This is a genomic window from Streptomyces sp. NPDC057963, from assembly GCF_042887155.1.
Classification (GTDB): Bacteria; Actinomycetota; Actinomycetes; order Streptomycetales; family Streptomycetaceae; genus Streptomyces.
The window spans coordinates 56,153-286,838 of record NZ_JBHVPX010000007.1 but is presented as its reverse complement, the minus strand read 5'-3'; the positions used below and the strand labels follow the sequence as shown (position 1 = coordinate 286,838).

192 protein-coding genes, 7 tRNA genes and 4 pseudogenes (2 of these 203 cut by a window edge) are annotated in these 230,686 nt (G+C 70.5%); 70 read left to right on the top strand and 133 right to left on the bottom strand.

Annotated elements, in window-relative coordinates:
- On the bottom strand, positions 1 to 2,218 hold the 5' portion of the coding sequence (locus tag ACFVT1_RS19080; protein WP_389796659.1) for a phosphoribosyltransferase. Its footprint begins 518 nt before the window's first position; only the first 2,218 of its 2,736 coding nucleotides appear in the window; its start codon is at positions 2,216 to 2,218; its stop codon lies off the left edge, out of view.
- A 118-nt stretch (positions 2,219 to 2,336) separates the two neighbouring features.
- Entirely contained in the window at positions 2,337 to 3,500 is a 1,164-nt protein-coding gene (locus ACFVT1_RS19075) for an HpcH/HpaI aldolase/citrate lyase family protein (RefSeq protein WP_389796657.1), read from the bottom strand.
- Positions 3,501 to 3,720: 220 nt separating this feature from the next.
- On the opposite strand from ACFVT1_RS19075, the gene ACFVT1_RS19070 reads away from it, so the two are divergent.
- Positions 3,721 to 4,620: a TerD family protein gene (locus tag ACFVT1_RS19070; RefSeq protein ID WP_389796654.1), complete on the top strand. Its 900-nt coding sequence runs from the start codon at positions 3,721 to 3,723 to the stop codon at positions 4,618 to 4,620.
- Between the two features lie 163 nt (positions 4,621 to 4,783).
- On the opposite strand, the gene ACFVT1_RS19065 is transcribed toward ACFVT1_RS19070, so the two are convergent.
- The 6 genes from ACFVT1_RS19065 to ACFVT1_RS19040 all read right to left on the bottom strand — a co-directional run bounded on the left by ACFVT1_RS19065 (position 4,784) and on the right by ACFVT1_RS19040 (position 9,617).
- Complete coding sequence (locus ACFVT1_RS19065; protein ID WP_389796652.1) at positions 4,784 to 5,518, bottom strand: Tellurium resistance; 735 nt, start codon at positions 5,516 to 5,518, stop codon at positions 4,784 to 4,786.
- A 177-nt stretch (positions 5,519 to 5,695) separates the two neighbouring features.
- Entirely contained in the window at positions 5,696 to 6,841 is a 1,146-nt protein-coding gene (locus tag ACFVT1_RS19060) for a DUF475 domain-containing protein (protein WP_389796650.1), read from the bottom strand.
- Positions 6,842 to 6,912: 71 nt separating this feature from the next.
- Positions 6,913 to 7,488, bottom strand: coding sequence for a TerD family protein (locus ACFVT1_RS19055; protein ID WP_384460342.1), 576 nt, complete (start codon positions 7,486 to 7,488; stop codon positions 6,913 to 6,915).
- A gap of 185 nt (positions 7,489 to 7,673) precedes the next feature.
- A complete protein-coding gene (locus ACFVT1_RS19050; RefSeq protein WP_072483704.1) occupies positions 7,674 to 8,249 on the bottom strand; it encodes a TerD family protein in 576 nt (191 codons plus the stop codon).
- Positions 8,250 to 8,480: 231 nt separating this feature from the next.
- Positions 8,481 to 8,939: a peroxiredoxin gene (locus ACFVT1_RS19045; RefSeq protein ID WP_362194470.1), complete on the bottom strand. Its 459-nt coding sequence runs from the start codon at positions 8,937 to 8,939 to the stop codon at positions 8,481 to 8,483.
- 240 nt (positions 8,940 to 9,179) lie between these two features.
- Entirely contained in the window at positions 9,180 to 9,617 is a 438-nt protein-coding gene (locus ACFVT1_RS19040) for a DUF3052 domain-containing protein (RefSeq protein WP_093895494.1), read from the bottom strand.
- A gap of 470 nt (positions 9,618 to 10,087) precedes the next feature.
- On the opposite strand from ACFVT1_RS19040, the gene aceE reads away from it, so the two are divergent.
- Complete coding sequence (gene aceE / locus ACFVT1_RS19035; protein WP_389796648.1) at positions 10,088 to 12,820, top strand: pyruvate dehydrogenase (acetyl-transferring), homodimeric type; 2,733 nt, start codon at positions 10,088 to 10,090, stop codon at positions 12,818 to 12,820.
- 64 nt (positions 12,821 to 12,884) lie between these two features.
- Here the strand turns inward: aceE and ACFVT1_RS19030 are convergent, their stop codons facing one another.
- Positions 12,885 to 13,277: a peptidase inhibitor family I36 protein gene (locus tag ACFVT1_RS19030; RefSeq protein WP_389796645.1), complete on the bottom strand. Its 393-nt coding sequence runs from the start codon at positions 13,275 to 13,277 to the stop codon at positions 12,885 to 12,887.
- A 176-nt stretch (positions 13,278 to 13,453) separates the two neighbouring features.
- Positions 13,454 to 15,064 carry an MFS transporter gene (locus tag ACFVT1_RS19025; protein WP_389796642.1) on the bottom strand — a complete coding sequence of 537 codons (1,611 nt, stop codon included), beginning with the start codon at positions 15,062 to 15,064 and terminating at the stop codon, positions 13,454 to 13,456.
- A gap of 117 nt (positions 15,065 to 15,181) precedes the next feature.
- Here ACFVT1_RS19025 and ACFVT1_RS19020 point away from each other — a divergent pair, with 117 nt between their 5' ends.
- The 7 genes from ACFVT1_RS19020 (at position 15,182) to ACFVT1_RS18990 (ending at position 23,364) form a co-directional block, all read left to right on the top strand.
- Positions 15,182 to 15,877, top strand: coding sequence for a TetR/AcrR family transcriptional regulator (locus ACFVT1_RS19020; RefSeq protein WP_389796640.1), 696 nt, complete (start codon positions 15,182 to 15,184; stop codon positions 15,875 to 15,877).
- Between the two features lie 352 nt (positions 15,878 to 16,229).
- On the top strand, positions 16,230 to 17,444 hold the full coding sequence (locus ACFVT1_RS19015; protein ID WP_389796638.1) for an alpha/beta hydrolase: 1,215 nt from the start codon (positions 16,230 to 16,232) through the stop codon (positions 17,442 to 17,444).
- An 85-nt stretch (positions 17,445 to 17,529) separates the two neighbouring features.
- The gene (locus ACFVT1_RS19010; RefSeq protein ID WP_389796635.1) at positions 17,530 to 18,528 is read left to right on the top strand and encodes a DUF4429 domain-containing protein; all 999 of its coding nucleotides are present in this window, start codon (positions 17,530 to 17,532) and stop codon (positions 18,526 to 18,528) included.
- Positions 18,529 to 18,839: 311 nt separating this feature from the next.
- Positions 18,840 to 20,180, top strand: a complete 1,341-nt coding sequence (locus tag ACFVT1_RS19005) for a sensor histidine kinase (RefSeq protein ID WP_389796962.1) — start codon at positions 18,840 to 18,842, stop codon at positions 20,178 to 20,180.
- Positions 20,177 to 20,860: a response regulator transcription factor gene (locus ACFVT1_RS19000; RefSeq protein WP_362194445.1), complete on the top strand. Its 684-nt coding sequence runs from the start codon at positions 20,177 to 20,179 to the stop codon at positions 20,858 to 20,860. Before ACFVT1_RS19005 ends, ACFVT1_RS19000 begins: the two co-directional genes overlap by 4 nt.
- A gap of 174 nt (positions 20,861 to 21,034) precedes the next feature.
- Entirely contained in the window at positions 21,035 to 22,159 is a 1,125-nt protein-coding gene (locus tag ACFVT1_RS18995) for an alpha/beta hydrolase (protein WP_389796632.1), read from the top strand.
- On the top strand, positions 22,156 to 23,364 hold the full coding sequence (locus ACFVT1_RS18990; protein ID WP_389796631.1) for an acyltransferase: 1,209 nt from the start codon (positions 22,156 to 22,158) through the stop codon (positions 23,362 to 23,364). The genes ACFVT1_RS18995 and ACFVT1_RS18990 overlap by 4 nt, the downstream gene beginning before the upstream one ends.
- A gap of 138 nt (positions 23,365 to 23,502) precedes the next feature.
- Here ACFVT1_RS18990 and ACFVT1_RS18985 read toward each other — a convergent pair whose 3' ends face one another.
- Together ACFVT1_RS18985 and ACFVT1_RS18980 are read right to left on the bottom strand one after the other, a co-directional pair.
- A complete protein-coding gene (locus ACFVT1_RS18985) occupies positions 23,503 to 24,519 on the bottom strand; it encodes an aldo/keto reductase (protein ID WP_389796629.1) in 1,017 nt (338 codons plus the stop codon).
- Positions 24,519 to 24,980: a MerR family transcriptional regulator gene (locus ACFVT1_RS18980; protein ID WP_389796626.1), complete on the bottom strand. Its 462-nt coding sequence runs from the start codon at positions 24,978 to 24,980 to the stop codon at positions 24,519 to 24,521. The genes ACFVT1_RS18985 and ACFVT1_RS18980 overlap by 1 nt, the downstream gene beginning before the upstream one ends.
- A 323-nt stretch (positions 24,981 to 25,303) precedes the next feature.
- Between ACFVT1_RS18980 and ACFVT1_RS18975 the strand changes: the two genes are divergently transcribed.
- The 4 genes from ACFVT1_RS18975 to ACFVT1_RS18960 all read left to right on the top strand — a co-directional run bounded on the left by ACFVT1_RS18975 (position 25,304) and on the right by ACFVT1_RS18960 (position 30,744).
- Positions 25,304 to 26,962 carry an NAD-dependent malic enzyme gene (locus ACFVT1_RS18975; RefSeq protein ID WP_389796623.1) on the top strand — a complete coding sequence of 553 codons (1,659 nt, stop codon included), beginning with the start codon at positions 25,304 to 25,306 and terminating at the stop codon, positions 26,960 to 26,962.
- The gene (gene fumC / locus ACFVT1_RS18970) at positions 26,959 to 28,422 is read left to right on the top strand and encodes a class II fumarate hydratase (protein ID WP_389796620.1); all 1,464 of its coding nucleotides are present in this window, start codon (positions 26,959 to 26,961) and stop codon (positions 28,420 to 28,422) included. Before ACFVT1_RS18975 ends, fumC begins: the two co-directional genes overlap by 4 nt.
- 298 nt (positions 28,423 to 28,720) lie before the next feature.
- Positions 28,721 to 29,740, top strand: a complete 1,020-nt coding sequence (locus ACFVT1_RS18965; protein WP_389796618.1) for a DUF4331 family protein — start codon at positions 28,721 to 28,723, stop codon at positions 29,738 to 29,740.
- Positions 29,741 to 29,922: 182 nt separating this feature from the next.
- A complete protein-coding gene (locus ACFVT1_RS18960; protein WP_389796617.1) occupies positions 29,923 to 30,744 on the top strand; it encodes a serine hydrolase domain-containing protein in 822 nt (273 codons plus the stop codon).
- Here ACFVT1_RS18960 and ACFVT1_RS18955 read toward each other — a convergent pair.
- A complete protein-coding gene (locus tag ACFVT1_RS18955) occupies positions 30,704 to 31,129 on the bottom strand; it encodes an ATP-binding protein (protein ID WP_389796959.1) in 426 nt (141 codons plus the stop codon). The two genes, ACFVT1_RS18960 and ACFVT1_RS18955, sit on opposite strands and share 41 nt — an antisense overlap.
- Before the next feature lie 151 nt (positions 31,130 to 31,280).
- Between ACFVT1_RS18955 and ACFVT1_RS18950 the strand changes: the two genes are divergently transcribed.
- Entirely contained in the window at positions 31,281 to 32,105 is an 825-nt protein-coding gene (locus tag ACFVT1_RS18950) for a helix-turn-helix domain-containing protein (RefSeq protein WP_389796614.1), read from the top strand.
- Positions 32,089 to 32,283, top strand: a complete 195-nt coding sequence (locus ACFVT1_RS18945; RefSeq protein ID WP_389796613.1) for a DUF397 domain-containing protein — start codon at positions 32,089 to 32,091, stop codon at positions 32,281 to 32,283. Before ACFVT1_RS18950 ends, ACFVT1_RS18945 begins: the two co-directional genes overlap by 17 nt.
- A gap of 84 nt (positions 32,284 to 32,367) precedes the next feature.
- Here the strand turns inward: ACFVT1_RS18945 and ACFVT1_RS18940 are convergent, their stop codons facing one another.
- Positions 32,368 to 33,030, bottom strand: coding sequence for a pirin family protein (locus tag ACFVT1_RS18940; protein ID WP_389796611.1), 663 nt, complete (start codon positions 33,028 to 33,030; stop codon positions 32,368 to 32,370).
- Between the two features lie 114 nt (positions 33,031 to 33,144).
- Between ACFVT1_RS18940 and ACFVT1_RS18935 the strand changes: the two genes are divergently transcribed.
- The 5 genes from ACFVT1_RS18935 (at position 33,145) to fabF (ending at position 38,045) form a co-directional block, all read left to right on the top strand.
- Positions 33,145 to 34,344, top strand: coding sequence for a PucR family transcriptional regulator (locus ACFVT1_RS18935; protein WP_389796608.1), 1,200 nt, complete (start codon positions 33,145 to 33,147; stop codon positions 34,342 to 34,344).
- A gap of 89 nt (positions 34,345 to 34,433) precedes the next feature.
- Complete coding sequence (locus ACFVT1_RS18930; RefSeq protein ID WP_389796956.1) at positions 34,434 to 35,348, top strand: ACP S-malonyltransferase; 915 nt, start codon at positions 34,434 to 34,436, stop codon at positions 35,346 to 35,348.
- Positions 35,349 to 35,361: 13 nt separating this feature from the next.
- Positions 35,362 to 36,393, top strand: coding sequence for a ketoacyl-ACP synthase III (locus ACFVT1_RS18925; protein WP_389796606.1), 1,032 nt, complete (start codon positions 35,362 to 35,364; stop codon positions 36,391 to 36,393).
- A 63-nt stretch (positions 36,394 to 36,456) separates the two neighbouring features.
- Positions 36,457 to 36,705 carry an acyl carrier protein gene (locus ACFVT1_RS18920; RefSeq protein ID WP_266733232.1) on the top strand — a complete coding sequence of 83 codons (249 nt, stop codon included), beginning with the start codon at positions 36,457 to 36,459 and terminating at the stop codon, positions 36,703 to 36,705.
- A gap of 77 nt (positions 36,706 to 36,782) precedes the next feature.
- Positions 36,783 to 38,045, top strand: coding sequence for a beta-ketoacyl-ACP synthase II (gene fabF / locus ACFVT1_RS18915; RefSeq protein ID WP_389796604.1), 1,263 nt, complete (start codon positions 36,783 to 36,785; stop codon positions 38,043 to 38,045).
- A 140-nt stretch (positions 38,046 to 38,185) separates the two neighbouring features.
- Here fabF and ACFVT1_RS18910 read toward each other — a convergent pair whose 3' ends face one another.
- The gene (locus ACFVT1_RS18910) at positions 38,186 to 38,680 is read right to left on the bottom strand and encodes a DUF3145 domain-containing protein (RefSeq protein WP_362194392.1); all 495 of its coding nucleotides are present in this window, start codon (positions 38,678 to 38,680) and stop codon (positions 38,186 to 38,188) included.
- Between the two features lie 351 nt (positions 38,681 to 39,031).
- On the opposite strand from ACFVT1_RS18910, the gene ACFVT1_RS18905 reads away from it, so the two are divergent.
- Positions 39,032 to 39,949, top strand: a complete 918-nt coding sequence (locus tag ACFVT1_RS18905; RefSeq protein ID WP_389796601.1) for an SGNH/GDSL hydrolase family protein — start codon at positions 39,032 to 39,034, stop codon at positions 39,947 to 39,949.
- Between the two features lie 11 nt (positions 39,950 to 39,960).
- Complete coding sequence (locus ACFVT1_RS18900; protein WP_389796598.1) at positions 39,961 to 40,959, top strand: aldose epimerase family protein; 999 nt, start codon at positions 39,961 to 39,963, stop codon at positions 40,957 to 40,959.
- A 92-nt stretch (positions 40,960 to 41,051) separates the two neighbouring features.
- Here ACFVT1_RS18900 and ACFVT1_RS18895 read toward each other — a convergent pair whose 3' ends face one another.
- Positions 41,052 to 43,562 carry a beta-glucosidase gene (locus ACFVT1_RS18895; protein ID WP_389796596.1) on the bottom strand — a complete coding sequence of 837 codons (2,511 nt, stop codon included), beginning with the start codon at positions 43,560 to 43,562 and terminating at the stop codon, positions 41,052 to 41,054.
- A gap of 111 nt (positions 43,563 to 43,673) precedes the next feature.
- Here ACFVT1_RS18895 and ACFVT1_RS18890 point away from each other — a divergent pair, with 111 nt between their 5' ends.
- On the top strand, positions 43,674 to 44,270 hold the full coding sequence (locus tag ACFVT1_RS18890) for a TetR/AcrR family transcriptional regulator (protein ID WP_362194379.1): 597 nt from the start codon (positions 43,674 to 43,676) through the stop codon (positions 44,268 to 44,270).
- Positions 44,271 to 44,388: 118 nt separating this feature from the next.
- Positions 44,389 to 46,347 carry a flavin monoamine oxidase family protein gene (locus ACFVT1_RS18885; RefSeq protein WP_389796594.1) on the top strand — a complete coding sequence of 653 codons (1,959 nt, stop codon included), beginning with the start codon at positions 44,389 to 44,391 and terminating at the stop codon, positions 46,345 to 46,347.
- Positions 46,348 to 46,499: 152 nt separating this feature from the next.
- Here the strand turns inward: ACFVT1_RS18885 and ACFVT1_RS18880 are convergent, their stop codons facing one another.
- From ACFVT1_RS18880 to ACFVT1_RS18870, 3 genes are all read right to left on the bottom strand, one after another.
- Complete coding sequence (locus ACFVT1_RS18880) at positions 46,500 to 47,285, bottom strand: EI24 domain-containing protein (RefSeq protein WP_389796591.1); 786 nt, start codon at positions 47,283 to 47,285, stop codon at positions 46,500 to 46,502.
- Positions 47,286 to 47,402: 117 nt separating this feature from the next.
- Complete coding sequence (locus ACFVT1_RS18875) at positions 47,403 to 47,831, bottom strand: organic hydroperoxide resistance protein (protein WP_389796588.1); 429 nt, start codon at positions 47,829 to 47,831, stop codon at positions 47,403 to 47,405.
- 89 nt (positions 47,832 to 47,920) lie between these two features.
- Positions 47,921 to 48,940, bottom strand: coding sequence for an NADP-dependent oxidoreductase (locus tag ACFVT1_RS18870; protein WP_389796585.1), 1,020 nt, complete (start codon positions 48,938 to 48,940; stop codon positions 47,921 to 47,923).
- A gap of 148 nt (positions 48,941 to 49,088) precedes the next feature.
- Between ACFVT1_RS18870 and ACFVT1_RS18865 the strand changes: the two genes are divergently transcribed.
- The 4 genes from ACFVT1_RS18865 (at position 49,089) to ACFVT1_RS18850 (ending at position 53,003) form a co-directional block, all read left to right on the top strand.
- Positions 49,089 to 49,532 (top strand): MarR family winged helix-turn-helix transcriptional regulator, encoded by a 444-nt coding sequence (locus tag ACFVT1_RS18865; RefSeq protein WP_389796583.1) that lies wholly within the window; start codon positions 49,089 to 49,091, stop codon positions 49,530 to 49,532.
- Positions 49,533 to 49,615: 83 nt separating this feature from the next.
- Complete coding sequence (locus ACFVT1_RS18860) at positions 49,616 to 50,182, top strand: hypothetical protein (protein ID WP_389796581.1); 567 nt, start codon at positions 49,616 to 49,618, stop codon at positions 50,180 to 50,182.
- 146 nt (positions 50,183 to 50,328) lie between these two features.
- Positions 50,329 to 51,366: a rod shape-determining protein gene (locus ACFVT1_RS18855; protein ID WP_389796579.1), complete on the top strand. Its 1,038-nt coding sequence runs from the start codon at positions 50,329 to 50,331 to the stop codon at positions 51,364 to 51,366.
- A gap of 116 nt (positions 51,367 to 51,482) precedes the next feature.
- The gene (locus ACFVT1_RS18850; protein WP_389796953.1) at positions 51,483 to 53,003 is read left to right on the top strand and encodes a GAF domain-containing protein; all 1,521 of its coding nucleotides are present in this window, start codon (positions 51,483 to 51,485) and stop codon (positions 53,001 to 53,003) included.
- On the opposite strand, the gene ACFVT1_RS18845 is transcribed toward ACFVT1_RS18850, so the two are convergent.
- The gene (locus ACFVT1_RS18845; RefSeq protein ID WP_266733210.1) at positions 52,981 to 53,412 is read right to left on the bottom strand and encodes an Lrp/AsnC family transcriptional regulator; all 432 of its coding nucleotides are present in this window, start codon (positions 53,410 to 53,412) and stop codon (positions 52,981 to 52,983) included. The genes ACFVT1_RS18850 and ACFVT1_RS18845 overlap by 23 nt on opposite strands.
- A 149-nt stretch (positions 53,413 to 53,561) precedes the next feature.
- On the opposite strand from ACFVT1_RS18845, the gene ACFVT1_RS18840 reads away from it, so the two are divergent.
- The 3 genes from ACFVT1_RS18840 (at position 53,562) to ACFVT1_RS18830 (ending at position 57,783) form a co-directional block, all read left to right on the top strand.
- The gene (locus ACFVT1_RS18840; protein ID WP_389796577.1) at positions 53,562 to 54,770 is read left to right on the top strand and encodes a nitrate/nitrite transporter; all 1,209 of its coding nucleotides are present in this window, start codon (positions 53,562 to 53,564) and stop codon (positions 54,768 to 54,770) included.
- A 273-nt stretch (positions 54,771 to 55,043) separates the two neighbouring features.
- Complete coding sequence (locus ACFVT1_RS18835; RefSeq protein ID WP_389796950.1) at positions 55,044 to 56,426, top strand: acyl-CoA synthetase; 1,383 nt, start codon at positions 55,044 to 55,046, stop codon at positions 56,424 to 56,426.
- Positions 56,419 to 57,783 carry a carboxyl transferase domain-containing protein gene (locus tag ACFVT1_RS18830; RefSeq protein ID WP_389796575.1) on the top strand — a complete coding sequence of 455 codons (1,365 nt, stop codon included), beginning with the start codon at positions 56,419 to 56,421 and terminating at the stop codon, positions 57,781 to 57,783. The genes ACFVT1_RS18835 and ACFVT1_RS18830 overlap by 8 nt, the downstream gene beginning before the upstream one ends.
- Positions 57,784 to 57,842: 59 nt before the next feature.
- On the opposite strand, the gene ACFVT1_RS18825 is transcribed toward ACFVT1_RS18830, so the two are convergent.
- The 4 genes from ACFVT1_RS18825 to ACFVT1_RS18810 form a co-directional block, all read right to left on the bottom strand.
- Positions 57,843 to 59,126, bottom strand: a complete 1,284-nt coding sequence (locus ACFVT1_RS18825) for an MFS transporter (protein ID WP_389796572.1) — start codon at positions 59,124 to 59,126, stop codon at positions 57,843 to 57,845.
- Between the two features lie 152 nt (positions 59,127 to 59,278).
- The gene (locus tag ACFVT1_RS18820) at positions 59,279 to 61,162 is read right to left on the bottom strand and encodes an ABC transporter ATP-binding protein (protein WP_389796571.1); all 1,884 of its coding nucleotides are present in this window, start codon (positions 61,160 to 61,162) and stop codon (positions 59,279 to 59,281) included.
- A gap of 128 nt (positions 61,163 to 61,290) precedes the next feature.
- Positions 61,291 to 61,485 (bottom strand): hypothetical protein, encoded by a 195-nt coding sequence (locus ACFVT1_RS18815; protein WP_389796569.1) that lies wholly within the window; start codon positions 61,483 to 61,485, stop codon positions 61,291 to 61,293.
- 1,053 nt (positions 61,486 to 62,538) lie between these two features.
- Complete coding sequence (locus tag ACFVT1_RS18810; protein ID WP_389796567.1) at positions 62,539 to 62,835, bottom strand: SHOCT domain-containing protein; 297 nt, start codon at positions 62,833 to 62,835, stop codon at positions 62,539 to 62,541.
- A gap of 238 nt (positions 62,836 to 63,073) precedes the next feature.
- On the opposite strand from ACFVT1_RS18810, the gene ACFVT1_RS18805 reads away from it, so the two are divergent.
- The 4 genes from ACFVT1_RS18805 (at position 63,074) to ACFVT1_RS18790 (ending at position 68,659) form a co-directional block, all read left to right on the top strand.
- Positions 63,074 to 63,487, top strand: a complete 414-nt coding sequence (locus tag ACFVT1_RS18805) for a hypothetical protein (RefSeq protein ID WP_389796564.1) — start codon at positions 63,074 to 63,076, stop codon at positions 63,485 to 63,487.
- A 132-nt stretch (positions 63,488 to 63,619) separates the two neighbouring features.
- Complete coding sequence (locus ACFVT1_RS18800) at positions 63,620 to 64,774, top strand: PLP-dependent cysteine synthase family protein (RefSeq protein WP_389796562.1); 1,155 nt, start codon at positions 63,620 to 63,622, stop codon at positions 64,772 to 64,774.
- The gene (locus ACFVT1_RS18795) at positions 64,771 to 66,042 is read left to right on the top strand and encodes an MFS transporter (protein WP_389796560.1); all 1,272 of its coding nucleotides are present in this window, start codon (positions 64,771 to 64,773) and stop codon (positions 66,040 to 66,042) included. Before ACFVT1_RS18800 ends, ACFVT1_RS18795 begins: the two co-directional genes overlap by 4 nt.
- 496 nt (positions 66,043 to 66,538) lie before the next feature.
- Positions 66,539 to 68,659, top strand: a complete 2,121-nt coding sequence (locus ACFVT1_RS18790; RefSeq protein ID WP_389796559.1) for a right-handed parallel beta-helix repeat-containing protein — start codon at positions 66,539 to 66,541, stop codon at positions 68,657 to 68,659.
- 806 nt (positions 68,660 to 69,465) lie between these two features.
- On the opposite strand, the gene ACFVT1_RS18785 is transcribed toward ACFVT1_RS18790, so the two are convergent.
- From ACFVT1_RS18785 to ACFVT1_RS18775, 3 genes are all read right to left on the bottom strand, one after another.
- Positions 69,466 to 69,542: transfer RNA gene (locus tag ACFVT1_RS18785), tRNA-Ile, on the bottom strand.
- A gap of 245 nt (positions 69,543 to 69,787) precedes the next feature.
- Positions 69,788 to 69,860 (bottom strand) — tRNA-Asn (locus ACFVT1_RS18780).
- A 5-nt stretch (positions 69,861 to 69,865) separates the two neighbouring features.
- A tRNA-Asn gene (locus tag ACFVT1_RS18775) sits at positions 69,866 to 69,938 on the bottom strand.
- 183 nt (positions 69,939 to 70,121) lie between these two features.
- Here ACFVT1_RS18775 and ACFVT1_RS18770 point away from each other — a divergent pair.
- The 4 genes from ACFVT1_RS18770 (at position 70,122) to ACFVT1_RS18755 (ending at position 75,766) form a co-directional block, all read left to right on the top strand.
- Complete coding sequence (locus ACFVT1_RS18770; protein ID WP_389796556.1) at positions 70,122 to 70,418, top strand: YtxH domain-containing protein; 297 nt, start codon at positions 70,122 to 70,124, stop codon at positions 70,416 to 70,418.
- Between the two features lie 69 nt (positions 70,419 to 70,487).
- The gene (locus ACFVT1_RS18765) at positions 70,488 to 71,933 is read left to right on the top strand and encodes an FGGY family carbohydrate kinase (RefSeq protein WP_389796555.1); all 1,446 of its coding nucleotides are present in this window, start codon (positions 70,488 to 70,490) and stop codon (positions 71,931 to 71,933) included.
- Between the two features lie 168 nt (positions 71,934 to 72,101).
- Positions 72,102 to 73,835 (top strand): ABC transporter ATP-binding protein, encoded by a 1,734-nt coding sequence (locus ACFVT1_RS18760; RefSeq protein ID WP_389796553.1) that lies wholly within the window; start codon positions 72,102 to 72,104, stop codon positions 73,833 to 73,835.
- Positions 73,835 to 75,766 (top strand): ABC transporter ATP-binding protein, encoded by a 1,932-nt coding sequence (locus ACFVT1_RS18755; RefSeq protein WP_389796550.1) that lies wholly within the window; start codon positions 73,835 to 73,837, stop codon positions 75,764 to 75,766. Before ACFVT1_RS18760 ends, ACFVT1_RS18755 begins: the two co-directional genes overlap by 1 nt.
- A gap of 176 nt (positions 75,767 to 75,942) precedes the next feature.
- On the opposite strand, the gene ACFVT1_RS18750 is transcribed toward ACFVT1_RS18755, so the two are convergent.
- The 5 genes from ACFVT1_RS18750 to ACFVT1_RS18730 form a co-directional block, all read right to left on the bottom strand.
- Positions 75,943 to 77,037, bottom strand: a complete 1,095-nt coding sequence (locus tag ACFVT1_RS18750) for an RNA polymerase sigma factor (protein ID WP_389796947.1) — start codon at positions 77,035 to 77,037, stop codon at positions 75,943 to 75,945.
- Positions 77,038 to 77,317: 280 nt separating this feature from the next.
- Positions 77,318 to 79,225 carry a DNA primase gene (gene dnaG / locus ACFVT1_RS18745; RefSeq protein ID WP_389796548.1) on the bottom strand — a complete coding sequence of 636 codons (1,908 nt, stop codon included), beginning with the start codon at positions 79,223 to 79,225 and terminating at the stop codon, positions 77,318 to 77,320.
- Between the two features lie 106 nt (positions 79,226 to 79,331).
- Positions 79,332 to 80,591 carry an NAD(P)/FAD-dependent oxidoreductase gene (locus ACFVT1_RS18740; RefSeq protein ID WP_389796546.1) on the bottom strand — a complete coding sequence of 420 codons (1,260 nt, stop codon included), beginning with the start codon at positions 80,589 to 80,591 and terminating at the stop codon, positions 79,332 to 79,334.
- 239 nt (positions 80,592 to 80,830) lie between these two features.
- Positions 80,831 to 82,159 (bottom strand): deoxyguanosinetriphosphate triphosphohydrolase, encoded by a 1,329-nt coding sequence (locus ACFVT1_RS18735; protein WP_389796543.1) that lies wholly within the window; start codon positions 82,157 to 82,159, stop codon positions 80,831 to 80,833.
- Positions 82,160 to 82,195: 36 nt separating this feature from the next.
- The gene (locus ACFVT1_RS18730) at positions 82,196 to 82,429 is read right to left on the bottom strand and encodes a hypothetical protein (RefSeq protein ID WP_389796540.1); all 234 of its coding nucleotides are present in this window, start codon (positions 82,427 to 82,429) and stop codon (positions 82,196 to 82,198) included.
- A gap of 319 nt (positions 82,430 to 82,748) precedes the next feature.
- On the opposite strand from ACFVT1_RS18730, the gene ACFVT1_RS18725 reads away from it, so the two are divergent.
- Entirely contained in the window at positions 82,749 to 83,462 is a 714-nt protein-coding gene (locus ACFVT1_RS18725; protein ID WP_389796538.1) for a vancomycin high temperature exclusion protein, read from the top strand.
- A 28-nt stretch (positions 83,463 to 83,490) separates the two neighbouring features.
- Here ACFVT1_RS18725 and cutA read toward each other — a convergent pair whose 3' ends face one another.
- Together cutA and ACFVT1_RS18715 are read right to left on the bottom strand one after the other, a co-directional pair.
- On the bottom strand, positions 83,491 to 83,832 hold the full coding sequence (gene cutA, locus ACFVT1_RS18720) for a divalent-cation tolerance protein CutA (protein ID WP_389796536.1): 342 nt from the start codon (positions 83,830 to 83,832) through the stop codon (positions 83,491 to 83,493).
- An 85-nt stretch (positions 83,833 to 83,917) separates the two neighbouring features.
- Positions 83,918 to 84,553 (bottom strand): NADPH-dependent FMN reductase, encoded by a 636-nt coding sequence (locus ACFVT1_RS18715; protein WP_389796534.1) that lies wholly within the window; start codon positions 84,551 to 84,553, stop codon positions 83,918 to 83,920.
- A gap of 88 nt (positions 84,554 to 84,641) precedes the next feature.
- On the opposite strand from ACFVT1_RS18715, the gene ACFVT1_RS18710 reads away from it, so the two are divergent.
- Complete coding sequence (locus ACFVT1_RS18710) at positions 84,642 to 85,442, top strand: aminotransferase class IV family protein (RefSeq protein WP_389796533.1); 801 nt, start codon at positions 84,642 to 84,644, stop codon at positions 85,440 to 85,442.
- Between the two features lie 46 nt (positions 85,443 to 85,488).
- Here the strand turns inward: ACFVT1_RS18710 and ACFVT1_RS18705 are convergent.
- Together ACFVT1_RS18705 and ACFVT1_RS18700 are read right to left on the bottom strand one after the other, a co-directional pair.
- Positions 85,489 to 85,848, bottom strand: a pseudogene (locus ACFVT1_RS18705) (MFS transporter); the annotation flags it as partial.
- Between the two features lie 153 nt (positions 85,849 to 86,001).
- Complete coding sequence (locus tag ACFVT1_RS18700) at positions 86,002 to 86,562, bottom strand: hypothetical protein (protein WP_389796532.1); 561 nt, start codon at positions 86,560 to 86,562, stop codon at positions 86,002 to 86,004.
- A gap of 44 nt (positions 86,563 to 86,606) precedes the next feature.
- Here ACFVT1_RS18700 and ACFVT1_RS18695 point away from each other — a divergent pair.
- The 3 genes and pseudogenes from ACFVT1_RS18695 to ACFVT1_RS18685 form a co-directional block, all read left to right on the top strand.
- Positions 86,607 to 87,017, top strand: a pseudogene (locus tag ACFVT1_RS18695) (DUF5990 family protein); the annotation flags it as partial.
- 92 nt (positions 87,018 to 87,109) lie between these two features.
- Positions 87,110 to 87,748 (top strand): hypothetical protein, encoded by a 639-nt coding sequence (locus tag ACFVT1_RS18690; RefSeq protein ID WP_389796530.1) that lies wholly within the window; start codon positions 87,110 to 87,112, stop codon positions 87,746 to 87,748.
- Positions 87,749 to 87,871: 123 nt separating this feature from the next.
- Positions 87,872 to 88,495 carry a class F sortase gene (locus ACFVT1_RS18685; RefSeq protein ID WP_389796528.1) on the top strand — a complete coding sequence of 208 codons (624 nt, stop codon included), beginning with the start codon at positions 87,872 to 87,874 and terminating at the stop codon, positions 88,493 to 88,495.
- Positions 88,496 to 88,520: 25 nt separating this feature from the next.
- On the opposite strand, the gene ACFVT1_RS18680 is transcribed toward ACFVT1_RS18685, so the two are convergent.
- Positions 88,521 to 89,309, bottom strand: a complete 789-nt coding sequence (locus ACFVT1_RS18680) for a sulfite exporter TauE/SafE family protein (protein WP_389796527.1) — start codon at positions 89,307 to 89,309, stop codon at positions 88,521 to 88,523.
- A 161-nt stretch (positions 89,310 to 89,470) separates the two neighbouring features.
- On the opposite strand from ACFVT1_RS18680, the gene ACFVT1_RS18675 reads away from it, so the two are divergent.
- Complete coding sequence (locus tag ACFVT1_RS18675; protein ID WP_389796524.1) at positions 89,471 to 90,400, top strand: oxidoreductase; 930 nt, start codon at positions 89,471 to 89,473, stop codon at positions 90,398 to 90,400.
- Between the two features lie 61 nt (positions 90,401 to 90,461).
- Here ACFVT1_RS18675 and ACFVT1_RS18670 read toward each other — a convergent pair whose 3' ends face one another.
- The 4 genes from ACFVT1_RS18670 to dusB all read right to left on the bottom strand — a co-directional run bounded on the left by ACFVT1_RS18670 (position 90,462) and on the right by dusB (position 97,284).
- Positions 90,462 to 90,875, bottom strand: a complete 414-nt coding sequence (locus ACFVT1_RS18670; protein WP_389796523.1) for a VOC family protein — start codon at positions 90,873 to 90,875, stop codon at positions 90,462 to 90,464.
- Positions 90,876 to 90,981: 106 nt separating this feature from the next.
- The gene (locus ACFVT1_RS18665) at positions 90,982 to 91,956 is read right to left on the bottom strand and encodes an ArsR/SmtB family transcription factor (RefSeq protein ID WP_389796521.1); all 975 of its coding nucleotides are present in this window, start codon (positions 91,954 to 91,956) and stop codon (positions 90,982 to 90,984) included.
- Positions 91,957 to 92,478: 522 nt separating this feature from the next.
- Positions 92,479 to 95,241 carry a pyruvate, phosphate dikinase gene (gene ppdK / locus ACFVT1_RS18660; RefSeq protein WP_389796520.1) on the bottom strand — a complete coding sequence of 921 codons (2,763 nt, stop codon included), beginning with the start codon at positions 95,239 to 95,241 and terminating at the stop codon, positions 92,479 to 92,481.
- A gap of 825 nt (positions 95,242 to 96,066) precedes the next feature.
- Positions 96,067 to 97,284: a tRNA dihydrouridine synthase DusB gene (gene dusB, locus ACFVT1_RS18655; protein ID WP_389796517.1), complete on the bottom strand. Its 1,218-nt coding sequence runs from the start codon at positions 97,282 to 97,284 to the stop codon at positions 96,067 to 96,069.
- Positions 97,285 to 97,380: 96 nt separating this feature from the next.
- Here dusB and ACFVT1_RS18650 point away from each other — a divergent pair, with 96 nt between their 5' ends.
- Both ACFVT1_RS18650 and ACFVT1_RS18645 read left to right on the top strand, forming a co-directional pair.
- Positions 97,381 to 98,865: an MFS transporter gene (locus ACFVT1_RS18650; protein ID WP_389796516.1), complete on the top strand. Its 1,485-nt coding sequence runs from the start codon at positions 97,381 to 97,383 to the stop codon at positions 98,863 to 98,865.
- A gap of 70 nt (positions 98,866 to 98,935) precedes the next feature.
- Positions 98,936 to 99,208: pseudogene (locus ACFVT1_RS18645) on the top strand (MFS transporter); the annotation flags it as partial.
- 97 nt (positions 99,209 to 99,305) lie between these two features.
- Here ACFVT1_RS18645 and ACFVT1_RS18640 read toward each other — a convergent pair.
- The 3 genes from ACFVT1_RS18640 to ACFVT1_RS18630 all read right to left on the bottom strand — a co-directional run bounded on the left by ACFVT1_RS18640 (position 99,306) and on the right by ACFVT1_RS18630 (position 101,630).
- Complete coding sequence (locus ACFVT1_RS18640) at positions 99,306 to 99,575, bottom strand: DUF6243 family protein (protein ID WP_389796514.1); 270 nt, start codon at positions 99,573 to 99,575, stop codon at positions 99,306 to 99,308.
- Positions 99,576 to 99,920: 345 nt separating this feature from the next.
- A complete protein-coding gene (locus ACFVT1_RS18635; protein WP_389796513.1) occupies positions 99,921 to 100,124 on the bottom strand; it encodes a hypothetical protein in 204 nt (67 codons plus the stop codon).
- Between the two features lie 123 nt (positions 100,125 to 100,247).
- Positions 100,248 to 101,630 (bottom strand): glycine--tRNA ligase, encoded by a 1,383-nt coding sequence (locus tag ACFVT1_RS18630; protein ID WP_389796511.1) that lies wholly within the window; start codon positions 101,628 to 101,630, stop codon positions 100,248 to 100,250.
- Positions 101,631 to 101,838: 208 nt separating this feature from the next.
- On the opposite strand from ACFVT1_RS18630, the gene ACFVT1_RS18625 reads away from it, so the two are divergent.
- The 4 genes from ACFVT1_RS18625 to ACFVT1_RS18610 all read left to right on the top strand — a co-directional run bounded on the left by ACFVT1_RS18625 (position 101,839) and on the right by ACFVT1_RS18610 (position 105,009).
- Positions 101,839 to 102,792, top strand: coding sequence for a metal ABC transporter substrate-binding protein (locus tag ACFVT1_RS18625; RefSeq protein WP_389796509.1), 954 nt, complete (start codon positions 101,839 to 101,841; stop codon positions 102,790 to 102,792).
- Positions 102,793 to 102,830: 38 nt separating this feature from the next.
- A complete protein-coding gene (locus tag ACFVT1_RS18620) occupies positions 102,831 to 103,613 on the top strand; it encodes a metal ABC transporter ATP-binding protein (protein WP_389796944.1) in 783 nt (260 codons plus the stop codon).
- Positions 103,614 to 103,615: 2 nt separating this feature from the next.
- Positions 103,616 to 104,509, top strand: coding sequence for a metal ABC transporter permease (locus ACFVT1_RS18615; protein ID WP_389796507.1), 894 nt, complete (start codon positions 103,616 to 103,618; stop codon positions 104,507 to 104,509).
- A 65-nt stretch (positions 104,510 to 104,574) separates the two neighbouring features.
- Positions 104,575 to 105,009: a Fur family transcriptional regulator gene (locus ACFVT1_RS18610; RefSeq protein ID WP_389796506.1), complete on the top strand. Its 435-nt coding sequence runs from the start codon at positions 104,575 to 104,577 to the stop codon at positions 105,007 to 105,009.
- A gap of 40 nt (positions 105,010 to 105,049) precedes the next feature.
- Here ACFVT1_RS18610 and ACFVT1_RS18605 read toward each other — a convergent pair whose 3' ends face one another.
- The 7 genes from ACFVT1_RS18605 to leuA form a co-directional block, all read right to left on the bottom strand.
- A complete protein-coding gene (locus ACFVT1_RS18605) occupies positions 105,050 to 105,871 on the bottom strand; it encodes an isoprenyl transferase (RefSeq protein WP_389796504.1) in 822 nt (273 codons plus the stop codon).
- A gap of 35 nt (positions 105,872 to 105,906) precedes the next feature.
- Entirely contained in the window at positions 105,907 to 106,653 is a 747-nt protein-coding gene (recO, locus tag ACFVT1_RS18600; protein WP_072483560.1) for a DNA repair protein RecO, read from the bottom strand.
- Between the two features lie 58 nt (positions 106,654 to 106,711).
- Positions 106,712 to 107,395, bottom strand: coding sequence for a response regulator (locus ACFVT1_RS18595; protein ID WP_389796500.1), 684 nt, complete (start codon positions 107,393 to 107,395; stop codon positions 106,712 to 106,714).
- The gene (locus ACFVT1_RS18590) at positions 107,392 to 108,639 is read right to left on the bottom strand and encodes a sensor histidine kinase (RefSeq protein WP_389796498.1); all 1,248 of its coding nucleotides are present in this window, start codon (positions 108,637 to 108,639) and stop codon (positions 107,392 to 107,394) included. Before ACFVT1_RS18590 ends, ACFVT1_RS18595 begins: the two co-directional genes overlap by 4 nt.
- A gap of 24 nt (positions 108,640 to 108,663) precedes the next feature.
- Positions 108,664 to 110,769 carry an MMPL family transporter gene (locus ACFVT1_RS18585; protein ID WP_389796496.1) on the bottom strand — a complete coding sequence of 702 codons (2,106 nt, stop codon included), beginning with the start codon at positions 110,767 to 110,769 and terminating at the stop codon, positions 108,664 to 108,666.
- Positions 110,770 to 110,928: 159 nt separating this feature from the next.
- Entirely contained in the window at positions 110,929 to 111,606 is a 678-nt protein-coding gene (locus tag ACFVT1_RS18580; protein ID WP_389796941.1) for a TerB family tellurite resistance protein, read from the bottom strand.
- A 208-nt stretch (positions 111,607 to 111,814) separates the two neighbouring features.
- A complete protein-coding gene (gene leuA, locus ACFVT1_RS18575) occupies positions 111,815 to 113,602 on the bottom strand; it encodes a 2-isopropylmalate synthase (RefSeq protein WP_389796494.1) in 1,788 nt (595 codons plus the stop codon).
- Positions 113,603 to 113,896: 294 nt separating this feature from the next.
- On the opposite strand from leuA, the gene ACFVT1_RS18570 reads away from it, so the two are divergent.
- Both ACFVT1_RS18570 and ACFVT1_RS18565 read left to right on the top strand, forming a co-directional pair.
- Positions 113,897 to 114,973, top strand: a complete 1,077-nt coding sequence (locus tag ACFVT1_RS18570) for a M4 family metallopeptidase (RefSeq protein WP_389796492.1) — start codon at positions 113,897 to 113,899, stop codon at positions 114,971 to 114,973.
- 38 nt (positions 114,974 to 115,011) lie between these two features.
- Positions 115,012 to 115,278 (top strand): protealysin inhibitor emfourin, encoded by a 267-nt coding sequence (locus ACFVT1_RS18565; RefSeq protein ID WP_389796490.1) that lies wholly within the window; start codon positions 115,012 to 115,014, stop codon positions 115,276 to 115,278.
- A 56-nt stretch (positions 115,279 to 115,334) separates the two neighbouring features.
- Here the strand turns inward: ACFVT1_RS18565 and era are convergent, their stop codons facing one another.
- From era to ACFVT1_RS18520, 9 genes are all read right to left on the bottom strand, one after another.
- Positions 115,335 to 116,309: a GTPase Era gene (era, locus tag ACFVT1_RS18560; protein ID WP_389796488.1), complete on the bottom strand. Its 975-nt coding sequence runs from the start codon at positions 116,307 to 116,309 to the stop codon at positions 115,335 to 115,337.
- Complete coding sequence (locus ACFVT1_RS18555; protein ID WP_389796487.1) at positions 116,284 to 117,315, bottom strand: WxL protein peptidoglycan domain-containing protein; 1,032 nt, start codon at positions 117,313 to 117,315, stop codon at positions 116,284 to 116,286. The genes era and ACFVT1_RS18555 overlap by 26 nt, the downstream gene beginning before the upstream one ends.
- A gap of 92 nt (positions 117,316 to 117,407) precedes the next feature.
- The gene (locus ACFVT1_RS18550; RefSeq protein WP_389796484.1) at positions 117,408 to 118,790 is read right to left on the bottom strand and encodes a beta-xylosidase; all 1,383 of its coding nucleotides are present in this window, start codon (positions 118,788 to 118,790) and stop codon (positions 117,408 to 117,410) included.
- A 219-nt stretch (positions 118,791 to 119,009) separates the two neighbouring features.
- Positions 119,010 to 119,363, bottom strand: coding sequence for a cytidine deaminase (locus ACFVT1_RS18545; protein WP_362194191.1), 354 nt, complete (start codon positions 119,361 to 119,363; stop codon positions 119,010 to 119,012).
- 105 nt (positions 119,364 to 119,468) lie between these two features.
- Positions 119,469 to 119,822, bottom strand: coding sequence for an MmcQ/YjbR family DNA-binding protein (locus ACFVT1_RS18540; RefSeq protein WP_389796482.1), 354 nt, complete (start codon positions 119,820 to 119,822; stop codon positions 119,469 to 119,471).
- Positions 119,819 to 121,111 carry a hemolysin family protein gene (locus ACFVT1_RS18535; RefSeq protein ID WP_389796480.1) on the bottom strand — a complete coding sequence of 431 codons (1,293 nt, stop codon included), beginning with the start codon at positions 121,109 to 121,111 and terminating at the stop codon, positions 119,819 to 119,821. The genes ACFVT1_RS18540 and ACFVT1_RS18535 overlap by 4 nt, the downstream gene beginning before the upstream one ends.
- The gene (gene ybeY / locus ACFVT1_RS18530) at positions 121,108 to 121,605 is read right to left on the bottom strand and encodes an rRNA maturation RNase YbeY (protein WP_389796477.1); all 498 of its coding nucleotides are present in this window, start codon (positions 121,603 to 121,605) and stop codon (positions 121,108 to 121,110) included. The genes ACFVT1_RS18535 and ybeY overlap by 4 nt, the downstream gene beginning before the upstream one ends.
- A gap of 12 nt (positions 121,606 to 121,617) precedes the next feature.
- The gene (locus ACFVT1_RS18525; protein ID WP_389796475.1) at positions 121,618 to 122,646 is read right to left on the bottom strand and encodes a PhoH family protein; all 1,029 of its coding nucleotides are present in this window, start codon (positions 122,644 to 122,646) and stop codon (positions 121,618 to 121,620) included.
- A gap of 139 nt (positions 122,647 to 122,785) precedes the next feature.
- Positions 122,786 to 123,910, bottom strand: a complete 1,125-nt coding sequence (locus tag ACFVT1_RS18520) for a carbohydrate kinase family protein (RefSeq protein WP_389796472.1) — start codon at positions 123,908 to 123,910, stop codon at positions 122,786 to 122,788.
- Positions 123,911 to 124,281: 371 nt separating this feature from the next.
- Here ACFVT1_RS18520 and ACFVT1_RS18515 point away from each other — a divergent pair, with 371 nt between their 5' ends.
- A complete protein-coding gene (locus tag ACFVT1_RS18515; RefSeq protein ID WP_389796470.1) occupies positions 124,282 to 125,640 on the top strand; it encodes an MFS transporter in 1,359 nt (452 codons plus the stop codon).
- Here ACFVT1_RS18515 and ACFVT1_RS18510 read toward each other — a convergent pair.
- The 9 genes from ACFVT1_RS18510 to hrcA form a co-directional block, all read right to left on the bottom strand.
- Positions 125,604 to 126,596 (bottom strand): adenosine deaminase, encoded by a 993-nt coding sequence (locus tag ACFVT1_RS18510; RefSeq protein WP_389796468.1) that lies wholly within the window; start codon positions 126,594 to 126,596, stop codon positions 125,604 to 125,606. The genes ACFVT1_RS18515 and ACFVT1_RS18510 overlap by 37 nt on opposite strands.
- Before the next feature lie 36 nt (positions 126,597 to 126,632).
- On the bottom strand, positions 126,633 to 127,541 hold the full coding sequence (locus ACFVT1_RS18505; protein ID WP_389796466.1) for a ribonuclease Z: 909 nt from the start codon (positions 127,539 to 127,541) through the stop codon (positions 126,633 to 126,635).
- 18 nt (positions 127,542 to 127,559) lie between these two features.
- Positions 127,560 to 127,919 (bottom strand): histidine triad nucleotide-binding protein, encoded by a 360-nt coding sequence (locus tag ACFVT1_RS18500; RefSeq protein WP_389796464.1) that lies wholly within the window; start codon positions 127,917 to 127,919, stop codon positions 127,560 to 127,562.
- A 239-nt stretch (positions 127,920 to 128,158) separates the two neighbouring features.
- Entirely contained in the window at positions 128,159 to 131,386 is a 3,228-nt protein-coding gene (locus ACFVT1_RS18495) for a S41 family peptidase (protein ID WP_389796461.1), read from the bottom strand.
- An 80-nt stretch (positions 131,387 to 131,466) separates the two neighbouring features.
- Positions 131,467 to 132,000, bottom strand: coding sequence for a hypothetical protein (locus ACFVT1_RS18490; protein WP_389796459.1), 534 nt, complete (start codon positions 131,998 to 132,000; stop codon positions 131,467 to 131,469).
- A gap of 114 nt (positions 132,001 to 132,114) precedes the next feature.
- A complete protein-coding gene (locus tag ACFVT1_RS18485) occupies positions 132,115 to 132,861 on the bottom strand; it encodes a 16S rRNA (uracil(1498)-N(3))-methyltransferase (RefSeq protein ID WP_389796457.1) in 747 nt (248 codons plus the stop codon).
- On the bottom strand, positions 132,858 to 133,931 hold the full coding sequence (locus ACFVT1_RS18480) for a nitronate monooxygenase (protein ID WP_389796455.1): 1,074 nt from the start codon (positions 133,929 to 133,931) through the stop codon (positions 132,858 to 132,860). Before ACFVT1_RS18480 ends, ACFVT1_RS18485 begins: the two co-directional genes overlap by 4 nt.
- A 161-nt stretch (positions 133,932 to 134,092) precedes the next feature.
- Positions 134,093 to 135,229: a molecular chaperone DnaJ gene (gene dnaJ, locus ACFVT1_RS18475; protein ID WP_389796452.1), complete on the bottom strand. Its 1,137-nt coding sequence runs from the start codon at positions 135,227 to 135,229 to the stop codon at positions 134,093 to 134,095.
- The gene (gene hrcA / locus ACFVT1_RS18470) at positions 135,230 to 136,246 is read right to left on the bottom strand and encodes a heat-inducible transcriptional repressor HrcA (protein WP_093542656.1); all 1,017 of its coding nucleotides are present in this window, start codon (positions 136,244 to 136,246) and stop codon (positions 135,230 to 135,232) included. It lies immediately after the preceding gene.
- A 197-nt stretch (positions 136,247 to 136,443) separates the two neighbouring features.
- Here hrcA and ACFVT1_RS18465 point away from each other — a divergent pair, with 197 nt between their 5' ends.
- Together ACFVT1_RS18465 and ACFVT1_RS18460 are read left to right on the top strand one after the other, a co-directional pair.
- Positions 136,444 to 137,163 (top strand): MBL fold metallo-hydrolase, encoded by a 720-nt coding sequence (locus tag ACFVT1_RS18465; RefSeq protein ID WP_389796450.1) that lies wholly within the window; start codon positions 136,444 to 136,446, stop codon positions 137,161 to 137,163.
- A gap of 25 nt (positions 137,164 to 137,188) precedes the next feature.
- On the top strand, positions 137,189 to 138,025 hold the full coding sequence (locus ACFVT1_RS18460) for a DUF3097 domain-containing protein (protein WP_389796448.1): 837 nt from the start codon (positions 137,189 to 137,191) through the stop codon (positions 138,023 to 138,025).
- A gap of 170 nt (positions 138,026 to 138,195) precedes the next feature.
- Here the strand turns inward: ACFVT1_RS18460 and hemW are convergent, their stop codons facing one another.
- The 3 genes from hemW to ACFVT1_RS18445 all read right to left on the bottom strand — a co-directional run bounded on the left by hemW (position 138,196) and on the right by ACFVT1_RS18445 (position 143,726).
- Complete coding sequence (gene hemW, locus ACFVT1_RS18455; protein ID WP_389796447.1) at positions 138,196 to 139,437, bottom strand: radical SAM family heme chaperone HemW; 1,242 nt, start codon at positions 139,435 to 139,437, stop codon at positions 138,196 to 138,198.
- A gap of 196 nt (positions 139,438 to 139,633) precedes the next feature.
- On the bottom strand, positions 139,634 to 141,550 hold the full coding sequence (locus ACFVT1_RS18450; protein ID WP_389796938.1) for a SpoIIE family protein phosphatase: 1,917 nt from the start codon (positions 141,548 to 141,550) through the stop codon (positions 139,634 to 139,636).
- Between the two features lie 286 nt (positions 141,551 to 141,836).
- Positions 141,837 to 143,726, bottom strand: coding sequence for an AMP-dependent synthetase/ligase (locus tag ACFVT1_RS18445; protein ID WP_389796444.1), 1,890 nt, complete (start codon positions 143,724 to 143,726; stop codon positions 141,837 to 141,839).
- Positions 143,727 to 143,748: 22 nt separating this feature from the next.
- Here ACFVT1_RS18445 and ACFVT1_RS18440 point away from each other — a divergent pair, with 22 nt between their 5' ends.
- On the top strand, positions 143,749 to 143,928 hold the full coding sequence (locus ACFVT1_RS18440; RefSeq protein WP_389796441.1) for a hypothetical protein: 180 nt from the start codon (positions 143,749 to 143,751) through the stop codon (positions 143,926 to 143,928).
- Positions 143,929 to 144,157: 229 nt separating this feature from the next.
- On the opposite strand, the gene lepA is transcribed toward ACFVT1_RS18440, so the two are convergent.
- Positions 144,158 to 146,032 carry a translation elongation factor 4 gene (gene lepA / locus ACFVT1_RS18435; protein ID WP_389796440.1) on the bottom strand — a complete coding sequence of 625 codons (1,875 nt, stop codon included), beginning with the start codon at positions 146,030 to 146,032 and terminating at the stop codon, positions 144,158 to 144,160.
- 214 nt (positions 146,033 to 146,246) lie between these two features.
- On the opposite strand from lepA, the gene rpsT reads away from it, so the two are divergent.
- A complete protein-coding gene (gene rpsT / locus ACFVT1_RS18430) occupies positions 146,247 to 146,513 on the top strand; it encodes a 30S ribosomal protein S20 (RefSeq protein WP_362194128.1) in 267 nt (88 codons plus the stop codon).
- Positions 146,514 to 146,847: 334 nt separating this feature from the next.
- On the opposite strand, the gene holA is transcribed toward rpsT, so the two are convergent.
- A complete protein-coding gene (holA, locus tag ACFVT1_RS18425; RefSeq protein WP_389796438.1) occupies positions 146,848 to 147,834 on the bottom strand; it encodes a DNA polymerase III subunit delta in 987 nt (328 codons plus the stop codon).
- Positions 147,835 to 147,911: 77 nt separating this feature from the next.
- Here holA and ACFVT1_RS18420 point away from each other — a divergent pair, with 77 nt between their 5' ends.
- A complete protein-coding gene (locus ACFVT1_RS18420) occupies positions 147,912 to 148,157 on the top strand; it encodes a hypothetical protein (protein WP_389796436.1) in 246 nt (81 codons plus the stop codon).
- Between the two features lie 76 nt (positions 148,158 to 148,233).
- Here the strand turns inward: ACFVT1_RS18420 and ACFVT1_RS18415 are convergent, their stop codons facing one another.
- The 15 genes from ACFVT1_RS18415 to ACFVT1_RS18345 form a co-directional block, all read right to left on the bottom strand.
- Positions 148,234 to 149,118 carry a YceI family protein gene (locus ACFVT1_RS18415; RefSeq protein WP_389796434.1) on the bottom strand — a complete coding sequence of 295 codons (885 nt, stop codon included), beginning with the start codon at positions 149,116 to 149,118 and terminating at the stop codon, positions 148,234 to 148,236.
- A 388-nt stretch (positions 149,119 to 149,506) separates the two neighbouring features.
- On the bottom strand, positions 149,507 to 152,086 hold the full coding sequence (locus ACFVT1_RS18410) for a ComEC/Rec2 family competence protein (RefSeq protein WP_389796433.1): 2,580 nt from the start codon (positions 152,084 to 152,086) through the stop codon (positions 149,507 to 149,509).
- Positions 152,083 to 152,739 (bottom strand): helix-hairpin-helix domain-containing protein, encoded by a 657-nt coding sequence (locus ACFVT1_RS18405; RefSeq protein ID WP_389796431.1) that lies wholly within the window; start codon positions 152,737 to 152,739, stop codon positions 152,083 to 152,085. Before ACFVT1_RS18405 ends, ACFVT1_RS18410 begins: the two co-directional genes overlap by 4 nt.
- 720 nt (positions 152,740 to 153,459) lie before the next feature.
- Positions 153,460 to 154,305 (bottom strand): DegV family protein, encoded by an 846-nt coding sequence (locus tag ACFVT1_RS18400; RefSeq protein WP_389796429.1) that lies wholly within the window; start codon positions 154,303 to 154,305, stop codon positions 153,460 to 153,462.
- A gap of 138 nt (positions 154,306 to 154,443) precedes the next feature.
- Positions 154,444 to 155,199 carry a hypothetical protein gene (locus ACFVT1_RS18395; RefSeq protein WP_389796428.1) on the bottom strand — a complete coding sequence of 252 codons (756 nt, stop codon included), beginning with the start codon at positions 155,197 to 155,199 and terminating at the stop codon, positions 154,444 to 154,446.
- 301 nt (positions 155,200 to 155,500) lie between these two features.
- Positions 155,501 to 158,374: a leucine--tRNA ligase gene (leuS, locus tag ACFVT1_RS18390; protein WP_389796427.1), complete on the bottom strand. Its 2,874-nt coding sequence runs from the start codon at positions 158,372 to 158,374 to the stop codon at positions 155,501 to 155,503.
- A 349-nt stretch (positions 158,375 to 158,723) separates the two neighbouring features.
- A tRNA-Ala gene (locus tag ACFVT1_RS18385) sits at positions 158,724 to 158,796 on the bottom strand.
- Between the two features lie 178 nt (positions 158,797 to 158,974).
- Positions 158,975 to 159,208 (bottom strand): hypothetical protein, encoded by a 234-nt coding sequence (locus tag ACFVT1_RS18380; RefSeq protein ID WP_389796424.1) that lies wholly within the window; start codon positions 159,206 to 159,208, stop codon positions 158,975 to 158,977.
- Positions 159,209 to 160,398: 1,190 nt separating this feature from the next.
- Positions 160,399 to 160,471: transfer RNA gene (locus ACFVT1_RS18375), tRNA-Ala, on the bottom strand.
- A 160-nt stretch (positions 160,472 to 160,631) separates the two neighbouring features.
- Positions 160,632 to 161,285, bottom strand: a complete 654-nt coding sequence (locus ACFVT1_RS18370; RefSeq protein ID WP_362194899.1) for a histidine phosphatase family protein — start codon at positions 161,283 to 161,285, stop codon at positions 160,632 to 160,634.
- Positions 161,282 to 161,713 carry a ribosome silencing factor gene (gene rsfS, locus ACFVT1_RS18365; protein ID WP_362194100.1) on the bottom strand — a complete coding sequence of 144 codons (432 nt, stop codon included), beginning with the start codon at positions 161,711 to 161,713 and terminating at the stop codon, positions 161,282 to 161,284. Before rsfS ends, ACFVT1_RS18370 begins: the two co-directional genes overlap by 4 nt.
- A gap of 114 nt (positions 161,714 to 161,827) precedes the next feature.
- Positions 161,828 to 163,612, bottom strand: coding sequence for an LCP family protein (locus ACFVT1_RS18360; RefSeq protein ID WP_389796420.1), 1,785 nt, complete (start codon positions 163,610 to 163,612; stop codon positions 161,828 to 161,830).
- A gap of 19 nt (positions 163,613 to 163,631) precedes the next feature.
- Positions 163,632 to 164,249, bottom strand: a complete 618-nt coding sequence (gene nadD / locus ACFVT1_RS18355; RefSeq protein ID WP_389796418.1) for a nicotinate-nucleotide adenylyltransferase — start codon at positions 164,247 to 164,249, stop codon at positions 163,632 to 163,634.
- Positions 164,250 to 164,287: 38 nt separating this feature from the next.
- Positions 164,288 to 164,452: a hypothetical protein gene (locus ACFVT1_RS18350; RefSeq protein WP_327367385.1), complete on the bottom strand. Its 165-nt coding sequence runs from the start codon at positions 164,450 to 164,452 to the stop codon at positions 164,288 to 164,290.
- 84 nt (positions 164,453 to 164,536) lie between these two features.
- Positions 164,537 to 164,689 carry a hypothetical protein gene (locus ACFVT1_RS18345; protein ID WP_362194088.1) on the bottom strand — a complete coding sequence of 51 codons (153 nt, stop codon included), beginning with the start codon at positions 164,687 to 164,689 and terminating at the stop codon, positions 164,537 to 164,539.
- Between the two features lie 110 nt (positions 164,690 to 164,799).
- Between ACFVT1_RS18345 and ACFVT1_RS18340 the strand changes: the two genes are divergently transcribed.
- Positions 164,800 to 165,957, top strand: coding sequence for a M48 family metallopeptidase (locus ACFVT1_RS18340; protein WP_389796415.1), 1,158 nt, complete (start codon positions 164,800 to 164,802; stop codon positions 165,955 to 165,957).
- On the opposite strand, the gene ACFVT1_RS18335 is transcribed toward ACFVT1_RS18340, so the two are convergent.
- The 5 genes from ACFVT1_RS18335 to proB all read right to left on the bottom strand — a co-directional run bounded on the left by ACFVT1_RS18335 (position 165,881) and on the right by proB (position 171,407).
- A complete protein-coding gene (locus ACFVT1_RS18335) occupies positions 165,881 to 167,029 on the bottom strand; it encodes a hypothetical protein (protein WP_389796413.1) in 1,149 nt (382 codons plus the stop codon). The two genes, ACFVT1_RS18340 and ACFVT1_RS18335, sit on opposite strands and share 77 nt — an antisense overlap.
- Before the next feature lie 423 nt (positions 167,030 to 167,452).
- Positions 167,453 to 168,058: a hypothetical protein gene (locus ACFVT1_RS18330; protein WP_389796411.1), complete on the bottom strand. Its 606-nt coding sequence runs from the start codon at positions 168,056 to 168,058 to the stop codon at positions 167,453 to 167,455.
- 67 nt (positions 168,059 to 168,125) lie between these two features.
- Positions 168,126 to 169,409: a glutamate-5-semialdehyde dehydrogenase gene (locus tag ACFVT1_RS18325; protein ID WP_389796409.1), complete on the bottom strand. Its 1,284-nt coding sequence runs from the start codon at positions 169,407 to 169,409 to the stop codon at positions 168,126 to 168,128.
- A gap of 219 nt (positions 169,410 to 169,628) precedes the next feature.
- The gene (locus ACFVT1_RS18320) at positions 169,629 to 170,129 is read right to left on the bottom strand and encodes a hypothetical protein (RefSeq protein ID WP_389796407.1); all 501 of its coding nucleotides are present in this window, start codon (positions 170,127 to 170,129) and stop codon (positions 169,629 to 169,631) included.
- 144 nt (positions 170,130 to 170,273) lie between these two features.
- On the bottom strand, positions 170,274 to 171,407 hold the full coding sequence (proB, locus tag ACFVT1_RS18315; RefSeq protein ID WP_389796403.1) for a glutamate 5-kinase: 1,134 nt from the start codon (positions 171,405 to 171,407) through the stop codon (positions 170,274 to 170,276).
- Positions 171,408 to 171,828: 421 nt separating this feature from the next.
- Here proB and ACFVT1_RS18310 point away from each other — a divergent pair, with 421 nt between their 5' ends.
- Together ACFVT1_RS18310 and rfbC are read left to right on the top strand one after the other, a co-directional pair.
- Positions 171,829 to 173,868: a glycosyltransferase family 2 protein gene (locus tag ACFVT1_RS18310; RefSeq protein ID WP_389796401.1), complete on the top strand. Its 2,040-nt coding sequence runs from the start codon at positions 171,829 to 171,831 to the stop codon at positions 173,866 to 173,868.
- A gap of 145 nt (positions 173,869 to 174,013) precedes the next feature.
- Complete coding sequence (rfbC, locus tag ACFVT1_RS18305; RefSeq protein WP_389796399.1) at positions 174,014 to 174,613, top strand: dTDP-4-dehydrorhamnose 3,5-epimerase; 600 nt, start codon at positions 174,014 to 174,016, stop codon at positions 174,611 to 174,613.
- Between the two features lie 118 nt (positions 174,614 to 174,731).
- On the opposite strand, the gene ACFVT1_RS18300 is transcribed toward rfbC, so the two are convergent.
- The 10 genes from ACFVT1_RS18300 to rplU form a co-directional block, all read right to left on the bottom strand.
- Positions 174,732 to 175,526, bottom strand: coding sequence for a class I SAM-dependent methyltransferase (locus ACFVT1_RS18300; RefSeq protein ID WP_362194062.1), 795 nt, complete (start codon positions 175,524 to 175,526; stop codon positions 174,732 to 174,734).
- Between the two features lie 156 nt (positions 175,527 to 175,682).
- Complete coding sequence (gene rfbD / locus ACFVT1_RS18295; protein WP_389796396.1) at positions 175,683 to 176,567, bottom strand: dTDP-4-dehydrorhamnose reductase; 885 nt, start codon at positions 176,565 to 176,567, stop codon at positions 175,683 to 175,685.
- The gene (gene rfbB / locus ACFVT1_RS18290; protein WP_389796394.1) at positions 176,564 to 177,550 is read right to left on the bottom strand and encodes a dTDP-glucose 4,6-dehydratase; all 987 of its coding nucleotides are present in this window, start codon (positions 177,548 to 177,550) and stop codon (positions 176,564 to 176,566) included. Before rfbB ends, rfbD begins: the two co-directional genes overlap by 4 nt.
- Entirely contained in the window at positions 177,547 to 178,617 is a 1,071-nt protein-coding gene (locus tag ACFVT1_RS18285; protein ID WP_389796392.1) for a glucose-1-phosphate thymidylyltransferase, read from the bottom strand. Before ACFVT1_RS18285 ends, rfbB begins: the two co-directional genes overlap by 4 nt.
- A 147-nt stretch (positions 178,618 to 178,764) precedes the next feature.
- Positions 178,765 to 179,961 carry a glycosyltransferase family 2 protein gene (locus ACFVT1_RS18280; protein ID WP_389796390.1) on the bottom strand — a complete coding sequence of 399 codons (1,197 nt, stop codon included), beginning with the start codon at positions 179,959 to 179,961 and terminating at the stop codon, positions 178,765 to 178,767.
- A gap of 171 nt (positions 179,962 to 180,132) precedes the next feature.
- The gene (locus ACFVT1_RS18275; protein ID WP_389796388.1) at positions 180,133 to 182,157 is read right to left on the bottom strand and encodes a hypothetical protein; all 2,025 of its coding nucleotides are present in this window, start codon (positions 182,155 to 182,157) and stop codon (positions 180,133 to 180,135) included.
- Between the two features lie 155 nt (positions 182,158 to 182,312).
- Positions 182,313 to 183,812: a D-ribitol-5-phosphate cytidylyltransferase gene (locus tag ACFVT1_RS18270; RefSeq protein ID WP_389796385.1), complete on the bottom strand. Its 1,500-nt coding sequence runs from the start codon at positions 183,810 to 183,812 to the stop codon at positions 182,313 to 182,315.
- A 291-nt stretch (positions 183,813 to 184,103) separates the two neighbouring features.
- Entirely contained in the window at positions 184,104 to 185,540 is a 1,437-nt protein-coding gene (gene obgE, locus ACFVT1_RS18265) for a GTPase ObgE (protein WP_389796382.1), read from the bottom strand.
- A gap of 161 nt (positions 185,541 to 185,701) precedes the next feature.
- Positions 185,702 to 185,959, bottom strand: a complete 258-nt coding sequence (gene rpmA, locus ACFVT1_RS18260) for a 50S ribosomal protein L27 (protein ID WP_018103204.1) — start codon at positions 185,957 to 185,959, stop codon at positions 185,702 to 185,704.
- Positions 185,960 to 185,973: 14 nt separating this feature from the next.
- Complete coding sequence (gene rplU / locus ACFVT1_RS18255; protein WP_030921216.1) at positions 185,974 to 186,294, bottom strand: 50S ribosomal protein L21; 321 nt, start codon at positions 186,292 to 186,294, stop codon at positions 185,974 to 185,976.
- A gap of 441 nt (positions 186,295 to 186,735) precedes the next feature.
- Here rplU and ACFVT1_RS18250 point away from each other — a divergent pair, with 441 nt between their 5' ends.
- Together ACFVT1_RS18250 and ACFVT1_RS18245 are read left to right on the top strand one after the other, a co-directional pair.
- On the top strand, positions 186,736 to 187,338 hold the full coding sequence (locus ACFVT1_RS18250; protein ID WP_389796380.1) for an acyltransferase: 603 nt from the start codon (positions 186,736 to 186,738) through the stop codon (positions 187,336 to 187,338).
- Positions 187,339 to 187,752: 414 nt separating this feature from the next.
- Positions 187,753 to 190,008, top strand: a complete 2,256-nt coding sequence (locus ACFVT1_RS18245; protein ID WP_389796377.1) for a glycosyltransferase family 4 protein — start codon at positions 187,753 to 187,755, stop codon at positions 190,006 to 190,008.
- Between the two features lie 155 nt (positions 190,009 to 190,163).
- Here the strand turns inward: ACFVT1_RS18245 and ACFVT1_RS18240 are convergent, their stop codons facing one another.
- The 3 genes from ACFVT1_RS18240 to ACFVT1_RS18230 are packed head-to-tail and all read right to left on the bottom strand — an operon-like array spanning position 190,164 to position 193,282.
- On the bottom strand, positions 190,164 to 191,546 hold the full coding sequence (locus ACFVT1_RS18240) for a glycosyltransferase (protein ID WP_389796374.1): 1,383 nt from the start codon (positions 191,544 to 191,546) through the stop codon (positions 190,164 to 190,166).
- A gap of 2 nt (positions 191,547 to 191,548) precedes the next feature.
- Complete coding sequence (locus ACFVT1_RS18235; RefSeq protein ID WP_389796372.1) at positions 191,549 to 192,118, bottom strand: hypothetical protein; 570 nt, start codon at positions 192,116 to 192,118, stop codon at positions 191,549 to 191,551.
- Positions 192,119 to 192,127: 9 nt separating this feature from the next.
- A complete protein-coding gene (locus ACFVT1_RS18230) occupies positions 192,128 to 193,282 on the bottom strand; it encodes a glycosyltransferase family 4 protein (protein WP_389796369.1) in 1,155 nt (384 codons plus the stop codon).
- A gap of 245 nt (positions 193,283 to 193,527) precedes the next feature.
- On the opposite strand from ACFVT1_RS18230, the gene wecB reads away from it, so the two are divergent.
- Entirely contained in the window at positions 193,528 to 194,616 is a 1,089-nt protein-coding gene (wecB, locus tag ACFVT1_RS18225; RefSeq protein ID WP_389796366.1) for a non-hydrolyzing UDP-N-acetylglucosamine 2-epimerase, read from the top strand.
- Positions 194,617 to 194,677: 61 nt separating this feature from the next.
- Here the strand turns inward: wecB and galU are convergent, their stop codons facing one another.
- From galU to ACFVT1_RS18135, 18 genes are all read right to left on the bottom strand, one after another.
- Entirely contained in the window at positions 194,678 to 195,571 is an 894-nt protein-coding gene (galU, locus tag ACFVT1_RS18220) for a UTP--glucose-1-phosphate uridylyltransferase GalU (protein WP_389796364.1), read from the bottom strand.
- A gap of 87 nt (positions 195,572 to 195,658) precedes the next feature.
- Positions 195,659 to 196,942: a nucleotide sugar dehydrogenase gene (locus ACFVT1_RS18215; protein ID WP_389796362.1), complete on the bottom strand. Its 1,284-nt coding sequence runs from the start codon at positions 196,940 to 196,942 to the stop codon at positions 195,659 to 195,661.
- Between the two features lie 2 nt (positions 196,943 to 196,944).
- A complete protein-coding gene (locus ACFVT1_RS18210) occupies positions 196,945 to 198,591 on the bottom strand; it encodes a glycosyltransferase (RefSeq protein ID WP_389796360.1) in 1,647 nt (548 codons plus the stop codon).
- Positions 198,592 to 198,657: 66 nt separating this feature from the next.
- On the bottom strand, positions 198,658 to 199,677 hold the full coding sequence (locus ACFVT1_RS18205; protein ID WP_389796358.1) for a Gfo/Idh/MocA family protein: 1,020 nt from the start codon (positions 199,675 to 199,677) through the stop codon (positions 198,658 to 198,660).
- Positions 199,674 to 200,792 carry a DegT/DnrJ/EryC1/StrS family aminotransferase gene (locus ACFVT1_RS18200; protein ID WP_389796355.1) on the bottom strand — a complete coding sequence of 373 codons (1,119 nt, stop codon included), beginning with the start codon at positions 200,790 to 200,792 and terminating at the stop codon, positions 199,674 to 199,676. Before ACFVT1_RS18200 ends, ACFVT1_RS18205 begins: the two co-directional genes overlap by 4 nt.
- A 384-nt stretch (positions 200,793 to 201,176) precedes the next feature.
- Positions 201,177 to 205,223: a ribonuclease E/G gene (locus tag ACFVT1_RS18195; RefSeq protein ID WP_389796352.1), complete on the bottom strand. Its 4,047-nt coding sequence runs from the start codon at positions 205,221 to 205,223 to the stop codon at positions 201,177 to 201,179.
- A gap of 232 nt (positions 205,224 to 205,455) precedes the next feature.
- Positions 205,456 to 206,238, bottom strand: coding sequence for a TIGR03936 family radical SAM-associated protein (locus ACFVT1_RS18190; RefSeq protein WP_389796349.1), 783 nt, complete (start codon positions 206,236 to 206,238; stop codon positions 205,456 to 205,458).
- Between the two features lie 122 nt (positions 206,239 to 206,360).
- On the bottom strand, positions 206,361 to 207,551 hold the full coding sequence (locus ACFVT1_RS18185) for a hypothetical protein (RefSeq protein ID WP_389796935.1): 1,191 nt from the start codon (positions 207,549 to 207,551) through the stop codon (positions 206,361 to 206,363).
- A gap of 89 nt (positions 207,552 to 207,640) precedes the next feature.
- Positions 207,641 to 209,566, bottom strand: a complete 1,926-nt coding sequence (locus ACFVT1_RS18180; protein WP_389796347.1) for a TIGR03960 family B12-binding radical SAM protein — start codon at positions 209,564 to 209,566, stop codon at positions 207,641 to 207,643.
- Positions 209,567 to 209,616: 50 nt separating this feature from the next.
- Entirely contained in the window at positions 209,617 to 211,137 is a 1,521-nt protein-coding gene (locus ACFVT1_RS18175; protein WP_389796344.1) for a CHAD domain-containing protein, read from the bottom strand.
- A 139-nt stretch (positions 211,138 to 211,276) separates the two neighbouring features.
- Positions 211,277 to 212,467: a rod shape-determining protein RodA gene (gene rodA, locus ACFVT1_RS18170; protein WP_389796342.1), complete on the bottom strand. Its 1,191-nt coding sequence runs from the start codon at positions 212,465 to 212,467 to the stop codon at positions 211,277 to 211,279.
- A complete protein-coding gene (gene mrdA, locus ACFVT1_RS18165) occupies positions 212,467 to 214,632 on the bottom strand; it encodes a penicillin-binding protein 2 (protein WP_389796340.1) in 2,166 nt (721 codons plus the stop codon). The genes rodA and mrdA overlap by 1 nt, the downstream gene beginning before the upstream one ends.
- 61 nt (positions 214,633 to 214,693) lie before the next feature.
- On the bottom strand, positions 214,694 to 215,356 hold the full coding sequence (mreD, locus tag ACFVT1_RS18160) for a rod shape-determining protein MreD (protein WP_389796338.1): 663 nt from the start codon (positions 215,354 to 215,356) through the stop codon (positions 214,694 to 214,696).
- Between the two features lie 10 nt (positions 215,357 to 215,366).
- The gene (mreC, locus tag ACFVT1_RS18155; RefSeq protein WP_389796336.1) at positions 215,367 to 216,419 is read right to left on the bottom strand and encodes a rod shape-determining protein MreC; all 1,053 of its coding nucleotides are present in this window, start codon (positions 216,417 to 216,419) and stop codon (positions 215,367 to 215,369) included.
- 123 nt (positions 216,420 to 216,542) lie between these two features.
- Positions 216,543 to 217,562 (bottom strand): rod shape-determining protein, encoded by a 1,020-nt coding sequence (locus tag ACFVT1_RS18150; protein ID WP_266361529.1) that lies wholly within the window; start codon positions 217,560 to 217,562, stop codon positions 216,543 to 216,545.
- A 290-nt stretch (positions 217,563 to 217,852) separates the two neighbouring features.
- Complete coding sequence (ndk, locus tag ACFVT1_RS18145; RefSeq protein ID WP_362193952.1) at positions 217,853 to 218,266, bottom strand: nucleoside-diphosphate kinase; 414 nt, start codon at positions 218,264 to 218,266, stop codon at positions 217,853 to 217,855.
- A 96-nt stretch (positions 218,267 to 218,362) separates the two neighbouring features.
- Positions 218,363 to 218,722, bottom strand: a complete 360-nt coding sequence (locus tag ACFVT1_RS18140) for a DUF4233 domain-containing protein (protein ID WP_362193949.1) — start codon at positions 218,720 to 218,722, stop codon at positions 218,363 to 218,365.
- Between the two features lie 5 nt (positions 218,723 to 218,727).
- Positions 218,728 to 220,251, bottom strand: a complete 1,524-nt coding sequence (locus tag ACFVT1_RS18135; protein WP_389796333.1) for a bifunctional folylpolyglutamate synthase/dihydrofolate synthase — start codon at positions 220,249 to 220,251, stop codon at positions 218,728 to 218,730.
- An 82-nt stretch (positions 220,252 to 220,333) separates the two neighbouring features.
- On the opposite strand from ACFVT1_RS18135, the gene ACFVT1_RS18130 reads away from it, so the two are divergent.
- Entirely contained in the window at positions 220,334 to 220,561 is a 228-nt protein-coding gene (locus ACFVT1_RS18130) for a hypothetical protein (RefSeq protein WP_389796332.1), read from the top strand.
- A gap of 158 nt (positions 220,562 to 220,719) precedes the next feature.
- Here ACFVT1_RS18130 and ACFVT1_RS18125 read toward each other — a convergent pair whose 3' ends face one another.
- Entirely contained in the window at positions 220,720 to 220,947 is a 228-nt protein-coding gene (locus tag ACFVT1_RS18125) for a hypothetical protein (protein ID WP_389796996.1), read from the bottom strand.
- Between ACFVT1_RS18125 and ACFVT1_RS18120 the strand changes: the two are divergent.
- Positions 220,877 to 221,074 (top strand): annotated as a pseudogene (locus ACFVT1_RS18120) (glycosyltransferase); the annotation flags it as partial. The gene ACFVT1_RS18125 and the pseudogene ACFVT1_RS18120 sit on opposite strands and share 71 nt — an antisense overlap.
- A gap of 100 nt (positions 221,075 to 221,174) precedes the next feature.
- A complete protein-coding gene (locus ACFVT1_RS18115; protein ID WP_389796994.1) occupies positions 221,175 to 221,426 on the top strand; it encodes a hypothetical protein in 252 nt (83 codons plus the stop codon).
- Between the two features lie 74 nt (positions 221,427 to 221,500).
- Here the strand turns inward: ACFVT1_RS18115 and ACFVT1_RS18110 are convergent, their stop codons facing one another.
- Positions 221,501 to 224,122 carry a valine--tRNA ligase gene (locus ACFVT1_RS18110; RefSeq protein WP_389796329.1) on the bottom strand — a complete coding sequence of 874 codons (2,622 nt, stop codon included), beginning with the start codon at positions 224,120 to 224,122 and terminating at the stop codon, positions 221,501 to 221,503.
- Between the two features lie 153 nt (positions 224,123 to 224,275).
- Between ACFVT1_RS18110 and ACFVT1_RS18105 the strand changes: the two genes are divergently transcribed.
- Complete coding sequence (locus ACFVT1_RS18105; RefSeq protein ID WP_389796932.1) at positions 224,276 to 225,331, top strand: hypothetical protein; 1,056 nt, start codon at positions 224,276 to 224,278, stop codon at positions 225,329 to 225,331.
- A 76-nt stretch (positions 225,332 to 225,407) separates the two neighbouring features.
- Here ACFVT1_RS18105 and clpX read toward each other — a convergent pair whose 3' ends face one another.
- The 5 genes from clpX to ACFVT1_RS18080 all read right to left on the bottom strand — a co-directional run bounded on the left by clpX (position 225,408) and on the right by ACFVT1_RS18080 (position 230,142).
- Positions 225,408 to 226,706 carry an ATP-dependent Clp protease ATP-binding subunit ClpX gene (clpX, locus tag ACFVT1_RS18100; protein WP_362193931.1) on the bottom strand — a complete coding sequence of 433 codons (1,299 nt, stop codon included), beginning with the start codon at positions 226,704 to 226,706 and terminating at the stop codon, positions 225,408 to 225,410.
- A gap of 157 nt (positions 226,707 to 226,863) precedes the next feature.
- Positions 226,864 to 227,547: an ATP-dependent Clp protease proteolytic subunit gene (locus tag ACFVT1_RS18095; protein ID WP_124717721.1), complete on the bottom strand. Its 684-nt coding sequence runs from the start codon at positions 227,545 to 227,547 to the stop codon at positions 226,864 to 226,866.
- A gap of 80 nt (positions 227,548 to 227,627) precedes the next feature.
- Positions 227,628 to 228,233, bottom strand: a complete 606-nt coding sequence (locus ACFVT1_RS18090; RefSeq protein ID WP_176729207.1) for an ATP-dependent Clp protease proteolytic subunit — start codon at positions 228,231 to 228,233, stop codon at positions 227,628 to 227,630.
- Positions 228,234 to 228,498: 265 nt separating this feature from the next.
- Positions 228,499 to 229,896, bottom strand: a complete 1,398-nt coding sequence (gene tig, locus ACFVT1_RS18085; protein ID WP_389796327.1) for a trigger factor — start codon at positions 229,894 to 229,896, stop codon at positions 228,499 to 228,501.
- A gap of 169 nt (positions 229,897 to 230,065) precedes the next feature.
- A tRNA-Pro gene (locus ACFVT1_RS18080) sits at positions 230,066 to 230,142 on the bottom strand.
- Between the two features lie 167 nt (positions 230,143 to 230,309).
- Here ACFVT1_RS18080 and ACFVT1_RS18075 point away from each other — a divergent pair.
- Positions 230,310 to 230,383 (top strand) — tRNA-Gly (locus ACFVT1_RS18075).
- Positions 230,384 to 230,510: 127 nt separating this feature from the next.
- Here ACFVT1_RS18075 and ACFVT1_RS18070 read toward each other — a convergent pair.
- On the bottom strand, positions 230,511 to 230,686 hold the 3' portion of the coding sequence (locus tag ACFVT1_RS18070) for a hypothetical protein (protein ID WP_389796325.1). The gene runs 19 nt beyond the window's last position; 176 of the gene's 195 nt are visible here — the last part of the coding sequence; the start codon falls outside the window, past its right edge; its stop codon occupies positions 230,511 to 230,513.

Below are 230,686 nucleotides of genomic sequence, written 5' to 3'. Positions count from 1 at the left end.
CGGACGGAATGAGGAAGTCCTCGCGGGTGCCATGGGTGCGGACACAGCCACCCGGGTCGGCCAGGACCGCGATCTCCGGGTTGAAGCCGTCGAACTCGGCGAGCGCCGCGGAGAGTTCACGGGTGATCGCTCCCTTGCCCGTCCAGCCGTCGACGAAGACGACGTCCGCCGGGTCGTGGTGGGCGGCCAGCCAGCGCAGCGCGGTGGCGTCGATGCCGCGCCCCCGCACGATGGAGACGGCGTAGTGCGGCAGATCGACCCCGTGCCGGTGCCGGGCCCAGCGGCGCATGAGCACACCGACCGGAGTACCGGCCCTGGCGAGCGAGACCAGGACGGGCCGGGGGCCCCGCTCGGCGAGGACCGTCTCGGTGACGGTGCCGACGGCACGGGCGACGCGGGCGGCCGACAGCTCCAGGGCCGCCTTGAAGAGCTCCTGGTACTGGGCGGACGGCTGGTACTCGACGGGCAGCGACTCGGCGTAGTGCGCGCCACCGCTCTGTATCGCCTCCTCGCGCTCTTCGGTGGGCGCCTCCAGCTCGGTGTCCGAGAAGTCCTGGAGCAGCCAGCCGACGTCGTCCGGTGCGTAGGAGGAGAAGGCGGGGCCGCGGAGGGGCTCGGGCAGCATGGGGGGGTCCTGCCGTTCGGAGACGTTCGGAGTGGGGTTCAACGTCCCGTCCGACGGAACGTCCGACGAGACGTCCGACGAGACGTACGGGTGGAGACCCGGCCGGTCCTCCGACGGAACGTACGAGGGAACGACCACCAGCAGGACGTGGTCGGTGTGGGCGGCGAGCTGCGCCAGCAAGCCGTCGGGAGCATGGAGTTCGGGCGTGTCGGCGGTGGAGTCGACGGCCACGACCACGGCGTCGAAACCGGCGCCCGCGACGTTGTACGCGTACCGGTCACCGGGCCCGTCGGCCGGGTTGTCGTGGGCCGGGAAGACGAGCCGGCTGCGTATCGCGTAGCCGGGGTCGTCCACGGCCAGGACGGGGGAACGCGTGGTGGTGGAGTAGCGCACCTCTGCGTCGAGGTGGCCCTCCAGGGCCGTGCCCAGGCGGAGGGGGGCGTACATGAGCTCCTCGAAGCCGAGGATCAGTACGCGGCGTGCGTCGCCCAGTGCCGCGGCAAGGCGGGCGGCCATGGCCGGGAGGGCCGGCTCCAGAGCGGCCCGGTGAGCGGGGGTGAAGCCGTGCCGTCCGCCGTCGGGCACACCGGCGGGCCACTGGAGGTCCACCCGGGTGCACGGTCGGCGAACAGGCTCTACGGCCGTTTCCGGAGCTGGGGAACCCGTCCTCTCCGGACTCCTCTCCGGACTCCTCTCCGGACTCCTCTCCGGACTCCTCTCCGAGGCGGCGCTCTCCTGCGCGGCGACCAGTGCCTGGCCCTTGGCCAGGACGCCCTCCGGGAGGACGACCGTGCCCGAGCTCCTCGCCACCAGGTCGACGCGCGCGCCGATCTCCGCGGCGAACTCGGTCAGCCGTCCCTGGTCGGCCGCGGACCGCATGTCCACCAGGGCGACGACGACGTACCTGCTCCGCGGGTACCTCTCGTGCAGCGCGCGGATGGTGTTGAGCACCGTGTTGCCCGTGGAGAACTCGTCGTCCACCAGCACCAGCGGGGCGTCCGCGTCCGCGCCTCTCCCCGCGTCCGTTTCCGCGTCCACGCCCTTCCCGGCGTCCGTTTCCGCGTCCACGCCGGCCTGCACGCCGGCGCCCGAGCCCGCCGGGCCGTGCCCGCCCGCCAGCAGATTCGGGTCCTCGGGGAGCAGCAGGTGCGAGGTGGCGTGCGAATGCGACTCCTCGAAGCCGCCTGCCCGCGCCACACCCTCGACGGGGCGGCGGGTCGAGTGCAGGTAGGGCGCCACGCCGAGCCCGTCGGCGACCGCGTGGCCGAGACCGGTGGCCGTCTCCGCGTAACCGAGCACGACCGCCCGGCGCGCCTCGGCGTCGCCGAGGAGTGCGTGCACCCGCCGGCCGAGCTCGAATCCGACGCCGTACACCACGGAGGGCTTCTGCGGCACATGCTTGCCGAGCACGTTCGACACGAGCAGATGGGCCCGCTTGGGATTGCGGCGCAGGGCGAGGCCCAGCTGCTCTCTCAGCTCGCCGTCGCCGTCGGGCTTCCCGTCACCGACGAGCTCGACGCCCAGTCGCTCCGCCACCCAGCTGCCCGACCACACCACGTTCGCCGTCTCTTTCCTTGCCGCGCGCTCGCTCATCGAGACACGCTCGTTCCGCGGGGCTCCCGCGATCCACGGACCACGCTCACCCCGCAGGGCCCGTTCATCCCGCAAGGCCCCTTCGCCCCGCTCGCCCCACGCAGCCCGCTCGCCCCGCTCACTCCGCGAGGCCCGCGGCCAGCAGCTCCACGAAGCCGACGTCCTCCCTCGCCACGCCGAAGACCTCGGCCCGCTGGAGGGTCCGCTCGGCCCAGGCGCGGTGCGGCTTCACCTCGTTCATCTTGTTCGTGTACGCGGAGCGCATGACGCCACCGCCGCCGCGTTCCGGCCGCACGATGTCCTGCGCGTCGCTGAACTCCTCGTGGCTGACCACGGACAGCGCGTGCACGGGCGCGACGTGCGACGGATGGATGCAGGTCTTGCCGAGCAGCCCGTTGGCGCGGTCGAGCTCGATCTCGCGCAGCAGGCCGTCCAGGTCGTGCTCGATCAGCGCCGTGCGCAGCTCCTCGGCCCGGCCCTCCAGGAAGGGGCTGCGGCGCAGCTGCGGTTTGAACATGCGCTCCTGGCGCCGGAAGTACTCCCACACCGGTCCGGTGATCGTGAAGCCCGTGCCGTCCGCGCGGCCCAGCACATTGACCACGTCGGCGATGACATCACCGACGATCCGTACGTCGTACGCCGTCATGTCGGGCGCCCTGCGGAGCCCGTACGCCGAGCAGAAGTCGGTGACGCCGAGTCGCAGCGCGAGCACCCGCTCGCGGTATTTGTCGACGGTGCGGGCTATTCCCTGGAGCGCTTCGCCGCGGGTTTCCAGATGGAGCAGCTCGGGCGATTCAAGAACGGGCATCGCGAACAGGCGCTGCCCACACGCCTTTTCGGCGCCGGCAACCGCTTCCATGAAGGGCACGCCGCGCTCTTCGGTGAACTTGGGAAGTACAAAACCAGACAACAACCGGACCGCGGAGCCGAGCCGCTCCACCAGGTCGGCCACCTGACCCGGTTCCCGGACCCGGACGAAGAGCAGCGGCACGTCCACGCTACGCGCGTCGAGCTCGGCGAACTGCCTGACCAGGTTCTCCTCGGCGCCGACGACCTCGGAGTCGTCGATCGAATCCTCCAGGCACAGCACCATCGAGACAACACCGCGCCCGACCTGCTTGATGACATCGTCAGCAAGTCTCGGCCTGGTGGCAGGGCTGTACAGGGTCGCTCCCAGAGCGGCCGAAAGCACGCGGGCCGACGAGTCCGCGCCGAATTCGCATGGCTCCTGGAAGAACAGACCCTCTCTCGCAGCGGGCGCAATATGCCCGAAATGACGCATGTGATTCCCCCGAACTGCCGGACCGACCGGACAACGTATGGCCGGTAATAGTACGTACGGACGGGTGTCGACAGTTCCCCACGTGCATGAATTCCGGGTAACTCGGCCATTTCCCGATGGGTCGACGTACCACGGACGACGCGCTTCCGACGCACTGCCGAGACACCCGGTGCGACCCCCGCGTTGTCCGCGCGGGCAACCAGCAGGCAGGATGACCGGCATGACGCACGCGATGGTGAAAGGCTCGAACGTCCCTCTGGACGCCTTGGCCGTACGGGCCGTGCTGCGCTGGACCCCGGGCGCCGGGGTTCCGGATGTGGACGCCTCGGCCCTGCTGCTCGGAGCCGACGGCCGCGTGCGCTCGGACGAGGACTTCGTCTTCTACAACCAGCCCCGCCACCCCTCCGGCCTGGTACGACGGCTACCGAAGCGCAGCGTCCCCGAAGGGCTCACGGACAGCATCGAGGCCGACCTCAACGCGCTCGACCCCTCGGTCGACCAGGTGGTCGTCGCCGCGTCCTCCGACGGAGCCGCATTCGCTCAGGTGCGCGATCTGCGCATCCTGCTGTACGACGCGGCGGCGGACGGGGACCCGCTCGCCGTCTTCGACGTGCGACCGGAGACCGGCGAGGAGACGGCGATCATCTGCGGCGAGCTCTACCGGCGCGGCGATGGCTGGAAATTCCGGGCCGTGGGGCAGGGCTATCCGACCGGTCTGGTGGGCCTGGCGACCGCCTTCGGCATCTCGGTCGACGAGGCGGAGGCCGCGGCGGAGCCCGATCCGGCACCATCGCCCGCGAGCGCTCCCCTGCCCGCGGCGGCCGCCGTCCCCGTGACGGCCCCCGGCTTCCCGCCGCCCGCGCCCGCGTTCCCGCCCGCACCGGCACCGGGTCCGGACTCGCAGGTGACGGTGCAGCACCAGCAGCCCGCCTACGGCTACCCGCAGCCCGCGGTGGCCCAGCCGGCGCCCCAGGCCGTTCCCCAGCCCGCGTACGGGTATCCGCAGCCAGCCACCGCCCGGCCCGCCTACGGATATCCGCAGCCCGCCGCGGCCGCGGCGCCCGCCCCCGACCCGAATTTCGTGCTGCCCCCGCAGGGGCCGCAGTTCGTACGGCCCTGAGGCGGCCGGCGTCCCCCGGGCCCAAGGCCGGGGGATACTTCCCCCGGACCCCGAGGCCGGGACCTCGGCTCCGGAACCTCGGCTCCGGCGCCTCAAGCCCGGGACCTCGGCTCCGGGGCCTCAGGTCCGAAGGCCGCGGCTCAGGGCCCAGGTCCGAAGGGCCTCAGCTCCTGGTCTTGTAGCCGCGCCCCCACTGCAGGCCCCAGCCGTACAGCCGGTCCAGCTCCGACTGGAACCCGTACACGAACTTCACCTCGCGCCGCACGATCAGTTCGTCCTTGATGTTCTCCACCGTGAACACAGCGCAGGAGCGGGCCTCCGGGGCGTGCTCGTCGAGTTCGATCTCGATCCGCGGGCCGTTGCCCGGGTAGAGCGTCACCTTGGCGTGCGTACGGTCGAAGGCCGGGGTCTGGTCGTAGATGTAGACGAAGAACAGCAGCCGCTTGATCTGGTCGCGCTGGTCGAGATTGACGTAGACGGTCTCGCCCGACGGCGCCCCGAAGCGGTCGTCCCCGCTGAGCCGGATGTACGGCGGCGCGTTCAGGTCGCCCAGGAGGTTGCCCAGCGGCTGGACCACGCCCTTGGTGCCGTCCGTCAGCTCGTACATGCAGCCGAGGTCCAGGTCGACATTGACCATGCCCTGGGTGTGCGCCTGGACCACATCGGGCTTGAAGAACTTCATGGGCCGCAGCAGCCGGCCGCTCTGCCGCGACCTGCCCTCGATGTCGGACGTCCGCATCCGCCAGGAGAGGTTGACCCGCAGATTGCCGGTCAGCGCCCCCTGTTTGGTCAGTGAGACCGTGGCGTGCCGTCTGGAGAGCACGATGGAGTCGGTCGATGCGTTGCCCGACTCGAAGAACGCCTCTCTCCGGGTCCACAGGCTGTCCCAGAACGCCATCCCCAACCCCCACACGTATCGGTAGAAACACAAGTGCTCCGGCCCTGCTGCCGCCCCGTGCGTCGCACAGGGCGTCCACATCACTGCGGGGCGGCCGCCGGGCCGGGTCCGGGTGTTCCCGGTGAACCGTCGCCGTACGGACCGCCCCGCTGAGAGCGTTCCTCAATCCCTACCGGGTCACACCCCGGACGGGACTTCTGCCTTGGAACCCGCGTCGTTGTCCCCGCCCGCGGCCTCCAGGGCCTTGTTGCGCCGGACCGAGGACCAGAAGGACCAGGCGATCAGCACGACGCCGACGAGGCCGGTGATGAGTTCGTTGATCTCGTACTGGATGGTGACGAGGAGGATGACGGCCAGTGCGCCGATGGCGTAGTGGGCGCCGTGCTCCAGGTAGACGTAGTCGTCGAGGGTGCCCTGACGGACCAGGTACACCGTGAGCGAACGGACGTACATGGCGCCGATACCGAGGCCGAGGGCCATCAGCACGATCTCGTTGGAGATGGCGAAGGCGCCGATGACGCCGTCGAACGAGAAGGACGCGTCGAGCACTTCCAGGTAGAGGAACATGAAGAACGCAGCCTTGCCGGAGAGCGCGACCGCGGAGAGCTTCTTGCCGCTCTTCCTGGCCTCCTCCTCGGCCTCGTGCTCCCGCTCCTCCTCTTCCTCCAGCTTGTTCTCGAAGAAGCCGGAGAGACCGCCGACGATGAGGTAGGTGATCAGACCCGCGACTCCGGCGAGCAGGACGGTCTCCGCCTTGTCCGCGTGGCCGCCGCCGTGCTGGTGCGCGCTCGTCGCGAAGGTCATGGCCGCGATCAGCAGCACGATCAGGGCGATGCAGACCGACAGCATGTCGACCTTGCCGAGCTTGGCGAGCGGGCGCTCGATCCAGCGCAGCCACTGGATGTCCCGGTCCTCGAAGATGAAGTCAAGGAAGATCATCAGCAGGAACATGCCACCGAACGCGGCAATCGCCGGGTGGGCGTCCGTGACCAGTTCCTGATAGCGGTCGGGCTGACTGAACGAGAGATCGACCGCCTCGATCGGGCCCATCTTCGCGGTGATGGCCACGATCACGACGGGGAACACCAGCCGCATGCCGAAGACCGCGATGAGCACACCGACCGTGAGGAAGATCTTCTGCCAGAAGGCATTCATCTTCTTCAGGATTCCGGCGTTGACCACCGCGTTGTCGAAGGACAGCGAGATCTCCAGGACGGAAAGGATCGCAACCACTCCGAAGGCTTCCCACCCCCCGTAGATCACCGCTGCGACCAGGCCGAGCGCGGTAACCGCGAACGACCAGCCGAAGGTTTTCAGAAGCACTGGCTACCCCATCGTGTATGTAACGGGTCTCCCCCGGGTGTGTACGGGGCTCCCCCGCGCCGTGCGCGGTTTTACGAAACGTTGACCCCGAAGTCTAGAGCGATACCGCGCAGCCCGGACGCGTACCCCTGTCCCACTGCCCGGAACTTCCACTCGCCGTTGTACCGATAGAGCTCGCCGAAGATCATCGCCGTTTCCGTCGAGGCGTCCTCGGTGAGGTCGTAACGCGCGAGTTCCTGACCGTCCGCCTGATTCACCACGCGAATGAACGCATTGCTGACCTGGCCGAAGGTCTGCCCCCGGTTGTCCGCCTCATGGATCGAGACCGGGAAAATGATCTTGTCGCAGTGCGCCGGCACCTGGGTGAGATTCACGATGACCGACTCGTCGTCGCCCTCGCCCTCACCCGTGAGGTTGTCACCGGTGTGCTCCACGGAGCCGTCGGGGCTCTTGAGGTTGTTGTAGAACACGAACCATTCGTCGCCGAGCACCCGGCCCGACTGGCACAGCAGAGCGCTGGCGTCGAGGTCGAAGTCGGCGCCCGTGGTGGATCGTGCGTCCCAGCCGAGCCCGACCAGCACCTGGGTGAGGTTGGGTGCGGCCTTGGAGAGGGAGACGTTGCCTCCCTTGGCGAGCGTGACGCCCATGGTGTGTCCTCCCCGAGTCGATGAACCGTGTCTTGAGCTGTCGTGCTCTTGAGCTGTCGTGCTCTTGAGCTGTTGAGCTGTTGAGCTGTTGAGCGCGTCCGGCGCCGCACATCGTGCGGCGCCGGACGGAACACATGCTGGCGAGGGCCTGGCGGAGCCTCGGCGGCCCGGCCCGGTCGCCCCTTCTAGACGTTGACGCCGAAGTCCTGCGCGATGCCGCGCAGCCCCGAGGCGTAGCCCTGGCCGATGGCGCGGAACTTCCACTCCGCCCCGTTGCGGTACAGCTCGCCGAAGACCATGGCGGTCTCCGTCGAGGCGTCCTCGCTCAGGTCGTAACGCGCCAGCTCGCTGTTGTCCGCCTGGTTGACCACGCGGATGTACGCGTTGCGCACCTGGCCGAAGCTCTGCTGCCGGGTCTCGGCCTCATAGATCGAGACCGGGAAGACGATCTTGTCGACATCGGCCGGAACGCCGGCCAGGTTCACCTTGATGACCTCGTCGTCGCCCTCGCCCTCACCGGTGAGGTTGTCACCGGTGTGCTCCACGGAACCGTCGGGGCTCTTGAGGTTGTTGAAAAAGACGAAGTTGCCGTCGCTGCCGACCTTGCCCTCGGCGTTCGTCAGCAGGGCGCTGGCGTCGAGGTCGAAGTCACCACCGGTGGTGGTACGAGCATCCCAGCCCAGACCGACGATGACCGCGGTCAGGTTGGGCGCGGCCTTGGTCAGCGAGACGTTGCCGCCCTTGCTGAGGCTGACTCCCACGAGTCCTCCCATTGGTTTCCTTGGGGGCCGGCTGACGCCGGCGCCTCCACGTTGCGTTGGCATCCGATCAACGACTGGATCCTAGTGACCGGTTCCCGACCAAAGCAGGCTTTTGACCGGGAAGCCCGCAGATCCGCCGGCCGGGGTCGGCGACGCCGTATCGGCGGTCCCGGATCGGCAGCCCTGGATCGGGCGGTCCCGGATCAGCGGCCCTGGATCGGCGGTCCCGGATCAGAGGCTGTCGAGCGCCTTGATGTAGTCGTTGAGGTCACGTGCGTCGGGCAGACCGTTGACGACGGTCCAGCGCACCACGCCCTCCTTGTCGATGATGAAGGTGCCGCGCACCGCGCAGCCCTTCTCCTCGTCGAAGACGCCATAGGCCCGCGAGGTCTCGCCGTGCGGCCAGAAGTCCGAGACCAGCGGGTACTCCAGGCCCTCCTGCTCGGCGAAGACGCGCAGGGTGTGGATGGAGTCGTTGGAGACGGCGAGCAGCTGCGTGTCGTCGTTCTCGAACTTCGGCAGCTCGTCACGGAGCGCGCAGAGCTCACCCGTGCACACGCCGGTGAAGGCGAACGGGTAGAACAGCAGTACGACATTCTTCTCGCCGCGGAAGTCGGAGAGCCTCACGGTCCGGCCGTGGTTGTCCTTCAGCTCGAAATCCGGGGCCTGGGTGCCGACCTCGATCGCCATGAAACGCGTCCCTTCGCTACGTCCACCGGGCTGGGCTGTCCGGGTGGCCCCCACCCTACGCAGGGCCCGCGGGAGGCCGCGCGGCGCCCGCGCGGGCATCCCGCGACCGGGACCGGCCCCCGACGGCGGGCACGGATCCGGCCGCCGCGAGAAGCCGCCGCAAGAAATCGCAGTAAGAAGAAGACCCCCGGCGGTTCATGCCGTCGGGGGTCTTCGGGGCGAGTGCGTGGCGAACGCGGCTCAGCGCTTGGCTTTGGCCGCCTTCGGCGTGACCAGACGGCTGCCCGTCCAGTCCTTGCCCGCATTGATGCTCTTGGTCTGGGAGAGACCGGCGGTCTGTGCAGCCTCGTTGATGTCGCTCGGTTCGACGTATCCGTCACGGCCGGTCTTCGGCGTCATCAGCCAGACCGCGCCGCCGTCCTCGATCAGACCAATGGCATCCACCAGCGCGTCCGTAAGGTCGCCGTCCTCGTCGCGGAACCACAGCAGGACGACGTCTGCGACGTCGTCGTAGTCCTCATCGACGAGATCCTGGCCGATTGTGGCCTCAATGCCCTCACGGAGCTCCTGCTCGACGTCGTCGTCGTAGCCGATCTCCTGGACCACCTGTCCGGGCTCGAACCCCAGGCGTGCTGCCGGGTTGGTCCGCTCCTCCGCGTGGTCCGCGGTCGCGCTCACGGGTTGCCTCCTGATCATGTTTCGGAAAATGCTTCAGCCACGCGCGTGCGCGGGGCGTTGGCCGTAGTCCACACGGGAGCGGCGGATCGCGCAAGTACCCAGCGTGCGAGACCGCCTAAACGGTGACGTTCCCTGCCACGTCGCCGCACTGTCGGCGGTCCCCCCGCGGGGGCCTGCGCCACCTTCCGCACCCTTTACGTCCTTCCACAGCTTATGCCGTTTCGATCCGCCATTCGGAGTCGAACATCCTTTGGGAACGGTTGGACGGGTTGGGCGTAAGGTTGCGGTTTGGACCAGCCCATCCCCGCGCCGCGTACGCGATGTCTCACAACACGGCCGTTACCCCTCGGTAGAGATGACGTTTACGCCTCCGCGGTACACGATGGTGATGGCGTACATGTATACGTCCCGGGGGCATGTCCTCCGGTAACCAGGCCCCGTAGAGCAGCACCGAACAGCGAAGGAACAGCGTGGCTTCCGGATCCGATCGCAACCCGATCATCATTGGCGGCCTGCCGAGCCAGGTCCCGGACTTCGATCCCGAAGAGACCCAGGAATGGCTCGACTCGCTCGACGCCGCCGTCGACGAGCGAGGCCGTGAGCGGGCCCGTTACCTGATGCTCCGGCTCATCGAACGTGCGCGCGAGAAGCGCGTCGCCGTGCCGGAGATGCGCAGTACGGACTACGTGAACACGATCGCCACGAAGGACGAGCCGTTCTTCCCCGGCGACGAGGAGATCGAGCGCAAGGTCCTCAACGCGACCCGCTGGAACGCGGCCGTGATGGTGTCGCGCGCCCAGCGTCCGGGAATCGGGGTCGGCGGCCACATCGCCACCTTCGCCTCCTCTGCCTCGCTGTACGACGTGGGCTTCAACCACTTCTTCCGGGGCAAGGACGACGGCCTGGGCGGCGACCAGATCTTCTTCCAGGGCCACGCGTCCCCCGGCATCTACGCCCGCGCCTTCCTGCTCGACCGGCTGAGCGAGGCACAGCTCGACGCCTTCCGCCAGGAGAAGTCGAAGGCGCCCAACGGCCTGTCCAGCTATCCGCACCCGCGGCTGATGCCGGATTTCTGGGAGTTCCCGACCGTCTCGATGGGCCTCGGCCCGCTCGGCGCGATCTACCAGGCCCGGATGAACCGCTACATGGAGGCGCGCGGCATCGCCGACACCTCCCGGTCGCATGTGTGGGCGTACCTGGGCGACGGCGAGATGGACGAGCCCGAGTCGCTCGGCCAGCTCTCCATCGCCGCCCGCGAGGGCCTGGACAACCTGACCTTCGTGGTCAACTGCAACCTGCAGCGCCTCGACGGCCCGGTGCGCGGCAACGGCAAGATCATCCAGGAGCTGGAGTCGCAGTTCCGCGGCGCCGGATGGAACGTCATCAAGCTGGTCTGGGACCGGTCGTGGGACCCGCTGCTCGCACAGGACCGCACGGGCATCCTGGTCAACCGGCTGAACACCACGCCGGACGGCCAGTTCCAGACGTACGCCACCGAGTCCGGCGCCTACATCCGTGAGCACTTCTTCGGGGACGACCCGCGGCTGCGCGACATGGTGAAGGACATGACCGACGACCAGATCCTGCACCTGGGCCGCGGCGGTCACGACCACAAGAAGGTCTACGCGGCCTACGCGGCGGCCAAGGCCCACAAGGGCCAGCCGACGGTGATCCTGGCGCAGACGGTCAAGGGCTGGACGCTGGGGCCGAACTTCGAGGGCCGCAACGCGACCCACCAGATGAAGAAGCTCACAGTCGAGGACCTCAAGCGGTTCCGCGACCGGCTCCACATCCCGATCACCGACAAGCAGCTGGACGAGGGCTACCCGCCCTACTACCACCCGGGCCGCGACTCGGAGGAAATCCAGTACATGCACGACCGCCGCAAGAGTCTGGGCGGTTACGTCCCGACCCGTGTGGTGCGCGCGAAGCCCTTGGTCCTCCCCGAGGACAAGACGTACGCGATCGCGAAGAAGGGTTCGGGTCAGCAGTCGATCGCCACGACCATGGCGTTCGTCCGCATCCTGAAGGACCTCATGCGGGACAAGGAGATCGGCAAGCGCTTCGTGCTGATCGCGCCCGACGAGTACCGCACCTTCGGCATGGACGCCTTCTTCCCGAGCGCGAAGATCTACAACCCGCTCGGTCAGCAGTACGAAGCGGTGGACCGCGATCTGCTGCTGGCGTACAAGGAGTCGCCGACCGGTCAGATGCTGCACGACGGCATCTCGGAGGCCGGCTGCACGGCGTCGCTGATCGCCGCCGGCTCGGCGTACGCCACGCACGGCGAGCCGCTGATCCCGGTGTACGTCTTCTACTCGATGTTCGGTTTCCAGCGCACCGGCGACCAGTTCTGGCAGATGGCCGACCAGCTCGCGCGCGGCTTCGTGCTGGGTGCGACCGCGGGTCGTACGACGCTGACCGGTGAGGGTCTCCAGCACGCCGACGGCCACTCGCAGCTGCTCGCCTCGACCAACCCGGGCTGTGTCGCGTACGACCCGGCGTTCAGCTATGAGATCGCGCACATCGTCAAGGACGGTCTGCGCAGGATGTACGGCGAGGACAGCGAGGACGTCTTCTACTACCTCACCGTCTACAACGAGCCGATCCAGCACCCGGCCGAGCCCGAGAACGTGGATGTCGAAGGCATCCTCAAGGGCGTGTACCGCTACAAGAGCGCCGAGCGGGGCGAGATCCCGGCCCAGATCATGGCGTCCGGTGTGGCGGTTCCGTGGGCGGTCGAGGCGCAGCGGATCCTCGCCGACGAGTGGAACGTCCGGGCGGACGTCTGGTCGGCGACCTCCTGGAACGAGCTGCGCCGCGAGGCCGTGGACGTGGAGCGGTACAACCTCCTGCACCCGGAGGAGGAGCAGCGCGTCCCGTACGTCACGCGGAAGCTCTCCGGCTCCGAGGGCCCGTTCGTGGCGGTCTCGGACTGGATGCGTTCCGTGCCGGACCAGATCGCGCGCTGGGTGCCCGGCTCGTACCAGTCGCTGGGCGCGGACGGCTTCGGTTTCGCCGACACCCGCGGTGCGGCCCGCCGGTTCTTCCACATCGACGCGCAGTCGATCGTCCTCGCGGTGCTCACCGAGCTCGCGAAGCAGGGCCGGGTCGACCGTTCGCTGCTGAAGACGGCGATCGACCGGTACGAGCTGCTGGATGTGACCGCGGCCGACCCGGGCGCGGCCGGCGGCGAGGCGTAGGGGCGACGCACGACGGCTGAGGGCGGCGGGATCTCCTGGTCCCGCCGCCCTTCGGCGTATCCGGTCAGTTCTCCCAGACCTTGAAGGCCCTGACCTGGTACGGGGACTGGGGCACCCAGGTGCCGCCGCCCGGATAGGTCTCGAACTCTCCGGTCTCGGCGCACTCGGCCGACTGGTACGTGGTGACGGGCCGGCCGGTGCGGTTGGCGAGTGCCTGGACCTTGCGGCCCGCCGGCAGCGGCACACAGCTGTCGATGTCGATCGTGGACAGCTCGTGGATCTGCCGGGCGCCGGTGAAGTCCGGCTTCTCCCAGAGGCAGAGCTGACCGCTTCCGCAGGTTCCGAGCCGGGCGGGTGCGGAATGGGCGGTCGCCCGCGGGGGCGGGGAGCCGGCCGCGGCGGCCTGCGGAATCAGAGCGGTGGCAGCCAGGGCGGCGGCGAGAAAGGTCGTACGCATGGAAATCAACCCCCGTGGTGGTGCGAATCAGTTGTCTGCACCCTGACCTGCGCAGCAGCGCCCGGGGAAGGGGCCCGGGGCCGCACCACCCGGATAGGCGACAGCCCCGCCGGACCGGTCCGGCGGGGCTGTTGTACGCACTGTGTTGACGCCGCGGAGGGCTTCGTGGCGATCGGTCAGATGTGACCGGCGCCCGCGCCCGCCTGGGCGTTCGCACCGCTCTTGGTGAGCGTGGCGACGACCGCGGCGACCGCCGCGACGATGCCCGCGACCATGAACGCCGTGCTCATGCCCGACACGAACGTGTCATGGGCGACGCCCGCGATCTTCGCCGCGACCTCCGGCGGGGTGTCAGCGGCCACCGGCGGGACGCCGACCTCGACGGCCGAGGACGCGGCGTCCAGCTGCTCCGGCGTGAGGGGCGGGAGCTTCGCGGCGGTCCAGTTGCCGGCCAGCTTCGAGTCGACCTGGGAGGCCATGACGGCGCCCAGCACCGCCGTGCCGAGGCTGCCGCCGACCTGCATGGCGGCCTGCTGCAGACCGCCCGCGACGCCGGAGAGCTCCATCGGGGCGTTGCCGACGATGACCTCGGTGGCGCCGACCATCACCGGAGCGAGGCCGAGGCCGAGCAGACCGAACCAGATCGACATGGTCAGGGTGCCGGTGCCGATCTCCAGCTGGGACATGCCGAACATGGCGACCGCCGTGCAGACCATGCCGCCGACCAGCGGAACACGCGGGCCGAACTTGGTGATCATGGCGCCTGCGAGCGGCGAGGCGACGATCATCATCCCGGTCAGCGGCAGCAGGTGCAGACCGCTGTCGACGGGGCTCAGACCGTGCACGTTCTGAAGGTAGAAGGTGACGAAGAACAGCCCGCCCATGAAGGCGAAGGCCATCAGCACCATCAGGACCGTGCCCGCGGACAGCGGCACGGACCGGAACATCGCCAGCGGGATCAGCGGCTCCCTGACGTTCTTCTGGGAGAAGGCGAAGACCACGAACAGGGCCAGGGCGGCGCCCAGGAAGCCGAGCGTCTTGTAGTCGCCCCAGCCCCACTCGGAACCCTTGATGAGGGCCCAGATCAGGCAGAACATCGCCTGCGACAGCAGCACGATGCCGCCGATGTCGAAGGAGCGCGGCGCGTTCTCGGCGCGGTGGTCCTTGAGGATCACCAGGCCCAGCACGAGCGCGATCACACCGACCGGCACATTGATGAAGAAGACGGACTGCCAGCTGACGTGCTCGACGAGCACGCCGCCGAGGATCGGACCGCCCGCGGTCGAGGCGCCGATCACCATGCCCCAGATGCCGATCGCCATGTTCAGCTTCTCGGCCGGGAAGGTGGCGCGCAGCAGGCCGAGCGCGGCCGGCATGAGCAGGGCGCCGAAGAGGCCCTGGAGCACCCGGAACACGATCACCAGGGCGACGCTGTGGGAGAGGCCGATGGCTCCCGACGCCGCGGCGAAGCCGACGACACCTATGAGGAAGGTCTGGCGGTGACCGAACCGGTCACCGAGCTTGCCCGCGGTGATCAGGGAGACCGCGAGGGCGAGCATGTAGCCGTTCGTGATCCACTGGACGTCGGCGAGCGAGGCGCCGAGGTCCTGCTGGATGGCGGGATTGGCGATCGCGACGATCGTGCCGTCGAGCGCGACCATCATCACGCCGATGGCCACGGAGAAGAGCGTCAGCCAGGGGTGGCCGCGCAGCCCCTTGGCAGGTGCGGGCACGGCGGTCCCCTGCGGCTCCCGCGACGCCTTTTCGACGGTGGTCTGACTAGTCATGCGGGGGAGATTAGTGTCAGTCACTGACAGTTGACAAACCATTTCACAAGACAGTAACTGTCACGTGGCTCACAGCCATGCCGAGCCGCGTGAACCAGGAGGAAGAGGACCATTTCAGTGACCGATGGGCAGCGGGCCGCGCATCCGGCCGGGCTGCGTGAACGGAAGAAGCGACGCACCCGGGACGCCCTGCTGCACGCCGCCCTCGATCTCTTCAACGCCCAGGGCTACGAGCAGACCACCGTCGACGAGATCGTCGACGCCGTCGAGGTCTCCCAGCGCACCTTCTTCCGCTACTTCGCCAGCAAGGAGGAGGCCGCCTTCGCCATCCAGGAGATGGTGGAGTCGCACTTCCTCTCGGAGCTGCGCCGGCGGCCCGCTTCGGAAACCCCGTTCGAGGCCCTGCGCCGCGCGGTCCTCTGCTCCTGGAACACCCTCGGTGAGGTGATCGAGGCGATCGTCACCGTCGAACTCCACCTGCGCACGTACCGGATGATCGAGTCGACGCCGCCGCTGCACGCCGCCCACCTGCGACGCAGCATCGATCTGGAGAACCGGGTCGCGCGGCTGATCGCCGAGCGCGAGGGGCTCGACGTGGAGACGGATCCCCGGCCCAGGGTCGCCGTGGCCGCGTTCTCCGGGGTGATGCGGGTGACCGGGCAGCTCTGGGGACAGGGGCGGGACACCGGCATGGAATCGCTGCGCACGCTGACCGAGGCGTATCTGGACCAGCTCGGCCCGGCACTCGCCGGGAACTGGCGGACGGAGGCCGGCGCCGGGCTCGGGCAACGCCATGGCACCGGGCTCGGGTGACGCCCCGGCTCCGGGCTCGGGTGACGCCCCGGCTCCGGGCTCGGGTGACGCCCCGGCTCCGGGCTCGGGTGACGCCATGGAAACTCCGTCCGATGTGCGGCGGGCCCCTCGGTACGGATGCGCCGGGAGACCGGTGCGCCGCTGTGCTGTACGCCTCAGCGCGCGGCATGACCGACGTCACAACAGCCGTGCTGCGGCGGTCACATGCGACGCTCCGGAGGCACTTCGCGCGCCTGTGCGTGCGCGTCGCACCAACACAGCGTGAAATGCCGGGCCTTGAATTCCTGACAGCGGGGTGATGTGCGTCACCCTCCTCACGGCTGCCGCTCCGCGTCTCCTAATGTGGGCGGGAGTGACTTCCTTCGACTCCTCCCCCACGCTCACCGCATGGCGCGCGCTGCTCGCCGTCGCGGTTGTGTTCGTGATGCTGGCGACCACGGGCTGGACCGCCGTACGTCACCAACCCTCCGACGAGCCACGCACCCTCGCACTCGCCTCGTGGGCACGGGGCCGTGTAGCCGGTCACGCGCTTCCGGACGCCGACGCTCCGCCGCACCGACTGGCGCAGTTCTTCGCCACGCTCACACCGGCGCAGCGCACGGCACTCGCCGACAAGTACCCCTTGGTCGTGGGCAATCTGAACGGCGCCCCGGTCACCCTGCGCTATCACGCCAATCGGCGGGCCCTGGCGCAGGCGCGCGCGGTCGAGCGGCAGCGCATGCACGACGACCGGCTCTCCCCCGACGGCCGCGCCGACGCGCTCCGCCGGATGAACCGCATCGGGGCGATGCTGGAGAACGGCCGGCACATCCTCGCCTTCGACCCGTCCGGGAAGGGCCGCGCCGCCGAGGTGTTCGGTGATCTCGACCGGGCCGAGCGGATCTCCGTGATCGTCCCCGGCGTCGACACCAATCTGCTGACGCTGGAGCGGTCCGCCCCCATGGTGAACGCCGCCCCGGTCGGCATGGCGAAGTCGCTGTACGCGGCGGAGCGCGCCGCGCGCCCCGGCACCCGGACCGCCGTCATCGCCTGGGCCGACTACACCACGCCCGCCGGAATCGGTGTGGACGCGGCCCTGGGGAACCTCGCCCAGCGCGGTGCGGTGCGGCTGAACGCCCTGGTGGGTGCGCTGCCCGGGGACGCCCCGGTCTCGCTGTTCTGCCACAGCTACGGCTCGGTGCTGTGCGGTGTCGCCGCACATGAACTGCCCGCCAGGGTCACCGACATCGCGGTCGCGGGCAGCCCCGGCATGCGGGTGGAGAACGCCGGGCAGCTGCACACCGACGCCAGGGTGTGGGCGACGCGGGACCGGGGCGACTGGATCGAGGACGTACCGAACCTGGAACTCGGCGGGCTCGGCCACGGGGCCGACCCGGTCGACCCGGGCTTCGGCGCACGCGTGGTCTCGGCGGGCGGCGCCGTCGGGCACAGCGGCTATTTCGAGCCGGGCACCGAGAGCCTCGGCAACTTCGCCGCCATCGGCGTGGGTGCCTACGGCTCGGTGAGCTGTGCCGGTTCCGACCGTGCCTGCCGCGAGGGAGTCACCGCCGGCGGCCAGGAGATCTGACGGGCGCGACGTGCCACAGCCGGCCACACATCGGGACTCACACCAAGGGGGGACGTGCGAGCAAGTGCCGCATACGATGAGGCACATGGGTGATGTGCTGGCCGGAATTCATGCCACCTGGGAGTTCGACACCGACTCCGTGCTCATCCGCTTCGAACGGGGTATACGCACACCGAAGCTCTTCCAGAGCCTGCGTGAGCGCCGCGTCCCGCACGCGGCGCTGTCGTCGGTGACGCTGACCCCGGGCAAGCGGGGCACGGTGGTCCTGCGTGCGGTGCCGAGACCCGGTGCCGACCCGCTGCTGGAGGCCGCGGCCGGGCAGCTGAAGGACGGCTGCGATCCGTACCGGCTGGTGCTGCCCGCCGAGCGCGAGACGCTCGCCGAGTACTACGCGGACGAACTGCGCGCCCGGCTCGGTCCCGACGCCGCGGAGCCCGCCGAGCGGTTCCTGGTCGCGGCCCCCGAGGCCCCGATGCAGTTCAAGGCGTACGACGGCCGGGCCAGCTTCGACGGGGACCGGATCTCCTTCCGCTGGTTCTGGACGGGTGCCTCCACGGCGAAGTGGAAGGCCGGCGACCAGACGTTTCCGGTGACGGAGCTGAGCGGGGTCGAGTGGCGCTCGCCGGAGGCCTTCGACGGCTATCTGCGGCTGGTGCCGCGGGGTCTTGAGGGCGTGGCTCCGGGACCGGGCCCGGGTGCCTGCCTCGGTACGAGCAGCGCTTCCGGCATCGGTGCGGGACCCGATACGGAGTTGGGCACGGGGTTTGCCGCGGGTTCGGTCCGGAGCGCGCAGCCGATGGCTCCCCGCCCCACCCGGGCCGATCAGGATCCGGCCGCGGTGGTCTTCGGCCTCGGCTACGGCCCGGTGCACGAGTCGCTGCCGTTCGCCGCGGCCGTACTGGAATCCGTTCGCAGGAAGCAGCCGTCGCCCGCGGCGCCGGCCGCCGTCCTGGTGGGCGCGGGGCGGCGCGACCCTGCGGACATCGCGGAGCGGATCCGGCACCTCGGGGAGCTGCACCGGGCGGGTCTGGTGACGGACGACGAGTTCAGCGCGAAGAAGGCGCAGCTGCTCGCCGAGCTGTAGGCGCCGAAGCGGCCGGGGCCGGGTGTCTCCGGCGTGCCGGGGCCCCCGGCGGACCGGGCACCTCCGGCGGACCGGGGGCGCGCGGGCCGGAGACACGCAGGCCGGAGACGCGCAGGCCGAGGACGCGCGGACCGGGGACGCGCGGACCAAAAACGCGCACGCCGGAGACGCACGGGCCGGCTCGGCCGTAGTACTCGCGTACGAGGAAGAGCGGCGGACCGAAACCCCGGTATGACGCCACCGGGCGCTCGACTGCCTACGCTGGTCCAGCCATGTCCACTTCCCCGCCGCCCATGCCGCCCATGCCGCCGATGCCGCCGATGCCGCCGATGCCGCCCACGCTGCCCCAGACGCCCCCGCCCGTCGACGGCCTGGTGAGCGCTGCCCGGCGCAATCTGCGCGAGATCGCCCACGGGCTCTCGCACCCGTCCCACCCCTCGACGCCGCTCCTGGCGGACGCGCCGAAGCGGTGGCAGCGACTACTGCCGTACCCCGTCGTCCTCGCCCTCGTCGCGACCTTCGTACCGGTCACGATCAATGTCCTGATCCATCAGTACGGCGTGAACGGAGGACTGGCGGGAGCCCTGGCCGTCGCGCAGGCGGCGCCGCTCCTGATGCTGGCGCACCGGCCGCTCCAGGCCTGGTGGATCATCTTCCCGGCCGACATCGTCGGTGCGGTCGCGCTGCTCGGACATCCGGTCGACAGGTTCGGCATCTGGCCGTGGCCCGCGCCCACCCTGGTCGGCTACCTCTTCGTGCTGCTCGCGCTGGCCCTGCGCGAGACCCGGCAGACCCTGGCCGCGATCTGGGTGGCGACAGGGGCGGCGAGCCTGGTCCTGCACCTGATCTCACCGGAACGCAGCAACGGAAGCGCGCTCCTGCTCGTGGTCCTCGGCGCGGCGGTGCTGGTGATCGGCGCGGCGGTACGGGAACGGGGCGACGCCCAACGGCGGCTCGCCGAGCAGGAGACCATCAGCGAGGCCGAGCGGGCACAGCGGACGCTGCTGGAGGAGCGCACCCGGATCGCCCGGGAGCTGCACGACGTGGTCGCGCACCACATGTCCGTGATCACGGTCCAGGCGGATTCCGCGCCCTACCGGATCAGCGGCCTGTCCGAGGAGGCGGTCGAGGAGTTCGGCGCGATCGCGGCGAGTGCGCGGGAGTCGCTCACGGAGATGCGGCGGCTGCTGACGGTGCTGCGCAGCGAGGGCACGGCGGGCGAGCGGACACCGCAACCGGGGCTCGACCGGGTGCAGCAGCTGGTGGAGGCGACGGTACGGGCGGGGCTGCCGGCCGAACTGTCACTGGCCGCCGATGTGTCGGACGTACCGCAGGCGGTGGATCTGTCGGCGTACCGGATCGTGCAGGAGGCCCTGGCGAACGTGGTCCGGCACGCGCCCGGTGCGCGGACCCGGGTGTCGATCACGTCCGACGGTGACCACCTGACCGTGCTGGTGGTCAACGACCGGGCGGAGCAGCCCGGTTCGCCGCTGGAGACGACCGGGACCGGGCACGGCCTGGTCGGTATGCGGGAACGCGTACGGTTGACGGGCGGCACGCTGGACACCGGCCCGCTGCCCGACGGCGGCTTCCGGGTGGCCGCGCGGCTGCCGCTCGCCACCGCTTCGCCCCCTGCCTCGGAGGACTCTTGACCATCCGCGTGATCATCGTCGACGACCAGGCCATGGTGCGGGCGGGGTTCGCGGCACTGCTCGCGGCCCAGAGCGACATCGACGTGGTCGGTGAGGCGCCGGACGGGCGCCAGGGCGTCGACGTCAGCCGGCGGGTCCACCCGGACGTGGTCCTGATGGATGTCCGGATGCCCGAGATGGACGGCCTGGCGGCGGCCCGCGAGCTGCTGAACCCGCCGGTGGGGGTGGTGCACCTGCCCAAGGTGCTGATGCTCACCACGTTCGACGTGGACGACTACGTGTACGAGGCGCTGCGCGCCGGTGCGTCCGGATTCCTGCTGAAGGACGCGCCGCCGGCGGATCTGATCTCGGCCGTACGGGTGGTCGCGGCGGGCGAGGCGCTGCTGGCGCCGTCCGTGACACGGCGCCTGATCGCGGACTTCGCCCGGCAGGGGCCGTCCGGGGCCGTCCGCAACGGGCACGTGCTGCGGCTGAACGGGCTGACTCCGCGCGAGACGGAGGTGCTGGAGCTGATCGCGCGAGGGCTGTCCAACCAGGAGATCGCGGAGCGGCTGGTGCTGGCCGAGCAGACGGTGAAGACGCACATCGGGCGGGTGCTGACCAAGCTGGATCTGCGGGATCGCGCGCAGGCGGTGATCTTCGCGTACGAGGCGGGAGTGGTGGTACCGGGAGAGCAGTAGTGGTGGTTTCCCCCCGCCCACCCCACCAGCAGGCCTCCCGTACACCCCCTACCCCGGTATCAACCCGCACTTGGCTCCCCGGTGCGACGCCCCCGCGCCCACCTTCTTCCTACCTTCCTCTCCGACGCGCCGAACGGCGTGCGGGAGCCGGATCAGCCGGAGAGGGAGGGCGGGATGCGCCGATACGCAAGGACTCTGGTCGCGGTCGCGCTGGCGACCACCGTGATGGCGGGGACGGCCGGCTGGGCGTCCGGAACCACGCAGCAGGCCCTGACGGGGCCGCCCCCGGGCGCCGCGGCCTGGCGCGCGGATCATGTGCTGGGGCGCGAGCTGCCCGACCCGGAGCGGACCACCCCGGCCGAAGTGAACCGGTTCTTCCTGGGGTTGACCGCCGCTCAGCAGCAGACCCTGGTCGTACGGCATCCACTCGTCGTCGGCAATCTGGACGGGGTCCCCGTCGCACTGCGCTACCGGGCCAACGCCCGTTCCCTGCGCGCCGCTCACGACCCCAGGTACGCCCATCTCACTGAAGCCGAAGCCGGAGCCGAAGCCCGACCCGGAGCGAAAGCGGAAGCCGGAGACCGAGGCAGAGACAGCGGCAGTGCCGCAGCGGGCGACCGGCAGATCCTCGCCTTCGATCCGCGCGGACGCGGCCAGGTCGCCGAGGTCTTCGGTGACCTGAGCACCGCACGCCATGTGGCGGTCGTGGTGCCGGGCTCGGACATCGACGCCGGGACCTTCGACCGTACGAGCGATGTGTACGGCACTCCGGCAGGCATGGCGAAGGCCCTCCACGCGAAGACCGGTCGCGGCAGCGCCGTCGTCGCCTGGGCCGGATACACCACGCCCGTGGGCGTCGGCGTCGATGCCGCGACCGGCTCGCTCGCAGCGGCGGGGGCCGACCGGCTGACCCGGTTCGCGGACGGGCTGGCCGCCGACGGCGTGCCCGCACCCGCCGTGTTCTGCCACAGCTACGGCTCCGTCGTGTGCGGCCTCGCCGCACACCGGCTGCGCGCCACGGACCTGGTCGTCCTCGGCTCGCCCGGCATGCGCGCCGACACCGTCGCCGACCTGCACACCACCGCCCGGGTCTGGGCTGCCAAGGACGCCACGGACTGGATCGACAACGTGCCCCACGTAGAGGTGGCGGGGATCGGGCACGGCCCCGATCCGACCGGTCCGGGGTTCGGCGCACGCCGGGTGCCGGCCCACGACGCCCACGGGCACACCGGCTACTTCGCCCCCGGTACGGACTCGCTCCGCGCCTTCGCCTCGATCGCGCGGGGAGAAGCCCGATGAGCCTCACCGTCCTCGCCGAACGCATCGACGCTCGTACGCCCGCCCATCGCGACCGCGCCATCGACGGCCTGCGCGCCCTCGCGCTGCTCGCCGTCCCGACCGGCCACTGGCTGCTCGGCGGCTTCCGCCTCGACGGCGACGGCGCGCTGCACAACGCCAGCCCGCTGTCCACGTTCGGCGGCCTCGCCCCGCTGAGCTGGGTACTTCAGATGCTGGGCATCTTCTTCCTGGTCGGCGGATACGCCTCCGTGCTCTCGTACCACCGCAGGAAGTCGACGACCGGTGCCTGGCTGCGCGGCCGCGTCGCCCGCCTGGGCAGGCCGGTGCTCGGGGTGACGGCCGTCTGGGCGGCGATGATCCCGGTACTGAGCACGCTCGGCGTGCCCGGTGACACCCTGCGGACCGGGTCGACCCTGGTGATCCAGCCGCTCTGGTTCGTCGGGGTGTACACGGTGGTCACGGCGCTCACCCCGTACTGCGTCAAGGCCGCGCGGAAGCTGGGAGGCTGGGCCGCCGTGCCGCTGATCGGGTCGGTCGCCGCCGTCGACTTCCTGCGGTACGGGCCGTTCGCCGACGCCATGCCGTCCTGGCTGAGCGTGCTCAACATCCTTCCGGGCTGGCTCTTCGCGTACCAGCTCGGCGTCTCCTGGGGCGAGGGCCGCGTCGGCCGGCGCGGCGCCCGCGTCCTGCTCGTCGGCGGGACCGTCCTGTTCGCCGCGCTGCTGCTGGTCCTCCACTACCCGGCGTCGATGGTCGGTGTCCCGGGTGAGGCGCGGACGAACTCGCACCCGCCGTCGCTGCTCGTCCTGGCGCTGGCCGCCGCGCAGAGCGGCGCGGCGATCCTGCTGCGGGACCGGATCGGCCGACTGCTGCGCAGGCCGCGGCTGTGGGCGCCGGTCGTCGTCATCAACCTGTCCGCGATGACGATTCTGTGCTGGCACCAGACGGCGATGCTGGCCGCGGCGGTCCCGGCGTCGTTCGCCGGTGCGGTGCCGGGGCTGACGACCGGGCCCGACACGGTCGGCTGGATCCTGGCGCGCATGGTGTGGCTGCCGGTGTTCGCGGCGCTGCTGGTGCTGATCGCCCGGTACGCGCGGCGGTTCGAGGCCCCGTGGCAGACCGGTACGCGTGCAGCGAACGTCCGCCGCGCGGTGGCGGGGCTGCTGGCGACGGGGTTCGCGGTGTACGCGCTGGGGCTGACGTAGGGCGGCGCCGGGCAGGGAGACCCGGCCCACCCGGCAAAACCCGGCCCGCCCGGCGATTGAGGGCATCTTTGAGCCCGTCCGGCGCTTGAGGACACAACGATCGCCGGGCGCCCCGGCCCGGCACCCGGGCCGGAACGGCTACTCGCGCGCCGCGGAGGTCGAGCTCATGTCCGGGTACCGGTCCCCCGCCACCTGCCCCGCGATCGGCTCCAGCACCGCCAGCTCCTCCGCCGTCAGCGTGAGCCGGGTGGCGGCCACGTTCTCCCGCAGCCGGCTGCTCTTGCGGGTGCCCGGGATCGGCACCACGGTCAGACCGTGCACCTGCGCCCGCTGCTGCACCCAGGCGAGCGCCACCTGCGCGGCGGACGCCCCGTGCGCCGCCGCGATCTTGCGGACGGGCTCCAGCAGGGCGGCGTTCACCTTCGCGTTGTCGCCCGTGAAGCGCGGCTGGTACTGGCGGAAGTCGCCCTTCGACAGGTCCTTGGCCGCGTCCGCGAACGCCCCGGTCAGAAAGCCCCGGCCGAGCGGCGAGTACGGCACGACGGTCACGCCGAGCTCGACGGCGGCCGGTACGGCGCTGCGCTCGATGTCCCGGCTGAAGAGCGACCACTCGGACTGGAGGGCGGCGATCGGGTGCACCGCGTGCGCCTCGCGCAGCTCCGCGCCGGTCACCTCGCTCAGTCCGAGCTGCTTGACCTTGCCCTGCCGCACCAGCTCGGCCATCGCACCGACGGACTCGGCCAGGGGGACGGCGGGGTCGCGGCGGTGCATGTAGTAGAGGTCGATGACGTCGGTGTTCAGCCGGCGCAGGCTGTCCTCGACGGCCCGGCGGATGTACGCGGGGTCGTTGCGCACTCCCCGGTAGTGCGGGTCGTCGTCCTTCCGCTCTATGGCGAACTTCGTGGCAAGGGTGATCTCGTCGCGGTGCGCCCCGACGAACGGGGCGAGGAAGATCTCGTTGGCGCCGCTGCCGTAGACGTCGGCGGTGTCGAAGAGCGTGACACCCGCCGTCAGCGCCGTCTCCAGCGTCTCGCGGGCGGAGGACTCATCGGTGTCCCCGTAGAACTCGCTCATGCCCATGCAGCCGAGTCCCTGCACGCCGACCTGCGGGCCGCCGTTTCCGAGCTCCACCGTGGCGATCTTGTTGTCAGTCATCAGGCACAGGGCCTTTCCGGCGCCCGGCGGGCACCCGCATAGAAGTCGATCTTGTGGTCGAGGACGGCGAGGGTGTCCTGGAGCTCCGCGATCCGCGTCTTCACGTCGCGGCGGGTCGCCTCCAGCAGCTCCTGCCGTTCCTCGAAGGTGTGCTCGCCCTCGCGCAGCAGCTCCGCGTACCGGACCATGTCGGCGACCGGCATCCCGGTCAGCCGCAGCTTGCCGACGAAGGACAGCCAGTCCAGGTCGCGGTTGGTGAAGCGGCGCTGACCGGTGTGCGACCGGTCGACGTGCGGCATCAGCCCGATCCGCTCGTACCAGCGCAGGGTGTGCGCGGTGAGCCCGGTGAAGGCGACGACCTCACTGATGGTGTACCGGTCCTGCCCCTCGGGACGCGGATGCGGCCGCGGGGCCGAGGCGCAGACGTCCACCTTCACGGAAGTGCTCTCCATCACCGTCATGACCTCCACGCTAGAACCTTGGAGTGCACTCGAAGCAAGCGCAATCGGGGACGGGTTTCGGCGGCGGCCGGGCCACCCGCGTACCGGGCCACCCGCGTACGTCGGCCCGGATCCGCGGCCCCCGGCCGCAGCCCGCCCGGAACGGTGAACGACGACGAGTTCGGCCCGCTGGGAATCCGGCCCACCATTGGGCTCTACCGGCATTTCCTTCGGCTCGGTGGCAAGCCAAGGCACGGGCCTGCCCGTGTGGCGCTGCTCGGAGAACGGGTCAAGCATGGAAATAGAGGCTTGGACGCTGGAGTCATGCTGGTCAGGGGGTTCCCATGCCGATGCACACGCCTTCTCTCCTGTCGGATCCGCTGATCAATCGGGGTACCGCTTTCACGGCTCAGGAGCGGGAGCGGCTCGGGCTGGTGGGCCGGCTGCCCGACGCTGTGCTCACCCTCGACCAGCAGGCGGTTCGTGCGTACGAGGAGTTGCAACAGGAGCCGACCGATCTGGCGAAATTCATCAACCTCGAACAATTGCACGAGCGCGATGAGGTGCTGTACTACCGGCTTCTGCGAGATCACCTCACCGAGTTGCTGCCGATCGTCTACGACCCGACGGTGGGTGAGGCGATCATGCGGTACAGCCATGAGTACCGGCGCCCGCGCGGGGTTTTCCTGTCCATCGACCGGCCGCAGGATGTGCGTCGCTCGTTCGAGGCACTCAAGCTCCAGCGGGATGAGGTCGACCTGGTGGTGGTCAGCGATGCCGAGGAGATCCTGGGGATCGGTGACTGGGGGGTGCAGGGCATCCAGATCTCGGTCGGCAAGCTCGCCGTCTACACCGCAGCGGCCGGGCTGCATCCCGCCCGCTGCCTGCCGGTGGTCATGGACGTCGGAACCGACAACGAGAACCTGCTCAACGATCCTCTCTACCTGGGCGTGCGCCACAGCCGGGTACGCGGGAAGCAGTACGACGCGTTCATCGAGACCTACCTGGAGACGGTCTCGGAGCTGTATCCCAACGCGCTGCTGCACTTCGAGGACTTCGGGCCGGGCAATGCCCGCCGCATCCTGGAGACCTACGGGGATCGCTACCGCATGTTCAACGACGACATGCAGGGCACCGGCGCCATCACCCTGGCCGCCGTGATGTCGGCCTTGAAGATCACCGGACAGTCTTTCCGCGACCAGCGCCTCGTGGTCTTCGGCGCCGGCACCGCCGGGGTGGGCAATGCCGATCAGGTGCGTGACGCGATGGTCCGAGACGGACTGGACCCCAAGGAGGCCACCCGGCGGGTGTGGCTGGTCGACAAGCAGGGGCTGCTGGTCGAGGGTATGCCGGACCTACGCGACTACCAGGCCCCCTACGCACGGGCGGCCTCGGAGGTACGGGGCTGGGCAGACGAAAACATCGACCTGCTGACCACCGTCCGGCATGTTCATCCCACCATGCTGATCGGCACCTCGACCGCGCCGGGCACCTTCGACAAGGACGTGGTCACCGCGATGGCCGAGCACGTCGACCGGCCGATCATCTTCCCGTTGTCCAACCCCACAGAGAAGATCGAGGCCATGCCGGCCGACCTGATTGCCTGGACCGAGGGCAAGGTCCTTACCGCAACGGGCATCCCGGTCGACCCCGTCGAATACGGCGGAGTCCGCCATGTCATCGGGCAGGCCAACAACGCGCTGCTCTACCCCGGTCTGGGCCTGGGCATCGTCGTCGCCGGGGCTTCACGGCTCACCGCCGGGATGCTGCTCGCCGCCTCGGAGGCAGTGGCCGGGCAGGTCGACGCCAGGGCTCCCGGCGCGCCACTGCTGCCGCCGGTGGCGAACCTGCGCGCTTCCTCGGCGACGGTGGCGGTGGCGGTCGTACGCGCTGCCATCGAGGACAAGGTCGCCACCCGCCGGCCTGCCGATCTGGTCCAGGCCGTGCAGGACGCCATGTGGCAGCCGGTCTATGAACCGCTGTCCGCGAAGGAGGCGTCGTGACCTCCGGGCAGCAGCACGCCGCCGCCGAGCGGCCACCAAAGGTGCGGGACGTCCCGATCGGCATCGACGCCACCGGCACCCGCCGCGAAACGGACTCGATGGGTGCCATCGAGGTGCCCGCCGACCGGTACTGGGGTGCCCAGACCCAGCGATCTCTGATCCACTTCTCCATCGGTGACGATCGCATGCCGAAGGCCGTCTATCACGCGTACGGCTACGTCAAGAAGGCCGCCGCGCTCGTCAACGGCCGGGAGGGCCGCCTGCCGGGCTGGAAGGCCGACCTGATCGCCCGCGTTGCCGACGAGGTGATCTCCGGCGCGCTGGACGACCACTTCCCGCTGTACGTATGGCAGACCGGGTCCGGCACGCAGAGCAACATGAACGTCAACGAGGTCATCGGCAACCGGGCGATCCATCTGGTCGGCGGCACGCTGGGGTCCAAGGTGCCGATCCACCCCAACGACCACGTCAACATGGGCCAGTCCTCCAACGACACCTTCCCCACCGCGATGCACATCGCCGCCCTCCACCAGATTCACGAGCACACGCTCCCGAAGGTGAGAGAACTTCAACACGCCCTGGAAGCCAAGTCACAAGCGTGGTGGGACATCGTCAAGATCGGCCGTACTCACCTGGAGGACGCCGTCCCGCTGACCGTGGGCCAGGAGTGGTCCGGCTACGCCGCCCAGATCTCCGACGCCATCGACCGCATCGAGGCGACTCGGCCGGGCCTGTATGAACTGGCGGTAGGAGGGACTGCGGTCGGCACCGGTCTCAACGCCCCCGATGGCTTCGGTGCCCAGGTGGCACGGGAGATCGGACACCTGACCGGCTATCCGTTCCACACGGCCGCCAATCCCTTCGCCGCCCAAGGCAGCCTGGATGCCATGGTGGCGGCCTCGGCGGGACTGAGGGCTCTCGCCGTGCCACTGATGAAGATCGCCAACGACATCCGCTGGCTCGCCTCCGGCCCCCGCTGCGGCATCGGCGAACTCGCCTTGCCCGCCAACGAGCCGGGCAGCTCGATCATGCCCGGCAAGGTCAACCCGACTCAGTGTGAAGCAATGGTGATGGTCTGCATCCAGGTCCTGGCCGAGGACAGCGCCATTGCGTTCGCCGGCACCCAGGGCAACTTCGAACTCAATGCCATGCGGCCCGTCGTCATCAACAACTTCCTGCACTCCGCCCGCATTCTCGGAGACGCCGGCGAGAAGCTCCGCACCTACTGCGTCGAAGGCGCCGAACTGCATCGCCGGCAGATCGACGACTACCTCGCCCGCTCGTTGATGCTCGTCACCGCGCTCTCGCCGGAGATCGGCTACGACAAAGCCAGCCAGATCGCGCACAAGGCGGATGACGAGGGAACCACACTGCGCGAAGCCGCCCTCGCTACCGGCTACATCACAGCGCAGGACTTCGACCGGATCGTCGACCCCAAGAAAATGGTCCACCTGAACTAGTGGGGGTTTGTTGCGAAAGTTGATCTTCGTGAGGCTGGAGCGTGTCTCTTTCATGAGTTGGTCAACCGATCGGCGACCCCCTGAAGGCTTGCTCTCGGACCGGGAGACGATCGCCTCCCGCCTGTCGGTGACCCATTCGAGCGTTGTTTGACGGCCGTGCCTTCGCCCTCGGTGGTCGGACTGCTGTGACGGCTAGCGTGGCTGCACCGCCCAGGTGTGGGTGTACCTCACGCGCCCCAGAGCGACCGTTCGAGCGTTCTAGCGGCTTTCCGACGGGCGAGCAATGGAAGGGCCTGACATGTCCAACCACTTCACCGGCCTCAGCCTTGGGCCACCACTCGGCGACCAGCGTCTCGATCTGTGCGACCTCTATGCCTTCGGGGTACCCGGCGATCCGAGCAGAACCGTTCTCATCCTCAATGCCAATCCCCACGCAGATGCCATGCACCCCGACGCCGTATACCGCCTGAACATCGACAACGACGGCGATTACCTGACCGACGGCGCCTTCAGCTGGGTCTTCAGCCCGCCGGCATCCGACGGCTCGCAGACCTTCAGCGTCTTCATGGCAACCGGTGCGGAGTCCCGCAGGCCCGAGGCGGTCGGCACCGAGATCGTGTCGGACGCCGCCGTCTCCTTCGGCCCCCGGGCCAACGTGGTCAGCAGCGGCGACTACAAGGTCGCCGCCGGTAGCCGCAGTGATGCCTTCTTCTTCGACTTCGACGGAATCAAGAATCTGTTCGACACCAGCGGCAACCGGAATTTCACCGCGCCGCATCTGGGCGGTGAGTCCCCGTGGACCGGCGTCGACTCCAACAGCACGGCCAACGTCTTCTCCATGGCCATCGAACTGCCGACCGCGGAGCTGGCCCCCAACCCCGAGCTGCACATCTGGGGCCGGTGCAGCGTCCTGCGCGACGGCGAACTCGTCCACGCGGACCGGGCCGGGCACCCGTCGATGAGCAGCTTCTTCAACACCGACGACACGAAGGAGGAGTACAACGCCAGCGAGCCGGTCAACGACCGGGCCAGGTGGACGGACCAGTTCGTCCACCTGTTGGGCCACACCGGCAGCTACTCGCGTGAGGAGGCGATCACCGCGCTCGACGAGCACGGCCTCCTGCCGGACGTGCTGCACTTCGACCCGTCCAAGCCTGCCGCGTACCCGAACGGCCGGACATTCACGGAAGACGTCATCGACATCCGCGTCGCGTTCCTCACCAAGAACGAGGCGCCGCCCACCGGTCTGACGCCGCACACCGACACCCTGGACCGGTTCCCGTACCTCGGCGACCCGCACCCGGCAACCGCCTCCTGACGGATCCCGGCGGGACACACCCGGGGCTCCGACGGCCGAGCCGGGACAGGTCGACCGATCAGTGGATCGGACCGGCTCGATCTTTGACCCCGGAGGTCGAACGTCGCCCACGTGGCCAACCGCCGCCTGGACGTTCTCGCCCGACCGGTGGCTCGACAACCCCGCCCGATACGCTCGTACGCATGCAGAGCCTGGCGATGATCGACAACTGGCCCGTCCCCACCGCGGCGGCTGCCGTCGTACGAGCGGACGGCACCGTTCTCGGTACGCACGGCCCGGCCGCGCACCGTTTCCCGCTCGCCTCCGTCACCAAGCCGCTCGCGGCCTACGCAGCGCTGGTGGCGTACGAGGAGGGTGCGGTCGAGCTCGACGAGCCGGCCGGGCCCGAGGGGTCCACCGTCCGGCACCTGCTCGCGCACACCAGCGGGCTCGCCTTCGACGAGCACCGGGTGACGGCCGCGCCCGGCACCCGGCGGCTCTACTCCAACGCGGGCTTCGAGGTGCTCGGCGACCACATCGCCAAGGCCACCGACATCCCGTTCCCGGAGTACGTGCGCCAGGCGGTGCTGGAGCCGCTGGGCATGACGGCGACCGCGGTGGACGGCTCGCCCGCCAAGGACGGCGTCTCGACCGTCGGCGATCTCGCCCGGTTCGCGGCGGAGGTGCAGGCGCCACGGCTGCTCGACCCGCGTACGGTGCTGGCCGCGCAGACCGTCGTATACCCCGGCCTGAAGGGCGTACTGCCGGGCTACGGCCACCAGAACCCCAACGACTGGGGCCTCGGCTTCGAGATCCGGGACTCCAAGTCGCCGCACTGGACGGGCAGTTCCTCGTCACCCGCGACCTTCGGGCACTTCGGGCAGTCCGGCACCTTCCTGTGGATCGACCCGGTCGCGGGCGCGGCCTGCCTCGCGCTCACCGACCGGGCCTTCGGCCCGTGGGCGGTCGAGGTGTGGCCGGTGTTCACGGACGCGGTGCTCGCGGAGCTCCGTTCCGGCCGCTGAGCCACGTCTCCTCCGGCCGGTCCGCCGTCTTCGCGGCCCGGCACTCGAACCACACCGTCTTGCCGGTGCCGTCACGGCGCGGTTCCGTGCCCCAGCGGTCGGTGACGGCATCGACCAGGACCAGTCCCCGGCCGCCCTCGTCGAGGAGATCACCCGGTTTCGCACAGGGCAGTTCCGGGCAGTTGTCCGCGACCTCGACGCGCACGCCCCCGGCCGGAAGCCGGAGGATGAACGTCTGACAACGGCGGCCGGGGACGTGCCGTACGACATTGGCGATCAGCTCGGTGAGCGCCAACTCCGCCGCGTCGGCCACATCGAGGAGCCCCCAGCCGGTGAGGTAGAGGCGCAGGATGCGGCGCAGATGCCGGGCCGAGTGCTCGCCCATCGCGAAGTCGGCGCGGTAGGTCGGCTCCACCGGATCGTCGGCCTGCGGCTCAATTACGTGATTCATGTCACCAGAGTGCAGCGATGTGATTACGCTCGGCTACGTACGGAAACGAACGCCGCGAGGCGTTGAATGCCGGAGGTGCCCCGCCGTGGCCAACATCCAGTCGCTCGACCCCAGCGCTTCCCCCTTGGACTACTACGGCTGGGAGTTGCGCCGCCAGAGAGAGGCCAGCAACCTCAAGCAGGGTCAGCTCGGCAACATCATCTTCTGCACGGGCTCCCTGATCGGCCAGATCGAGACCACGAAGAAGGTCCCCACCCGCGACTTCTCCGAGCGGGTGGACGCGGCACTCGACACGGACGGCGTGTTCTCGCGCCTCGTCGGCCTGGTCCTGCGCAGCCAGCTGCCGACCTGGTTCCAGCCGTACGCGGACATGGAGGCCCGCGCGGCGTACATCTCCACGTACCAGGCGCAGTTGGTGTACGGACTGTTGCAGACGGAGGAATACGCGCGGGCACTGCTCGGTGTGGATCACCCGAACAAGGTTGACGAGATGGTGGCAGCCCGTCTGGACCGCCAGCGGATTCTGAAACGCGAGAATCCGCCCGCCTTGTGGATCGTTCTGAGTGAAGCCGCATTGCTCCAAGAGGTAGGCGGGCGTGACGTCATGCGCGCGCAACTGGCGCGTCTGTTGGGCTTCCGCGACGACCCCTGGGTGCAGATCCAGGTGCTTCCGTTCTCCGTCGGCCAGCACACGGGAATGATGGGGTCGTTCAACTTGCTCAGGTTCGAGGACGACCCCGACCTGTTCTACGTGGAGAGCTACGACCAGGGCCATATGACCGCCAATCCGCAGGTGATCAAGGAACGTTCGGTCGGCTACGCTCGATTGCAAGCCACAGCCCTCTCCCCCGAGGACTCGGCGACCCTGATCGCTCGTGTGATGGAGGAACGCTATGGGGACCAGTCATGACCTGACCGGAGCACAGTGGCGGAAGTCGTCGTACAGCGGCACCAGCGGCGGCGACTGCGTCGAGGTGGCCGACGGCCTCCCCTGCGCCGTGCCCGTGCGTGACAGCAAGAATCCGGACGGCCCCGTCCTGGTCGTCGGGGCCGACGCGTGGCAGACCTTCGTGGACGGGCTCAGCTGAGGGCTGTCCCGTAATCCACGCCCGCCAGGGATTACGGGACAGCCCTCGGACCACCGGGGCGGCGGCCCGAGCGGGCCTGAGCGCTCAGGCCGACAGTTCCCAGATCAGCACCTCGGCCGCTCCCGCCGCCACCAGCTCCGGCCCCGCCTCGCCCTCGCCGGTGATCCGCGCCGAGTCGCCCGGCGCCAGTTCCTCGTCGCCGAGCCGCACGCCGCCGGCCACCACGTGGACGTACACCCGCGCCGCGTCCGGCACCGCCGTGCGTTCGCCCGCCGCCAGTCTGCGTACGTGCAGTGTCGCCCCGGCCGCCGGAAGTGCGTACGGGGTGGAGTCGGCGATGCCGGGAACGACCGTGTACGCGGGTTCGCCGCCCGGTCGGAGCGGTGCCAGCCACATCTGAAGGAACGTCAGCGGGCCGTCCCCGTCGTTGCGTTCGACGTGGCGCACACCGGCGGCGGCGCTGAGGTGCTGGAGGTCCCCGGCCCGTACGACCGTGGCGTGCCCCGTCGAATCGCGGTGGGTCAGCTCGCCCTCGACGACCCAGGTGACGATCTCCGTATGGCTGTGCGGGTGCTCGTCGAAGCCCGCGCCGGGCGCCAGCCGCTCCTCGTTGCACGCCAGGACCGGGCCGAAGCGCAGATTGTCCGGGTCGTAGAAGCCGCCGAAGGAGAAGGCGTGCCGGGACAGGATGCCGGCGTCCTGGTCCCCGCCCGGGAAACGGTCGTCGGCGCGGTGTACGGAAATCACCGGCCCACGGTAGCCCGGCGCGGCGCGCCCGCGCCCCTTGCCGCTACCCGGCGGTACGACCCGCGGTCGCCCCGGCCCTCCGTACACCTGGCCCGATAGGGCAGTCTTGTGTCCGTGCCCCGACCCGATCCTGAGCAGCCCGCTGCGAACAACGCCCACCTGCATGCCGCGACCCTGAAACGGCTGGAGCAGTCCTCCGGCCGGCTGGCCGCCAACGCGATCGCCCGCATGGATGATTCGCTGCCGTGGTACCGGGCGATGCCCCCGGAGAACCGGTCCTGGATCGGCCTGGTGGCCCAGGCCGGAATCGCGGCCTTCACCGAATGGTTTCGGCATCCGGAGACCCCGCAGGCCATCTCCACCGACGTGTTCGGTACCGCGCCGCGTGAGCTGACCCGGGCGATCACCCTGCGGCAGACGGTCGAGATGGTGCGGACGACGATCGAGGTCATGGAGGCCGCGATCGAGGAGGTCGCCGCACCGGGCGACGAGTCCGCGCTGCGGGAGGCGCTGCTCGTCTACGCGCGGGAGATCGCCTTCGCGACCGCCCAGGTGTACGCGCAGGCCGCCGAGGCCCGGGGCGCCTGGGATGCCCGGCTGGAATCGCTCGTGGTGAACGCCGTGCTGTCCGGCGAGGCCGACGAGGGCGCCGTGTCCCGCGCCGCGGCGCTCGGCTGGAACTCCCCCGAACACGTCTGCGTGGTGCTCGGTACGGCTCCGGACGGCGACAGCGAGCTGACCGTGGAGGCGATCCGGCGGGCCGCCCGGCACGCGAAGCTCCAGGTCCTGACCGGGGTGCTCGGCAACCGGCTGGTCGTCATCGCGGGCGGCAGCGACAACCCGTTGCAGGTCGCGAAGGCGCTGATCGGCCCGTACGCGGCAGGTCCCGTCGTCGCCGGGCCCGTGGTGCCCGACCTGCTGGCGGCCACCCGGTCCGCGCAGGCGGCGGCCGCCGGGCTCAAGGCGTGCGGCGCGTGGCAGGACGCCCCGCGGCCGGTGCTGGCCGATGATCTGCTGCCGGAGCGCGCGATGGCGGGTGACCCTGCCGCCCGGGACCAATTGGTGGAGGAGATCTACAGACCGCTGGAAGAGGCGGGTTCCGCGCTCCTGGAGACGCTGAGTGTGTATCTGGAGCAGGCGAGCAGCCTGGAAGGCGCGGCAAGGATGCTCTTCGTCCATCCGAACACCGTGCGCTACCGGCTCCGACGTGTGACTGACGTCACCGGATGGTCTCCTTCCGATGTCCGCTCGGCGTTCACTCTGCGAATCGCCCTGATTCTTGGGCGCTTGGCCGCCAGAGATCCCCAGTCCTAGACTTTTGTCAGACATCAACAATTCCCCATACGGTTCTTCGTCCCTGTCCCCACGGGCGTTCCGGGCCGTTCACAAGAGAGAGTGTGAGGGTGCTCGTACTCGTCGCTCCCGGCCAAGGCGCTCAGACGCCCGGCTTCCTGACTCCCTGGCTCGACCTCCCCGGCGCCACCGACCGCGTCGCGGCCTGGTCCAACGCCATCGGGCTCGACCTCGCCCGCTACGGCACCGAGGCCGACGCCGACGCGATCCGTGACACCGCGGTGGCGCAGCCGCTGCTGGTCGCCGCCGGTCTGCTGTCCGCCGCCGCGCTCGACGCGTCGCCCGACATCGTCGCAGGTCACAGCGTGGGTGAGATCACCGCAGCCGTCTTCGCCGGAGTCATCGGCGACGAGGCCGCGCTGCGTCTCGTACGGACCCGTGGGCTCGCCATGGCCGATGCTGCCGCCGTCATCGAGACCGGTATGGCGGCGCTGCTCGGCGGCGACCCCGAGGTGACGATCCCCCATCTGGAGAAGCTCGGGCTGACCCCGGCGAACGTCAACGGGGCCGGCCAGATCGTCGCCGCGGGCACCGCCGCGCAGATCGCCGCGCTGACCGAGGACAAGCCCGAGGGCGTACGCCGGGTGGTGCCCCTCAAGGTCGCCGGCGCCTTCCACACGCACCACATGGCGCCCGCCGTCGACCGCATGCGCGAGGCCGCGACCGAGCTGAAGATCGCCGACCCGACCGTGACATATGTCTCCAATGCCGACGGGGAGCCCGTCGCCATCGGCGACGAGGTCGTCTCCCGGCTGGTCGGCCAGGTGGCCAACCCGGTCCGCTGGGATCTGTGCATGGAGACCTTCAAGGAGATGGGCGTCACGGCGCTCATCGAGGTGTGCCCCGGCGGCACCCTCACGGGTCTCGCCAAGCGCGCGCTGCCCGGTGTGCAGACCCTCGCGCTCAAGACCCCCGACGACCTCGACGCGGCCCGCGCGCTCATCTCCGAGCACGCGGGCGCCTAAGGAGCCCGAGAGCATGGCGAAGATCAAGCCCAGCCAGGGCGCCCCGTACGCACGGATCATGGGTGTCGGCGGCTACCGCCCGACCCGTGTCGTGCCCAACGAGGTGATCCTCGAGACGATCGACTCGTCCGACGAGTGGATCCGCTCGCGCTCCGGCATCGCCACCCGCCACTGGGCCTCCGAGGAGGAGACCGTGGCCGCGATGTCCGTGGAGGCGTCCGGGAAGGCCATCGCCGATGCCGGGATCACGCCCGACCAGATCGGCGCCGTGGTCGTCTCCACCGTCTCGCACTTCAAGCAGACCCCGGCCATCGCCACCGAGATCGCCCACAAGATCGGCGCGGGCAAGCCCGCCGCCTTCGACATCTCGGCGGGCTGCGCGGGCTTCGGCTACGGGCTCACCCTCGCCAAGGGCATGATCGTCGAAGGCTCGGCGGAATATGTGCTGGTCATCGGCGTGGAGCGGCTGAGCGACCTCACCGATCTGACGGACCGTGCGACGGCCTTCCTGTTCGGCGACGGAGCCGGGGCGGTCGTCGTCGGCCCGTCCAAGGCGCCGGCCATAGGACCGACCGTCTGGGGCTCGGAGGGCGACAAGTCCGAGACGATCAAGCAGACCGTGGCATGGGACGACTTCCACATCGGCGATGTCTCGAAGCTGCCGCTCGACGAGCAGGGCAAGGTCAAGTTCCCGGCCATCACGCAGGAGGGCCAGGCGGTCTTCCGCTGGGCCGTCTTCGAGATGGCGAAGGTCGCCCAGCAGGCGCTGGACGCGGCCGGGATCGCCCCGGAAGACCTGGACGTCTTCATTCCGCACCAGGCCAACATGCGGATCATCGACTCGATGGTGAAGACCCTGAAGCTGCCGGAGAGCGTCACGGTCGCCCGTGACGTGGAGACCACCGGCAACACCTCCGCCGCCTCGATTCCGCTCGCTATGGAGCGGCTCCTGGCGACCGGTCAGGCGAAGAGCGGCGACACCGCGCTCGTCATCGGCTTCGGGGCGGGTCTCGTCTACGCCGCGACGGTCGTTACCCTCCCCTAGGCACACCAGGCCTTTTCGGCCTGCAAGCCCCAACCTGCAGATAAACATCGAAGGAGCGCCAACATGGCCGCCACTCAGGAAGAGATCGTCAAGGGTCTCGCCGAGATCGTCAACGAGATCGCCGGTATCCCGGTCGAGGACGTCCAGCTGGACAAGTCCTTCACCGACGACCTGGACGTCGACTCGCTGTCCATGGTCGAGGTCGTCGTAGCCGCCGAGGAGCGCTTCGACGTCAAGATCCCCGACGAGGACGTCAAGAACCTCAAGACGGTCGGCGACGCCGCCGAGTACATCCTCAAGCACCAGGGCTGATCAGGCCTGCTCCTGTGTCGCCACCCGGCGGTGGCGCCGCTGATTCACGACCCTCTACACGTGGAGAAGATTTTCCAGTGAACTCGACCAATCGCACCGTGGTCGTCACCGGTATCGGCGCAACCACTCCGCTGGGTGGCGACTCGGCGTCGACCTGGGAAGGTCTGATGGCCGGTCGTTCCGGCGTCAAGCCTCTCGAGGGCGAACGTTTCGCCGAACTGCCCGTCCGGATCGCCGCTCTCGCGGCCGTCGACCCGGGCGACGTCCTGCCCCGTCCGCTCGCCCGCAAGCTGGACCGCTCGGCGCAGTTCGCGCTGATCGCGGCCCGGGAGGCGTGGGCGGACGCCGGTTACACCGGCAAGGCCGGTGAGGACGACAAGGTCCGGCCCGAGCGGCTGGGCTCGGTCATCGCCTCCGGTATCGGCGGCGTGATCACCCTGCTCGACCAGTACGACGTGCTCAAGGAGAAGGGCGTACGCCGCGTCTCCCCGCACACCGTGCCCATGCTCATGCCCAACGGCCCGGCCGCCAACGTCGGCCTGGAGGTCAACGCCCAGGCCGGTGTGCACACCCCGGTCTCCGCCTGCGCCTCGGGCGCCGAGGCGATCGGGTACGCCGTCGAGATGATCCGCACCGGCCGTGCCGATGTGGTCCTCGCCGGTGGTACCGAGGCGGCGATCCACCCGCTGCCGATCGCGGCGTTCGCCAACATGATGGCGATGTCCAAGAACAACGACGAGCCCCTGAAGGCCTCCCGTCCGTACGACACCGGCCGTGACGGCTTCGTCCTCGGCGAGGGTGCCGGGGTCGTCGTCCTGGAGTCCGCGGAGCACGCCGCCGCGCGCGGCGCCAAGGTCTACTGCGAGGTGCTGGGCCAGGGGCTGTCCGCCGATGCCCACCACATCGCGCAGCCCGAGCCGACCGGTCGCGGCATCGCCACCGCGCTGCAGAACCTGCTGGACGAGACGGACCTCAAGCCGTCCGAGGTCGTGCACCTCAACGCCCACGCCACGTCGACGCCGCAGGGCGACGTCGCGGAGGTGAAGGCACTGCGCAAGGTGCTGGGCGACGATCTCGACCATGTCGCGATCTCCGCGACGAAGTCGATGACCGGCCACCTGCTCGGCGGCGCGGGCGGCATCGAGACCGTCGCGACGGTCCTGGCGCTGCACCACCGGATGGCTCCGCCGACGATCAACATCGAGCACCTCGACGAGGAGGTGGAGGCGGACGTCGTGCGCGACGAGCCGCGACCGCTGCCCGAGGGTCCGATCGCCGCGATCAACAACTCGTTCGGGTTCGGCGGGCACAACGTGGTCCTGGCGTTCCGCAGCGTCTGACCCGCGGTCCGCGGCCCGGTACACCGAAACCCGTCTCCCCAGCTGGGGAGACGGGTTTCGTCCGTTGCACGGGGCGTTTCAGTGGCTCTGCCCCCGAAACGCCCGCTCCTCAATCGCCGGAGCGGCTGAATCGTGCGCCCTCACACCACCTGGTGCAGCCACCGCACCGGCGCGCCCTCGCCCGCGTGGCGGAAGGACTCCAGCTCGTCGTCCCACGGCTTGCCGAGCAGCTTGGCGATCTCGGCCTCCAGGTCGGTCTCGCCCCGCACGGATCGCGCCAGCGCCGCCCGCAGCCGGTCCTCGGGCACCAGGATGTCGCCGTGCATGCCGGTGACGGCGTGGAAGATGCCCAGTTCGGGCGTGGAGCTGTAGCGCTCGCCCTCCGTCGTGGGGCTCGGCTCCGCCGTCACCTCGAAGCGCAGCAGATCCCAGCCGCGCAGCGCGGAGGCCAGTTTCGACGCCGTGCCGGGCCGGGCCTGCCAGGAGAACTCGGAGCGCCAGGTGCCGGGCGCGGCCGGCTGTCTGATCCAGTCGAGCTGGACCCGCACACCGAGGACCCCCGCCACAGCCCATTCGACATGGGGGCAGAGCGCGCGCGGTGCGGAGTGAACGTACAGAACTCCACGTGTCGTCACCGGGTCCTCCAGTGTGGGACGAAGTTCGCCTTTCCCAGCGGCCTCGCGCCCGTACCGTCTCTTCTCAGCCGGCTCCCGAGGTTGTCGTCAGTAAACAGCATCGGGGTGAATCTCCTGAAAAAGGACCGTATGTGACGTGATGTGATTTACGGAAAGCCACCCGAGTGGAGCCGGGCGGGGGAATGCGCCGCTGGTTCGACGAGGAAAAGCTACCGCGCTGCGGGGGCCGAGGTGTGACGTACGGTCGGTCCTGGGCACATCATTCGCCCAGCTTCCACCCCGCGGGGCACGTGGGCCTTTTCACCCGGTGCCACGAGGGGTTGCCGGGGGCACAACCGAGGGGAACCAGGGATGCAGGATCGTTCCGCCCGTCACCGTTCGCGTAGCGCGGCCGCTGTTCTGGCGGCGGTCTCATTGTTCGGCGCGGCTGCTCTGACCGGCTGCGACGCCGACCGGGACGGGTCGACGAAAGGGGCGGCGGCCGGGCAGCGGCACCCGTCCGCCCGGCCCGGCCCGGTCTGGGACCGCAGCCCGGAGTCGGTGGCCGCCGTGGGTGACTCCATCACCCGCGGCTTCGACGCCTGTTCCGTGCTGGCGGACTGTCCGGAGGTGTCCTGGGCGACCGGTTCGGACACGGAGGTGCGCAGCCTCGCCGTCCGGCTGCTCGGAGCGTCGGGGGCCGCCGCGCGCAGTTGGAACCACGCCGAGACCGGAGCCAAGGTCGCGCAGTTGCCGGAGCAGATGGCACAGGCCGCGAAGGAGAAGCCCGATCTGGTGACGGTGATGATCGGCGCCAACGACGCCTGCCGGGACTCGGCGCGGCTCATGACGCCGGTGGCGGACTTCCGGGCGTCGTTCGAGGCGTCGATGCGTCAGTTGCGGGCCGGGGCGCCGAAGGCGCAGGTGTACGTGTCGAGCGTGCCGGACCTCAAGCGGCTCTGGTCGACGGGGCGCGGCAACGCCCTGGGCAAGCAGATCTGGAAGCTGGGGATCTGCCGGTCGATGCTGGGGGACGCGGACGACATGGGCGCGCAGGCCGTGGCCCGGCGCGCCTCGGTGCAGGAACGGGTCGTGGCGTACAACAAGGTGCTGCGGGAGGTCTGCGCGAAGGATCTGCGCTGCCGCTACGACGGCGGGGCGGTCTTCGACTACGCGTTCACCGGCAAGCAGCTCAGCCAGTGGGACTGGTTCCACCCGGGGCGCAACGGGCAGGCGCGGCTGGCGGAGATCGCGTACCGCAACGTCACTTCGGCCCGGCCCCCGGCGTAGGCTTTGTGATCATGGACACAGGTTCGAGCACGGTGACACGCACGGAAGAGTTCGGCACCCTCGCGGACGGCACCGTCGTGCACCGCTGGACGCTCGAACGGGGCGGTACGCGGGTGCGCGTGCTGACGTACGGCGGCATCGTGCAGTCGGTCGAGGTGCCCGGCCGGGACGGAGCGCGGGCGGATGTCGCGCTCGGGCTGCCCGACCTCGCCGGGTACGAGACGTTCACCGGACCGTATTTCGGCGCGCTGGTCGGGCGGTACGCGAACCGGATCGGTGGTGCCCGCTTCGAGCTGGACGGGCGCACGCACCGGCTGACGCCGAACGAGGGGCGCAACCAGGTGCACGGCGGGGCCCGGGGCTTCGACAAGCGTGTGTGGCAGGCGCGGGAGGTGGCGGACGGTGTCCGGCTGTCCCTGGTCTCCGAGGACGGCGAGGAGGGCTTCCCGGGGCGTCTGACGGTGTCGGCGGCATACACCCTGGACGAGGACGGGGCGCTGCGGATCGCGTACCGGGCGACGACGGACGCCCCGACGGTGCTGAACCCGACCAATCACACGTACTGGAACCTCGCGGGCGCCGACAGCGGCAGCGCGCTCGGGCAGGTGCTGCGGATCGCGGCCGGGCGGATCACCCCGGTGGACGCCGAGTCCCTGCCGACGGGCGAGTTCCAGCCGGTGGACGGGACCCGGTTCGACTTCCGTGAGCCGGCGCCGGTCGGCCCGGACTACGACCACAATTTCGTGCTGGACGAGGCCGGGGCGGGTCCGGCGGCCGAGCTGTACGACGCGGGGTCGGGGCGCGTCCTGACCGTCACCACGACGGAGCCCGGGATGCAGCTGTACACGGCGGACCACTTCGACGGGCGGCCGTTCGGACCGTGCGCCGGGATCGCCCTGGAGACCCAGCACTTCCCGGACTCCCCGAACCGGCCCGGTTTCCCGAGCACGGTGCTGCGGCCGGGCGAGGAGTACGTCTCGACGACGGTGTACGGATTCTCGGTGCGCTGACCCCGGCGACGGGCAGCGGCGGCACGAGAGGAGCCCCGGAGCGGGGTCGGGTACCGCTCCGGGGCTCTTCTCGTGGGGGGCGGGGCCCGCCGCTACCGGGTGACCTCCACGGCCGCCGTCAGGCGTACGTCGGCGAGCGAGTGGGCCGCCTGCACCTCGTACGTGCCGGGGACGAGGGTCCAGTCGTACGCCGTCTCGTCCCAGATCTCGTACGCGCGCCGATCCAGCGCGATCACCGCTTCGGCGCTCTCGCCGGGCGCCGCCTCGACCCGTGCGAAGCCGGCCAGCCGGCGGGCCGGGCGTTCGGCGGTGCCGTCCCGGGGTGCCAGGTAGATCTGGACGGTCTCGGCGCCCGGCCGGGTGCCGGTGTTGCGGAGGCGGACGGTGGCGCTGTCGGGGCCGGCGGTCAGGCTCTCGTACTCCCAGGTGGTGTAGCCGAGCCCGTGGCCGAAGGGGTAGGCGGGCGCGGTGCCGGCCTTCTCCCAGGCGCGGTAGCCGACGAAGACCCCCTCGTCGTAGTGGAGTTCACCGCCGGTGGGGGCGGTGTTCGAGACCGGGACGTCGGCGAGCGCGGCCGGCCAGGTGGTCGGGAGGCGCCCGCCCGGCTCCTCGGCGCCGAGCAGGACGTCCGCCAGCGCGTGGCCGGCCTCCTGGCCGGGGAACCAGCCGAGGAGCACCGCGGCGACCTCGTCGCGCCACGGGAGCTCCACCGGGGAGCCGGAGTTGACGATCACGACGGTGTTCGGGTTGGCGGCGGCGACGGCCCTGACGAGGTCGTCCTGGTGGCCGGGGAGCCTCAGGTCGGTGCGGTCGAAGCCCTCGGACTCGACGCGCTCGGTGGTGCCGACGACGACGATCGCGGTGTCCGCGGCGCGGGCCGACCCGACGGCCTCGGCGATCAGTTCCCGGGGGTCGCGGCGCGGGCCGAGGTGGCAGAGGGCGAACGAGACGCCGGGGATCGCCGCGTCGTCGCCCAGGGTGTCCGGGATCTGCCGCAGCGAGACCTCGACGGGTTCGCCCGCGGTGAGGGTGATCCGGCCGCGTTCCAGGGGGTTGCCGAAGAACGCCTCGCCGGGGTCGGCGGAGACGACCCGGTGGACCTCGTCGTACAGGGTCTCGCCGGCGACGGTGAGGGTGAGCGCACCGGTGCCGCGGGTGCCGAAGACGTGCTCGCCGCCGTCGCGCGGGACGAAGGTGCCGGTGATCTCGACACGGTGCAGCGTCTCGCGGGTGACGCCCTCGGGAAGGTCGTCGCCGACCCATTGGAGGGTGCCGTTGCGCAGCGGGGCCGAGCCGATGACGGCGCCGGAGGCGTCGAGGCAGACGGCCCTGAGCTCGAAGCCCTTCTCCGCGACGGTGAGTTCGTCGTTCGGGTCGGCGCCGACGCGGAAGTCGAGCGCGCCCTCGGGAAGGGCGGCGGTGAGGCCGTCCAGGGGCGAGACGATGTGCTCCGGAAAGACCTGGGCGGAGCCGCCGCCGAGGACCCGGGCGTCCCGGGCGAGCGCCCCGCTGAGCGCGACCTTGCGGACGGCGGCCGGGCCGAGGGGGAGCGCGGCGCGTTCGTTGCGTACGAGGACGAAGGAGCGGCGGGCGATCTCGCGGGCCAGCGCGTCGCCGTCGGCGGTCGCCGGGTACGCGGTCTCGTCCACGACGGGCGGGGCACCGTCCAGGATGCCGACGCGGGCGGCCAGCCGCAGCACATTGCGGACGGCGCCGTCGACGACGGACTCCTCGACCTCACCGGCGCGGACCGCGTCGGCGAGCGCCTTCCCGTACACGGTCCTGGGGCCCGGCATGGCGACGTCGAGGCCGCCGCTGACGGCGGCGACGGTGGAGCGGGCGGCCAGCCAGTCGGAGACGACGCAGCCGTCGAAGCCCCATTCGCCGCGCAGCACCGCGTTCTGCAGGTAGTGGTGCTCGGTCATGGTGGAGCCGTTGACCCGGTTGTACGCGGCCATGATGCCCCAGGGGCGGGCGTTCTTGACGATCCGTTCGAACGGGGCGAGGTAGATCTCGCGCAGGGTGCGCGGGGCGACGATGTTGTCGACGGTGAAGCGGTCGGTCTCGGCGTCGTTGGCGACGAAGTGCTTGACGGTCGTGCCGACGCCGCCGTCCTGCACGCCCCGCACATAGCCGGTGCCGATCTCGCCGGTGAGGTACGGGTCCTCGCTGTACGCCTCGAAGTGGCGCCCGCCGAGCGGCGACCGGTGGAGGTTCACGGTCGGGGCGAGGAGGACGTGCACCCCCTTGCGGCGGGCCTCCTGGGCCAGCAGCCAACCGGCCCGGCGGGCCAGCGCCGGGTCCCAGGTCGCGGCGAGCGCGGTGGGCGAGGGCAGGGCCACGGACGGGTCGTCGGCGCTCCAGGCGACGCCCCGGACGCCGATCGGCCCGTCGGACATCACCAGGGAGCCCAACCCGATGCCGGGCAGCGCGGGCAGCGACCACATGTCCTGTCCGGCCAGCAGCCGCGCCTTGTCGTCGAGCCCGAGTGCGGCCAGCGCCGCGTCGACCGCGGCCTCGCGGGCCGCATCGGGGTGGGTGGGTGTGGACGCGCCTGCCACGGCCGTACCTCCTCGTCGGTGTCCTGCACTGAATGTCCCCATACTGACCCCACAACCAGTAAGACAGTAGGTTTCGTTACTACTCTGTGATTTACCGGGATGGCGTACGGTCCTCGGTGCGGGACCGATGAAGCACCGAAAGGGGCCGGGGCGATGGTGCGGGCCAGAAGCGCGGAGCGGCGGGCGGAGATCCTCCGCGCCACGCTGGAAGTGATCGCCGAGCGCGGCTACCGCGGCGCCTCACTGAGTGCTGTCGCCGAGCGGGTCGGCCTCAGCCAGCAGGGGCTCCTGCACTACTTCCCGACCAAGGAGGCCCTGCTCGTCGCCGTGCTGGAGGACCGCGACCGGTGGGACACCGGCGGTGGCACCCGGAGCGACGGCACCTGGCGGATCGACCTGCTGAACTCGCTCGTCGAGTACAACGCGATGCGTCCCGGCATCGTCCAGACGTTCTCGGCGCTGCTCGGCGAGAGCGTGACGGAGGACCATCCCGCGCGGGAGTTCTTCACCCGCCGCTACACCCAGGTCCGGGCGAGCATGGCCGCGACGCTGCGCGCGGAGTACGGCGAGCGGCTGCCCGGCGGGCTGACTCCGGAGCGCGCGGCGCCGCTGCTGGTAGCGGTGATGGACGGGCTCCAGTACCAGTGGCTGCTGGACCCGGACTCGGTGGACATGCCCGCGGCGTTCCAGGATTTCCTGGCGCTGCTGCGGGCAGCGGCACCCTCCGCTCCGGAGAACCCCCGATCATGACATGACCCGCGGCAGCATCAGGGCGACAAGGGCGACAGGCCCCACCTGCGGGTGATTTCCGGGCGGTCTACGCGCGTCCGGGTGAAGGGCACCCGCCGAGGCGCCCCAGGGTTGCCGCATGACTACCGAGCCCGCCGGAACCTCCCCCGGCCTGCCCTCCCGCCGCACCCTGATCACGGGCGCCACCGCCGGTGCCGCCGCCCTGGCCGTCTCCGCCGCGGCCGGCACCGCGAGCGCCGCCGCGCCCGGTGCCACCGGCTCCCCCGCCGCAGCCGGCACCGCGTTAGCTCCCGCGGCCACCGGCTCGGACTGGGACGCCTGCCTGACCATTGCCCGCGCCATCCTCGTACGCGACGGGCAGGACCGCCCGCTGATCCCCGCCTACCGCGACATCCTGCTGTCCAAGGGCCTGCCCCGCGGCCGCAAGTCCCCCAAGAAGGTGCTGGTCGTCGGCGCGGGCCCGGCCGGGCTCACCGCCGCGCACCTGCTCCGCGACGCCGGGCACACCGTGACCGTGATCGAGGCCAACGGCAACCGCGTCGGCGGCCGGATCAAGACCTTCCGCAAGGGCGGCCACGAGAACGGGAAGGCGCCGTTCGCCGACCCGAAGCAGTACGCCGAGGCCGGCGCCATGCGGATCCCCGACAGCCACCCGCTCGTCACCGGGCTCATCGACAGCTTCGGCCTGAAGCGCCGCCGCTTCTACCTGGTCGACGCCGACGCCGAGGGCCGGCCGGTGAACCACACCTGGATCCATGTCAACGGCATCCGGATGCGCAAGGCCGACTACGCGCGGAAGCCGCAGGCGATCAACCGCTCGTTCGGCGTCCCCGCCGCGTTCGAGAACAAGCCCGCCGCGACGATCGTGCGGGATGCCTTCGCGCCCGTGCGCAAGGAGTTCGAGGGCAAGGAGGGCCGCGAGCTCGTCGAGGGCTGGGCGCGGGTCGTCCAGCGGTACGGACACTGGTCGATGTTCCGCTTCCTGACCGAGGCGGCCAAGCTCGACGAGCGCACCATCGACCTCGTCGGCACGGTCGAGAACCTCACCTCGCGGCTCCATCTCGCCTTTGTGCACAGCTTTATCGGGGCTTCCCTGATCAGCCCGGACACCGCGTTCTTCGAGCTGCCGGACGGCACGGCCACCCTGGCCGACGCGATGTACAAGCGGGTCGAGGGCATCGTGCGGCTCGACCGCCGGGCCACCAGGATCAGTTACGGCGCGGACAGCGTCCGGGTCGAGACGATCTCCGAGGGCCGCGACGGCAAGCCGCTCGTGCGCGAGACGTTCACCGGCGACCGGGCGATCGTCACCGTGCCGTTCTCCGGGCTGCGCCACATCCCCGTCGCTCCCGCGCTCTCGTACGGCAAGCGGCGCGCGATCACCGAGATCCACTACGACGCGGCGACCAAGGTGCTGCTCGAATTCAGCCGCCGCTGGTGGGAGTTCGAGGAGAAGGACTGGAAGGCCGAGCTGGAGCGGATCAAGCCCGGTCTGTACGACGCCTACCGGCTGGGCAAGGCGCCGGCCGACGGCTCGCTGCTGGGCGCCCACCCCTCCGTACCGCCCGGTCACCTCCCGCCCAACCAGCGCGTGCACTACGCGGCGTACCGGGCCACCGCGCGCAACCAGCCCGAGGCGGCGCACGTCATCGGCGGCGGGTCGGTCACCGACAACCCCAACCGCTTCGTCTTCCAGCCGTCCCACCCGGTCGAGGGCAGCGCGGGCGGCGTGGTCCTCGCCTCGTACAGCTGGGCCGACGACGCGCTGAAGTGGGACTCGCTGGACGACGACGAGCGTTACCCGCACGCCCTGGGCGGGGTGCAGGACGTGTACGGGCAGCGCGTCGAGGTCTTCTACACGGGTGTCGGCGCCACCCAGTCGTGGATGCGCGACCCGTACGCGTACGGCGAGGCCTCCGTGCTGCTGCCGGGCCAGCACACCGAGTTGTTCGCCGATGTGCGCTCGGCCGAGGGGCCGCTGCACTTCGCCGGCTGTCACACCTCGATCAAGCCGGCCTGGATCGAGGGGGCCCTGGAGTCGGCGGTCAGGTCCGCGCTGGAGGTGCACAGCAGCTGACCCGTGCCCGGCGGGCGCCGCTCGGCGGGATGGGAGGGTGCTGAAGCTCCTGGCCGGATCAGGGAGCGGCGTCCGGTCCGTGCAGTCGCGATGACCGCGAGGACGGCGTGATGACGGCGACGGCGGCGGTCCCGGCCAGGGGCCGCCCGTCCTCAGCCCTTGTCGAGGGTGTACGGGGCCGGCGCCGCGTCCTCGTCCTCGCCGGGCGCCACCAGGTCCCGGGTCAGCAGGGTGGCCCCGGCGACGGCGCCCGGCATCAGGAGGACGGCGACGAACGGGACGAGGAAGGCCAGCCCCAGTGGTACGCCGAAGCCGAGGGCGAGCATGCGGCGGCCGCGCAGCAGGGCCAGGCGGTCCTTCAGGACCATGCCGCGGCGCTGGAGCGCCACGGCGGTGAGCTCCTCGGAGAGGAAGTAGCCGGTGACGCAGAAGCCGATCGCGGGGACGACGGTCTGGCCGACGACGGGAACGAATCCGAGGGCGAAGAGCAGCACCGAGTACAGCGCCACCCGCGCCAGGACGCGGACGCTGTCGCGGGCGGAGATCCACAGGTCCCGCCAGAGCGGCAGCCCGGACTCGGGGACCTCACCGCCTTCCGTGCGGTCGACCTGCTCGGAGAGCGACTCGTAGAAGGGCTCGCCGACCAGCAGCGTCACGGCGGTGAACGTGATCACGGCGAGGAAGAGCCCGAGCGCGAAGACCAGCACGGTCAGGGTGGTGCGGAGCAGGCCGAGCCAGGGGGAGGACCAGTCGTCGGCGAAGGGGGTCGCCCAGCCCACCAGGTCGTCGGCGCCGTAGCCGAGGCCGACGAGCGCCGCCGCGTACAGGACGAGGGTGAGGAGTCCGGGCAGCAGCCCGAAGCCGAACCAGCGTCCGTGCCGCCCGACCCATCGCTGGCCTTTTATCAAGTAGCCGAAGCCCACCCCGAGATCACGCATGGCGTCAGCGTACTTGCGGGGCGGGGCCTCCCTCCGGGGCGGTGTGCCCGGTGCACGACCGGGGGCCGCACTCCGGCAGGAGTACGGCCCCCGGTCGTGGCGGACGGTGCCGAGCGGTCAGGCGACCGACAGCTCCACCTTGATGTTGCCGCGCGTGGCGTTCGAGTACGGGCACACCTGGTGGGCCTTCTCGACGAGCGACCGCGCGGTGGCCGTGTCGACGTTCGGGATGGTGGCGCTGATCGCCACCTCCAGGCCGAAGCCGCCCTCGGCGGTCTTGCCGATGGAGACCGCGGCGGTCACCGTGGAGCCGGAGATGTCGGCCTTCTCCTGGCGGGCCACGACTCCGAGGGCGCCCTGGAAGCAGGCGCTGTAGCCGGCCGCGAAGAGCTGCTCCGGGTTGGTGCCCGCGCCGCTTCCGCCCATGGCCTTGGGCGGGTTGACGACGACGTCGAGGTTGCCGTCGTCGGACGAGACGCGGCCGTCACGGCCGTTCTCCGCGGTGGCGACGGCGGTGTACGCGACGGTGATGTCCTGAATAGCCATGCCGGGTGATCCTTCTGCTGTGCGCCGCGACTCGCGCCCACGATCGCGACGGCCTGTGGATGGGACTAAGGGGTGTGCCGGGGCGGCTGTCAGGCGAGGGAGACGATCATCTTTCCGGTGTTCTCGCCGCGCAGCAGGCCGAGGAAGGCGTCGAAGCCGTTCTCGATGCCCTCGACGAAGGTCTCGCGGTACTTGAGCTCGCCCGAGGCCAGCCAGCCGGCGACGTCCTGGACGAACTGCGGCTGGAGCGCGGCGTGATCGCTGACGAGCATGCCCTGGATGCGCAGCCGCTTGCCGATGACGAGGGCGAGGTTGCGGGGGCCGGGGGCCGGCTCGGTGGCGTTGTACTGGGCGATCATTCCGCAGACGGTGACGCGGCCGTGCACGTTGAGCGAGGAGATCGCGGCTTCGAGGTGCTCGCCGCCGACGTTGTCGAAGTAGACGTCGATGCCGTCGGGGGCGGCCGCGCGCAGTTGGTCGGCGACCGGTCCGTTCCGGTAGTTGAAGGCCGCGTCGAAGCCGTACTCCTCGACGAGGAGCTCGACCTTCTCGTCGGAACCGGCCGAGCCGATGACCCGCGAGGCGCCCTTGAGCTTCGCCATCTGGCCGACCTGGCTGCCGACCGCACCGGCCGCGCCGGAGACGAAGACGGCGTCGCCCGCCTTGAAGGAGGCGACTTCGAAGAGGCCCGCGTAGGCGGTGAGACCGGTCATGCCGAGCACGCCGAGGTAGGCGGAGAGCGGGGCGAGCGACGGGTCGACCTTCACGGCGTGCCCGGCCGGGACGTCGGCGTACTCACGCCAGCCGAGGCCGTGCAGAACGTGGTCGCCGACCGCGATGCCCTCCGCGTTCGACGCGACGACCTCGCCGACCGCTCCGCCGTCCATGGGGTGGTCGAGCTTGAAGGGCGGGGTGTACGACTTCACGTCGTTCATCCTTCCCCGCATGTACGGGTCGACCGAGAAGTGCAGATTGCGGACGAGGACGCGGCCCTCGCCGGGAGCGGTGACCGGGGCCTCACGCAGGGCGAAATCCTCGGCCTTCGGCCAGCCGTGGGGGCGGGCGACGAGGTGCCATTCACGGCTGGACGCGGGAAGTGCTGCAGACATGGGCTCGGGGTCTCCTCGATGTCTCACGGAGTGGGGGGCTTCGCCCGGCCCGGCCGGGACCGGCGGTGAAGCAGAGATACTTAAGGACGTGAAACAACCATGCTCCTGGATATTTCATATTGTCAAGTAACCGGATATCGTGGGTGTCATGGCGACCACCCGTACAGACCCTCTGACCCTCGAAGTCGTCGAGCTCATCGGTACCGTCGTGGCGCGCTACTACGAGGAGTACGACGAGGCCGCAGCGGCCCACTCCCTCACCGGCGCCCAGGCGCGCGTCCTCGGGCTGCTCTCGCTGGAGCCGATGCCGATGCGCAGGATCGCCCACAAGCTGAAGTGCGAGCCGTCGAATGTCACCGGCATCGTCGACCGGCTGGAGACGCGCGGACTGGTGGAGCGCAGGCCGGACCCGGCCGACCGGCGGGTGAAGCTGGCCGCCCCGACGGAGAAGGGCACGCGGACCGCGCAGCAGCTGCGCGATTCGCTCACCTTCGCCCGGGAGCCGCTGGCCGAGCTGTCGGACGAGGACCGGGCGGTGCTGCGGGACCTGCTGCGGCGGATGCTGGGCGAGCCGGCTCCGCGGCGCGGCTGAGCATCCGGCGCGGGGCCGGGCGGTGCCGCGGTACGGCGCGGAAGACCTCCCGGGCGGGGATCCCGTATGGAACCGTTGGTCCCATGACCGCGCCCGCGCCTTTCGGCCCCCGTGAGTTCCAGCTCGTCCTGTTGCGCCGGATGGCCGACCACCAGCCCGCCCTCGTCGACGGGGCACGGCAGGAGCTGAGCGCCTCGCTCGCCGAGATGCGGGAGGCCAACCGCCGCTGGCAGGCCATGGTGCGGGCGCCGCGGGGGCGGGGCGCCCTGCGCCGCTACCGCTCGGTGCTCGGCGAGCCCGAGTCGTCGGTACGCCGCACGATCGGCGATCTGGAGTGCGACGCGCTGCTGTGGCCGGTGCCGCTCTGGCCGGATCTGCGGTTCGAGGTGATGGTCGCGCCGGGCGGGGCCGTATGGAACGAGTGGCTGGTCCGGGCGCCGGGGGCACCGGGCCCCGAGTTGCGTACGGTCGAGGATCTGCGCCCCTGGTCGGGCACGGTGGACGAGGTGGCACGGGCCTTCGCGCCGGCCCGCCCGATGGAGGGCAGCGCGCCGACCCGGTGGGCGCTCGCGATCGACGCGCCGGGCTCGGGCGAGCCGTACGTCGCCGAGTTCACCTGGGGGCTGTTCCAGCGACTGCTGCGCGGCTGACCTCCCCGTACCCCGCGCGCCGTCACTCCGTCGGCTCCGTACCTCCTACGGCTCATCCCGGCGCGCGCGACGACTCCGAACGGCGCACGATGCGAGGACAGCCGGCTGCCGCCGGAACCCCCTCAGTGCTCTCGGGAGAACCTGCCGTGACCGTCAGCCTTGAGCAGTTGCGCCGTTGCCATGTCGCCGTCGACCTCGGCGCCGCCCGGACCCGGGTGTACGTCAAGGGACTCGGGCTCGTCGTCGACGAGCCGAGCGCCGCCGCCATGAACACCCGTACCGGCTCGCTCATCGCCGTCGGCGCACTCGCCGAACAGATGACGGGCCGCACCCCCGACTACATCCGGGTGGTCCGCCCGGTCACCGGCGGAACCGTCATCGACATCGAGATGGCCCAGCGCATGCTCCGCCAGCTGCTCGGCGACAAACTCCGCCGCCAGCTGCGCCGCAAGCCCCGGCTGCGGGCCGCCGCCTGCACGCCGCACGACAGCGATCCGCTGGCCCAGCGGGCCACCGTCGAAACGCTGGTGGGGCTGGGGGCCCGGCGGGTCGAGCTGGTCGACACCCTGATCGCGGCGGCCGTCGGCTGCGGGCTCCCCGTCGAGCAGCCGACCGCCACCATGATCATGGTGTGCGGAGCGGCGACCACCCAGATCGCGGTGCTCTCGCTCGGCTCGATCGTGTCCGCCGTACGCATCCCCATCGGCGGCGACGCCATCGACCACGCGGTGATCCAGCATCTGCGCCAGCACCACGAGCTGATGCTGCCGAGCCAGTCCGTACGGCCGCTGCAGCTGGCGCTCAGCGGCGGCGGTCTGACCGCGCGCGGGCCCACCACGACCGAGATCCACGGCCGGGACGTGGCGACCGGCCTGGCCCGCTCGGTGCGGGTCGACACCGCCGCCGTGCGCAAGGCGATCCACGCGCCGCTCACCGCGGTGCTCGACGGCCTCGGCAAGATCCTGCGCGACTGCCCGCCCGACCTGGTGGCCGACCTCGTCGACTGCGGGATCATGATGGTCGGCGGCAGCGCGCTGCTGCCCGGTCTCGATCAGATGCTGCGGGAGGCGACGGGCATGCGCGTGAACATCGCGGAACGGCCCGACGTGTGCTCCGTACTGGGGCTCGGTGCGATGCTGGACGGGAAGATCGAGCCGTTGGTCCTCAACCCGCTGGCCTGCTGAGCACCGCGGGGGGTGCGCGTATGACCGAAGAGACGGAGAACAGGGTGGCGGCGCGCCCGGCCGCGGCGGCCCCCGGCGAGGAGGCGGGCGGCAGCCCGCAGGCGCCCCGGCTGCCGATGCTCCTGGAGGCGGTGCTGAGCGTCGGCACCGCTCTCGAACTGCGGGCCACCCTCCAGCAGATCGTGGACACCGCCACCGCGCTGACCGGGGCCCGGTACGGCGCGCTCGGCGTACTCGACCCCGAGCACGGCACCATCAGCGAGCTGTTCACCTCGGGCCTCGGCGACGCCGAGCGGGAACGCATCGGCCGCCTCCCGGACGGACGCGGGGGGATGCTCGGCGTCCTCCTCGCCGAGGAGCGGACGCTGCGCTCCGACGATCTGACCGCCGACCCGCGCTCCTGCGGGGTACCGCCCGGCCATCCGCCGATGCGCTCCTTCCTGGGGGCACCGATCCGGGTGCAGAACCAGGTGTTCGGCAACCTCTACCTCACCGAGAAGGGCACCGGCCGCTTCACCGATACGGACCTGGCGCTGCTGAGGGTGCTGGCCTCGCAGGCCGGGATCGCGATCGGCAACGCCCGGCTGTACGAGGCGGCCCGGCAGCGGGAGCGCTGGATCGAAGGGGCGGCCGCCGTCACCACGACCCTGCTGACCGGCGGGAACGCGGCGGACGCGCTGATCACCGTCGCCGAGGAGGCGAGAGCGCTCGCCGACGCCTCCGCCGGGGTGATCCTCCAGCCGAACGAGGAGGGCGGGATGGAGATCGTCACCGCGTCCACGCTCGACGACCCGGCGGGGATCGTCGGTACGACCATCGAGCCCGGCTCCGCCGTGCTGATCCAACTGCTGGGCGGGGAACCGGTGTTCATCGAGGACTCGGCGACCGATCCACGGATGACGACGCATGTGCGGTCGCGGTTCGGCCCCAGCATGATGCTGCCGCTGCGGAGCGGCGGGCGGCTGATCGGCACCCTCGCGCTGCCCCGGCGGCGCGGCGCCCGCCCGTACACGGCCGTGGACCGCCAGCTGGCCTCGCAGTTCGCCTCGCAGGCCGCGCTCGCCCTGGTCCTGGCGGACGCCCAGCACGACCGGGAGCAGCTCGCGGTGTACGAGGACCGGGACAGGATCGCCCGCGATCTGCACGACCTCGTCGTCCAGCGGCTGTTCGCGACCGAGATGATGCTGGAGTCGACCCGCCGCAGGGCTCCCGCCCCGGAGACGGACGAGTTGCTCGGCAAGGCCGTCGACGAGCTGGACTCCACCATTCAGGAGGTGCGGACGGCGATCTTCGCCCTCCAGCAGCCGCCCGCCGAGGTCCCCGCCACCTTCCGCGGCCGGGTGCTGCGGGAGACCGGGGGCGCCGCCGCCGTCCTCGGCTTCCAGCCGTCGGTGCACTTCAACGGGGCGGTCGACGCGCTGGTCGGGGAGCCCCTGGACGGCCGGCTGCTGGCCGCGCTGCGGAGTGCGCTCGCAGCCGCGCACCGGCGGGCCGGGGTGTCGGCGATCGAGGTGGAGGTGGACGCGGCGGCCGTGCTGCCGGACGGGCGGGCCGCGGTCCGGCTGTCGGTCGCCGACGACGGCCGGAAGGAGGACGGCTCGCGCTCGTCGACCGTCATCTGGCAGGAGCCGCTCTGAGCGCGACGCGGGTGTTGGAGTGGGCGACACCGGCCTCCCGCTTGAGTCTGCGCAGCAGTCCGTCCAGGGCCGCGGTGTCGGCGACGGTGGCCCGTACGAGGTAGTCGTGGCCGCCGGTCACATGCACCACTTCGGTGATGCCGGGCAGCGCGAGCACCGCCCGTTCGAACACTTCGTTCGTCGTGTCCATACGCAGCGTCACGTCGATGAAGACGACGAGGCCGGTACGGGTGTCGGCGGCCGGATCGATGATCACGGTGAAGCCGCGGATGACACCGTCGCGCCGCAGCCGGCGTACCCGGTCGGCCGCGGCGTTGGCGCTGAGCCCGACCCGTACGCCCAGATCACGGTACGAGATCCGGGCGTCCTCCTGGAGGATGCCGAGAATCTCCCTGTCCAGACGGTCCATACTGCGATTGTCTCAGTTATGTCCGGTTTACGACTTCGCGAGGCGCACCGGGACCCCGCCCCGCCCCGGGCGTCGACGGCTCCGGCCGCGTTGCCCCGCATGGCGCATCCCGGCGGGCCCGCGGCCCGTGCCCGCTCTTGACTGAAGGGGTGGTTACAGCCGTCGAGCAGTCCCCCGCTCCGGTGGACGCGGTGTCCGCAGCCGCCTACCGCAACCTCGTGATGGCCACGGTCGGTTTCGGGCTGACCTTCTGGGCCTGGAACCTGATCGCGCCCATGTCCGGGGAGTACAAGGACCGGCTCGGCCTGAGCCCGTTCGAGCAGTCGCTGCTGGTCGCGGTGCCGGTGCTGGTCGGTTCGCTGGGCCGGATCCCGGTGGGCGCGCTCACCGACAAGTACGGTGCGCGGCTGATGTTTCCGCTGGTATCGGCGCTCACGGTCGTGCCCGTCCTGCTGCTGATCCCGGCGCGGGACTCCTACGGCGCGATGCTCGTCGTGGGCTTCCTGCTGGGCCTGGGCGGCACCACGTTCGCGATCGGCATTCCGCTGGTCAACTCGTGGTTCCCGCCCGCCAAGCGGGGGCTGGCGCTCGGCGTGTTCGGCATGGGCATGGGCGGCGTCGCCCTGTCCGGGTACTTCACCCCGCGGATCGCCCAGCACGGCGACCACCTGCCGTCCTTGGTCGTCGCGGGCGCGCTCGTGGTGTACGCGGCGCTGGCCTCGGTGCTGGTCGGCGACCGCCCGGACCGCCCGGTGCCGACCGACTCACTGGCCCATCGGCTGGCCGACGCGGGGCGGCTGCGGGTCACCTGGGAGCTGTCCGCGCTGTACGCGATCGGCTTCGGCGGGATCGTCGCGTTCGGCGTCTACCTCCCCACGTATCTGAAGACCTGGTACGGCCTCCCGCCGACCGACGCCGGTACGAAGGCCGCCGGGTTCGCCCTGGTCACGGTCGTCTTCCGGCCGATCGGCGGCTGGCTCTCGGACCGCGTCCACCCGGCCCTGGTCACCGCGGCCGCACTCGGCCTGGCCGCCCTGACGGCGATCGTCCAGGCCTTCGACCCGGCACTGGCCCCGGGCGGTACGGTCGCGCTGCTCTGCATGGCGGCGGGCCTGGGCACCGCGAGCGGCAGCGTCTTCGCCCTGGTCTCCCAGGTGACCCCGCAGGCGAAGGTGGGCAGCGTGACCGGGATCGTCGGCGCGACGGGTGGGCTGGGGGGTTTCGTACCGCCGCTGGTGATGGGGGCGATCTACAGCGCGAAGGGGTCCTACTCGATCGGCTTCATGCTGCTGTCGGACCTGGCGCTGGCGGGATGCGTGTACGCGTACGGGCGCATGCGGGGGCTTCAGCGGGAGTAGGGCCCGGCCGCGCACGGGTTCGGGCGCCCCACCGCCGCGGTTCCGGAACACGCGGGCGGCCCGGCGCCGCACGGGCCCGGACCGGTGGGGGTCCGTCCTCGAACGCCGGACGGGCCGGACGGCCGCGCCGGTCCGCCCGCTCCGCGACGGAACAGGCCCGGATTCCCGGTTCGGCACGGGCGGACAGCCCTTAGGGTGCGGTGGGTGACTCCTCTTCTGTGTGTGCCGGACGACGGTTCCGTCCGGGAAGCCATCCGGTTCGGCGAACACTCCATGACGTACGACCGGTTGGCCACCGCCTCCACCGCGCTCGCCGCGCGTCTCACCGGCGCCGGGCGGGTCGCCGTCTGGGCCACGCCCACGCCCGAGACCGTGGTCGCCGTGGTCGCCGCGCTGCGGGCCGGGGTGCCGGCCGTGCCGCTCAACCCGAAGACGGGGACGCGCGAACTCGGGCACATCGTGGCCGACAGCGCGCCCGACGTGGTGCTCGCCGCTCCGGGTGACGTCCTCCCGCCGGTGCTGGACGCGCCGGCCCGTATCGATGTCGACACGGACCCGGCCGGGGAGGCGGGCGCCACACTCCCCGAGCCCTCCCCCGAGTCCCCCGCACTGATCGTCTACACCTCCGGCACCACGGGCCCGCCCAAGGGCGCGGTCCTGCCGCGGCGGGCGGTCGCCGCGTCGCTGGACGCACTGGAGGACGCCTGGCAGTGGACCGGTGACGACGTACTCGTCCACGCCCTGCCGCTGTTCCATGTGCACGGTCTGGTGCTGGGCGTGCTCGGGCCGCTGCGCCGGGGCGGATCGGTGCGGCACCTGGGCCGGTTCTCCACCGACGGGGTGGCCCGGGAGCTGTCGTCCGGCGGCACGATGCTCTTCGGCGTGCCGACGATGTACCACCGGCTGGCCGAGGCCCTCGACGGCGCCCGACCCGGTGCGGCCGGACTGGCGAAGGCGCTGGCCGGGGCCCGGCTGCTGGTGTCCGGCTCGGCCGCGCTGCCGGTCCACGACCACGAGCGGATCGCGGCGGCGACCGGCCGCCGGGTCGTGGAGCGGTACGGCATGACGGAGACCCTGATGAATACCGGCGTCCGGGCGGACGGCGAACCGCGCCCCGGCACGGTCGGCGCCCCCCTGCGCGGCGTAGGACTCCGCCTGGTCGAGGAGGACGGCACCGTCCTCACCGCCCCCGACACCATCGGCGAGATCCAGGTACGCGGCCCGAACCTCTTCACCGGCTACCTGAACCGGCCCGACGCCACCGCCGCCGCACTCACCGAGGACGGCTGGTTCCGTACCGGGGACATGGCCACCCGCGACACCGACGGCTATGTGCGGATCGTCGGCCGCAAGGCCACCGATCTGATCAAGAGCGGCGGATACAAGATCGGCGCCGGTGAGATCGAGAACGCGCTCCTCGACCACCCCGGCGTCCGCGAGGCCGCCGTCACCGGCGAACCCGACCCGGATCTGGGCGAGCGGATCGTCGCCTGGGTGGTGCCGGCCGACCCCGCCGCGCCCCCGGCCGAGGACGAGCTCGCGGACCATGTGGCCGCCCAGCTGTCCCCGCACAAGCGCCCGCGCACGGTCCGCTACCTCCAGGCGCTGCCCCGCAACGACCTGGGCAAGATCATGAAGCGGTCGCTCCATGCCTGACCGGCCGACCGCGAGGGCGGCGATCGCGGCCGTCGCCACCGGGTTCGAGGAGATCACCGAGCCCGCCGTCCCCGGCCGCGGCACCGCCGGGGACGGGCCGCTCTCCTGGGCCGGGTACGCGGACTCCCGGGCCCGTGCCACCGCCCGTACCGGCGAGGAGGAGTCCGTCGTCCACGGCCTCGCCACGATCGGCGGCCTGCGCTGTGTCCTGCTCTCCTTCGAATTCGGCTTCCTGGGCGGTTCGCTCGGGCAGCGCACCGGGGACCGGCTGGAGGCCGCGTACGCGGCGGCCCGGACCCGGGGGCTGCCGCTCGTCTCGCTCATCGCGACGGGCGGCAGCCGGATGCAGGAGGGCATGGTCGCCCTGGGCCAGCTGCAGCGCGTGGCCCGTGCCTCGGCGCGGCTGCGGGCGTCCGGCCCCGCGCAGCTCGCGGTGGTGCGCGACCCGACGACGGGCGGCGGCTGGGCCACGCTGGGCGCCGGCGCCGATGTGATCCTGGCGCTGCCGGGCGCCCAGATCGGGTTCGCCGGCTCCCGGGTACGGCCCGCCGGCGCGGACCCCCACGCGTACACCGCCGAGGGCCAGCTGGCCGCCGGCCAGATCGACGCCGTGGTCCCGCCGGAGGAACTCCCGAAGACCCTGACCCACTGGCTGCGGGCCCTGCACGTCTCCGGCTCCCCGGCCCCGGATGCCGCCCCGGTGCCGGACGCCCTTTCCGCCGCCGGTCTCCCGGGGACCGGCTGGGACGCGGTCCGGCAGGCCCGCTCTCCCTCACGGCCGCGCGCCGAGGCGTACCTGGACGCGTATTTCGACCACCGGCTCCCGCTCAGCGGCGACCGCTGCGGTGGCACGGACCCGGGGCTGCTCTGCGGTTTCGGGCGGCGTGGCGGCCGGACGATCGCGTACGTCGCCCAGTGCGGCACCGCGACCCGGCCGGCCGGCTACCGCACGGCGGCCCGGGTGATCCGGCTGGCCGACCGGCTCGGTGTCCCCGTGCTCACCCTGATCGACACCCCGGGCGCGGCGAACGACGCCGAGGCGGAACGGGCGGGCGCGGGCGCAGCCATCGCCGACGCCTTCGCGGCGATGGCCGGGGCCCGGGTCCCCGTCACGACGCTGGTGATCGGCGAGGGCGGTTCGGGCGGCGCGCTGGCCCTGGCGGCACCGGAGAACACCCATGTCACCCGGGACAGCTACTTCTCGGTGATCGCCCCGGAACTCGCCGCGGCGATCCTGAAACGCGCCCCGGACGAGGTGCACGCCACGGCCGACCAGCTGCGGCTGCGCCCCCAGGACCTGGTGGAGCTGGGCTTCGCCCGGTCCGTCGTGCCGCCGCTGCCGCCGCCCGGGGGCTGAGCCGTCAGGGCTGCGGGTCCTCCGCGTCGTGCCGCCGCTGCCGCCCGGGGGCTGAGCCGTCAGGGCTGCGGGTTCTCCGCGTCGTACCGTGCGAACCCGCGCCACCGCAGCCCCAGCAGCGCCACGGCGACGACACAGGCGATCCCGCCGCCGGTCACCGCCAGGCCGGGCGAGGTCAGGTCGGCGAACGATCCGGCCAGGAAGTCGCCGAGCCTCGGTCCGCCCGCCACGACCACGATGAACACGCCCTGCAGCCGTCCTCGCATCTCGTCCGGCACGGCCGCCTGGAGCATGGTGTTCCTGAAGACCATCGAGGTGGTGTCCGCGCACCCGGCGAGCGCCAGGAAGATCAGCCCGAGCCAGAGCTGCCGGGTCAGCCCGAAGAGCGCGATGGCGGTACCCCAGCAGGCGACGGCGAACAGTACGGCGAGGCCGTGGCGGCGGACGCGTCCCAGCCATCCGGAGAACACCCCGCCGAGCAGCGCCCCCAGGGCGGGGGCGGCGACCAGCAGCCCGGTGGTCTTCGCGTCGCCGCCGTACCAGACCACGGCGACGACGGGGAACAGCGCCCGGGGATGGGCCAGCACCATGGCGCACAGATCGGTGAAGAAGGTCATCCGCAGATTGGGCCTGGCCCCCAGGAAGCGCAGCCCGTCCGCGACGGACGCCCGCTTGCCGCCCGCGCCCTCCGCCCGCTCCGGCAGCATCGAGGGCAGCCGCCACATCGCGTACAGCGAGGCCGTGAAGGTGACGGCGTCGACGGTGTACGCGGCCCGGTACCCCCACCAACCGACGACGATCCCGCCGAGCATCGGCCCGACCAGCATGCCGGTGGTGCTGGTCATGGAGTTGAGGGCGTTGGCGGCGGGCAGCTGCTCGGCCGGCAGCAGCCGGGCGATCATCGAGCTGCGGGCCGGTGAGTTGACCGCGAAGCAGGCCGCCTGCAGGGCGACGACCGCGTACAGCAGCCCCACCTGCTCCACCCCGGCGACGGTGGCGGCGACCAGCCCGACGGAGAGGAGGAACGACCCCGCGGAGCTGGCGAGCCCCAGCTTGCGCCGGTCGATGGTGTCCGCGACCGCCCCGCCGTACAGCCCGAAGACGACCAGTGGCAGGAACGAGCAGAATCCGATGAGCCCGACCGAGAAGGCGGAGCCGGTGATGTCGTAGACCTGGAGTGAGACGGCGAGTGCCGTCATCCCCTGCCCGATCCAGGAAACCGTGTTCCCGAACCAGAGCCGCCGGTAGTCGGGGGAGGTCCGCAGTGGCGTCAGGTCGGCGAATATGCGTGTGCGGTGCGCGGGTTCTTCGGCTGCGCCGGCCGCTTCGGCTGTTTCGGTCACAGCGGATGGTAACGACCGGCGTGCGTCCGACGGTCCGGCCGCCCTCGGGTGCGCCCCGGTTCCGGCCGGGTCTGCGGGCCAGGAGGCCCGGCCGGGCGCGCAGTTGGGCGCCGTCCGCGACCGCCCACCGCTTACCGCTTACCGCTTACCGCTTACCGCCAGTGGATTCCCGACGTGCGGGCGGGCGGATAGACGGTGCCGTTGTGGGGCGGGACACGGCGCTCGAACAGGGTGGCGTACAGGCCCTTGCGGCCCAGGAGTTGGGTGTGGGTGCCCGATTCCACCAGCCGTCCCTCGTCCAGGACCAGGATGCGGTCGGCGTCCGCGGCAAGGGCCAGGTCGTGAGTGATCACGATGGTGGTGCGCCCCTCGGCGAGACGCCGCAGCGGCGCCAGGATGCGCTGCGCGGCCAGTCGGTCCAGTCCGGTGGTGGGCTCGTCGAGCAGGAGCACGGGCGCGTCGCGCAGCATGGCGCGGGCGATCGCGATGCGCTGCAACTGACCACCGGAGAGCCGGGACGTACCTGTGGATATGACTGTGTCATATCCCTCCGGCAAGGTCCGGATGAAGGCGTGGGCATCGGCCGCCCGCGCGGCCTCCACCACGTCACGGTGTGTCACATCGGTGCGTCCGCAGCCGATGTTCTCCTCGATGGTGTCGTGCAGGACGAGCGTCTCCTGGGGCAGCAGCGTGATGTTGCGGCGCAGGTAGGTCAGCGGCAGCCGGTCCACGGACACACCGTCGAGCCGTACGCTGCCGGCGTCCGGGTCGTAGAACCTCAGCAGCAGAGCCGCCAGGGTCGACTTGCCCGCACCGCTGGGACCGGTGATGACCAGCAGTTCTCCGGGACTCGCGGTGAACGAGAGGTCCCGGAGCACCGGCTCGCCGCTGTCGGGGTAGTGGAAGAGGACCTGGCGCGCCTCCACCTCGCCGAACGCACGGCTCCGGGGCGGGTCGGGCACGGAAGCGGCCGGGTCGGTGACCGCGGGCCGGGCGTCGAGGATCTCCAGCAGCCGTTCGGCTCCCGCGGTCGCGGCGGTGGCCGTCAGGCCGAGCTGGCCCAGTGAGCGGATCGGCGGGTAGAGGTAGCCGATGAAGGCGGCGAAGGCCAGGAGCTGCCCGAGGGTCATCCGGTGCGCGGAGATCTCCCAGACCCCCAGACCGATGACTGTCAGGACGCACACGGTTTCGAGGACTTCGACGAGTTGCTCGTAGAACTCGGTGAGGCGGACGGCCCTCACCGCCGTCCTCATCCGGACGCGTGCCTTGCCGAAGAGCCGCGCCTCCTCGTCGGGCTGCCTGTTGTACGCCTGCGTCATGACCACGTTGACCAGCGTCTCCTCGACCACCGCCGTCACGGCGCCGTCGGCCGCGCGGCCGCGCCGGGAGACCGCGCGCAGGGGCCCGGTGAACCAGCGGGTCGTGAACCAGAAGAGCGGCACCATGACAAAGGTGGCGAGGGCCAGGTCCCAGCGCAGCCACAGGGCCGCGGCGGCGTAGAAGAGCGTGCTGAACAGGGCGGAGGCCGCCCCGACGATGCCGGAGACCACGAGCGCTTCGATGGCTTCCACGTCACCGGTCAGCCGCTCCACCAGGTCGCCGCGGCGATTGCGTTGGTAGAAGTGCGGCGGGAGGGTCTGGAGGTGGCTGAAGACACGGGCCCGCAGCCGCATCACGAAGCGTTCGGCGACCCAGGCCGCGATCGAGTTGCCCAGGTACCCCACCACGGCTCCGATGGCGGCCACGGCGAGCCACTGGCCCGCCGGTTTCCAGAAGGCGCTGATCGAGCCGGTCTGGAGGGCCTTGTCGGTGAGTTCGGCGAAGAGCAGGACGGTGATCGTCTCGGCGACGGCGGCGAGGACCGCGCACACGAAGATGAGGACGAGCCAGCGCCGGTCTCCCACGGTCAGTGGCCAGAAGCGGCGGAACGCCACCAAGATGCTGATGGGATCGGTGCGGATCGGTACGTCCGTCACCGAGTCCTGAGAGGTCTCTTCGGAGGGCGCTTGGCCCCCAAGCGAGCTGCGCAGGCGCATGGGCGTCACGTCACAGAGGTGCTCGGACTATGGACCATCTCCATAGGCGCGGACCCCAAACCTGCGAGGCCGACCCGCGCCGGAGCACGAGCCTGCCTCGATTTGGGGATGGTGTCAGGGATGGCTGGTCAGTAGCCCCAGTCGCCGCCGCCACGGCCACCGCCGCCGCCGCCACGACCGAAGTCGCCATAGCCCCCGCCGCGTCCGCGTCCGTATCCACCACCACGTCCGCGTCCGTAGCCGCCGCCACCACGTCCGCGTCCGCGTCCGTAGTCGCCGCCGTGATCCCTGTCCCTGTGGTCGAAGATGCTGCGTACCTTCATCTTCGCCTCCTCTGGAGGATTACGCCTGTGCCGCTCCTTGCTCTTGCTGCGGCACTACCGACACTACGACTGCCCTCTGCGGCCAACAACCCGTACAAGCCGTATTTCGAACATATTTCACGAAATACCGTAAACCTTCAGAGCGTTGCCACAAGTGACTCTCTGAATGCCTTGCGAAAGCGCGCCGCGCCCCACACAAACAAGGCCGCGCGTACGCCACCTGACGGCACGGGGGGTCGGGCGAACGACCCGCCGGAGCACGGCGCGACCACTCGGCACGGACCCGGGGCCACGACCGGGGCCGACCCGCCCCGGCGACCCATTTCACCTGCGATTTCGCCGATGAACCGGACATCTCCCTCCGATGTGATCCACTCGATCCGCCGCGCCCCGCTCGATCCGATGGGTCCGATCAGGCGAGGCGGGGCGAGACGGTCCCCCTTACGCCTCGCGGGGTGCCCGAGCACGGCACAGCACGAGCCCGGCACGGCACGACGCAGCACGACACGGCACGACACGGCAGGCGAAAGCGACACCGGCGCGGCCGCCGCTCGCCACGCGCACCATTCGAGCGAAGGGCGAGGCGTACCGCCCGCCGAACGCCCCAGCCGCACGCCGTCGGAACGTCCGCCGACCGCAGGCGGCGAACCGCGTTCCCGACCGGATACGCCCGACCGGATACGCCCGGCAGGCCACCTGGAGGCCCACCGGGCCCTACAGAAACAAGGAAAGACGCCATGGACCTCGTTAGTCCATTTGTTCGATTTCCGTGCGCGCCCCGCCACCGCCCCTGACGGGTACGGCCGGCGGCTCGCTCGAGGACCGCCGGCCAGAACTCGTCGAGGGCCGCCACCCAGAGACCGAGAACGCATACGCCCGTCCGCCCGGACCGCCGCCCGCAGGCCGGAGAACCCCCTGCCCCCGCTCAGGGCGTGCACGCAGGCGCACAAGACCGGGACCGGACAGCTCACCCGTGCGGGGCCGGAATCGCCACTCCGGCCAGGGGTGCGGAGCGCGGTCGCACCGGAAGCCCGCACGGCGGGCCGAGCCGGGTCATGGCTCGGCCGAGCCGGGTGGGGTGCCGCGGAGGGTGGCCAGGCGGCGGTGGTACTCGTCGTCGTCGATCTCACCACGCGCGTACCGCTCGGCGAGGATCCGCTCCGCGGACGACGAGCCGGGCTCGGGCCATCCGGGCGCGGCAGGGGGCCGGCCGCCGGCCGGATGGCTCCGGCCGAACGCGCGCAGGAGCAGGACCACGGCGATGATGATCAGCACCCAGAAGAGGATCATGCCGAACGTCATCGCGAACCAGGCCCACCCGCCCATGCCGTGGTGGTACCAGAACATCATCGAAGATCACTCCCCCTTGTTCGTCCGGCGGGGGTGCGGACCCGGCGCCCGCAGAGAGCCTCACGTTCAATCCTCTCTCGCCCGGACGGAGTGGACGAGACAGAGCGGCCCTGCCGGTCGCACCCACGGGCGGCAGGCCGGCGCGGGAGCGTGAAGAGTACGGACAGCAGCCGCCCGGCGACCGAACCCGCTGAACACTTTGGGTAATCAAGCGGGTACTGTATGTGATGTGTTCGTGATGCGGCGTCGCTCCCGGTCGTCCACGCTCCCAGCGGTTCTCGCTGTGGTGCTGGCCGCTCTCGTGCACGTACTGGCCTGCGCCCATGGCCCCGAGTTCGGGCGCGCGGCCGTGTCCGACTCCTTTCCTGTCGCGGCCTCGGTGGCGATCGCCGTGCCGGCGTCGAGTCCGGTGTCCGCTCCAGACGCCGGGGAGCAGGGGCTGCGGTTCGCCGACTGCACGGGGGGCGACGACCCGAGTGTGCTGTCCCGGGACGTGTACGTGGCACCGGCGCCGGAGGTGATGGCGTCCATGAGCACGGTGGAACCGGAGCCACTGGCGGTTGCCCGGCGGAGAGCGCCGGAGGAGGGCGCGCCCGGGGATCACGGCGAGCAGCAACGGGTGCGGGCGGTGCTGGGGGTGTGGCGGACGTGATCGGGGCACGCCGCGCGGCGTGACGGGAGCGGCCGGATGGCCCCGTCGTACCGCGGTGGCGTTCACGCGTCCTGAACAGCCGTCACGAACACGCGGCCCGCCGAAGGGCGAGGCCGCGGGAGACCACACGCGATGACATCTCTGTACACCCGCACCACCTCTGCCTGTTCACCTGCCCAGTTGCCCGCGTCCGGACCAGCCGCGCAAACGCCGGCCGGACTCGTCGGCGACACCCCGCTGCTCTGGGTCGGTGAGCCGTTCACCACCACCGGCCACGGGTTCTGGGCGAAACTCGAAGGCCAAAACCCTGGCGGGATCAAGGACCGGACCGCTCTGTACATGGTGGCCCGCGCACGCGAACGCGGCGAGCTGCTGCCCGGAGCGCCGATCGTGGAGTCCACTTCCGGCACGTTGGGTCTGGGCCTGGCGCTGGCCGGGGTGACGTTCGGGCATCCGGTGGCGGTGGTCACCGACCCCGGCATGGAGCCGCTGATGCGCGGCCTGCTCACCGCCTACGGCGCCGAACTGCATGGGGTGACCGACCCGCATCCGGTGGGCGGCTGGCAGCAGGCCCGCCGCGAGAAGGTCGACCAGCTGCTGGCGACACGGCCGGACGCCTGGTGTCCGGATCAGTACCACAACCCCGACAACGTGGCCGCCTACGCCCCGTTGGCCCACGAGCTGGTCGCCCAGCTCGGCCGCATCGACACGCTGGTGGTGAGCGTGGGCACCGGCGGGCACTCGGCCGGCATCGGCCGGGTGCTGCGCGGCTTCTTCCCCGCCTTGCGGATCGTGGGGGTCGACACCTGCGGTTCCACGATCTTCGGTCAGCCCGCCGCACCGAGGCTGATGCGGGGGCTGGGCTCCAGCATCTACCCGCGCAACGTCGACTACGCCCTGTTCGACGAGGTGCACTGGGTCGCCGCCGGCGAGGCGGTCTGGTCGGCCCGCGCGCTGGCGAAGGCCCGGTACGCGACGGGCGGGTGGAGCGTGGGTGCGGTCGCGCTGGTCGCCCGCCGGCTTGCCGCCACATCGGCGGCGGAGACACGGATCGCCGCGGTGTTCCCCGACGGACCGCAGAGGTATGTGGGTACGGTCTTCGACGACGCCTGGTGCCGTACCCACCAGTTGCTCGGCCGGGAGCCCGCCGACGCGCCGGACGAGCTGGCGCATCCCCGCGAGCGGGTCGTCGTCCGCTGGAGCCGCTGCACGGCGGTCCTCGACCCCCTGGCCGGGACCACACGTACGGCAGCCGAGAAGCTCGGGCCGGCGGGGGTGACCCGGTGAAGGCGCTGGTGACGACGGCACGGAGCTTCTCTCCGGCGGTGCGGTTGCTGATGGTGAACCAGTTCGCCATCAACCTCGCGTTCTACATGCTCATGCCCTATCTCGCCGCTCACCTCGCCGGGCAACTGGGGCTGGCGGCCTGGGCGGTCGGCCTCGTGCTGGGGGTGCGGAACTTCTCCCAGCAGGGCATGTTCCTGATCGGCGGCACCCTCGCCGACCGCTTCGGCTACAAGGCCCCGATCATGGTCGGCTGTCTGCTGCGCACCGGCGGGTTCGCCCTGCTGGGGTGGGTCGACAGCGTGCCCGCGCTGGTGGCCGCATCGGCCGCCACCGGGTTCGCCGGGGCCCTGTTCAACCCGGCCGTACGCGCCTACCTCGCCGCCGAGGCCGGCGAGCGGCGGGTGGACGCCTTCGCCGCGTTCAACGTCTACTACCAGGCCGGGATGCTGCTCGGCCCGTTGGTCGGACTCGCCCTGCTGGCAGCCGACTTCCGCCTGGTGTGCACCGTCGCGGCCACCATTTTCGCCGCGCTCACCGTGCTCCAGGGCCGTGCGCTGCCTGCCCGCCGCGCCACCGCCGCCAAGGACGGCGGGGGCGCGGGCGGAGTGCTCGCGCAGTGGCGCCAGGTGGTGGCCAACCGGCCGTTCCTGCTGTTCTCGCTCGCGATGATCGGCTCCTACGTACTGACCTTCCAGGTCTATCTGGCCCTGCCCATGGCCGCCGACGCCGCGCTCGGCGCGGACGGCACGAAGGCCACGAGCGGCCTGTTCGTACTCTCCGCCGCGGTGGCGGTCGCCGGGCAGCTCAGGCTGACCGCCTGGGCGAAGGCGCGATGGAACCGCCCGCAGGCGATGGTGCGCGGGCTGGCCGCGATGGGCCTGGCGTTCACTCCGCTCGCCCTGGCCCAGGCCGCCGGACCGGGGATGTGGCAGCCCCCGGTCGAACTGGCGGCCCTGGCGGCGGCCGTCGTCCTGCTGGCGGCGGGCGGTGCGGTGGTCTACCCGCTGGAGATGGACACCGTCGTGGCCCTCTCCGGCAACCGGCTGGTGGCCACGCACTACGGCCTCTACAACACCGTCTCCGGCCTCGGTATCACGCTGGGGAACCTGGCCACCGGTGCGCTGTGGGACTTCGCCTCCGCCCATCACGCGCTGTGGCTCACCTGGGCGGCACTGACGGCGACCGGGCTGGGTTGTGCCGGCGCCGTGTACGGACTCGCGCGCACCGGCCGCATCGGCACCCCGGCACCCGTGCCGCTGCCCGTCTGACCCGGCCACCGCACGGAACGGCGTCCGGGCCGCTCATCGCTCTCCCGCTGCGTGGACGTGCCCCGCGCAGGCGAGCCGAGTGCGGCCCGGCGCCTCCGCTCGCCCTGGGCGGCGAAGGCGACGCGGCGTCACGAACGCATGCAGAGAACTCGCCGCCCGGCCAGAAGCCGTCTTCGTCCCGGTCCCACCTACGTTGCTGTCCCAAGGGACGTGCAGCCGGGGGGACAACAACAACGGACGCGGTCGCCGGAGACGACGCGCATGCGGGAACTGGTGCCGTGGGGCGCCGAGCGGATCGGCGAGGGCCGAGTCGGCCGCGCAGCCTGCGGGTGGGCGGACGGCGCCCCGGGCGCATGTGCATGCCCATCCGCATGCGCCCAGGGAGCGACCCGGGCGTGCGTGCTCGTACGCGTCGGCGTGCGCATCCACCGTGATCGAGTTACCCACCGCTACGATCCGGTACGCATTGTAATCAAGGCTTGGGAGGTCCCTTTCGATGAACAGACGATGGCCCGCTTATCTCCTGGCGGGTGTGCTCGGCGTAGTGGCCCCGCTGGTGGGGGCCGCGTCCCCGGCCGCCGCTGCGACTGTCATCAACGTCGCGACCACCGGGGCCGACACACCGGGGTGCGGCTCGGCCGCCGCGCCGTGCGCATCGATCCCGTTCGCCTACAACGAGGCCGCCCCCGGAGACACCATCAGAGTGCAGGCGGGCACCTACGTCATGACCACTCCTTTGGTCATCCGGAAGGCCGACCTGCATTTCCAAGGCGCCCAGGCCGGCGTGGACGCCCGCACCCGCACCCCCGGCGGCCCGGGTGAAACGGTCATCACGACCACGCTCAACACCCCGATCCAAGAGGACATGTGGATCGCACAGGCCAATGGGGTGTCGATCGACGGTTTCACCTTCACTGGCAACGCCGACGGCGCGGGGGTGACCACCAGCGAGAACTTCAGCGGCTACCAGGTCGAGAACAACATCTTCTCGAACAACCTCAAGGGATTCGCGCCGTCCTCCGACGGTGCCGTCCCCTCGGTCTTCCAGCAGAACCTCTTCATCAACAACAACAACGCCACACTCCACCCCGGATCGCAGGGCAACGGGGTCTTCACCTTCCGACCGCTGGCGAACGCGACGTTCTCGCACAACAAGTTCCAGGACAACGGCAACGCGCCGATCAACATCGCCGGAGGCGAAGTCCCGGGGGCGACCAAGAACATCACCATCGCCGACAACAACATGGACGGCGAGTTCCCGGTCGTCTTCGTCGTCGTCTCGGACGCCGTCGTCACGCGGAACAGCATGATCGGCGGCTTCAGCGGCGTTCAGGTGTCCGGCGCCTGCCACAACATCGCGATCACGCACAACACGATCGCCGACAAGACCCACGGCGGCATCCTGCTCTTCACCGGGTTCGCCGCGGTGACGAACACGGACATCACCGTCGCGGACAACGCCATCGAGCGGACCGGAACGGTCACCGGCCGCTTCGGCGTGGAAATCTCCAACACCCGTGGCGTCACTCTGCGCAACAACCGCATCATCGGCTCCGGCCACGATGCCATCGGCTTCACCTTGCGCGGCCAGACGACACCCAGTTCCGATGCCACGATCACGCAGAACACCATCACTGGATCGGGTGGCTCGGGCATCTTCGTCGCGGACGGCGCCTATAGCGGGCCGATGACGGTCCACTACAACCGGATCGTCGACAGTGGCTCCGGGAACGGCCTGGTCAACAATGATCCTGGCGCGGACATCGACGCGCGGTTCAACTGGTGGGGCTGCAACGACATGCCGAACGGCACAGGCTGCGATCACGTGGCCGGGACGGCGGTCGGGCAGATCGACTTCCGGCCCTGGCTGGTCCTGACGATCCACTCCGTGCCCGCCGACATCGCGGCCGGACAGCAGGCGCAGATCACTGCCAGCCTGCAGAACGATTCCGACGGCGGCACGCCGGCCGGCCCGTTCTTCCACCCGGTGCTGACCACCTTCACCGCCAATCCGGGCGTCGTGACGCCAAGTCAGGTGGTCACCAACGCGTTGCTGCACGCCATCACCACCTGGCCTGCCGGCCAACCCAGGCCCGAGTTGATCTGCGCCGTGATCGACCACGAGAAGGTGTGCCTGAACTTCGAGGTCACGGGCTCGATCGCCCTGAAGAAGCGCGTGGTCACGCCCGGTCCGTACACCGTCGGGAAGAAGGTGCAGTACTCCTACACCGTCACCAACACCGGCAGCACCGACCTGCACGGCGTGCTGGTCCGCGACAACCGCGTCACCAAGGTCACCTGCGACGCGACCACGCTGGCGCCGGGTGCCAGCACGACCTGCCGCGGTACGTACACGATCACCCAGGCCGACGCCGACGCCTGCAAGAAGACCAGGGCCGGCGGCGGTGACGGCAAGCTCTGCCCCGTCACCAATGTGGCGGTGGCGGCGGGAACCGACCCGCAGGGCAACCAGGTAGCCAGCGAGCCCGCCGAGGTCACCATCGACATCAGCAAGCCGCGGCCCCCCAAGCCCCCGCACCACAAGCCGCCGCACAAGAAGCCCGGGCACAAGAGGTCCTACAACGAGGTGGGATCCGACAGCCAGGAACAGATCTGACGGCAGGCAGGAAACCCTTCAGCCCGGAAAACCTGACAGCCGGGGGAACTCCGTTTCGTAAGCCGCTCACCTCGCGCTCCGTTCCGGAAACCCGGAGCGGGGCGCGAGGTGTTTCCCGGCCGGAGGGACGGTCTGTGTGACATCGCGTGGTGCGCCACCGTGCTCTCCGACGAGACCATGGAGGAGTACCTGACGTCCTGGCTCAAGAGAAAGCGCACCCTGGCACGCACGACGAGCCATGGCTACGCGGAGCACATCGCCAACTACCTCATCCCGCACCTCGGCCACATCGGGCGCCGCGGCTTGCGCCCGCGCACATGGAGGCCATGTACGACGCGGTGGAAGAGGCCAACGCGAAGCGCGTGATCCACCGAGCTCGTGTCGAGGAGCTGGCGACCGCCATGGAAGACGCTCAGCGGGCGTGGGTCCAGGCGAAGACGGTCCAGGAGCGGCGCCCGCTGCGGGCCGCGTACATAGCGGCGAACGGTGCGCTGAGGGAAGGGCGTAAAGGGCTCAGGAAGACCACCGGCCCGGCCACCATCAAACGGATCAACGACACTTTGTCGTCCCACGCGACACGAAGGGCAGGAAGGGCGCCCGCGAGGACGACGGCCAGGAGCGAGCAGCGTGAGGGCAGGTCTCAACTGCGGTCACACCGCGGGCTGCTGCGACACACCGCTGGATGGTGCGGTCACACTTCGGTCACACAAGCCCGATACCTTGGTCCGTACGTCGACCCTGCCACCGGGTTAGCGATCTTGAAATAACCGAAACCCCAGGTCAGATCGATTCTGCCTGAGGTTTCATGGTGGGGCGGGTGGGACTCGAACCCACGGCCGACGGATTATGAGTCCGCTGCTCTAACCGGCTGAGCTACCGCCCCTTTTCGGCGTGGCGCGTACAAGTGTGCGCGCCGTCTGCCGCAGCATAGCCGGTCATACGATCTCTCGCTCCGGATGGTCGGCTACTCATGACCATGAAGACTGCGCCGTACCCCGCCCGGTTCCGGGCGGCGCGAAGTGGACGCGAAAGAGTTACGTGAACCCCACCCGCACCACGCCGCCCATCGCGGCGCCGGACGGTCGCGGGCACACGAAAAAGGACCCCGCAGGGCCCTCTTCCGATCCGCTCCCCCGACTGGACTCGAACCAGTAACCCTCCGGTTAACAGCCGAATGCTCTGCCAATTGAGCTACAGGGGATCGCGCTCCCCCGACTGGACTCGAACCAGTAACCTGCCGGTTAACAGCCGGCTGCTCTGCCAATTGAGCTACAGGGGATTGCTGCGTTTGCACCGGACCCCACCTACCTGGCTACTGCCGGGCGGCGCGCGTTCGCTGCGACACATACATTAGCGCAAGCAGGGGGGTGCTTTGCCAATCGGTATCGCCCGGGGTGATCTCGGGTGCCCGCGGGTAGGCGGGGCAGCACACGTCGCACTCAGCCAAGGAAGGGTGGCAGCCATGCGGTACCGGCTCACGTTCATCGCCGGACTGGCCCTCGGATACGTGATCGGCACGCGGGCCGGGCGCGAGCGCTACGAGCAGATGAAGAAGTCCGCACGCCGGTTCGCCGAGAACCCCGCCGTGCGCAACACCGCCGAGTCGGCGGCGCAGAGCGGCCGCGATCTGGCTGGCAGGGCCTGCCACGCGGTCGGCGAGAAGATGCCCGCCTCGGTGGCCGACCGGGTGCGCTCGCTGCGGGACCGCAGGCAGTACGGCCGGAACGGCGAGGACGACTGGGGCACCTCCAACACATAGCCGGGACCCGCCCGTCCTCGCCGCACCACCGGTACGGAAACACTCCGGCGGTGCGGCAGAATCGTGCGCATGGGCATAGTCGCCGGCTTGGACAGTTCTTCCGCCTTCACGCACATCGTCGTCTGCGACGCGGACACGGGCGCGGTGCTGCGCCGGGGGTACGCCGCACACCCCGTCGAGGCGAAGGCCACCGAGGTCGACCCGCAGGCATGGCTGCTCTCACTCGGTGAGGCCGCCGGCGGCGGGCTGCTCGAAGGCGTGCAGGCCATCGGTGTCTCCGCGCAGCAGCACGGCCTGATACCGCTGGACCACCAGGGCAATCTCGTCCGTCCGGCGCTGCTCGGCAACGACAGGCGGGCGCAGGCTGCCGCGGCCGATCTGGTCGACGGGCTCGGCGGGCGGCAGTCCTGGGCCGAGGCGGTCGGGACGGTGCCGCAGGCCGCGCAGCCGGTGTCGAAGCTGCGCTGGCTGGCACGGACCGAGCCGGAGGCGGCCCGGCGCGTGGCCTCGGTGCTGCAGCCGCACGACTGGCTCGTGTGGCAGCTGCTGGGTCGGCCGGCCCGGCGGACCACCGACCGGGGCGCGGCGTCCGGCACCGGTTACTGGTCGGCGGGCAGTGGTTCCTACCGGCCCGATCTGGTGGAGCTCGCCCTGGGGCACCAGGCCGCGCTGCCCGAGGTGCTCGGCCCCTCCGACGCGGCCGGGACGACACCCGAGGGTCTGCTGATCTCCGCGGGGACCGGTGAGACCATGGCGGCAGCGCTCGGGCTGGGGGTCGGGGTCGGCGACGCGGTGGTGTCGCTGGGCGCTTCGGGTTCGGTGATGGCGGTGCACCACGAGGCGCTGTCCGACCAGAGCGGGATGATCACCTCGTTCGCGGACGCGACGGGGATGCATCTGCCGGTGGTGTACACGTCGAACGCGGTACGCGCGTTGCGCGGGACCGCCGAAATGCTGGGCGTGGAGGGGCTGGAGGAGCTGTCCGCGCTGGCGCTGAAGTCGACGCCGGGCTCCTCCGGGCTGGTGCTCCTGCCGTATCTGGAGGGCGAGCGGACCCCGCATCTGCCGCACACGGCGGGGACGCTGTGCGGGTTGCGGCGCGAATCGATGAAGCCGGAGCATCTGGCACGGGCGGCGTTCGAGGGGATGCTGTGCTCGCTGGCCGACGCGCTCGACGTGCTGCGCGGTCGCGGTGCCGAGGTGCGGCGGGTGTTCCTGCTGGGGGCGGCGGCCGAACTGCCCGCCGTACAGGGGCTCGCACCCGCGCTGTTCGGTACGCAGGTGGTCGTGCCGCAGCCCGCCGAGTACGCGGCGCTGGGCGCTGCCCGGCAGGCGGCCTGGGCGCTGGCGGTCTCGCAGGGGACGGCCGATCCGCTCACTCCCCCGGCCTGGCAGGGCGCCGCGGCGCAGGTGCTGGAGCCGGGCGAGGAGCTGGCGGGCGGGCAGGCGGTCCGCCAGCAGTACGTGGCGACGCGGGACCAGATCCATCCCGGGGCGTTCGACTCCGCGCCCTGAGCCGCCCACCGCGCGCGGCAGGACCGGGTACACCGGCGGAAATCGATCTTCCGCTCGTGTACTCGGTCTTTTTTTTGACCTGGTCTTGAATAAAATCGTTCGCGGACCCTCTCCGCCGTGCCGGAAAATGGGTCGCCTCCCGCCCTCTGCCGACTCCGAGAGACACGCGTGCTCATAAAACTCCTGCGGGCCTATCTCGGTCCGTACAAGAAACCCATCCTGCTGCTGGTCCTCCTCCAGTTCCTGCAGACCTGTGCCAGCCTCTACCTGCCCACCCTGAACGCCGACATCATCGACAGCGGCGTAGTCAAGGGGGACACGGGCTACATCCTGGAGTTCGGCGGCATCATGATCGCCGTCAGCATCTGCCAGGTGGTCTGCAACATGGGGGCCGTCTACTACGGCGCCCGCACCGCGTCCGCCCTCGGCCGCGATGTCCGGGCGTCGATCTTCGACCGGGTGCAGTCGTTCTCGGCACGTGAGGTCGGACGGTTCGGCGCACCTTCGCTGATCACACGTACGACCAATGACGTCCAGCAGGTCCAGATGCTGGTGCTGATGACGTTCACCCTGATGGTTTCGGCGCCGATCATGTGTGTCGGCGGCATCATCATGGCGCTCGGCCAGGACGTCCCGCTGTCGGCGGTGCTGCTCGCGGTGGTGCCGGTGCTCGGCATCGCGGTGAGCCTGATCGTCAAGCGGATGCGGCCGCTGTTCCGCACCATGCAGGAGCGGCTCGACACCGTGAACCGGGTGCTGCGCGAGCAGATCACCGGCAACCGGGTCATCCGTGCCTTCGTCCGCGACCGCTACGAGGAAGAGCGTTTCCGCGGCGCCAACAACGAGCTGACCGACGTGGCGCTGTCCACGGGCCGGCTGATGGCGCTGATGTTCCCGACCGTGATGACGGTCGTGAACGTGTCGTCGATCGCCGTGGTCTGGTTCGGTGCCCACCGCATCGACAGCGGCGGCATGCAGATCGGGGCGCTGACCGCGTTCCTCACCTATCTGATGCAGATCGTCATGTCGGTGATGATGGCCACCTTCATGTTCATCATGGTGCCGCGCGCCGAGGTCTGCGCCGAGCGCATCCAGGAGGTCCTGGAGACCGAGTCGAGCGTGGTTCCGCCGGTCAAGCCGGTCCGCGAACTGCTGGCCCACGGTCATCTGGAGGTCCGCGGCGCGGACTTCCGCTACCCGGGCGCCGAGGAGCCGGTGCTGCGGTCGGTGGATCTGGTGGCCCGCCCCGGCGAGACCACCGCCATCATCGGCTCGACGGGCAGCGGGAAGTCGACGCTGCTCGGGCTCGTACCGCGGCTGTTCGACGTGACGGACGGCCAGGTGCTGGTCGACGGCACGGACGTCCGGACGCTGGAGCCGACGCTGCTGGCGAAGACCGTGAGTCTCGTACCGCAGAAGCCGTATCTGTTCTCCGGGACCGTCGCGACGAACCTTCGGTACGGAAACCCGGACGCCACCGACGAGGAGCTCTGGCACGCGCTGGAGGTCGCGCAGGCCAAGGAGTTCGTCGAGGCCCTGGAGCACGGCCTGGACGCGCCGATCGCGCAGGGCGGCACCAATGTCTCCGGCGGCCAGCGGCAGCGTCTGGCGATCGCCAGGACGCTGGTGCAGCGACCGGAGATCTACCTCTTCGACGACTCGTTCTCCGCGCTCGACTACGCGACCGACGCCGCGCTGCGCGGGGCTCTCTCACTGGAGACGGCCGAGGCGACCGTCGTCATCGTGGCGCAGCGGGTGTCCACCATCCGCGACGCCGACCGGATCCTGGTGCTGGACGAGGGCCGGGTCGTCGGCTCCGGCACCCATCACGAACTGATGGACGGCAATGAAACGTACCGGGAGATCGTGCTCTCCCAGCTGACGGAAGCGGAGGCCGCGTAATGGCCGGTCCTGGCGGACGCATGATGGCGGGCGGGGCGCCGACCGACCGGTCCATGGACTTCAAGGGGTCCTCGAAGCGGCTGCTGAAGCGCTTCGCCTCGGAGAAGACCTCGCTGTACGTGATGCTGGCGGCCTCCGTGCTGAGCGTCGGCCTGTCGGTGGTCGGGCCGAAGATCCTCGGCAGGGCCACCGACCTGGTGTTCGCCGGTGTGATCGGCCGGCAGATGCCCGACGGCACGACGAAGGAGCAGGCCGTCGAGGGCCTGCGCAAGACCAACAGCGGCCTCGCCGACATGCTCTCCGGGGTGGACTTCGTCCCCGGTCACGGCATCGACTTCGGCGCGGTGGGCAACGTGCTGCTGGTGGCGCTGACCATCTACGTCGGTGCCGGGCTGCTGATGCTGGTGGGGACCCGGCTGTCGATCCGGATCATCAACCAGGTCGTGTTCCAGCTGCGCGAGGACATCCAGACGAAGCTGTCGCGGCTGCCGCTGTCGTACTTCGACCAGGCCAAGCGCGGCGAGGTCCTCAGCCGGGCGACGAACGACATCGACAACATCTCGCAGACGATGCAGCAGACGATGGGCCAGCTCATCAACTCCCTGCTCACCATCATCGGCGTACTGATCATGATGTTCTGGGTCTCGCCGCTGCTGGCGCTGGTGGCGCTGGTGACGGTGCCGCTCTCGGTGGTCGTGGCCGCGAAGGTCGGCAAGCGGTCCCAGCCGCAGTTCGTGCAGCAGTGGAGGGTGACGGGCAAGCTCAACGCCCATATCGAGGAGATGTACACCGGGCACACCCTGGTGAAGGTCTTCGGGCGGCAGGAGGAGTCCGCGAGGGACTTCGCCGAGCAGAACGAGGCGCTGTACGAGGCGGGTTTCAAGGCGCAGTTCAACAGCGGGATCATGCAGCCGCTGATGATGTTCGTCTCCAACCTGAACTATGTGCTGATCGCCGTCGTCGGTGGTCTGCGGGTCGCTTCGGGGACGCTGTCGATCGGTGACGTGCAGGCGTTCATCCAGTACTCGCGGCAGTTCTCGTTGCCGCTGACGCAGGTCGCCTCGATGGCGAACCTGGTGCAGTCGGGTGTCGCGTCGGCCGAGCGGATCTTCGAGCTGCTGGACGCCGAGGAGCAGGGTCCCGACCCCGCGCCCGGCGAGGGCGAGCGTCCCGAGCAGCCGCGGGGCAGCGTCTCGCTGGAGAAGGTGTCGTTCCGCTACTCCCCGGAGAAGCCGCTCATCGAGGACCTGTCGCTGAACGTCGAGCCGGGTCACACCGTCGCGATCGTCGGTCCGACCGGCGCCGGCAAGACCACGCTCGTCAATCTGCTGCTGCGGTTCTACGAGGTGTCGGGCGGCCGGATCACCCTCGACGGGGTCGACGTGGCGAAGATGTCCCGCGACGACGTGCGGTCGGGGATCGGCATGGTCCTCCAGGACACCTGGCTGTTCGGCGGGTCGATCGCGGAGAACATCGCGTACGGCGCTTCGCGCGAGGTCACCCGGGAGGAGATCGAGGAGGCGGCGAAGGCGGCCCACGCGGACCGCTTCATCCGTACCCTGCCGGACGGTTACGACACGGTGATCGACGACGACGGCTCCGGCGTCAGCGCGGGCGAGAAGCAGCTGATCACCATCGCGCGGGCGTTCCTGTCCGACCCGGTGATCCTGGTGCTCGACGAGGCGACGAGCTCCGTCGACACCCGCACCGAGGTACTGATCCAGAAGGCGATGGCGCGCCTGGCGCACGGTCGTACGAGCTTTGTGATCGCGCACCGGCTCTCCACCATCCGGGATGCCGACATCATCCTGGTGATGGAGAACGGCTCGATCGTCGAACAGGGCACGCACGACGAACTGCTGGCGGCCGAGGGGGCGTACGCCCGGTTGTACTCGGCGCAGTTCGCGCAGGCGGTCGCCGAAGTCGACTAGGGCCTTCCGTTTGGATCAGGCCGGATCGGGGAGCGGGGTGATCCGAACGAGAGGCGCCGGGCGTATCGATCACGACAACCACGCTCGTGATCAATACGCCCGGTCGGGCCGGAACGAACGGCCGGCGCGTGAGGGGGCCCGTACCACCGACCGGTGGTGCGGGCCCCCTCACGTGGTCAGTCGAGGTAGCCGCGGAGCTGGTCGGCGAAGGCGTGGTCCCGCAGCTTGTTGAGGGTCTTGGACTCGATCTGGCGGATGCGTTCGCGTGTCACGCCGAAGATCCGGCCGATCTCCTCCAGTGTGCGGGGCCGCCCGTCGACCAGCCCGTAGCGCAGCTGGACCACCTTCCGCTCGCGCTCGTTGAGGGTGGAGAGCACCGCTTCCAGGTGCTCGCGCAGCAGCAGGAACGCGGCGGACTCGACCGGGGACGCGGCGTCGCCGTCCTCGATCAGGTCGCCGAGGGCGACATCGTCCTCCTCGCCGACCGGGGCGTGCAGCGAGACGGGTTCCTGGGCGAGCCGCAGGACTTCGCCGACCCGCTCCGGGGTGAGGTCGAGCTGGTCGGCGACCTCCTCGGGCGTCGGCTCGCAGCCGCGTTCCTGGAGCATCCGGCGCTGGACGCGTACGACCCGGTTGATCAGCTCGACGACATGGACCGGGACCCGTATGGTCCGCGCCTGGTCGGCGAGGGCGCGGGACATGGCCTGACGGATCCACCAGGTCGCGTACGTCGAGAACTTGTAGCCCCGGGCGTAGTCGAACTTCTCGACCGCCCTGATCAGTCCGAGGTTTCCCTCCTGGACCAGATCGAGCATGGTCAGCCCGCGGCCGACATAGCGTTTGGCGACGGAGACGACGAGGCGGAGGTTGGCCTCGATGAGGCGGCGCTTCGCCATCCGCCCCATGACCACCAGCCGGTCGAGGTCGACGGCCAGCCGGGTGTCCGGGTCCGGGGTGCTCGCGAGCCGCTCCTCGGCGAAGAGACCGGCCTCGACGCGGCGGGCGAGTTCCACCTCGTCGGCCGCGGTGAGCAGCGGGATCCGGCCGATCTCCCGCAGGTACTGGCGGAAGAGGTCGGAGGACGGGCCCGCGGTCTCCGGGCGGCCTCTGGGCTCCGGGGGTTCGGGCGCCTCCGGCGGCTCCTCCATGAGTGCCTCGGGCGGGTCGGACGGTGTCTGCGGCTCCGCCACGGTCTCCGGATGACGCACGGCCCGGTTCTGCGCGGGGATGGCCGAGACATGCTCGGTTTCGGTCATGGTCCGGGTCTGCACGTGGGCGACCTCCAGGTGATCGCTGCCGGACCGCGGGGATGGAGGCCACCGTTCGGTGGGCTGGCCGCGCTCCGATGACTCAGGCACCGCCCCCAGTGTGGGGGAAGACACATCGCTGCCACGAGGGGCGTGCGGGGACTTTCTGAGTCCGGTCCGTGACCGTGCGGTTACGGGGACGGCGGACCTTTCGGGTCCGCGCCGCGATCGCGGCGGGGACGGCGGCCGGGTGGATCCGGTGCGCCGGCGCGGCTGCGGGGCAGGGGCCTCGCGTCAGAGCGTGTCAGAGCGCGTCGGCGCCGTTGTTGCGCAGGGACTGGGCGTACTGCTGGAGGACCCAGACCTCGTTCTGCGCGGCCGCCAGGTGGTCCGGGGCCACATTGCTGCCGAGGCGGGCGAGGCTGCCCTGGACGTCGCCGATCCGGCGGTCGACGGCGCGCAGGCGGACCTGGACGAGCTGCATGCCCGCGTAGGTCTCGTCGATGGTCTTGCCGTGGAAGACCTCCACCGCGAGCTCGGTGACCAGGTTGCGCACCGTGTCGTCGGGGGCCGATTCCAGGACCTGGACCAGGTAGTCACGGGTCTCCGGGACGCCCGTTTCGGCGCCGCCCGCCTCCGCGATGCACTGCCGGACCGCGGCGTACGGCGGGGCGGTGAACTCGTCGGCCCCGTAGGCGTCGAAGGCCGGGGCGACCAGGGCGGGCTTCTGCAGGGCCAGCTTCAGCAGCTCGCGCTCCGTGCGGTGGGCGGGGCTGCGGAGGTTGAGAGCGGGGCCCGAGGGGGCGGCGGGGGCCCGGACCTGGTGGTGCTGGGGGCCGCCGCGGGACGGGGCCGGTGCGGGGCCCCGCTGATCGCCCCGCTCGCGGGCCCAGCGGGCGAGCTGGCCGACGCGCTTGACCACGAACTGGGTGTCCAGGATGCCGAGCATGCCGGCCAGTTGGACGGCGACCTCGTGCTGCGAGGAGCTGTTCTTGATCCGGGCGACGACGGGCGCCGCCTCGTCGAGCGCGGCGCCGCGGCCCGCCGGGGTCTCCAGGTCGTACCGGCCGACGATCTGGCGGAGCGCGAACTCGAAGAGCGGCGTGCGGGGTTCGACCAGGTCGCGGACGGCCTCGTCGCCCTTGACCAGGCGCAGATCGCACGGGTCCATGTTGTCCGGGGCGATCGCGATGTACGTCTCGGCGGCGAACTTCTGGTCGTCCTCGAAGGCGCGCAGCGCGGCCTTCTGGCCGGCCGCGTCACCGTCGAAGGTGAAGATCACCCGGGCGCTGCCGTTGTCCATCAGGAGGCGGCGCAGGATCTTGATGTGGTCGCCGCCGAAGGCCGTGCCGCAGGTGGCGATGGCGGTGGTGACCCCGGCGAGATGGCAGGCCATGACGTCGGTGTAGCCCTCGACGACCACGGCCCGGCTGGCCTTCGCGATCTCCTTCTTCGCCAGGTCGATGCCGTAGAGCACCTGGGACTTCTTGTAGATCGCGGTCTCGGGGGTGTTGAGGTACTTGGGTCCGTTGTCGTCGTCGCGCAGCTTGCGGGCGCCGAAGCCGACGACCTCGCCGGAGGTGTCCCGGATCGGCCACATCAGCCGGCCGCGGAAGCGGTCGATGGGGCCGCGCCTGCCGTCCTGGGAGAGGCCGGAGGTGATCAGCTCCTTGTCGCTGAAGCCCTTGCCGCGCAGATAGCGGGTGAGGTGGTCCCAGCCCGCCGGGCTGTAGCCGACGCCGAAGTGGGCTGCCGCCGCCTGGTCGAAGCCGCGCCCGGCGAGGAACTTCCGGCCGATCTCGGCCTCGGGGCCGTCCAGCTGCTCGACGTAGAACTGGGCGGCCGCCTTGTGCGCCTCGACCAGCCGGATGCGCTCACCGCGCTGGTGGGAGGGGTTGTACCCGCCCTCCTCGTACCGCAGGGTGATGCCCGCCTTGGCGGCGAGCCGCTCGACGACCTCCGCGAACGTCAGATGGTCGATCTTCTGCACGAAGGCGATCGTGTCGCCGCCCTCCTGGCAGCCGAAGCAGTGGAAGAGACCCTTGCTCGGGCTGACCTGGAAGGAGGGGGACTTCTCGTCGTGGAACGGACAGAGCCCCTTGAGGTTGCCACCGCCCGCGTTGCGCAGCTGGAGATACTCGGAAACGACGGCGTCGATCGGGACCGCGTCCCGTACCGCCTTCACATCGTCGTCATTGATCCTGCCTGCCACGGGTGAAGTCTACGGGTGGGGTACGACAGCCGTGCCGCGCGCCGTCGTGATCCGTGGAACCCGGCGGGGCGCGGACCGGCTCGGCGCGGCGCGGTCCGGTTCCCGTTCAGCTCAGGGAGGTCAGCGGAACCGACGGGTCCGCCAGCGCGTCCGGGTCGATCTGCCGGCCGGACCGGACCAGTTCCTGGACGGCCTCGGTGACGTCCCACACGTTGACGTTCATCCCGGCCAGCACCCGGCGGTCCTTCAGCCAGAAGGCGATGAACTCGCGCTTGCCGGCGTCGCCGCGGATGACCACCTGGTCGTAGCTGCCCGGCGGTGCCCAGCCCGAGTATTCGAGACCGAGGTCGTACTGGTCGGAGAAGAAGTACGGCACCCGGTCGTAGCGGACCTCCTGGCCGAGCATGGCGCGGGCCGCGGCCGGGCCGCTGTTCAGCGCGTTCGCCCAGTGCTCCACCCGCAGCCGGGTGCCGAGCAGCGGATGGGCCATGTTGGCGACGTCCCCGGCCGCGAAGATGTGCGGGTCGGAGGTGCGCAGCGAGGCGTCGACCGCGATGCCGCCGCCGTCCTTGTGCGCGGCCATGGCGAGCCCCGCGGCTTCGGCGAGGCCGGTGCGGGGGGCGGCGCCGATCGCGGCGAGCACGTCGTGGGCGGGGTGCTCCTCGCCGTCGTCGGTGCGGACCGCGAGGACCAGGCCGTCCTGGCCGATGATCTCGGTGAGGCGGACGCCGAAGTGGAAGCGGACGCCGTGGTCGCTGTGCAGATCGGTGAAGATCTGGCCGAGTTCGGGGCCGACGACCTGGTGCAGCGGGGTCGGCTCCGGTTCGACGACGGTGACCTCTGCGCCGTACCCGCGCGCCGCCGCCGCGACCTCCAGGCCGATCCAGCCGGCCCCGGCGATCACCAGGTGGCCGTTGTCGCGGCCGAGGGAGGTCAGCACGTTGCGCAGCCGGTCGGCGTGGGCGAGGCGGCGCAGATGGTGGACGCCGGCCAGGTCCGTACCCGGAATGGGCAGGCGGCGCGGCTCGGCCCCGGTGGCGAGCAGCAGCTTGTCGTAGTGGACGACGGTGCCGTCGCCGAGCTGTACGGAGCGGTCCTCCCGGTCGAGGCCGGTGACGGGCTGGCCCAGATGGAGCTCGATGTCGGCGCCCGCGTACCAGGCGGTCTCGTGGACGAAGACGCTGTCCCGTTCCTCCTTGCCGGACAGGTAGCCCTTGGAGAGCGGAGGCCGTTCGTACGGATGGTCGCGTTCATCGCCGAGCAGGATCACCCGGCCGCTGAAGCCCTCCGTCCGGAGTGTCTCGGCCGCCTTCGCGCCTGCCAGTCCTCCGCCGACGATGACGAACGTCCGATGTGCGTCGACCACGTGATGTCTCCTCTGTGCTTGCTGCTCGGGGTCTGTGCCTGCTGCTCGGGGCCCGACTGCGAGCGTCCCGCACGCAGCGTGATGGCGAAAGAGGGTCTACCCCGATCAGGTCACACCCAGTGGTCGCGGGCAAGCCCGGGAGCGAGCCCGGCGTGATCCAAACGAAAGACCCCGGGTCCGGTCGGCGGGATGGTGCGAGGGGCCGGGGCGGAGCGGCCGGTCGGGTGACGGGGCTCCGGTCAGCGGCGGCGCGCGGTGAGGGTCGCGTGCAGGGAGCGTGCCGAGGCGTCGGTCAGGGCGGCGATCTGGTCGACGAGGACCCGCTTGCGGGCCCTGTCCCCGGACGCGGCGTCGAACAGGGCCCGGAACTGCGGCTCCAGCCCCTCCGGGGCGCGTGCGGTCAGCGCGGCGGCCAGTTCCGCGATGACGATCCGCTGGTCGGCGCGGATCGCCTCCTGCTCGGCGCGCTGCATGACGTACCGGTCGGCGACCGCCTTGAGGACGGCGCACTCGTTGCGTGCCTCGCGGGGGACGACGAGCTCGGCCGCGTACCGGCTGAGCCGGCCCGTTCCGTACGCCAGCCGGGTGCCGGTCTCGGCGGCGAGGCAGAACCGGCCGATCAGCTGGCTCGTCGCGTCCTTCAGCCGGGCCTGCGCGACCGCGGACCCGTCGTAGCCGTGCGGCCACCAGTCCTGGCCGATGAGCCGGTCCAGGGCCTCGGCCAGCTCCCCGGGGTCGGTGTCCGCCGGGACGTAGCGGCCGATGGCGACTTCCCAGATCGCGTTCCGCTCGGGCTCGGCGTGGAGGCGGTCGGGGTCGATGTGCCCGGCGTGCAGCCCGTCCTCGAAGTCGTGCACCGAGTACGCGACGTCGTCGGACCAGTCCATGACCTGGGCCTCGAAGCATGTGCGGTGCTCCGGGGCGCCGCGGCGGGCCCACTCGAAGACGGGCAGGTCGTCCTCGTACACCCCGAATTTCGGCGAACCGGGGTCGAAGGGGTGCCCGCCGCGCGGCCACGGGTACTTGGTGGCGGCGTCCAGGGAGGCACGGGTCAGGTTGAGTCCGACGCTGACCAGCTCGCCGGTCCGGGTGTCGGGCACGAACCGCTTCGGTTCGAGCCGGGTCAGCAGGCGCAGCGACTGGGCGTTGCCCTCGAAGCCCCCGCAGTCCGACGCGAAGTCGTTGAGTGCCTGTTCCCCGTTGTGTCCGAACGGCGGGTGGCCCAGGTCGTGGGCGAGACAGGCCGTCTCGACCAGATCGGGGTCGCAGCCGAGCGCCGCCCCGAGCTCGCGGCCGACCTGGGCGCATTCCAGGGAGTGGGTGAGCCGGGTCCGCGGGCTGGCGTCCCAGGCGTGGCTGCGGGTGCCGGGGGTGACGACCTGGGTCTTCCCGGCGAGCCGGCGCAGCGCGGCGGAGTGCAGCACCCGGGCGCGGTCGCGCTGGAACGCGGTACGGCCGGGCCGTTTGTCCGGTTCGGTGTCCCAGCGCTCGGCGTCGGCGGCGCGGTAGGGGGCCGTGCCGTGGTCCTGTGTGTCCGAGGTGTGCCGGGTTTCCTGCGTACCGTCCATGGTTCCGACAGTAATCGGCCGCACCGACAGCACGGCTCAGGCGGGTGCGCGGCGGACGGCCGGGGGAAGGGGCTGTTCGGTCGCCTCGGCGCCGGCCGCGATCCGCCGGACGGACCCCGGCGAGGGGGCCCCTGCGGCGGTCCGCCGGGTTCCGTTCCGGGCGACGAGGCTGAGCTGGGTGCCGAGTTGCGCGGTGATGCGGGTCAGCAGTTGCGCCGTGCTGTCGAGGGGCAGGGACTCGTCCGGATGTGCCTGTGCCGGCTCCGTCATGGACCGATGATGCGGGGCCGAGGTTGCCGCACCGTTGCGCGGGGGTGACGGCTGGGGCGGTTCCGCTCCTTCGGATGCTCGTGCGCGGCGGCGGTCACCCGGCCGTCCGCCCCGGTTCCGGGCCGGTGCGTGGCGCCGTCGTGCCGAAGCGTCCACGGCGAGATCGGAAACGGTAACGAAAATAACGAAATCGGGAGATGGAGAACCCTTCGCCCCCGCCGGTCGTCCGATCATGTGGAACAGCGGCTCATGTGGAACAGCGGCACGGCCCGGGGCACGGACGGGCGCAGGGCACGAACAGCGGGAACAGGGGACACGCATGCGGGAGAAGCAGCCGGGACGGCTGGGGCGGCTTCGGCGACTGCGGCCGCGGTGGCCGCGGACGCGGCGCGGGCAACGGCGGGCCGTGCAGGCGGTGATGCTCGCCTGTGTGGTGGCGCTGGCGCCCGCGACCTGGATGCGCTCCGTCGCCGACGCCCGGGTCCGGACGACCGCGGACGTACCCGCGCAGCAGGTCGCCGTGGTGTTCGGGGCCGGTCTCTGGAAGGGCAAGCCGTCGCCGTACCTCGCCAACCGCCTCAAGGCCGCCGCCGAGCTGTACCGGAACGGGAAGGTGAAGGTCGTGCTCGTGACCGGTGACAACAGCCGCAAGGAGTACGACGAGCCGGACGCCATGCGCACGTATCTCCGGGCGCACGGCGTGCCGGACAAGCGGATCGTGAGCGACTTCGCCGGATTCGACACCTGGGACTCGTGCGTCCGGGCCAAGAAGATCTTCGGCGTCGACCGCGCGGTGCTGGTGAGCCAGGGGTTCCACATCCGGCGGGCGATCGCGTTGTGCCGGACCGCGGGGATCGACGCGTACGGGGTCGGCGTCGACGCCGTACACGATGCGACCTGGTACTACGGCGGAACGCGGGAGGTGTTCGCGGCGGGGAAGGCGGCGCTGGACGCCGTGTTCAAGCCGGACCCGCAGTTCCTGGGCCCCGAGGAGCCCGGGATCGGGGAGGCCCTGGCGGCGGACGAGCGTTGAGGGCGGACCCCGGGGCGGGTGCCCGGTTCTACAGGGGTGCGACCGGGGCGGTCTCGGCCGCGACCCAGTCGAGGTAGCGGGCGCTGCCGCGTACGACCGGGATCGCGATGATCTCGGGTGTCTCGTAGTCGTGCGCCGCCAGGAGGTGGGCCTCCAGTTCGCCGTACCGCTCGGCCGTCGTCTTGAACAGCAGCTGCCATTCCTCGGTGCTCTCGATGGCGTTCTGCCAGCGGTAGACCGAGGTGACGGGCGCGGAGATCTGCACGCAGGCGGCGAGCCGTGCCTCCACCGCGCCCTGGGCCAGGGACCGGGCCTTCTCCTCGCTGTCCGTCGTGGTCAGTACGGTCAGCCACGGCGTCGTCGTCGTCACCTTCGGTCTCCTCGCTGCGGGTCACCGGGTCATCGGGGGTCCCTCCATTGTCGGGGGCGTCGCGGCACGGCGCAGGGCCCGGTGGTCAGATGCCGTACGGGCGGACGGCCTTGGCGTCGCGCAGCGCGCGCCCCCACCAGACCAGCTGGTCGAGCAGCGCCTCGGCGGCCGCGTCGCAGCCCGAGGGGTCCTTGTGCCTGCCCTCCTCGTCGAACAGGGCGCCCGCGTTGTGGAACGACACGGTTTCGCGGATGCCGACGGTGTGCAGCTCCGCGAAGACCTGCCGGAGATGCTCGACGGCCCGCAGGCCGCCGGAGACTCCGCCGTACGAGACGAAGGCGACGGGTTTGGCCTGCCATTCGGCATGGTGCCAGTCGATGAGGTTCTTCAGCGGGGCCGGGTACGAGTGGTTGTACTCGGGGGTGATGACGACGAAGGCATCGGCTGCCGCCAACCTGGGGGAGACGGCAGCCAGTTGGGCCCGCGCTCCGGCGTCGGGCCGGTAGGAGAGGGCGATCGGGAGATCCAGTTCCGCGAGATCGACCAGATCGGTCTCGATGCCGGGGTGGCCGGCGGTGCGCGAGAGGAACCAGTCGGAGACGACGGGGGCGAACCGCCCTTCGCGGTTGCTCGCGAGGAGGACCGCGACCCTGAGGGGCGCGGCCGAGGCGGTAGCGGTGGCGGTAGCAGTAGCGGACGAGGATGCTGTGGTGAGGTCCATGGGGAGAGGCTCATATGTCAACCATGGTTGAGGTCAAGCTCTGCCCGCCGGCGGCCGCCCTCGTCCCTCCCGGCATACGGTGGACCGCATGACGATTCCCCCTCCCACGCCGTTCCCGTACGCCGAGTTCGACGGACACCCGGCCACCGAGGCGGATCTGCGGATTCCCGCCTTCCTCAACTACGGTCATTTCACGGCCATGCAGGTCAGGGACGGAAAGGTGCGCGGCCTCGCCCTGCATCTGGCCCGGCTGGACTCGGCGAACCAGGAGCTGTTCGACCACGCGCTGGACGGGGAGCGGGTCCGCAAGCTGATCCGGCACGCGTTGGACGGTGCCGGGGTGCGGGACGCCTCGACGCGGGTGTACGGCTTCCTGCCGCCGGGCGACACGGAGACGACCGTCATGGTCACGGTGCGCGGGCCCGCGCGGAAGTCCACCGAACCGCACGGCCTGATGTCCGTCCCGTTCGCCCGGACCGTGCCGCACATCAAGCGCCCCGGCGAGTTCGGCCAGACGTACTACGCGAGGCTCGCCGCACGCGCCGGGTTCGACGAGGCCCTGCTGACCATGCCGGACGGTGCGGTGACGGAGGGGGCGATCACCAACGTCGGCTTCTGGGACGGCGCTTCCGTCGTCTGGCCCGCCGCCCCCTCCCTGCTCGGCATCACCATGGCGCTGCTGGAGCGGGAGCTGCCCGGCGCGGGCCTGGAGTCCGTGCGGCGTCCGGTGACACTGGACGGGCTGGGCGCGTACCGCTCGGCGTTCCTCACCAACTCCCAGGGCATCGCACCGGTCGGGCGGATCGACGGGGTCGAGTTCACGGTGGACGAGGAGCTGATGGAGCGGATCGGGCAGGCGTACGACGCCGCGCCGTGGGACACGGTCTGACACCGCGCGGCGTCACGGGCCGGTGGCCGGGGGACTTCGCGGTTCGTCAACAGCAGCCGGGCCCTGACCAGGGCGGTCGCCCACTTCGGGTCGGTGCGGGCCTTGCCGGGGAACCGCCGGCGAGCGGGACCCCTGCTGTCGTGATCGCCATTGCTGTGCGGACGCCGAGCGCGGTTCCGAGCGTGCCGCCGAGCAGTGCTCCGACGGGGATCGTTCCGTAGCTGAGGAACGCGGCGCTTGCGGTGAGGCGACCGAGGAGATCCGGCGGGCAATAGCGTTGTGGGAAGCTCGCCTTGATGATGTTGCCGGCCACGACACCCGCGGCGACGCAGAAGCCGCCGGTCACAAAGAGCAGGATCCCGGCTCCGCCGACGGTCAACGGGATGAGCAGAGCAAACACGGGAAGCGTGGAGAAGCTGCCCAGCGGCGGGGTGAACAAGCCTGTCCGGCTGCGGTGGTCGGGCACCGGCGCCACCGAGGGGGACGTTGGTCGCTGCCTGCAGACAATTCATCGCCCGCGCGGCTCAACGTGGCGGCGACCGGCCCGGCGGGCGGGCCGCTACCCCGGGAAGGGAGCGACCACCTGTCCGCCGGCCAGCGCGTTGAGCCGCGCGGCCGCGTCGTCGTCGAGGAAGAAGAGCGTCATGGCCTGGCCGTTGTGCCGGACATGGAAGCGCCGGTCCCCGTGTTCCAGCTCGTCCATGAGATAGCCGACCACCATCAGGTCGGCCCAGTCGTCCCTGACGTCGATGGCCCAGTCGACCCGCCGGCCGTCGGCCGTGTATGCGATCCACGCCTCCTCCGTGCCGAGGTCGACGTGATCCCGCAGGCCGGACAGGGCGTCCGGCCGGCCGGCGATCCGGCACAGCTGCCGGGCGATCGCCACGTACGAACCCCGGCCGCGGACGCACTCGGTGTCGAAGTGCCACGCCCGGTCGCAGAACCACCGCTCCCACGGCTCGTCCTCGACCGCGCAGCCCAGCGCGAACAGCACCAGGTCGAATGGCTTGCGCTCGTACGCCTCCCGCGGCCACGAGTACAGCAACTCGTCCACGGCCCGGCCGGCCGCGAGCGGCAGCCCCAGTTCCGCCAGCCTTTCCAGCTGATCCTCAAGACGCATGAGCGGGATCGTAACCACCGCTTCGGACAACACCCCCGGACGCTGCGAGGCGACGGGCTCCGCACCTCACCGCGCGACTGCCCCTCTCCGACGGCAGGGGACGGCCGCCCTGCGCCCGGGTGCGGCCGCCGGTCGTCGCGTGGTCCGCCGCCGCGCCGTCCCGAGAAGGCCGTACCGCGGGCCGCTCCGGTACGGAACCGCCCCCACCGGGCCCAGGGGGGGTGGGCCCGGTGGGGGCGGCGGCCGGGGGCGGCCTGGTGCACCGTCCCGTGGGGGGTGTCAGACGTGTGCCCGACCTCCGCGAGGTCATGCATGTGACGTACGCCACTCTTCTTCGGCGTGGCGTCACCCGATCGGCACCGGATGCCGCAGGGCCGGCCACCCTCTTTTCGATCATGGCGTTGACCTGCACACATGCATCTTGGCAAGGATGCCGCGCCGGGCCGTTCGGGTGAAAGCTGACTCGATGTCAGCAGGCATGTGCGGTGGGCCGCCCGTTAGCTCGGGTCAGGACACACCCACTCGCGCCATTGCCGGAGGAACCCCCATGCGTCCTGCTCGCCCAGTGACCGGTACCGCCGCTTCCGCGGTCACCATAGCCGCGCTCGGACTCTTCACCGCCGGTGCGCCCGCATACGCGGGTGACGCCGGCGCCCTGCGGGCCGGTCCGGCGGCCGTGGCGCGGGCCAACGGCGCCCCGGCGGCACAGGGCGACGACGGGGGCGGAACGGACAACCCCGCCGGGTCCGGGCGCAACACCCCCTTCGGCCTCAATGTCCCCTCGCTGCTCGACTCCGTCGGCGGGCTCAACGCCCTCTCCGGGATCGACACCCCCTCCAGGGACCAGGGGTCGAACGAGCGCGGGAGCGGAAACCGGAACCCGTCCGAGGACGGAGGCTCGGGCCGGCACGACAGCTCGTCGTCCGGGCGTGACAGCTCCGCCGGACGCGACACCTCGTCGTCGGGTCGGGACAAGTCGTCGTCGGGGCAGGACAGCTCGTCCTCCGGACGTGACGGCTCGTCCGTACCCACCGGTCCCAGCGGGCACGTCAAAACAGGCGTCGGCGGCAGCGTCCGGTCCGACACCTCCCAGATCGCGGCGGGCGCCGGCGTACTCGCCGCGGCCGCCGTCGGCGGAGCCTGGCTCCTGCGTCGCCGGGCGAGCGGCACGCAGGAAGCCGGCTGACGGAGGCGGATTCACGCCTCGGTACCGCCAGGTGTCCGTCCCGGTGGCCGCGCGGCCACCGGGACGGGGCCGCTCCCGCGCCCCGCCCCCTCCCGTCTCCGTTTCGTCACCCGGAGGACGACCGTGTCCCAGAAGGTCAAGGGCTGGCTGCTGGTCTTCGCGGCGCTGGCCGGTGTCTGGCTGATCCGCCACGGCGCCGGCACCCAGCTGATCCCGCCCCAGCCGACCACCGCACAGGCCCTCGCCGCCGGCCCCGAGCCGCAGCCGGGGTCTCCGGTCGCCGACCCCCTGAAGCCGTCGGCGCCCGTGCGCATCCGGATCCCCAGCATCCGGGTGGACGCCCCGCTGATCCGGCTGGGCCTCGGGGCCGACGGCAGTCTCGACGTGCCGCCGGCCGGGAACCGCAATGTCGTCGGCTGGTACCGGGACGGCACTCCCCCGGGCTCCAGAGGCAGCGCGATCGTCGCCGGTCACGTCGACAACGCGCAGGGGCGGTCGGTCTTCTACGACCTGGGCACGTTACAGAAGGGCAGCGAGGTCGAGGTGGTCCGCCAGGACGGACGCACCGCCGTCTTCTCCCTCGACGGGATCGAGGTCTACGACAGCGACGACTTCCCCGACAAGCGGGTGTACGGCGCCTCGCCCTACGCCTCGCTGCGGTTGATCACCTGCGGCGGCGGCTTCTCGAAGACATCGGGCTACCTGGGCAATGTGGTCGCGTACGCGCATCTCACGAAAGTGCGGTGAACCGGGCGCGCCCGGTGCGCGCCGTTCACCCCGTCCACTGGTCGAACGCCAGCTTCGCGACCAGTGAGAACACCACGACCAGCAGGACGCCGCGGACGAACTCGCTGCCCTTCCTGAGCGCCATCCGCGCCCCGATCAGGCTGCCCGCCAGGTTGAACACCGCCATCAGCGCGGCCAGCTGCCACATCACATTGCCCTGGTACGCGAACATCGCCAGCGCCCCGCCGTTGGTGAAGACGTTGACGATCTTGGCCGTGGCCGACGCGGTCACCAGATCGAGGTGGAGCACCGCGGTCAGTGCCAGGACGAGGAAGGTACCGGTGCCGGGGCCGAACAGCCCGTCGTAGAGGCCGATGCCGCCGCCGACGAGCACGATCGCGGTGACGGTGCGGGCCCGGGTGACCTCGCGCCGCGCACCGTCGTCGGGTGCCCGGCCGAACGAGGGGCGCAGCATCACGAACGCCGCGACCGCCAGCAGCACGACCATGATCACCGGGCGCAGCACCTCGCTGCTGATCCCGGCGGCGAAGAACGCACCCGTCATCGATCCGGCCAGGGCCGCGAGCCCGATCCGCAGGGCCGTCCCGACCTTGACCGGTGCCCTGCGCACATACGTCACGGCGGCGCCCGACGTTCCGACGATCGCGACCGCCTTGTTGGTGCCGAGTACGTGCGCGGCCGGGACGTGGGGCAGACCCAGCAGCAGGGCGGGCAGCAGGAGCAGTCCGCCGCCGCCGACCACCGCGTCGATCCAGCCCGCCGCCGCTGCGGCGAGGCAGAGGACGACCAGAGTGGTGAGTGCTATGTCAGGCATGATCGCGACCCTAAGGACGCGACGCCTGCCCCGTCCAACCGCGTCGCCCCGATCCCGGGACCGTCGCGGCGGAACGGTCGCCGAACCTCCTTACCGGCTTGGGGAGTTCCGCGGTTGGGCCCGGCCCGCTCCCGCCGCGCGCGCGGCCGTACGCTTGACCCATGAGCCAGGGCTGGAACGCGAGCGACATCCCCGATCAGAGCGGCCGTACGGCCGTGGTCACCGGGGCCAACAGCGGCATCGGGTTGATCACGGCACGGGAACTGGCCCGGCGCGGCGCGCGGGTGCTGCTCGCCTGCCGTGACGAGACGCGCGGCAAGGAGGCCGCGTCGCGCATCCGGGCGGCCGTGACCGGCGCGGACGTGGCGTTCGTACCGCTCGATCTGGCCGATCTGGAATCCGTACGCGCGTGCGCGGCGGCCCACATGCCCGAGCGGATCGATCTGCTGATCAACAACGCGGGTGTGATGGCTCTTCCGTACGGGAAGACGGCCGACGGCTTCGAGAGGCAGTTCGGCGTCAACCACCTGGGACACTTCGCCCTCACCGGGCTGCTGCTGCCGAAACTCCTCGGCACCCCCGGGGCGCGCGTGGTGAGCGTCTCCAGCGGCATGCACGCCCTGTCCGACATCGACATGGGGGATCTCAACAGCGAGCGGAACTACCGCCGGTGGATCGCCTACGGCCGCTCGAAGACCGCCAATCTGCTCTTCGTCCACGAGCTGGCGCGGCGTCTGGCGGCCGCCGGTTCCGAGGTGGTGGCCGCCGCCGCGCACCCCGGGTACGCGGCGACCAATCTGCAGACGGCGGGCGTCCGGATGGAGAACCGCAAGGCGGCGGAACGGGTGGTCGAGCTCGGCAACCGGCTCATCGCCCAGCCCGCGTCGGCCGGTGCGCTGCCCACTCTGTACGCGGCCACCGCGCCCGGCGTGCGCCCCGACTCGTTCACCGGCCCGAGGCTGCTGAGCTGGCGCGGTGCGCCGGCCCCGTCCTGGCGGGCGGGCTGGACGCTGAACGACGTGGCGGGCGAGCGGCTCTGGGTGGCGTCCGAGCAGCTCACCGGGGTGACGTATCCGGGCCTCACGCCCTGAGGCCCACCCGCCCGCCTGCTCACCCGCTCACCACCTGCTCACCCGCTCGCCGTCGACCGGCTCAGCCCTGCCGGCCCTCGACGGCGGCGGGGTCCATCCACATGACCTCCCAGATGTGGTGGTCCGGGTCCTGGAAGGAACGGCCGTACATGTGGCCGTAGTCCACCGGCTCGTTGGCGGGCGAGCCACCGGAGGCGAGGGCCGTGTCGACCAGCTCGTCCACCCTCGCGCGGCTCTCGGCGCTCAGGGCGAGGATCACCTCGGTGGACTTCGAGGAGTCGGTGATCTCCTTCTTGGTGAACTCCTTGAAGCGGGGCTCCGTGAGGAGCATGGCGAAGATCGTGTCGCTGATGACGAGACATGCGGTGTTCTCGTCACTGAACTGCGGATTGCACGAGAAGCCGAGCTTGCCGAAGAAGGCCTTGGTCGTCTCAAGGTTCTTGACCGGCAGGTTCACAAAGATCATCTGAGGCATGGCCGTCCCGTTCCCTCTGGTGTGCGAACGTTTTGTGACAGGTAGACGGCGGCGCTGCGCGGAACTCATCGGTACCGGCGGAACAAATATTACGCGCCTGCGGTCGTCAGGACATGGCGAGCGGTGCGCCGCCCCGGAGCAGCGATCCGCCCAGCGGGGTCAGTGTGTGCAGGACCGAGCTGCCGTGCCGCAGGGTGTGGATCAGTCCCGCCTCGCGCAGCACACAGGCGTGCTGGCTGGCCGAGGCGAGGGAGACCCCCGCGCGGCGGGCGAGTTCGCTGGTCGTGCAGCCGTTGCCGATGGCTCTCAGGACCGTCGAGCGGGTGTGGCCGAGGAGCCGGCCGAGCCAGGGGCCCGGTTCGGCGAAGACCGGGGCGCGGGAGTGGGTGACCGGGTAGACGAGGACCGGCGGGAGTTGCGGATCGCGGTAGACGACCGGGGTGACGCGACAGAAGAAGGACGGCTGGAGCAGTAACCCCCGCCCGTCCAGGCGGAGTTCGCGGTCGACGGGGTAGTCCGCCTCCAGCACGGGGGCCCGCCAGCGGATCATGGGCGGGAGGGAGGCGAGCAGCTCGTCCGCGCCGCCGTCCAGGAGCGCGCGGCCGCGGACGGCGCGGTCGGCCTCGACGCTCGCCTGGATGTGCGGCCAGTAGGGCTCGATCGCGGCGCGGTGGTAGCTGCGCAGGACGCCGACGAGCCGGTCGAGCGACTCGATGCGCCCGCTCCAGGGGCGGCGCGTCTCGCGGTGTTCGGCGGCCAGCAGGGCGAGTTCGGCGCGTATCCGCCCGGACGGGGTGCCACGCAGCACCTCCATTCCGGCGTCGAAGCCGTAGGGCTCACTGCTTTCCTGAGAAGGCGTCAGAAAATCCGGGAAATAGCCGCGCGGTGGAATCATGGCGGCCAGCAGGCGTACTTCACCATTCAACCTGGGCCGGGTTTCCGTACGCCATTTCCCGAACACCGTGGAACCGCGCCGGTCCCTCAGCCGATGGAAACTCAGAATGGTTTCCCACAGCGCATCCGGCCGGGTGGCCATCCGCACTTTGGAAAGGTCCGCTCCGGACATGTGGATACGCAGCACCGAACCCCCACCTGTTGCACGTGCAATTGCCCCCATCCAAGGGTAGGCGACCCGTAACAGCACGTCACCACGGGGTTTCGGCCAGAGGTGAAACGTCTCGCCCGCGCACACCATCACCCGAAAAGCTGTACGACGTCGGGTACGAATCCGGAGCCACCGGAAGAGCGAGTGAAGGCCGTGGGGGGTTTTGCTCGTTCGGCGGCGGTGCGCAACGGTGCGGCTCCGTACCCGACGGGGGTAAGCCGGGTGCGGCCCATGGGTGGGGATCCATGGGCCGCACCCCGGTCCGTTCCGGGCGCGGGCCTTCGGTCCGCTGCGGAACAGGTCTTCGCGTATTGAACGAACGTTGCGTATCGAACGAGAAAAGGAACAGCGTCGAACAACCTTTTCCCCAGAACGGAACGAGGCGGCGGCACCCCCGCACAGGGTGCCACCGCCTCCGGTGGTTCCGGAGCCGCCGCCGGGCCGATGAGGGTACGGGTGAGCCGGCGACGGCTCCGGATCAGGGGATCGGATGCCGGATCAGCGGCTGTCGCTGCCCGTCGAGTCCGCCGCCGCCCGGCCCGCCTCCAGGCGGGCGACGGGGATGCGGAACGGGGAGCAGGACACGTAGTCCAGACCCACCTCGTGGAAGAAGTGCACCGACTCAGGGTCGCCGCCGTGCTCGCCGCAGACGCCGAGCTTCAGGTCCGGGCGGGTGGCCCGGCCGGCCGCGACGGCGCTGCGGACCAGCGAACCGACACCGTCCTTGTCGATCGTCTCGAACGGCGACACCCCGAAGATCCCCTTCTCCAGGTACGCGGTGAAGAACGAGGCCTCCACGTCGTCACGGGAGAAGCCCCACACCGTCTGAGTCAGGTCGTTCGTACCGAAGGAGAAGAACTGTGCGGCCTCGGCGATCTGACCGGCGGTCAGCGCGGCGCGCGGCAGCTCGATCATCGTGCCGATGGTCAGCTTCAGCCGGGTGCCGGTGGCGGCCTCGACCTCGGCGATGACCCGGTCGGCCTCCTCGCGGACGATCTCCAGCTCCTGGACCGTGCCGACCAGCGGAATCATGATCTCGACGCGCGGGTCGCCCTTGGCGTTCCTGCGTTCGGCCGCGGCCTCGGCGATCGCCCGTACCTGCATGGCGAACAGGCCGGGGATGACGAGACCGAGACGGACCCCGCGCAGACCGAGCATCGGGTTCTGCTCGTGCAGCTTGTGCACGGCCTGGAGCAGGCGCAGGTCGTTCTCGTTGGCGTCCTTGCGGGACTCGGCGAGCGCGACCCGGACCGAGAGCTCGGTGATGTCGGGCAGGAACTCGTGCAGCGGCGGGTCGAGCAGCCGTACGGTGACGGGCAGTCCGTCCATCGCCTCGAACAGCTCGATGAAGTCCGCCTTCTGGAGCGGGAGCAGCTCCTCCAGCGCGGTCTCGCGCTCGGCGTCGGTGTGGGCGAGGATCAGCTTCTCGACCATCTCGCGACGCTCACCGAGGAACATGTGCTCGGTACGGCACAGGCCGATGCCCTGAGCGCCGAAGCGACGGGCCCGCAGCGCGTCCTCGGCGTTGTCGGCGTTGGCCCGCACCCGCAGCCGGCGCACCCGGTCCGCGTACGCCATGATCCGGTGCACGGCGGCCACCAGCTCGTCGGCGTCGTCGGCGCCCGCGTGCATCCGGCCCTCGAAGTACTCGACGACCGGGGACGGCACGACCGGGACCTCACCGAGGTACACCTTGCCGGTGGAGCCGTCGATGGAGACGACGTCCCCCTCCTCGATGACCCGGCCGTCCACCGTCATCCGGCGGCGCTTGGTGTCGACTTCGAGCTCCTCGGCGCCGCAGACACAGGTCTTGCCCATGCCGCGGGCGACGACGGCGGCGTGCGAGGTCTTCCCGCCGCGCGAGGTCAGGATGCCCTCGGCCGCGATCATGCCGTCCAGGTCGTCGGGGTTGGTCTCGCGGCGGATGAGGATGACCTTCTCGCCGGACCGCGACCACTTCACCGCGGTGTACGAGTCGAAGACGGCCTTGCCGACCGCGGCGCCCGGCGAGGCGGCGATACCGCGACCGAGCAGCTCCGGCCCCTTCCCGTCGACGGCTCCGGTGTCGTCGAAGCGCGGGAACATCAGCTGCGCCAGCTGCGCCCCGTTGACCCGCTGAAGGGCCTCGGCCTCGTCGATCAGGCCCTGGTCGACGAGCTGGGTGGCGATCCGGAAGGCGGCACCGGCGGTGCGCTTGCCGACCCGGGTCTGGAGCATCCACAGCTGGCCGCGCTCGATGGTGAACTCGATGTCGCACAGGTCCTTGTAGTGCGTTTCGAGGGTATTCATGATCTGCATCAGCTGGTCGTACGACTTCTTGTCGATCGACTCCAGCTCGGCGAGCGGCACGGTGTTGCGGATACCCGCGACGACGTCCTCGCCCTGCGCGTTCTGCAGGTAGTCGCCGTAGACGCCCTGGTGGCCGCTGGCGGGGTCGCGGGTGAACGCGACACCCGTACCGGAGTCGGGGCCGAGGTTGCCGAAGACCATCGAGCAGACGTTGACGGCCGTGCCGAGGTCGCCGGGGATGCGCTCCTGGCGGCGGTAGAGCTTGGCCCGGTCGGTGTTCCACGAGTCGAAGACGGCCTTTATGGCCAGGTCCATCTGGTCGCGCGGGTCCTGCGGGAAGTCACGTCCGGCGTCCCGCGAGACGATCTTCTTGAACTGCTTGACCAGCTTCTTCAGGTCGGCCGCGTCGAGATCCACGTCGACGGTGACTCCCTTGGCCTCCTTCGCCGACTCCAGCGCCTCCTCGAAGAGGTCGCCGTCGACGCCGAGGACGGTCTTGCCGAACATCTGGATGAGGCGGCGGTAGGAGTCCCACGCGAACCGCTCGTCGCCCGCCTGGACGGCGAGACCGGCCACGGACTCGTCGGAGAGGCCGATGTTGAGGACCGTGTCCATCATGCCGGGCATCGAGAACTTCGCACCGGAGCGGACCGAGACCAGCAGCGGGTCGTCCGCCTGGCCGAGCTTCTTGCCCATCCGCGCCTCAAGCGCGTCGAGATGCGCGCTGACCTCGCCCCGGAGCTCCGCCGGCTCCTCGCCGCTGTCGAGGTAGACCTTGCACGCCTCGGTGGTGATGGTGAATCCCGGCGGGACGGGGAGTCCGAGATTGGTCATCTCGGCGAGGTTGGCACCCTTCCCGCCGAGGAGGTCCTTCAGATCCTTGTTGCCCTCGGTGAAGTCGTAAACGAACTTCTGGCCCTGGGCCTCCCGGGATTCCGGGGTGGATACGTGGGGATCTTTGTTTTCCGACACGGGTCTCGACTCCTCGAGGACGCGGTGGCTGCCCTGACGGCGAGGAACATACCCAGATCGAAGGTGTCTGGGTACGTCCACTTGTGCGTCATGAGGCGTCAACCACCCGTCCGCCAGCAGATCGAAAGTGACCTGCCCCGTCCCTCGATCAGAGGAATGCCTTCACTTCTTGAATGAATAAACACTCGATGCAATCAATATCTCGCGAATTGGTCACACGGAGCAACGGAAGCGTCGATCGATCAAAGTGGAGCTCATTGGCACCCAGTGCCATCATTTGAGAAATGCAGCCCTCAGAATTGCGCTCATCTGAGCACTCCAGCTCTCGGGGTGGCGAGAATCACTTTACGAACAGCGCTCAGATGTCACCATCCGGACGTGCAACCAGCGGCTCCCGGTCACTCACTGGTCATGGAGAAGCAGCCAGGTGTGAACAGATGGGGGCTGGCGAGGTGCGATGGGGCACCTTCGAGACCGATCCACGGCCGAAAATCGCCGAATCCGGCCAGATTCTGCGCTCAAATGAGCGGGGCATGCGAAGCGGCACGCGGTGCCTGCGGGGTGGTGCGCCCCTGAAGTGCCACGGGGCGGAGCGGACCCGGAGGTCCGGGGGCCGGGGGCCGGGGGCGCAAGAGCGGACCCGGAGGGGCGGGGCCCGGAGGGGCGGAGGTCCGGGGGCCGGAGGTCCGGAGCCCGGGAGCGCGAGAGGAGCCCAGGAGCGCGAGAGGGGCCCGGGGAGCGGAGGGCGCGAAAAGGGGCCCCGGGGAGCCCGCACAGGCTCTTCGGGGCCTCGGAAGCACTCGCGGGGGCGGGGTCAGCCCTTCCTCAGCCGCCCGACGTGTCCAGCTCCGCGTCCGCGCTCACGCCCGCGCAGTCGTACGGGTCCTTCAGCCAGCCGTCCGGCAGAACCACCCGGTTGTTGCCCGAGGTGCGTCCGCGAGGCCCGTCCGCGCCGTCCGGCCACGGCTGGTCCAGGTCCAGCTCCTGCAACTGCCCGCCCAGCTCCTCCAGCGACGAGGTGATCGCCAGTTTCTTGCGCATCTCCGAGCCGACCGAGAAGCCCTTGAGGTACCAGGCGACATGCTTGCGGAAGTCGATCACACCCCGGGTCTCGTCACCGATCCACTCCCCCAGCAGCGTCGCGTGCCGGAGCATGATGCCGGCGACCTCGCGCAGACCGGGCGCCGCCCCGGCAGGGGGCCCGCCCTGACCGGGGGCGGGGGCGGTCGCCGGGTTTCCACCGGGGGCCGGCGCCGGCCCCGGCTCCGTACCCTCGAAGGCCCTCACCAGGTCACCGAAGAGCCAGGGGCGGCCCAGGCAGCCACGCCCCACGACCACACCGTCGCAGCCGGTCTCGCGCATCATCCGGCGGGCGTCGTCCGCACACCAGATGTCGCCGTTGCCGAGGACGGGAATCTCCGGGACGTGCTCCTTGAGGCGGGCGATGGCGTCCCAGTCGGCGGTGCCGCCGTAGTGCTGAGCGGCCGTCCTGCCGTGCAGGGCGACGGCCGTGACGCCCTCCTCGACCGCGATCCGGCCCGCGTCCAGATAGGTGATGTGGTCGTCGTCGATGCCCTTGCGCATCTTGATCGTGACCGGGAGGTCACCCGCGTTGGAGACCGCCTGGTGGAGGATCGCGCGCAGCAGCGGCCGCTTGTAAGGGAGCGCCGAGCCGCCGCCCTTGCGGGTCACCTTGGGGACCGGGCAGCCGAAATTCAGGTCGATGTGGTCGGCGAGGTCCTCGTCCACGATCATGCGGACGGCCTTGCCGACCGTGACCGGGTCGACTCCGTACAGCTGGATCGAGCGCGGGGTCTCGGTCGCGTCGAAGTGGATGAGCTGCATGGTCTTCTCGTTGCGCTCGACCAGAGCCCGGGTGGTGATCATCTCGCTGACGAACAGCCCCTTGCCGCCGGAGAACTCCCGGCACAGGGTGCGGAAGGGGGCGTTGGTGATGCCGGCCATGGGGGCGAGCACCACGGGCGGCTGCACCGTGTGCGGGCCGATCCGGAGCTGCGGGAGCGAGGGGGCGAGCGTGGTCATTGCTCCATTGTCGCGTACGGCGCGGAACAGACCTTGTCGCACCGGACACGGGCCGGACGGGCAGCGAAATTCATTAGTTAACCGTACTATCCATATATGCCTGAGCTGAGCCCCCGCCGACGTCAACTGGTTCTGGCGATCTGTTGTATGAGCCTGCTGATCGTCAGTCTCGACAACACGGTCCTCAACGTCGCCCTGCCCTCCATGCAGAAGGAACTGCACGCCACCGTCGCGGGCATGCAGTGGACGATCGACGCCTACACCCTTGTCCTCGCCTCGCTGCTGATGCTCGCGGGCTCCACCGCCGACCGGATCGGGCGCCGGAAGGTCTTCAAGACCGGGCTCGTCCTCTTCACTCTCGGCTCGGTGCTCTGCTCCCTGGCGCCGAACCTGGAGTCGCTGGTGGCGTTCCGGATGGTGCAGGCGGTGGGCGGTTCGATGCTCAACCCCGTCGCAATGTCGATCATCACCAACACCTTCACCGACCCGCGCGAGCGGGCCCGCGCCATCGGGGTGTGGGGCGGGGTCGTCGGCATCTCCATGGCGGCGGGGCCCGTGGTCGGCGGCCTTCTGGTGGACTCGGTGGGCTGGCGGTCGATCTTCTGGATCAATCTGCCGGTCGGTCTCGTCGCGCTGCTGCTCACCTGGCGCTACGTCCCCGAGTCCCGCGCGCCGAAGCCGCGCCGCCCCGACCCCGTGGGGCAGCTGCTGGTGATCGCGCTGCTCGGTTCACTGACGTACGCGATCATCGAGGCGCCCTCGGCGGGCTGGACCTCGGCACGCATCCTGACGTTCGCCGCGCTCGCCGCCTGCGCGGTCGCCGGGCTGCTGCTGTACGAGCCCAGGCGCGCCGATCCCCTCATCGACCTGCGGTTCTTCCACAGCGCCCCGTTCAGCGGGGCCACCGTCATCGCGGTCTGCGCCTTCGCCGCGCTGAGCGGGTTCCTCTTCCTCAACACGCTGTACCTGCAGAACGTGCGCGGTCTGAGCGCGCTGCACGCCGGTCTGTACATGCTGCCGATGGCGGCCCTGACCTTCGTCTGCGCACCGCTGTCCGGGCGGCTGGTCGGCAGCCGGGGGCCGCGGCTTTCGCTGCTCGTGGCGGGCGTGGCCATGACGGCGTGCGGGCTGCTGTTCGCCGTGCTCGACGCGGAGACGGACAACGTCCTGCTGTTCACCGGCTACGTGCTGTTCGGCCTCGGCTTCGGCATGGTCAACGCGCCGATCACCAACACGGCCGTCTCCGGGATGCCGCGCTCGCAGGCCGGTGTGGCGGCGGCGGTCGCCTCGACCAGCCGGCAGGTCGGCGGGACGCTCGGGGTCGCCGTGATCGGTGCGGTGCTGGCGGCGGGGGTGGCCGGTGCCGGGTCCCCGCGCGGCGCCGGGTACGCCACCGCGTTCGTGGACGCGAGCAAGCCCGCCTGGTGGATCATCGCCGGATGCGGGCTGTGCGTCCTGCTGATGGGCACGCTGACCAGCGGGCGGTGGGCGCGGAGGACGGCGCGCCGGACGGCGGAGCGCCTGGAGGCAATGGCGGGCGCCCCGGCCGGGGATCAGGCGTCGGCGAGCTCCAGGGCCTGAAGGCGGAACAGCCGCTGCCTGGTCTCCTCGTCGGCGGGGGTGTACGCCACCATCCGCGGCCCGGCCGACGGGGTTCGGGCAGGGGCTGCACCTGCCCGTCCTGTTCCGCATCGTGCTCTCCGACGTACCGGCCGCGCGGGGCCGGTGTGGGCGGCGGGGTGATGACGACGACTCAGCAGGCGGCGCTGGCGCTGGGCGTGGCCACACTCGGCACGCTGTTCCTCTCCCTCGTCCCGGATTCGGGGATGCGGGGATGCGGGACGCGCTGGCCGTGACGCTGCTGGTGCAACTGGCCGCCGTGGCGCTGACGACGCTGCTGAGCCTGCGGCTGCCGCGCACGGTGGCGCGAGCGCGGAACAGCGAGGGGCGCGGGCATGGGCGTGGGCCCGGATCACTCCAAGGTGATCCGGGCCCACGGTCGTACGGGTGATGAGGAGGTGTCAGCTCTGCGCCGGGCCGTCCTGCCCGGTCGCACCCGGCTGCGCCGGGTCGTCCGAGGACGGCTCGTTCCGCGCGGCGGACGGGGTCGCCTGCGCGGAGGCGGGTTCCGACTGCGCACGCTCACGCATCTTGCGCAGCAGCTCCTGCTTCTGGTCGGCGGCCGCCTTGCGGTCGGCATCGCGCGCGGTGCCCGCGCCCTGCTGTTCGGCGCGGGACAGCTTCTTGCGCTGTCCGCCCACACCGAGGAGGTTGTTGCGGCTCTTGGCCACGGGGTTCTCCCATTCGTGGTGAGAAATGAGGTCGGGGACGACCTGGAAATCGGTCCGATGGGCGGCGGGTGGTCGAGCCCGCCGCGCTCTCACTCGTAGATCTGGAAGAACGAAGACATACCCGAACGGTACCCCGGCCGGAACGGGCCCGGCATCCGGTTTTCCGCCCGCCCGGCGGCCCTGGCGGGCGCCGCCGTTCGCGGGCGCGGCCGGACGTTCGCGGGCGACGCCGGACGTACGCGTCCGAGACCGTACGCGTCCGCCGCCGTTGGCGTCCGCCGCCGGACGTTCGCCGTGGGCGACCCGGCGGTCGCCGCGCGGCCGGGCCGCGGCGCCGCGGCCCGCTCAGGCGGTCCGGTCGACCGTTGCCCGGTGGGCCTCGGCGAGGTGTTCCTCGGCCTTGAGCCAGGGCAGGAACTGCACGCCCTTGCGCCAGTCGCAGGTGTCGCAGCTCAGCTGCCGCTGCGTCCCCGACTTCCGCACATGGACGATGTGTTCACGGCCGTGCTGGTCCCATCTGCTGACCTTGCTCGTGGTCATGGACGGCATCCGAGCCTCCTGTCGACGCATGGGCGCGCGGGCGCATGAGCGCGTCCGCCCAGTGTGCAACGAAGCCCCCGGTTCCGTACGGGGTACGGGGAACCGGGGGCCTCGCCGGGAAACCGCGGTGCGTCAGCAGCCCAGCAGCCGGGCGCCGAGGTAGGCCTGGATCTGGTCCAGGGAGACGCGCTCCTGCTTCATGGTGTCGCGCTCGCGCACGGTCACCGCGTTGTCGTCGAGGGTGTCGAAGTCGACGGTGACGCAGAACGGCGTACCGATCTCGTCCTGGCGGCGGTAGCGGCGGCCGATGGCGCCCGCGTCGTCGAACTCGATGTTCCAGTTCTTCCGCAGGTCGGTGGCGAGGCCCTTGGCCTTCGGCGACAGCTGCGGGTTGCGGGACAGCGGCAGGACGGCGACCTTGACCGGCGCGAGGCGCGGGTCGAGACGCATCACGGTGCGCTTCTCCATGACGCCCTTGGCGTTGGGCGCCTCGTCCTCGATGTAGGCGTCGAGGAGGAAGGCGAGCATCGCGCGGCCGACACCGGCCGCCGGCTCGATGACGTACGGAGTCCAGCGCTCGCCGGCCTCCTGGTCGAAGAAGGACAGGTCCGTGCCCGAGGCCTTGGAGTGCGCCTTGAGGTCGTAGTCCGTGCGGTTGGCGACGCCCTCCAGCTCGCCCCACTCACTGCCGCCGAAGCGGAAGCGGTACTCGATGTCGGCGGTGCGCTTGGAGTAGTGCGAGAGCTTCTCCGCCGGGTGCTCGTACCAGCGCATGTTCTCCTCGCGCATGCCGAGGTCCGTGTACCAGTTCCAGCGCTGGTCCATCCAGTACTGCTGCCACTCCTCGTCCTCGCCCGGCTTGACGAAGAACTCCATCTCCATCTGCTCGAACTCGCGGGTGCGGAAGATGAAGTTGCCCGGAGTGATCTCGTTCCGGAAGGACTTGCCCATCTGGGCGATACCGAACGGCGGCTTCTTGCGCGACGTCTGCTGCACCTGGCCGAAGTTGGTGAAGATGCCCTGCGCGGTCTCGGGGCGCAGGTAGGCGACCGAGCCGGAGTCCTGGGTGGGGCCGAGGTGGGTGGAGAGCAGACCCGAGAACTGCTTGGGCTCGGTGAAGGTGCCCTTGTTGCCGCAGTTCGGGCAGTTGAGCTCGGTCAGGCCGTTCGCGGGCGCGTGGCCGTGCTTCTCCTCGTACGCCTCCTCCAGGTGGTCGGCGCGGAAGCGCTTGTGACAGGAGGTGCACTCGGTCAGCGGGTCGGAGAACGTGGCGACGTGACCGGAGGCGACCCACACCTCGGGGGCCAGGATGACCGACGAGTCGAGTCCGACCACGTCCTCGCGCGCGGTGACCATGTAGCGCCACCACTGGCGCTTGAGGTTCTCCTTCATCTCGACGCCCAGCGGCCCGTAGTCCCAGGCGGCGCGCTGGCCACCGTAGATCTCACTGCAGGGATAGACGAAGCCACGGCGCTTGCTCAGGCTGACGATGGAGTCGATCTTGTCGGCGGCCACGGTGCTCTCTTCATTACGACGGCGAAATTGGACAGGGGTGGCGCGAAGCGCCTCGGTGGGGGGTGGTGGTCGGGAGACGGGCGGGCGAATGCTTCAGATTACCGGCGGGCACGCCCCTTCGATCAAATCGGTATCGGCGCGGACGGTCGCGCAGTCATCTCATCAGCCTTGTTGACAATCGTTTCCACTTTTGTTGAAAATGACTGTCATGAACGTAAGCCGCCTCATACCCACCGCTGCCGTCGCCGGAGCAGCCGTCCTCGGCCTCACCGCCCTCACCGCCTGCTCCGCCTCGGACACCGCCGGCCACAAGAACGGCGACAAGCTGAACGTGGTGGCGTCGTTCTATCCGATGCAGTTCCTGGCCGAGCAGATCGGCGGGAAGCACGTCTCCGTCACCACCCTGACCAAGCCGGGCGTCGAGCCGCACGACCTGGAGCTCAGCCCGCGGCAGATCGGCGGACTCTCCGACGCCGACTTCATCGTCTACCTCAAGGGCATCCAGCCCGCCGTCGACGACGCCATCGGGCAGTCCGGCTCGAAGGACGTCGTCGACGCCTCGAAGCTCACCACGCTGGAGGACCACGGCACCGAGACCGGCGCCGACGAGCACGGTCACGAGCACCACGGCGACGAGGCCGGGGCCGACCCCCACATCTGGCTGGACCCGGTGAAGTACGCCGAGGTCGCCAAGGGCGTCGGGAAGGCCCTGGAGAAGACCGACCCCGACCACGCCGCGGACTACCGGAAGAACACGGACGCGCTGGTCACCAGGCTCGACGGCCTGAACACGGCGTACACGAACGGGCTGAAGAACACCGCCACCAAGACGTTCATCACCACCCACTCCGCCTTCGGGTACCTCGCCGAGCGCTACGGCCTGACCCAGGAGGGCATCGCGGGCGTCGACCCCGAGGCCGAGCCCAGCCCCGCCCGGATCAAGGAGATCCACACCATCGCGGAGAAGAACAAGGTCTCCACCGTATTCTTCGAGACGCTCGCCAGCGACAAGACCGCGAAGACCCTCGCCCGGGACACCGGCCTGAAGACCGGCGTCCTGGACCCGCTGGAGGGAATCACGGACAGGTCCCAGGGCGCCGACTACATCGAAGTCATGCAGTCCAACCTCGCGGCCCTGCAGAAGGCGCTCGGCGCGAAGTGACCCACGAACCACCCGCCACAGCAGCATCGGAGGCGCTCATGCCCGAGTCCGGGAGCACCACGACCGACCCCGTGATAACCCTGCGCGGCGCCACGGCCACGCTCGGCGCGCGTCCGGTGCTGCGCGGCATCGATGTCACCGTCCACCGCGGCGAGGTCGTCGCCCTGCTCGGCGCCAACGGCTCGGGCAAGTCGACCGCCGTACGCTCCGTCATCGGTCAGGTCCCGCTCACCGGCGGCTCCGTCGAGCTGTTCGGCACCCCGCTGCGCCGCTTCCGCTCCTGGGCGCGGGTCGGCTACGTACCCCAGCGCACCACCGCGGCCGGCGGCGTCCCCGCCACGATCCGCGAGGTCGTCTCCTCCGGACGCCTCTCCCGCACGAAGCTGGGTCTGCTCCGCAGGGCCGACCGGGCCGCGGTCGACCGGGCCATCGGCCTCGTGGGCCTCGCCGACCGGGCCGGGGACTCCGTGGACGCGCTCTCCGGCGGGCAGCACCAGCGGGTGCTGATCGCCCGCGCGCTGGCCGCCGAACCGGAGCTGCTGATCATGGACGAGCCGATGGCCGGCGTCGACCTGGCCAGCCAGGAGATCCTCGCCACGACACTCCGCGAACAGGTCGCGGCCGGCACCACGGTACTGCTCGTGCTGCACGAGCTCGGCCCGCTGGAGCCGCTGATCGACCGCGCGATCGTGCTGCGCGACGGCTGTGTGATGCACGACGGGCCGCCCCCGAAGGCGCTGGGCCAGCACGCCCTGCCCGGCCACGACCACGTACACCCCCACGCGGCCTCCGAGCCCGTCCGGACCGGACTGCTGAGCTGATCATGGAATTCCTCGACCCTCCGTTCATGCAGCGGGCCCTGCTCGCCGCCGTACTGGTCGGCGTCATCGCCCCCGCCGTCGGCATCTACCTCGTCCAGCGCCGCCAGGCCCTGATGGGCGACGGCATCGGCCACATCGCGATGACCGGTGTCGGCCTCGGCTTCCTGCTCTCCACCAGCCCGGTGTGGATGGCCACGGCCGTCGCCGTCGTCGGCGCCGTCGCCATGGAGCTGATCCGCTGGTACGGACGCACCCGCGGCGACATCGCGCTGGCCATGCTGTTCTACGGCGGCATGGCGGGCGGCGTCCTGCTGATCAACCTCTCCGACACCGGCTCCAACGCCAACCTCACCTCGTATCTCTTCGGCTCCCTCTCCACGGTCTCCACCGAGGACATCACCGCGATCTGCCTGCTGGCCGCCTTCGTGCTGCTGGTGACGCTGGGGCTGCGGCGGCAGCTGTTCGCGGTCAGCCAGGACGAGGAGTTCGCCCGGGTCACCGGACTGCCGGTGCGGGCGCTGAATCTGCTGGTCGCCGTGACGGCGGCGGTGACCGTCACCGTGGCGATGCGGGTCGTCGGGCTGCTGCTGGTCAGCGCGCTGATGGTGGTGCCGGTCGCGGCCGCGCAGCAGATCTCCAGGTCCTTCAAGGTGACGTTCGTGCTGTCGGTCGTCATCGGCACGGCGGTGACCCTGGCCGGCACCGTGACCTCGTACTACCAGGACGTCCCGCCCGGCGCGACGATCGTGCTGCTGGCCATCGCGGTCTTCATCGGCCTGACACTGCTCGCGGCCCCGCTCGCCAGGAGGCGCGCCCGGCTCGGCGAAGCCTCGTCCGAGGAGTGCACTCTGGAGGTACCGGGCTCCCGTCCCGCCACGGACGACCTCCGGGTTTGACCGTGATCCCCGGACGGGCTGGCACAATGGCCCGACACAGGTACGGGCGACACGAGGAGGCTGCTGTGGCGACGGCGCCGATCAGTGGAACGAACGCGGCCCCGGTACGCGGCCGGTCGACCCGGCAGCGGGCGGCGGTGGCGGCGGCGCTCGACGAGGTGGACGAGTTCCGCAGCGCCCAGGAGCTGCACGACGTGCTCAAGCACCGCGGCGACTCGGTCGGGCTGACCACCGTCTACCGCACCCTCCAGTCCCTCGCCGACGCGGGCGAGGTCGACGTGCTGCGCACCACGGAAGGCGAGTCCGTGTACCGGCGCTGTTCGACCGGGGACCACCACCACCATCTGGTGTGCCGGATGTGCGGCAAGGCCGTGGAGGTCGAGGGGCCCGCGGTGGAGCAGTGGGCGGAGACGATCGCCACGCAGCACGGGTATGTGAACGTGGCCCACACGGTGGAGATCTTCGGGACGTGCGCGGAGTGCGCGAGCACGAAGGAGTGACGACGACGGCCCGGGGGCGCTGCCCCCGGGCCCGCGCCGCTCAGCCCGCCGGCTCCTGAGCCGCCTCCACCGCGCCGCCGAAGCGCCGGTCCCGCTGGGCGTACTCCAGGCAGGCCCGCCAGAGGTCACGGCGGTCGAAGTCCGGCCACAGCACGTCCTGGAAGACCATCTCGGCGTATGCGCTCTGCCAGATCAGGTAGTTGGACGTGCGCTGCTCGCCACTGGGGCGGACGAAGAGGTCGACGTCCGGCATGTCCGGGTAGTAGATGTACTTCGCGAACGTCTTCTCGTTGACCTTCGACGGGTCCAGCCTCCCGGCCGCGACGTCCTGCGCGAGGCGCTGCGCGGCGTCGGCGATCTCGGCCCGGCCGCCGTAGTTGACGCAGAAGTACAGCGTCATCCTGTCGTTGTCCTTGGTCTGCTCCTGGGCGACCTGGAGCTCCTGGACGACGGACTTCCACAGCTTGGGCATGCGGCCCACCCAGCGGATGCGGATGCCCAGTTCGTCCATCTCGTCGCGGCGGCGGCGGATGACGTCCCGGTTGAAGTTCATCAGGAACTTCACCTCCTCCGGGGACCGCTTCCAGTTCTCGGTGGAGAACGCGTACAGCGAGAGGTTCTTGACGCCCATCTCGATGCAGCCCTTGAGGACGTCCATGACGACGCCCTCGCCGACCTTGTGGCCCTCGGTGCGCGGCAGGCCGCGTTCCTTGGCCCAGCGGCCGTTGCCGTCCATCACGACGGCGATGTGCCGGGGCACCAGCTCGCCGGGGATCTTCGGGGGCGTGGCACCGGAGGGGTGCGGCTCCGGGGTCTTGTAGTCGCGCCGGTTACGGCTGCCGAGAATCCCGCGTACTGCCATGAACTGTCTCGCTCCCTGTGCCTGATCCGCCTGAGTCACTTCTCTACGTACCGCAGTGAGCGCAGCCCGCGCTCCAGGTGCCAGTGCAGATAGGCGGACACCAGTCCGCTCCCCTCCCTGACATGACGCGCCTCGCACGCGTCCGCCGTCTCCCAGTCGCCGCTGAGCAGCGCGCTCAGCAGAGTGACGGCCTCAGCCGAGGGTACGACGCTGCCGGGTACCCGGCAGTCGCCGCATATGACACCGCCCGCCGCGACGGAGAAGAACCGGTTCGGTCCGGGCATTCCGCACTTCGCGCAGTCCTCGAAGCTGGGCGCGTAGCCGTTGACGGCGAGCGAACGCAGCAGGAACGCGTCGAGGATGAGGTGCGGCTCGTGCTCGCCGCGTGCGAGGGTGCGCAGACCTCCGACGAGCAGCAGGTACTGCTGGACCGCCGGCTCGCCCTCGTGGTCGGTGAACCGCTCGGCGGTCTCCAGCATCGCGGTGCCCGCGGTGTAGCGGGCGTAGTCGGTGACGATGCCGCCGCCGTACGGGGCGATCGTCTCGCTCTGGGTGCAGAGCGGCAGCCCGCGGCCGATCAGCTCGCTGCCCCGGGCGAAGAACTGCACGTCGACGTGGGAGAAAGGTTCCAGCCGTGCCCCGAACTTGGACTTCGTGCGCCGTACCCCGCGCGCGACGGCCCGCACCCGGCCGTGGCCGCGGGTCAGGATCGTGATGATCCGGTCGGCCTCGCCCAGCTTCTGCGTGCGCAGCACCACGCCGTCGTCCCGGAACAAGCTCATGCGTCCATTGTCCGGTACGGGGAAGGCTCACCTGGCCCGCCCCCGCGACCGGTCGGTCTCAGCGTCCGCCCGCCGCGTCGGCCGCCGGTACGACCAGGCCCGATTCGTACGCGACGATCACCAGCTGGGCCCGGTCGCGGGCGCCGACCTTGCCCATGATCCGGCTGACATGGGTCTTCGCGGTGAGCGGGCTGAGTCCGAGGGTCCCGGCGATCTCGGCGTTGTTCAGCCCGCGCCCGACGAGGCAGAGCACCTGGCGCTCCCGCTCGGAGAGGCGGTCCGGACCGCCCGGCACTCCGGCGGGCGGGGTCCGGGGGCTGCTCAGCACCCGGGCGATGAGCCGGGCGGTCGGACCGGGCGAGAGCAGGGACTCGCCCGCCGCCACGGTCCTGATGGCGGCCAGGAGCTCGGCGGGCCTGGTGTCCTTGACCAGAAAGCCGGAGGCGCCCGCGCGCAGTGCGTCGATGACGTGCTCATCGGTGTCGTACGTGGTCAGGACCAGAACCTTCACCGCGGCGAGGTGTTCGTCGGCGGCGATGCGGCGGGTCGCCCCGATGCCGTCGAGATCGGGCATCCGGATGTCCATGACGACAAGGTCGGGACGGTGCTCGCGGGTCAGCTCGACGGCTTCGAGGCCGTTGCCCGCCTGGGCGACGACCTCCATGTCCCGGTCGGACTCGACGAGCATCGCGAAGGCCGCCCGTACCAGGGTCTGGTCGTCGGCGAGCAGTACGCGGATCACGGTGTGGCCCCCACCTCCTCCTGGAACGGCAGCAGCGCCGAGACCCGGAAACCGCCGCCGGGGCGGGGCCCCGCGTCCAGCGTGCCGCCCGTGCTGCGGGCCCGTTCCCGCATGCCCACGATGCCGAACCCGGGTGCCGAGCCGTCCTTCGGGGGTCCTGTGCCGTCGTCGGTGACGGTGACCCGCAGCGCGCTGCCGCCGTCCGGTGCCACGGCGACCCTGACCTGTACGCCGGTTCCCCCGTGCCGTACCGCGTTGGTCAGCGACTCCTGCACGATGCGGTACGCGGCCGCGCCGGTCGCCGGGGCGAGCCGGCCGGCCGGTGCGCGTACCGCGAGGTCGACCCGGGCTCCGGCCGCCTCGGCAGCCCGTACGAGGCCGGGCAGCGCCGCCAGATCGGGCAGCGGGCCTTCGGCGTCGTGCGGGTCGCGGCTGTCGGGCCGGCCGTCGCGCAGCACCTCCAGGGTGGTGCGCAGCTCGGCCCTGGCCTCCCGGCAGGTGCCGGCGATGTCCTCCAGCGACGCGGCGATCGCCGCCCGGTCGAGCCGGTCCGGGTCGACGGTCAGGATGTGCGAGGCGACCGAGGTCTGCACACCGATGAGGGTGATGCTGTGGGCCAGCAGGTCGTGCAGATCGCGGGCGATCCGCAGCCGCTCCTCGGCGACCCGCCGCCGGGCCTCCTCCTCCCGGGTGCGTTCGGCGCGTTCGGCGCGATCCAGCACGGAGGCGACGTACTGGCGGTAGACGCGCATGTCGACGCCGCAGAACAGCACGGCGACGATCCAGCCGGAGATGCGCAGCAGTTGCAGGCCCTGATGGGTGTTGATGGTGAGCACCACCGTCACCATCACGGCCAGGACGCCGATCCCGGTCAGCACCGTGCGCAGCGGCCGGCCGGTGGCCGCCACCGTGTAGAGCGCGATCCAGGTCTGCGGCATCGGTGCCGAGTGCGCGTTGTCGAGCCCGTGGTACGCGGCGAGGAGCGGGATCATGGCGAGCAGCGCGAGCAGCGGGTTGCGCCGCCGCCAGACGATCGGCACGGCGCTCGCGACGAGCAGCACCCAGCCGAGCGCGTCGGGCGACCGGGCGGGGTCGGTGAGAAGGGCGAGTGCGGCGGAGAGCGCACCGGCGCCCCCGGCTATGAGGGCGTCGGTGCGCGATTTGTGCGGTGCTTCCATGGGGTCGCGGTTGACGACGGCCATGATGCGCTCACGACGGCGCGCGGTTCGGGACACGCTTGCCATCCTCCGGTACGGGTGGGGCATCCGTCAGGTGATTGTGAGGAGTTCGGGTTCGCGGGCGCCGTCCGGTACGGCGGGGGTCCGGCTGAGCGCGCCCGGCCACCAGATCTTCCGCTGGAGTGCCACGCTCGCGGAGGTCACCAGGTAGGTGCGGACGAGGAAGGTGTCGAGGAGTACGCCGACGGCGACGACGAAGCCCATCTGGACCAGGCTCACCATCGGCATGTTCGTCAGGACCGCGAAGGTGGCCGCGAGCACCAGGCCCGCCGAGGCGATCACCCCGCCCGTGGTGCGCAGTGCGGTGAGCGCGGCGGCCGTCGGTGCGGCGCCGGAGACGGTCTCCTCGCGGACCCGGTGCATCAGGAAGATGCCGTAGTCGACGCCGAGTGCCACCAGGAAGACGAAGGACAGCAGCGGCAGTCCGGAATCGGTGCCCTTCATCCCGAGGAGCGGTTCGAAGACGAGTCCGCCGATGCCGAGCGAGGCGCCCCACACCGCCACGACGGCGACGACCAGCAGCAGCGGCGCGACGAGGCTGCGCAGCAGTGCGATCAGGATCAGCAGGACGGAGGCCAGGACGAGTGGTACGACGGTCCGGAGATCCCTGGCGTCGGCCGTCTCCGCGTCCATCTGCTGGGCGCCGGGCCCGCCGACGTGGCTGCCGTCCAGGGCGTCGCGCAGGGCCTCGACGGTCGCCCGCTCCCCCGCCGACTCGGGCCGGTCGGTGGCGGCCACGGACAGTTCGGTCCACCCGCCGCCGCTGCGGCCGCGTTCGACGGCGGCGACGCCCTCGGTGGCACGGGCCTTCGCCAGGACCGCCCCGGCCCGCTCGGTGGGTGCCATCACGGTGATCGGCTGGGTGGAGCGGCCGGGGTAGGCGGCGGCGAGGGTCTCCATCGCCGTGATCGACTCCGGCTTGCTGGAGAAGGAGTCCTGCTGCTTGAGGTGGCCGGGCAGGTGGAACGCGCCGAGCGCCAGCGCGCCCAGCAGCACTCCCCCGCAGGCGAGCACGGCCAGCGGCCTGCGCCCGGCCGAACCGCCCATCACGGCGAAGAGCGAACGGCGCTGCCGGGGCGCGCTGCCGTACGCGGGAATGAGCGGCCAGAACACCCGGCGGCCGAGCAGCACCAGGAGCGCCGGCAGCAGCGTCGTCATGGCCAGCAGCGCGCAGAGCACCCCGACGGCGGCGATGGGGCCCATGCCCCGGCTGCTGGTGAGGTCGGCGGCGAGCAGGCAGAGCAGTCCCGCGGCGACGGTGCCGGAGGAGGCGACGATCGCGGGCCCGCAGCCGCGCAGGGCGGCGGTCATGGCGTCGTACGGCCGCGTGAAGCGGCTCAGCTCCTCCCGGTAGCGGGAGACCAGCAGCAACGCGTAGTCGGTGCCCACGCCGAAGACGAGGATGGTCATCACGGCGGAGCTCTGGCTGGTGACCGTGATGTCGAAGCCGCGGTTGAGGCCGTACACGAGGGCCATGGACAGGGCGTCGGCCACGCCCGCGACGACCAGTGGCACCAGCCACAGCAGCGGGCTGCGGTAGATGACGATCAGCAGGATCGCCACGACGGCGACGGTCGTGTAGAGCAGCGGTCCGCCGAGGGATCCGTAGACCTTCTGCGCGTCGGTGTTCAGCGCCCCGGCGCCGCCGACCTCCACGCTCAGTCCGCCGCCGCCCTCGGCGACCGCGCGCACCTCGTCGACGAAGGCGGTCCTGGCGTCGTCGTCCTGTCCCGGCTCGACGGTGGCGACCGGGTACATCAGAGTCGTGCCGTCCTCGGACGGGACGGGGCGCGGCGTCCCGGTGAGTGCGTGGCCGCGGGCGACCTCGGCCGTCTGCTCGGCGGCCAGGGCCCGGTCGGCGGCGGTCAGCCCGCCGTCGCGGTGGTAGACGACGACGAGTTCGGTGGCCTCGCCGCCGGGCAGCGCGTCCTGGATCTTCGCCACCTGCGTGGAATCGGCGCTCGCCGGAAGGTAGTCGACGGCATGGTTGGTCTGTACGCCGCCGAGCCTGCCCGACAACGGGCCGGCGAATGCTGCCGCGGCGACCCAGAGGGCGAGGATCGCCCAGGGCAGCAGCATGCGCCGCCGGTTGCGCGGTCGCGAACGCGTACCGCTTGATTCCACTGCGGCCCTCATGACGGGCCCCCTTCCGCCGGGTGTCTGGTTCCTGTCCAGACTCCCGGCGGAAAGCGGCCGTTACGTCGCACCGGGGGCCGACTTCGCCGCTACTGCCGCAGTGGGCGCACGGGCCCGATTACTCCCGCGGGAGTACGCGCCGGGTGCGGGCGGGACCGCTCAGGAGGGGGTGCGCGCCGCCGCGGCGAGCAGCCGGGCGGTGTCCTCGGCGCAGAGCTGCAGCGCCCCGCCGACCGTGGCCAGCACCTCGCGCTCCGCCTGTCCGTACGGGCCGTCGGCCAGCGCGATCCTCGCACCCTGCAGCAGGATCGATTCGCGACCGGCGGGTGCCAGATGCGGGGCGAGGGGTTCCAGTGCCTCGTGCAGTTCGATGGCGAGGGCCGCACCGCAGGCCTCGGCCGCCGGGTCGAAGGCGGAGCCGTGGCCGATGTCGGCGGAGAGGACCTCGACGACGGTGGAGAGCTGCTCCTCCGTGCAGTCGTCGAAGCCGGCGTCGCGCACGATGGCCGCCGCGGCCTCCAGGACCGGACGGGAGGCGGTGCCGCCGGCCGCGAGGACGCCGAGCGCAACCGTGTGGACGGCGTCCCGGAGCATCGCGGAGAAGCGGGTGGTGGTGGGGTGGTCGAGCACCTCGGTGTCGAAGTGGGCCCGGCAGGCGGCGCATTCCACGACGGGGCCCGCGGTGCCGCGCCGCAGCATCGGCACGCCGAGCACCGTGAAGCGGCGACGGCCGGTGAGACGGCGGTAGTTGCGGTCGCCGCCGCAGCCGGGGCAGAAGAACTCGCCGTCGCCGACGGTGTCCCAGATGGTGCGGATGCCGCAGATACGCAGCTTCATGGCGCGTTGTACCAGGGCTGACCGCACGTCGCACACCTCCGTAACGCTCCGGCAACATTGCCGTGTGTCGACGTGATGTTAACCACAGTCGTGATGCGGCGTCAGTACCTCGATCGTCACAACCCCGGAGATGGCCGAACCCCGCCCCCCGGACGCGGGTGGGCGGGGTCTTCGACCGTGCGGCTTCAGGCCTTTTCGGGCACCCGGGTCAGCGGGCGGAGCGGTTGACGGCGGAGACGACCGCCTGCAGGGAGGCACGCGTGGTGTTGGCGTCGATGCCGATGCCCCACAGGACCTTTCCGTCGATCGCGCACTCGATGTACGAGGCGGCCTGGGAGCTGGCGCCCTCGCTCATGGTGTGCTCGGTGTAGTCCAGCAGACGGGCGTCGATGCCGATGGCCTGCAGCGCTTCGAAGAACGCGGAGATCGGGCCGTTGCCGGTGCCGGCCAGCACCGTGTCCGTGCCGTCCACGGTCGCCTCGACGGTGATGGTGTCCCGGCCGTCGGAGCCGGTCGTGGTCTGACCGGAGCGGATCTGCACGCGCCCCCAGGCGTTGTCCGGGTTCGGCAGGTACTCGTCCTGGAACGTGGACCAGATCTGCGTCGGCGTGACCTCGCCGCCCTCGGCATCGGTCTTGGCCTGAATGATCCGGGAGAACTCGATCTGCATCCGGCGGGGCAGGTCCAGCTTGTGGTCGTTCTTCAGCACGTAGGCGATTCCGCCCTTGCCGGACTGCGAGTTGACCCGGATGACGGCCTCGTAGCTGCGGCCGACGTCCTTCGGGTCGATCGGCAGGTACGGCACCGCCCACTCGATGTCGTCGACCGTCTTGCCCAGGGCGGCCGCGTCGGCCTCCATGGCGTCGAAGCCCTTCTTGATGGCGTCCTGGTGGGAGCCGGAGAAGGCGGTGTAGACCAGGTCGCCCGCGTAGGGGTGGCGCGGGTGGACCTCCATCTGGTTGCAGTACTCGCTGGTGCGGCGGATCTCGTCGATCTGCGAGAAGTCGATCTGCGGGTCGACACCCTGCGAGAAGAGGTTCATGCCCAGGGTGACCAGGTCGACGTTGCCGGTGCGCTCGCCCTGGCCGAACAGGCAGCCCTCGATCCGGTCCGCACCGGCCATGATGGCCAGTTCGGCGGCGGCGACGGCGGTGCCGCGGTCGTTGTGCGGGTGGACCGACAGGCAGACGAACTCGCGGCGCGTCAGGTTGCGCGACATCCACTCGAACCGGTCCGCGTGCGTGGACGGGGTCGAACGCTCCACGGTGGCGGGCAGGTTGAGGATGATCTCGCGGCCCTCCTCCGGCTGCCAGACGTCACAGACCGCCTCGCAGACCTCCAGGGCGAAGTCCAGCTCGGTGTCGGTGAAGATCTCGGGGCTGTACTGGTAGCCGAAGACCGTCTCCGGGCCCAGCAGCTTCTCGGCGTACTCCACGACCAGCCGGGTGCCGTCCACGGCGATCTGCTTGATGTCGTCCTTCGAGCCGCGGAAGACGACCCGGCGGAAGGTGGGAGCCGTCGCGTTGTACAGGTGGACGGTCGCGCGGTGGGCGCCGACGAGGGACTCCACGGTCCGCTCGATCAGATCCTCGCGCGCCTGCGTCAGGACGGAGATCGTCACGTCCTCGGGGATCGCGCCCTCTTCGATGATGGAGCGGACGAACGCGAAGTCGGTCTCGCCGGAGGACGGGAAGCCGACCTCGATCTCCTTGTAGCCCATGCGTACGAGCAGATCGAACATCTCGCGCTTGCGGGCCGGCGACATCGGGTCGATCAGGGCCTGGTTGCCGTCGCGCAGGTCGGTGGAGAGCCAGCGGGGCGCGACGGTGATCCGGTTGTCCGGCCAGGTGCGGTCGGGGATCTCGACGGCCTCGTACCGGCCGTACTTGTGGATCGGCATCCCGGACGGCTTCTGCAGGCCCGTGGCGTTGGTGATCGGCGTCGGCCGGCCGACAGCGGTCTCAGCGGGGGTCCGAGCGGGATTTGCGGCGGTCATGGCGTACGGCTCCTCGGGGTCCAACCAATGGGACGGCCGACTGTGTCGCTGCAACACCAGACTCCGCGGGGAGGGGGTCGGCCTACGACTACAGGCCCTCGCCGCGGCAGCTAAGAAGAAGCAGCCCGAAACGCATGATGCGTCGAGAGTAGCCGAGAGGCGCCTGAGGCGTCCGTCCCGTATCAGTATGCGGGACCGGGCGCCGGAAACGCCCAACGGTGACCGATCACTCCATTTCGTCAATCCGGGTCGCAACGGGTGACATGACGGTTACCCGGTGCCACAGTCGAGTGCATGCAGCCTCAGTCTCCGCACGGGTTCCACCCCGTCTTCTGCACGATCGTGCCGCCCCATGTCCTCGACAAGCTGTCCCAGTCCGACAACCCCGATCTCGCGGGCCCCGCCCGCCGCACCCTGGAGGGCGACGCCGCCCGCCGCACCCGCCGCCAGATGGCCACGGTCGCCACCGTGCCCCCCGCCCGCGCGGCGGAGGGGGAGGCGTCCGACCAACCCGACCGAACCCTGTACGACTGCCGCCACAGCACCCGGCTGCCCGGCACCGAGGTCCGCACGGAGGGCCAGGAGCCGACGAAGGACGCGAGCGTCAACCGCGCGTACGCGGGGCTCGGAGCAACGTTCGACCTGCTGCTCAAGGCGTACGGCCGCCGTTCGATCGACGGCAGCGGACTGCCGCTGATCGGTTCCGTGCACTACGACGAGAAGTACAACAACGCCTTCTTCGACGGCGAGCAGATGGTCTTCGGCGACGGGGACGGCGAGGTCTTCCTGGACTTCACCGTCGCCATCGACGTGATCGCCCACGAACTGACACACGGGCTGACCCAGTACACCGCCAATCTGAGCTACAACGGCCAGTCCGGCGCGCTCAACGAATCGGTGTCCGACGTCTTCGGCTCCCTGGTCAAGCAGTACACGCTGGGCCAGAGCGCCGACCAGGCCGACTGGCTGATCGGCGCCGGACTGCTGGCACCCGGCGTCCAGGGCGAGGCACTGCGCTCGCTGAAGGCGCCGGGAACCGCGTACGACGACGACGTACTGGGCAAGGACCCGCAGCCCGCGTCGATGGCGGACTACGTCCGCACCAGCGAGGACAACGGCGGAGTGCACATCAACTCCGGCATCCCGAACCGCGCGTTCTACCTGCTGGCGACGGCGCTCGGCGGCAATGCGTGGGAGCGGGCCGGTCAACTCTGGTTCGATGTGCTCACAGGGGGGCAACTGGCCGTGGACGCGGACTTCGCCTCCTTCGCCCGGCTGACGGTGGCCGCGGCCCGCAGCCGCTTCGGGGAGGGCGACGAGGCGGAGGCGGTCCTGAAGGCATGGTCGGAGGTGGGCGTACCGACCGCGTAGAAACGACCCCGGACCCGTCCGGCGATGGAGGAGACCACATGCGGATTCAGGTCAGCAGGACCGGCGGCTTCGCCGGCATCGCACGCCACCGCGAGGTCGACACCGCCGGACGGGCCGACGCCCCGGAATGGGAGGCCATGGCCGAATCGGCGCTCGCCGCGGGCCACGACACCCCGCCCCCGGGCGTCCCGGACGGCTTCCGCTACCGGATCACGATCGGCGACCGGACGATCCACTGCGCGGATCCGAAATTGACCGACGCCCAGCGCGCGCTGATCTCACGCGTCCTGAAGGAGGGCGCGTGAGAGAGCGCCGCCCGGGTCGCCGGCCCGCCAGGGGACCGGCGCGCCCCTGAGCCCGCTCAGAACCCCAGCTTCCGCAGCTGTTTCGGGTCGCGCTGCCAGTCCTTGGCCACCTTCACGTGCAGATCCAGGAAGACCGGCGTGCCGAGCAGTGCCTCGATGTGCTTGCGCGACTTCGTACCGACGTCCTTCAGCCGCTTGCCCTTCGGGCCGATGATGATGCCCTTCTGGCTGGGGCGTTCGATGTAGACGTTGGCGTGGATGTCGAGCAGCGGCTTGTCCGCCGGGCGGTTCTCGCGCGGCAGCATCTCTTCGACGACGACCGCGATGGAGTGCGGCAGCTCGTCCCGTACGCCTTCGAGCGCGGCCTCCCGGATCAGCTCCGCGACCATGACCATCTCGGGCTCGTCGGTGAGGTCGCCCTCCGGGTAGAGCGGCGGGCTCTCCGGGAGCAGCGGGGCGATCAGATCGGCCAGCAGGCCGACCTGCTGGTCCTTCACCGCGGAGACCGGGATGATCTCGGCCCACTCGAAGCCGAGCTCCTCGCCGAGGCGGGACACGGCGAGCAGCTGTTCGGCGAGCTGCTTGGAGTCGACCAGGTCGGTCTTGGTGATGACGGCGATCTTCGGGGTCTTCTTGATGCCCGCGAGTTCCTTGACGATGTACTTGTCACCGGGGCCGAGCTTCTGGTCGGCGGGCAGGCAGAAGCCGATGACGTCGACCTCGGCCCAGGTGGTGCGTACGACGTCGTTGAGACGCTCGCCCAACAGCGTGCGCGGCTTGTGGAGGCCGGGGGTGTCGACCAGGATCAGCTGGGCGTCCTCGCGGTGCACGATGCCGCGCACGGTGTGCCGGGTGGTCTGGGGCCGGTTGGAGGTGATCGCCACCTTCTGGCCGACCAGAGCGTTCGTGAGGGTGGACTTGCCCGCGTTGGGGCGGCCCACGAAGCAGGCGAAGCCGGCCCGGTGGGGGGCGTGGTCCGCAGCCTGCTGTGCAGCGGCTTCTGTGTCAGGTCGAACGCTCATGGCGCCCATTGTCCCCGATCCTGGCGGCTCCGCCGTACCAACCGCCGCGACGGGGCCTGTCGCGCGCGTCCCGGACCGTACGGGCACGGCTCCGGCGGGCCCGTATCCACAGCGCCGCGGCCCCGCCGGCGATCACCAGCAGGACCCCGGCCACCAGCCAGGGCAGTGCGAAGTATCCGACGGCGGCCGACTCGCGGGTGTCGCGGGCGCTCGCGGTCAGTTCGATCTCGCCCCATTCCAGTTGGGGAGCGTCGGCCCACTGCTCGGTCAGCCGGACCTGCTGGCGGGGCAGGAGTTCGGAGGGGATCTTCTTCAGATCGCGGGCAAGGAGGGTGCGGCCGAAGAGGCCCTCGGCCTTGAGGGAGACCTTGGGGCTGAGGGTGACATTGCCCCGGTTGCGGAGCGTGTACGAGATGACGGCCCGGCTCTTCCCGGTGCCCGGGACCAGCGGCTGGGTGTGCTCGACCTCGATGTCGTCCACGGAGAGCGCGGGCATCGTCGGCCCGTTCACCCGCAGATAGATCCGGGCGCCGACCGCCTTCCGGATGCCGACGGCGACGGCTCCCGCGTCCGCCGGATCGATGCGTTCGTCGAGGGCGACGAGTGCGCCGGGGTGGTCGCCGGGCTCGGCGTCCTCGGGGACGGTGAGGGTGACCGGGACGGTGACGGAGCCGTGCGGCCGTACGGTGACCCGGTCGCGGCCGGTCCTCGTCCAGGCGCCGACCGAGCGCTGTTTCTCGTTCTGGGCCCGGACGGCGAAGCCGCCGTCGCGCGCGGTGTTGTAGGCGTCGGCCGCGTACAGCCGGAAGGTCTGCGGCCGGTCCGTCTTGTTGGTGACGGTGACCTGGTCGTCGAGCGTGGCGCCGGGATCGGCGGAGAGGTAGAAGTACGGGCGCTGCCCGGCCTGGGTGGTGGCCGGGTAGACCGACCAGCTGCCGTTGTCCGCGGCGTGGGCGGCGGGGGCGCCGGTCAGCACGAGGACGCCGGCCAGGAGGAGTACGTACAGCTTGCGCACGGTGCGGGGCCTCCGGATCGGTCGGTCGGGGTGCGGGACGGGCGGTCCGGGCGGGTGCGCGCCCGGTCCGCCGGTCGTCCGGTGCCGCTCGGTCACGTGAGGGTGAGGGTGAGCACGCCGGAGTACGCCCCGGGGGCGGTGTACGCCGGTACCTTCAGCGCGAGCCGGGCGTCGACGGTGAACTCACCGCCGGTGAGGGCCCCGTTCGGCGTGGACGCCAGCGTGGCGCCCGCGCTGCCCACCGGTCCCGCGGAACCGGCCGCACAGGTGCTGGGGCTGCCGGGCTTCGTCGCGCAGACCGGGGTCCAGCCGAGTGCGGACGCACCGATCGTCGCGCCGCCGGGGCCCTTGAAGTCGGTGACCTTTCCGGTGAGGGACCAGCCGGCGGGACCGCCGCGGTAGTCCTCGACCGTCACCGTCTGCAGCGAGCCGCGGGAGGCGCCGCCCCTCCCGAAGTCGACCGCCGACATCTCGACGGTGTCCCCGGCCTGGACCATGGACAGCGTGCCCGCCTTCACGGACGAGTCGAGCCGCTGGCTGCCGTCAGGGACCTCGCCGCCGCCACCGGTGACGGTGTACGCCTGCGGCCCGGCGCCCTTGGCCGCGTCCCAGCCGCCGCCCTCGTAGGCGACGATGCCGGTGGTCGCCGGATCGTCGACGGTGAGCCGGCCGCTGAAGCCGCCCGAAGCGTCCGCCTTGACGGTGGCCGTGTCGGCTGTCCGGGCGTCACCGGCCCGGCCCGCGAGCGTGACGTCCGCGCCCGCGGTGAACTTCGACCCGGTCACGGTGACCGCGTCGCCCGCCTTGCCGGACGCGGCCCCGAGCCGGATGGCGCGCTCGTTGACCTGGCCGCCGCCGTCGGTCGCGAGGATCGTCTCGGAGACCGGGGCGGGCGGATCCGTCACCGTGCAGGGGGTGTCCAGCTCCATGATGTAGCTGGTGTGGATGTTGTAGTCGCCGGGCGACAGCGTGATCTGGCCGGGCGCGGTGACCGTGAAGGTGCCGGTCATCGAGAACGACGGGAAGTCGCCCTTGCCGGGGACCGGGGTGTTCTTCTTCGGCCCCGCGACGGTGACGCTCGTGGACTGCGCACCGCCGACGGTGACCTTGCCGGTCGGCGTCATGATGTCGGCGGGCAGCGCCAGATCCACCGGGTTGCCCGCGGCCGGTTTGACGACGGTGTACGTGACCGTGACCGTGTCGCCCACGGTCGGGGCGGCGTTGTCGACGGTGATCTCGGCCTTCGTCGTCCCGTCGATCGGCGGGATGCCCGCGATGGCCGGCGGGATGCAGTGGGTGGGGAAGTCCACCGGCACGGAGGCCGTCACGGTGGCCTGTGCGGGGGCGGCGAGTCCCCCTCCCCCGGCGACGACGAGCGCGCCCACCCCCAGCGCGGCGGCCCAGCGGCGGCCGCGCGGGGGGCGTCTTCGGGCCCCGGCTCTTCGCCTGCTGATTCCTCGGACGGTCGGTCGCATGGAGCCCCCTCCTGCCGGATGCGGCGCAGCGGCTCTTCTGCGCCGACAGGGGCCCATTGACGACTCCGGCCGAAAAGAAGTCAATGGAAGCGAAACGCGCCGACTGATGGGCCATCAGATGCTGTCAAGATCGGCTGCCGGGAGGCGCGTTCCTCCGCGGGATTCCGCCGGCGCCGGCCTGCCGTCACGCTCTACTCCGCCGACATCAGTCCGCCGGCGTCAGCCCGCCGTCACGCTGACCCGCAGCGTGCCGTCGGGTCCGGCGAGCAGCACCGGTGTGTCCGGGCCGCCCAGGTCCCGTACGGCGGCGCGGTCCTCGTCCGACGGGGCCGGGGCCTCGGAGACGACCGCGGCGGCCTCCAGCGAGGTGGCGCCGCTGGCCACGGCCATCGCGACGGCGGTCTGCAACGCGCTGAGCTTCAGCGATTCCAGCCGCACGGTGCCGGCGACATACGTACGTCCGGTCTCGTCCCGCACGGCCGCGCCCTCCGGCACACCGTTGCGGGCGCGGGCGCTGCGCGCCAGCGTGACGATCTTGCGGTCCTCGGGGCCGAGGTCGGTGCTCTCAGTCATGTGCCGAGCATACGAACCGGGGGGCCCGTTCCCCGCCCCGCCCCTTCCCGTGGCCGGCGGCTCCGCCCCGGGCCCCTCTCCTCGACCGCCGCGGGGGCCTGATCCCTATGCCCGGTCCAGCCTGAGCCGGTCCGCCTTCGGCAGTCCCGCCACGACCAGGTCGTAGGAGTCCTCGATCAGCTCACGGAGCACCCGGTCCGGCACCCCGGACACCGTCACCGTGTTCCAGTGGCGCTTGTTCATGTGCCAGCCCGGCACCACCGCGTCGTACTCCTCCCGCAGCCGCACCGCCTCGTCCGGATCGCACTTGAGGTTCACGCTCAGCGGACGCGCGTCCAGCGTGCTGAGCGCGAACATCTTGCCGAGCACCTTGAAGACGGACGCCTCCGGCCCGAACGGGAACTCCTCGACGCTCGCGTTGAAGTCCAGGCAGAACGCCCGCAGCTGCTGCGGAGTCACTCTGCGTCCACCCCCTGTGGCCCCACGGGCTCCACCAGCACCGTGACGATCTTGTTCCGGCGACCCGCCGGGGACTCCGCCGTCAGCCGGAGCCGGCGGCCGTCCGGCAGGTCGACGACCGAAGACGCCCCGGCGATCGGGACCCGGCCCAGCGCCTTCGCGAGCAGTCCGCCGACCGTCTCCACGTCCTCGTCGTCGTACTCGTCGAGGTCGAACAGGTCCCCGAGGTCGCCGATGTCCAGGCGCGCGGTCACCCGGAAGCAGCCGTTCTCCAGCTCCTGGACGGGCGGGAGTTCACGGTCGTACTCGTCGGTGATCTCGCCGACGATCTCTTCGAGGATGTCCTCGATGGTGACGATGCCCGCCGTACCGCCGTACTCGTCGATCACGACGGCGACATGGCTGCGCTCCTGCTGCATCTCGCGCAGCAGATCACCGGCGTTCTTCGTATCGGGCACGAACGCCGCCGGCCGCATCGCCGTGGAGACGAGATCGGCCTCCGACTCCCGGTTGATGTGTGTCTTGCGGACCAGGTCCTTGAGGTACACGACGCCGACGATGTCGTCCTCGTTCTCCCCGGTGACGGGGATCCGCGAGAAGCCGGAGCGCAGCGCCAGCGTCAGCGCCTGCCGGATCGTCTTGTAGCGCTCGATGCAGACCAGATCGGTCCGCGGCACCATGACCTCGCGCACCAGCGTGTCACCGAGCTCGAAGACCGAGTGCACCATGCGGCGCTCCTCGTCCTCGATCAGCGACTCCTGCTCGGCGAGGTCGACCATCGCCCGCAGCTCGGCCTCACTGGCGAACGGCCCCTTGCGGAACCCCTTGCCCGGCGTCACGGCGTTGCCGATGAGGATCAGCAGCTGCGGGATCGGGCCCATGACCCTGGCCAGCGGCAGCAGGACGTACGCCGCCGCCGTGGCCGTGTTCAGCGGGTGCTGGCGGCCGATGGTGCGCGGTGAGACACCGATGGCGACATACGAGACGAGGACCATCACGGCCATGGCGACGGCCAGCGCCTCCCAGGTCTGGGGGAACTCCTTCAGACAGGCGTACGTGACGAGCACACCGGCCGACATCTCGCAGGCGACCCGCACCAGCAGGGCGACGTTGAGGTAGCGGGTCGGGTCGGCCGCGACCTGTTCCAGTTTCCGGCTGCCGCGCCGCCCGGACCGGACCGCCTCGGCGGCCCGGAAGCTCGACGTACGGGCGATGCCCGCCTCCGCGCAGGCCGCCAGCCAGCCCACGACGACCAGCAGCACGGCTCCCAGGACGAGGGGAACGCTCACGAGACGGTGGGGGCGGGCGACGGACCGGTCAGGCCGCGCTCGGCGCGCCAGCCGTCGACGATCGCGGCCTGGAGGCCGAACATCTCGGCCTTCTCGTCCGGCTCCTCGTGGTCGTACCCGAGGAGGTGCAGCACTCCGTGGACGGTGAGGAGCTGGAGCTCCTCGTCCATGGAGTGCTGCGTCTCCGCGTCCTCGCCCTGCTTCTTGGCGACCTCCGGGCAGAGCACGATGTCACCGAGGAGCCCCTGCGGGGGCTCCTCGTCGTCCTTGGCCGGCGGACGGAGTTCGTCCATCGGGAAGGACATGACATCCGTCGGCCCCGGCAGGTCCATCCACTGGATGTGGAGCTGCTCCATGGCGTCGGTGTCCACCACGATCACCGAGAGTTCGGAGAGGGGGTGGATCCGCATCCGCGCGAGGGCGTAGCGGGCGATGTCGAGGATCGCCTGCTCGTCGACCTCGGTTCCGGACTCGTTGTTGACGTCGATCGACATGGTGCGGTGCGACTACTTCCCGTTGTGGCTGTCTCGGTTGTCGTACTTCTCGTACGCGTCGACGATACGGCCGACCAGCTTGTGCCGGACGACATCCTGGGAGGTGAGCCGGGAGAAGTGGACGTCCTGAACGCCGTCCAGGATGTCCTGGACCTGACGCAGACCGCTCTTGGTCCCGTTCGGCAGGTCGACCTGGGTGACGTCACCGGTGACGACGATCTTCGAATCGAAGCCGAGCCGGGTCAGGAACATCTTCATCTGCTCGGCGCTGGTGTTCTGCGCCTCGTCGAGGATGATGAACGCGTCGTTGAGCGTACGACCGCGCATATACGCGAGCGGCGCCACCTCGATCGTGCCCGCCGCCATCAGCCGCGGGATCGAGTCGGGGTCGAGCATGTCGTGCAGCGCGTCGTAGAGCGGGCGCAGATAGGGGTCGATCTTCTCGTAGAGCGTGCCCGGCAGGAAGCCGAGCCGCTCGCCCGCCTCGACGGCGGGCCGGGTCAGGATGATGCGGTTGACCTGCTTGGACTGCAGGGCCTGGACGGCCTTCGCCATGGCGAGGTAGGTCTTGCCGGTGCCCGCGGGGCCGATACCGAAGACGACCGTGTGCTTGTCGATCGCGTCGACGTACCGCTTCTGGTTGAGCGTCTTGGGGCGGATGGTGCGACCGCGGCTGGAGAGGATGTTCTGGGTGAGCACCTCGGCCGGCGTCTCGGGACCGTCCCCCTCGCCGCTCTCCGTCGCCCTGAGCATGGCGATCGAGCGTTCCACTGCGTCCTCCGTCATCGGCTGACCGGTGCGGAGCACCAGCATCATCTGGTCGAACAGGCGCTGGATCAGAGCGACTTCCATCGCGTCCCCGGCGGCGCTGACTTCGTTTCCCCGGACATGGATGTCGGCCGCCGGGAAGGCCCTCTCGATCACGCGCAGCAGGGCGTCACCTGAACCCAGGACGGTCACCATCGGATGCTTGGCCGGAACGGTGAACTGGGCTCGCGCCTGCCCCGGCGCGGGGGTCTGGGCTGTGGGTGTCTGAGTCATGGGCCGGCTCTGTGGCCTGCACATACCTCCCGTTGCAAGGTTCTCGCCGATCGACAACCTCTGGATTACCAAGCGTACGACTCCGCACCGGCAACACCGAGGGCTTTTTCGCACGCACTGCGAACGCCTGTGCCCCGGGCTACCCCGGGTGGCGGAAGCCGATCGTCGGAACGGCCCTGCGCAGTGGCCACGGCCTGGCGGCTGCGGGCAGCAGCCTCTCCAGGAACGCGTAGCGCTGGAGCGCCGCCGGATCCTGGTCCGTGAAGGTGCGGACCTTCTGCCACCAGGCGGCGATCTCCTCCCAGTCCGGCGCCGACAGCGATCCGCCGAACTCCTGCACCGAGAGCGCCGCCGTCAGTCCGGCGAAGGCCAGCCGGTCGGCCAGCGGCCAGTCCGCCAGCGTGCCGGTGACGAATCCGGCGACGAAGACATCGCCCGCCCCGGTCGGATCGAGCGCCTCGACCTCGATCGCGGGCACCTCGGCGCTCGCCCCGGTCGCCGCGTCCACCGCGTACGCGCCCTCCGCGCCCAGGGTGACCACGGCGAGCGGCACCCGTTCGGCCAGGGCGTGGGCCGCGGCGCGCGGGCAGTCGGTGCGGGTGTAGCGCATCGCCTCCTCGGCGTTCGGGAGAAACGCCTGGCAGTGCTTCAGGTCGGCCAGGGCGTCCAGGTCCCAGCGGCCGGTCTCGTCCCAGCCGACGTCGGCGAAGATCCGGGCGCCGTTCCCGGCCGCCCTGGCGACCCAGGGCTCGCTGCGGCCGGGGACGAGCGAGGCGATGGCGGCCCGGGCCCGGGGCGGGCAGCGCGGGAACACGGACTCCTCGGCGGGGATCACGACGCCGTGGGTGCCCGCGGGGCCGGGGGCCTCGTGGCCGTGCGAGACCATCGTCCGCTCGCCCTCGTACGCCATGGAGACGGTCACCGGCGAGTGCCAGCCGGGGACGGTGTGGGACATGGACAGGTCGATGCCCTCGCCCTGTTCCAGGGCGTCCCAGCAGTACTCCCCGTAGTGGTCGTCGCCGAACGCCGCGGCCAGTGAGGTGTGCAGCCCCAGCCGGGCCAGCGCGGTGGCCATGTTGGCGACGCCCCCGGGGCTGGAGCCCATGCCGCGCGCCCAGGACTCGGTGCCGCGGACGGGGGCGCTGTCCAGGCCGGTGAAGATGATGTCGAGGAAGACCGTGCCGGTGAGGAAGACGTCGCAGTCCGGGTCCTGCGGGGCGCGCAGCCCGTCCAGCGGGTCGATCCCTGGAATGTCTGTGCTCACCCTTGCGCTCCCCGGTCGTGGCAGATCTGGCCAGTGTGCCCGATTCACGCCCGTAACCGGAGGGTCCGCGCCGCCGCTCGCCACGGGCGCGTACCGGCCCCGCACACGCAGGCACTGACCTGCATAAACGCTCGCTGCTACCCGCACACTCGAAGGGTAAACGCATAGGTGACGCAGATCACATAGGGGTGCCTTTCGGTCGACTGGGAGCAGTTGATACAAATTGGGCCCGCGAGCCCCGTCGGCGACAACTGCCGACGCGTGCACCGCCTCTCCGTACTTCCCGCACTCCCGCATTCCCGCATTCCCGCATTGCCTTCGCCTGCCCTCCCTGCCTCCTCCGCCTCTTCGGCATGTCTTCAGGAACGCCCATGTCCTCGCGCCCTCGCGCCGCGTGGCCCCTGGTCGCCGTGTTCACCGCCGGTTACCTCGCCGCCTATCTGCTCCCCACCATCGTCGGGCGGCTCTCCGTCCACCTCGGCCTCAGTACGGCCCAGGCCGGTCTGGTGGGCAGTGCCCTGCTGTTGAGCTCCGCGACCGCCGGATTCACGCTGGCGGGCCGGGTCGAGGCGTACGGGCCGCAAAGACCGGCGCGGATCGGGCTCGTGCTGGCCATGGCGGGGTACGGCTGCGCGGCGCTGGCGGGCTCCGTGCCGCTGGTGGTCACGGGCGCGGTGATCGGCGGCTTCGGCTCCGGCACCGCGACCGCCGTGGCCGCGTCGGGCATCGCCGCGCAGCGCGATCCGCACCGGACCTCGTCGCTCGGGCTGCTGAGCGTCTCCGCGACGGCGGGTGCCCTCTATCTGACGATCCCGCATCTCGGCGGCGGCCACCGGCTGCCGTTCGCCTCGATCGCCCTGGTCGCCCTGCTCGTCTGGCCCGCCACCGCACGGCTCGGCGACGCCGCACGCAGCGGTCCCGCCGCCCCCGCCACCGGCCGGCTGCCGCACCGCCGCTCCGGTCTGGTCCTGGCGGGCGGCATGCTCGTCTGGTCCATGGCGCAGAACGCGCTGTGGGGTGTCAGCAGCCGGATCGGGGTGGCCCAGGCGGGGCTCTCCGAGGTCAGCGTCGGCGCGGTGTTCGCCGCCGCGCTCGGTGCGGGACTGCTCGGCGTGATGGGCGCCGGGGTGCTCGGGGCGAAGCTCGGCCGGGCGGTGCCGATCGGTCTGGGCACCGTGATCATCGCGGCGAGCATCGTGCTCAGCTCGTCCGCCGGGAACCTCGGTTCGTTCGCGACCGGCGAGATCCTGTGGAACACCGTCTACCCGGTGGTCCTGTCGTACCTGATCGGCCTGGCCGCGTCCCTGGACGTACGCGGCCGCTGGGCGGTCCTCGCCGGCTCCGCCTCATCCGTCGGAGTGGCCTGCGGACCCGTCCTCGGCAGCGTGCTGTCCGAACAGGCCGGGTACCCGGTCATGGGCCTGGTCCTGGGCGCCGTCACGCTCCTGGTCGCGACCCCGATCACGGCGGTCGCCCTGCACACCGGGGGCCGCCCGCTGGTGCCGGGATCGGTCCGCCGCAGGGGCGGCGCCCCGGCCGCGCTGCTCGCCGTCACCACCGGGGCGGTGCCCGGCGCCGTGCCCCGGCTGGGCGCGCCCGAGCAGGCCGTCGCGGAGATCAGCCTGCCCGCGCTGCGCCGCAGGCGCCCGGTCCGGAACGCGTTCCGGACGGCCGGCCCGTCGGGCGGGGCCGGTCAGTCGAACGCGTACGCCTCGACCTCGGACAGATAGCGCGCCCTGCGCTCCTCGTCGTGGTCGAGGAAGGCCGCCTCGAAGGAGTTGCGGGCCAGTGTGCGCAGCTGCTCCCGGTCCAGACCGAGCGCCTCGTGGACCGCCCGGAAGGTGTCCCCGACATAGCCGCCGAAGTAGGCGGGGTCGTCGGAGTTCACCGTGCAGAGCAGTCCGGCCTCCATCATGGCCCGCAGCGGGTGCTGTTCCAGGGTGTCGATGGCGCGCAGCCGTACGTTGGACAGCGGGCAGAGGGTGAGCGGCACCCGGTCGGCGGCCAGCCGTTTCACCAGCTCCGCGTCCTCCATGCAGCGCAGCCCGTGGTCGATGCGCTCGACCCCGAGGACGTCCAGGGCCTCCCGGATGTACTCGGGCGGGCCCTCCTCGCCCGCGTGGGCGACCTTGCGCAGCCCGAGCGCCCCCGCCGCCTCGTACACCTCGCGGAACTTGGCGGGCGGGTGCCCGACCTCCGCCGAGTCGAGGCCGACCGCGCTGATCCGGTGCAGATACGGCTTCGCGGACTCCAGGGTCCGCAGCGCCGACTCGGCGGACTCGTCGCGCAGGAAGCACATGATCAGCTGGGTGGAGATGCCGTGCTTCTCCTCGCTGCGGTCCAGCGCCCGGCCGAGCCCCTCGACGACGGTGCCGATCGGGACGCCGCGCGCGGTGTGCGCCTGCGGGTCGAAGAAGATCTCCGCGTGCCGGACGCCCTGGGCGGCGGCGCGGGTGAGGTACGCGTCGGCGAGCTCCTCGAAGTCCTCCTCGGTCCGGAGCACGGCCATCAGGGCGTAGTACAGGTCGAGGAAGGTCTGCAGATCGTCGAAGAGGTAGGCGGTGCGGAGCTCTTCGGTGTCCGCGTACGGCAACCGCACGCCGTTGCGTTCGGCGAGCGCGAAGGCCAGCTCGGGTTCGAGGGTTCCCTCGATGTGGAGGTGGAGTTCGGCTTTGGGGAGATGCACGGGTTTTTCACGCTCACAAATGGTGGTGCCGATGTTTCAGACGTGCCGGGTGGGCACGGGGACCCGGCCGAGGTCCCGGGCGACGGTCAGTTCGCCCTCGAACCCCGCGGCGCGGGCCTGGGTCTCGAAGACGGCCGGGTCGTCGTACCGCTGCGAGAAGTGGGTCAGCACGAGGTGGCGTACGCCCGCGTCCCGGGCCACCCGGGCCGCCTGGCCGGCGGTCAGATGGCCGTGGTCGGCGGCGAGCCGTTCGTCTTCGTCCAGGAAGGTCGACTCGATGACCAGCAGGTCGCATCCCTCGGCGAGCACGTGCACGCCGTCGCAGAGCCTTGTGTCCATGATGAACGCGAACCGCTGGCCGCGCCTGCGCTCGGAGACGTCGTCGAGCGTGACGCCGCCGAGGGCGCCCTCGCGCTGGATCCGGCCGACGTCGGGCCCCGCGATGCCGTGTTCGGCGAGTTTCGCGGGCAGCATGCGGCGCGCGTCGGGTTCGACGAGCCGGTAGCCGTACGACTCGACGGGGTGCGAGAGCCGGTGGGTGCTGAGCGTGTAGGTGTCCGTGGTGGCGAGCACCCCGTCGGCGGCGACCGGAGCCTCGGTCAGCTCGACGGACTCGCGGTAGGCGGTCGCGTACCGCAGCCGCTCGAAGAAGCGCTGTCCGCTCGCCGGGTAGTGCGCGGTGACCGGGTGCGGGACCTGGTCGAGGTTGATCCGCTGGATCACCCCGGCCAGGCCGAGCGAGTGGTCGCCGTGGAAGTGCGTGACGCAGATCCGGTCGATGTCGTGCGCGGCGACGCCGGCCCGCAGCATCTGGCGCTGAGTGCCCTCGCCGGGGTCGAAGAGGATGCCCTCGCCGTCCCAGCGCAGCAGGTAGCCATTGTGATTGCGGTGCCTGGTCGGGACCTGGCTGGCGGTGCCGAGGACCACGAGTTCGCGTACGGACACGGTGTGCGATCGCCCGTTCTAGCCGGGGGGCCACTGCAGTCCGCGGCCGCCCAGGACGTGGGCGTGCGCGTGGAAGACGGTCTGCCCGGCGCCGGCGCCGGTGTTGAAGACGACCCGGTAGCCGGTGTCCACGATCTTCTCGTCGGCGGCGACGTGCCCGGCCTCGCGCAGTATGTCGGCGGCGACGGCCGGATCGGCGGCGGCGAGCGCGGCGGCGTCCGGGTGGTGGAGGCGGGGAATGACGAGTACGTGGGTGGGGGCCTGGGGGTTGATGTCCCGGAAGGCGACGGTGGTTTCGGTCTCCCGGACGATGGTTGCCGGGATCTCACCCGAGACGATCTTGCAGAACAGGCAGTCGGGCTGCGGTTCTCCCGCCATGGGGTCGGCTCCTCGGTCGGTGGTGATCGTTGTACGGCATGGTATCGGGGCGGTGGGGGCGTGAATCGAGCCCCTCCGGCGATCGAAGCGGGGTCCGGGCGAACGAAGCGGGGCCCGGGGGGAACGAAGCGGGAGTCCGGGCGGAGAAAGAGCGGGGGCCGGGGGCAGAGCCCCCGGACGCCGGGAGGGGACGGCGTCCGCCGCAGGCGCGCCGCGCCCCCTCCCGTGTTCTTCCCCCGCTACGCCCCCGGTCGCTCCGGCGCCCGCTTCGCCGGGGTCTGTGCCAGCGACGCGAGCGCGATCCGGATCGCCTCGTCCAGTTGCGGATCGCGCCCGGCCGCATGGTCCTGCGGCGTCATCACGACCTCGACGTCGGGATCGACCCCGTGGTTCTCCACGCCCCAGCCGTAACCCTCCAGCCAGAACGCGTACTTGGGCTGGGTGACCGACGTCCCGTCCACGAGCTGGTACCGGTTGTCGATGCCGACGACCCCGCCCCAGGTGCGCGTGCCGACCACCGGTCCGATGCGCAGCGCCTTGATCGCGGCGTTCACGATGTCGCCGTCCGAGCCGGAGAACTCGTTGGCGACGGCCACCACCGGGCCGCGCGGCGCGTCCGCCGGATAGCTGAACGGCTGCATGCCGCGCGGCAGGTCCCAGCCGACGATGCGCCGGGCGAGCTTCTCCACGATCAGCTGCGAGGTGTGACCGCCGCGGTTCTCCCGGACGTCCACGACCAGCCCCTCCCGGGCCACTTCGATCCGCAGATCGCGGTGGAGCTGCGCCCAGCCCGAGCCGACCATGTCCGGGACGTGGAGGTAGCCGAGGCGTCCGCCGGAGTGCTCGTGGACGTAGGCCCTGCGGTCCGCGACCCACGCGTGGTAGCGCAGCGCCTCCTCGTCGGCGACCGGTACGACCACGACATGGCGCGGGTCGCCGCCGTCCACCGGTGAGACGGTCAGCTCGACCGGCTTGCCGGCGGAGCCGGTGAGCAGCGGTCCGGGGCCGGCCACCGGGTCGACCGGGTGGCCGTCGACGGCGAGGATCGCGTCCCCGACGCGCACCGCCACGCCGGGTGCGGCGAGCGGCGAGCGGGCCTCCGGGTCGGAGGTCTCGGACGGCAGGATGCGGTCGATGCGCCAACCGCCTTCGTCCGTGCGGGAGATGTCCGCGCCGAGCAGCCCCTGCCGGGCCGAGTCGTCGCGCCACCCGGCGGGCGGTGTCACATAGGCGTGCGAGGTGCCGAGCTCCCCCTGCACCTCCCACAGCAGGTCCATCAGGTCGTCGTGGGTGGCGACGCGCTCCAGCACGGGGCGGTAGCGGTCCAGGACCCCGTCCCAGTCGATGCCGCCCATGTCGGGACGCCAGAAGTTGTCCCGCATGATGCGCCCGGCCTCGTCGTACATCTGGCGCCACTCGGCGGCCGGTTCGAGGGTCCGGCGGATCCGGGAGAGGTCGACGGTGACGCTGCTGTCGCCGTCGTGGTCGTCGTCGCCGGCCGCGACCCGGCTGTCGGACGGCACGATGCGCAGCTTGCCCCGGGCCTGCAGGGCGATCCGCCTGCCGTCGCCGCTGACCTCGAACCCGCCGACGTCCGAGGCGAGTTCCTCGCAGCGCAGCTTCTCCAGGTCGTACCGTTCGAGGACGGTCTCGGGCAGACGGGCGTCGGGGGTGGCACCACTCGTGCCGAGCACCCCGGTGACCGGGTGGTTCAGCCACAGCAGGCCGTCCTTCGCGGCGCGCAGCGTGGAGTAGCTGGCGGCCTCGACGGGCAGCGGCACGATCCGGTCGGCGAGCCCTTCGAGGTCGATCCGGGTGACGGGCAGTGCGGTCGGGTTGTCCTCGCCCTCGCCGCCCTTCTCCTTCTCGATCGGGCGGCCGTGGCGCTGCGGCCCGAACGGGGAGGGCGTGGTGGCGGCGAGCGTCAGCAGATGCGGGCGGCAGGCGCCGACGAACGCCATGTCGAAGACATGGGCGTCGTAGACCGGGTCGAAGGACCGCTCGGAGAGGAACGCGAGGTGCTTGCCGTCGGTGGTGAAGGCCGGGGAGAAGTCCCGGAAGCGCAGCGGGGTGGCCTCGGCGACCGAGAGATCGGCGAGGTGGGCGAGCTTGAGCTGCCTGAGCGGCTCGGGCCCGGGATGCGACCAGGCGAGCCAGGAGGAGTCGGGCGAGAAGACGAGGCCGGAGGCGTCGCTGTGCTCGCTGCGGTCCACCTCGTGGACCTCGCCGCTCTCCCGCTCGACGATCAGCACCCGCCCGTCGTGCGCGGCGACGGCGAACCGGCTGCCGTCGGGGGCCGCGGCGAGGTCGAGAACCCTGCCGATTCGGCCCGCGGCGAGGCGGCGCGGTACCGAGCCCGGTGCGGTGCCGGTGGCGGGCGCGCACTCCAGGGCGTCGTCGCCCTCGGCGTCGGTGACCCAGACGACGTGCTGGTCGCCGTCGGCCTGGAAGGTGCGGGGCATCCTCGCCCGCACACCCGGTTCGACGGCGAGCGCGCGGGCCGGGCCCTCGCGGTGGGTGACCCAGTGGACGGCGCCGCGCGTCCCGACCGCGCTGCCGCGGCCCGTGCGGTCCGGGGACGCGGCGTCGAGGTGGCTGCCGGCGTGCACGGAGTGGGGCTGGAGGTCGGCGCGCTGGCCGCCGAGCAGGATGTCGAGGCGGCGGGGCGCGGCGCCTTCGAGGTCGTCCAGGAGCCAGAGTTCACCGGCCGAGGCGTAGCCGACGCGCGTACCGTCGGTGGTCGCGTGGCGGGCGTAGAAGCCCTCGGCGGCGGTGTGGCGGCGCAGATCCGAGCCGTCGGGGAGCGAGGAGTAGAGCGCGCCGACGCCTTCGTGATCGGAGAGGAAGGCGACACGGTCGCCCACCCACATCGGGGATTCGAGGTTCCCGTCGAGGTCCTCGTGGAGCCGTACGAACTCCACCGGGCCGTCGCCCGCCTCTTCTTGCGCGATCCACAACTTGCCCGCGGTGCCGCCCCGGTAGCGCTTCCAGGCGGCGGCCTCACGCCCCATGGTCACCGAGAGCAGCAGGAGCCGTCCGCCGGGCCCGTACGCGAGGGAGCCGACGGGGCCGTACGGCAGGGTCCGCGCGGGTCCGCCGTCGACCGGGACGGCCCTGGCCCAGCTGCGCCGCAGCGACGCCTGCCCCTGGGTGCTGATGACCAGTACGTCGCCCTCGGGCGTCCAGCCGCGTACGGAGGTCCGCGCGTCGCCCCAGAAGGTGAGCCGCTCGGAGGGGCCGCCGTCGACCGGTGCAATGTGCACCTCGGGCGCCCCGTCCCGGGTGGACGTCCAGGCGACCCGGGTCCCGTCGGGGGATATCCGCGGGTTGGTGACAGGTCGGTTGTCGGCGCTGGCGCGCCAGGCTCGGCCGCCGTCCAGCGGCGCCAGCCAGACATCGTCCTCGGCGGTGAAGGCGATCAAATCGCCCTGGACATGGGGGTATCGGAGGTAGGCAGGCTGCGTCACATCGATCACCCTAGGCCGCGGGCGTGCTCCGCGGAACTGGGTTGGCCGGAGTCCGCCGGGTGGCCCGGTGCCGGACGCGCTCACTTGCCCCAGGGAGATTCGGTCACCGTGACCGTCACGGTGACCGCCGGCCGGACGCCGCTGCCGCCGCCCATGGGCGGATTCGCCCAGCCGCCGGTCGACGGGGCGGCGTTGCAGTTGCCCAGCACATCTGCCCGGAAGACGACCTTCCCGCCGGCCTTCGCGGTCAGGTCCCCCCGCACGCACCGCCCGTCGAGTTCCTGAGTCACCTTGCCGTCGATCGTGATGGCCTTGCCGCTCCCGGTCCGTCCGGTGCAGTCGACGTTCGCGATCCGGTGTGCGGAGGCGGAGGGCGACGCGCCTCCGGTCCGGGCCCCGCCGGCATCCGCCGTGCAGCTCAGCCACTGCACGTCGACCCCGTTGCGCTCCAGGGCGCTGGTGCCGGTCCGGTCGGTGGTCACGGCGATGGACGCGGAGTTCAGCCCGCCCACCGGCTCACAGGCCACCGCACCGGCGGCCGCCGCGCCCGCGAGCGCGGACGCGGCCAGAAAGCGGCGGGTCCCGATCCGACCCCATGCCCTTGTTGTCCCCATACGGGCAGCTTCCCACCATTCACCCGCGGGGTGGTAGACGGTTTGCGGCCACTCCGGGCGGGCGCCGGCGCATCGCAGGGAACGCGGACCGGCCGGCACCCGGGCCGGCCGGTCTCACGACCAGCGGCCGGTGCGCCCCAGCAGCAGCGCCGTCGCGGCCGTACCCGCCGTCGAGGTGCGCAGGACGGACGTCCCGAGCCGGCAGGTCCGGGCGCCCGTCGCGGCGAAGACCGCCAGTTCGTCCGGCGACACACCGCCCTCGGGGCCGACGACCAGCACGATCTCGCCCCGGGTGGGGAGTTGGACGGCGGCCAGTGGCTCGCTGTCGTGCTCGCGGTCCTCGTGCAGGACGGCGGCGAAGTCGGCCGTGGCCAGAAGTGCCGTCACCTGTTTGGTCGTCATCGCGTCCGCCACCTCGGGAAAGCGCACCCGGCGCGACTGCTTGCCCGCCTCCCGGGCGGTGTTGCGCCATTTCGCGAGGGACTTGAGGCCGCGGTCGCCCTTCCACTGCGTGATGCAGCGCGAGGCCTGCCAGGGCACGATCGCGTCGACACCGGTCTCCGTCATCGTCTCCACGGCGACCTCCCCCCGGTCGCCCTTGGGCAGGGCCTGGACGACCGTGATGCGGGGTGCGGGGTGCGGCTCCTCGTGGACCGTCACCAGGTCGACGACCACGAGCCGGTCCTTGCCCTCGGCGGCCCCGACGACTCCTTCCGTCCACCGGCCGCGGCCGTCCGTCAGCACGACGTCCTCACCGGCTCGCAGCCGCTTCACCGACACGGCATGCCGCCCCTCGGGCCCTTCCAGGACGAACTCGGGCCCGCCGGGGACCTGTTCGACGACGAAGACCGGTGCGGTCACTGCGTACTCCCTGTGTTCACGGCCGCCCGTGCGGCGTCCAGTTCCTCGGCGAGCAGTTCGACCAGCCGGCCGGCGGGCAGCTCGCGTGCCAGCCGGTGCCCCTGCCCCGCCCACAGGGCCATGCCCTGGGCGTCACCGGCCTTGGCCGCCGCCTTGCGCAGACCGGCGGTCAGATAGTGGACCTGCGGGTACGCGGCGGGGGCGTACGGGCCGTGCTCGCGCATGAAGCGGTTGACCAGGCCGCGGGCCGGGCGGCCGGAGAACGCCCGGGTCAGGTCGGTCCGTACGAACAGCGGGTTGGTCAGCGCCTGCTTGTGCAGCAGATTCGCCCCGGACTCGGGGCAGACGAGGAACGCCGTACCGAGCTGCGCCGCCTCCGCGCCCGCGGCGAGCACCGCCGTGATCTGCGACCCGCGCATCAGCCCGCCCGCGGCGATGATCGGCACCTGTACGGACTCGCGGACCTGGGTCACCAGGGAGAGGAGTCCGATACCGGTGCCGTCGGTCTGCGGGTCGTCGCGATGGGTGGACTGGTGGCCGCCCGCCTCCATGCCCTGGACGCAGACCGCGTCGGCGCCCGCCCACTGGGCGGTCTGGGCCTCCTCGGGCGTGGTGACCGTCACGACGGTGTACGTGCCGGCCGCGGCGAACGCGTCGAGGGTGTCGCGGGTCGGGCAGCCGAAGGTGAACGAGACGGCCGGGACCGGGTCCTCCAGGAGGATGGCGAGCTTGGCGTCGTAGCCGTCGTCACCACCGGAATCCGGGTCGCCGAGCGGGGTCTCGTACCAGGCGGCCTCACCGGCGAGTTGATGCCGGTACACCTCGACGGCGCTCGGATCGGCGAGTACCGGCTGCGGCATGAAGAGATTGACGCCGAAGGGCTGACCGGTCAGCCCGCGCAGCTGCTTGATCTCGTTGTACATGCCGTCCGCCGTCTTGTACCCGGCGGCGAGGAAGCCCAGCCCGCCCGCCTCGGCGACGGCCGCGACGAGCTGCGGACAGGACACACCACCCGCCATCGGGGCCTGCACGATCGGATACCGGCAGAGATCGGTCAACACGGATGACATGACCGCATCGTGTCACGTCCCGCCCGCCGTGGCGTGCCCGGCCCGGGTCCCCTTTGTCCTCAAATCTGTGCGCGAACGCCGGACGGGCTCGGTGAGCGAGCCCGTCCGGCGTTCGGGAACGGTGCCGCGGGGACGGCGTACGAAACCGTCCCCGGGAACCGTCAGCGGCCGTTGAAGGCGTCCTTCAGACGGGAGAACAGCCCCTGCTGTCCGGGCTGGAACTGGCCGGTGGGCCGCTCCTCGCCGCGCAGCTTCGCCAGGTCGCGCAGCAGCCTCTCCTGCTCCGGGTCCAGCTTCGTCGGGGTCATGACCTCGACGTGCACGATCAGATCGCCGCGCCCGCCGCCGCGCAGATGTGTGATGCCGCGGCCGTGCAGCGGGACCGACTGGCCGGACTGGGTGCCGGGCCGGATGTCGACCTCCTCCAGTCCGTCGAGCGTCTCCAGCGGCACCTTGGTGCCGAGCGCGCCCGCCGTCATGGGGATGGTGACCGTGCAGTGCAGGTCGTCACCGCGGCGCTGGAACACCGCGTGCGGCAGTTCGTGGATCTCCACGTACAGATCGCCGGCCGGGCCGCCGCCGGGGCCGACCTCGCCCTCGCCCGCGAGCTGGATGCGGGTGCCGTTGTCGACACCGGCGGGGATCTTCACGGTGAGCGTGCGCCGGGACCGGATACGGCCGTCGCCGGCGCACTCCGGGCACGGGGTCGGCACGACCGTGCCGAAGCCCTGGCACTGCGGGCAGGGCCGCGAGGTCATGACCTGGCCGAGGAAGGACCGGGTGACCTGCGAGACCTCGCCGCGGCCGCGGCACATGTCACAGGTCTGGGCGGAGGTGCCCGGCGCGGCACCCTCGCCGCTGCAGGTCGTACAGACCACGGCCGTGTCGACCTGGATGTCCTTGGTCGTGCCGAACGCGGCCTCGGCGAGATCGATCTCCAGCCGGATCATGGCGTCCTGGCCGCGCCGCGTGCGCGAACGGGGCCCGCGCTGCGACGACGTACCGAAGAACGCGTCCATGATGTCGGAGAAGTTGCCGAAGCCACCCTGTCCGAACCCGCCCGCGCCACCGCCGCCGGAGGCGGACAGCGGGTCGCCGCCGAGGTCGTAGACCTGCTTCTTCTGCGGGTCCGACAACACCTCGTAGGCGGCGTTGATCTCCTTGAACCGCTCCTGGGTCTTCGGATCGGGGTTCACATCCGGATGCAGCTCGCGGGCGAGCCGCCGGAATGCCTTCTTGATCTCGTCCTGAGATGCGTCGCGGCGCACGCCGAGTACGGCGTAGTAGTCCGTGGCCACTTACGACTCCGCCAGGATCTGTCCGACGTAACGTGCCACTGCGCGTACCGCTCCCATCGTTCCGGGGTAGTCCATGCGGGTCGGTCCGACCACGCCGAGTTTGGCGACTGCCTCGTCGCCCGAACCGTAGCCGACCGCGACGACGGACGTGGAGTTGAGCCCCTCGTGGGCGTTCTCGTGCCCGATCCGTACGGTCATGCCTGAGTCCTTGGCCTCGCCGAGCAGCTTCAGCAGCACGACCTGCTCCTCCAGTGCCTCCAGCACCGGCCGGATCATCACCGGGAAGTCGTGCCCGAAGCGGGTGAGGTTGGAGGTGCCGCCGATCATCAGCCGCTCCTCCGTCTCCTCGACGAGGGTTTCGAGCAGGGTGGAGAGCACGGTGGACACGGTTCCCCGGTCCTCGCTCTCGAATGATTCCGGCAGGTCCTGCACCAGCTGCGGGACATCCGCGAAACGGCGTCCGACGACCCGGCTGTTGAGCCGGGCCCGCAGATCGGCGAGAGAGGTCTCACCGAAGGGGGCGGGGCAGTCGATCATGCGCTGTTCGACCCGGCCGGTGTCCGTGATCAGCACGAGCATCAGCCGGGCGGACGCCAGCGACAGCAGTTCCACATGCCGCACCGTGGACCGGGTCAGCGAGGGGTACTGCACGATGGCGACCTGCCGGGTCAGCTGCGCGAGCAGCCGTACGGTGCGGCCCACGACGTCGTCGAGGTCGACGGCGCCGTCGAGGAAGTTGTGAATGGCCCGGCGTTCCGGCGACGAGAGGGGCTTGACGCCCGCGAGCCTGTCGACGAAGAGCCGGTAGCCCTTGTCCGTCGGGATACGCCCCGCACTGGTGTGGGGCTGGGCGATGAAGCCCTCGTCCTCCAGCACCGCCATGTCGTTGCGGACGGTGGCCGGGGAGACCCCCAGCTTGTGCCGCTCGGTGAGCGCCTTGGAGCCCACCGGCTCCTCGGTGCCGACGTAGTCCTGGACGATGGCGCGCAGCACTTCGAGTCTGCGTTCGCTGAGCATGGCGCACACCTCCAGCTGTGTTCCTCGGTGGTTCTCGGGCCGTTCCCTGTTTCATTCCCAGGAATCCGCCTGGCACTCTGTCCTCGCGAGTGCCAGCAATCCCCCGGCCAGTGTACGGCGGCCGAGTGGGGACCTAGCAAGGGCGACCGGCCACGCTACCGCGTGACCACGCAGGTCGTTGCCGATAGCGTCCCGGTATGAACGTCTCTTGGGAAGAGTTCGGCTGGGAGCGACTCGGTCACGGAATGGGCCGACGGCGCCTTCCAGGATGGGATGCGACCGTCGCGCTGGTGGTCGGAGCCGATGGAGTACTGCTCTACGACACCGGATCGACGCTCCGCGAAGGCGCCGAAGTACGTGCCCAGGCACAGGCCCTGCTCGGCCGGAAGGTGACGCATATCGCACTCAGCCACCCGCACTTCGACCATGTGCTGGGCACCGCGGCGTTCTCCGGCGTCCAGGTGTACGGAGCGGTCGGCATGGCGGACCTGCTGAAGTCCGGGGCGGACGCGCTGTACGCCTCCGCGGTCCGCCACGGGCTGTCCGAGCACGACGCGGCGGAGGCCGCCGGCGTGGTGGTGGCGCCCCACCACGAGGTGTGCGGCGAGTGGACGCTCGACCTGGGCGGCCGTCAGGTGCTGCTGGCGAACGTGGGCCCCGCCCACAGCGGCCACGACCTGGTGGCGCTCGTCCCCGGCTCCCCCGCGGTGGTGCTCTGCGGCGACCTGGTCGAGGAGTCCGGTGAACCGCAGGCGGGCCGGGACGCGGTGCCTGCCCGCTGGCCGGCCGCGCTGGACCGGCTGCTGGCGCTCGGGGGCGAGGACGCGGTGTACGTGCCGGGGCACGGGCAGGTGGTGGACGCGGCGTTCGTCAGGGCGCAGCGCGACCGGCTGGCCGCCCTCTTCGGCGTGTCGTGACCTGTTCCCGTCCTATCGTCTTCCGATGCGCAGCTACCAGCCGGACCTGACCCCGCCGTGGAAGAGGTCCGCCCCCGTTCCCGAGGTCCCCGCCGAACCCGATCTGGTCGTGGAGGAGGTCTCCACCGGATTCTGCGGTGCGGTGATCCGCTGCGAGAAGACGGCCCAGGGACCGACGGTGACCCTGGAGGACCGTTTCGGCAAGCACCGGGTGTTCCCGATGGAGGCGCGCGGCTTCCTGCTGGAGGGCCGGGTGGTCACGCTCGTACGCCCGTCGGCGGCCGCTCCCGCACGCCCGGCGCGTACGGCCTCGGGTTCGGTCGCGGTGCCCGGCGCGCGCGCCCGGGTCGCACGGGCGGGCCGGATCTATGTGGAGGGCCGTCACGACGCGGAGCTGGTCGAGCGGGTCTGGGGCGACGATCTGCGGATCGAGGGCGTGGTCGTCGAGTACCTGGAGGGCATCGACGACCTCCCGGCCATCGTGCGCGAGTTCTCCCCCGGCCCGGACGCCAGGCTGGGCGTCCTGGTCGACCATCTGGTTCCCGGCTCCAAGGAGTCCCGGATCGCGGCCCAGGTGTCGGACGCGGACGTCCTGGTGGTCGGCCACCCCTACATCGACGTGTGGGAGGCGGTGAAGCCGTCGTCCGTGGGGATCACCGCCTGGCCGGTGATCCCACGCGGCCAGGACTGGAAGACGGGCGTGTGCCGCGCGCTGGGCTGGGAGGAGAACACGGGCGCGGCCTGGCAGCGCATCCTGTCCACGGTGCGGTCGTACCGGGATCTGGAGCCGGCGCTGCTGGGCTCCGTGGAACACCTGATCGACTTCGTGACGGCGCCCGAGGACAGCCTCCCCGGCGCCTGAGGAGCCGGCCCCGGGGCGGGGCCGGGCCCTGAGGAGCGGCCCCCGTCGGGGCCCCGCGTGCGCCCCGGGACGCGCTCCTCAGGGACCCGCGTACACCCCGGGCCCGTTCCTCAGGGGCCCGCGTACGCCCCGGAACTCGCTCCTCCCGGGCCCGCGTACGCCCCGCCCCCTCAGTCCACCAGGTCCCGCACCACCGCGTCCGCCAGCAACCGCCCCCGCAACGTGAGCACCGCCCGCCCCGCCCCGTACGGCGCCCGCTCCAGCAGCCCGTCCTCCACCGCCCGCTCGGACGCGGCCAGCCCCGCCGGTGCCAGCAGCGACAGCGGACACCCGTCCGCGAGCCGCAGCTCCAGCAGGATCCGCTCGACCCGCCGGTCCTCCGCGGAGAGGATCTCGCGCCCGGCCCCCGGCGACCGCCCCTCGGCCAGGGCCTGCGCGTACGCCCCCGGATGCTTCACGTTCCACCAGCGCACCCCGCCGACATGGCTGTGCGCCCCGGGACCGGCGCCCCACCAGTCGGCGCCGCGCCAGTACAGCTCGTTGTGCAGGCACCGGCCCTCGGGCGTGCGGGACCAGTTCGACACCTCGTACCAGGAGAAGCCCGCCGCGGCCATCGCCTCGTCCGCGATCAGATAGCGGTCCGCGTGGGCGTCGTCGTCGGTCATCGGGATCTCGCCGCGCCGGATCCGCCGGGCCAGCCGGGTGCCCTCCTCGACGATCAGCGCGTACGCCGACACATGGTCCGGCCCCGCCCCGATCGCCGCGTCCAGCGAGGCCCGCCAGTCGTCGTCGGACTCCCCGGGCGTTCCGTAGATCAGATCGAGGTTGACGTGAGCGAAGCCCGCCGCCCGCGCCTCGGCGACACACGCCTCGGGCCGCCCCGGCGTATGCGTACGGTCGAGGATCTTCAGCACGTGCTGCCGCGCGCTCTGCATCCCGAACGAAACCCGGTTGAAGCCGCCCTCCCGCAGCTCGGCCAGATACGCCGGACCGACGGATTCCGGGTTGGCCTCGGTGGTGATCTCGGCATCGTCCGCGAGCCCGAACTCGTCGCGGATCGCCCCCAGCATCCGTACCAGGTCCGCCGCGGCCAGCAGGGTCGGCGTACCGCCCCCGACGAAGACCGTACGGACCTGGCGGGGATCGTCGCCGAGGATCTTGCGGGCCTGGCGGACCTCGCCGATCAGATGGGCGGCGTAGTTGTCCCGGGAGGCCAGCGCACCGCCGGAGCCGCGCAGCTCGGTGGCGGTGTACGTGTTGAAGTCGCAGTAGCCGCAGCGGGTCGCGCAGTAGGGCACGTGCAGGTAGAAGCCGAGCGGCCGGTCGGCGGCGCCTTCCAGGGCATGGCGGGGCAGCGCCCCGTCGTCGGGTACGGGTTCACCATCGGGCAGTACGGAAGGCATACCGCCCATTGTCGCTCGCCGCCCGGGACCTCCGAGCCACGCTCGTGATCACGGACGGGGACGCACCCTCGGACCGCCCCACCGGGCCACCGCGCCGGGCCGCTCCACCGGACCGCACCGCCGGGCCACCGCGCCGGGCCCCACCGCCGGACCGCCCCACCGGGCCGCACCCGGCGGGCCCCGCCCGGCCGCCCCGCCCTTGCGCTCACCCCGCCTGCAGCACCAGCAGCGCCAGATCGTCATCGGGCGGCCGCTCGGCGAATTCGTGCACGGCCCGCTTGATCCGGTCCGCGATCCCGTCCGCCGACAGGCCGGCGCAGTCCGCCAGCGCTTGGGCCAGGCCGTCCCCGTCGTCGAACATCAGCGTCCCGGAGCGCCGCTCCGTCACGCCGTCGGTCACGCACAGCAGGCTGTCGCCCGGTGCCAGCTCGAAGCTCTGGCTCTCGTACGCGACGTCGTCGAAGATCCCGAGCAGCATCTGCGGCTCGGCGGCCGGACGCACCTGGCCGTCGGGCCGCAGCAGCAGCGGCAGCGGGTGGCCGGCGCTGGCCACGGTGCAGCGCACGCCGCCGCCGGGCAGCGGCACGAGTTCCCCGTACAGCAGGGAGAGGAAGCGGGACTGTCCGGTGTCCGCCGTCTGCTGGCCGCCCGCCGCGGCCACCATGAGCGCGGCCGCCTCGGCGGCCTCCATCGCATCGTCCAGGAGCAGCCGGTTGAGCCGGTCCAGCACCTCGCCGACGCCGAAACCCTCACGGGCCAGCAGTCGCAGCCAGGGCCGGGCCAGTCCGGTGACGACGGCGGCCTCGGGACCGCTGCCCTGGACATCGCCGAGGACGAAGCACCAGCGGTCACCGGGGCACGGGAAGATGTCGTAGAAGTCGCCGCCGACGACCCCGTCGTCGCTGGGTTCGTACACCAGTGAGCTGGTGACGCCGGGTATGTCGGCGACCTTGCCGGGCAGCAGCGCGCGTTGCAGGATGCGGCTGATGGTGGCCTGCCGGGTGTAGGCACGGGCGGCTCCGACGGCGAGGCCGACCCGGCGCACGAAGTCCTCGATCAGGGCGGTCACTTCGTCGGGGACGCGGGCCGTGCCCTCCCGGCCGAGGAGGACGGCGCCGAGTGTCCGGCCGCCCGACGTGATCCGGTAGGCGAGAGCGGACTCGGCGTGCTCGTCGGTCTTCTCGCCGTCCTCCTCTCCCTCGGGCCAGGGCATGGAGACGGGCCCGGTGCCCACCCGTTCGGGCAGCCGGATCGGGCCCTGCTCCAGCACCGTGCGCAGCTGTCCGGTCTCGGCCTCGTCGCGGTGCCAGACGCTGGCGAGCCGGGGGACGGCCGAGGGGCCGCCGTTCTCGGGCTCCAGCCAGATCGCGCACCAGTCGGCGAGCCTGGGCACCAGTAACTGTCCGGCGAGCGCCGCCACGATGTCCTCGTCGAGCTGGCCGGCCAGCAGGTCCGAGGCCTCGGCGAGGAAGGAGAGCGCGCCGCGGCCGGCCCAGTCCGCGTCGTCGCGCAGGGCCCGCCGCGCGGTGGGGGCGAGCAGTTCGGCGGCGCGCAGCCCCTGCTGGAATCCGGGCTCGGCGGAGGGTTCGGGGAACGGGTTCCAGTCGTCGACGGGGAGCCGGGCCCAGACGGTCTTGAGGCCGGTGCGGTAGGTGATGCCCCAGCGCTCGGCGAGCGTGCCGACGAGCTGGAGTCCGCGACCGTAGTCGGCGGGCCCGGCGGTGACCCCGCTCTCCGCCGCGTCGGCCGGGCCGCCGCCCTCCCGGCGCTCGCTGCGCACGGCGCGCGCCGGGTGGTGGTCGGAGACCTCCAGTACCAGGGCCGCGACCTCGTCCTCGGTGGCCTCCTCCAGCCGGCACAGCAGCTCGACGTTGGTCCCGGCGTGCACGACCGCGTTGGTGACCAGTTCGCTGACGACGACCGCCGCGTCGTCGGCCAGACGCTCGCTGAAGCCCACGGCCGCCGGCAGTCCGAGCCCGGTCCACTCGGTGAGCGCCGCCTCGACGAACCGGCGGCCGGCGGAGGGGGCGAGGAGGTTTCCGGGCAGGGACGTGCGGGCGACGGGCCGTGCGTCCGCATGGCCGACGGTGGTGCCGGGACGTTCAACGATGTCCCGCTGCAAGGGAATGGACCCCACGGCGCAGCTCCTGACCTGTTCTCGCTCTGTCTGTTCTCGTTCTGTCTGTCTGATCTCGCTGGGCGCCACTGACGACACCGACAGAGTGACAGATGGACCATGCCCGCAAGCGACGAGTTGCCGAAGTGAGCGGAGAAAATGAGCGGGAAGGAACAGGGCGGTGGTGCCCTGCGGCCGACCGGGACCGGCCGACCGGACCGCGTGCGCCGACCGGTGCGACGGGCTGCGACGCGGTCCGTGACGACAGCCCGTCGTACGCCTCGTACGCCCCTTACGCCTCGCGGGCCCCCGTGTACATGTCGTCGATGAGGCTCTTGTACTCACGCTCGACGACCGGCCGCTTCAGTTTGAGACTGGGCGTCAGTTCGCCGTGCTCGATGTCGAGATCGCGGGGAAGCAGCCGGAACTTCTTGATGGTCTGCCAGCGTTGCAGCCCCTCGTTGAGCCGCTTCACATAGCCCTCGATGAGCGCGACGGCCTGCGGGGTGGCCACCACGTCGGCGTACGACTTCCCGCCCAGACCGTTCTCGGCGGCCCAGCCGAGGATGGTCGGCTCGTCGAGTGCGATCAGGGCGGTGCAGAAGTTGCGGTCCGCGCCGTGCACCAGGATGTTGGAGACGAACGGGCAGACCGCCTTGAACTGCCCCTCGACCTCCGCCGGGGCGATGTACTTGCCGCCGGACGTCTTGATGAGGTCCTTCTTGCGGTCGGTGATCCGGAGGTAGCCGTCCACGGACAGCTCGCCGATGTCGCCGGTGTGGAACCAGCCGTCCGCCTCCAGCACCTCGGCGGTCTTCTCCGGCAGCCCCTGGTAGCCCTCCATCAGACCGGGGCCGCGCAGCAGGATCTCGCCGTCGTCGGCGATCCGTACCTCGGTGCCGGGGAGCGGCTTGCCGACGGTGCCGGTGCGGTAGGCCTCGCCGGGGTTGACGAAGGAGGCGGCGCTGGTCTCGGTGAGGCCGTAGCCCTCCAGGATGTGGATGCCGGCGCCCGCGAAGAAGTAGCCGATGTCGGGGGCGAGCGCCGCGGAGCCGGAGACGCAGGCGCGCAGCCTTCCGCCGAACGCCTCGCGGATCTTGGCGAAGACGAGAGTGTCGGCGACCTTGTGCTTGGCACCGAGCGCGAAGGGGACGGAGGCGGTGCCGGTGTGCCGGAAGTTGTCCTGCGAGACGGTCGCGTACTCGCGGGCCACCCCGGCCGCCCACTGGAAGATCTTGTACTTGGCCCCGCCGCCGGCCCGCGCCTTGGCGGCGACGCCGTTGTAGACCTTCTCGAAGATACGGGGGACCGCGGCCATGTACGTCGGCTGGACCACCGGCAGATTCTCGATGATCTTGTCGACCCGGCCGTCCACGGCGGTGACGTGCCCGACCTCGATCTGGCCGGAGGTGAGGACCTTGCCGAAGACGTGGGCGAGCGGCAGCCAGAGGTACTGGACGTCGTCCTTGGTGATCAGCCCGGTCCCGACGGTGGCCTTGGCCATGTACGACCAGTTGTCGTGCGGCAGGCGTACGCCCTTGGGGCGGCCGGTGGTGCCCGAGGTGTAGATCAGGGTGGCCAGCTGGTCGGCCGTGATCGCGGCGACCCGCTCCTTGACCACGTCGGGGTTCTTCGCCAGGTGCTCGGCGCCGCGGGCCTCCAGATCGGCGAGGGTGAGCACCCAGCCCTCGGGGTCGCCCTCGGCGGGCCCGGCGTCCTCGGGGTCGATGACGACGACATGGGCGAGGTTCGGCAGCTCGGCGCGGCGTTCCCGGGCCTTGGCCAGCTGGCCGGCGTCCTCGGCGATCAGTACCCGGCTCTCGGAGTCGGAGAGGATGAACGCCGATTCCTCGGCGTTGGTCGACGGGTAGATCGTGGTGGTGGCGGCGCCCGCGCACATCACACCGAGGTCGACGAGGATCCATTCCACCCGGGTACTGGCGGCGAGCGCGATCCGCTCCTCCGGCTGCACTCCCAGACCGATCAGCCCCGCCGCGATGGCGTACACGCGCTCGGCGGCCTGCGCCCAGCTCAGCGACTTCCACTCGTCGGGCCCCGCGCCGGCGGCCGACGGGACCGGGTAGCGGTAGGCCTCCGCGTCCGGGGTGGCCGCCACGCGGTCGGCGAAGAGGTTCGCCACGGAGGGCGGTCGGTTCTCGATCAGGGTCTGTGCGTCGCTCACGACATCCTCCGGGCCTGCGGCAGTGCTTCACGACCGGCTGCTGGTTGCTGCTTGCTGCTTGTTCCTGTTGTTCCTGCGCGTGTTCCTGTTGTTCCTGCGCGTGTTCCTGTTGTTCCTGCGCGTGTTCCTGCGTGCGTCTGCGGGTCTGTCCTGCGGTGTCCGGCCCGCGATGCTCGATCCCGCTTGTTTAACTGGCGAGTAACTACGGAGTCGTGATCAGGGTAGAGCGCCCGCGTCCGCCGCGTAAGAGGCAATGGGCCGCCGCTTCATAACGAACGGGCCCCCGGGTCGCAGGGCGCTGCGACCCAGGGGCCCGTTGGGCTACCACCGAGTAGGGGCGGGCCGGAGCCGGGACGGAATCCGGCGCGGAACCCGCTCCCCTGTCTCGCCGAGGCCGGCGCGGAACCCGCTCCCCGGTCTCGCGGCGGGGGTTACTTCTTGCCCTTGCCTTCCCCGCCCGACTCGTCCGTCGACAGCACGGCGATGAAGGCCTCCTGCGGCACCTCCACATTGCCGACCATCTTCATCCGCTTCTTGCCTTCCTTCTGCTTCTCCAGCAGCTTCCGCTTACGGGAGATGTCACCGCCGTAGCACTTGGCGAGGACGTCCTTGCGGATGGCGCGGACGGTCTCACGGGCGATGACCCGGGAGCCGATGGCGGCCTGGATCGGCACCTCGAAGTTCTGCCGCGGGATCAGCTCGCGCAGCTTGGCGACGAGCCGCACGCCGTACGCGTACGCCTTGTCCTTGTGCGTGACCGCGGAGAACGCGTCGACCTTGTCGCCGTGCAGCAGGATGTCGACCTTGACGAGTTGGGCGGACTGTTCGCCGGTGGGCTCGTAGTCGAGGGACGCGTAGCCCCGGGTCTTGGACTTCAGCTGGTCGAAGAAGTCGAAGACGATCTCGGCGAGCGGCAGGGTGTAGCGGATCTCGACCCGGTCCTCGGAGAGGTAGTCCATGCCGAGCAGGGTGCCGCGGCGGTTCTGGCAGAGCTCCATGATCGCGCCGATGAACTCGCTGGGCGCCAGGACCGTGGCGCGCACGACGGGCTCGTGCACCTTGTCGATCTTGCCCTCGGGGAATTCGCTCGGATTGGTGACGGTGTGCTCGGTGCCGTCCTCCATCTCCACGCGGTAGACCACGTTGGGGGCGGTGGCGATGAGTTCGAGACCGAACTCGCGCTCCAGCCGCTCGCGGATCACATCGAGGTGGAGCAGTCCGAGGAAGCCGACGCGGAAGCCGAAGCCGAGCGCGGCGGAGGTCTCCGGCTCGTACACCAGGGCGGCGTCGTTGAGCTGGAGCTTGTCGAGCGCCTCGCGCAGGTCCGGGTAGTCCGAGCCGTCCAGCGGGTACAGGCCCGAGAACACCATCGGCTTGGGGTCCTTGTAGCCGCCCAGCGCCTCGGTCGCGCCCTTGTTCAGGGAGGTGATGGTGTCACCGACCTTGGACTGCCGGACATCCTTCACACCGGTGATGATGTAGCCGACCTCGCCCACGCCGAGGCCGTCCGCCGGGGTCATCTCCGGGGAGGAGACCCCGATCTCCAGGAGCTCGTGCGTGGCGCCGGTGGACATCATCCGGATGCGCTCGCGCTTGTTGAGCTGGCCGTCGACGACTCGGACGTACGTGACGACGCCCCGGTAGGAGTCGTAGACCGAGTCGAAGATCATGGCGCGGGCGGGGGCGTCGGCCTTGCCGACCGGGGCCGGAACGTCCTTGACGACGCGGTCGAGCAGGACGTCCACGCCGATGCCGGTCTTCGCGGAGACCTTGAGCACATCCTCCGGCTGGCAGCCGATGAGGTTGGCCAGCTCCTCGGAGAACTTCTCCGGCTGCGCGGCCGGAAGGTCGATCTTGTTGAGCACCGGGACGATGGTGAGGTCGTTCTCCATCGCCAGGTAGAGGTTGGCCAGCGTCTGGGCCTCGATGCCCTGCGCGGCGTCGACCAGCAGGACCGTGCCCTCGCAGGCGGCGAGCGAACGGGAGACCTCGTAGGTGAAGTCCACGTGGCCCGGGGTGTCGATCATGTTGAGGACATGGGTGCGGCCCTGGTCCTCGCCCGTGTTGGGCGCCCAGGGCAGACGTACCGCCTGGGACTTGATGGTGATGCCGCGCTCGCGCTCGATGTCCATCCGGTCGAGGTACTGAGCGCGCATCTGCCGCTGGTCGACCACGCCCGTCAGCTGGAGCATCCGGTCGGCAAGGGTCGACTTGCCGTGGTCGATGTGCGCGATGATGCAGAAGTTGCGGATCAGCGCCGGGTCGGTACGGCTCGGCTCGGGCACGTGGGTAGGAGTCGCGGGCACGCAGGGTCCTGATTCTTGAGACGCCGAACGCCGTGTCTCGGGTCGATGTCGGTTCGGTCGGATCGATACGTAGCCTCCATCGTCCCATGGTTGCGGGGCGGGGACCGGTTTGGGCCGGTCGGAGCGGGACTGGTACCGTTGACAGCTGTGCCTCGCGACCCTCTGGGTCATGGGGCGCACATCGAAGATCCAACGAACCTGAAAAGGCTCTTTCGTGGCGAACATCAAGTCCCAGATCAAGCGGAACAAGACGAACGAGAAGGCGCGCCTGCGCAACAAGGCCGTCAAGTCCTCGCTCAAGACCGCTATCCGCAAGGCCCGTGAGGCTGCCGTCGCCGGTGACGTCGAGAAGGCCGCTACGGCTGCTCGCGACGCCTCCCGCGCGCTCGACAAGGCCGTCTCGAAGGGTGTCATCCACAAGAACGCCGCCGCCAACAAGAAGTCGGCGCTGGCCTCCAAGGTTGCCTCCCTCCAGGGCTGAGCATTCTGATGTGACCGCCGGAACGGACCAGCGGGCCCTCTCTCCCGCCCCTGCCCGGCCCCCGCGCCGCACACCGAACCTGCGTTCGCCACGCGGGTGCGGCGTACCGAGTGTGATCCGAAGGCCCCGGCCTCCGCTCTCCCCAGAGCGTAGGCCGGGGCCTTCGGCATACTCGCTGTCCGGCCCCGCCCGGCCCGTGGTCAGGCTCTTCCGGACCGCCCGGCCCGTGGTCAGGCCCGCCCGGCACACGTGGACGCGCCCCCGGACTCCTGGACGCGCCCCCGGGGCCCGCACTCCGTCCGGAGAGGCCCCCGTCCGGCTATCGCGCGCCCCCCTACCGTCCGGATCGCGCCGCCCGTGCCACCGCGACCACGGCCTTCTCCAACGCGTACTCCGGGTCGTCGCCGCCTCCCTTGACCCCCGCGTCCGCAGCCGCGACCGCCCGCAGCGCCACGGCCACGCCGTCCGGCGTCCAGCCACGCATCTGCTGGCGTACCCGGTCGATCTTCCACGGCGGCATGCCCAGCTCACGGGCGAGGTCCGCGGGGCGCCCCCCGCGGGCGGAGGACAACTTGCCGATCGCCCGTACGCCCTGCGCCAGCGCGCTGGTGATCAGCACGGGCGCCACCCCCGTCGACAGCGACCAGCGCAGCGCCTCGAGCGCTTCTGCCGCCCGTCCCTCCACCGCGCGGTCGGCGACCGTGAAGCTCGACGCCTCGGCGCGGCCCGTGTAGTAGCGGGCGACGACCGCCTCGTCGATCGTGCCCTCGACATCCGCGACGAGCTGCGAGACGGCACTCGCCAGCTCCCGCAGATCGCTGCCGATGGAGTCGACCAGCGCCTGGCACGCCTCGGGGGTCGCCGCGCGCCCCAGCGCCCGGAACTCCGACCGTACGAACGAGAGCCGCTCGGCCGGCTTGGTCGTCTTCGGACACGCGACCTCCCGCGCCCCGGCCTTGCGCGCCGCGTCCAGCAGGCCCTTGCCCTTGGCGCCGCCCGCGTGGAGCAGGACGAGGGTGATCTCCTCGACCGGATCGCCGAGATACGCCTTGACGTCCTTGATCGTGTCGGCGGAGAGATCCTGCGCGTTGCGCACGATCACCACCTTGCGCTCGGCGAAGAGCGACGGGCTCGTCAGCTCGGCGAGGGTGCCGGGCTGGAGCTGGTCGGAGGTGAGGTCGCGGACATCCGTGTCGGGGTCGGCGACACGGGCCGCCGCCACCACCTGCTGCACGGCGCGGTCGAGAAGCAGGTCCTCCTGCCCCACGACGAGCGTGAGGGGGGCGAGCGGGTCGTCGGTGGAATTCCTTCTGGTGGCCATCGCCCTCCAGCATCCCACGCGCCACCGACAACCCCGCCGCCGGAGCAACGGCTCACCGCGTACGGGAGAATGGGCCGGTGAGTGATGTGAGACATGTGCTGGTGCTGCCCGACCGCGATGCCGCGGAGGAGGTGGCCGGAGAGCTCGGCGACCGCTTCGGGGTGGCCGAGGAGCCCCAGCTCGTACGCGACGCACTCGCCGGTGAGGACGACGCCGAGGACGCCCAGTGGCTGGTGGTCGTCGAGGACCCGTCGGCACGTCTGGACTCCGCTGCGCTCGACGCGTTCGCCGCGGGGTACGACGGGTGGCTCGAAGCGCCCTAGCGGTGCGGCGGGGCTACCGGATGCCTTGCCGGCCCGGCTCTATCGGCCCGGCTCCTTCGGTCCGGCTCTTTTCGGCTCAGTTCTTGGGGACGATCTGGATGTCCATGTCGATGGAGATGCTGGAGCCGACGGCCGCGATGCCCCGGGCCAGCATGGTCTGCCAGGTCAGGGTGAAGTCCTCGCGGTGCAGTTCCGTGGTGGCCCGGCAGGCGGCGCGGGTCTCGCCCTCCAGACCGTTGCCCAGGCCGAGGTACTGGGTGTCGAGCGTGACCGTGCGGCTGACGCCGTGCAGGGTGAGCGCGCCGGTCACACCCCAGCGCGTGCCGCCGCGGTGGACGAAGCGGTTGCTGTAGAACTCCAGCGTCGGGTAGCGGCCCACGTCGAGGAAGTCGCTGGAACGCAGATGGTCGTCGCGCATCTGGACGTTCGTGTCGATCGACGCGGCGTCGATGATCACGTGCATGGCCGAGTCCTCCATCCGGTCGGCGATCCGGACCGCACCGGCGAAGGTGTTGAACCGGCCGTGGATGCGCGCCATGCCGATGTGCCGGGCCGTGAAGCCGATCTGCGAGTGCATCGGCTCGACCTCCCACTCGCCCGGGTCGGGCAACTGCGGGGGCGCGGAGAGTTGCAGCATCACATCGCCGAGGCCGGAGTGACCGCCCTCGACGACCGTGGCCGCGCCGTGGAACGGGGTGAAGCCCTCAGCCGTGACGGCCAGCCGGTACTCGCCGGCCGGGACGGTGGCGAGGACGCTGCCGTACGGGTCCGTCTCACCACCGACGACCTTGCGGCCCGCACCGTCCGTGACGACGAACTCGGCCTGCGGCACGATCTCGTTGACGGGGTCGAGCACCCGGCAACTGAGCACTCCGGCTGTGCGTGGGACCTCCAGCCCGGCGAGGGCGTTGCCGCGCCCGGTATCCGTCGCTCTCCTGCTTCCCAGCCAACGGCCGAACATCTTCTACCTACCCCCGGGGGCGATTCACCTTGGGCCCTGACGGCTGGACGTTCTCGACGGCTGGACGTCCTCGTCGGAGCAGCGGCCCACCGACGAGCATGCATTCGATCACCATTGTGGTGTTCGAGGCAAACAGAGCAGCTCGCAGTGGCTTGGGTGGAGGTGTTACCGATGGTCCGAATTGACCACCCCGCTTTCGACCACCATCGACTTGTGCGCGCTGTCGGTGGCCCACCGACAGGATGAGGCTGTCCGGCGGTCACCGATGGAACGGGGCTGTCCGGCGGCCACCCAAGAAGTGGGCTGTCCGACGGCCGCCAACAAAGTGCGGCTGTCCGGCGACCACCGACAAACCCGGGCTGTCCGGCGGCCACCGGCAGAGCAGGGCTCATGAGCTGCTCATCGTCCTCAGCCCCGCCCCGGCACCCGCCACGGCGATCGCTCCGTCCGTGTCCGTGCGCAGCACCACCGCTCCACCGGCTCGGAGCGCGTCGAGGGTGTGCGGGGCCGGGTGACCGTACGGGTTGTCCCTGCCCACGCTCACCAGGGCGAGTCTCGGGTGCACGCTGCGCAGCAGAGCGGGGTCCTGATGGGCGGAGCCATGATGGGCGACCTTGAGAACGTCCACCCGTGGCAGCACGGGATATCTGCGCAACAACCCCTGCTGAGCCGGAGGTTCGAGGTCACCCAGGAGCAACAGGGTCAACCGGCCCGTTCGGACGTACAGCGTGACGCTGGCATCATTCGGCTCCTGCGGTACGGGACCGTATCCGGCTCCCCCGACCATCGGTGCGCCGCCCGCCCCGGTGCCACCCGCAGGCCACAGGACTCGCCAGTCGAGGGGTCCGATCCGGCGGCGTTCGCCGGGGACGGCCCGCACCAGCGGGACACCCGCCGCGGCGGCCGTTCTCCGTACGAACGCGACCTGGTCCGGCGGTTCGTCCAGGCTCGTCGTCTGGATCGCTCCCACTGCTCTGCCCCGCAGCACACCGGGCAGCCCGCGCACATGGTCCGCGTGGAAGTGCGTGAGAATCAGAAGCGGCACCTCGGTGATGCCCAGGTCACGCAGGCACCGGTCGGCGAGCCGGGGATCGGGACCGGTGTCGACGACCACGCCCTTGCGGTTCCCCACGGCCAGCACGAGGGAGTCGCCCTGGCCGACATCGCACATCGCGAACGCCCAGTCCGGCGGCGGCCATCCGGTCAGCACCCGGCTGAGCGGCACCGGACGCAGCACCACGAGAATCAGCAGCAGCGCGGCGGCCGAGCAGACCCAGGGATGGCGCACGATACGGCGCGCTGACAGCACCACCGCTGCTGTCAGCGCGGCGAGCAGCAGCGCGCCCTTCCCGCCGTCGGGCCAGTCGATCTCCGCCCCGGGCAGCGCCGCCCCGGCACGGGCCACCGAGGCGATCCACCCGGCCGGCCACCCCGCGATCCGGGCGAGCAGCTCCGCCACCGGCATGGCCACCGGCGCCAGGGCGAGCGCGGCGAACCCGAGGACCGTGGCCGGCGCCACCGCGAACTCGGCCAGCAGATTGCACGGGATGGCCACCAGACTGACCCGGGAGGCAAGCAGCACGACGACCGGCGCACACACCGCCTGCGCAGCGGCGGCCGCGGCCAGCGCCTCGGCGAGCCGGGGCGGGACCCGGCGCCGGCGCAGCGCATCGCTCCACCTCGGGGCGATGGTGAGCAGGGCACCGGTGGCCAGGACGGAGAGGATGAAGCCGTAGCTGCGCGCCATCCACGGGTCGTACAGCACCAGCAGAAGAACCGCAGCGGCCAGAGCGGGGATCAGTGATCTGCGGCGCCCTGTGCCGATGGCGAGCAGGGTGATCAGTCCGCAGGCCGCGGACCGCAGCACGCTCGGCTCCGGTCGGCAGACGATGACGAAGGCGAGCGTGAGTCCGCCGCCGAGCACCGCGGTCATCCGCAGCGAGACTCCCAACCGGGGTGCCAGACCGCGGCGTTCGACACGGGTGGCTGTGCCCGGTGGGCCGATCAGGAGAACGAGCAGGATCGCCAGGTTGGCACCGGAGACCGCCATCAGGTGAGTGAGGTCGGCTGCCTGGAAGGCATCGTGCAGTTCCGGCGTGACCCGTGAGGTGTCGCCGACCACCAGGCCGGGCAGAAGCGCCCGCGCATCGGGATCGAGCCGCTCGGACGCCTGCCGCAGCCCCGCACGCAGAGCACCCGCCGTGCGCTGAACCGGCGAAGGAAGGCCGGTGATGTGCGGCGGGCCCTTGCCCTCCGGCCGAAGCACGGCGGCATTGCGCTCCCCCGCGTGCAGCGGTGGCGCCAGTCGGCCTCCGACACGCAGGCGCGTGGAGGGGAGCAACTGCTGCCACGGCGCCATCGATCCGCCGGGCGAGACGATCAGCAGCACCGGCGTACGCAGTTGGGTGACCGCACCATCGGGCCCGGTCAGCCGTGTGATCTCGGCATCCACGAGGAGGGAGGCGGGCATGCTGTGGTCGCCGCGTACCCGGGGCACGGTCTGCCGGGCGTCGGACGTCACCGTCACCTCCGCATCGACCCTCGCGAACCGCTGAGCCAGCGCATGGACCGGCCCCTGTCGTACATCCGCGCTGTGCCACCCGGCCGACGCGGCCCCGGCCGCGGCACAGAGCAGCGCGGCCGCGGTCGCGGTTGCGGTGAGGTGCGGCCGCCACTGGTCGAGCGCCGCACTCTCGTCGTCTGCCGCCCCTCCCCCGGCACCGGCCGACAAACCACGCATCGCGCGGGTGGCCGAAACTCCGGACACCGCCAGGAGGACCATGGCGGCTCCGACGCAGAGCAGCACGCCCGCCGTGGTCCACCGTCCCGGCGCGCCGGTCGCGAGCGCCGCTCCGGCCCAGGCCGCCAAGGCCGGCGGGACCAGCCGAAGGTCGAGCGGGCCCTCCTGCCTGGGGTCGGAGGCACCCAGCCGCCGGCCCGAGGCCGCGTGGACGTCCAGGTGGTTCATGGCCCCACCAGCGGTTGGAGGTCGGCGAACCGGCGATCGCCGATCCCGGTGACCTCGCGGAGTTCGTCGACAGAGCGGAAACCGCCGTGCTGTGTGCGGTAGTCGACGATGTGCTGGGCGAGGACCGGGCCGACGCCGGGCAGGGTGTCGAGTTGTTCGACGGTCGCCCGGTTGAGACTGACCGGCCCTGCCGCGGGGCCGCCGCTGTCGGCGCCGCCCACGGCAGCTCCTCCCGTACCGCCGGTGGCCGGAGGGCCCGTCGGGGCACCCACCACAATCTGCTCACCGTCCATGAGCACCCGCGCCCGGTTGAGCCCGGCGAGGTCGACACCGGGGCGGGCGCCACCAGCGGCCCTGATCGCATCGGCGACCCGTGCGCCGGACGGCAGTTGCTGGATCCCCGGCCTCCGCACCTTCCCGCTCACATCGACGACGATGTGCCCGCCCGGCCCTGTCGCCGGTGGCGGCCCCGGTAACGGCTCGAGTGCTCCGGCCGCCCCCGGCGTCGGGTCCGATGTCCTGGCGCCCACAGCCTCGTTGACCGGATCGGGCGCTCTGACGGAGTGGGGGCGCGCGGACCAGAAATGCACCGCGGCGAAGACCGCGGCCGCGATCAGGACAACGGTCAGTGCGGCGAGGGTCCTCGGCTCCACACCGCATCTGAGCTGAAGCCACACCGGAATCCGCTCCCGCAGCGCGGGAACCACCCTCTCCCACAGCCCCGGAGCCGGTGCCGCGGTCGGCGCAGAGGCCGGCGTCGAGGCCAGTACAGAGGCTGGCGTCGAGGCAGGTGCAGAAGCCGTATCCATAGCCATAGCCGTTGCGGTAGCTCCGCCAGTAGCGGGGTTCGATGTCAGGCCCGGACTCGGGGCCGAGGCCGGAGCGAACGCCGAAAAGGACGCAGGAGTGGGAACGGGAGCCCGAGCCGAAGCCGGAACGGGAGCCCGAGCTGGTGCCGAAGCGGAAGCAGAAGCCCGAACGGGGGCCGAAACCGAAGCGGGAGCCGGAGCTGGGGCAGGAGCCGCGGCAGCCCCAAGGGCAGGCTGCGCGCCCCGTCCGCTGCACGCCCCTCCCATGAGGGCGTCCGCCCGACGCCGCGAAACCGCCGCCACGACGTCCGCGCGCCCACGCGAGGACCGTCGTCGTCCGGGGCCGAGGCCGGGACCGCTACGGGCACGGCCGGGGCCGGTGCCGCTTCCACTGGTTGCACGAGGTGATCGGGGAGCCATGCCTCACGACGGTAGGCACATCCGTCCGAACCCGCTGAGCAGACCCGATTCCGGTGGACAACCGACCAGTTGTGGATAACTCGGCCACCCCCAGGAGTGAGATCCGAGGGCCGGAACCCAGGAGGCAAGAGCCGCGAACCGGCTTCAGCGTGGTGAGACCACAGCCCCGAGCAGGCCGGGCCCGGTGTGGGCACCGATCACCGCGCCCACCTCGCTGACATGCAGATCGACCAGGCCCGGCACCCGCTCGCGCAGCCGCTCGGAAAGTCGCTCGGCCCGCTCGGGTGCAGCCAGGTGATGCACGGCGATGTCCACCCGGCCGAGACCCGCGCGTTCCGCGACGATCTCCTCCAGGCGCGCGATCGCCTTCGAGGCCGTCCGGACCTTCTCCAGCAGTTCGATACGGCCGCCGTCCAGTTGGAGCAGCGGCTTCACGGCGAGCGCGGATCCCAGCAGAGCCTGCGCCGCACCGATACGACCGCCGCGGCGCAGATAGTCCAGCGTGTCGACGTAGAAGTACGCGGAGGTGCCCGCGGCCCGTTTCTCCGCGGCCGCGACCGCCTCGTCCAAGCTCCCGCCCGCCTCCGTCGTCTCCGCCGCCGCGAGGGCGCAGAACCCGAGGGCCATGGCGACCATCCCGGTGTCCACCACCCGTACCGGAACCGGTGCGTCCTTCGCCGCGAGCAGGGCGGCGTCGTAGGTGCCCGAGATCTCGGCCGAGAGGTGCAGCGAGACGACGCCGCCTGCTCCGGCCTCGGCCGCGGCCCGGTACGCGGCGGCGAAGACCTCCGGGCTGGGCCGGGAAGTCGTCACGGGGCGACGCTTCTGGAGCGCCAGTGCAAGGGAGCGGGCCGAGATCTCGGTGCCGTCCTCCAGCGCCTGATCACCGAGGACGACGGTCAGCGGCACCGCGGTGATGCCGTGCCGTTCCATCGCCTCGGGCGGCAGGTAGGCCGTGGAATCGGTGACGATCGCGACATGGCGGGACATGAGCGGGAGGTTACCTGGCAAGTCTTCGGCCCGGCAGTCCGACCCCGACCGAATGATCGCTCAGGACCGCTCAGGACCGCTCGGGACCGCTCCGGACCGCTCCGGACCGCATCAGGTCGCCGCCGGTCGTCGAGCGCCTCAGTTCGTCGTTTCGGGCCGAGCCGCCTTCTGCCACGGGTACTGCGTCTGCCACCGCGGGTCCGCAGCCGTGATCGCCTGCGCCGTATCGTCGACCGGCCGGCCTTCCTGCCCCGGCCGACTCGCCCGTCCCTGGTCCTGCCCCTGCCCGGTCTCCCGCCCCTGGCCCCGGTCGCGGCCGTCGCCCTGCCCGTGGACCGGTTTGTCCGGCTCCACCGTCCAGTGCCGCAGCGCCCCGGCCTCCACATCGATCTGCGCATTCAGCGCGTCCAGATCGTCCTCGACGAACTGCCGCGCCCGGTCCCGGGCGGCCCACCGCAGCGAATCCGCGGAGTGTGTGATCCGCTCCGTGCGCTGCTTCAGGCCCGGCAGCATCGAGGCGACCGTCGCCCGGTCGGGCTCGCGCTCCAGTCTCTTCAGGTCGTCGTCCAGCTCTCGCCCGTGCACACTCAGCCGCTGGAAGAGGCCCAGTGACTCCGAGAGCGAGGCATCCTCGGCGACTCCCGCCTGCAACGCCTCCTGCGTGGCCCGCATGGACGTGCGCAGTGCGAGCCGCAGCTGCGCCAGCTCTCCGCTCACGCTCGGCTGGCCGTAGCTCTTGGCCCTCAGCGTGGTGTCCTCGACGGTCCGGCGCGCCTGCGTGATCGTGCGGTCCACGCCCCGCTTCGCCGCGCCGATGGCCTTGACGCCCACATACACGCCCAGGGCCACGAACGCGAAAAAGAGCAACCCCAGAATCAGGATCACGGCTTCCATGAGCGTCCCTCGCATGTCGTTTCGGCTGCCGGGTGCCGGCCCCTCCACCGTAAACGGAAAGGGCAGGCCGAGGGTTCCTTCGGAACCCCCAACCTGCCCGTAGGGGAATGCCCCCACACCGCCGTACGACAGCCGGCGGCTACCCGCCGACCGTCACACACCGGGACGACGACCGTCACGTCCGGACGACCACCGCACCGGGACGACGACCGTCACGCCGGGACGACCACCGTCGCCTCGGGACGGCGACCGCCCTCGCACGGAGAACAGTCGGCACCCTCGCTCCCGGACAGCGACGCCGTCACGCCGGCACGATGTTGACCAGCTTCGGCGCCCGCACGATCACCTTGCGGATGCCCGCGCCGTCCAGCGCGGCAATCACGGCCGGATCTGCCAGGGCCAGCGCCTCCAGCTCGTCGTCCGCGATCGACGGGGAGATCTCCAGGCGCGCCTTGACCTTGCCCTTGACCTGCACGACGCAGGTCACGGTCTCGTCCACGACGTACGCCGGGTCGGCGACGGGGAAGTCCTGGTGCACGACCGACTCGGTGTGGCCCAGTCGGCGCCACAGCTCCTCGGCGATGTGCGGCGCCAGCGGCGCCACCAGCAGCACCAGCGACTCGGCGACGCTCCGGGACAGCGGGCCGCCCGCCTTGGTCAGGTGGTTGTTCAGCTCGGTGACCTTGGCGATGGCGGTGTTGAAGCGCATCCCGGCCATGTCCTGGCCGACCCCGTCGATCGCCTTGTGCAGCGCCCGCAGCGTCTCCTCGCCCGGCTCGGTGTCGACGACGGTGACCTGGCCGGTCTCCTCGTCGACGACATTGCGCCACAGCCGCTGCAGCAGCCGGTACTGGCCGACGACGGCGCGTGTGTCCCACGGCCGCGACACATCCAGCGGGCCCATCGCCATCTCGTACAGGCGCAGCGTGTCCGCACCGTACTCGGCGCAGATTTCGTCCGGCGTGACGGCGTTCTTCAGGGACTTGCCCATCTTGCCCAGGACGCGGCTGACCTTCTCGCCCTGGTAGTAGAACGTTCCGTCCCGCTCCTCGACCTCGGCCGCCGGGACCGCGATGCCGCGGCTGTCCCGGTAGACGAACGCCTGGATCATGCCCTGGTTGTACAGCTTGTGGAACGGCTCGGCGGACGAGATGTGCCCCAGGTCGTGCAGCACCTTGGACCAGAAGCGGGCGTACAGCAGGTGCAGTACGGCGTGCTCGGCGCCGCCGACGTACAGGTCGACGCCACCGGTCGGCCGGCCCTCGCGCGGGCCCATCCAGTACTGCTCGATCCCCGGGTCGACCAGTTTCCGATCGTTGTTCGGGTCCAGGTAGCGCAGCTCGTACCAGCAGGAGCCCGCCCAGTTGGGCATGGTGTTGGTCTCGCGGCGGTACTTCTTCGGGCCGTTGCCGTCGCCCAGGTCCAGGGTGACGTTGACCCAGTCGGCGTTCCGGGACAGCGGGGTCTCGGGCTGGGTGTCGGCGTCGTCGGGGTCGAAGGTGCGCGGCGAGTAGTCGTCGACCTCCGGCAGCACCAGGGGCAGCATCGACTCGGGCAGCGGGTGGGCGATGCCGGCCTCGTCGTAGACGATCGGGAAGGGCTCGCCCCAGTAGCGCTGACGGCTGAACAGCCAGTCGCGCAGCCGGAAGTTGACGGTGCCCTCACCGACGCCGTGCTCCTTCAGCCACTCGGTGATCTTCGCCTTGGCGTCGACGACGCCCAGACCGTCCAGCGAGATCTCGTCATTGGCGGAGTTGACCAGCTTCGCTTCGTACGAGGAGAAGGCGTCGTCCCACGTCGAGGGGTCCGTACCGCGGTCGTCCGACGGCTGGACGACACAGCGCATCGGCAGCTCGAAGGCGCGCGCGAAGGCGAAGTCGCGCGCGTCGTGCGCCGGCACGGCCATGATCGCGCCGGTGCCGTAGCCCATCAGGACGTAGTCGGCGATGAAGACGGGCACCTTCTCGCCGCTGACCGGGTTGGTCGCGTACGCACCGGTGAAGACACCGGTCTTGTCCTTGGCCTCGGCCTGCCGCTCCACGTCGGACTTGGCGGCGGCCAGCTTGCGGTACGCGGTGACGGCCTCGGCCGGGGACGCGTGTCCGCCGGTCCACACCGGGTGGGTGCCCTCGGGCCAGGCGGCCGGAATGATCCGCTCCACCAGCTCGTGCTCGGGTGCCAGCACCATGTAGGTGGCACCGAACAGGGTGTCCTGGCGGGTGGTGAAGACCGTGACGGCGCCGGCGCCGTCGACCGGGAAGTCGACGCGCGCGCCTTCGGAACGCCCGATCCAGTTGCGCTGCTGCAGCTTGATGGCCTCGGGCCAGTCCAGCCCGTCCAGGTCGTTCAGCAGCCGGTCGGCGTAGGCCGTGATGCGCATGTTCCACTGGCGCAGCTTGGCCTTGAAGACGGGGAAATTGCCGCGCTCGGAGCGGCCGTCGGCCGTCACCTCTTCATTGGCCAGTACGGTGCCCAGGCCCGGCGACCAGTTGACGGGCGCGTCGGAGGCGTACGCCAGGCGGTACTCGCCCAGGACGTCCGCGCGCTCGGCGGCGCTCAGCGCGCTCCAGTCACGGCCGTCCGGGGTGGGACGCGAACCGCTCTCGAACTGTGCGACCAGCTCGTCGATCGGGCGGGCCCGGTCGGCCTCGGTGTCGTACCAGGAGTTGAAGATCTGCAGGAAGATCCACTGGGTCCACTTGTAGTACTCCGACTCGATCGTGGCGAACGAGCGGCGCTTGTCGTGGCCCAGGCCCAGCCGGCGCAGCTGAGCGGTCATGTTCTCGATGTTGGTCTCGGTGGAGACCCGCGGGTGCGTGCCGGTCTGCACGGCGTACTGCTCCGCGGGCAGGCCGAAGGCGTCGAAGCCCAGGGTGTGCAGCACGTTGTGCCCGGTCATCCGCTGGTGGCGGGCGAAGACGTCGGTGGCGATGTAGCCCAGCGGGTGACCGACGTGCAGGCCCGCACCCGAGGGGTACGGGAACATGTCCATGATGAATTTCTTCGGCCTGGCGGCCAGGTCCGGATCGCCCGCCAGGTCACCGGTCGGATTCGGCGCCTCGTACGTGCCCTCGGCGTCCCAGAAGTCCTGCCAGCGTGCCTCGATGTCGGCGGCCATGGCTGCCGTGTAGCGGTGCGGCGCAGCCGTCTCGGCTGCGGAATTCGTCTCGCTCATGATCCTCAAAGCTCCATCGATCGTCATCTGCCGGCGCCCACGTCTACGGACACGCGTCTACGGAAACGAAAAAACCCCTCGCACAGGAGGGGACGCCGCGCTGATTCCGACCAGGCATTCTCACCGGTCGGGACTGATCAGCGCGGCTCGCTAAGCAGAAGGCGTACGGCACGCATGGCGCCAGGGTACCGCACGGGTCCGGAGCCGGTCAGGGCACGGCCGGTCCATGGGCAGGGCAAGGAGAGCGGAGCGGCCGTACGGCGGAGCGCCCCGAAGCAACCGACGCTGCCGCAGATGAACGAGAAGCGGGTCACCCTGTAAGGATGACCCGCTTCTCATTACTTCACTGTGGAGCTAAGGAGAATTGAACTCCTGACCTCCTGCATGCCATGCAGGCGCTCTACCAACTGAGCTATAGCCCCGTGTTGCGCACCGCCTGGTTTCGCTTGCCCCTGGCGACATCGAGAACATTACCGGTGACCCCGCCAGTCCACCAAATCGTTTCCCGCCTGCCCGCATTTGACCGATTCTGCGGCACCTCGGTCAGGGAACGGCGCAGCGGCGAACAGGGGCTCGGGGAGCACAGAGGCGCGCAAGGGCTCACGCAGTGGCGAAGGAGTAGAAGCGCTTGAGCGTGCAGTGCTCCTCCAGCAGGCGCCCGTAGATCGGCTCCCCCTCGAGTTCCCGGTAGGTCTCGATCGGGTCGCCCTTTATGACCAGCGCCCGCGCACATTCCTCGCACCAGTACTGGTACTCCGGATTGATCGGATCCATGTCTCTGACGATGGGCGTACCGCTGCCGCACCAATCGCACTTCCGCCTGTGTACACCCATGAATCAGCTCCGGCTTTGGCCACGGGCAGTGCACACGCGGGAGACTCCGCCGTTCTCGCCGAGCACGTGGGCCGCGCGGAACGGACCACCGGCAAAGCGACCGGCACGGGCGCGCCGGTCGGGAACAAGGAGCAGGTCCGGGACCTCGTGGCGGCTCGCAGGCATCGCGCGCTCCCTCCCGTTCGGTCCGTCGCCCCCTCCGGCGTTCCGATTCTGCCATGACCCCGCAAGGGGGTCAGCCCAGCGGATATCCGGTCGGCCACCGATGCCGTACGAGACCCGTCGACGCGCCCGTCGGCCCGGCCGCCGACAACGCGAGAACACCCACCCGCAACGCGTGCCCCGGCCTCTGCGCCCCGGCGCATCAAGGCGGTTGCGACGGAGCGCGCCGAACGGCGAGGCGCCGGCCGGCCGGCCGAGTCGGGCGACGGCCGTCCATGGGCCGCTCGCGGCCGCGGCGTCCTCATCGCATATGTTCGCCAACACCCCCCGGAGTGAAGGCCGGAGCCGTGCCGCAGCCCTTGACCGCGAAAGCCGCGTGCGGCCGGGAACCGCCTCGCCCCGCCGCACATCAACAGCCCGACGGCCACACAGCCGACGGCCACCAAGGTGAACCCGCCCGGATTCCACGGATCTTTGAAGCCACACCGCCCAGCGGTGCCAGGCCCGCCCGAACGCACCGACGACCAGCACCGTCGGCGCGAACGCCGGCCCTGTACGTGGCGCCGAGTACCCCGGACCGTCCTGGCCGTACCGCACCGCCGCGAAGAGGAAGCCCGCGTCGACCGCCATCACCACGAGAACGCACAACAACGCCCGCACAGCGCCCTGCTGGCAGATCCGGCTGTCGGAACCCACGGAACGGCGGGCCGTGGAGCATGAGTTCGCCGCCCGGTCCTCGGCTGCCGGCGGCGTGCACGGCGGCGGTGCACATGACGGCGGTGCCCGACCAGGATCGTCCGGCCGGTCCTGTGGACCCCGGGCCCGCAGCACGCGGCGGTTAGCCCGGTGGGCCAGTTCCTGGAACGGGTGAGCGATCCCCGTCTGCGGATGCGGCGGCACCGGGAGCCATGACCGGAAGGCGTGACCGCAGGCACGGTCGGAGCGAACGTGCCGGGGGAAACCGCCAGAGGAAACCGTCAGGGAGAACGCAGAGATCCCGCCCTCTGACGAGGACGGGATCCTGATTGTGGAGCTAAGGAGAATTGAACTCCTGACCTCCTGCATGCCATGCAGGCGCTCTACCAACTGAGCTATAGCCCCGCTGTTCGCTGTGTTTCCCTGCGTTTCCGCCCCGCGAACAAGAAGAACTTTAGCCTGTGACCAGCCAGAAAGTGAAATCCGGCCGACACCGCCCGGCACACGGCCCAGGCATCTCGCCGACCCGTGCCCACAGGGGCCGCCGCGGCTGGGCGTCGAGGCCCTACGTGTCGTCGCCGAGTACCGGCTCGGGCAGCGTGCCGGCGTTGTGCTCCAGCAGGCGCCAGCCGCGCGCGCCCTCCCCCAGCACCGACCAGCAGCAGTTGGAGAGCCCGCCGAGCCCTTCCCAGTGGTGCGACTCCAGGCCCAGCAGCCGACCGATGGTGGTGCGGATGGTGCCGCCGTGGCTGACCACGACGAGCGTGCCGCTGTCGGGCAGCTTGTCGGCGTGTCCGAGCACGACCGGGGCGGCCCGGTCGGCGACCTCGGTCTCCAGCTCGCCGCCGCCGCGCCGCACGGGCTCACCGCGCTTCCACGCGGCGTACTGCTCGCCGTACTGCCCGATGATCTCCTCGTGGGTGAGACCCTGCCAGGCACCGGCGTAGGTCTCCCGCAGCCCCTCGTCGTGCGCGACTTCGAGGCCGGTGATCGCGGCGAGCTCAGCAGCCGTTGCCGCCGCCCGCCGCAGATCGGAGGCGACGATCGCAGCCGGCCTCAGCGAGGCGAGCAGCCGGGCGGCCCGCTGGGCCTGCCCGATGCCGACCTCGGTGAGCGCGATGTCCGTGGAGCCCTGGAACCGGCGCTCCAGATTCCACGCCGTCTGGCCGTGTCGCCAGAGAACGATTCTGCGGCCCCTGCCGCTTCCGCTGCCGTTCAGCTCTGCTCACCGTCCGTGCTGCCGGTGAGCTGGGCGTGCTCCGCGGCCTTGCCGCGGGTCTTGACGGCGTCCTCGGGGAGCGCGATCTCGGGGCAGTCCTTCCAGAGGCGCTCCAGCGCGTAGAAGACACGCTCCTCGCTGTGCTGGACGTGGATGACGATGTCGACGTAGTCGAGGAGGATCCAGCGCGCGTCGCGGTCGCCCTCGCGGCGTACCGGCTTCGCGCCGAGCTCCTTCTGGAGCCGCTCCTCGATCTCGTCGACGATCGACTTGACCTGGCGGTCGTTGGGGGCCGAGGCCAGCAGGAAGGCGTCCGTGATCGACAGCACATCGCTGACGTCGTACGCAATGATGTCGTGCGCGAGCCGGTCGGCGGCCGCCTGAGCGGCGGCGTTGATGAGCTCGATGGAGCGGTCCGTGGCGGTCACAAGCAGGCTTTCGTCGGCGGTCAGATCAACCCCTAGGGTCTCACGGACCGCCGACAGCCCACGCAGCGAACGTTCGGAGGTCGAGCCGGCGTCATCCGGGTGGCGCGGCCCCGGTCATTTGACCTTGTAGTCCTGGCCGAGCACGACGGACACATCCGCGTTCGCGGCGGGCTTGCCCTGCTTCACCGCGCTCGTCGGCAGGCCCAGAGTCTTGGCGACCTGCGTCGCCTTTTCCTTGTCCGCCGCGGTCTCGTAGAGGACCTCGGACAGAGCCGAGGTCCCGGCCGTTCCACCGCCGACGAAGGCATAGCCACCGTTGACCAGCTTGATCCGGGCGGACGCAGCGGCGTCCTTGTCGCCGGTGGCGTCCTTGATTCCGACCCGCACCGTCGCGTCGGCCTCCGGAGCCTTCACCGTGCCGCCCAGGACGTCCTTGACGACTCTCTCGGTGGCCGCTTCGGTGAGTGTGCCGTCGGCCTGCACCGGCAGCAGTTCCGTCTTGTAGTCGCCGATCTTGGCGCGCTGGGCGAGCTTCGCCAGGGAGGCGCCCAGGTCCTTCTCGGGGAGCGACGGGTCGAGGATCTGCGCCAGCGTCTCGACGGTGACCGTGGCGGCCTTCGGATCGTCCGAGATCTTCCGCAGAACACCCCGCATGACCTCCCCGAACCGCACGAGCTGCTTCGTCTCGGCCTCACCGGGCGCCCGGTAGGTGGCGTACGCGACGGCCATCCGACCGCTCAGGGTCTGCGCCTCGCCCTTCTTCACCAGGGGGGAAGCGCCCTTCTTCGTGTCGGGCACCTCGGTGTCCGTGTCGACTTCGATGCTGCCGACCAGATCGACGAGAGTCTCCAGATAGGGGGTGTCCAGCCGCCACGTACCGCTGATGCTGGTGCCGAGCAGGGTGTCGATGGAATCGCGGGTGCCGGTGGTGCCGTCGGCCTCGACGGACTTGCCGAGGGTGGTCGTGTCGCCCTCGCCGTCGGAGACCGCGAGCGAGTTGGGGAGCAGAACCGTGGTCCCCTGCTTGGTCGTCACATTGTTGACGAGCAGCGCCGTGGAGGTGCCGCCCTTCTTGGTGTTGTGCAGGTGGACCACGATGACGTCCCGCTGCTGCGGGCCCGTCGATGCCGAGTTGTCCTTCTCCGAACCGGAGAGGCCGGGGATCTTTCCGGCGGACCAGAGATAGCCGACACCGCCGACCACCACCAGGGCCACCACGACTATCAGCGCGACCATGCGGTTGCGGCCGCGGCGCCGCGCCTCCTCGCGCCGCTCGCTGCGGCTCTCGGTGAACTTCAGCCAGTCGATGACGTCTTCGGAGTCCTCGTCGGGCTCCTCGATGAAGGAGAACTGCTCGGTGCGGTAGTCGGGGCGGCGCTGCCCGGGAACGGCCGGTTCCGGCTCGGCCCCGGCGTCGGGCTCCGGCCGGGGTTCCTCCATGACCGGTGCCGGGGCGGGAGGGGGTGTGGGCTGCGCTGAGGCCTGCTGCGGGATGTTCCACTGCTGGGTGGTATCGACCGCGGCAGGCTGCCGGCCGGTGTCGTAGCCGTAACCGTCGTAGCCGCCGTAGGCCTGCTGCGGCTGCTGGTGTTGCTGCTGCTCTTGCTGTTGCTGTTGCTGGGCAGGCTGAGAGCCATACGGGTCGTACGCCTGCGGCTCCGCGGGCTGCTGTCGCGCGGGCTGCGGTTGCTGGGGCTGGGCGTACGGGTCGTATCCGTACCCCTGGTCGGCCTGGTACGGCTGCTGCTGAGGCTGCTGGAACTCCTGCGGCTGCTGAGGCGCGTACGGGTCGTACGCCTGCTGTCCGGCCTGCTGGTACACCGGCTGCCCGTACTCGTCGTAGCCGATGATCTGCGGCTGCTGGTAGTACGGGTCGTACGGGTTCTGTCGGTCGTTCACCGGTGCCCCTCTGCGTGGCTCATTCGCCGCGGTACAGCTGGCGCTTGTCGATGTAGCGGACCACGCCGTCCGGCACCAGGTACCAGACCGGCTCTCCCTGTGCGACCCTCTGGCGGCAGTCCGTGGACGAGATCGCGAGCGCGGGCACCTCCACGAGGGAGACGCCGCCCTCCGGCAGCCCCGGGTCCGTGAGTACGTGCCCCGGCCGCGTCACACCGATGAAGTGGGAGAGCGAGAAGAGCTCGTCGGCGTTCCGCCAGGTGAGGATCTGGGCGAGCGCGTCGGCGCCGGTGATGAAGAAGAGGTCCGCGTCACCGTGGATCGCGCGCAGGTCGCGCAGCGTATCGATGGTGTACGTCGGCCCGCTGCGGTCGATGTCGCTCCGGCTGACCGAGAACTGCGGGTTGGACGCCGTCGCGATGACCGTCATCAGGTAGCGGTCCTCGGCCGGGGAGACGTGCTTGTGGCTCTTCTGCCACGGCTGCCCGGTCGGAACGAAGATCACCTCGTCGAGGTGGAACTGGGCGGCCACTTCACTGGCCGCCACCAGGTGTCCATGATGGATCGGGTCAAATGTCCCGCCCATCACGCCGATTCGGCGCTTTCTGCGACCGGTAGGCACTTCCTGCTCTCCCATGCGTGCAGAGCCTACTGGCACAGCTGTACGCCTCCGCCTCAGCGGTCGCGGTTGAAGCGAGTGGTGATCCACAGCAGGAGCAGCAGCACGACGAACGCACCGCCCCCGGTGACATACGGGCTGAGGCTTTCGTGGTTGCCACCGTGCTCGCCGCCCTCGGCGGCGAGGGTGACCAGCTGATGCGCAGTGCTCGTGAGGCTCATCTTCGGCAGGACCTATCGATCGGGAGTCGGAAGGAAGACGTCGCGCACATCGTATGCGGGAGCCCCGGGCACGCTCACGCCGACTCAGTCGTTGTTGTCGTCGTTGCGGTATCCGCGGAGCAGGAACCAGCCGAGCAGGACAGCTCCGACGAGCGAGACGAGCAGCACGATACGGAGCGTGTTGCCGGGTCCCTGGTCCTCGGATGCGGCGGCGAGCAGAGCAACGGTATGCGGCATGTCGGGCGTCTCCTCAGTTATCCACAGCCCCCCGCACACCGTAGCCCCAGCGCCTACGCTGGAAATTGTCAGGGGGCGAGCGACGTCTCGTACGAACAGGGGGCCCATTCATGACCGACCGCAGCCACGAGAGCCACGAGAACGTGCCGAGCAGGCAGCGCAGGCGCTTCGCTGGGATCTCGTCCCGGGCCTACGAACACCCGGCGGACCGCTCGGCCCTGGTGGCCCTGCGCAAGCTGAGCGGTTTCGACACCGTGTTCAAGACACTGAGCGGTCTGCTGCCCGAGCGCAGCCTGCGACTGCTCTTCCTCTCCGACTCCGTCCGGGTGAGCGACGCCCAGTTCACCCATCTCAACGACATGCTGCGAGACGCCTGTTACATCCTGGACCTGGAGAAGGTCCCGCCGATGTACGTCAATCAGGACCCGCAGCCCAATGCCATGTGCATCGGTCTCGACGAGCCGATCATCGTGGTGACGACGGGGCTGGTGGAGCTGCTCGACGAGGAGGAGATGCGGGCCGTCGTCGGCCACGAGGTGGGGCACGCGCTCTCCGGCCACGCCGTGTACCGCACGATCCTGCTGTTCCTCACCAGCATCGCGTTGAAGGTCGCCTGGATCCCGCTCGGCAACGTCGCGATCATGGCGATCGTCACGGCGCTGCGCGAGTGGTTCCGCAAGTCGGAGCTGTCGGCCGACCGGGCGGGACTGCTCGTCGGCCAGGATCTGCAGGCGTCGATGCGCGGTCTGATGAAGATCGCGGGCGGCAATCATCTGCACGAGATGAATGTGGACGCCTTCCTCGCCCAGGCCGACGAGTACGAGAAGGGCGGCGATCTGCGCGACTCGGTGCTCAAGATCCTCAATCTGCTGCCCCGCTCGCACCCTTTCACCACGGTGCGTGCGGCCGAGCTGAAGAAGTGGTCCGAGACCCGGGACTACCAGCGGATCATGGACGGCCACTACCCGCGGCGCGACGAGGACAAGGACACCTCGGTGACGGACTCGTTCCGGGAGTCCGCGACGCACTACGCGGACGCGGTGCGCAGCAGCAAGGACCCGCTGATGAAGCTGGTCGGCGACATAGCGGGGGGCGCCGGGGACCTGGGAGGCAAGCTCCGCGACAAGTTCACCGGCCAGAGCGGGGGCGCGGCCGGCAGGAGCGGCGCTGCGGACGGTTCCAAGGGCGGCGCTACGGACGGCTCCGCGGACTCTGCGCGGCCGCAGGAGCCTGGTGACCCCGACGGGCCGGGGACCGCGGGGAGCTGACCGGCTGCGGGGAGCCGACCGCAAGCGTTCCGCAGAGTGCGGCTGTGGGCCGGCCCGTCGCGTACGGGTCGGTGCCCGCGGGGCCGCGGGAGACGGCGCGCTGCCCGGCGAGCAGCGGGCGCAGCGCACCGGTGGTGTCCGTCGGGCACGCCTGCGGTCCGGCCAGGACATAGCTGGTGCGAAGCTCCAGCCGGTGCAGTCGCAGGTCTTCCCGGTCGAAGCGGAAGTGCAGCTCGCGCCGGACGGTGAAGAGCGAAGCATCTCCTGCCCGTTGGGGCCCCGAGGCGGCCGGGCGGAGCGTGTAGGTGAAGGTGTGGTCCGACGCCACCTCCAGGGTGTCGGATCCCGCCTCGGTGTAGCTCAGGGTGCCCCGGACCCGGACGTCCGGAGCGGCCAGTGCCACCTGCGCCGGGTCGAACCGCACCAGCCAGCCGGCCGCGGCGTGCTGTCCGTCGTCGTCCGGTCGGGTCATGCTCCGGTCGAACTGAGCCGTCTGGTCCGGGTCGAGCAGCAGTTCCACCGGTCGCACCGCGCGGCCGGTGAGGACGTCCGGGTCGAGCGAGGACGCCACCAGGTAGTCCTTGACCGTGGTCAGGGCCGTCGCCACCTGGCTGTCCGAGAAGTTCTCCGTGCCCCGGATCGGCGGCAGATTGATGCCTTCGGCACCTTTGGAGAACTGCGCGGCGGGGCTCCTCGCGAGAAGTCCCGCGGGTGTACCGCCGGGTACGACCCTCTGGGGGGCCAGGGGTACGACGGTCGATCGGAGGGCCTCGGCCCGCCTGCCGACGGGGGTCGGGTAGGGGTGGCGGAAGCCCATGTACACGGCCGTCGCAAAGGCCAGGGCGATCAGGAGGACCAGGGCGATGGCGGCTCTGGACCCGGCTCGGAGGCTTCGGGGCGGAAGGCTGCGCACGGCGCGCGCGTGGTCCCCCATGCGCTCCTGGGCCGAGAATTCCTTCAGCCGTGCAGCACGTACGAACGACTCGTCGAAGACGAGTGACCGGTACTCGTCCTCACCACCGCCCGGCGCGTTCTCGGGCGGACCTTCCGGTGGTTCTCCACGGTGCGCCATGACTTCTCCCGACTCCACGTCACCGACCGGGGCCGAAACGCTTCGCTCTGCTTCGGCCGAGTGGCTTCGGACAGGGCCTGTCCGTCATGAGTTCGTATGACGTCGCATGACTACGCATGTACGGACGAGTGAGAAGCCCCCTCGTAGAGAGGGGTCACACCTTCAGGGTAGGTCGATTACGACCGAGGTAAACGCCAAGCCGCGAGAGAACCCACCCGAGAGTGGACCCGGAGCCCGGAGAACCGCCCTCAGGACGGGCGCGGGACACTCTCAGGGGCTTGATCGGGGTGTCTCGGAAGGTGTGCGGGCGTGACGCCCTCGGGAAAGGCGCGGTCACGGCGGGGCAGCAGGCACGGGGCACGGCGGACAGCAGGCGCGTGCGCGCGGCACGACGTGCTGGGCGCGTGGTCCGGTCCGGCGGCGTCAGCCCGTGCGCGGGGCCGCGGGGACCGCGGGGCGGAGGTAGCCGGCCGAGGCCGACGGGATGGTGCTCGGGATGGGGCCGGGTGCGCTGTCCACCCCGGTGGTGGCGGGCGGCGGCGCGGGATCCTGGCGGTTGCCCGAACTGTTGCGGTAGACGGCGCTGAAGGCCAGTGCGATCATTCCGATGCCCATCAGCACGGCCAGCAGCCAGGCCACCGGCCGGTGCCAGCGTGCCGCGCCCCGGTACGGGCGCAGGGCGCCGCCGTGGCGCCCGTAGGGGCCGCTGCCGTACGCGTCGTCGCCATCGGGGTCCAGCGAGTCGCCGTAGGCGCTCCCGTGGCCGTATGCACCGCCCGGTCCGTATCCCTCGTCGGGGAGCTCGTCGTCCGGCGGACCGCCGCCCGCCCGTGCCCGGGACGCCTCGGCCTCGGCGCGCGCCTGCGCGGCAGCCAGCAACCGCTCGACCGCGGTGGGTTCATGGATCTCGGCGGCCCGTACGAAGTCCTCGTCGAACACCACGGAGGCGAAGTCCTCGTCCGCGCCCCCGCGGTCGTCGTCGGGCTCCCAGCCGTCCGGGAACGGCCTGCCCCCCACGTCGTCCGGCACCGCTCCAGACTAGCCCCGCCGGGTCGTTCTGGGCAGGGACCCGGCGACATTCACCGGCCCCGGACGGTCACCTCACGTGGCCGTCGCCGGTGACGATGTACTTCGTCGAGGTCAGCTCCGGCAGCCCCATCGGCCCCCTGGCGTGCAGCTTCTGCGTGGAGATGCCGATCTCGGCGCCGAAGCCGAACTGGCCGCCGTCGGTGAAACGCGTGGACGCGTTCACGGCCACCGTCGTGGAGTCCACCAACTGGGTGAAGCGGCGGGCCGCGGCCTGGGAGGTGGTCACGATCGCCTCGGTGTGGCCGGAGGACCAGAGCCGGATGTGCGCGACAGCCGCGTCCAGCGACTCCACGACGGCCGCGGCGATGTCGTACGAGAGGTACTCGGTCTCCCAGTCCTCCGGCGTCGCCGCCACCACGGTGGCTTCGGACCCCTCGGCGTATTCGAGGACCCGCTCGTCGCCGTGCACGGTCACTCCGGCCTCGGCCAGCGCCGCCAGGGCGCGCGGCAGGAAGTCCGCGGCGACGTCCTTGTGGACCAGGAGCGTCTCGGCGGCGTTGCAGACGCTCGGGCGCTGCGCCTTGGAGTTGATCAGGATGTCGACGGCCATGTCCAGGTCGGTCTGCGCGTCCACGTACACATGGCAGTTGCCGGTGCCGGTCTCGATGACCGGAACGGTGGATTCCTCGACCACCGTGCGGATCAGCGAGGCGCCGCCACGCGGGATGAGGACGTCGACGAGGCCGCGGGCCCGCATCAGTTCCCGTACCGAGTCGCGGCTCTCGCCCGGTACCAGCTGCACCGCGTCGGCCGGGAGTCCGGATCCTCCGACCGCGTCGCGCAGCACCCGTACCAGTGCGACGTTCGAGGCGTACGCGGAGGACGAGCCGCGGAGCAGGACGGCGTTGCCGGACTTCAGGCAGAGGGCCGCGGCGTCGACCGTCACATTGGGCCGGGCCTCGTAGATGATTCCGACGACGCCGAGCGGCACCCGGACCTGCCGCAGGTCGATGCCGTTGGGCAGGGTCGAGCCGCGGACGACCTCGCCGACCGGATCGGGCAGCGCCGCCACGTCCCGCACATCGGCGGCGATGGCGCGGATCCGCTCCGGGGTGAGGGTGAGCCGGTCGACGATCGCCTCGCTGGTCCCGGCCTCGCGCGCACGGGCGACGTCCTCGGCGTTGGCCGCGACGATCTCGCTCGTCCGCACCTCCAGCGCGTCCGCGATCGCCAGCAGCGCGTCGTCCTTCGCCGCGCGCGGCAGCGGCGCGAGGTCGGCGGCGGCGGAACGTGCCCGGTAGGCGGCCTGCGCGACCGGGGACATGTTGTCGTACGGCGAGAGCGTGGTCATGCCCGCAGAGTAGTGCGCACACTGCGGGCATCCCTCACGTATCCCGTGATGCGAGACAACTGCCCCCGCACCGCTCCCGTGATGCGAGACGCGCGCCCCGCACCCGCCCCCGCGACACGGGACAACCGGCCCGTGACCGCTCCCGTGATGCGGGACGACCGCCCCGGAGCCGCCCCGGCGATACGGGACTGCTGCTCCGCTCCGGGGCCGTCGCCGTACTCAGTACGGGTGGACGCCGACCGGGGCGGCCGGGGGCGGTCCGTATCCCTCGGCGATGCGCTGGTGGTACGTCTCGCGGTCGATGACCTCCAAACCGACGATCTCCCAGGGCGGGAGTTTGGCGGTGGAGCGGTGCTCGCCCCAGAGCCGCAGCGCGACAGCCGCCGCGTCGTGCAGATCGCGGGCCTCTTCCCAGTAGCGGATCTCCGCGTGGTCGTTGGCGTACCGGCTGGTCAGCAGGAAGGGGTGGTCGTGGGCCAGCTGTTCCAGCCCGCGTCTGACCTCCTTCAGTGGAATCGCACCGCCCGAGACACTGAGCGTGACGTGCCAGAGTCTCGACGGGGTGCGCTCCTCCCGCACCGTCGTCGGCTCGGACCCCGTGGTCCGGTCGTCGCCGCGGTCCGTGGACCGTCTCTCGTCGAAGCCGACACCTGCTCCGACACTGGTCAGGGCCCGGCCGCCCGTTCCTCGGGGCGGCGCCCCCGGGCGCGCTCGTCTCACCGGCGGCCTCCTGTGAATGCGTTTGCTGTGCTGTACCCCGCTGTGTCCCCGAGACAAAGTTGACCAGTCCGCGGCCGGGGATGGGGCGGTTTTCGTCAAGGTCCCCGCTCCGAGGCTGGACTTTCAGCCGTTTCAGGGGGTCTGTCAGGGGTGCAGGACGACAAGATCGTCCCTGTGTACGACCTCGCGCTCGTATGCCGGACCGAGTTCCCGCGCCAGGTCTCGGGTGGAGCGGCCGAGCAACTGCGGGATCTCCTTGGCGTCGAAGTTGACGAGTCCGCGGGCCACCGGGCGGCCTTCGAGGTCGCGCAGTTCCACCGGGTCGCCCGCGGTGAACTCGCCCTCGACGGCGGCGATTCCGGCGGGCAGCAGCGAGCTGTGCCGTTCGACGACCGCCTGTACGGCCCCGTCGTCGAGGGTCAGCGAGCCCTGCGGGGTGGAGGCGTGGGCGAGCCAGAGCAGCCGGTCCGCCGACCGTCGTCCGGTGCGGTGGAAGTACGTTCCGGTGTCGCGTCCGGCCAGGGCGTCGGCGGCCCGGCTCGCCGAGGTGAGGACGACGGGGACCCCGGCGGCCGTGGCGATCCGGGCGGCCTCGACCTTGGTGACCATGCCGCCCGTGCCGACGCCCGCCCTCCCGGCGCTGCCGATGGTGACGCCCGCGAGGTCCTCGGGGCCGGTCACTTCGGCGACCCGCGACGTGCCCGGGGTACTGGGGTCGCCGTCGTACAGCCCGTCCACGTCCGAGAGGAGGACCAGCAGATCGGCGCGGACGAGATGGGCGACGAGCGCGGCGAGCCGGTCGTTGTCGCCGAACCGGATCTCGTCGGTGGCGACGGTGTCGTTCTCGTTGACGACCGGGAGCGCGCCCATGTCCAGGAGCTGGTCGAGCGTGCGGTAGGCGTTGCGGTAGTGGGCCCGGCGGCTGGTGTCGTTGCTGGTGAGCAGCACCTGGCCGACGCGTACGCCGTACCGTGCGAAGGAGGCGGTGTAGCGGGCCACGAGCAATCCCTGGCCGACGCTGGCCGCGGCCTGCTGTCTGGCCAGGTCCTTGGGCCGGCGGTGCAGGCCGAGCGGGGCGAGTCCGGCCGCGATGGCGCCGCTGGAGACGAGCACGATCTCGCGCTCCCCGCCGCTCCTCACCTTGGCGAGTACGTCGACGAGCGCGTCGACGCGATCGGCGTCGAGACCGCCGGACGCGGTGGTGAGGGAGGAGGAACCGACCTTGACCACGATTCTGCGGGCCTCTGTGACGCCCTGCCTTGCCCCTGACACGTCCATCCCCAATGATTCGGCCTCGCCCGGTCCTCGCAATCTACGCGAGCGGCGGGACGCGCGCCTGTGCGTTCCGTCCCGTGGACGCGCGGGCGGCCCCACGGGACGTCCGTACCCGGCGTCTGCGCCGATGAGCCCCGTCCGGCCTCTCCCGTCGACGGCGTCGACAGTCGCGTCGGCACCCACATTCATTACACATATCGAATGATCGAATTCTCGGCACCGCGCATCGGCCCCACGCATCGGCATCGCACGAAGAGGTGGATAAATCCCATGCCCGCCGGCCGGTGCAACCATCGGAACGTCTCACTCATCTAACAGCCGATAGGGTGCGTGGCGGCGGCCCCTCCCCCATTTTCGGCAGTGGCAGTGTCGGCCCCGCATCCGCCGCCATCTCCAGGGACCTACCAGACATGGGACAGCAGCGATGCCAGTCAAAGTAAGTGTCGTCATTCCGGTATACAACCCCGGCAAGTACATCGACCCCTGCGTCGAGTCACTTCTGAAGCAGACTCTTCCCGCAGTGGAGTTCGAAGTTCTCTTCGTGAACGACGGGTCCACGGACGACACTCCCGAACGGCTCGAAAAGCTGGCGGTGGAACACCCTCATTTCCGGGTGATCACCATCCCCAACTCCGGATGGCCCGGAAAGCCCCGCAACATCGGTGTGGCCGAGGCCAAGGGCGAATACGTCCAGTTCGTCGACCAGGACGACCACCTCGCCTCCGACGCCCTGCGCCGGCTGTACGAGATGGGCCACCGCAACGGCTCCGACATCGTCATCGGCAAGGTGGCCAGCAACTTCCGCGGTGTCCCGCACGGCGTGTTCAAGAAGAACCGCGAGAAGTGCACCCTGCGCGACGCGCCCCTGTACGACAGCCTCACCCCGCACAAGATGTTCCGTACGGAGTTCCTCCGCGAGAACGGCATCGCCTACCCCGAGGGCAAGCGCCGGCTCGAGGACCAGCTCTACATGATGCAGGCGTACTTCCCCGCCGAGGTCGTCTCGATCCTCGGCAACTACACCTGCTACTTCTACTCCCGGCGCGACGACGGCAAGAACGCGGGATCCACCAGGATCGTCCCGGCCCAGTACTACGGGAACCTCCGCGAGGTCCTGGACGTCGTCGTGGCCCACACCGAACCGGGCGAGTTCCGGGATCTGCTGCTCCGCCGCTTCTACCGCGTCGAAATGCTGAGCCGGCTCAGCGAACCCGCGGTGGTGAAGTACCAGCCCGAGTTCTACCAGGAGATGTGCGACGCGATCAGGCCGCTGGCCATCGACTTCATGGGCGACGGGGTGCACGACGGCCTCGGTCCGCTGCTGCGGATCCGGTCCACACTTCTACGCAAGGACGACCGGGAGGGTTTACTCCGGATCGCCCGGTTCGCGGGGTCCGTCAAGGCGTCGGCCCGTCTGGAGGATTTCGCCTGGCAGCCGGACGGCCGGGTCGCTCTCACCGTGACCGCCCGGCTGGTCCAGGGCGACGACGAGGAGCCGGTGAAACTGCTGCGCCAAAACGGCCGGTACTTCCTGCACCCGGACACCGGCGGCGGGCTGCCGATGGAGGACGAACTCCTCGACGTCACCGACGACATCGACGGTTTCTCCGCCGAACTGTCGCTGCGCAATCGCGAGACGGCCGTCGAGTGGCCCTGCCCCGCGACGTTCACCACGCAGACCGACGAACTCGGCGACGGAGCCTGCGAGATCGTCCTGCGCGGCAGCGGGTATGTGACCTCGGAGGCGGTCAAGGGCCGTGGCCGGGTCTCCCGCGGCTTCTGGGACGTCTGGGTGCCGCTGCGCGGCCTGGGTCTGGTCCGCAAGGCGCGGCTGGGCGCCGACCGCGCCCCGGAGGTGGACGCCGCCTGCCTGCCCGCGTCACTCGGCTCGCCGGCCCGTGCCGTCATCCCGTACTTCACCGATCCGTACGGCAACCTCACGCTCGATGTGGGCCGCCGCGGCAAGAAGCTCGCCACCTACCTGGACGGCCGTCCGGTGCTGCGGACCCCGGGCCGGCGGCCCGAACTCCGGCTGGAGCTCCTCACCGCCGCCTCCACCGTCGCGTCCGACGCCCAACTGGTCCTGAGCCCGGCCGACGGAACGGGCTCGGCCGTGCACACGCTGCGGACCGTGCTGCATCCGGCAGCGGGCCAGGCCCATCTCGTCGTGCCCCGCCGCGCCCCCGGCGTTGCAGCGGGTACCTGGAAGCTCTCCGTCCGGCTGGACGGCGAGAAGGGCCCCGCGCTGAGCCTCTGCGACGTCACCGTCGGCGGGGGCGGCAGGATCCAGCTGGATCCGGAGCTGCCCGCGGCCGCGGACACGATCATGGCCGGTCTGCTCGCGCAGCGCCGGAAGGCGACCCTGCGCCGGGCGCTGCGCACCGTCGGCGGCCCCCTCGTGCGCAGGCTCCCCCCGCAGGGCCGCAAGCGCGCACGCCGCCTCGCCGCCCGGCTCACCGGCTGATCCGGCCCCGCAGATCCACCGTCTCGTCGACGAGGCGGTCCCACCACCACCCGACGTCAACACCGACGTCAGCATCGACATCGACACCAGCACCAGCACCAGCACCAGCACCAGCACCAGCACACCGGAACAAGGACGTGATCGCATGCGGCAGCTCTCCATCACGGGGGCCTGGGTGCATGAGCCCAAGGTCTTCCCGGACAGCCGCGGCAGCTTCCACGAGTGGTTCAGGGCCTCGGAGCTCAGCGAGGCCGTCGGACACCCGCTGCGGCTCGCGCAGGCCAACTTCTCCCTCTCCAGCCGGGGAACCCTGCGCGGTGTCCACTTCGCCGACGTGCCGCCGAGCCAGGCCAAGTACGTCAAGTGCGTACGCGGCGCCGTGCTCGACGTCATCGTGGACATCCGGGTCGGCTCCCCCACGTACAAGCGGTGGGAGGCCGTCCGGCTCGACGACGCGGACCATCACGCCGTCTATCTCGCCGAGGGTCTCGGCCACGCGTTCATGGCCCTGACGGACGACGCGTCGGTCGTCTATCTGTGCTCCGAGGGCTACGCGCCCGGCCGCGAGCACGGAATCAACCCGCTCGATCCCGAACTGGGCATCGAGTGGCCGGCGGAGATCGCCCCGCTGCTGTCCGACAAGGACGCCGCGGCCCCCTCGCTGGCCGAGGCCGAGGAGCACGGACTGCTGCCGTCGTACGAGGCCTGCCAGGCCTACTACGCCCAACTGCGCGCCCGCGGCTGAGCGCCCGGACGGGAACGCCGCAGCCCCCGTGGTCCGTACGGATCACGGGGGCTGCGTACGGGTCGCGGGGGCTGCGTACGGGTCGCGAGCCGGGCGGCGGCCCGGTGGGCCCGGCCGGTCAGCCCGTCACGGCCTCGATGCGCTTGCGCAAGGGGGCGAACGCCGAGCGCGGACGGCGCAGGTTGCGGGCGCGGGAGAGGGCCGGCCAGAAGTCGGCGCCGAGCAGCGCCTCGGGCTGGACGGCGTTCTTCCGCACCAGCACCTCCTCGGGCACGTCCTGCGGATCGGGTACGACGTACTCCTCGATGATCTTGTCGTACGCGTTCTTCAGGATGTCGCTCTCCGGGTTGGCGCCGAACACGGCGACCACGCCGGTCGGTGCCGTGTCCACCTCGACGACCACCAGGTCGGGACGGAAGCGGCGCAGCACCTGCACCACCTTGTACACATCACCGGTCCAGAACTTGGTGTGCCGGTCGCGGGCCGCCTCGTCGACATCGCGCGGCAGCATGTCGTCCAGCACGATCACGCTCGACCAGCGGGCGTGCTTCTCGACGTTCATGAAGTCGCGCAGCGCGTATTCGAAGAGGTGCATGCCGTCGATGAAGGCGAGCTCCAGCTTCGGGTCCCCGCCCATCACATTGAGCGGGTCGCGGCGGGCCAGGGCACGGAACGGATTGCGGCCGTTGCGCAGGTGCAGCAGCGGGTCCTTGCGGGCGAAGAAGTCGTCGCTCGTCGCCTTGACCAGGTGGACGTCGCAACTGATGTCCGTCACCACACGGAATGCGGGGTCGACGGCGACGGACGGCACTCGCGAGAGGGCCAGGCTTCTGCCGTCGTTGACCCCGATCTCCAAATAGTTCCGAGGTCGGTAGACACGGTGCAAATGACGCAGAAAGTCATGGCGGTTCACGTGGAGCAGCCCTTCGGAGGAAACCAACTGGTCTGGTCCCCGGCGAAGTTACCTCATGAACGGACGGTGATGTAACTGTTCTCCCCCAGGTAAACCTTCGGTGTTCAGATCTTTGGAATTCGATGGGATTCAACCGTCGATACGATCATTCGACGATCATGAACTCTCTGTTGCGAGAAGGGCCGGAAATGCCTCTTCCAGCGCCGCCCGCCACTCCCGGATCGGCTCGACACCGGCCGCCGCCCAGCGGTCGTGTCCCAGCACGCTGAAAGCGGGCCGGGGAGCCGGCCGCACGAAGGCCTCGCTGGTCGTGGGCCGGACGCGTGCCGGGTCGGCGCCGAGCAGCCGGAAGATCTCCCGGGTGAGGCCGAACCAGGTCGTCTCGCCGCCGCTGGTGCCGTGGTACACCCCCGCGGGGGCGGTGCCCGCGAGGGCGGCCTGTCCGAGCCGGACCAGCCGGTCCGCCAGGTCGACGGTCCAGGTGGGCTGTCCGCGCTGGTCGTCCACCACGTCGAGGGTGTCCTTGACGCCCTCCAGCTTGATCATCGTACGGACGAAGTTCCCGCCGCCCGCGCCGTACAGCCAGGCTGTACGCACCACGTACCCGGTGTCCGGCAGGATGCTCAACACGGCGCGTTCGCCGGCCAGTTTGGTGCGGCCGTAGGCGCTGCGCGGTCCGGTGGGGCCGTCCTCCGCGTACGGCTTCTCGCCGTCCCCGGCGAAGACGTAGTCGGTGGAGACCTGGAGGAGAACGGCGCCGTGTTCGCGGCAGGCCGCGGCGAGGACCTCGGGGCCCGTCCCGTTGACCCGCAGCGCGGCGTCCTCCTGGGACTCGGCGTCGTCGACGGCGGTCCACGCGGCACAGTTCACCACGACGGCGGGGCGGTGCTCGTCGAAGCCCGCGCGCACCGATCCGGGGTCCGCGATGTCCATGGCCGCACGGTCCGCGGCGACCGCCGGGACGTCCTCACCGGCGAGCCGGGCCAGGACGTCCCGGCCCAGCATCCCGGCGGCTCCGGTGACCAGCCAGACGGCGCTCACAGGGCGGCCCGGTCCTTCAGCGGCTCCCACCAGGCGCGGTTGTCGCGGTACCACTGCACGGTCTCGGCGAGGCCGGTACGGAAGTCCTTGCGGGGCTCGTAACCGAGCTCCTCGCGGATCTTGGTGCAGTCGACCGAGTAGCGGCGGTCGTGGCCCTTGCGGTCCTCGACATGGGTGACGCGGGTGTCCCAGTCGGCCCCGCAGGCGTCCAGCAGCAGACCGGTGAGCTCCTTGTTGGAGAGCTCGGTGCCGCCGCCGATGTTGTAGACCTCGCCGGCCCGGCCCTTCGTACGGACGAGTTCGATGCCCTGGACGTGGTCGTCGATGTGGAGCCAGTCGCGGACGTTGGCGCCGTCGCCGTACAGCGGGACCGTCTTTCCGTCCAGCAGGTTGGTGACGAACAGCGGGATGACCTTCTCGGGGAAGTGGTGGTGCCCGTAGTTGTTGGAGCAGCGGGTCACCCGCACGTCGAGGCCGTGGGTGCGGTGGTACGAGAGCGCGATCAGGTCGCTGGACGCCTTGGCCGCCGAGTACGGCGAGTTGGGCGCGAGCGGGTCGGTCTCGGGCCAGGAGCCCTCGTCGATCGAGCCGTAGACCTCGTCGGTGGAGATGTGCACGAAGGTCTTGATGCCGGCCAGGTGCGCGGCGTGGATCAGGGTGTGGGTGCCCACGACGTTCGTCCGGACGAATTCGGCGCCGCCGTCGATGGAGCGGTCGACATGGGACTCGGCGGCGAAGTGCACCACCTGGTCGTGCCCGGCCATCAGCTCGGAGACCAGTTCGGTGTCGCAGATGTCGCCCTGCACGAACACGAAACCGGGGTGGTCGCGCACCTCGTCGAGGTTGGCCGGGTTGCCCGCGTAGGTGAGCTTGTCGAGCACGGTGACGGCGATGTCACCGGGTCCCTCCGGGCCGAGCACCGTACGGACGTAGTGCGAGCCGATGAAACCGGCGCCGCCGGTCACCAGGATGTTGGTCGTCATGAGGAGATCTGCACCTTGCTGTGGTCGCCGAGCACAAGTCGGTGGGCGGACGGGGATCGGGGCGCGGGGGTCACTTCGACATCGCGGCCGATGAGCGATGCCTCCACGCGCCGGACACCGGCGACGGAGGCGCCTCGCAGGACGATGGAGTACTCGATCTCGCTGTCCTCGATCCGGCAGTCCTCCGAGACCGAGGTGAACGGGCCGACATACGAGCCGCTGATCACCGACCGGGCGCCGATGATCACGGGCCCGACGATGCGGCTGCCGCTGACCTTGGCACCCGCCTCGATCCGCACCCGGCCGATGATCTCGCTCCCCTCGTCGACCTCGGCCTCCTCGTGGGACGGTTCGATGGTCTCCAGTACGGTCCGGTTGACCTCCAGCATGTCGGTGACGTTGCCGGTGTCCTTCCAGTAGCCGCGGATCGTGGTGGAGCGGACGTCACGCCTCTGGTCGATCAGCCACTGGATCGCGTGCGTGATCTCCAGTTCACCGCGCCAGGAGGGCTCGATCGAGCGAACGGCCTCGTGGATGGCCGGGGTGAAGAGGTAGACGCCGACGAGCGCCAGATCGCTCTTGGGCTCCTTCGGCTTCTCCTCCAGCGCCGCCACCCGGCCTTCGGCGTCGAGTTCCGCGACGCCGAAGGAGGTCGGATTGGGCACCTGGGTCAGCAGGATCTGCGCATCGGGCCTGTCGGCGCGGAACTCCGCGACCAGACCGGTGATCCCGCCGACGATGAAGTTGTCGCCCAGGTACATGACGAAGTCGTCGTCCCCCAGGAAGTCACGGGCGATCAGCACCGCGTGGGCAAGGCCGAGCGGCTCGTCCTGCGGAATGTACGTGACCTCGATGCCCAGCCGGGAACCGTCCCCGACAGCCTCGCGGATCTCCTGGGCGGTGTCGCCCACGATGATGCCGACCTCGGTGATGCCCGCTTCCGCGATGGCTTCCAGCCCGTAGAACAACACGGGCTTGTTCGCCACGGGCACCAGTTGCTTGGCCGAAGTGTGGGTGATGGGACGCAGGCGGGTGCCGGCCCCTCCGGACAGTACGAGAGCCTTCACGTGAACCAGTCCTCATGTGAGATATCGGTCCTGTCGCGGCTGCGACCTGCTGGGCGACCTTACTGAGGATTGCTGCGCGATTCTTCGTGCGTCAACTCTGTGAACGAGATGGGGACACACTTCCGGAGCGGGTCGGGACGGGCCCGTCTACTTCGCGCGGATCCGCGACTTCCAACGCCGCACGTCACGCCGCATGCGCCGGGCGACGCGCCGCGACAGCGACATTCTGCGGGCCACGGTCTCGGGCTTCTCGATGCGCTTGCCGTCGTGCCAGTCGGGCACGGTTACCTCGAAATCGGAGTCCGAGAGACCACTCGAACGGTCCCGGAAGTACGGGTACGCGAGGAAGAGCTTGTCACCCTTCCGTGAACTGACCACTTCCGGAACGGACTTCTTCCGCACATACGTCAGCTGGTCCGTCAGGATGTCGGACCGGCCGCGCGCGACGGCGGCGAGCCGCAGCCTCTCGGCAACCTTGATCAGGCGCGACACGCCGTCGTTCCAGTACGTGTCCATGAGCGGCGCGGCGAGCTCCATCTTGTGGCGCCGCACTTCTTCCGAGTCCCGGAGGAATACCGGCCCGAACTGCTGCAGCATCCCGACCGTGAAGGGACGGACCATCAGGAAGTCGCGCTTCGGCCCGGCGGGTTCGAGCCGGTGGATGAGCTCCATCATGGCCCGCATGGAGTCGAAGCGCCACAGATAGGTGCCGCTCTTGGTGACGTGTTTTCCGTCGTCCCGGCCGACCAGGTGATAGCAGGTGTAATTTGATATGACGGATATTCCGGCACCGCGCAGATATGTCTCCATGGTGAAGAGCGCGTCCTCACCGGTCTTGAGTCCCTCGTCGAATCTCAGATCGAGTCGCTCCAGCAGTTCACGCCGGAAGAGTTTCTGCGCGCTCAGCGTGTATATGACCTTGGAGTTGTATACATTGACGCGCTCCTTGGTGGCCGTCCACATCGACTGGGGCGCCCCGCGATTGACCCCGACCACTTTGCCGAGCACCACGTCGGTGTGTGCCCGGTCGGCCATCGCGACCATCCGCTCCAGGGCCTCGTCACCGAAGTAGTCGTCCGCGTCGAGGAAGAAGACATAGCGACCCCGGGCCAGGCCGAGACCGACATTGCGCGGGCCGCTGGGGCCCCCTGAATTCGCCTGTCTGACCACTCGGGTCGGAACCGCGGACCGGGCCGCGAACTCCTCCAGGTACTCGCCGGTTCCATCGGTCGAACCGTCGTCGACTGCCACGATCTCGATCCGGTCGGCTCCGATGGTCTGCGTCTCCACCGATTCGAGACAGCGAATGAGGTAAGGCATCGCCTCGTATGCGCCAACGATCACGGTTACATCAGGAATTGGCTTCTCGTTCACACCAACAGAAGACAGTCGGCCCGGAGCATTGGTTGCCCGGCACCACACACCGTAAGAGTGAGCCTCATCACAAAGGCCCGGCACAACCCGTACAGGGCTATGCCGGGCCTGAAGGACCGTGTTAACGAACCAGGTGGGCCGTCATCCGCTCACGCGTTCCGCGAGGTTTCTCGCCAGGCCCGCGTTCCGGGCCTCGGACTTGGCCGCGAGTGCCTTCACGGCCAGGTCGAACTGCACGATCGAGGTGGGCTCGTCCGGGCCGAGGAGGTACTCCTTCAGCTCGCGCCGGTCGGCCGCCATGGTGTCCGCCGCGGGGTCCACCACCGCCGCGAGCAGGGCGTCCAGCTCGGTCGCTTCATTGGACAGGATGACCGCCGCACGGACCGCGGTGTTCTGCCGGCGGAACTCCTCCTCGCCCAGCGCCGCCGAGTCGGTGACCGCGTACGGCTTGCCGCTCGCGATGAAGTCCGACACCACGCTGGAGATGTCCGAGACCATGGCGTCCGACTCGTTGAAGCAGTCGTACAGCCGCATCCGGGCGCCCGTCACGACCTTGTGCTCCCACCAGCCGAGCGCACGCCAGGAAGCCGCGTTCCACTCGTCCTTGAGCCGCGCGATCTCGGCCTCGCGCGCCGGGTCGGCCAGCGAGTCGCGGGACGTCTCGGCCTCGTCCCCGGCGACCTGGCCACCGCTCGACAGCACCGTGAGCCGCGCCTCGATACGGGCCAGTTCGGACCGTGCCGCGGCCCGCACCGGCTGGAGCTCCGCCGACTCCTTCGCCCAGCGGGGATCGGCGGCGCGCTCGACGGCGGCCTTCTCGATCATCGCGGTGATCCGCTGGTGCACGGCCTTGGCCTGGGCGCTGCGGGTTCCGGTGAAGGGGTGCGGCTTGTAGAGCAGCCGGACCGGCTTCTCCGAGTCCAGCAGCCGCCTCACGATGTTCTCGCCGGCCAGCAGCAGCGAGGTGTTGCCCGGGTTGTCGTCCCAGCCTTCCCAGGTGGGGGCGTAGAGCACGGTCGGGATCGGGTTCTTCGGCGCACCGGCCCACGGCTGGATGGCGGCCAGCTGCGGGCGGCCCACCTCGACGATGTCCTCGTCCCGCACACCGACGTCGGCCAGCGCGTAGCGGTCCCGGCCGGCCCGGCCGGCCGTCCACACCTCGTCGTAGGCCTTGCTGTACGGGTTGACGCTGGCGAGCTTGTCGCTGTCGCCGTGGCCGATGAAGACGTGCTTCATCGTCGGCACCCTGAGCAGGTGGATGTTCTTGCCGACGTTGGCCGCGTACAGCGCGACCCGCACCGACGAGAGGTTCAGATTCATCAGGTGCACGCCGCCGGGCACGCAGAGCACCGGCACCGAGGTCGTGTTCAGCTGCGGCAGTATCATGCGCTCGCGCAGCAGGATCAGCGGGCGCTCGTCGAGCTGCGCCATGGTCTCCAGCCACATGTTGACCTGGTAGGCCGAATCCTTGGAGCCGGAGAAGTAGAGGACCACGGTCGGCTTGTACTCGCCCAGCCAGGTGCCCACGGCGCCCAGCACCTTGGAATCGGGCCCCACCAGCCGGCTCGGCCGGAGGTACGGGAGGAGCGCCGCCAGGTAGCAGAGCGCGAGAGCCAGCGTGACGGCGAGGCCCACGTAGGCGAAGCCGTTCACATCGGTCTCTATCGCGACCAGCACACCCGCCATCGCGAAGACGTCCAGGTGGAGCATCTTCTCCGCGGAGCGGTTCAGCAGCAGCGCCGGCGGGGCGTCGGGGATCCGCACCTGCTCCAGGTCGACGTTGCGCGTGATCACCGGGAGCTTGCGCCGGAGCCTGATGAGGGTGGCCGTGGCACCCTGCAGTACCTGGAGGCCGTAGAAGGCCAGCAGGCAGGCGACCGTCACGTAGAACAGCGTCTGCTCCCCGTACCCCAGGCGGGAGAGGAGCAGGATCAGCAGCAGCTGGCGGACCAGGAAGCGGATCGAGAGCCCCGCGCGGACCGCGGCGAGCCGGTTGACGAGGTAACTGCCGCAGTGATGCAGATACTGGTCGGCCGCATAGGTCACCGCGGCGGCGGCGGCGAAGAACCAGAGATTGGGGATTATCGCCGCGAGCATGACGCACGGGAACCCCAGAGCCATGAGGAGAGCGGCGGCCAGCTCCGAACCACTGCCCACACGAGCCATGCGAATGGCTTTCGAAATCACGAAGTACCGCTCCCGAGGATGCCGACCTGATTACCTTGCGAGGGAAATGTGAAGCCGTTGCTTCACGAATTCGGACCCCTGCAGTTCGCTCGCGGGCGTCTACAGGGGTCCGAATAGTCGATTGTCAAGCAGTATTACACATCGGCCTGCCGATCCAGGACAGCGGCCAGTGCCTGCTCGAAGCCCGACGCCTCCGAGGCACCGCGCGTCGGATCCTGCTGCCGTACGTCGATGACATGGCCGGTCATCTCGGAGAGCAGCACGTCGAGGGAGGTGCGGGCGACCGCCTCGGAGGACAGCAGCGTACCGGCGGGCTCGGCGCCGAACGCCTTGGTGCGCATCGGAGTGGCGGTGCGTTCAGGGTTCACGCAGTTCACCCGCACACCGTCGCCCGCCCACTCGTCCGAGAGCGCCTGGGTGAGATTGACCATGGCGGCCTTGGTCGACGAGTAGAGGCTGTACTCCGCGCGGCCCCGGGTGTAACTGCTGGAGGTGTAGAGCAGCAGCTGGCCCTTGGTCTCGGCGAGGTACTTGTGCGAGGCGCGGGCGATCTGCACCGGCGCCAGGTAGTTGACGTTCAGCGCTTCCTGGATGGTCGCGTTGTCCGTCTCGGCCAGCTTGCCGATGCGGAGCACACCCGCGGTGTTGATCACGTAGTCGATACGCCCGGTGTCCGCGTACGCCTTGGAGAGCGCGTCGTCGATGTGCTCCGGGTTCTCCACGTGCGTTCCGGTGGTGGAGCGGCCCAGGGCGTAGACGGTGGCGCCGTAGGACTCGGCGAGCGTCGCGATGTCCGCGCCGATGCCGTAGGAGCCGCCGAAGACGACGAGGGTCTTGCCGGTGAGCAGTTCGCGGTAGGCGGCGTCGCCGGTCGGCTGCGGGACCGCCGTGGAGGCCAGCTGGAAGAGCTTGTCCGCGATGAAGACGTCGACCGGCTGCGTGACCTTCATGTTGTACTCGTCGCCCGCGACGACGTAGATCGGCACGTCGGGGAGGTACTTCAGGACGACCGAGCAGTCGTCGGTGGCCTGGAAGTTCGGGTCTCCCGCGGCAACCTCGTAGGCCCGGCGGATCGTGGAGAGCTTGAAGGCCTGCGGCGTCTGGCCGCGGCGCAGCCGGGAGCGGTCGGGGACGTCGGTGATGAACTCGCCGTCGCCGCCGTGGGTGCGGGTCACGATGATCGTGTCCGCCGACGGGATGGCGACGTCGACCGCCTGGTAGCGGTCCAGGGCGTCGACGCAGTCCTTGATGACGCGCTCCGAGATCAGGGGGCGCACGGCGTCGTGGAAGAGGACGTTGCGGTCCTCGCCCTCGGCCAGGCCCTCGCCGAGGGCCGTGATGGCGCGCTCGGTGGTCTCGTTGCGGGTGGCGCCGCCCTCGATCACGGCGGTGACCTTGGTGAGCCCGGCCTTGGCGACGATCTTCTCCACGTCGGGCACATAGCCCGGCGCCATCAGCACGATGATGTCGTCGATGGAGTCGGCCTGCTGGAAGATCGACAGCGTGTGCTCGATGACAGCCTTGCCTGCGATCTTCAGCAGCTGCTTGGGGATGGAGAGTCCCACGCGCTGGCCGGTGCCGCCGGCGAGCACGACTGCTGTGGTTCGGGCTTTGGCTATGTGCTGAGCTGACACAGACGACCTACCTTGCGAGGGCTGGGAGATACAGCGATGGTTGCACTCTCCGTTACCGTCTCGCAAGGTGGACGTCGGCCGCCGCACACCGTGAGGAAACCTTGCGCTGCCCTTGCGATCAGGGCGAATGCCGGAATCGGCGCCTCCCGGCCGGGTGACCGACACCACACGGTTGAGCGGCATGAATCACCCTTGAGCGGGTTTCGGTTCCGCCGATCGTGACGCTGAGGCGATGAACGGTCACCGGACGGGCCCACGGAGCGGACCCGTCCGGCGGTGCCGGCGTCGACCCTAGAACGGGTTGAAGTCGTCGAACTCGCGCTGCACCTCGTCGCGTTCCGTCTCCCGGTCGCGCCGGCGCTGCGCCGCCGGGCGCGGTGCTTCGAGACGGTGGTCCTCGCCACGCCGGCCGAGCATCTCCGCGCCCGCCGCCATGGTCGGCTCCCAGTCGAAGACGACCGCGTTGTCCTCGGCGCCGATCGCCACACCGTCGCCCGCGCGGGCGCCGGCCTTCATCAGCGCGTCCTCGACCCCGAGCCGGTTGAGCCGGTCGGCCAGGTAGCCGACGGCCTCGTCGTTGTTGAAGTCGGTCTGCCGGACCCAGCGCTCCGGCTTCTCGCCGCGCACCCGGTAGAGGCCGTCCTCCTCCTTGGCGACGGTGAAGCCCGCGTCGTCGACGGCCTTCGGCCGGATGACGATGCGGGTCGCCACCTCCACGGGCTTGGCCGCGCGCGCCTCGGCGATGACGCCCGCGAGCGCGAAGGAGAGCTCCTTCAGGCCGGTGCGGGCGACGGCGGACACCTCGAAGACGCGGTAGCCGCGCGCCTCCAGGTCCGGGCGGATCATGTCGGCGAGGTCCTGGCCGTCCGGGATGTCGATCTTGTTGAGGACGACGATGCGGGGCCGGTCCTCCAGGCCGCCGTACTGCTTCAGCTCCTCCTCGATGATGTCGAGGTCGGAGACCGGGTCGCGGTCGGACTCCAGCGTCGCGGTGTCCAGCACGTGCACGAGCACCGAGCAGCGCTCCACGTGCCGCAGGAACTCCAGGCCGAGGCCCCGGCCCTGGCTGGCGCCCGGGATCAGACCGGGGACGTCGGCGATGGTGTAGACGGTGCTGCCCGCGGTGACCACGCCGAGGTTCGGGACGAGCGTCGTGAACGGGTAGTCGGCGATCTTCGGCTTGGCCGCCGACAGCACGGAGATCAGCGAGGACTTGCCGGCGCTCGGATAGCCCACCAGCGCGACGTCCGCGACGGTCTTGAGCTCCAGGACGATGTCCCGGGCCCCGCCGGGCTCGCCGAGCAGCGCGAAGCCGGGGGCCTTGCGGCGGGCGGAGGCCAGTGCGGCGTTGCCGAGACCGCCGCGGCCGCCCTGTCCGGCGACGAACGTGGTGCCCTGGCCGACCAGGTCCGCCAGCACTTCGCCGTTGCCGTCGAGCACCACCGTGCCGTCCGGCACGGGCAGGACCAGGTCCTGCCCGTCCTTGCCGGAGCGGTGGTCGCCCGCGCCGGGCTGCCCGTTGGTGGCCTTGCGGTGAGGGCTGTGGTGATAGTCGAGGAGCGTGGTGACGGACTGCTCGACGATCAGGGTCACGTCACCGCCGCGGCCGCCGTTGCCGCCGTCCGGACCGCCGAGCGGCTTGAACTTCTCACGGTGTACGGAGGCGCAGCCGTGGCCCCCGTTACCCGCGGCGACATGCAGCTCGACGCGGTCCACGAAGGTGGTCATGGTTGGTACCTCCAGTTACATACGTGCAGAAATGTCTCACTCGCGCCGTCCCCCACAGGAGAAAGCCGTCTCTCATGGGAGAAACACGCGAAAGGCGGACCCGCTTCCCGTACGGGAAGTGAGGTCCGCCTCCGCAGAAACCGCTCGACGAGCGCCGAAAATCAGCCGGCGATCGGAACGATGTTCACGACCTTGCGGCCACGGTGCGTGCCGAACTCGACCGCACCGGCGGCGAGAGCGAACAGCGTGTCGTCGCCACCACGGCCGACGCCCGTGCCCGGGTGGAAGTGGGTGCCGCGCTGGCGGACCAGGATCTCACCGGCGTTGACGGCCTGACCGCCGAAGCGCTTCACGCCGAGCCGCTGAGCATTGGAATCGCGCCCGTTCCGGGTGGACGATGCGCCCTTCTTGTGTGCCATGTCTCCTCAGTCCCTTACTTCGCAGCCGCGGGGATACCGGTGACCTTGATCGCCGTGTACTGCTGGCGGTGACCCTGGCGACGGCGGTAGCCGGTCTTGTTCTTGTAGCGAAGGATGTCGATCTTCGCGCCCTTGTGGTGGTCCACGACCTCGGCCTGGACCTTGATCCCGGCCAGCACCCACGGGTCGCTGGTCACGGCGTCGCCGTCGACCACGAGCAGGGTCGAGAGCTCGACCGTGTCGCCAACCTGGGCAGTGGAAATCTTGTCAACCTCAACGATGTCACCGACAGCAACCTTGTGCTGGCGGCCACCGCTGCGCACGATGGCGTACACGCGGATCTCTCTCTCGCTCGGAACGGATCCCCTGATGCCAGCCGCCCGCACAGGCCGAAGCCCGCGACAGTCCGGAAGGACGAGCGGCCTCTCCTGACGGACGAGCCACCAGGAGGAATGTGCTCAGGGGTGGGCGCGCATGGAAACACGCCGAGGGTCAAGGCTACGGGGCCGCCTACAGCGGGTCAAACCGGGGTCGGCGGTTCACCGGGCACCGGCTCGGCCCCCGGTACCGGCCGCCCGGTCCTCCCTCGGTGCCCCCGCAGGGGAAGAAGGAAGCCCCGAAGGCCCGCTCGGCGCCGCCCGCCCCTGACCGGCGCCGCCCAGGGGCGGATCGATCGCGGGCCGGGCTGCGGCGTGTGATCCGCGAACCTGCCTGCACCGCTGCCGGCCACCGGCTCGTATGCTCTCGGCAAGTCCGCTCTCCGGAAGGCATGGCAAGTGAACTACAGGGTCCAGCCCACCGCTCAGGTCGACGATCGCGCCGAGATCGGGGCCGGCAGCAGTGTGTGGGAACTCGCCCAGATCCGCGAGGGTGCCAAGCTCGGTGAAGGCTGTGTGGTCGGCCGCGGCGCCTACGTCGGCACGGGCGTGCAGATCGGCAACAACGTCAAGCTGCAGAACTACGCCCTCGTGTACGAGCCCGCCGAACTCGGTGACGGCGTCTTCGTCGGACCGGCCGTGGTCCTCACCAACGACCACAACCCGCGCTCGGTCGACCCCGACGGAAAGCAGAAGCGCGGCGGCGACTGGGAAGCCGTCGGCGTGAAGGTCGCAGAGGGCGCTTCGCTGGGCGCCCGCTCGGTCTGTGTCGCGCCGGTCCGGATCGGACGCTGGGCCATGGTGGCAGCCGGCGCGGTCGTCACCAAGGACGTACCCGACTTCGCCCTGGTGGTCGGTGTCCCGGCCCGCCGGATCGGCTGGGTCGGCCGCAGCGGAGTGCGCCTGACCGAGCAGGTGGGCGAACCGGGCGTGTGGAAGTGCCCGCAGAGCGGCGCCCTGTATGAGGAGAAGGACGGCGTTCTCGGCGAGCGCGGGGCCTGATTCCGCGCAAGACGGGGCCGATGACGGCCGGTTTTCCCATCGGCGCCGCCGGCCCGCCTCCATGGAAGGACGAGTGCCCGGCGCCCCCTTCGCCGGCCCTGCGTTTTCGCGCGTGAACCCTCGGTGGTTCCCCGCCGGCGCACCCTTCGGTTCACACTCGGGCCGGTTGGTGATCCGGCATCCACCGGGGCGCCGGCACGGGTCGTCCCACCAGCTGAACATTTCCTTGCAGAAGCGGCTGACCGCCCTCCGGCCCAGGCGCCCGGGAAGGGCTGCACGACGCGCCCATCGACACCTCGTGAGGATGCGCCCGCGATAAGCTGAAGGACACTGCGCCGCACGGATGTGCGACCTGCTCGACAAGGCCGCATCTACCATCGTCAGGGCGCAGAGTGAACGTGCGAAGGGATGTAAATGAATAGCCACGTGCTCTATCTCGCACACGGCAGTTACCGAGTGCGAGCAGCACGCGAGCACGTGAAGAGGCTGGCGGAATCCGGCGTTCGTGTCCTGCTGGTCGTACCCGGCACCGAGGACTGGGCGGATACCGCCGCCGAGCTGCACGACCTCGACAATGTCGAGGTCGTGCAGCTCGTCCCCGACAAGCACGGTTCCCTCCAGAAGGCGACAAAGAAGCTCTTCCTGGCAAAGTCGGGGCCCGCCGCCTCCATCGACACGCTGGTCGCCGGCGACGCCCAGTGCCTGCCGACTGCGTGGACGCTGAAGAAGCTTCGCCCCGAAGTGACGCTCCGTCTGGAGCCTTACCAGGAGCGAGCCGCCGAACCTGCCGACATCGCCGTCATCACGCCGTGGTATCCCTCGCCGAACAACCCCTACGCCGGCGCCTTCGTCCAAATGGCCACGCGCAGCGTGGCCGGCCGGTTCGACCAGGTCTCGATCCTGCACACCGAGGACTGGGCCGGACGCGCCGACGCCCCGCTGAACGACGCCATCAAGATCACGGTGGACCGTCTCCAGGACGAAAGGGAACTGGTCCCGGTCCTCGACACACCCGAAGGCACGCTCCTCCGCGTCCCGGTCCCCCTCATCCACCGGAAGAACTACAGCCCCTGGGTCACCGCCCAGGAGACTGCACTCCGCAAAGCACTGCCCGGTGGCCGGATCAAGGCCCCCATCATTCACGCCCACACCGGGATCTACGGTGGCGTTCTCGCCCTGCGACTGGCACAGCCGGACGCCCGCATCGTGGTCACGGAGCACGTCACCTTCCTGAAGAAGATCTTCGCTCAGCCCGCAGCACGCGCGCTCTACCGCGATGTACTGGTGCGGGCGGACGCCTTTCTCTGTGTCAGCACATATCTCCGCGATCAGGTCGCGACCGAGTTCCCGGACCTCGCACACAAACTGCAAGTGGTACCGAACGTCATCGATTTCGATGCGTTCTCTCCTGGCTGCGAGTACTCCCCAAGCCTGCTCAAGTGGCTGTACGTCGGCCGCCTGATCAAGCACAAGGGGGTGCGCGAGCTACTGGAGGCATTCGCGCTCGTCGCCGAAAAGGAACCCCTGGCCACCCTCACCATGGTGGGCAGCGGAGCCCTGGAGGAAGAACTCCTCACGCGCGCCCAGGAGTTGGAGATTGCGGACCGGTTCCGCATCCTTCCTCCCGTGGCCCCGGACGAGGTCGACGGGCTGATGCACCAGCATGACCTGCTCGTGCACGCGAGCAAGGTCGAGACGTTCGGAATGACCATAGTCGAGGCCGTCGCCGCAGGGCTGCCGGTCCTCGTGACCCGTAGTTTCGGACCCGAGGAGACCCTGTCCGGCATCGAGTCCGAGGCAGGGGCGCTGATGGAGATCAGCGACGACCCGCAGATCATCGCCGACGCGTACTGGAACCTGCGTTCACGCGTGACCGAACTCGATCTGCCCGCGGCACGCAAAGAACTGGAGCAGCGGTACGGGGCTCCAGCTGTGGCACAGCAGTTGATGGACGTCTATCTGGATCGCCCCTCGCCGTCGGCTGTCGATACGACGGTCTCCCGGAGCGGGAAGTCCGTTGCACCAGAAGGGCCTGACTCTGCTGCGTCGGCCGCGCCCGGGACCGAGCCGGGGAGCACCGCCGCCGCGAACCCGGCGGAGCCGGCCGGCCGGGCGGTGCTGCTCGCCCTCACGCCCCCCAAGTCCCGCCGCATCGCGGACTTCGCGAACCATCTGCTGGAGCGCGGTGTTCACGTCACGGTAGTGACCGCCAACACTTCCGTGTGGCAGCGCACCGGCCTAGATCCGCGCGCCGTTCTGGTGAGCATCGAGCAGGGCGAGAAGAAGCTGCGTATTCCTCGTGGCGAACGCTTCCTGGTCTATCGAGTACCGCGCGCCGTTCTGAGCCGTGCACGTAGAACTGCCCGGAAGAGGCGAGGGACCATCACACCCGAACTCATGGTTGCGGCCACACAACGGGTTCACAAAAAGGCCGCGAACGCATTCCACAAGAATGTCTTCAATCGCGGATATCAAGAGGTGAGACCACAGCTGCTCTCACGCATCGCTCGCCGCGAGGCGCTCCCCGGGCTGCGGCTGGATCTGACGGACCACGTGTTCGTGTGCGACATCAACAGCACGGTCACGGGATGGAAGTGGGCCAAGACCTATCCGAACCTCACGGTGACGACCAATCTCGACCGCAGTCTCTACTCGGCGAAAGACGCGTAACAGCCGGGTGGCCTTGTCGCACGACAAGGCCACCCGATCCCGGAGACGTCCGACGGTGAGGCTGCCTGGGCAGCTGCGCCACCCGACGACATCGCCCCACCCTCCACGCACGGAGGGTGGGGCGACTTCATGTCTGCGTCTGCCGGTGCCCGCGCCTACTCCGCGGCCGGGTGACCCACAATTTCCCTCAGCCGCTCCTCGAACGGAACCAGGACGGCCTCACGCGTGTAAATATCGGCATGCCTCCGAGCCGACTCCCGCTGCTCCGGACCGAGATCCCGGGCGGCCTTTCCGGCCGCCACCATCGATGAAGCCAACGCGTCCACGTCAAGACTGTTCGCGTTGAACCACAGCGGATATCCCTCCAGTACGTCCTGGGCCGCAATTCCCGGCGCATGTACGGAGACAATGGGATGCCCGAACGCCATGTACTCAAAAATCTTGCCCGAGGTGACGTACTTTCCGCCGCCTGCCAAGAACACCAGTACATCGGCGTCCTCGTAGACTTTTCCTACTTCCGTCTTGGAGACGGGACCGCAGTAGCGAAGGCCGGTGTCCTCTTCCCCGCGCTCACGGACGGCGTCGTCCAGACCGAGGCGCTGGAGCAACGCCTGGGGGCTGTTCTTGAAAAAGCCCAGGTGCCCGTGGATTTGCAGTTCGGCGTCGGCCAGCTCCGGGTGCCTACGGGCGATCCTGAAGGCGTCAGCCATCTCTTCCACCGGCTGCTTGCCGGTGAGCGTCCCGAGGTAGGCGAACTTCAGCGGTTGCGGCGCCTGCTCAGGACCGACCGGCTTCTGCTCCGCATCCGGCGCCGCGGCCGGGGGAATCACATCGGCGTCCCAGCCGTTCGGGACCACCATCATGCGGTCGGCCACGTCCGGGTAGCGCTCCGCATGCCAGCCGCGCAGTGCTTCGTTCACGAAGACCGCAGCGGAGGCCCGCTCAAGGGCCCTCTGCTCCCACTTCCAGGCGATGTGCCCGTCGGGGAAGGCCGGCTCGTCGGTGAAGAGGTCCAGCGTCCAGGAGTCGCGGTAGTCCATGACATACGGCACTCCGGTGAGGCGATTGAACAGCCAGGCCGCCCCGAACGAGGCAAAGGGATTCCCCGTCGCAATGACGACGTCGAATCGCTTCTTCGCATGGAGTTTCAGCGCGCGGGCCACCGACGCCCTCGCCCACGACGCATAGCGCTCGGGGAAGACCTTCTCCTGGCCGAACTCGTAAAGGCGTCGCGCCATGAGCGGGAACGTGCGGCGCAGCCTGCTGAAGCTGCGGAGGTCCTGCTGCCAGGAGTACTGGTTCAGGGACGGTCGTTCGACTCTGATGCGTGGGTCGACCGTCTCGGAAAGGCCCTCGTCGACCGACCCGATGACGTCGTAGAGAAAGTCGAGCGGCGCGGCGCAGACGGTGACGTCCCAGTCCTTTTCCGCCAGGTGGTTGGCCGTCGCCCTGGCCCTGTACACGCCACTGGCACGCGAGGGCGGGAAGTAGAAGGCCAGATAGAGCACCCGAAGGCGTCGGCCACTACGGTTGTTCATCGTTATCCCTGTGTGGAGGCGATCGGCGATCGCTGAGCTGTGGGAGGTACGTCGTAATCCAGGCCGTAGCACACCCGCGGGAGGGGCCCACGAGCGGCCCAGGCTTCCATCAGTTCCACCGCACGGGGAACGGACAGGGCATCACTGACCACCAACAGGTCGAGCCCGCCACGAGCGGCGAACGCCGCGCCGACCATGCGGGCCCGGGCATCGGGCCACAGACGGCGGTGCAGGGGCACGAACACTCTGCGGTGCACTCGGCCGGCCACCCGTCGCTCGTACGCCTTGAGCGCCCGTCGCGAACGGCTGCGCAGCGGCCCCTGGCCGATCGCGCGGACCGTCGCTCGCGGCGCGCGGTACAGCACCGCGTGCTCCACTCTTCTGGGCAGGTGACGCGCCTCCAATTCCTTGAAGGTCGCGACCGTGACACCCGGCGCGAACTGCACACCACTCCAGGACTTCTTCTTGTCCACAACGACGATGACCTGCGCGCCGTTCGATGCGGCCTCGGCCGACTCGTCCAGGACCGCCCGCTTGCGCGATGCGCCGAGGGCCAGGAACAGAACCTGCATGTCACTCCATCATTCGAGGGTGCCGGCCCGTTCGGAATCCTCACCCTGGTTGTGCGTCACGGCAGGGAACCAGAGCCGGTAGTGAGCCTCGGCGACGGCCTCGTAGCCGTAGCGACCGTCCAAGGTCTTCTGGGCCAGCTCCAGATCCACATCACGGTCGAAACGGTCCCGCAGCCGCCAGTAACCGTCGGTGATCGATTCCGGATTGTCCTCGACGTCGATCATTTCGCCGGCGACGCTCTCGATACCCGCGAGGGTCTCCTCCGGCCCGCCGCAGCGCGTGACGAGCACGGGCATACCTGCGGCGACTGCCTCCACCACTGTCATGCCGAACGTCTCGTACCGGCTCGGATGCACCAGGAGGTCGTGCTCGCGCATGAGGTTCAGCGCCGCGTCGGGCGGTACCGCTCCAAGGAATCGGATCGCGTCCTCAAGGCCCAACTCGGCCGCTCGCGCGGTCAGCTGCGCCCGCAGCTCGCCCTCTCCGACCATCGTGAGCGTCAGCTCGGGATCCTTGGCGTGGCACTGGGCGAACGCCTCGACCAGCAGGTCGACGCCCTTGCGGGGGATCAGGCCGCCCAGGAAGAGCCACCTGCGGAGCTCGGTGACCGGGACAGCCCGCTTCTCGCGGAAGGAGATGGGGTTCGGGATCTGCTGGATCTTCTCCGCGTGATGGGGGAACGCGGCGGTCAGCACGTCACGGATCGGCTCACCGACCGCGAAGAACCCGTCGACCCGATGCAGCACCTCGTCGTAGAGGGCGCGCGCGTCCGGCTCGGCCAGTACCCGATCCAGGTAGGTGGCGTGCTCGGTCACGAAGACGCGGGCGTCCGGGCGGGCATTCTGCAGAGCGGCCCAGGCGCCGGGCAATCCGACATGAGCGTGCACCACCGGGGCGGCGATGGGATTCCCGCCCAGAGCCGCCCTCAGCTGCCGTTCATGATTCCGCGCGAGGGGCCCGAATTCCTGACTCCGGGGAGTGGTGACAGCCAGATGGACCAGCTGTGCACCACCCACGGTCGGAGTGGGGCGTACGGCCAAGGGGGCAAGGGTCCGGTTGGCCGCTTCCACCGCGTCCGTGGTCCGCTGATCCATTCGGGAGACCCAGGTGTCGCAGTGGTACACGAGGGCGTTGTCGCAGCCGGGCGCCGTGGCATCGACCATCGCCTGGACGAAGGCTCCGCGGAAAGGCAGCTCCCTTGAGGGATACCAAGGCGTGACAATTGCTACGTCACGGGACGCCGCCTCGTTCATCTATGACTTCCTCCCCGCGACACAGTCTTCAAAGCACACTTTATCATCGGGGCGATTCCTGACTTCCACGTCACCGGGCTGGAACGGGACGTGGCACATCCTCTCTGCCTCACGCGTAGCCTGCCGCTACCACCTCTGCAAGGAGCACATCCACCATGAAGGTCCTCAGCGTCGTGGGCGCGCGCCCCCAATTGGTCAAGCTCGCGCCGATCGCGGCCGCGTTCGCCGCGACCGATCACCAGCACGTGATCGTGCACACCGGCCAGCACTACGACGCGGACCTGTCCGATGTCTTCTTCTCCGGCCTGGGCATTCCGGATCCGGATGTCCACCTGGGAATCGGTTCGGGCAGCCACGGCATCCAGACCGGCGGTGTGCTCGCCGCCATAGACCCCGTCCTGGCCGCTGAGCGCCCCGACTGGGTCCTCGTGTACGGAGACACCAACTCCACCCTGGCCGGTGCGCTCTCCGGTGTGAAGATGCACCTGCCCGTCGCGCACCTGGAAGCCGGTCTTCGCTCCTTCAACCGCCGGATGCCGGAGGAGCACAACCGCATCCTCACGGACCACGCTGCCGACCTCCTTCTCGCTCCGACCGAAGAGGCCATGCGGCACCTGTCCGACGAGGGGCTGGCAGAACGCTCGGTGCTGGCCGGCGACGTCATGGTGGATGTCTGTCTCCGGATCCGGGACAAGATCACCTCGGGTGTGCAATCGGCGCCCGCTCTGCCGGACGGCATCGATCCCCATGCCCCCTATCTGCTGGCCACCCTGCACCGACCGGACAACACCGACTCCCCGGAGCGGCTGGACGCCCTGCTCGGCGCCCTCGCGGCCCTTCCCCTGCCGGTTGCTCTGCTGGCACACCCCCGGCTGACGGCACGTGCCGAACAGCATGGAATCGACTTGAACCGCGGTTCCCTGCATGCCGGGAGGCCGCTGCCCTACGCGGGCCTGATCGCCGCGGTACTCGGATCCTCCGGCGTGGTCACGGACTCCGGAGGCCTGCAGAAGGAGGCGTTCCTTCTGAACCGGGTCTGCACGACCATCCGACCGGAGACCGAGTGGGTGGAGACTCTGGAGGGCGGCTGGAACCGACTGGTGCCGAACCCGCACGAGTTGTCCCCGGCCGAGTGGGCCGGGATCGCCACACGCCCGTCGCCGACAACGCCGCGTGGCATCCCTTACGGTGACGGCAAGGCCGCCCAGCGCGTCGTCGAGCTGCTGGAACAGCACAAGCGCTGACCCGGCCGGAGTGGTGCGCGTCGCCCGTCCCCGGGCAGAACGCACCACTCCGGGACAGCCCTTAGTCCTCGGGCATCTCCTTGGTCACATAGCGCCGGAGCCAGGACCGGAAGTCCGGTCCCAGGTCTTCACGTTCACAGGCGAGTCCGACGATGGCACGCAGGTACTCGCCCCGGTCGCCGGTGTCGTAGCGCCGCCCGCGGAAGACGACACCGTGTACGGGTCCGGCAACCCTCTCGTCACCGGCGAGCACCTGGAGCGCGTCGGTCAGCTGAATCTCACCGGCCCGGCCCGGCTCCGTCCCCCTCAGAACCGGGAAGATCTCCGGGGCCAGCACATACCGGCCGATGACCGCGAAGTTGCTCGGCGCGTCGGCGGGCGCGGGCTTCTCGACGAGCCGGGTGATTCTGACGACGTCTTCCTCGCCCGTGGCTTCGACGGCCGCGCAGCCGTACAGGTGGGTCTTGTCGGGCTCGACCTCCATCAGTGCCACAACACTGCCGCCCTTGCGCGTCTGAACGTCGATCATGCGGGAAAGCAGCGGATCGCGGGGATCCATGAGGTCGTCGCCGAGAAGCACCGCGAACGGCTCGTCGCCGACGTGCGGCGCGGCACACAGCACCGCGTGTCCGAGCCCCTTCGGCGCACCTTGGCGTACGTAGTGCATGGTGGCCAGGTCGCTCGACTCCTGGACCTTGAGCAACCGGTCCGCGTCCCCCTTCCGGAGGAGGGCGGACTCCAGCTCGTGGTTACGATCGAAGTGGTCCTCCAGCGGGCGCTTGTTGCGTCCCGTGATCATCAGCACGTCGGAAAGGCCCGCTGCCGCGGCCTCTTCCACCACGTACTGAATCGCCGGCTTGTCCACGACCGGGAGCATTTCCTTCGGGGTGGCCTTCGTGGCCGGCAGAAAGCGGGTTCCCAGACCCGCCGCGGGGATAACAGCCTTCTTGATCATCTGACGTCCGAGTCTCGTTCCTGGCACGACACGAGACCCCGAGGGCAGGCCGTCGGGGTCTCGTACGGTTCTTACGGCGCGGGCTGGTCAGCCGCCGATGACGACGCGGCGGACGCCCTCCCAGTGGGCCGGGTCCGTCGTGCGGCGGCCGTCGACCAGGACGCGGACGTCCGGGAGATCCGCGGATGCCAGCTCGCGGTACTCGGCGTGGTCGGCCTGGAGGATCGCGGCGGTGACGGCCTGGCCCTCGTGCGGGACGAGACCGTGCGCGGTCAGCTCCTCGGCCGTGTACATCGGGTCGGAGACGAACGGCACCGCGCCGCGTGCCTTCAGCGCCTCGACGGTCGGGAAGACGCCGGAGAAGGCCGTCTCCTTCACGCCGCCGCGGTACGCCGCGCCCAGCACCAGAACGCCCACCCCGTCCAGGTCGCCGTAGGCCGCGGCGAGCAGGTCGACCGCGTACTCGGGCATGGCCGCGTTGGCCTCGCGCGCCGAACGCACCACGGTCGCCGAGGGGTCGTTCCACAGGTACATCCGCGGGTAGATCGGGATGCAGTGGCCGCCGACGGCGATGCCCGGCTGGTGGATGTGGCTGTAGGGCTGGGAGTTGCAGGCCTCGATGACCTTGAGGACGTCGATGTTCTGCTGGTCTGCGAAGCGGGCGAACTGGTTCGCCAGACCGATGTTGACATCGCGGTAGGTCGTCTCGGCGAGCTTGGCGAGCTCGGACGCCTCCGAAGTACCCAGGTCCCAGACGCCGTTGGGGCGCGACAGGTCGGTGCGGTCGTCGAAGTCCAGGACCGACTCGTAGAACGACACACCGTGCGCGGCCGATGCCGCGTCGATCCCGCCGACCAGCTTCGGGTAGCGACGCAGGTCCGCGAAGACCCGGCCGGTGAGCACCCGTTCCGGGGAGAACACCAAGTGGAAGTCCTCGCCGGCCTTGAGGCCGGAGCCCTCTTCGAGCATCGGCGCCCAGCGGGTACGGGTGGTGCCGACCGGCAGCGTGGTCTCGTAGCTGACGAGGGTGCCCGGCTTGAGCCCCGCGGCGATCGCCTTGGTCGCGGAGTCCATCCAACCGAAGTCCGGCGTGCCCTCCGCGTCCACGAAGAGGGGGACGACGACCACGACGGCCTCGGACTGGGCGACCGCCGATGCGGTGTCCGTCGTTGCGGTCAGCAGGCCCGCCCCGACGGTCTCCTTGAGCTTGATGTCGAGATCGTGCTCGCCGGGGAACGGCTCAACGCCGGCGTTGACCAGCTCGACGACCTTCTCGTTGACGTCGGCGCCGATCACCCGGTGGCCCTTGGCGGCGAACTGCACGGCGAGCGGCAGACCGATCTTGCCCAGGGCGACTACACAGATGTTCATGGTTACTTCCTCTTGGAGCGCTTGGCGCCGGTCAACAGGGATCGCAGCCGCGAGCCCAGCGGTTTCTTGGGCGGATGGAGCGGGCCTGTCCTTACGACCATGCGCCCCTTCGGATTCACTCGGGCCGAGACACGGTAGGGGACGTCGGCCGCCCAGAGCCGGGCAAGTGGCATGGGGTGGCGCTTGCCGCGCACCGGTATCTCGTAGGTCCGGCCCGCCACGTCGACCGAGACCCGGATCTCCAGCTCGGCCCGCTCCCGCTGCAGCGGGATCCGGGCAGTGATCAGGGCGGCTTCGCCGTCCGGCGCGACGGTACGGCTGAAATCACCCACAGGGGAGGGTAGTTGTTCGTCCTTGCCGAGGCGGCGGGCGCTCGCGGCGTCGGTGGACTTGGGCAGCCGGTCCGAAGTCAGCCGGACGCACAGCGATTCCGTGTCGCCCAGCACGGGGACCCGCACAGCCACGTCGAGCGCGAACCCGTCGCCCTCCTGACACCATTCGGCGGACTGGAGTTCGGTACCGGAGCCGAGTCTCCCCGTTATCGCGCCTCTCAGCTCGAAGCTGCTGTCGGGCAGGGAGTAAAGGCTGTCGCGGAAGCCCGGGTAGCGGGCATACGCGTGGTCGTCCTCCAGCACGGTCGGCGGCATCGCGCCCGAGATGTCCATGCGGACCAGCTCGGTCAGCTCGTCCACCCGGCCCGCGAACACCCAGCGGAAGCGAAGCCGCTCGGGGACGGTGAGCCGGTGTTCCGTGGAGTCGAAGGAGGTTCCGTAGTAGTCCTTCATGACCCGCCCGGTGGCGCGCACGCATTCGGCGCGTCTCTCCGGCGTCATGGCCAGGAAGTTGGCCCCGAAGATCCAGGCGAGGTCGACCTTGAGCAGCCGTATCGCGAAAGCGTCGTAGAGATCGCCGGGGCCCGCCAGTTCGAGGAGCTTGTCGAGCGCGTACGCACAGACCTTCAGGCGGTTCTCGAAGCGGGCCCGGTAGGTGATATTGCTGTCGTCGTCCCGCCTGACCGCGTAGTAGCAGTCGTAGTCGGCGACCACCGAGACAGTCTTGGCCCGGACATAGACTTCCAGTGTGAACGGCATGTCGCAGCTGACCGGCAAGTCCTCCGCGTACCGGATGCCGTGCTCCTCGATGAGGGCACGCTTGTACATCTTGGTGTTGGAGATCGCGTAGAGCGCCCCAGAACCGATCAGCGGCACGTTCGCCTCGGTGGAGCGGAAGATGGCCCGGGGAACCGACCGGTCACCGACGGCCACCATCTTGCCGAGCACGACGTCCGAGTCGTTCGCATCGGCCATGGCGACCATGCGCTCCAGCGCCTCAGGACCGAGGTAGTCGTCGGAGCCCACGAAGAAGACGTAGCGGCCGGTCGCGTTGGCGAGCGCAACGTTGTTCGGCCGGGCGGGCCCCCCGGAATTCTCCTGGTGGATCACCTTGAAGGTGTCGGGGAACTGCTCGGCGAATCGATCGATTTCCTTCCCGCTGCCATCAGTGGACCCGTCGTCCACGGCAATGACCTCGATCCGATCGAGTCCAATGCTCTGCCCGACGAGAGACTCCAGACACTCGGTCAGGGCAGGCATGGTGTTGTACACGGCCACGACGACGGTTACGTCGGGAACATCGGGTCTGCCGGTCACACGGTCACCTCGGTGGCTCTCTCGACGGATGTGCGCGTACTTCCGGGAAACAGCCTCGCGCTGTTCTCAGGTTCCATGTGCGGCCGGCTCCCCCGCGGCGGTCGTGACGGTGCGCCCTGTCTTCGCCGATTCCAGTACCGCTGCGGCCACCTCCACCGTGCGGAGCCCCTCCCGCAGCGTGCAGATGTCCTTCGATATGCCGCGCACGGCGTCGCGGAAGAGCTCGTGCTCGACCAGCAGCGGCTCGCGCTTGGGTATGGCGTACCGGATCATGTCGCCCTCGGAGACACCGCGGAAGGCCTGGAGCGCCTCCCACTCGGTGGCCACCGCGGCGTTCGAGTGGAAGGTGAGGTCGGCGGTGAGGGTGTCGGCGATGAAGGTGCCGCGCTCGCCGGTGACGGAGGTGAAACGCTCCTTCAGCGGGCTCAGCCAGTTGACCAGGTGGTTGACCATGGTGCCGTCGGAGAGCAGGCCCACGGCGGAGACCATGTCCTCGTGCGGCCGGCCGGACTTCGACACGGTGTGGGCGGAGATCGACGTATACGTCTGCCCCGTCACCCAGCCGGTCAGGTCGATGTCGTGGGTGGCGAGGTCCTTGACCACGCCGACATCGGCTATGCGGTGCGGGAACGGGCCCTGACGGCGGGTGACCACCTGGAAGACCTCGCCCAGTTCCCCCGCCTCCAGCCGGCCGCGCAGCGACCGCAGCGCCGGGTTGCAGCGCTCGATGTGGCCGACGCCGGCCACCAGGCCGCGCGACTCGAAGGCGTCGACCAGCCGCCGGGCGCCTTCCACGGTGTCGGCGACCGGCTTCTCGACCAGGGCGCAGACACCGGCCTCGGCGAGTTGCAGGCCGACTTCCTCGTGCAGCGCGGTGGGGCAGGCCACCACCGCGTAGTCGATGCCGAGTGCGATCAGTTCGTCGACCGTGGACAGGACGGGGGCGCCCTGCGCCCAGCCGTTCCTGTCCCCCATCGGGTCGACGACGCCGATCAGCTTCACGTCTTCCAGGCCGGCCAGCACACGGGCGTGGTGGCGGCCCATCGAGCCGAGGCCGATCAGGCCGGCCCTCAGTCCTGCGGTCACTGCATGTCTCCCAGCGAGTTCACGGCGCCGACGATGCGGTCCAGGTCATCCTGCGACAGCGAAGGATGCACGGGCAGCGAGACGACCTCGGCGGCGGCACGCTCGGTCTCCGGCAGATCCCAGGTCCGGCCCGCCTTCTGGTCGGGCTCCCAGTACGGCTTCAGCCGGTGGATGGGGGTCGGGTAGTACACGGCGTTGCCGATACCCGCCTCGCTCAGCCTGGCCATGGCGGCGTCCCGGTCACCCTGCACCCGGATGGTGTACTGGTGGTAAACGTGGCGTGCACCGTCGGCGACGGGCGGAACGACGACGCGGGGCGCGGTGATGTGGCGGTCGAGATACGCGGCGTTGGCACGGCGCTGCTCGGTCCAGCCGTGCACCTTCGCGAGCTGTACGCGCCCGACGGCCGCGGACACGTCCGTCATGCGCATGTTGGCGCCGACGATCTCGTTGGCGTACCGCTGCTCCATGCCCTGATTGCGCAGGAGCCTAAGGGTGCGTGCGACCTCGGCGTCGGCGGTGGTGACCATGCCGCCCTCAAGGGAGTGCATGTTCTTGGTGGGGTAGAAACTGAAGGTTCCGCCGGAGCCGAAGGCGCCGACCGGAGTGCCGCCGAGTGCGGCGGTGTGCGCCTGGCAGGCGTCCTCGACCACCGCCAGCTTGTGCTTGTCGGCGATGGGCATGAGGGCGTCCATCGCGGCCGGGTGACCGTACAGGTGCACCGGCATGATCGCGGCGGTACGCGGCGTGATGGCGGCCTCGACCGCGGCCGGGTCCAGACCGAAGCTGCCCGGCTCGATGTCCGCGAAGACGACGTCGGCACCGGCCAGGCGGACCGCGTTGGCGGAGGCCGCGAAGGAGAAGGACGGGACGACGACCTCGTCACCGGGTCCGATCCCGAGGGCGAGCAGCAGAAGGTGGAGGGCCGAGGTGCCCGAGTTCACCGCGACGCAGTGGCGCCCGTCGACGAGCTCCGAGAAGCCCTCCTCGAAGGCCGCGACCTCCGGACCCTGCACGACGCGGCCGCTGCGCAGTACGCGTACCACGGCCTCGATCTCGTCGTCACCGATCACCGGCCGGGCAGCAGGGATCGCTTCCCTGTTGTCGCTCGACATGGACATCCTCCTTGAACACCACAAGAGCTGTGACCGGCGACGGCTCCAGGGGCGTGCGAATGTCGGATGAGGCTCCGCCGCCCCGGCACATAGCCGATTCTGTACCAATATATTGCGCGCAAATCACCCTTTTGCCTCGGGGGCGATGCACCCAGGGCACAAAGGATTTTTTGTCCTGCCTGAAGCGGGCCGACGTGCCGATGAGCATTCTCAGGAATGGCATTTTCGGCATCAGCCGCGTCACATTATCAGGATTTTCACAGGCGGTTTCGTTGAGGTTACGACCGAAGAGACGCGGCCCACTCGCTCCACGTCGGTGTCCCCACGCGAAAGAGGTGCGGTCCCCTGGGGGGCCGCACCTCTCTCCTTACTGTCCGGCCCCGGTCAGCTCTCCGTGTCCGCCGAGACGGACGGCTGCGGCGACTGCTCCGCGGCGACCGTCTTCTTCGCTGCCGCCTTCTTGGCCGTCGTCTTCTTCGCGGCGGTCTTCTTGGCAGCCGTCTTCTTGGTGGCTGCCTTCTTGGCGGTGGCCTTCTTGGCGGTCTTGCGGGCCGTCTTCTTGGCCGGGGCCTCCGCTTCCGGGGCCTCCGCTTCCGGGGCTTCGGCGGTCTCGGCCGGCACCGTGTCGGGCTTCGGCTCCGGGGAGCCGGTCACCACGACGACCTCCGCCGCGTCCGCACCGGCGGGCGAGCCCGCGGGGGCGGTGACCTTGCGGGTCACCCGGCGGCGAGCCCGCGGCGGGGCGGCCTCGGGGACCACCTCGTCCGGTGCCGCCTCGGGCTGCGGGACCTCGGCGACCGGGGCAGGGGTCTCGGCGACGACCGGGACCGGGGCCTCGGCCGGGGCTTCGGCAGCCGGTGCTTCCGCGGCCGCCGGGGCCGGGGAGCCGGCCGGAGCGGTCGCCTTGCGGGTGGCACGGCGGCGCGTACGGCCCTGGGGGGCCTCCGCGACCACCGCGGGCTCGACGGCCGGCTCCGGCTCCGCCACCACCGGCTCGGGCTCCGCGACCACGACCGGCTCCGGCTCGGCCACCGGGGCCGGAGCGGGGGCCGCCGCGGCCTTCGGGGCACCGGCCGGGGCCGAGACCTTGCGGGTCGCGCGGCGACGGCCGCGGCCGCGCGAGGCGGCTGCCTCGGCCTCGGCCGCACTGCTGTACAGCTCCTCGTCCGGGACGAACTCCGGCTCGGGCAGCGCCACCGGGGCGGCCACCTCGGCAGCCACCTCGGCCTCGGTCTCGACCTCGACCATGTGCTCGTGCTCGTGCTCCAGGCCCGCGCCGGCCCGGCCGCGCTTCTTGGCGCGCTTGCCGCCGCCACCGCCGCCGACCGAGGCCGGCTGCTCCATGTGCACGATCACGCCGCGCCCGTTGCAGTGGACGCAGGTCTCGGAGAAGGACTCCAGCAACCCCTGGCCCACCCGCTTGCGGGTCATCTGGACCAGGCCCAGCGAAGTGACCTCGGCAACCTGGTGCTTCGTACGGTCGCGCCCCAGGCACTCCAGCAGGCGCCGCAGCACCAGGTCCCGGTTGGACTCCAGCACCATGTCGATGAAGTCGACGACGACGATGCCGCCGAGGTCGCGCAGCCGCAGCTGGCGCACGATCTCCTCGGCCGCCTCCAGGTTGTTCTTGGTGACGGTCTCTTCGAGGTTGCCGCCCTGACCGGTGAACTTGCCGGTGTTGACGTCGACGACGACCATCGCCTCGGTCTTGTCGATCACCAGCGAGCCGCCGCTCGGCAGATAGACCTTCCGGTCCAGCGCCTTCATGAGCTGCTCGTCGATCCGGTACGTCGCGAAGATGTCGACCTCGGAGGTCCACCGCGACAGGCGGTCCGTCAGATCGGGTGCCACCTGCGAGACGTAGCCGTAGATGGTCTCCCACGCGTCGTCGCCGCTGACGATGACCTTGGAGAAGTCCTCATTGAAGATGTCGCGGACGACCCGGACGGTCATGTCCGGCTCGCCGTAGAGCAGTGTCGGCGCGTTGGAACTGCCGGTGCTCTTCGCCTTCTTCTGGATGTCCTCCCACTGCTGCTGCAGCCGCTCGACGTCGCGGCGCAGCTCGTCCTCGCTCGCACCCTCCGCCGCGGTGCGGACGATGACGCCCGCGTCCTCGGGGACGATCTTCTTGAGGATGGTCTTCAGCCGGGCCCGCTCGGTGTCGGGCAGCTTGCGGCTGATGCCGGTCATCGAGCCCTCGGGCACATAGACCAGGTAGCGGCCGGGCAGCGAGACCTGGCTGGTCAGGCGGGCGCCCTTGTGGCCGATCGGGTCCTTGGTCACCTGGACGAGGACGGACTGGCCGGACTTGAGCGCGGTCTCGATGCGGCGCGGCCCGTGAGCCATGCCGAGCGCCTCGAAGTTCACCTCACCGGCGTACAGGACGGCGTTGCGGCCCTTGCCGATGTCGACGAAGGCGGCCTCCATGGACGGCAGTACGTTCTGCACCTTGCCCAGGTAGACGTTGCCGACGTAGCTGGTGGCCTGCTCCTTGTTGACGTAGTGCTCGACGAGCACGTTGTCCTCAAGGACGCCGATCTGGGTCCGCTCGCCGTTCTGGCGGACGACCATCACGCGCTCGACGGCCTCGCGGCGCGCCAGGAACTCCGCCTCGGTGATGATCGGGACGCGCCGGCGGCCCTGCTCACGGCCCTCGCGGCGGCGCTGCTTCTTCGCCTCCATGCGGGTCGAGCCCTTGATGGACTGGACCTCGTCGAAGCCGGTGCCGGGCTCCCGCTCCTCTTTCTTGCGGGGCTCGCGGACCTTGACGACCGTGCGCTCCGGGTCGTCCGTGCCGTTGTCGACCTCGGACGGGACGTCACCGCTGCGACGGCGACGGCGACGACGGCGACGGCTGCTGCTGGATCCGGCGCCGGACGCCTCGTGGTCCTCGTCCTCCTCGGCCTCTTCGGACTCCGGAGCGCGCTCCTCGTCCTCCTCGGCGTGCTCGGCGGCGGTCTCTTCGCCGAACTGCTCCGCGGCCTCGTCACCCTCGTTGCTCTCGCCGCGCCGACGGCGACGGCCTCCGCGACGGCGACGGCGCGAGGGCCGGTCCCCGTACTCGTCCGTCTCCTCGCCCTCGTGCTCGGCCTCGCCCTCCGGCTCCTCCTCGGCGTGCTCCTCCGCCTCGGCGGCGGGGGCGGCGGCCGGCTCGGGCTCGGCGGCCTCACCGCGACGGCGGCGACGGCGGCGCGCACCGGCCTGCGGCGCGGCCTCGGCGGCCGGTGCCTCGGCGGCGGCCGGCTCTTCGACCGTCTCGGGCTCTTCCTCGACCTCTTCGTGGCGCGAAGCGGCAGCGGCGGCGGCCGCGGTCTCCGGGGTCTGGAACATCGGCTCGGCGAAGACCGGGGCCTGGAACACGGCCACGGCGGGGCGCGCCGCACGGCGGCTCCTGCGCGCGGGCTCCTCCTCCTTGCCGGTGAACTCGGGCCGGCCCGCGGCCGCGGTGGCGCGGCGCCGGGAGCGGCCGCGCGGTGCGGCCTCCTCGGCTTCCGCGGTCCCGGCGGCCGGCTCCTCGGCAGCGGCGGCTGCCTCGGGCAGGCTTTCGCCGGTGTCCTCGGCTGCTTCGGGGGCCGCGGCGGCCTCGGGGGCCTTCGGAGCACCTGCCGGAGCGGTGGCCTTGCGGACCGCACGACGGCGTCCGCGCGGGGCCTCCACGACCTCTTCCTCCGCTTCCGCGGGAGCGGCGGGCTCGGCCGCGGCCTCGTCGGTCTGCGGCGCACCGGCCGGAGCCGATGCCCTGCGCCGGGTCCGGCCACGCGGCGCGGCGGCGGCGGGCTCGGCGGTAGCGGGCTCGGGTTCGGCACCCGCCACGGCCGTCGCCTCCTCCACGATCTCGACGGCCTCGGCGGCCAGCGGCGCACCGGCCGGAGCGGTCGCCTTACGCACGGCACGGCGACGGGTGCGCGCGGGCGGCGCCTCCACGACCTCTGCCTCTGCAACGGCCTCGACGACGGGCTCGGGCTCGGGCTCGACCACGGCCTCGGCGGCCTGCGGCGCACCGGCCGGAGCGGTCGCCTTGCGGACCGCACGGCGACGGGTGCGCGCGGGCGGCGCCTCCACGACCTCTGCCTCTGCCTCTGCAACGGCCTCGACGACGGGCTCGGTGGCCTCGGCGTCCACGGCGGGCTCGACGGCCTCGACGGCCTGCGGCGCACCCGCCGGAGCGGTCGCCTTGCGCACGGCACGGCGACGGGTGCGCGCGGGCGGCGCGGCCTCTGCCGCCGGGGCGCTCCCGGCGTCGGTGGTGGTGTCGGACACTGCGGCGTCAACGGCCGGTATGGCCGGAGCGGCCGTGCCCTGCGCCTCCGTCACCGGCGGGCCGGCCGGGCGGGACGCGGCGCGGCGCCTGCGGCGCGGCGGCAGCTTGTCGCCGGGTGCGTTGTTCTCTTCGGCGTTCCCGGTCGTGCCGGGTTCGTTGGACTGGGGCATGCGGGCGGTTCTCCCGTCAGGCTCCCGGGCGCCGCGTCTGGTTCCGGTCCGGCACGGTCCGCGTGAGGTACGCGGGACCGGCGTCCGGGGCGCGGGCGCCGCACGGGAGCTCAATGTCTGGCTCGCCGGTTCCCTACGCGAGGTGCGTACGGCCTGGCGAAAGTCTTATGGGTCATCGCGCGGCCCGGCCCAGGTGGCTCCCGAGTCGGAGGGCTGCGCTGCAACGACCGCCTTACGCGGAACCCGCACCTTCCGGCGCCGTCGCGACGGCGGTCCCGGTGGCCGCGAGTGGAGCGGCCGGGGCTGCCTCGCGGTCGGGCGCGAGTGGGTCGGTCACCGTGCCGGACTCCTCGTCGAAGAGCCCCTGCGCCAGCCTGGTCACCGCTGCGGGGACCGGCGGCGCCAGGTCGGCCACAACGCGGAGACCGGACAGGACGTCGTCAGGTCGCACGGCAGGTGTCACGTGCCGAACAACCAGCCGCAGTATCGCACAGGGCTTGTCCTCGGGCCTATCAGGCTGGGGATCAAGGGCCTGCAGGTCGACCACGGCGGCGCGGGCGTCGAAGGTCCGCATGCCGTTCTTCGCCCGGCGCTGGACCTCGACGGTCTGCGCCCCGTTGAAGGAGGCCACCGCCTCGGCGGCCTCCTCGGCGGGGACGCCGTCGAGACGCAGTTCCCAGACGGAGGCGGTCAGCCGGTCGGCGAGACCCGAGGTGCGGGCCTCCACGGCGTCGGTGACGTCGAGACCGTCCGGCAGCGAGGCGTTGAGCAGCTCGCGCAGAACGGCCGGATCCCGGGCCTCGGTGAGGGCGATCTCCAGGAACTCGGCCTCACTGCCCGTGCCGGTGGGTGCGGCATTGGCGTACGACACCTTCGGGTGCGGGGTGAAGCCGGCCGAGTACGCCATGGGCACCTCGGAGCGGCGCAGTGCCCGCTCGAAGGCACGCTGGAAGTCGCGGTGGCTGGTGAACCGGAGGCGGCCGCGCTTGGTGTAGCGCAGTCTGATGCGCTGCACCGCCGGTGCGGGCGGCGGGCCTTCGGGCTGTCGCTTGCCCAGTGGTTCTTCTCCTCGGTGCGGGGCGGACGCGGTGGCACGCCGCCCTCGAAATGCGGGTGGCCCGGGGGGTCCGGTCCGGCTCACCCCCGCTCGGCGATTTTCTCTCCGAGCAAGGAGATCTCTGGTTCGGGCGCCGCGCTGGGCACAGTCGTTGTAATACCCAGAGTACGCGCAAGGGGGCTGCCCGGTTCCCGGGGCTCACACGCCCTCGGCCCGCCGACCAGTGCCCGCCAGGCGTCACGACGGGCCTGGGCCACGGTCTCGCGTGCCGTGCGCAGCGCCGCTCGGGCCGCGCGTCCGGCCTCGACCGCGGCACGTTCGGCGGGGGCCCAGACGGCATCGCGTACGAAGTGCCCCACCGACGTGCACACCGTGCGGTAGACCCAGGTCACCGGCGCCCCGACCAGATGCCACGCCAGCCAGCCGGCGACCCGGCCCACGGCCCGCGAGATGTACCCGGTGATGCGCCAGGCGACACCGAAGGCGGCGGCGATCTCCCGGCCGACCGGGGCGAGGACCCACCGGTGGAGCCATCCGAGCGGTGCGACGAGCAGGTTCGTGATCAGCCACACCACCGCCGCCCACAGACCGTGCGCGACGGCCGCGATCCCGCGTGCCAGCCGATCGAGCAGCCGGCCGACGCCGTGGCCCAGCGGAGTGAGCAGTTCCCGGTACGCCCAGGCCACCGGCCGCACGACCAGGTGATCGGCCGACCAGAAGGTGGCGAGCGCGAGGGGCACCAGGACGTACCGCCACAGTCCGGTCACCGGCCAAACGAAGACGGCTGTGAGCACCCAGTCGACGGCGGTGCCGATGCCCCGCCCGGCCGGGGCGAGCAGCGCACAGTACACCCAGCGCAGCCCGTGTCCGGCCGGGGTGAGCACCGCCCCGTACGACCACACCACCGGCACCACGAGCCCGTACCGCACCGCCGGTACCAGCGCATACCGCCAGAGCGCGACCCACGGCCACACGAAGACCGCCGCGGCCAGCCGGAGCAGCGCCCGGCCCAGCGGGGTGAGCACCGCCCCGTACAGCCGGCGGGCGGGGGTCACCACCAGCGTCGCGGACAGCCAGGACAGGGCCCGGCCCAGCGGGCGCAGCAGGACACGGTCGGCGGCGCGGGCCGCGACCACCAGGGCGTCCCAGACCATCCGCACGGGCAGGACGATCACCAGCGCCACGATGCGTACCGGGATCCTGACCAGAGTGGTCAGGCATCCCTCGCCGGCTTCGTAGGGGGCAGGGGCCTGGCGCTTGCCGTAGTCCATGCCGTTCATGACGCGAAGGCCCGGTCCGGGGTTTCCCGGACCGGGCCTTCGTCACCGAGCTGTCACCCGGACGGGCACAGCCGGGGCGCCTACTTCACGACCGTGAGCGGCAGCAGCTTCTTGCCGGTCGGGCCGATCTGGATGCTGGTGTCCATCTGCGGGCAGACGCCGCAGTCGAAGCACGGGGTCCAGCGGCAGTCCTCGACCTCGGTCTCGTCGAGCGAGTCCTGCCAGTCCTCCCAGAGCCAGTCCTTGTCGAGACCGGAGTCCAGGTGGTCCCAGGGCAGGACCTCCTCGTAGGTCCGCTCCCGGGTGGTGTACCAGTCGACGTCCACGCCGTACCCGGGCAGCGTCTTCTCGGCGGCGGTCATCCAGCGGTCGTAGCTGAAGTGCTCGCGCCAGCCGTCGAAACGGCCGCCGGACTCGTAGACCGCGCGGATGACGGAGCCGACGCGGCGGTCGCCGCGCGAGAGCAGGCCCTCGACGATGCCGGGCTTTCCGTCGTGGTAGCGGAAGCCGATGGAGCGGCCGTACTTCTTGTCGCCACGGATCTTGTCGCGGAGCTTGGCGAGCCGGGCGTCGGTCTCCTCGGCGCCGAGCTGCGGCGCCCACTGGAACGGCGTGTGCGGCTTGGGCACGAAGCCGCCGATGGAGACGGTGCAGCGGATGTCGTTCTGCCCGGAGACCTCGCGGCCCTTGGCGATCACGTTGACCGCCATGTCGCCGATCTGGAGGACGTCCTCGTCGGTCTCGGTGGGCAGACCGCACATGAAGTACAGCTTCACCTGGCGCCAGCCGTTGCCGTACGCGGTGGCGACGGTGCGGATGAGGTCCTCTTCCGAGACCATCTTGTTGATGACCTTGCGCATGCGCTCGGAGCCGCCCTCGGGGGCGAAGGTGAGACCGGAGCGGCGGCCGTTGCGGGTCAGCTCGTTGGCCAGGTCCACGTTGAACGCGTCGACGCGGGTGGAGGGCAGCGAGAGGCCGATCTTGTCCTCGGTGTAGCGGTCGGCGAGGCCCTTGGCGATCTCGCCGATCTCGGTGTGGTCCGCGGAGGAGAGCGAGAGCAGACCCACCTCTTCGAAGCCGGTCGCCTTGAGACCCTTCTCGACCATCTCGCCGATGCCGGTGATGCTTCGCTCCCGCACGGGGCGCGTGATCATGCCGGCCTGGCAGAAACGGCAGCCGCGGGTGCAGCCGCGGAAGATCTCGACGGACATCCGCTCGTGGACGGTCTCGGCGAGGGGCACGAGGGGCTGCTTCGGGTACGGCCACTCGTCGAGGTCCATCACGGTGTGCTTGGACACCCGCCACGGCACGCCCGACCTGTTGGGGACGACGCGGCCGATGCGCCCGTCGGGGAGGTACTCGACGTCGTAGAAGCCCGGGACGTAGACGCCGCCGGTCTTCGCGAGCCGGAACAGCACCTCTTCGCGGCCGCCGGGGCGGCCCTCGGCCTTCCAGGCGCGGATGATCTCGGTGATCTCCAGGACGGCCTGCTCGCCGTCGCCGATGACCGCGCAGTCGATGAACTCGGCGATCGGCTCGGGGTTGAAGGCGGCGTGGCCGCCCGCGAGGACGATCGGGTCGTCGAGGGTGCGGTCCCGGGCCGCCAGCGGGATGCCCGCGAGGTCCAGGGCGGTGAGCATGTTGGTGTAGCCGAGTTCGGTGGAGAAGCTCAGCCCGAAGACGTCGAACGCCTTGACCGGGCGGTGGCCGTCCACGGTGAACTGCGGGACCCGGTGCTCGCGCATCAGCTCTTCGAGGTCCGGCCACACGCTGTAGGTGCGCTCGGCGAGGACGCCCGGACGCTCGTTGAGCACCTCGTAAAGGATCATGACGCCCTGGTTGGGGAGTCCGACCTCGTACGCGTCCGGGTACATCAACGCCCAGCGGACGTCGCACTCGTCCCACGGCTTGACGGTGGAGTTCAGCTCACCGCCGACGTACTGGATGGGCTTCTGCACATGCGGGAGCAGGGCTTCGAGCTGTGGGAAGACCGAATCGACTGACATCGCGAACTTTCGAGAGCCGGCAAGGGTGACCATCAAGCGTACCCCGGTGCTCAGCCTTCCAGTGCCGCCCGCAGCCGGGGCCGCGACGCCCGCCTCCACACCTCGGGCAGCTCCCGTTCCGACGCGGCGGCCGCCGCCTCCTCCCGCCCGTACAGCAGTCCCCAGGTGAACGCCGGCTCCCCCGCAGCGTGGGCCTGGACGGCCAGGGTGCGCAGGGCGTCGCGGGCCACCACGCTGTCCTGGTGGTCGCCGAGGAGGGTCTGGAGGGCCTTCATCCGTTCGGCGAAGCGCTCGGCCGGCCGCCCGAGCGCGGGCCGGGCCGCCTCCGCCGCGTAACGGGCGCGCTTGGCGGCCTTGCGGGCGTCGTGCAGAGCGAGGTCGCGGTCGTGGCCGGGCGGGAGCTCCAGGGCGCGGCCGGCGCGGGCCGCCAGGCGCTCGTACTCCTTCAGCACGGCGCGGGGCAGGGCCCGGTCGGGTGCGCGGGAGGCGGCGGGGAGCAGCGGCGGGGCGGCGAGCAGGGCGGCGAGGCTCTCCAGGAGGGCCAGGTACCGCTTCCCGTCGAGTACGCCGACGGTCCGGCGCCGTGAGCCGCCCCGGCGGGCCGCCGACCAGATCCGGAGCCGGCCCCGGACGGGGCCGAGGACCAGGGTGCCGGGCAGGTCGCCGAGGCGGGCGCGCAGCCGGGCGTCGAGAACCTCCTGGTCACGGTCGATGCCGAGCTCGGCGGCCAGCCACTTCAGCTCTCCGCCGACCGGATCGGTGGCGTCGCGGTCGAGGATCTTCCGGTATGTCCGCAGCGCGCTGCGGAGTCTGCGGGTGGCGACGCGCATCTGGTGCACGGAGTCGGGGAGGTCGCGGCGCACGGCGGGGTCGAGGGCGACGATCGCCTCGGTCTGCTCCCGCACATAGGCGAGGACGTGGTCGCCCGCGGTGGGCCGGCCGGTCTTCTCGCGGGCGCTCCCGCTCCGTTCCGGGGCGGTCTCGGCGAGCGCCCTGGCCAGTTTGGACGGTGCCGCGGACGGGTGGATGCCGGCCTTGCGCAGCCGTCGTTCGACGAGGTCGAGGAATGCGGGGTCGCCGTCGTCGGCGAGTTCGACCTCGATCTCCGTCCAGGCGGCCGTGCCGCTGCCGCCGGTCAGCCGGTCGGCCCGCACGGTGTCGACGGCGACCTCGGCGAGCAGCGCGTCCTCGGCGCCGACCAGGTGGTGGACGTCACGGGCGGTGCGCAGCCGGACGACGGGGACGAGCCCGCTCTCGCGGACCCGGGAGCGGAGCAGCGCGGCGAGGGAGCGGGGCAGGGTGTCGGAGAGCGGTTCGCGGAGCTCGTCCCGGATGCTGGAGGAGACCGGGAACTTGAGGTGCCAGCCCGCGTCGCTCCCGCCGGTGCGGCGGCGCAGGGTGACGGAGCCGCCCGCGAGCCGGAGGTCCTCGGTGTCGTAGTAGACGGCGTCCAGTTCGCCGACGCCGCGGTGGACGACGGCCGAGACCCCGGCGACCCGGCTCAGGTCGGGAAGCCGGGTTTCCGCGGTGGCTTCGTACTTCCGCTCGATCTCACGCTTCGAGTCCGCCATGAACCGAATCTAGACGTGCCGGGCGCGGATGTGCAGTGGTCCGGCACCCTCCCAGGGAGCTTTCGGCACCGGTCCCGGGGGCTTCCGTACCGGTCCCGGGCGGCTTCCGTGCCGGTCCCGGGCGGCTTCCGTGCCGGTCTCAGGCGCTTATCGGCCGCTGCACCCTGATCGACTGGAGCAGTCCGACGGCCACCCAGACGGCGAACATCGAGGACCCTCCGTACGACACGAACGGCAGCGGCAGTCCGGCGACGGGCATGATGCCGAGCGTCATCCCGATGTTCTCGAAGGCCTGGAAGGCGAACCAGGCGATGATTCCGGCGGCGACGACCGTGCCGTACAGCTCGGTCGTCTCGCGGGCGATCCGGCAGGCGCGCCACAGGACGATGCCGAGCAGGACGAGGATCAGCCCGGCGCCGAGGAAGCCGAGTTCCTCGCCCGCGACGGTGAAGACGAAGTCGGTCTGCTGCTCGGGGACGAACTGGCCGGTGGTCTGGGTGCCGTGGAAGAGGCCCGTTCCGGTGAGGCCGCCGGAGCCGATCGCGATCCGGGCCTGGTTGGTGTTGTAGCCGACGCCCGCCGGGTCGAGTGCCGGGTTGGCGAAGGCCGCGAAGCGCGCGATCTGGTACTCGTCGAGCAGACCGAGCTGCCAGATCGCGATCGCGCCGGCCACGCCCGCGCCGAGCAGGCCGAAGATCCAGCGGTTCGGCGCGCCGGAGGCGAGGAGCACACCGAGCACGATGACGACCATGACCATCACGGAGCCGAGGTCCGGCATCCCCATGACGACGGCCATCGGAACGGCCGCCAGGCCGAGGGCCTTGGCGACGGTCCGGTGGTCGGGGTGGAGCTGGTCGCCCGCGTCGACGCGCTCGGCGAGCAGCATCGCCATGATCAGGATGATGGTGATCTTGGTGAACTCGGACGGCTGGAGCGAGAACCCGCCGCCGATGATGATCCAGGCGTGGGCGCCGTTGACGGTGGCCCCGAGCGGGGTGAGGACCGCCAGTACGAGGATCACCGAGAGGCCGTAGAGGACCGGGACGGCGCCGCGCAGGGTGCGGTGGCCGAGCCAGATCGTGCCGACCATCAGGGCGAAGCCGATGCCGGTGTTGAGGGCGTGCCGGAAGAGGAAGTAGTACGGGTCGCCGTGGGTGAGCGAGTCGCGGCCCCGGGTCGCCGAGTAGACCAGCAGCGAGCCGATGAAGGAGAGTGCGATCGCCGAGCCGAGCAGCGGCCAGTCGAGTTTGCGCACGACGGAGTCGCGGGCGACGAGTTTGCCCCAGGCGGAGCGCTCGGGGCCGTACCGCGAGACGGAGAAGCCGGCCATCAGTCGCGCCTCCCCAGGGCCGCCGCGAGGGTCTGCTCCTCCGGGGTCTTCTGCTGGTCCGGGTTGTACGGCTTGATGTCCGGGGCGTCGATCGAGCCGTCCTGCTGGATCTTCGGCAGGGACTTCTGCGGGGTGGGCAGCAGCGCCTTCTTCAGGTCCTGCTTGCCGGAGTCGTCGAGGCCGTAGAGGGCGTTGTAGAGGTTGCGCACGGCGGGCCCGGACGCGCCGGAACCCGTACCGCCCTGAGAGATCGTCATGACGATCGAGTAGTCCTTGGTGTACGTGGCGAACCAGGAGGTCGTCTGCTTGCCGTAGACCTCGGCCGTACCCGTCTTGGCGTGCATCGGGATCTTGTCCTGCGGCCAGCCGCCGAATCGCCAGGCGGCCGAACCGCGGGTCGCGACTCCCGCGAGGGCGCCGTCGATCTCGTTGCGGGTCTTGCGCGAGAAGGGCAGCTTGCCGTGCGACTTGGGTGCGATCTCCTCGACGCTCTTGCCGTCGCCGCTGACGATCGCCTTGCCCACGGTGGGGTCGTAGAGGGTGCCGCCGTTGGAGATCGCGGCGTAGATGGTGGCCATCTGGATCGGGGTGACGAGGGTGTCGCCCTGGCCGATCGAGTAGTTGACGGAGTCACCGGCGCGCATCCTGTCGCCCTCCAGGCAGTTCTCGTACGCGATCTTCTCGACGTACGAGCCGTCCTTCTTGCCCTGCTTGCACCAGGCGTCCTTGTTCGCCTCGTAGAACTTCTTCTTCCACTCGCGGTCGGGGACGCGGCCGCTGACCTCGTTGGGGAGGTCGATGCCGGTCTCCTTGCCGAGGCCGAACTGGTGGGCGGTCTTGTAGAACCAGTCCTTGGGGTGCTTCTTCGGGTCGATGCCGCCGTCCTTCAGCCACTCCTTGTGCGCGATGCCGTAGTAGACGGTGTCGCAGGAGACTTCGAGGGCGCGGCCGATGGTGATGTCGCCGTAGCCCTGGGACTCGAAGTTCTTGAAGATCTGGCTGCCGACGTTGTACGAGCTGGGGCAGGGGTAGTGGCCGTCGAAGGGGTATCCGGCGTTGACCGCCGCGGTCGAGGAGATGACCTTGAAGATCGAGCCGGGGGCGGCCTGGCCCTGGATGGCCCGGTTCAGCAGCGGGAAGTTGGACTTCTTGCCGGTGAGCTTGGCGTAGTCCTTGGCGGAGATGCCGCCGACCCAGGCGTTGGGGTCGTAGTTCGGCAGGGAGGCCATCGCGACGACCCGGCCGGTCTTGGCCTCCATCACGACGACGGCGCCCGAGTCCGCCTTGTAGTTCTCGCCGGTGTTCTTGTCGAACGACTGGCGGGCCGCCTTCATGGCCCCGTTGAGCTCGTACTCGGCGACGGCCTGGACCCGGGCGTCGATGGAGGTGACGACGCTGGAGCCGGGCTCCGCCTTGTCGTTCTTCGCCTGGCCGATGACCCGGCCGAGGTTGTCGACCTCGTAGCGGGTGACACCGGCCTTGCCGCGCAGTTCCTTGTCGTAGGTGCGCTCCAGGCCGGAGCGGCCGACCTGGTCGGAGCGGAGGTACGGCGATTCGGTGTCCCGGGCCTTGGTGATCTCGTCGTCGGTGACGGGCGAGAGGTAGCCGAGCACCTGGGCGGTGTTGGCCTTGCCGGGTTCGCCGTAGCGGCGTACGGCGGTGGGCTCCGCGGTGATGCCGGGGAAGTCCTCGGCGCGTTCGCGGATCTGGAGGGCCTGCTGGGTGGTGGCCTCGTCGGTGACCGGGATCGGCTGGTACGGCGAACCGTTCCAGCACGGCTGCGGAGTCTTCGCGTCGCAGAGCCGGACCTTGTCGAGGACTTCCTTGGGCCGCATGCCGAGCACACCGGCGAGCCGGGTCAGGACGTTCTGGCCGTCGTCCTCCATCTTCATCAGCTTGGTGCGGTCGGCGGAGACGACCAGGCGGGTCTCGTTGTCGGCGAGGGGCACGCCGCGCGCGTCGAGGATGGAGCCGCGGACGGCGGGCTGGACGACCTGCTGGACGTGGTTGTTCTTCGCCTCGTCGCTGTACTCCTGGCCGTTGCGGATCTGGAGGTACCAGAGGCGCCCGCCGAGGGTGAACAGCAGGGAGAAGACGAGGACCTGGATGACGACGAGCCGGATCTGGACCCGTTGGGTCCGGCCGGTCTCGGGGATGTTGGTCACGGGGCGCCCCCGGTGGTGGTCGGGCCGGGGGTACGCGAGGGGTCCCCGCTGCGGTGCGGCCTCACAGTCGCTTGACTCCCTTGATCCGTCCGGCGCGTGCCGCGCGGTTGCGGGCGGACTTGACGCGCAGTCTGCCGCGCTGGCCGCCGATCCGCAGCCCGGTGCCGGAGGCCAGCCAGCCCGCGGCGACGTCGCCGCCGCCGGACGAGTCGGCGAGCGGGTCGTTCACCGTGCGTCTGGCGACCGCCATGACCAGCGGCACGACGAACGGCGCGAGGAGCAGGTCGTAGACGGCGGCGGTGAACAGCAGGCTGCCGAGGCCCACGTGACGGGCCGCCGTGTCCCCGACGAGGGCGCCGACGAGCGCGTACAGCAGGGTCGAGCCGATCGCCGCGGCGACGACCCCGATCATCGGGACGGCCGCCGACTTGAGCTGCCCGTTCTCCGGCTTGACGAGTCCGGCGAAGTACCCGATGACGCAGAGGACCAGTGCGTAGCGGCCGGCGGCGTGGTCGGCGGGCGGTACCAGGTCGGCGAGGAGTCCCGCGCCGAAGCCGATGAGGGCGCCGCTGACATGCCCGTACACGAAGGCGAGAGCGAGGACGACGAGGAGCAGCAGGTCGGGCACGGCGCCGGGGAGCTGGAGCCGGGCGAGGACGGAGACCTGGACGACGAGGGCGACGACGACCAGGACGACGGAGAGCAGAGTCCGGTTCAAGCGCATGGGATCAGCTCTACCTCTGCTCGTTTACCGTGGTGGCGGCGTTCGGTGTGGCGCCCGGACTGCCGCTGGGGTCCGGGGATCCGCTCGGGTCCGGGCTCTCGTGGATGTTCCCGACGACGTTGCCCTCGGTGTCGACGATGTCGCCGTTGGGCGAGATCGTCACCGTGATGGTCGGAGTGGGCTTGGGCTTGGCGGGCTTGGCCGGCGCCTTCGGCAGGACTGTGTCGCGGGGGTCCTCGCGCGGGGCCTGCACGACGATGCCGACGATGTCGAGCTTGGTGAACCCGACGTACGGACGGACGTAGACAGTACGGGTCAGGCCGCCGCCGGACGGGTCGACGCGGACGACCTCGCCCACCGGGACGCCGGGCACGAACGGCTTGTCCCTGCTGGAGCCGAAGGTGACCAGGCGGTCGCCCTTCTTCACCTTGGCCCTGCCGTTGAGGAACTGGACCGACAGCGGCTGGGAGCCCTGGCCGGTGGCGAAGCCCAGCTCGTCGGTCTTCTCCATACGGGTGCCGACGGTGAAGTCGGGGTCGTTGGCCAGGAGCACCGTGGCGGTGTCCGGGCCGACGGTGGTGACCCGGCCGACCAGCCCGTCTCCGTTGATGACGGTCATGTCGCGCTTGATGCCGTCGTGGGAGCCCGCGTCGATGGTGACCGTCCAGGAGAAGCCCTGGGCCGCTCCTATGGCGATGACCTCGGCGGCCTTGATGCCGTACTGTCCGGCGGCCGACTTCTTCAGCATCCGGTCCAGCTCGCGGACCCGGTTGCGGTTCTGGTCGTCGCTGCCGAGCTTCGTCTTGAGCGCGGCGTTCTGCTGCTCCAGCTCGGCGATCCGGTTGTGCCGTGTGCCGGAGTCGCGTACCGCTCCTATGGCGTTGCCCACCGGGTCGACGGCTGCCGCGACGCCGTTCTCAACCGGTCCGAAGACCGTGGCGGCGGCCCGCCGGGCGCCGTCCACCGGCGACTCCTCGCCGCCGCGGATGTCCACCGTGATCAGTGCGAACGCGATGGCGATCAGCAGCACCAGGAGCAGCCGGCTCTCTCGTGTGTCCCTCACGTGCGGCGGCCGTGCCTTCCTCGTCGGAATGTTCGTGCCTGTATATCAACGATCGGCCGTACGGAGCGTCAGTGGTCCGCACGGCAGACCGAGGTGTTCTCGTCCGCGGGCCGGGCCCGCCGGCTACCGGCGGGGCTGGGCGTCCAGCACCTGCTGGAGCGCCTCGAACTCCTCGACGCACTTGCCGGATCCGAGCGCCACCGAGTCCAGCGGGTCCTCCGCGATATGGATCGGCATGCCGGTCTCGCGGCGCAGCCGCTCGTCCAGTCCGCGCAGCAGCGCGCCGCCGCCGGTGAGGACGATACCGCGGTCCATGACGTCACCGGAGAGCTCCGGCGGGCACTTGTCGAGCGTGGTCTTCACGGCGTCGACGATCGCGTTGACCGGCTCCTCGATGGCCTTGCGGACCTCGGCGGCCGAGACGACCACGGTCTTGGGCAGCCCGGAGACCAGGTCGCGGCCGCGGATCTCGGTGTGCTCGTCCTTGTCCAGGTCGTACGCCGAGCCGATCGTGATCTTGATCTGCTCGGCGGTGCGCTCACCGAGGAGGAGCGAGTACTCCTTCTTGATGTGCTGGATGATCGCGTTGTCCAGCTCGTCACCGGCGACCCGGATCGACTGGGCAGTGACGATTCCGCCGAGCGAGATGACCGCGACCTCGGTGGTGCCGCCGCCGATGTCGACGACCATGTTGCCGGTGGCCTCGTGGACCGGCAGCCCGGAGCCGATGGCGGCCGCCATGGGTTCCTCGATGATGTGCACCTGGCGCGCGCCGGCCTGCGTCGACGCCTCGATGACGGCGCGTCGCTCGACTCCGGTGATGCCGGAGGGCACGCAGACGACGACGCGCGGACGGGCCAGGTAGCGGCGCTTGTGGATCTTCAGGATGAAGTAGCGGAGCATCCGCTCGGTGATCTCGAAGTCGGCGATCACGCCGTCCTTCAGGGGCCGTACGGCAACGATGTTGCCCGGTGTACGCCCGATCATCTTCTTGGCCTCGGAGCCGACCGCCAGGATGCCGCCGGTGTTGGTGTTGATGGCCACGACGGACGGCTCGTTCAGAACGATGCCGCGCCCCCTGACGTACACCAGCGTGTTGGCAGTCCCGAGGTCGATAGCCATGTCACGGCCGATGAACGACATTGAGTTCCCCTTGTTCCCCATGAGGATGCGTCGGGCCTTCCAAGAAAGCGATGATGGCTTGTTCTGGTCGGCGAGGTGAGCGCTGCGGGCGTGGAAGATTCCATCGTAGTGCCGTGTGCACGGACACCGCGCGAGGGTCCTTCGCCTTTGTGGGCGGAACGGGTGGCCGTTCCACTCATGGTGACGTTACGTCGGGGTGATGCGTTCCCGCGATCCGGGACCCTATGCCGAAGGGCGACCGAATTAATTCGGTCGCCCCGGGTCATGAGCGCTGTTCGGCTGATTCGGAGTCAGGAAAGTCCCGGGAAGAAAAGCTTCAGTTCTCGCTCCGCGGACTCCTCGGAGTCCGAGGCGTGGATGAGGTTCTCCCGGGTGATCGTGCCGAAGTCACCGCGGATGGAACCGGGCGCGGCGGCGATCGGGTCGGTGGGCCCGGCCAGCGTACGGATGCCCTCGATGACCCGCTCGCCCTCGGCCACCAGCGCCACGACCGGGCCGGACTGCATGAACTCGACGAGCGGCTCGTAGAACGGGCGGCCGACGTGCTCGGCGTAGTGCTGCTCCAGCGTGGCGCGGTCGAGGGTACGCAGCTCCAGCGCGGTGATCCGCCAGTCGGCCTTGCGCTCGATCCGCCCGACGATCTCGCCGACCAGTCCGCGCCGGACCGCGTCGGGCTTGAGCAGGACGAGGGTGCGCTGGGTCATGGTGTGCGGCTCCTTGCAGGCATGCGGGTGCGGTGAGGCGAGATTACAGGGGTGCGGGAACGGGCCCGCGGCCGGGTTTGGCCCGGGGGCGCGGGATCAGCCACCGGCCGCGGCCTCGGCCGCCTCCTCCGCGGCCGCCCAGCGCGCCTTCGCCTCGTCGATCTTGCGGCCGTAGTGCACCGAGGCCCACCACAGGCCGCCGAAGATCACACCGAGGACGAACATCATCGGGACGACGAAGCCGCTCAGCACCAGGGCGATCTGCAGCGCCCAGCCGAGCTGTATCCCGCCGGGGCGGCTGATCATTCCGCAGAGCAGCACGGAGAGCAGCATGCCGATGCCGCACACCGTCCAGACCGTGGTGTCGGAGAGGCCGTCGGACTTCATCGCGACGAGCCCGGCGAATCCGATCACGAAGAATTCACCGATCAGCGTCGATGCACAGAGCGTACGCACGTCGGTCAGTGCCTTCCCAGGAGCAGTCGGGCCTCGCCGACCGTGATCACGGAACCGGTCACCAGGACGCCTGCGCCCGCGTACTCGTCCTCCTCCTCGGCGAGGGTGATCGCCGCCTCCAGCGCGTCGTCGAGGCGGGGCTCGACCTGGACGCGGTCGCTGCCGAAGACCTCGACCGCGACGGCGGCCAGTTCGTCGGCGTCCATCGCGCGGCCGCTGGAGTTCTGGGTGACGACGACCTCGGCGAAGATCGGCTCGAAGGCTTCGAGGAGCCCCTTGACGTCCTTGTCGCCGCTGGCGCCGACCACACCGATCAGCCGGGAGAAGCCGAACGCCTCGGAGAGCCCGTCGGCGCAGGCGCGGGCGCCCGCCGGGTTGTGGGCCGCGTCCAGGACGACGGTCGGGCTGGAACGGACGACTTCGAGACGGCCCGGCGAGATCACCGCGGCGAAGGCCCGGCGGACCGTGTCGATGTCGAGCGCGCCGGGCTGCTCGGCGCCGATCCCGAAGAACGCCTCCACGGCACAGAGCGCCACCGCGGCGTTGTGCGCCTGGTGGGCGCCGTACAGCGGGAGGAAGACCTCCGTGTACTCGCCGCCGAGGCCGCGCAGCGTCAGCAGCTGGCCGCCGACGGCGATCTCGCGGGAGACGACGCCGAACTCCATGCCTTCGCGGGCGACCGTGGCGTCGACCTCGACGGCCTTCTTCAGCATGACCTGCGCGGCGTCGACGGGCTGCTGGGCCAGGATGACCGTGGCGCCCTGCTTGATGATCCCGGCCTTCTCACCGGCGATCTCGGCCGGCGTGGTCCCGAGCCGGTCGGTGTGGTCCAGCGAGATGGGCGTGACGACCGCGACCGAGGAGTCGATGACGTTCGTCGCGTCCCAGCTGCCGCCCATGCCGACCTCCACAACGGCGACGTCGACCGGCGCGTCGGCGAAGGCCGCGTACGCCATGCCCGTCAGCACCTCGAAGAAGGAGAGCCGGTACGGCTGCTGGGCGTCGACCATCTCCACGTACGGCTTGATGTCCCGGTAGGCCTCGACGAACCGCTCGGGGTCCATCGGCGCGCCATCCAGGCTGATCCGCTCGGTGATCGACTGGACGTGCGGCGAGGTGTAGCGGCCGGTACGCAGATCGAAGGCGCCGAGCAGGGCCTCGATCATGCGGGCCGTGCTCGTCTTGCCGTTGGTCCCGGTGATGTGGATCGAGGGGTACGCGCGCTGCGGTTCGCCGAGCACGTCCATCAGCGCGGCGATACGCGTGACGGAAGGCTCCAGCTTGGTCTCGCCCCAGCGTCCGGCGAGCTCCTGCTCCACGGCGCGCAGCGCCTTGTCCACCTCGGGATCGGCGGGGCGGGTGGGGACGTCCTGGCCCTGCGGCGGGCCCGAGCGGGTGCGCAGCGTACGGCTCCCGGCCTCGATCACCGCCAGGTCGGGGTCGCGCTGGGTCGCTTCGTCGACGATCTCCGCGAAGGCGTCGTCGGGATCGGAGGCGTCGTGCCGGTCGGAAGGGCGGGGCTCACTCACGGGGCCAGTCTACGGATGGACACGGACATCGTGCGCGGCGCCCGTACCGGGCCGCTGTCGGCACATCGCGCCGAGGCGGCGCATGGTGGAAAACGTGCGGCCCCTGCCTTTGATCCTGATCGCGGCACCGGACGGTATGCATCCGGCGCTCACGGAGCTCGCTGCCGATCCGCAGTACGAGACGCTCGTCGCCCGCACCGGCGAGAGTGCGCTGCATGCCTTGTACAAGTACCGGCCGGATGGCCTGATCCTCAGCCTTCGGCTGCCGGGCCTGGACCCTGGGAGGTGCTCAGCCGGGTGCGGGACCTGAGCGACCTGCCGATCGCGCCGCCGAACGCATCGCCCGGCTCGCCGCCTCGCTCGTGGCACGCGCCGCCGGGCCCGCGACGGCACTCGCCGCCTGACCGCCCCGCTCGCCGTCGCACAGGAGACAGTCATGCCCACGACACTGACCGCCGTCCTGGCCGTCTACCCCTTTGTTCTGCTGCTCGGCTTCCTCGTCCACTGGGCGGGAGCCCGCCGGGCGTACGTCCGCCGGTCTCCGGTGGTCCCCGGTGACGCGTCCCGGTTCGACTGGCACTTCTTCGTCCCGTGCCGTGACGAGGAGGCGGTCGTCGCCACGACCGTGACCCGGCTGCGTACCGGCTTCCCGGCGTCCGACGTCTGGGTGATCGACGACGACAGCGACGACAGCACCGGCGACATCGTCACCGCGCCGGCCCAGGACGATCCCCGGATCCATCTCGTCCGGCGCCGCCGCCCGCACGCCAGGACCGGCAAGGGCGCGGCGCTCAACACCGCGTACGACCGGCTCGGGGAGTTCCTGCCGGAGGGCGCCGACCGCTCCCGGGTGGTCGTGTGCGTCGTGGACGCGGACGGGCAGCTCGAACGGGCTGGACGGCCTGCTGGTCCACTGGCCGCTGATGCTGATCCTGGCGGCGGCGTCGATCGTCCCGTTCCTGCTGTGGGGTCCGGTCTACCGCCGGGACCACGCACCCGACGCGTCCTTCGCGACGTCGCTGCTGTGGGGTCTGGCCCTGTGGCTGCACGCGTACCACCTGTTCGTCGTCTCGGCCCGGGGCTTCGTCCGGATGCTGCGCGGCCGCTCCGGCTGGGCGAAGACCCGGCGCAACGCGGAGCCGCTGCTCGCCGGGGAGACGGCGCTGGAGTCCTGACCGTACGGCGGGGAACGGCGAAGCCCCCGTACTCCCGGCAGCGGGGGTACGGGGGCTTCGCCGTCGGCGGGTGATCAGCCCTGCGGCAGGTTCGCCAGCTGGCTGGTGATCCGCTCGATGTCCGCCTCGGCCTTGGCGAGCCGGCCGCGGATCTTGTCGACCACGTTGTCCGGGGCCTTGCCGAGGAACGCCTCGTTGGAGAGCTTGCCGTTGGCCTGGGCCTTCTCCTTCTCGGCGGCGCCCAGGTCCTTCGTCAGGCGCTTGCGCTCGGCCTCGACGTCGATCGTGCCGGACAGGTCGAGCGCGACCGTGGCACCGGCGACCGGCAGCGACGCGGTGGCGTGGAAGCCCTCCCCGGCGGGCTGCAGCCGCAGCAGCTGGCGGATGGCCGCCTCGTGCGGGGCGAGCGGGGTGCCGGTCAGGGTGAGCTCGGCCGGAACCTTCTGGCCGGGCTGCAGACCCTGGTCGGAGCGGAACCGGCGGACCTCGGTGACCACCTGCTGGACGAGCCCGATCTCCTGCTCGGCCGCGTCGTCGCGGAAGCCGGAGTCGGTGGGCCAGTCGGCGACGACGACGGACTCCCGGCCGGTGAGCGCGGTCCAGAGCGTCTCCGTGACGAACGGGACGACCGGGTGCAGCAGCCGCAGCATCACGTCGAGGACCTCGCCGAGGACCCGGCCCGAGACCTCGGCCTGCCTGCCGCCCGCGAAGAACGTGGTCTTGGACAGCTCGACGTACCAGTCGAAGACCTCGTCCCACGCGAAGTGCCGGAGCGCCTCACTGAGCTTGGAGAACTGGAAGTCGTCGTAGTACGCGTCGACTTCGGCGACGGTCTTGCCCAGTCGCGACAGGATCCAGCGGTCGGTCACCGACATCTCGTCGGCCGAGGGCAGCTCGCCGTCGATCGTCGCGCCGTTCATCAGCGCGAAGCGCGTGGCGTTCCAGATCTTGTTGGCGAACTTGGCCGAGCCCTGGACCCATTCCTCGCCGATCGGGACGTCGGTGCCCGGGTTGGCACCGCGCGCCAGGGTGAAGCGCAGCGCGTCGGAGCCGTACTTGTCCATCCAGTCCAGCGGGTTGACGACATTGCCGAAGGACTTCGACATCTTCTTGCCGTGCTCGTCGCGGACCATGCCGTGCAGGACGACGGTCTCGAACGGCGGGACGCCGTCGTTGACGTACAGGCCGAACATCATCATCCGGGCGACCCAGAAGAAGAGGATGTCGTAGCCGGTGACCAGGACGGAGTTCGGATAGAACTTCGCGAGGCTGTCGGTCCGCTCCGGCCAGCCGAGGGTGGAGAACGGCCACAGGCCGGAGGAGAACCAGGTGTCCAGGACGTCGTGGTCCTGCGTCCAGCCCTCGCCCGTGGGGGCCTCGTCGTCCGGTCCGACGCAGACGACCTCGCCGTTCGGGCCGTACCAGACGGGGATGCGGTGGCCCCACCAGAGCTGGCGCGAGATCGTCCAGTCGTGCAGGTTGTCGACCCAGTCGAAGTACCGCTTCTCCATCTCCTGCGGATGGATCTTGACCTTGCCGTCGCGGACGGCGTCACCGGCCGCCTTGGCGAGCGGGCCGACCTTGACCCACCACTGGAGCGACAGGCGCGGCTCGACGGTCGTCTTGCAGCGCGAGCAGTGGCCGACCGAGTGGACGTACGGGCGCTTCTCGGCGACGATCCGGCCCTCGGCGCGCAGCGCGCCGACAATGGCGGACCGGGCCTCCAGGCGGTCCAGCCCCTGGAAGGGGCCGGGGACGGTGATGACGGCGCGCTCGTCCATGACCGTGAGGAACGGCAGGTCGTGGCGCTTGCCGATCTCGAAGTCGTTCGGGTCGTGGGCGGGCGTGACCTTCACGGCGCCGGTGCCGAACTCCGGGTCGACGTGGTGGTCGGCGACGACGGGGATCGTGCGGTCGGTCAGCGGCAGCCTGATCTGCCTGCCGACCAGGTGCTTGTAGCGCTCGTCGTCGGGGTGGACGGCGACCGCGGTGTCACCGAGCATCGTCTCGGCGCGGGTCGTGGCGACGACGATGGTGTCGTCGCCCTCCCCGTACGTCATGGAGACGAGCTCGCCGTCGTCGTCCTGGTACTCGACCTCGATGTCGGAGATCGCGGTCAGACAGCGCGGGCACCAGTTGATGATGCGCTCGGCGCGGTAGATCAGCCCGTCGTCGTACATCTTCTTGAAGACGGTCTGGACGGCGGTGGACAGGCCCTCGTCCATGGTGAAGCGCTCACGGGACCAGTCGACGCCCTCACCGAGCCGGCGCATCTGGCCGGAGATCTGGCCGCCGGACTCGTTCTTCCACTTCCAGACGCGCTCGACGAACGCCTCACGGCCCAGGTCGTGGCGGGACTTGCCCTCCTTGCCGAGCTCGCGCTCGACGACGTTCTGGGTGGCGATGCCGGCGTGGTCCATGCCGGGCTGGTACAGCGCCTCGAAACCCTGCATGCGCTTGCGGCGGACGAGGGCGTCGATCAGCGTGTGCTCGAAGGCGTGCCCCAGGTGCAGGCTGCCCGTGACGTTCGGCGGCGGGATGACGATGGAATACGGCGGCTTCTCGCTGTGCTCGTCGGCCTCGAAGTAACCACGTTCTACCCAGCGCTCATACAGCTTCCCCTCTACCTCGGCCGGTGCGTACTGGGTCGGCAGTTCGGGGTTGCTGGCTGGCGTCTGCTGAGTGTTCTCGGTCACGGGGGACAGTTTAGGGCCGTCACAGTCGTGCACTGAAACGGGATTGTTGAGTAACGGTGTACCTCCCGGTGCTCCATGCGGGTGGACCTTCCGTCAGGATGTTCGGAACGTATAAGCATTCCGATGAGCTTGACCGAACAGGGGACACCGCACATGAGCTACAACCAGCCGGGCCCGTACGGCGGGCAGCCTCCGCAGGGCCAGCCCGGACCGTACGGTGGCCAGCCCCCGCAAGGCCAGCCCGGACCGTACGGTGGCCAGCCCCCGCAGGGTCAGCCCGGCCCGTACGGCCAGCAGCCGGGCCCGTACGGCGGTCAGCCCCCGCAGGGCCAGCCCGGTTACGGGTACCCGCAGCAGACCCCCCCGGGTGTCCCGCCGCAGCAGCCGCCCCAGCCGGGCTACGGCTACCCCCAGGCCCAGCAGCCGGGTCCGTACGGCCAGCAGCCGCCCACTCCCCCGTACGGCGGCCCGCAGTACGGCGGCCAGCCCCCGTTCCCCCCGGCCCAGCCGAAGAAGAAGACCGGCCTGATCATCGGCGGCGCGGTCGTGGCCTTGGCGGTCATCGCGGGCGGGGTGTACTTCCTGACGTCGGGCGGGGGCGCCAGCAACAGCGACGTGGCGGACTCCACCAAGGGCTACAAGCTGACACCGGCCGCCTCGGTGGACGACTACAAGAAGGAGTCGTCGGGATCGGCGGCGTCGGCCCCGTTGACCGGCGAGCCCAAGACGAAGGCCGAAGGGATGGGGATCAAGAATCCCCAGCAGACGGCAGCCCAGTACAGCGTGGGCTCCGAGGAGAATCCGCTCTCCGTGAAGGGGCTTACGTTCCAGGGCATTTGGGGCGATGTCACCGACCCCGCGAAGGTCATCGACAACTCGTTCGCGAATACCGAGAACGACATGAAGAAGAGCAACGAGGGCATGGAGTACTCCCTCGTCGGCAGCCCGAAGGCGGTGACTCCGCCCGGGTTCAAGGGGGCGCTGATGAAGTGCCAGGACATGAAGATGGTCAACAGCAAGGGTGACGGCACCGCAAAGGGAGGGCCCAAGGAGTTCACGGCCCCCGTCTGCGTGTGGGCCGACTACAGCACGGTCGGTGTGGTCATCGGTATCGATGTGGCGCAGTCCATGGCCGGCAAGGGCATGCCCCAGGACGACGTGGCAGCCCTGACCGCCAAGCTCTACAACACGTCGCGCACCAAGATCTGATCACGTCACGACACCGGAAGGGGCGCCCCGCCAGTCCAACTGGCAGGGCGCCCCTTCCGTCTGTGTTCGTCTGCCGCTACGCGGACTTCTCGTGCCGCCCGCCGTCGCCCTTGCCGATGGTCCGCGGCTCGCGCGGGACCAGCGTCGGGTTCACGTTGTTGCGGACGACGTCCGCCGTGATGACGACGCGGGCGACGTCCTTGCGGGACGGCACCTCGTACATCACGGACTGGAGGACCTCCTCCATGATGGCCCGCAGGCCACGCGCCCCGGTGCCGCGCAGGATCGCCTGGTCGGCGATGGCCTCCAGGGCCGGGCGGTCGAAGTCCAGCTCGACACCGTCGAGTTCGAACAGTCGTTGATACTGCTTCACCAGCGCGTTGCGCGGCTCGACGAGGATCTGCAGCAGCGCCTCGCGGTCCAGGTTGTGGACCGAGGTGAGGACGGGCAGCCGGCCGATGAACTCCGGGATCATCCCGAACTTCACCAGGTCCTCCGGCATGACCTCCTGGAACTGGTCGCTCGCCTCGATCTCGCGCTTGGAGCGGATCGTCGCGCCGAAGCCGATGCCCTTGGCACCCGCCCGCGACTCGATGATCTTCTCCAGGCCGGAGAAGGCGCCGCCCACGATGAACAGCACGTTCGTCGTGTCGATCTGGATGAACTCCTGGTGCGGGTGCTTCCGGCCGCCCTGCGGCGGTACGGAGGCGGTGGTGCCCTCCAGGATCTTCAGCAGGGCCTGCTGGACGCCCTCGCCGGAGACATCGCGGGTGATCGACGGGTTCTCGCTCTTGCGGGCGACCTTGTCGATCTCGTCGATGTAGATGATCCCGGTTTCGGCCTTCTTGACGTCGTAGTCCGCGGCCTGGATCAGCTTCAGCAGGATGTTCTCGACGTCCTCACCGACATAGCCGGCCTCCGTCAGCGCCGTCGCGTCGGCGATGGCGAACGGGACGTTGAGCATGCGGGCCAGCGTCTGCGCGAGCAGCGTCTTGCCGGAACCCGTGGGGCCCAGCAGCAGGATGTTGGACTTGGCCAGTTCGATGGCGTCGTCGCGGCCCTGCGCGCCGCCGTTCTCGCCCGCCTGGACCCGCTTGTAGTGGTTGTACACAGCGACCGAGAGGGCCTTCTTCGCGGGCTCCTGCCCGACGACGTACCCCTCGAGGAACTCGTAGATCTCGCGCGGCTTGGGGAGTTCCTCCCACCGGACCTCGGAGGTCTCCGCGAGCTCCTCCTCGATGATCTCGTTGCAGAGATCGATGCACTCGTCGCAGATGTACACACCGGGTCCCGCGATGAGCTTCTTCACCTGCTTCTGGCTCTTTCCACAGAACGAGCACTTGAGCAGGTCGCCGCCATCACCGATGCGTGCCACGAGGTGCTTCCCCTTCGCCTGGGAGCAGCTTGGTTCAGCGGCTCCTGGTGCCTCTATCCGACGGTACCTTGCCTTGCCCCCCGTTCGGGCCCCCCTTGGCACGGTTCACACGGCCGAGACCGGACAAACCTTGCGTGCCAAGGGGTGAAGGCCGACGTCAGGCGGCCGCTCCGGCCGCGCTCTTGCGGGTCGAGACGATCTGGTCGACGAGACCGTAGGCGAGGGCGTCCTCGGCGGTCAGGATCTTGTCGCGCTCGATGTCGTCGCGGATCTTGTCGATCGGCGTGGTGGAGTGCTTCGCCAGCATCTCCTCCAGCTGGGTGCGCATCCGCAGGATCTCGTTGGCCGCGATCTCCAGGTCGGAGAGCTGCTCACGGCCGGTCTGCGAGGACGGCTGGTGGATCAGCACCCGGGCGTTGGGCAGCGCCATCCGCTTGCCGGGCGTACCCGCGGCGAGCAGCACGGCCGCGGCGGAGGCCGCCTGGCCCATGCAGACCGTCTGGATGTCCGGCTTCACGAACTGCATCGTGTCGTAGATCGCGGTGAGCGCGGTGAACGAGCCGCCGGGGCTGTTGATGTAGATCGAGATGTCCCGGTCCGGGTCCATCGACTCCAGGCACAGCAGCTGCGCCATGACGTCGTTGGCGGAGGCGTCGTCGATCTGCACGCCGAGGAAGATCACGCGCTCCTCGAAGAGCTTCGCGTACGGGTCGTACTCGCGCACGCCCTGAGAGGTGCGCTCCACGAAGCGCGGCACGATGTAGCGGTTGTCCACCTGCGGGCCGGTGTAGAGGCCGCTCGCGGAGGCGCCGGGGAAGTTGTTCATGTGGGTGTTCACCATCCTGGTGGCGTTCTGTGGCTGGGTGTCTCGGCGTACGAGAGGTGCGCGGGGCGGTGGGGCCGGATCCGGTGGGTACCGGATCAGGCGCCGGTGCCGCCGCCGCCCGGAACGCCCGATGCGATCGTGATGATCTCGTCGATGAGGCCGTACTCCTTGGCCTCCTCCGCGGTGTACCAGCGGTCGCGGTCGCCGTCGCGGATGATCGTCTCGACGGTCTGGCCGGAGTGGCGGGCGGTGATCTCCGCCATCCGCTGCTTGGTGCGCAGCAGGTACTGGGCCTGGATCTTGATGTCCGAGGCCGTACCGCCGATGCCGGCCGAACCCTGGTGCATGAGGATGTCGGTGTTCGGGAGCGCGAAGCGCTTGCCCGCGGTGCCGCCGGTGAGCAGGAACTGGCCCATCGACGCCGCCATGCCCATGCCGATGGTGACCACGTCGTTCGGGATGTACTGCATGGTGTCGTAGACCGCCATGCCGGCCGTCACCGAACCGCCGGGGCTGTTGATGTAGAGGTAGATGTCCTTGTCCGGCTCGGCGGCAAGGAGAAGCAGCTGCGCCGTGATCTTGTTGGCGATCTCATCGTCGACCTGCTGCCCGAGGAAGATGATGCGTTCGCCGAGCAGTCGGCTGTAGACCTGGTCACCGAGGCCTCCACCGAGGGACGGCTCTCCGGCGGCGTAGGGCATCAGATTCGTCACGTATCCACCTGCTCGTCTCTGACGGCTCCGGCCGTCTCAGCGTCTTCGTACCGGGTGGGCGGGGGCTCCCCTGCCCTTCCTATTCATGGACCCTAACGCGCAGGTGGGACAACGCCATCCCGCTTCCGCAACTGTTCGCTGGGAGCGCAAGCTCCGCAGTCCGCACAAGGGTTGTGGGGCACCGTACGCCATACGACGACGGGCTCCGAACGCCACGGCGTCCGGAGCCCGTCGTACGGGTTCAGCGCGAGGCTCAGGCCTCGTTCTTCTCCTCGACGGCGTCGGCAACGGCCTCGGCGGAGCCGTCGGCGGCCTCGACCGTCTCGATGGCCTCTTCCTCGTCGTCCTCCAGCTCGACGGGCTCGCCGTTGGTGTCGACGACCTTGGCGGCCTCGACGACCACGGCCAGCGCCTTGCCGCGGGCGACCTCGCCGACGAGCATCGGCACCTGGCCGCCCTCGACGACGGCCTGGGCGAACTGGTCGGGGCTCATGCCGGAGGAAGCAGCGCGCCGCATGAGGTGCTCGGTGAGCTCCTCCTGGTTGACGTTCAGCTTCTCCTTGTTGACGATCTCGTCCAGGAGGAACTGGGTCTTGATGCCCTTGACCGCCTGCTCGGAGGTCTCGGCCTCGAACTCCTCGGCCGTCTTGCCCTGGATCTCCAGGTACTTGTCGAGGGTCAGACCCATCTGACCGAGCTGGTGGTGCTCCAGGTTGTGCTTGCGGGTCTGGACCTCGTCCGCGAGCAGCTTCTCCGGGATCGGGACCTCGGCGAGCTTCAGCAGCTCGTCCAGGACGCGCTCCTGGGCCTGGGTGGCCTGGTCGTACTGCTTGGTGCTCTCAAGGCGCTTGCGGCTGTCCGCCTTCACCTCGTCGAGGGTGTCGAACTCGCTCGCCATCTGGGCGAACTCGTCGTCCAGCTCGGGGAGCTCACGGGCGGCGACGGCGGTGACCTTGACGGTGACCTCGGCCTCCTTGCCCTCGGCCGAGCCGCCCTTCAGCTCGGAGGTGAAGGTGGCCTCGCCACCCGCCTCCAGGCCGGTGACGGCGGCGTCGATGCCTTCGAGGAGCTCGCCGGAGCCGATGGTGTACGAGACACCCTCGGCCACGCCGTCCTCCAGGACCTCGCCGTCGACCTCGGCCTGCAGGTCGATCGTCACGACGTCGCCCTCGGCGGCGGCGCGCTCGACCGGGTTGGTGGAGGCGAAGCGCTCACGGAGCTGCTCCACGGCCTTCTCGACGTCCTCGTCGCTGACCTCAAGGGCGTCGACGGTGACCTCGATGCCGGAGTAGTCCGGAATCTCGATCTCGGGGCGTACGTCAACCTCGGCGGTGAAGGCGAGCAGTTCGCCGTCCTTCAGCTCGGTGATGTCCACCTCGGGCTGGCCGAGGACGTTGAGCTCACCCTCGTTGACAGCCTCGGTGTAGAACTTCGGGAGCGCGTCGTTGACGGCCTCCTCCAGCACCGCACCGCGGCCGAACCGCTGGTCGATGACCCGGGCGGGGATCTTGCCCTTGCGGAAGCCCTTCACCGTGACCTGCTGGTTGATCTTCTTGTACGCCGCGTCGAGGCTGTCCTTGAGCTCCTCGAAGGGCACCTCGACAGTGAGCCGAACCCGGGTCGGGTTCAGGGTCTCCACGGCGCTCTTCACGGTTCGGTCTCCTTGTGGCTGACTTCTTGGGGTTCTGCTCCGCCGCACGGTTGGCGGCTTCGCGGACCGAGCCCGGTACATCAGACACACGGGCACGCATTTTGCATAGTAACGGCAAGGAGACGGACTCCCACAATGCGCTCTCGCCGATGGTCTGCGATCTTGCCGATGGTCGGGGTGGCCGGATTCGAACCGACGACCTTCCGCTCCCAAAGCGGACGCGCTACCAAGCTGCGCCACACCCCGTCGGTGCGACACGTAGGGTACATGCAGACAGGCGGTGCATCCGCCGCTTCGCGCGGCCCGCACCGGACGCGGCACCGGGTGACACGGATCGGGTGTGCGGACAGCGCCCGCGACCCGCTACGATGCTTCTCGTTGCCGCCGGTCCCCGGACCTGCGGTGCAGTGCTTGCGGGCGTAGCTCAATGGTAGAGCCCTAGTCTTCCAAACTAGCTACGCGGGTTCGATTCCCGTCGCCCGCTCCATACTTGGGCCCGGTCCGACGAAATCACTCGTCGGACCGGGCCCTTTGCGTTCTGCTCGCGCTCCGCCGGGCGCGCACCGACGGGCGTCCCGCACCGGGTGCGGGACGCCGGCCGGCCCGGGGCCGGTTCAGAAGGTGATCTGGTTGATGGTCTCCGCTATGGAGTTCATGAACTTGTTTATCGACGGCGCTATGCCGGTCGACGCCAGGAAGAAGCCGAAGAGCACCGCGACGATCGCGGGTCCGGCCTTGATGGAGCCGCCTCGGATCAGGACCACCAGGACGATCGCCAACAGAAGCACCA

Bases quoted from the DNA above. Each gene is read 5' to 3' on its own strand.
- ACFVT1_RS19075 (WP_389796657.1), bottom strand. From the start codon at position 3,500: ATGCGTCATTTCGGGCATATTGCGCCCGCTGCGAGAGAGGGTCTGTTC.
- ACFVT1_RS19070 (WP_389796654.1), top strand. From the start codon at position 3,721: ATGACGCACGCGATGGTGAAAGGCTCGAACGTCCCTCTGGACGCCTTG.
- ACFVT1_RS19065 (WP_389796652.1), bottom strand. From the start codon at position 5,518: ATGGCGTTCTGGGACAGCCTGTGGACCCGGAGAGAGGCGTTCTTCGAG.
- ACFVT1_RS19055 (WP_384460342.1), bottom strand. From the start codon at position 7,488: ATGGGCGTCACGCTCGCCAAGGGAGGCAACGTCTCCCTCTCCAAGGCC.
- ACFVT1_RS19045 (WP_362194470.1), bottom strand. From the start codon at position 8,939: ATGGCGATCGAGGTCGGCACCCAGGCCCCGGATTTCGAGCTGAAGGAC.
- ACFVT1_RS19030 (WP_389796645.1), bottom strand. From the start codon at position 13,277: ATGCGTACGACCTTTCTCGCCGCCGCCCTGGCTGCCACCGCTCTGATT.
- ACFVT1_RS19025 (WP_389796642.1), bottom strand. From the start codon at position 15,064: ATGACTAGTCAGACCACCGTCGAAAAGGCGTCGCGGGAGCCGCAGGGG.
- ACFVT1_RS19010 (WP_389796635.1), top strand. From the start codon at position 17,530: ATGGGTGATGTGCTGGCCGGAATTCATGCCACCTGGGAGTTCGACACC.
- ACFVT1_RS19005 (WP_389796962.1), top strand. From the start codon at position 18,840: ATGCCGCCGATGCCGCCGATGCCGCCCACGCTGCCCCAGACGCCCCCG.
- ACFVT1_RS18995 (WP_389796632.1), top strand. From the start codon at position 21,035: ATGCGCCGATACGCAAGGACTCTGGTCGCGGTCGCGCTGGCGACCACC.
- ACFVT1_RS18990 (WP_389796631.1), top strand. From the start codon at position 22,156: ATGAGCCTCACCGTCCTCGCCGAACGCATCGACGCTCGTACGCCCGCC.
- ACFVT1_RS18985 (WP_389796629.1), bottom strand. From the start codon at position 24,519: ATGACTGACAACAAGATCGCCACGGTGGAGCTCGGAAACGGCGGCCCG.
- ACFVT1_RS18980 (WP_389796626.1), bottom strand. From the start codon at position 24,980: ATGACGGTGATGGAGAGCACTTCCGTGAAGGTGGACGTCTGCGCCTCG.
- ACFVT1_RS18975 (WP_389796623.1), top strand. From the start codon at position 25,304: ATGCCGATGCACACGCCTTCTCTCCTGTCGGATCCGCTGATCAATCGG.
- ACFVT1_RS18965 (WP_389796618.1), top strand. From the start codon at position 28,721: ATGTCCAACCACTTCACCGGCCTCAGCCTTGGGCCACCACTCGGCGAC.
- ACFVT1_RS18960 (WP_389796617.1), top strand. From the start codon at position 29,923: ATGCAGAGCCTGGCGATGATCGACAACTGGCCCGTCCCCACCGCGGCG.
- ACFVT1_RS18955 (WP_389796959.1), bottom strand. From the start codon at position 31,129: ATGGGCGAGCACTCGGCCCGGCATCTGCGCCGCATCCTGCGCCTCTAC.
- ACFVT1_RS18945 (WP_389796613.1), top strand. From the start codon at position 32,089: ATGGGGACCAGTCATGACCTGACCGGAGCACAGTGGCGGAAGTCGTCG.
- ACFVT1_RS18925 (WP_389796606.1), top strand. From the start codon at position 35,362: ATGGCGAAGATCAAGCCCAGCCAGGGCGCCCCGTACGCACGGATCATG.
- ACFVT1_RS18920 (WP_266733232.1), top strand. From the start codon at position 36,457: ATGGCCGCCACTCAGGAAGAGATCGTCAAGGGTCTCGCCGAGATCGTC.
- ACFVT1_RS18905 (WP_389796601.1), top strand. From the start codon at position 39,032: ATGCAGGATCGTTCCGCCCGTCACCGTTCGCGTAGCGCGGCCGCTGTT.
- ACFVT1_RS18900 (WP_389796598.1), top strand. From the start codon at position 39,961: ATGGACACAGGTTCGAGCACGGTGACACGCACGGAAGAGTTCGGCACC.
- ACFVT1_RS18895 (WP_389796596.1), bottom strand. From the start codon at position 43,562: ATGGGGACATTCAGTGCAGGACACCGACGAGGAGGTACGGCCGTGGCA.
- ACFVT1_RS18890 (WP_362194379.1), top strand. From the start codon at position 43,674: ATGGTGCGGGCCAGAAGCGCGGAGCGGCGGGCGGAGATCCTCCGCGCC.
- ACFVT1_RS18885 (WP_389796594.1), top strand. From the start codon at position 44,389: ATGACTACCGAGCCCGCCGGAACCTCCCCCGGCCTGCCCTCCCGCCGC.
- ACFVT1_RS18880 (WP_389796591.1), bottom strand. From the start codon at position 47,285: ATGCGTGATCTCGGGGTGGGCTTCGGCTACTTGATAAAAGGCCAGCGA.
- ACFVT1_RS18875 (WP_389796588.1), bottom strand. From the start codon at position 47,831: ATGGCTATTCAGGACATCACCGTCGCGTACACCGCCGTCGCCACCGCG.
- ACFVT1_RS18870 (WP_389796585.1), bottom strand. From the start codon at position 48,940: ATGTCTGCAGCACTTCCCGCGTCCAGCCGTGAATGGCACCTCGTCGCC.
- ACFVT1_RS18865 (WP_389796583.1), top strand. From the start codon at position 49,089: ATGGCGACCACCCGTACAGACCCTCTGACCCTCGAAGTCGTCGAGCTC.
- ACFVT1_RS18860 (WP_389796581.1), top strand. From the start codon at position 49,616: ATGACCGCGCCCGCGCCTTTCGGCCCCCGTGAGTTCCAGCTCGTCCTG.
- ACFVT1_RS18850 (WP_389796953.1), top strand. From the start codon at position 51,483: ATGCTCCTGGAGGCGGTGCTGAGCGTCGGCACCGCTCTCGAACTGCGG.
- ACFVT1_RS18845 (WP_266733210.1), bottom strand. From the start codon at position 53,412: ATGGACCGTCTGGACAGGGAGATTCTCGGCATCCTCCAGGAGGACGCC.
- ACFVT1_RS18835 (WP_389796950.1), top strand. From the start codon at position 55,044: ATGACGTACGACCGGTTGGCCACCGCCTCCACCGCGCTCGCCGCGCGT.
- ACFVT1_RS18830 (WP_389796575.1), top strand. From the start codon at position 56,419: ATGCCTGACCGGCCGACCGCGAGGGCGGCGATCGCGGCCGTCGCCACC.
- ACFVT1_RS18820 (WP_389796571.1), bottom strand. From the start codon at position 61,162: ATGCGCCTGCGCAGCTCGCTTGGGGGCCAAGCGCCCTCCGAAGAGACC.
- ACFVT1_RS18815 (WP_389796569.1), bottom strand. From the start codon at position 61,485: ATGAAGGTACGCAGCATCTTCGACCACAGGGACAGGGATCACGGCGGC.
- ACFVT1_RS18810 (WP_389796567.1), bottom strand. From the start codon at position 62,835: ATGATGTTCTGGTACCACCACGGCATGGGCGGGTGGGCCTGGTTCGCG.
- ACFVT1_RS18805 (WP_389796564.1), top strand. From the start codon at position 63,074: ATGCGGCGTCGCTCCCGGTCGTCCACGCTCCCAGCGGTTCTCGCTGTG.
- ACFVT1_RS18800 (WP_389796562.1), top strand. From the start codon at position 63,620: ATGACATCTCTGTACACCCGCACCACCTCTGCCTGTTCACCTGCCCAG.
- ACFVT1_RS18790 (WP_389796559.1), top strand. From the start codon at position 66,539: ATGAACAGACGATGGCCCGCTTATCTCCTGGCGGGTGTGCTCGGCGTA.
- ACFVT1_RS18770 (WP_389796556.1), top strand. From the start codon at position 70,122: ATGCGGTACCGGCTCACGTTCATCGCCGGACTGGCCCTCGGATACGTG.
- ACFVT1_RS18765 (WP_389796555.1), top strand. From the start codon at position 70,488: ATGGGCATAGTCGCCGGCTTGGACAGTTCTTCCGCCTTCACGCACATC.
- ACFVT1_RS18755 (WP_389796550.1), top strand. From the start codon at position 73,835: ATGGCCGGTCCTGGCGGACGCATGATGGCGGGCGGGGCGCCGACCGAC.
- ACFVT1_RS18735 (WP_389796543.1), bottom strand. From the start codon at position 82,159: ATGGACGGTACGCAGGAAACCCGGCACACCTCGGACACACAGGACCAC.
- ACFVT1_RS18730 (WP_389796540.1), bottom strand. From the start codon at position 82,429: ATGACGGAGCCGGCACAGGCACATCCGGACGAGTCCCTGCCCCTCGAC.
- ACFVT1_RS18725 (WP_389796538.1), top strand. From the start codon at position 82,749: ATGCGGGAGAAGCAGCCGGGACGGCTGGGGCGGCTTCGGCGACTGCGG.
- ACFVT1_RS18715 (WP_389796534.1), bottom strand. From the start codon at position 84,553: ATGGACCTCACCACAGCATCCTCGTCCGCTACTGCTACCGCCACCGCT.
- ACFVT1_RS18710 (WP_389796533.1), top strand. From the start codon at position 84,642: ATGACGATTCCCCCTCCCACGCCGTTCCCGTACGCCGAGTTCGACGGA.
- ACFVT1_RS18700 (WP_389796532.1), bottom strand. From the start codon at position 86,562: ATGCGTCTTGAGGATCAGCTGGAAAGGCTGGCGGAACTGGGGCTGCCG.
- ACFVT1_RS18690 (WP_389796530.1), top strand. From the start codon at position 87,110: ATGCGTCCTGCTCGCCCAGTGACCGGTACCGCCGCTTCCGCGGTCACC.
- ACFVT1_RS18680 (WP_389796527.1), bottom strand. From the start codon at position 89,309: ATGCCTGACATAGCACTCACCACTCTGGTCGTCCTCTGCCTCGCCGCA.
- ACFVT1_RS18675 (WP_389796524.1), top strand. From the start codon at position 89,471: ATGAGCCAGGGCTGGAACGCGAGCGACATCCCCGATCAGAGCGGCCGT.
- ACFVT1_RS18670 (WP_389796523.1), bottom strand. From the start codon at position 90,875: ATGCCTCAGATGATCTTTGTGAACCTGCCGGTCAAGAACCTTGAGACG.
- dusB (WP_389796517.1), bottom strand. From the start codon at position 97,284: ATGACCACGCTCGCCCCCTCGCTCCCGCAGCTCCGGATCGGCCCGCAC.
- ACFVT1_RS18650 (WP_389796516.1), top strand. From the start codon at position 97,381: ATGCCTGAGCTGAGCCCCCGCCGACGTCAACTGGTTCTGGCGATCTGT.
- ACFVT1_RS18635 (WP_389796513.1), bottom strand. From the start codon at position 100,124: ATGCCGTCCATGACCACGAGCAAGGTCAGCAGATGGGACCAGCACGGC.
- ACFVT1_RS18625 (WP_389796509.1), top strand. From the start codon at position 101,839: ATGAACGTAAGCCGCCTCATACCCACCGCTGCCGTCGCCGGAGCAGCC.
- ACFVT1_RS18620 (WP_389796944.1), top strand. From the start codon at position 102,831: ATGCCCGAGTCCGGGAGCACCACGACCGACCCCGTGATAACCCTGCGC.
- ACFVT1_RS18615 (WP_389796507.1), top strand. From the start codon at position 103,616: ATGGAATTCCTCGACCCTCCGTTCATGCAGCGGGCCCTGCTCGCCGCC.
- ACFVT1_RS18605 (WP_389796504.1), bottom strand. From the start codon at position 105,871: ATGGCAGTACGCGGGATTCTCGGCAGCCGTAACCGGCGCGACTACAAG.
- recO (WP_072483560.1), bottom strand. From the start codon at position 106,653: ATGAGCTTGTTCCGGGACGACGGCGTGGTGCTGCGCACGCAGAAGCTG.
- ACFVT1_RS18590 (WP_389796498.1), bottom strand. From the start codon at position 108,639: ATGGCAAGCGTGTCCCGAACCGCGCGCCGTCGTGAGCGCATCATGGCC.
- ACFVT1_RS18585 (WP_389796496.1), bottom strand. From the start codon at position 110,769: ATGAGGGCCGCAGTGGAATCAAGCGGTACGCGTTCGCGACCGCGCAAC.
- ACFVT1_RS18580 (WP_389796941.1), bottom strand. From the start codon at position 111,606: ATGAAGCTGCGTATCTGCGGCATCCGCACCATCTGGGACACCGTCGGC.
- leuA (WP_389796494.1), bottom strand. From the start codon at position 113,602: ATGACCGCCGCAAATCCCGCTCGGACCCCCGCTGAGACCGCTGTCGGC.
- ACFVT1_RS18570 (WP_389796492.1), top strand. From the start codon at position 113,897: ATGCAGCCTCAGTCTCCGCACGGGTTCCACCCCGTCTTCTGCACGATC.
- ACFVT1_RS18565 (WP_389796490.1), top strand. From the start codon at position 115,012: ATGCGGATTCAGGTCAGCAGGACCGGCGGCTTCGCCGGCATCGCACGC.
- era (WP_389796488.1), bottom strand. From the start codon at position 116,309: ATGGGCGCCATGAGCGTTCGACCTGACACAGAAGCCGCTGCACAGCAG.
- ACFVT1_RS18550 (WP_389796484.1), bottom strand. From the start codon at position 118,790: ATGCGACCGACCGTCCGAGGAATCAGCAGGCGAAGAGCCGGGGCCCGA.
- ACFVT1_RS18545 (WP_362194191.1), bottom strand. From the start codon at position 119,363: ATGACTGAGAGCACCGACCTCGGCCCCGAGGACCGCAAGATCGTCACG.
- ybeY (WP_389796477.1), bottom strand. From the start codon at position 121,605: ATGTCGATCGACGTCAACAACGAGTCCGGAACCGAGGTCGACGAGCAG.
- ACFVT1_RS18525 (WP_389796475.1), bottom strand. From the start codon at position 122,646: ATGACTCAGACACCCACAGCCCAGACCCCCGCGCCGGGGCAGGCGCGA.
- ACFVT1_RS18515 (WP_389796470.1), top strand. From the start codon at position 124,282: ATGTCCTCGCGCCCTCGCGCCGCGTGGCCCCTGGTCGCCGTGTTCACC.
- ACFVT1_RS18500 (WP_389796464.1), bottom strand. From the start codon at position 127,919: ATGGCGGGAGAACCGCAGCCCGACTGCCTGTTCTGCAAGATCGTCTCG.
- ACFVT1_RS18490 (WP_389796459.1), bottom strand. From the start codon at position 132,000: ATGGGGACAACAAGGGCATGGGGTCGGATCGGGACCCGCCGCTTTCTG.
- ACFVT1_RS18480 (WP_389796455.1), bottom strand. From the start codon at position 133,931: ATGTCATCCGTGTTGACCGATCTCTGCCGGTATCCGATCGTGCAGGCC.
- hrcA (WP_093542656.1), bottom strand. From the start codon at position 136,246: ATGCTCAGCGAACGCAGACTCGAAGTGCTGCGCGCCATCGTCCAGGAC.
- ACFVT1_RS18465 (WP_389796450.1), top strand. From the start codon at position 136,444: ATGAACGTCTCTTGGGAAGAGTTCGGCTGGGAGCGACTCGGTCACGGA.
- ACFVT1_RS18460 (WP_389796448.1), top strand. From the start codon at position 137,189: ATGCGCAGCTACCAGCCGGACCTGACCCCGCCGTGGAAGAGGTCCGCC.
- hemW (WP_389796447.1), bottom strand. From the start codon at position 139,437: ATGGGCGGTATGCCTTCCGTACTGCCCGATGGTGAACCCGTACCCGAC.
- holA (WP_389796438.1), bottom strand. From the start codon at position 147,834: ATGGCCACCAGAAGGAATTCCACCGACGACCCGCTCGCCCCCCTCACG.
- ACFVT1_RS18415 (WP_389796434.1), bottom strand. From the start codon at position 149,118: ATGTTCGGCCGTTGGCTGGGAAGCAGGAGAGCGACGGATACCGGGCGC.
- ACFVT1_RS18410 (WP_389796433.1), bottom strand. From the start codon at position 152,086: ATGAACCACCTGGACGTCCACGCGGCCTCGGGCCGGCGGCTGGGTGCC.
- ACFVT1_RS18400 (WP_389796429.1), bottom strand. From the start codon at position 154,305: ATGTCCCGCCATGTCGCGATCGTCACCGATTCCACGGCCTACCTGCCG.
- ACFVT1_RS18395 (WP_389796428.1), bottom strand. From the start codon at position 155,199: ATGGAAGCCGTGATCCTGATTCTGGGGTTGCTCTTTTTCGCGTTCGTG.
- leuS (WP_389796427.1), bottom strand. From the start codon at position 158,374: ATGAGCGAGACGAATTCCGCAGCCGAGACGGCTGCGCCGCACCGCTAC.
- ACFVT1_RS18380 (WP_389796424.1), bottom strand. From the start codon at position 159,208: ATGGGTGTACACAGGCGGAAGTGCGATTGGTGCGGCAGCGGTACGCCC.
- nadD (WP_389796418.1), bottom strand. From the start codon at position 164,249: ATGGGAGAGCAGGAAGTGCCTACCGGTCGCAGAAAGCGCCGAATCGGC.
- ACFVT1_RS18350 (WP_327367385.1), bottom strand. From the start codon at position 164,452: ATGAGCCTCACGAGCACTGCGCATCAGCTGGTCACCCTCGCCGCCGAG.
- ACFVT1_RS18345 (WP_362194088.1), bottom strand. From the start codon at position 164,689: ATGCCGCATACCGTTGCTCTGCTCGCCGCCGCATCCGAGGACCAGGGA.
- ACFVT1_RS18340 (WP_389796415.1), top strand. From the start codon at position 164,800: ATGACCGACCGCAGCCACGAGAGCCACGAGAACGTGCCGAGCAGGCAG.
- ACFVT1_RS18335 (WP_389796413.1), bottom strand. From the start codon at position 167,029: ATGGCGCACCGTGGAGAACCACCGGAAGGTCCGCCCGAGAACGCGCCG.
- ACFVT1_RS18325 (WP_389796409.1), bottom strand. From the start codon at position 169,409: ATGACCACGCTCTCGCCGTACGACAACATGTCCCCGGTCGCGCAGGCC.
- proB (WP_389796403.1), bottom strand. From the start codon at position 171,407: ATGGACGTGTCAGGGGCAAGGCAGGGCGTCACAGAGGCCCGCAGAATC.
- ACFVT1_RS18310 (WP_389796401.1), top strand. From the start codon at position 171,829: ATGCCAGTCAAAGTAAGTGTCGTCATTCCGGTATACAACCCCGGCAAG.
- rfbC (WP_389796399.1), top strand. From the start codon at position 174,014: ATGCGGCAGCTCTCCATCACGGGGGCCTGGGTGCATGAGCCCAAGGTC.
- rfbB (WP_389796394.1), bottom strand. From the start codon at position 177,550: ATGACGACCAACATCCTGGTGACCGGCGGCGCCGGTTTCATCGGCTCG.
- ACFVT1_RS18275 (WP_389796388.1), bottom strand. From the start codon at position 182,157: ATGGCTCGTGTGGGCAGTGGTTCGGAGCTGGCCGCCGCTCTCCTCATG.
- obgE (WP_389796382.1), bottom strand. From the start codon at position 185,540: ATGACCACCTTCGTGGACCGCGTCGAGCTGCATGTCGCCGCGGGTAAC.
- rpmA (WP_018103204.1), bottom strand. From the start codon at position 185,959: ATGGCACACAAGAAGGGCGCATCGTCCACCCGGAACGGGCGCGATTCC.
- ACFVT1_RS18245 (WP_389796377.1), top strand. From the start codon at position 187,753: ATGAATAGCCACGTGCTCTATCTCGCACACGGCAGTTACCGAGTGCGA.
- ACFVT1_RS18240 (WP_389796374.1), bottom strand. From the start codon at position 191,546: ATGAACAACCGTAGTGGCCGACGCCTTCGGGTGCTCTATCTGGCCTTC.
- ACFVT1_RS18235 (WP_389796372.1), bottom strand. From the start codon at position 192,118: ATGCAGGTTCTGTTCCTGGCCCTCGGCGCATCGCGCAAGCGGGCGGTC.
- ACFVT1_RS18230 (WP_389796369.1), bottom strand. From the start codon at position 193,282: ATGGTCGATGCCACGGCGCCCGGCTGCGACAACGCCCTCGTGTACCAC.
- wecB (WP_389796366.1), top strand. From the start codon at position 193,528: ATGAAGGTCCTCAGCGTCGTGGGCGCGCGCCCCCAATTGGTCAAGCTC.
- galU (WP_389796364.1), bottom strand. From the start codon at position 195,571: ATGATCAAGAAGGCTGTTATCCCCGCGGCGGGTCTGGGAACCCGCTTT.
- ACFVT1_RS18215 (WP_389796362.1), bottom strand. From the start codon at position 196,942: ATGAACATCTGTGTAGTCGCCCTGGGCAAGATCGGTCTGCCGCTCGCC.
- ACFVT1_RS18200 (WP_389796355.1), bottom strand. From the start codon at position 200,792: ATGTCGAGCGACAACAGGGAAGCGATCCCTGCTGCCCGGCCGGTGATC.
- ACFVT1_RS18195 (WP_389796352.1), bottom strand. From the start codon at position 205,223: ATGCCCCAGTCCAACGAACCCGGCACGACCGGGAACGCCGAAGAGAAC.
- ACFVT1_RS18185 (WP_389796935.1), bottom strand. From the start codon at position 207,551: ATGGACTACGGCAAGCGCCAGGCCCCTGCCCCCTACGAAGCCGGCGAG.
- ACFVT1_RS18180 (WP_389796347.1), bottom strand. From the start codon at position 209,566: ATGTCAGTCGATTCGGTCTTCCCACAGCTCGAAGCCCTGCTCCCGCAT.
- ACFVT1_RS18175 (WP_389796344.1), bottom strand. From the start codon at position 211,137: ATGGCGGACTCGAAGCGTGAGATCGAGCGGAAGTACGAAGCCACCGCG.
- rodA (WP_389796342.1), bottom strand. From the start codon at position 212,467: ATGGCCGGCTTCTCCGTCTCGCGGTACGGCCCCGAGCGCTCCGCCTGG.
- mreD (WP_389796338.1), bottom strand. From the start codon at position 215,356: ATGCGCTTGAACCGGACTCTGCTCTCCGTCGTCCTGGTCGTCGTCGCC.
- ACFVT1_RS18150 (WP_266361529.1), bottom strand. From the start codon at position 217,562: ATGTCGTTCATCGGCCGTGACATGGCTATCGACCTCGGGACTGCCAAC.
- ndk (WP_362193952.1), bottom strand. From the start codon at position 218,266: ATGACCCAGCGCACCCTCGTCCTGCTCAAGCCCGACGCGGTCCGGCGC.
- ACFVT1_RS18130 (WP_389796332.1), top strand. From the start codon at position 220,334: ATGGTGGAAAACGTGCGGCCCCTGCCTTTGATCCTGATCGCGGCACCG.
- ACFVT1_RS18115 (WP_389796994.1), top strand. From the start codon at position 221,175: ATGCTGATCCTGGCGGCGGCGTCGATCGTCCCGTTCCTGCTGTGGGGT.
- ACFVT1_RS18105 (WP_389796932.1), top strand. From the start codon at position 224,276: ATGAGCTACAACCAGCCGGGCCCGTACGGCGGGCAGCCTCCGCAGGGC.
- ACFVT1_RS18095 (WP_124717721.1), bottom strand. From the start codon at position 227,547: ATGGTGAACACCCACATGAACAACTTCCCCGGCGCCTCCGCGAGCGGC.
- ACFVT1_RS18090 (WP_176729207.1), bottom strand. From the start codon at position 228,233: ATGCCCTACGCCGCCGGAGAGCCGTCCCTCGGTGGAGGCCTCGGTGAC.